This is a genomic window from Bacillus sp. BS1807G30 (assembly GCF_040047675.1).
Lineage (GTDB): Bacteria > Bacillota > Bacilli > Bacillales > Bacillaceae > Bacillus > Bacillus altitudinis.
In genome coordinates, this window is the sequence record NZ_CP157353.1 from 576,715 (window position 1) to 807,400 (window position 230,686).

Genomic DNA, 230,686 nt, shown 5'->3' on the forward strand with positions numbered 1-230,686 from the left:
GGGGGACCTCACATTGATCGATTGGCACATGAAGGGGAGCCAACGATTAAGCTTCCTCGAGCATGGCTTGAAGAAGGATCCTATCATTTTAGCTTTAGCGGTTTAAAATCAGCGGTCATCAACACATTACACAATGCGTCTCAAAAGGGTGAAACCATTGCGCCAGAGGATTTGGCTGCAAGTTTCCAAGAAAGCGTGATTGAGGTGCTGGTTGGAAAGACATTAAAAGCGGCTGAATCGTATGGTGTGAAACAAGTCGTTCTAGCTGGCGGGGTTGCTGCCAATAAAGGTCTTAGAGAAGCCCTTACTTCAGCATTTGCGAAGCTACCTGAAGTGAATGTCATGATTCCGCCATTGTCTCTTTGTACAGACAATGCAGCCATGATTGCTGCTGCGGGAACCATTGCATTTGAAAAGGGAATAAGAGGCGACATGGCAATGAACGGTCAACCTGGACTGCCGCTTGTCTCCTATAAATAAGAACTCCTGTGGATATACAGGAGTTTCAGCGTGTAGACAAACCCTCGCATTCGGTGTCAGTCCTGCGTGCTGGTGCTCACGACTATCAAATTCGCTCCGCGCCAGTACTCGTCCTTCCTAGACTGCAAAGGTTTTCTATCACGCTGAAAAGAAGACAAAGGACTAAAATAAAGTTCATTTTAATCCTTTGTCAACAATTTGGAACTCCTGTGGATATACAGGAGTTTTTTCTCTTGAAATGAAAGCGATTTATTCACATGTAAACGTTATATATCCACAATTGTTAGAAAATTCGTTTTAAAATGAAGAGAATGTGTATAAATGTGATCTTTTATGTGGATATGTGATTAAAATACTGTGGATAAAGTGGATAACTTCAAAATATTTAAGAATAATCAAGATGTTATTGTGGGTATCATTGTGGATAAAGATTCTCACCTTAAAAAAGAGCACCCGTTAGGGCACTCTTTATGCATCTGATAGATCTTCCCATTCCGCAAAAAGTGATTCCATCTCTTGATTGAGCGCATCATTTTCTGTTTGAATGGCTTGTACCTTCTCGTGATCTTGGAAAATAGCAGGATCACATAGAAGCTCTTCGTTTTCACCGAGCTTGTCTTCGATGACAGCGATACGCTCTTCAATTTCTTCAATTCGGCGCTGCTTTTGTCTTTCTTTCTTTTTGAGTTCTTTCTCTTCTGCATAGGAAAGTTTTGCTGTTTCTAATGGTTTTTCTGCTTGTTTTTTATGCGTCTCCTGAGTTTGGAGTGCTTCAAGCTCTAATTGTTCGTTTTTCTTTTCAAGATAGTAGTCGTAGTCACCGAGGTATTCTTTTGTTTCATCTGGCGAAAGCTCAAGTACTTTTGTTGCCAAGCGATTGATAAAGTAACGGTCATGTGAAACAAACAAGATGGTGCCTGGATAATCTATTAGTGCATTCTCTAATATTTCCTTACTGTCCAAATCAAGATGGTTCGTCGGCTCATCGAGAATGAGGAAATTGGCTTTTTGGAGCATCAGCTTTGCCAGTGCAAGTCGTGCTTTTTCTCCACCACTTAAAGCATGTACAGGCTTTAAGACGTCATCACCTGAAAAAAGGAAGTTTCCTAAACAAGTCCGAATGTCTTTTTCAGTCATATGGGGATAATCATCCCAAAGTTCATTTAACACTTTCTTGGAGGATGTCAGCTTGGCTTGTTCCTGATCATAGTAGCCAATCGTCACATGAGAACCAAAGCTGATATCGCCTTTTACTGGTTTTAACGTATCCGTTAAGGTTTTTAAAAGAGTTGATTTCCCGATACCGTTAGGACCGATGAGTGCCACGCTATCCTCCCGTTTAATATGAAAAGAGAGGGAGGAGAGGAGCGGCGTTTTTTCATCGTAACTAATATCGAGATCATGCACCTTCAGCACGTCATTTCCGCTTTGCCTCATAATATCGAAATGGAAGTTTGCGGATTTTTCATCTCCTAACGGCTTATCTAAACGATCCATCCGTTCCAGCTGTTTCCGCCTGCTTTGAGCACGCTTTGTGGTGGAGGCTCTTGCTAAGTTGCGATCCACGAAATCTTGAAGCTTCGAAATTTCTTCTTGCTGTTTTTCATACAGCTTCATATCACGCTCTAGCTGCTCAGCTTTTTGATCAAGATACTTACTATAGTTCCCAGCGAACTTTTTCATCGCTGTTCTTGACACTTCATATACATGGTTTACGACTTTGTCTAAGAAGTATCGGTCATGGGAAACGATGAGAATGGCTCCTGTATAATTTTGCAAATACTGCTCAAGCCATGATAAGGTATCAATATCTAGATGGTTGGTTGGCTCATCCAAAATCAAGAGTTCTGGTTTCATCAATAATAGCTTTCCAAGCGCTAGACGAGTTTTCTGACCGCCGCTTAAGGATTGGACGGTTGTATGATCTTCAAAATGACTAAAGCCGAGTCCGTGTAAAATGGAGCGGACATCTGCTTCATATTGGTAGCCGCCTTGATCTTTAAATGCTTGCTGCAGCCTGTCATAGGTTTTCATTAGAGAATCTAATTCTGTTCCTGTGGAAGAAGCCATTTTCTCTTCTATGGTTCTCATCTCTTGTTCCATTTCTTTTAAATGATCGAAAACGGATAGTAGTTCGTCTTTTAGCGTACGTGTAGACGTCACATCTGTATGCTGTGCGAGATATCCAATGGATAGGTCTTTCGGTTTGATGATCTCACCTTGTTCGTAAGACATTTGACCGGCAATGATTTTTAAAAGCGTGGATTTTCCTGCACCGTTACGACCAACAATGGCAATACGATCCCTCGCTTTGACTTCCAATTTTATATTCGTTAAAACGGTATCAGCGCCAAACGATTTGGACAGCTGATTCACTTGTAGAATCATCATGTAACTTCACCTCTGCTATAATATGTTAAGTGTAGCTTATCAGCAGTAAACCGGCAAATCTTACATACGGCTGCGATGGTCAAATGAAAGACAGATAGGAAAAAATAGTGTATGATTTGTGTGAGGGAGCGTTGAAAGATGAGTCAATTTAGCCACTTTAACGAACAAGGAAGAGCAAAGATGGTCGACATTAGTGACAAATCGTCTACAGTGAGAACTGCAGTTGCTGTTTCAAGCGTTCGTATGATAAAAGAAGTATTTCATCAAATACAAAAGCATGATATTGGAAAAGGGGATGTGCTGTCTGTCGCACAAGTAGCTGGCATCATGGCAGCAAAGCAAACGTCCAGCATCATTCCAATGTGTCATCCGCTTGCATTAAAAGGTGTCGATATCTCCTTTGATTGGGAGGAAGACGGAAATGCGTACATTCTGAACATACAAGTACAAGTGAAAACAAAAGGAAGTACGGGTGTGGAGATGGAAGCGCTCACTTCTGCCTCAGTATGTGCACTGACCGTTTATGACATGTGCAAAGCAATAGACAAAGGGATGATCATCGGCCCGACCTATCTAGTAGAAAAAACAGGCGGGAAAAACGGTGATTTTCACAGAGCATCTGATATTTAAGTTGGAGGATCTTATATGAATATAGACCAGTCAAAAATTCCACAAGCGACAGCCAAACGTTTGCCGCTTTACTACCGTTTTTTAAAAAATCTGCATGCATCAGGAAAACAAAGGGTGTCATCAGCAGAGCTTAGTGATGCAGTCAAAGTGGATTCTGCCACCATTCGCCGAGATTTTTCTTACTTTGGTGCACTTGGGAAGAAAGGGTATGGCTATAACGTCGATTACCTCTTGACCTTCTTTAGAAAGACGCTTGACCAAGATGAAATGACGAATGTCATGCTCATCGGTGTCGGGAACTTAGGGACTGCTTTTTTACATTATAATTTCATTAAAAATAATAATACAAAAATTTCAATGGCTTTTGACGTCAATGAGAGTAAAATAGGAAGTGAGATAGGCGGCGTGCCTGTCTATGATTTGGATAAGCTTGAAGAGCATGTGAAAGAGGTAGGAGATATTCCTGTTGCGATTTTGACAGTGCCTGCCGTAGCAGCTCAATCCATTACAGATCGTTTGATTGCCCTTGGCATCAAAGGAATCCTTAACTTTACGCCGGCTCGATTGAATGTGCCGGAACACATTCGAATTCATCATATAGATTTGGCGGTTGAACTTCAGTCTCTTGTGTATTTCTTAAAGCATTACTCTGTTACACAGGAGGACTGACGAAAAGGGGTAAAGGGGGTGGAGCAAATGGGTCCGATCGGTCCTGGAAGTTTGGTTCTGATTGCGGTTGTTGCGCTCATTATTTTTGGGCCGAAAAAGCTTCCTGAATTAGGAAGAGCAGCAGGAGATACATTACGTGAATTCAAAAATGCCACAAAAGGTTTAGCTGATGATCAGGAAGAAAAAAAGAAAAAAGAAGATCAGTAGAATAGGATGAGCTTCATGAATGTCAAAGATATGCCGCTTATGGAGCATATTGTGGAACTGCGAAAACGTTTAGTGATCATTGCGATGTTTTTTGTCACCTTTATGGTGGCAGGTTTTTTTCTCGCTAAGCCGGTCATTGTGTATTTACAAAATACCGATGAAGCGGCTACACTGACATTGAACGCATTTAAGCTCACAGATCCACTGTACGTGTTTATGCAGTTCGCTTTTGTCATTGCTCTTGTTTTGACGTGTCCCGTAATTTTATATCAGCTTTGGGCGTTTGTGAGTCCTGGCTTATATGAAAAAGAAAGAAAGGTGACACTTGCTTATATTCCGATTGCACTGCTTTTATTTTTGAGCGGTGTGGCTTTCTCTTATTTTATTTTGTTTCCGTTTGTCGTCGACTTTATGATGCGGATGTCAAATGATTTACATGTGGAGCAAGTGATTGGGATTCATGAGTATTTTACATTTCTGATGCAGTTAACACTTCCATTTGGCTTTTTGTTTCAGATGCCTGTCGTGTTGATGTTTCTCACTAGACTTGGCGTCATTACACCGATGTTTTTATCGAAAATACGGAAGTATGCCTATTTTGTCCTCCTTGTCATTGCCGCACTTATTACACCGCCAGAGCTCGTTTCTCACCTCATGGTTACCTTGCCAATGCTCGTTTTGTATGAAGTGAGTATTGTCATTTCAAGAGTGACCTATCGCAAAATGCAGCAAACAGAGACAGAGGAGAAAGAAAATGATGTTGTCTCATAAAAAAGCATCGTGATCCAAATAGGGGTCACGATGCTTTTTCTATTGTGAAAGAAATTGATTGATTGCTTGAAAGAGATGCTCATAATAGGCAGGTTCATGCGGGACAAAATCATGTATACGGACCTCTCTCTTTTCCTCACGTCGCTTGCCGTCTGCATCCACTTCAAAGCCCTCGATATTCATTTTTTCGCATTCTCTATTTAAAAGCTGCTGTGCATCCATCAGCCTTGCTCTATAAAGTCCAGCAACTTCTTCTTTCTGTAGATGGACATCCATGTGCTCTTTTTGATGCATATAAAGATACACATGGCAAAACTCACGATCGGTAAACGAAGGCATATGGATTTCATCTTTAATGACACCAGCAAAGGTAAGGTTCTCAAACGAGATGGAGAGACCAAGCTCTTCTTCGACTTCTCTGATGCCATCAGGAGGCTGTTCATCTGCGAGAAGGTGGCCTGCTGCTGTGATATCAAATAGAGAAGGGAAATCCTTTTTGGAGGGACTCCTCAGCTGAAAATAGAGAAACACTGTGTCATCTTCCTTTTTTAAAAGCCAGAAATGAAAGGTTTCATGCCAAAGGCCCTCAGCATGGATATCAGATCGAGCGGCTGTACCAATCGTTTCATGCTGATTGTTCATGATGTTCAGTTTTTCGTGTTCCATCAAAACATGACCTCCATAAAAAAACCATTTTCCAAACGGCGGAAAATGGTTTTTGCTTTATTTTTGCTGCTGTTTTTTCATTTTGACAGAAAAAGCAAACATTTTTAACGCGATATTAATATTATAGGCCGCAAACACCATCAGCAAAATGCTGTAAAATGACCACATGTCACCTGGATTTTGAATGGCCATATAGGTGAACGCCACACCTACGGCAAAATAAATAATGCCCCATACGACAGGGTTTCTCATGAGAAAAAGCCTCCAATAATCATTTGCATTGTTTGAGATTGTTCTTCAATCATTTTTCTTACTGGCTCAATCTGCACAAGGATCACGAGCGAATTCATCAGCATATGAGCACCGATTGGCACAATGATTCGTTTTGTTTTCGCATACAAAAAGGCAAATGTAAAGCCCATTGCGGTATAGAGCAAGATATGTGGGAAATCATTGTGTACAGCAGCAAAAACCACTGAACTGACAAGAGCGCCAATGAAAAAATTCGTTTTTTCATAAACGACACCAAAAATGATTTTTCGAAAAATGATTTCTTCTAATATCGGTCCAATCAGAGCGATGACGATGACAAGCCATGGAACTGCATCCATAATGGCTAAAATGTTTTGAGTATTTTCGGATTCTCGGCTAATGCCAAATGCATATTGTTCAATCGCCCCCGCAATGGATTGTGCAAAGAGGGAAAGAAAGAAACCGCCAATGATCCAAGCGATTGCCACGCCGACTGATGCCGGTGCTTCATTTCGAAGTGAAGCTTTTGGTACAGTCCGAAGGATGAGCAGAATAATGATTAGTCCAATACAGAAGCTGATGATTGTCCATGTTCCTGACAATTTGGAGAGCTCTGCTTGTGTCATCGGTGTCTGAATGTAACCTAACCACTTCATGATGAACACATACGGAAACGCAGAAACCTGCACCAATATATACGTTAAGATGATGTACCAATATTGTTTTTTCAAGTAACGAAAACCCCTTTACTAAAAGAACTAGATTTATTGTAACACAAGTCTTCTTTTTCGTTGAAAAGGAAAGAATTTGAGTTGAAAAAAGATCATGAAAGCGTAAAAATTTTTAAAGGTTTTTACTTGAAATTGCAGAAGACATTCTTTATTATAATAAATGTGTTAGCACTCGTTGATGATGAGTGCTAAAAAAGACTACATATAAAAATTGAGGAGGTTGTTTCTTATGTTAAAGCCATTAGGCGATCGCGTAATCATTGAACTCGTTGAATCTGAGGAAAAAACCGCTAGCGGTATTGTCTTACCGGATTCTGCAAAAGAAAAACCGCAAGAAGGTAAAATTGTTGCAGCAGGTTCAGGTCGTGTACTTGAAAGTGGTGAGCGCGTTGCGTTAGAAGTAAACACAGGCGACCGCATTATCTTCTCAAAATATGCAGGCACTGAAGTGAAATATGAAGGAAAAGAATATTTAATCCTTCGTGAAAGCGACATTTTAGCTGTTATTGGTTAATCACATAAACAAAGATTGAGATATATTTCTAAAAAGACTGAGGAGGTTTCGTTATTATGGCAAAAGATATTAAGTTCAGTGAAGAAGCACGTCGTGCGATGTTACGTGGTGTAGATGCACTTGCAGATGCTGTAAAAGTAACTTTAGGACCTAAAGGACGTAACGTGGTTCTTGAGAAAAAATTCGGTTCTCCACTTATCACAAATGATGGTGTAACGATTGCAAAAGAAATCGAATTAGAAGATGCATTTGAAAACATGGGTGCAAAACTTGTGGCTGAAGTTGCAAGCAAAACAAACGATGTAGCTGGTGACGGTACTACTACTGCAACAGTTCTAGCTCAAGCGATGATCCGTGAAGGTCTTAAAAACGTAACAGCTGGTGCAAACCCTGTTGGCGTGCGTAAAGGCATCGAAGAAGCAGTGAAAGTAGCACTTGAAGGCTTGCACGAGATTTCTAAACCAATCGAAGGTAAAGAATCAATTGCTCAAGTTGCGTCTATTTCTGCAGCAGATGAAGAAGTCGGCAGCCTCATTGCTGAAGCGATGGAGCGTGTAGGAAACGACGGCGTCATCACAATTGAAGAATCTAAAGGTTTCACAACTGAGCTTGAAGTGGTTGAAGGAATGCAGTTTGACCGTGGATACGCTTCACCATACATGGTCACTGATTCTGATAAGATGGAAGCGGTTCTTGAAAATCCTTACATCTTAATCACTGATAAAAAGATCACAAACATTCAAGAAATCCTTCCTGTACTTGAGCAAGTCGTACAACAAGGAAAACCATTATTGATCATTGCTGAAGATGTAGAAGGCGAAGCACTTGCAACACTTGTTGTGAACAAACTTCGTGGAACATTCAACGCAGTGGCAGTAAAAGCACCTGGATTCGGTGACCGTCGTAAAGCAATGCTTGAAGACATCTCTGTTCTAACTGGCGGAGAATTAATCACAGAAGACCTAGGACTTGACCTGAAATCAACTGAAATTGGTCAGCTTGGCCGTGCGTCTAAAGTGGTTGTCACAAAAGAGAACACAACGATCGTAGAAGGCTCAGGAGATTCTGCTCAAATCGCAGCACGCGTGAACCAAATCCGTGCTCAAGTAGAAGAAACCACTTCTGAATTCGATAAAGAAAAATTACAAGAACGCCTTGCAAAACTAGCTGGCGGCGTTGCTGTCATCAAAGTTGGTGCTGCAACTGAAACAGAACTAAAAGAACGTAAACTACGCATCGAGGATGCACTGAACTCAACTCGTGCAGCAGTTGAAGAAGGTATCGTATCCGGTGGTGGTACAGCACTTGTGAATGTATACAACAAAGTCGCTTCCATCGAAGCTGATGGTGACGTTCAAACAGGTGTCAACATCGTGCTACGTTCTCTTGAAGAGCCAATTCGTCAAATCGCTCACAACGCAGGTCTTGAAGGATCAGTCATCGTTGAGCGCTTGAAAAACGAAGAAATTGGCGTAGGCTTCAACGCAGCAACAAACGAATGGGTAAACATGATCGAAAAAGGAATCGTTGACCCAACAAAAGTAACTCGCTCTGCACTTCAAAACGCAGCTTCTGTAGCAGCTATGCTTCTTACAACTGAAGCAGTCGTAGCTGACAAACCAGAAGAAGGCGGCTCAGGCGGCGGAATGCCGGATATGGGCGGCATGGGCGGTATGGGTGGCATGATGTAATCATCGCCCAGAACCCTTGATAGTAGAGGGTTTATGAGGTTGTGAAACATGAATTGCTAACTTCGGTTAGTTTTTATAACTGAATATAACTCATTAGAGAAGACTTTTTGTAAGTTCAGTGAACTTACAAAAGGTCTTCTTTTCTATATTATTGGTCATCTGAGTGTAGATATTCATGGTTGAATTAATGTCAGAATGACCAAGTCGTTCTTGAATCTCTTTCAAGCCAGCTCTTGCCTCGATAAGGAGAAAGGTATGCGTGTGTCGGAAGCTATGAGGTGTAATATGTTTATTAATCTCATGTTTTCTAAGTAAGCTCTGGAGTGGGATCGGTACCAGTTTCATGACTCTGGGATAACCAATGTTGTCTGCAAAGATAAAACCTGATATAACAATCGTTGTTTCATCTTTATGGGTTTTAATTCGTATCCAGTCTTTACATTGTTCGGATTGTAGTAGGTTTTTGTAATCCGTATTGCTTTTTTTGTAAAATCAATATCTGTCCACTTTAATGCAAGTAACTCACTTACACGCATGCCTGTGTAAGCCAATGTTACAAAACATAAATAATCCAGATAAAGACTTTCTGCTTTCTGTTAGGTCTTTTCCAAAAAGTTGTTATATATATCATTTGTGTAAATTCATTGGTTTTAATTATCTTATTTAAGGCTTGTCTTTCACTAGTTATTCTTCACTTTTTTAACAAATTGTAGTGAGTATTTTTGTATTTTATTAAGGAAAAATAACTCAGAACAACTAAAAAAGGAGGATTTCGATGATAGAAATAAACGATCAAAAACAGTATGTAAACCCGGGTGTCTTACCAAGTTTCTTTAAAGATGTTGAAATTATCGGACCTGCTCACCTTGAAATACCAAAGTATCGAGAATCGCATGCTAACATTACAGAGGGTAAAGTGAATTTTGATTACACTGCAAAAGACAGTCCAGGTTTATTAGCGACTAAGGAAGTGAGAAAAACTTACCAAACAAGCGATTACAAGAAAATAAAAGAAATGCAAAAAATTGCTGCAGCAGACATATTACCTTTACGTGAAAATTTAAAACAACATGGGGATCAAGCTTGGATAAAAGTTGAAAAAGATGGTAAACAATTCTATATGTGTTGGACTCAAAAAGCATCCATGTGGGCATTTCCGGAAAATGTTAAAAAAATCTCAACTCCGAATGGAGAGACCAAATACCTGCATGTAGTACAGTTTGGCACCTATTCGGCTTCAACAGGAATTGCAGGTATTCAAGCGTACAATTTAGAAGCGGATGTACTACTTGAGGCTTCTGCAATCTCGTTACTAGTAGCTATAGCAATGGCTGGATTGGTAAATTCAGCAGTTGGTTATACTATATCTGTCTTATCTTTATTGTTAGTCGAGGCAGCAGCAAAATTAGGTATAGAGGAAGCCGCATTCATGGTCCCTGTAGGGGTAGCCTCTGCTGTAACATTAGTAATATTATCTATAATTGTTGTCGTTGTGTTTATTGGTATAATTCAATTATACAATTTTATTCACAAAGAATATTATGTTAATTTGCAAATTTACAACTGGGATGCTAAGAATGATTGGGATATTATAAGGCAGTCTGAAGGAAATGCGACGATTCCATCAGATAAACCAGATGAGGATACTAAGAATCTTAGTATTAAATTGAAGAAATTGAATGAAGTGATACCACCTCCCGGATTCACTCCGATAGAACCTTTAGACTGTACATGTTCGTATGCAACGGTAATATGGACAAATGTTAATAAATGGCTAGAAGGGCTGTCAGTCGCTCTTCAATTTCAAAAAAATAAAGGTGAGTTTATATGGGCGTTTAATTGTCCATTTGTTGCAAACAACCAACAAAAAGCAGAAGATGCAATGCTTACTTCAGAAGGACTAGATAATTATCGAGTCTATCCAAACTGGAATCCCCACCCATTGGATTTCCAAATTATAACTTACGATGGGACTCCTATAAGTTGTAGCATGGATGCATTATCAGGGGACTCCAACAATTTATATAATGCTGTTATTAATATAGGTAAATAAGGGTTCTTCATAAAAATTCCTCCTTGAATTTGCTAACTTATTTTTCATTTCTTATGGAACTCTATGAGAAATAAGAAATCATAAAGCTTGATTTAAAAGGTTTTGAACTTCTATGGCGATATTACGATAACCCCTTGAAATATAGGGGTTTTTGTTTTGTCTATTTTTTGGTTAAGAGCGTTAAATGAATTGAAACTTTCACCGCTTTACATCCGTTAACTAAAGAGACAGTGATTTTTTGGTTTTATCTAACATAAAGAGATGAGATGATTTTAAAAAGAAAAGCGGTGATCATATGGGCTTTACGACTTGGGTGGCGATTATTGTTGCACTGGCTGTCGTGTTTGGATTGTTTGGATCGAAGAGGCGTGATAAATAGAGAAAGAGTTGAAAACCCACTTTCAATTAAGAAGTGGTTTTTTTATTGCAAATACAACATTAATCAATTATACTAACTTTAGTTATTTGTTGTAAATGCAATAAAAGGAGTCGAGGTACATGAAAGAAATTTTGCGGGAGATCGGCGTGATTGCTCGCGCGCTTGATTCGATTAGTAACATTGAATTTAAAGAGTACGATTTAACGAAGGGGCAGTATTTGTATCTTGTGCGTATTTGTGAGGAGCCGGGCATCATTCAGGAAAAGTTGGCGGAAATGATTAAGGTGGATCGAACAACGGCTGCCCGGGCTATTCAAAAATTAGAGCTGCATGAATTTATTGAGAAGAAAGATGACTCAGCGAATAAAAAAATCAAAAAGCTGTTTCCAACTGAGAAAGGGAAAGCCGTCTATCCAATGATCAAACGAGAACATGATCATTCAAATCGGGTAGCGCTGGATGGGTTTTCTGAAGAGGAAGCGGAACAGATTTATGAGTATCTTCTAAGGGTGCGAAAGAATATCGAAAAAGATTGGGAAGATGTGAAAAAAGGCAAAAAGAGAAGCTACTAATGACTAAGGAGGGGTTACTTCATGACCGTCACGCTCATTCGGTGTAATGAACAACATATAAAAGAGCTGCAAAAAATCGGAATCGATACTTTTATAGAAACGTTTCATGACCAAAACAAGGCGGAGCATATCGACGCATATGTGAAGACAGCTTTTCATTCGAACCAGCTGTTAAAAGAATTACAACATCCCTTTTCACAATTTTATTTTGTTCAAGTGAATGGACGCCTTGCTGGTTATTTGAAGGTCAATATGGACGATGCACAGTCAGAAGAGATGGGTGATGACACATTAGAAATTGAACGCATTTATATCAAACAGTCCTTTCAAAAACTAGGATTAGGTCGATATTTAATGAATCAAGCCTTTGAAATTGCAGAGAAACACCATAAACGTGATGTTTGGCTTGGGGTATGGGAGCATAACAAAGCCGCCATGGCATTTTATCAAAAGCTTGGGTTTGTTCAAACAGGAGTGCATGCTTTCCAAATGGGGGACGAGGAGCAAATGGACTTCATTATGACCAAAACATTGAGCTGATCAAAAAGGGTAAAGGGTACTTGCATATGCCATCATTTTTTCAAGTGAAAGATATGGAGAAAATATTTATTCAATCACATTCATTTGCTACAGTTGTGACGACAACGAATGAAAAGCCCATTGCGACCCATATTCCAGTGAGTTTTCATCAAATTGGCGATTTGTATGTGATCTCAGGGCATATGGCGATTGGAAATCCTCAGTGGAAAACATTTGAAGAAAATGAGAAGGTGCTCGTCATTTTTCAAGGGCCGCATGCCTACATATCCTCTTCATGGTATGAGAAAGAAGCCGTACCGACGTGGAATTATCAAGCTGTACATGTATATGGAAAGGCTGCACTGCTCGAAAAATCAGAACTGGTCAAGGAATTAACAGCGATGCTGGAGACATATGAAAGTCATAGAGATCAGCCAGTGTTATGGGATACGTTGTCTGAGGAACTGCTAGAGAAACAAATGAAAGGGATTGTTGGCTTCAAAATCATCATTGATGAAGTTCAAGCTGCTTTTAAGTTAAGTCAAAATCGCCATGAAAGAGATTATGCTCGCATTATTGAACAGCTGGAAGCAGAGGGTGAAGTGGAAATGGCGGCTGCGATGAAAAAAAGAGAAGAGAATATATGAAAAAGCACTCTGAATAAAAAGAGTGCTTTTGTTGTTATCCTTTTATGTTCAAATATTCTTCGAGGGTTTTGCCGCTCTTTTTCACTTTTTTCGCATTGGTTGATCCGAGGTATCTGAGGTGCCATGGTTCATATTGATAGCCTGTCACTTTTTCTTTACCTTTCGGATAGCGGATGATAAAACCAAATTCATGGGCATGTTTGGTCAGCCATTTCGCTTCTTTTGTATTGGCAAAAGAATCTTCAGCCCAATGTTTTGAATTGGCACCGCCTATATCAAAAGCAAGGCCGGTTTGATGTTCGGAATAGCCTGGTCTTGCGCTAAATCGATCTGCTTGTTTTTTGCCATGAGAGGCGACGTAATTGTTGTACAAGACACGCTGACGGTCGTATGAACGGAAGGTGCTAAAAGCGGTGAGTCGGATGTTTGCTTTTTTTGCTTTCGCGATCATAGCGTTTACTGCTTTTCTCGCTTGTTTGTTTTCTCCGGGATTGTATGAAGACGGGAGTCTATGTTTCTTATTCACAACCAATATCCCTTTTACATACGTACCTGGCGTTTTAGTGGAAGGAGCAGCATATGAAGCTGGTGAGCTTTTGCCTGCTTTTTTGATATATTGAGAGCTGACGTAACCCGTCTTTCCTTTATACTTTGTTTGAATCCATGAACCATTCTTTTTAAGATAAGGAATCCTTTTCCCTTTTGGAATGGTCAATATCACTGAATATTTTGTTCCAGGTCCCTTGCGAAGATGAACATTCGCTGTTGTCACGTATTTCGGTGCGGCTGCTTTTGCGACTGGTGTCGCATGAGTCATGTGTAAAAAGGGCAGCTGGACAGGAAAGAGTCCAAGCCCAAGTACGAGAACCACACTGACAATAATTCCTTTGATCCACGGGTATTTCATCTTCATTTCTCTCATCCCTTTCAATCTACTAACATACATATATTGAGATAGATTGAAATAAAGTGCAATGGTTTTTTTATGCCAATTGAGATTGAATCATATCATAGGTTCTTTTTTTGTTTAAAATTACATAAAAAAATCCACTATCTCCATAAAAAATCAGATGAATTCCTTATAATAAAAGTATCTGAGAACGGGGAGTGAGTCGAGATGGACCAAAACGTGCTGCAAATGGATCAAGACAGATCAGAGAATGAATTCACGGTTCTTAATATATCTTCTAAAGAGATTGGTGCTCTATCAAAGGGAGTAGCGGAGCAGATTTTACAAACGGGAGATACGGACCGTATTCATCAGCTGATGTACGTTCCGATTGAAAAGAAAGAAGATTTGAATTGGCTGATCCAATGTGTTGGGGAGGCGCTAAAGAATGAAGTTGGTGATGACGTTGCACTAGAAGTAGCTGATTTGCTCTATTTCTTTGTCATTCCGTATTATGGGAAGTATATGTTGAAAGATCGTCATTTGTATGAGGATATCGATCATTTGCTGGTACGATTAGCATCTAGAGCTCACTCGGATATTGACACGCTGATTGATATCATAAGAGAAGATTTAAATGAAAATATACAATAAAAGAAGCTTGTAGAGCGATCCTCTACAAGCTTCTTTTATGTGAACGTTATTCAGCAGGAACTGTTTTGACAGGCTCTTTTCTAAACACACCCATGCATCCTGCGATGAGGATTAATACAGCTGGAAGGATAAAGAACATAGAAATAGAAATAATACCACCAACAGCAGATACTAATAATAAAATCCCGCCAAGCTTTGCTTTTTTCTTCACGATAACAGATGCCACAATCGCAAGAATAGAGAAAAGCATCGCTGCCCAGCCTAATCCTGTGATTTGACTCGTACCTGATTCACTAAATGCGGCATCGAGTCCTCCAAAGGCAATGGCAAACATTGCACCGAAAAATCCAAAAATACCTCCAATTAAGCCTAAAACAAATTCCGTTGTTCTTTTCATGGTACTTTCCCCCGATATGTAAATAAGAATTATTGGTACTTAAGAACCAACACAATCTTACTCATCGGCATTCTTTTCACAATGTTAATAGTTTTGTTAAAAAAAACAAGAAAATCCATAAAGAATTTTCTTGTCCAATTACTGGGCTCTCTCCCAGGTAATCTTTGTTTCATTTGTTGTTTTCTTCCCTTTTGACAGTATTTTTCCATTTTCCTGTTTCACGGTAATGTTTAGGTCATAAAAGGAGTAGAGGGCGCCGAGGCTGTCATTTTCCGGTTTATGCAGGTTGTTTTCCTTTTCAGTGGATGCACCAATAGCTAGTGTTTTGGCATAGTTCAAACCAATGACTTCAGCGTAATCACTATTGGTCTCAGATGAAGCCGTCACGTTTAAGGAAATGACTTTTTTCTTTTGATCAACGGTGATCGCTGTGTCTTTTACGAGCTTAGACTGCTCCATGACCTCTTTCGTTTCATTTTGAATGCGTTCATTAATCGTTGGAAGTGCCGTAGATTCTGTTTTTTCTTCTTTTGCCGTATTTGAGCAAGCTGCTAGGATAGAGAAGGTTGCAACAAGACTCATGAAAACAAGTAGACTTTTTCTCACGTTCTTTCTCCTTTGTTCTTCAAAGTATGTATGCTTATGTTACCATGAATTGATGTTTTGATTAAAAGAGAAGTGTTGATAAGCTGTGAACAATCAAAAGCACCCAAAGTTGGGTGCTCCGCGTGTAGACAAACCCTCGCATTCGGTGTCAGGCCTGCGCGCCGGTGCTCGCCCTTCCTAGACTGCAAAGGTTTTCTTGCACGCTGAAAAGAAGACAAAGATCTAAAATAAAATCATTTTAGCTCTTTGTCAGCAATTTTGAAGCACCCAAAGCTGGGTGCTCGTGTTTTATTGTGCTGAAAGGGTTGTACTAAGTGGGATAGACGAAATGACCGTGAATTTTGGAGCCGGAGCACCAGATTCTAGATTTTTGCGTAAAAGAGATGATTTGACGGTGCCGTCCCATTTTTTATAGACACTTCCAGATGTATTTGCACGGAGCTGTACATTAGAGAAGCTTGCTTGCGAGTAGCTGTTTGTTCCATTATCTTGTACGCCGTGAACCATTTTGACGACATCGAGGTCTTTCAGACGACTAGGATTGAAAACAGGCTGTTTATAACGCAGTTTCCCGTTGACGTATAGTGACACTGTGCCATCACCATTGTTGATGAGCTTTAAGTTGACACGTGCACCATCTTTAATACTTGAATCGTATTCGCTGTTCCAATATTGACTGCCGCCTTGGGAGCCGGTGCCCAGGAAGACCTTATAGCCAGAAGATGTTTTTGAAATCCCGCTTTCAACAACGGCAGAACCGAGACCAAGATACCAGTCGGCATAGCCATTTTTAATAGTGGCTGTTTTTGGCAGCACAATATCAGCCGAGATACCTGACCATTTGGCTTCATCCGTTTGTGTCACGATGGCGCCGTGACGAGGACCAGCCGCAGAGGCAGGAATACTTGAAAGCATCAAAACAAAGATCAAACTTACACTCAAAACGATGAACCACTTTTTCATGAAAATTCCTCCTTATCTTTGATTCATTTCTATTATATAAAACGAAAGGGGAGGTCTACTTACGATGTTCTGGCTGTTTTTGGTGAAATTTATGAACAAAATCGGTCATTAAGTGGTCAACTTGTATTCGAATTGTAATGTGACTGTAAAATAACTGGGTGCATCTTCATGTATAATAGGGTCAGAAACCAAATACGGAGGATTTTTTAATGAATAAAAAGCTTATCGCGACAATCGTAACAGTAGCTAGTTTATTTTTAGCGTTTAGTTTCTCACATGGAGCAAGTGCAAAAAAAGTAAGCGGCAATATTACTTGGTATAATGGTGTCGGTAAAAAAGGCGCAGATGGAAAAAAACTCGGTCATTGGGATGCAGCAACAAAAATGGGATTTGACGTACCGAAAAAAGGTACAAAACTAAGAGTGACAACAAAAGCGAAACCACATAAAGTGATTACAGTATATAAATATGATGTAGGTAGAATGCCAAACGCAGTATTAGACGTAAGTCCGAAAGCATTCAAAGCACTTGGGTATTCAACAAGTAAAGGTGTCGTCAAAGGGCATTACACTTATTAATACATAGGCATGCAAAGAAGCGGGAAAAGTTCATTTTCTGGCTTCTTTTCTTGTGGAGAGGGTCTGAAAGTCAATGAAAAAATCAACATGGTGGATCATCACAGTGATTGGAGTCGCAGTGATTGCGGCCGTTATTTTCTTCATGATGAAGCCTGGGCAAGAGGCGAAACAGGAAGGAAATGTGAAAACAAATCAAGATGCAAAAGACGAATTGCTTGTTTCTTTTACGGATCAAAAGTTAAACAATACTTATTACTTGCATGACAAGGCGCTTCATACAGAGAAACTGACAGCATATCCTTCAATTGCTTATGATCAGGCGAAACAGCTTTTATACTACACGTATACAAATGAAGACACACAAAAAGTAAGTATACGGGAATTGAATGTGAAAACGGATAAAGAAAAAACGCTCTTTACGAGTGACGATTCAATCGACAGTATGAGACTTTCTGGTGACGGAAAACAGTTATATCTAAGGTATAACAAGGATTCAGGTGAGCAATTTTATGTAGCGTCTTTTGATTTGAAAACACAGAAAGTGAAAGTGTTATATCCAGAAAAAAGTGATGATGATACGGTGAGTTCTTTTGCTTATGATCCAGCATCAAATCTGTTGGCCATTCAGCATTATTCGTTAAAAGAGGATTATAAAAAGACGGATGAGGCAAATGAAAAAGGAATGGATCCTGAACCAACGACCATGAAAATTACCCTTCAAACAGGTGAGAAGGGTAAGCGAATTGCACGTATTTCTCAAACCATCAATGATATTTCTTTTTCGCCAGATCATAAAAAACTCATTTATACAGAAGTGAAGGTTCGAAATGAAAAAGAAGTATCATCTATTAAGGTGATGGATGTAGATACAGGAAAAACGAAGACACTCGTTAAAAACAGCCAAGATGTGCGTATTTTAAGTGCTGCCCAGCCGCAATTTTCTGCGGATGGTACATCTGTTTATTTCTTAGGTGTTGCAAAGAACGCAAAGGAATTAAAGGATGACACAGGACGAAAGGCGAAGGTCAGAACCATTTTTGAATACGATATTAAGAAGAAAACAGTAGAAACCGCTTGGGAGAAAGAAGGCGGGATTGTTAACAATTTCACTGTCAATCGGTAAAAGATGCGCGTTCAGTTATTTCATATAACTGGACGTTTTTTTATTTTGTTATGGGATGTGTCGGTGAAAAATGCGGATTTGTGAAATGAACAGCACTTTTTAAATAAGGAAATGAGTGGTATTTTGATATTTTGCTGCTGTGACAGAATCAGCGTAAGAGAGTAAAGTAAGTGGAAATAAAAAAACGAGAGGACAGAAGACTTCTCGTTTTCTCTTATTTATTTATTGTTTTCATCTAGTAAGTTTTGAAAAATAAACAAGGCATTAATGGAATGAGGGAATCCTGCAACCTTTGTACAGTGCTTAATGATCTCCATAATCTCTATAACAGAGAGCCCGATATGTAATGCTTGTACAAAATGAGCTTTTAACTCTTCATCACAATCACCTTTTGCAATGAGAGCCGATAATGTGCTGATGGCCTTCTGTTTTTCATCTAATATGAAGTGATTGAATTCTTTTTGTTCACCGAGTTCAATTGTTAGTTGTTCAATGTTTGATCGAATGCTCTCATTTTCATGAATTGAAAGCTTCTCCCTGTTACCTGCCACTGTTTCTTGCTTGACCTGGCAAGTCTCTTTTTCTTCATTCAAATTGAACTCCTCCGTTTTTTATGACGATTTTCTATTTGTTTGTGCATGGTTTCTTAAGTGCCTTTTGATAGAGGTAATGGGTATATAGTAGTATTATCGGTTTACTTCGTCAACTTTTTAAGTGTGGAATGTTCAAATAAATGCCATTCATGCGATACATTGTTCGTTTTTTCTCATGGAGATTGAAAAGAAAATAGAGGGCTAATATATAGAAGCTGTTAGCCCTTTTTCATATTACGCAATTAACAGAGAGGAGGTTTCATATTTACTAAATGATATCCATCGGCCGCATCATGTCATAATCCTCATGTTCTAAAATGTGACAATGCCACACATATCGTCCGCTATATGGGACAAACCGAGCGATGATTCGAATGACTTCACCGGCATGCGCCTGAATCGTATCCTTGTAACCTTGTTCATGCAAAGGAGGCGCTTCATTTGGTCCCGTGTACACGATTTCACCTGTCGATTGATAGATGTCTGTATCGAATGGTCTTCTATCAATCACTCGAAATTGAACAAGATGTAAATGAATAGGGTGTGTACCTCTTGTTGGATTAACGATGTTCCATACCTCTACACTGCCAAGTCGAGGATTTTCTGTGACAGGATCATTCCAAAACTGGTTATCTAGTAATAAAATCGGGCGCCCATATTTATCTTGTGTGCCAGTAAGGGTCAGCGTTCGCTCGTTATCAGCTCGGCTCGGCCGGAGCGGTGGCAGTGGTTTGAATATCGGACGTAACGTTTTAGCTGCTCTTCCTTTGAGCGGACGAGTGACTTTAAATTGCATAATGTTCGCATCTGTTTCTGGATTGACATCCTGACCGCAGCCTGCCGTATTTTTTAAAACAATCGTTTTGTTTTCGTAAGCTGAGAAGTCGATGATGACATCAAAACGTTCAGCAGGTGCAATGCTAAAAGATTGGTGATGAACAGGTCTTGGCAAAAAGCCGCCATCAGATCCAATTTGTAAGATTGTGGCGTCGTTATCTAGATGAAGCTCGTAAGTTCTTGTATTGGACGCGTTTAAGATACGAAAACGATATTTTCGCGGCTCTACTTCTAAATATGGCCATACTTTTCCATTGACTAAAATCGTTTCCCCGCAAAAAAATGGCACGATGGAGGGATCTGGAAGGTCACTATCTTCTGGTGTGTTATTTGGTCTACTTGGGTAAAACAGTGCGCCATCCTCCTGAAACGTCCGGTCCATGATCATTAAAGGGATATCATATTCATCTTTTGGTAATTCGAGCGATTTTTCAAATGCATCTGAGATCAAATAAAAGCCAGCTAATCCGGCGTATACATTTAATCGTGTCAATGCCATGGCATGATCGTGATACCACAATGTGCATGCTTGCTGGTGATTAGGGTATTCGTAAACCTCTCGTTCAAAGAAGGGGCCGGTCGCTTCAAAGTCTCGCGAAAACCAAGCCTCTGGATAACCGTCACTGCTTGCAGGTGTCACGCCCCCATGCAGGTGAACGACTGTTTTGACTTCGGGTTCATCATGATGTCCAGCGTGAATGGTATGATCGACAGGCAGGAAGTGTTTCAGCGGCAATTTGTTCATCCATTTCACTTTGACCTTTTCATTTCGATTCGCTTTAATGGTTGGACCAGGCAAACTGCCATTATAGGTCCATAGCTTGGTTGGGGGCAGATCTCTATGAACTTTTAGGAACACCTCCTCCATAGCGATTTCATAATACGTTTGTTTTGGGTTTTTTTTGACGGGCTCTGCGACTTCTGGAATTGGCAGCTCGTCAACAAACTTTTCTAGGTTCATGTTGACTAATCCTCACTTAAAATCAATTTGATACATTATAAGTGCGGACATCCAAATAGGTGAATAAAATAAAAAAACCCGCTTTTCAGCGGGAGAATTAAGGGTGTTTATTTTCAAGCGCTGCACTTGCAGGCACTTTTTTGTTTGGTTTAAAGATGAAGTAGGCGACTAGTACACTGATGGTAATGATGCTTGTCAGTATGAGCTGAGGTCTCATTGATTCGATAAACAGCATAGAGGCCAAGATGGCGCAGATGACCAAAATGGTAAAGTACGTAAGGTATGGGAACAGCCACATTTTGATTTTGAGTTGTTCTGGATTTTCTTTTTCAATTTTACGACGCATTCTTAATTGTGAAACGGCAATGACCAAGTAGACAAGAAGTGCAATGGCACCAGAGGCATTGACTAGAAATAGAAAGATGGTTTCAGGGTAAAAGTAGTTCATCATGACGGCAATATAGGAAAAGAAGGTACCAGCGACTGTAGCTGCTACAGGGACACCGCGTTTGCTGATTTTCATAAAACGTTTTGGTGCTTCGCCTCTTTCAGCTAATGAATAAAGCATTCTGGACGTTGTGTATAGGCCGGAGTTTAAACAAGAAAGAACGGCTGTTAAAACAATGACGTTCATGACTTGAGCGGCTGATGGGACACCGATGTATTCTAATACTGCAACGAACGGACTTGTTAAAATACTCGCTGAATTCCATGGGAGTAACGTGACAACGACAGCGATCGACCCGACGTAGAAAACAATAATACGCCATACAACTGAACGAGTAGCTGTTGTCACAGATTTGACAGGGTCTGCTGACTCACCTGCGGCAATTGCTACAATCTCGGTTCCCATGAATGAAAAGATGACAACGACAATCCCGAGGAGCACAGAGCCGAACCCGTTTGGAAGGAAACCGCCATTCCCCGTTAAATTGGCAAGACCTGCAGTATGATGACCGCCAAAACCAAAGATAAATGCAAAACCAATGAGTAGGAATAGAATAATGCTGACGACTTTAATCAATGAAAACCAATATTCAAATTCGCCAAAAGATTTAACAGAAAAGATATTTGTCAAAGTTAAGAGGATTGTGAGGATAAGACTTGTGAGCCAAACAGGTGCATCTCCATACCAATATTGAATAATGGCAGCACCGGCAATGGCTTCAATGGCGATGACGATGACCCAGAAGAACCAGTAAAGCCAGCCGATTGTAAACCCAGCCCACGGGCCGATGGCGTCGCTCGCATATTGTGAGAAAGAGCCGCTTGTCGGATAGGCACATGCCATTTCTCCAAGCATTCTCATAATAAAGATGACCAGAAGTCCGGCAAATGAATAGGAAAGAATCGATCCAGGCCCTGCAGAATGAATGACAGCACCACTACCAACAAATAGCCCTGCCCCAATGACCCCGGCAATGGAGATCATTGAAATATGTCTTGTCTTAAGGTTTTTTTGAAGACCGTTTGTCATGTTGGACATTTCTTTACCTCCAAACATTTCTCTTTTATTCGAGAGTTTGTTTTTAGAATATTTTAAATTTTATCATACTGAATTGTCATTCAGCATTGGACAGGTTATCAAACTGACATTTCAAACCTCTTAACATGATGTTAAAAAGTATAAAGGATTTGAGAGATTATGTTCCCTCATTTTCCTCTGCCCATTCTTAAAAATAGCATAAGAAGGAAGAAAGAAAAGTTGTGTTTTAAAATAAAACTATTCTGACAATTGTACAGTAGAGTGATTTTGTTCTTTTTCATTTTTCGGGGTGGTTTTGAAAAACGTTGATGGGAGTAGGTCTTGAGGTCAATTGACCTTATAAAAATAAGTTTGCTTAGGTCAACACATTTCTATGTATCCTATTTTGCTGATTCAAGCGAATCATGTTGCTGTAGACCCACACGGGCTTGGCTTTGTAAGATAAATATAGAAAAGTAATGTGTGAGGAGGCGCTGTTCGGTATGGAGCGCTACAACGAATTAAGACAAGGTGAAACAGGTGCTTGGGTCAGCATTATAGCCTATGTGATCTTATCTGCTGTCAAACTGATCATTGGGTATGTGTTTCATTCAGAAGCCCTTTCCGCAGATGGCTTGAATAATACGACAGATATCATTGCTTCGCTTGCCGTATTAATTGGGCTGCGTATTTCTCAGAAGCCACCTGATGAGGATCATCCATACGGTCATTTTAGAGCTGAAAATATTGCCTCACTTGTAGCTTCCTTTATTATGATGCTTGTCGGGCTTCAGGTTTTGCTGAGTGCAGGCCAATCGCTTTTCTCATCAGAGCATCAAACGCCTGATATGATTGCAGCTTGGACGGCAGCAGGAAGTGCTGTTGTGATGTATGGCGTGTATATGTATAACCGTAAACTGTCTAAACGAATTAATAGCCAGGCGCTATATGCGGCAGCGGCTGATAATAAATCAGATGCTTATGTGAGTATCGGGACGTTTGTCGGAATTATCGCCTCTCAATTTCAGCTGGCGTGGGTTGATACGCTTGCTGCGTTTGTGATTGGCTTAATTATCTGTAAAACGGCGTGGGAGATTTTCAGAGATGCGTCTCATTCGTTAACGGACGGTTTTCATATAAAAGATATGTCTAAATATAAAGAGACGATTGAAGCGACACCAGGAGTGGGCGATTTGAAAGACATTAAAGCTCGTTATCTTGGAAGCACCGTCCATGTGGATGTGGTCGTTGAAGTAGAACCGCATTTAAACATCGCAGAAAGCCATGATATTGCAGATGAAATTGAACGCAGAATGAAGCAGGAACATGATATTCTACACTCTCATGTTCATATGGAACCAGCAAGTGAACCTAAAGAGGAGCAGAAGTCTTTTCCGTCGTGAGAAGGCTTCTTTTTTCTACGTGTTGATGTTTCATGCAAATGCGTGTTGTATGGTAAAGTTAGACTATATGAAAATTGACGGAAACGTGATAGGAGGATCAGGATGGCATTTGATGAACCAATGCATTCAGATTTACAAAAAATCGTAGATAACATCAATAAAGTGATGGTGGGGAAAAAAGATATTGCGATATTAAGCCTTGTTGCGATTTTGGCGAAGGGGCATGTGCTATTAGAGGATGTGCCTGGCGTTGGGAAGACCATGATGGTTCGTGCTCTGGCAAAATCCATTGGGTGTGAGTTTAAGCGAATTCAATTTACGCCTGACCTTTTGCCTTCAGATGTAACAGGTGTGTCGATTTATAATAAAAAGACAAACGAGTTTGAATTTAGACAAGGACCGATTATGGGGCAGATTATTTTGGCTGATGAAATCAACCGAACCTCTCCTAAAACACAATCAGCCCTTCTTGAAGCGATGGAAGAAGGCAGTGTCACAGTAGACGGAGAAACGATGCCGCTGGCAGATCCTTTCTTTGTGATGGCTACGCAAAATCCAGTGGAGTATGAGGGAACCTATCCACTTCCAGAAGCGCAAATGGACCGCTTCTTATTTAAGCTACAGATGGGGTATCCAACCATGCTGGAGGAGCTTGAGGTGCTGAATTTGCAGGAGAAGCAATCGCCAATTGACACGCTTCAGGCAGTCATGACAAAAGATCATATCCATGCTTTGCAGCAAGCGGTTCAGACCGTACATGTGGATGCGTCGATTAAAGAATATATTGTCGAAATCGCCCAAGCGACGAGAAATCATCCGTCTGTCTATTTAGGCGTGAGCCCAAGGGGTTCAATTGCATTGATGAAAGCGGCTCAGGCGTATGCGCTGTTGAACAGGCGGGATTATGTGATTCCTGATGATGTACAGTATTTGGCGCCTTACACATTGCCGCATCGCATGATTTTGACATCAGAAGCAACGTATGAAGGGAAGAAGGCGGAGACACTGCTACGACAGATGATTGAGCATATTGGCGTACCAGTTCAAAAGTCGATGACTCAATGAAGTCACGTGACCGTTTCGCTTTTTCACTATGGTTACGGGTGTTTATGCTCTTTCTCCTCACGGCAGCAGCCTTTTGCTATGCCATGTTTCAGGGCGGCTTTGTGAGCTGGTTCCTTTTTTATGCATTTTCACCATATGCTTTGTATGCTTTGCTGTTTGCCCTTGTTCCACTTCGTGCAACAGCCAAAAGGACATTACAGCATACCCGGTTAAAGGCAGGGGAAGTGCTGTCTGTTGACCTTGAAATCAAGCGGACGAATTTATTTCCGTACGTGTACGCCATACTTGAGGATGAACCGCCGGATACCTTCCATTTACAGGAACAGATTGAAATGAAGCGAATGATCTTTCCATGGTTTCGGAAAACGTGGCGATTTTCGTATCAATTCAATGACATTGTGCGGGGAGAGCATCAGTTGACGGCGATTAGAATCAAAACGGGTGATATGTTTGGGTTTGTTGAAAAAGAAGTGATTCTTCCACTAGAGAAAAAATTGCTTGTGTATCCGAAAATGTTGGATATTCCGGTTGAATCTGCTGCATCGGTGAATGAAAATGGAGGCAAAGCGGTGCACTCTTGGTTAAATGAACCGACAAATGTGACGACAGGTGTGCGTGAATACCAGCAAGGAGACCGTTTCGCTTGGGTGGACTGGAAGACAACAGCTAGAAGAGGTCAGCTTATGACGAAGGAGTTTGAACAGAATCAGACAAAGGATTTGGTGGTGTTTGCTGATTTTACAGATGAAGCCGCTTTTGAAATGATTGTGTCTATGGCCGCATCGGTTCTGCAAACGGCTATGAAAAAAGGGGTGCCGGTAGGCCTTGTCCCGCTTGGGGATCAGCACTTATTTCGAGTGGATCAAGGAGAGTGGCACTTACAGGACATGCTCTACTATTTAACAAAGGTGCAGTATCAGCCTTCTCGTTCACCTGATTATCAATCATTAACAGCGAGTGAGCACCAGCAGACAGGAAAGTATGTGGTGACAGGTCATCTGCAAGAAGAGCTTGCTGCCATTTTACTTGGGAATCGAAACAGAAAGAACATCACCGTTCTTTTAGTGAAGAGAGCCGTTGATCGATTGACGGCAAAAGAAAAACAGCTTGTGGACCGGCTTAAAGCTTCTGGGATACACACGACCCTTTTATTTGAGGACCGGCTGCATGAAAGAACTGTGAGGTGACAAACATTTATGCTGCATATGCATCAGCGGCAAAGCCGTTTTGAGTTGTTCATCTATTATGCTGTCGCATTTCTGCTACTTTGGGAGTGGCTTCGTCCGCTTCAAGATTTTACAGAGACGAGTCATACGTCTTATTTCATCATTTTTATAGGGCTTACGTGTTTGTTTACGTTCTTTCGATTGAAGTGGTATGTGACGTTTCCTATTTGTGCTGGATTGATCTTGCTCGCATTATACTTGATTTTTTATCAATCAGAGCCAAGTTATCTGCCTGCGCTGTTTGCTGATATACAAGATAATATTTCTTTGATGAGCATGGGCATGTGGAGTGACATGTATCCGTCTTTCCGCACATTGTTGTTCTATATTTTGCTTTGGCTGCTTGTTTATTTGCTTCATTATTGGGTTGTGTATCAGCAGCGTATCTTTTTCTTTTTACTGATGACGATTGTATATGTCACGATTCTTGATACGTTTACGCCTTATGATGCGACTTTTGCGATCGTTCGAATTATGGTATTTGGCTTTTGTTTGCTTGGCCTGCTCTATTTCGACCGGCTTCGTTCGGCTGAAGGTGTGCGGGTGTCACAGAAAGCGCGTCTCAATTGGTTCTTACCCATGCTGGCGCTTGTTCTTGTATCAGCATCACTCGGTGCGTCTTTGCCAAAATCTGATCCGAAATGGCCTGACCCAGTCCCGTTTTTTAAAGCGGTCACGAATCAAGATGGTTCCGCTGGACAGAATAAGGTGGGATATAGTGCGGATGATTCGTCGCTTGGGGGACCGTTTAGTGAGGACCGTACACCGGTATTTAAATGGAGCGGAAAAGAGCCGTCTTATTTTCGTGTAGAAACAAAAAGTATTTACACGGGGAAAGGCTGGGAGGATGCTTCAAATGATACGAAACCTACTCGGTTAAAAGGGAGTGATGTGCCGAACCGGTGGTTTACCAATCGCGTGAAAACAGAGGAGCATGAAATGAGAGTCGATATGGAATCAGATTATCGATTTAATCATGCTGTTTATCCGATTGGTACGGTTATGCTGACGCCAATGGAAAACATTCCACTGCAAATGATGGGCAAAACGGAGAAAATTGTACCGTCTACTCAAAACCCGCCTAAAAATTTAGGGAACTATCGAGTCAGCTTCTTATCACCTACATTTATCCTAGAGGATTTACAGCGGATCAAAGTACCGACCAAGCAGCAAGTGAACCAGCAGGTCGGACGTGAATACTTGCAGCTCCCATCCTCGCTGCCAGAGCGTGTGAAAACATTGGCGAACAGCTTAACGGAAACGAAGGATAATATGTATGATAAAGCAAAAGCGATTGAGGATTATTTAGGATCTGCGAAGTTTTCATATGAAACCCAAAATGTCGCTGTACCTGGGCGTAACGAAGACTATGTGGATCAGTTCTTATTTGATACGATGATTGGCTATTGTGATAACTTTTCAACCTCGATGATTGTCATGCTTCGCTCGATTGGAATTCCGGCGAGATGGGTGAAAGGATATACGTCTGGTCAGTTATATGAAACACAGATGGATGGAAGCAATGTGTATGAAGTGACCAATAACAATGCCCATTCATGGGTAGAGGTGTATTTTCCAAACCGTGGTTGGGTGACTTTTGAACCGACAAAAGGGTTCACGAACCCAGAGACATTTACGAATGAAACCACGGCTAACAACGACCAAACAGATGATCAAGAGGATGAAAAAGATCAGCCCGCATCTGATCAACAAGAAAACGAGCAGACACAGCAGCCGCAGCAACAAGAACCAGAACAGGCGGCAAAACAAGAGGAACAAGCAGCTAAAGCAAAGCCAAGTATGGTTCATGTTGGTTCAATCTTGGGCTACGCAGCAGGTGTAATTGTCTTTCTTGGTTTCATAGGCTGGATGCTTTACCGGTTCAGAGCAAGATGGCTGCCAATCTTTATTGTGAGAAAGGTAAAACGTTTGCCAGATGAGGAAGCTTTTTTTTACGCATATGCTGCTCTATTAAAACAGCTAAGGCGCAGAGGGATCGAGAAAAAGCCAGGCATGACGCTAAGAGAATTCGCTTCTTTGATCGATGACAAGGAAGGAGATCATCACATGTCTGAGCTAACGCAGTTCTATGAGCGGGCGCTCTACAGGCGAGAAGATGCGTCGGCGCTTTGGCAGCAGTCGGCGAAGTTATGGGAAAATTTAATAAACAGGAGATAGTCTTGACCCCGTACCTTCCTGTTGTTAGAATAGGTGAATATTAAAACCTTCTAAAATACATGAAATTGAAGCGTTCGGATGTGAGTCTGGGCGCTTCAAAAGCGTGATTTACACTGAGAGCAGGTTTTCTCCTCTCATTTTTTCTGTGCGTTTATAAAAACTATATTGGACATAGAGGTGACACCATGACAAATTTAGTAAATGAAATGATTTTGGTTCTCGATTTCGGTAGTCAGTACAATCAGCTGATCACTCGCCGTATTCGTGAATTTGGTGTGTACAGTGAGCTTCATCCGCACACTTTAACTGCTGAAGAAATTAAAGAAATGGCGCCGAAAGGAATCATCCTTTCTGGTGGACCGAACAGTGTATATGATGAAGGATCTTTCCGCTGTGACGAAAAGATTTTTGATCTAGGCATTCCAGTTCTAGGCATTTGCTACGGCATGCAGCTGATGACTCACTATTTAGGCGGGAAAGTAGAAGCGGCTAGCCAGCGTGAATATGGGAAAGCAGACATCCATATTAACGGAACACCTGCTTTATTCAAAGACCTTCCAACGGATCAAGTCGTTTGGATGAGCCATGGTGACCTTGTCGTTGAAGTACCAGAAGGCTTTACAGTTGATGCAACAAGTGCACATTGTCCAAACTCAGCGATGAGCTTAGCTGAGAAGAATTTCTATGGCGTTCAGTTCCACCCAGAGGTACGTCACTCTGAGTACGGAAATGATCTATTGAAGAACTTTGTCTTCGGCGTATGTGACTGCGATGGCAAATGGTCAATGGAGAACTTCATTGAAATCGAAATGCAGAAAATCCGTCAAACAGTAGGCGACAAACAAGTATTGTGCGCACTAAGCGGCGGTGTAGATTCATCTGTTGTGGCGGTATTGATCCACAAAGCCATCGGCGATCAGCTGACATGTATTTTCGTTGACCACGGTCTTCTTCGCAAAGGCGAAGCAGAAGGGGTAATGAAAACATTTAGCGAAGGTTTCAACATGAACGTGATTAAAGTAGATGCGAAAGATCGCTTCTTAAACAAGCTAAAAGGTGTGTCTGATCCTGAGCAAAAACGTAAAATCATCGGTAACGAATTCATCTATGTATTCGATGACGAGGCGGACAAGCTAAAAGGAATCGACTACTTAGCACAAGGAACTCTTTACACAGACATCATTGAGAGTGGAACTGCAACGGCACAAACAATCAAATCTCACCACAACGTAGGCGGTCTTCCAGAAGACATGCAGTTTGAATTGATTGAGCCACTTAATACGCTATTCAAGGATGAAGTCCGTGCTCTAGGGTCAGAGCTAGGTATTCCAGACGACATCGTATGGAGACAGCCATTCCCAGGCCCAGGACTAGGAATCCGTGTACTAGGTGAAATTTCTGAAGAAAAACTAGAAATCGTCCGTGAATCGGATGCGATTCTACGCGAAGAAATTGCCAACTTCGGCCTTGAGCGCGACATCTGGCAATACTTCACTGTCCTCCCAGACATCCGCAGCGTAGGTGTCATGGGTGACGCAAGAACATACGATTACACAATCGGTATCCGTGCTGTTACGTCTATTGACGGTATGACGAGTGACTGGGCAAGAATCCCTTGGGATGTACTTGAGAAGATCTCGACTCGTATCGTGAATGAAGTGAAGCATATTAACCGCGTGGTGTATGATATTACGAGTAAGCCGCCTGCTACGATCGAGTGGGAATAGATATAATAGAGCTAGAAACCTTTGTGTATCAAGGGTTTCTAGCTCTTTTTTATGTTTAATTGCACTTTTTCCTTCCGTCTTCATGTGTTCATTCATCATTCCATCCCTTACACACATCAATCCATTGTGAATAACCGGAGTGTTTTTCTAATTGTTTTATTGTGAGTTCAATAGCACTGTTACTGCTCCCGCAGGCTGGATAGACTGTCTCAAAACGTTTGAGTGACCTATCTAAATAAACAGTAACGCCATTCTTTATAGCAAAAGGACATACTCCGCCAATTTCATGACCGACCAAGTCAACGACCTCATGAGGAGGCAGCATTTTCGCTTTTGTTTTAAAATATTCCTTGAATTTTTTGTTATCAACCTTTGCATCGCCAGAGGTCACAACTAAAATAGCTTGTCCATTTACTAGAAAGGAGAGTGTTTTTGCGATTCTTTCAGGTTCGCAGCCCAATGCAGAAGCAGCCAAGTCTACGGTTGCGCTAGATACTGAAAATTCCTGAATTCGAGTATCCATCTCATATTGTTTAAAATAATCTTTTACTTTCTTGATTGACATGATGATTTCTCCTTTTTATTCGTATTGATTTGACATTTAAAATTGTACTTTTAAGTAAAGCGTCATTCTGCTTGTAATGATCTATTTTTTAAACGATATTGATGTGGTGTTAGATGATACTTTTTCTTAAATAAACGAATGAAATGCTCTACATTTTGATAACCAACGACTCCCGCAATATCATCTATTTGTAATTCACTACTGGTTATCATTTCGCAGGCTTTTTCCAATCTTATTTCTTGTCGAATCTCACTAAATGATTTGCCGAGTGTACGATCTATATATTTTGACAGATAAGATTGTGAAAGGTTAAATTTCTCTGCCATCTTCTGGAGTGTTATATGCTCACAACATTGCTGAATATATTGAAGCATTTGAATCATACGTATATCACTATATGGTTTGACCTGAATGACGTTCATATGATTTGGTTTGAATCTTAATAAGAGACATAATAATATCTCAAACAAATTATTCATAATCAACTGGTATCCAGGAAACCGATTGTGATTTTCTGTAAATAGATGCAGAGAGCAGTCTAGCAAATTTTTATCCAAGTGACTATGGAAAATAAGAATATTTTTATTTTCTTTTATATACAATGCATTCAAAAAGAACTCTGAAATGACATGATTTCCTTTTAACATTTTAAAAAACACTTTTTGAAAAGTACTTTTACGGATCATGATTTGAATTGCGATTGTATTCTCCATTACAAGTGGCTTGTGTATTGTGTCAGGTGGAATAAAGGCAATATCTCCTGATTTTAAAACGATTTTTTTATCTTCCACTTCTACATACATCTCATTTTCCAGAACATAGATCATCTCAAAGAAATCATGGATAGCCGCCAATTGAGGCATAAACCGGCTATACTTTCTCACTTCAATATCTTTCTCCTGACCTAACCACATGGTATCCTCTTTTTCAAATTCGTTCTGCCCTCTTAGCAAAAATTCTTCTATATATATTTGCTTTTGCATGAAATTGTTTTGATCATAATCCTTCAAAAATAATTGCAATGATCGATTGTCGTGCTTTTTCTGTTGGTATTGTTGATAAAAGATTTCTTGTTCGTTATATTCTCTTAAAAATTGCATTGCTTCATGTTTTTCAAGTGTATCTGTTTCCATCTACATCCAAACCTCTAGTTTATTTACTGCAACCACCAGGGCTTTCACTGTTGCTTCAATAATATCTTTATCAATTCCAGCACCCCAATGCATTTTTCCTTGATATGAAATACCAATCTGTGCACAGGCTTTTGCTTGAGAATCCTTGCCCAAAGAATTCTGTTCATAGACTTCCAAATCATACTCGAGATGAAAATGTGCTTTTAACGCATTACTGATTGCATCTAAACTTCCAGTGCCAGTTCCTTGTATGTCTATTTGTTGATGATCTCTCAGCAAAGTTAAGGTGACTTCTTGCTTCTCTCCTTTATGAAATTGATAATCAAGCAGCTGGAAATGAGGGTGAAAATCAACATACTGCTTTTCAAAAACATGATATATTTCTTCGACAGACAATTCCCTATTTGTCTGATCAGATACTTTCTTCGCTGCATATCCCATGGCTTCATTCATTTGATAAGGAAGTTGAATGCCATAATTTGTTTCTAATATATAGCCTATGCCGCCTTTTCCAGACTGGCTATTGATTCGAATCACATCCGTTTGATAATTCCTCCCCAAGTCAACTGGATCTACTGGGATATACGGAACGTCCCATTTATCAACATGATGTTCCTTTCTATATTTCATACCTTTAGATATCGCATCTTGATGTGACCCAGAGAATGCGGTGAAAACCATCTCACCAGAATATGGCTGTCTCTCATGAACAGTAATGTTGGTTAGTTTTTCATATTTTTTACGAATCGCTTCTAGGTTATTGAAATTCAATTTTGGATCATAACCTTGTGAATACATATTCATCGCCAAGGTAATCAAGTCTACGTTCCCTGTACGTTCACCGATACCAAATAATGTACCTTCGACTCTTTCGGCGCCAGCTAGCACACCAAATTCTGCATCACTCACCCCAGACCCGCGGTCATTATGAGGATGAACAGATAATGTCACACTGTCTCGGTAAGATAGATTTTTGTGTATATACTCAATTTGACTTGCAAAGATATGAGGCATTGAATATTCAACTGTTGTCGGAATATTGATGATCGCTTTATGATTTGGGGTCGGTTTCCAAATATCTAAAACACTATTACAAATATCTAACGCATAATCAACTTCTGTTCCTGGAAAGCTTTCAGGACTATATTGAAAATAAATATCACTTTCTGTTTTTTCGGCCAGTTCTTTTACTAAAATAGCGCCATCAATTGCAATTTGTTTAATTTCATCTTTTGATTTCTTAAATACTTGTCTGCGCTGCGTTTCTGACGTCGAATTATATAAATGAACAATCGCTTTCGGTACCCCCTTAATGGCTTCGAAGGTTCGGCGGATAATATGCTCTCTCGCTTGCGTGATCACCATAATCGTGACATCTTCTGGAATCATATGATGATCAATCAGTGTCCGTAATAGCTTAAACTCCGTATCATTAGCAGCTGGAAATGCGATTTCAATTTCTTTAAAACCGATCTCTACTAGTAACTGAAACATGTCCAATTTTTCTTCTAAGTTCATAGGAATAGGTAATGCTTGATTTCCATCCCGTAAGTCCACACTGCACCATATCGGAGCACGTTCTAATGTTTCTTTTTTCACCCAATCATAAGTAAGGTTCGGTGGCAAAAAGTATTTCTTTTCGTATTTTTTGTGGTTAAACATCATCGATTCCTCCTGTAATTGGAAATAAAAAAAGCCTATCATCTCCAAGATTGAACTTGGAGACGAAAGACTTCTTCTTACGCGGTACCACCCCTGTTTCATGATAAACAAACATTATCATGCCCTTATTCGGATATAGATTGTTTGATCTTATATCCTTCCCATATAACGGTGGGGTGCCGACCTTAACTACATCAATCCTTTTCATTTCACTAAGGCTACTCTAAGGTGAGTTCCCTACCTTTATGTTATTGCTTCTCATCAACCAGCAACTTTCTGAAAACATTTCGGCAAGTACTATTCCTTATCATCGCATTCTCATTTTTCTGATTTTTTCTATTATACCAAGATTACAAAAAAGAGATAGGGATAGGGATATCTTTTTTAATTGATTTTTTTTGTCATGTGGGTGTCTTGTCTTCATTTTTAATTTTATTTTACTTCTGTTTTAATGGTAGAATAACTAGCGTTTTTTGCTAGAGTTTGAAGCGGTAATTTATCTTTCAGATGTTAATGGTCCTTGAATCGTTTTCTCATGTTCTTGATAGGACAACCGAGCACATCTTTACCTTACGAGTTTAGTATAACGGAAATCATTTTTAAGAAACTTGACTTTTTGTGCTATGGAAATTGAATGAATATTTTGTGGAAGGTTATTTAAAAATAGCACAAATGATCAAAAAATAAGAGGAGGGAAGTAATAAAATAAAAGGTAGAGGAGGGAGAAACAATGGATTACTATAAGAGAATACAGCTTTCGATTGAATTTATTGAGGAGAATCTTCAAAACAATATAAGTATAAAAGATATTTCCTCGAAATCCTGCTTTTCAGCGTTTCATTTTCAACGACTGTTTCAAGCCATTACAGGTTTTTCTGTGCAAGAGTATATCAGAAATAGAAGGCTCTCTGAAGCTGCTAGGTTACTGAAAGAAACAAATCAAAATATTTTACACATAGCGATTGCTTTCCAGTATGGTTCTCAAGAAGCGTTTACTCGTGCTTTTTTACAATTCTTTGGGGTGACACCAGCTAGGTTTAGAAAAGAGGAAATGGTGTTAAAGCAACAAAACAAAATGGATTTTTTAGCATACCAATCTATGTTAGACAGTGAATTCAATATGAATAAACCTGTCATGACTCAATTAAGCAATTTTTATATCATTGGTTACGAGTATCAAACGAACCTTCAAAGTGAGGAATATTTCACGGACATTCCTTTGTTTTATATGGATTTTGGAAAAAAGGAGTATTATCAACAGATTCCAAAGAAAAAAGCACCTCATATGGCTTATGGTGTATCTACTTCTTTTCATGATGATGGCCGTTTTTCGTTTGTGGTAGGGGAGGAAGTGGAGGAATCCGATATAGATTTAAATGAAGGGTTTGTAAAAATAGTGATTCCTGAGGGGAGATATGCAGAATTTAAAGTGAGTGGCTCTCATGAAATGGTGCAAAACACTAGAAGATATATCTATGGTAGCTGGCTCCCAAATTCTAATTATGAAAGAACGAGTGGACCAGATTTTGAAATAACAGATGTCTTACATTCGAATGGCCCGAACGATATCAAAATGAAAATCTATATTCCTATCGAGGAATAAGGGGGATTAAGAGATGAAAATAGAAAGTCTTTTTGGTACTTTTCCTGTAGTTGCGTCAAAGAATCTATTGTTAAAAAGGGTGGAAGAGCGTCATTTGCCAGAGTTATTTTCAATTTACGACAATGACACAGTCTTTCAGTATTGTGGGATCATTCCCAAACATAATCTCCAAACGGTAAAAAAAATGATTGGACATTTTGAACGAGATTATACGAAGAAAAGCAGAGTGAAATGGGGAATCTTTCAAAAGGATAATCCTCATACGCTAGTTGGTATCATCGAAACAATGGACATCAATCAAAAAGTGAATGCGGTGACGATTGGTTATTTCTTTGCAGAGGAACATTGGGGAAAAGGCATTGCAACAGAAGCTGTCTCTACACTATTGAAATTTCTGTTTGAAGAGATTGATATTAATAGAATTCAAGCGGAGGTCATGCCGGCAAATGAAGTATCAAAAAAAGTCCTATTGAAAAATGGTTTTATCAAAGAAGGACTGCTTAGACAAGCTGTTTTATGGTCAGGCAAAGGAGTTGTTGATGTAGAAATATACAGCATGCTGAAAGAGGATTATATGCATGATGAATAAGCTTGATAACATGATGCTGATATGGCGTTTAAGATATCAGCTTTTTATGATCTGATTTTTCTTTTATCGGAACCCTTTTAGAAAATAAAAAAGCGAGCACTGAGCTCGCTCATTATGGTTTATTTCAATTCGTTGGAAAATCGAATCTGCCTATCTTTTAGTTCATCATAAAATGTGAAGTGTTGTAACTTCAATTCTTCACAGACTTTTTTGATCATCCATTTGCCCCGTTCTTCAATCCTAATATTGACTTTATGTAGGTACTCACTTAATTCTTGTTCATTTTGAGGTTTTAATTGATTGTAATTTCCTATACCTGCAAAATGACCTTCCCAAAATTCACTCACTGTCCATTCCTCATCATCGTTCACATAAGGTTGAAGGAAATATCGTTCGACGAACTGTTTCCAACAGCCTAATGGTTGAAAGAATTCAAATAGTGAATACATCGTAACATCCCAATAATCTTGAGAAAATAAATAGCGGCCTGAATTCATCCAATGTGGTAATACAGTGAAATTCCCAATGCTGTGAGTGGAAGTAGCGAATTTTTTAAACTCCTCCATTCTGTCAGCAATCCAATCGAATTTATTGAAATCATTAGAAATTAATTTTGCATATTGCTTTGAAAGGGATTTATCTATTAATATTCCGATCTTTTCAAATTCCTCAACGGAATACGATGATTTCAAAATACTATGGTTAAAAGTTGTGATAAATGAATTCATTGTTTCTCCACGGATCACTTTACCTGTACCCCATAGAGCATTATAAATGCGAAAAGGTTCTTTATCGCAATCAGCTTTACTACCAGTTTTCCCTGTATTGTTAGAGATTCCAACTTCTTTTAGTTTGCCAATCTTATACTCTAACATAAGTCTGATAGGGGACGTGTTTTCTGGTATCGGCTCTTTGATATAACTTTGTTTAAAATCCCATTCCCAAGGCTTGATTTCAAGTTCTTCACACTTTTCAAACCAGCCTTCTATCCATGTGTTCTCCTTCATTTCTTTCCTCCTTTTTTCATTATCTATCGAACACTTTTTTCGTTCTTAATCTTCTCCACAACATCACCGCAAAAACAAGCAAAATGACACATTGAATCGAAAGCAAAAGCATTTGCATTGCGACAGGCGTATTTCCATTTGTCGTCTGATCCACGATATTATGAACGGCATGCCATAAGATCACCCATTGCAGGCTGTTCGTGAGTGCGACGATTTCGGCTGCGACGAATCCAAATAAGAAGGCGAATAGGATTTGTGCGACGGTTAAGGTGAGGCTTTTTCCGCTTAGTAGATTCGCAGCATGCCCAAGACCGAATAGTACGGCGGAGCCCCATATGGCAGTGCTCAAGTTGATTTGTTTTAAATATTGGAACAGAATGCCGCGAAAAATTCCTTCTTCAAAAAGACCGACACACACCATGAAGAAACAAAGTGCCAGAAAGGAAGAAACAGTTAAATCCTTGTTGAATCCAGTAATAAACGGAATGGCCTCGATGATCAGGATCGGAAATATCCATATACCAAGAGATCCTTTTCGAAAACCTACTTCTTTCATGTGAAAACGACTTTTTTGAATAATGAATAGAAGTAAAAGACACCCAGTCAGCATGGCACAGCCATTGATGAGATAGATGGTCATCGGGTCGGTTACTTCTTTGATGGATAAATAGACACCTGCACTTGTTGGAATGATTAAAGAAAACAGCAGTAGAAGTACTGATTTTCGAATGATTGTAATTGGTTTCATATGTTGATTCCTCCTCTAACGTCAGAGTAGTGGAATCATGCAGAAGTCACAATGAAATCTTCCTAACATGTCAATTTATCGCCCCAAGATGCATATTAAGTGGTTCGTTTTTTACGCTGCTGTAAAAGATCGTTGATTTCCTCAGCGGTTGCTTGATCTTTTTTATACAATAGGTACTTGATCACAAAGAATAAAGCCATAACCACAAGGAAATTCACGATAAACGAAAGGGGGCTGATTTCACCGTTGACGATGATGATGGTGGTCATAATCATACACATCACAAGGACGATATATAGAATTTGTTGAAAAAGAATCTGTTTATGGCTGTACGTTTGTTTTGGGTAGAGCAAGAAGGTCAGGGCGCTTGAAAAAAAGGAATTGAATATGATGGCTTGTAAAATATAGATAGGCATCGTTCCAAACGTGAAACAGTAAATCAATACGAGTGCAGTAAAGACCATACAAAATGTGATCAAAAGATTTGTGATATAACGTTTCATCCTGTTCACTTCCTTCGTAATCCAAGCTTCTCTTTTAATGCTTGGATATAAAAACGTGAAATCATTACTTTTTCTTTATTTGTGAGGCTTGCTTCAAAACGGCCACTCGTTTTAGGAGAAATAGCGGCAATAGAATCTATATTTAGTATCATCGATTTTGAAATCCTGACATAATCGTGCGCTTCAAGCTGTTTTTCAAGTTCAAATAACTTTTCCTTTAAGAGAAACACTCCATCTGACGTATACAAGAACGATCTTTTATCAACGCTTTCTATATATAAAATGTCGTGATAATAGACCTTTTTCACTCTTTCTTTCGTGGGTTCTTGTGCTAAGAAATAGGGGGCTGACTGCTCCACTTGCTGGACAAGTTTTTCAACCGCCGGATTGAGTTCATAAATATGAAAAGAAACATACTCTGGTTGCGGCTTTTGGATGAAATGAATATCCGTTTTCATTTGTTTCTCCTCTGTCTATTTAAGATTTTTCATAATCTCTCTTCAAAATTGAATACATATACACATCATCGAATCCCTTTTGACCCAATTCATACTCTCTTAATAAACCCTCTCTCACAAAATCAACCTTCTCTAATAATTGAACAGAAGACGTATTTGCTGGATCAATAATCGCTTCAATCCGATTCAGATTCATCTCCTGAAATCCATATCGCAATACCGCAGTAATCGCTTCCTTCATGATGCCTTTTCTCCAATGATCGTGGTGTAATTCATAGCCAATTTCCGTACGGAGGTGCTGTTTTTCTAGATTGAGAAAGCCGCAGCTGCCGATGATGGCTGGATTTTCTTTTAGAGAAATGCCCCAGCGGATGCCTGTTTGTTCTTTGAAGATATTGTCATACCATTTGATTTCTCCTTTTGTGTCTTCGATGGTTTCATGTGCATCAATGCCCATATAGCGGCACACGGTTTCATTAGATAAATAGACGTGCATATCCTCAGCATCTGCGATCGTTGCTTGTTTTAAGATCAGTCTTTCGGTCTGTATCGTTGGAAATGATTGTGGAAAAGTAATTTTGTTCATGCATTTATCCCCCATGTGATGTCTTTTGTTCTGTACATGCCTTACAATAAAATACCCCTTCATTTCTTAGCCAAGCCTTTACTTCTGTCATTCCTCGTCTCTTTGGATAGACCAGCTTAACGTACACTTCTTCGTTACCTTCTATCTTCTTTTGGCAGCTAGCACAAGCAGGTTCTTCAAATAGAAACAATCAATATCCTCCTTTTTGTAGATATTTCTTCCATTATATCAAAAGTTCAATACGATCTATGCGGCCTATTCTTCACTTTCTCTGTTTTTGTCCGACATATGCTAAGTAAAAGAAATTTCCGATTGTTGAAACCGTTTGAGAGAAACCTTGCTCTAACAGGTGTAGGAGGTGTGGATGAGATGAAGCAAGTGCGTCTAATTAAAAAAGCACAAAAAGGGAATGTCCCGGCATTTGAGACATTAATGCTGATGTATCAAGAGCGTTTATATAAAACGGCTTTTCTCTACACAAGAAATAAAGAGGATTCCTTAGATGCTGTTCAGGAGACGGTCATTAAAGCATTTAAACATTTATCTGGATTAAAAGAACCGGCTTATTTTTCTACATGGCTGACTAGGATTTTGATTCATACGGTTTTTGCGATGAAGAAAAAGCAGCAAGATGTTGTTCCGTTTGAACAGCATCATGAGAGCGTTGAGCGTCATGATTTTTTGGAAGACAAGCTCGATTTAAAAAATGCACTAGATGTATTAGATGAGCAATATCAGCTCGTGATTCAGCTATTTTATTTTCAAGATTATTCGATTTCAATGATTTCTGAACAGATGGGTGTGCCCGAAGGAACAGTCAAAACGCATTTGTATCGAGCAAGAAAGTTATTAAAGCAAACATTGGAGAAGGAGGAGAGTGTCGATGGAACGAAAAGAAATGAAAAAGCTTTATGAAGAGATTGATGTACCAAAAGTTGAATTGACCTCTGCAATTCGTCAAGCAATGGGAGATGTGAAAGCGGAAAAGAAAAGACGTTGGTTCACATGGAATTGGAGAACGCCAATCTATTCAGTTATCGCCCTTGTTGTCCTTTACTTTTCATCAGGCTTCATTTTTCCTTCTCTTAATACAGCGATGGCTCGAGTGCCGTTTGTTGGACAGTTATATATGATGTTTCACGATAAAGTAGGAATGTCTCTTTTTCAGAGTGAGTTGGTGAAGCATGTCAATGAGGGGGCTGAATCAAGAGGGGTTACTGTGAAAGTAAACAGTGTGTATTATGATGCAGGGCGGCTTGTTTATACGTTTACTGTGGAGAATTTGAATACAAAGGAAGATTCTGTACCATTCATAGTCAACAACTTCGATCGTATAAATGACACTTTCCAACCGAGTTACGACAATCAGGGATTGAAAAAAATGAAAGATGGCCGCTATGTTGGGCAGACGGAAGTCTATACAAATGGACAAACGATCAAACAAGGTCAGCAAGTACCGCTTGTTATTTCGAAGATTGGGGATATTGTAGGGAATTGGCGCTTCAAGTTACCTGTGGTCAAGCAAAAAACCACTTTATTAGCGGGACAAAAAGACGTGTCTATTTTAAATGGACGTTATCAAATAAGAAATGTAAAGGTAGAAAACGGAGTGAATGGCTCTGCAATTCAATATGCCATTGATTACAATGGTTTTGCCAAAGATGATAAAGTCAGTATAGATGGAATGAAGGATAATTTAGGGAATGAGTATCAGCTTGAGATTGGAACCGTTTTAAGAAAAAAACAAATGTCTTCTGACAAAACTAGAAAAGATCATTTAACGATTTTGAATCAGCCGATCAATCCAAAGGCGACTGAATTGACATTTGACACATATGTGAATATCGAACGGGAAGAAAGCAAAATCATTCCTCTTCAGACAAAGCTGCCTGTTCAGTTCAAAACAAAACACCATGGCATCGGAATCAAAATCAATAAGATAGAGCAAAAAGACCGTTCTGTGATTGTTGATTATCAATTTACTGGAGTAGATCAAAAAGAATTAGATCAGGATGTGATGGAGAATATAGGTGAATTCATTGGATTAGGCGATGTTGAAAAGATGAAATCATGGCCCGATCCACAAGCAGACTATGAAAGCGGATATTACTTGAAAGGGAACCATGCGAAGATGACGAATTTAAAGACAGCTTCCATGCAATCCACCTTTGAATTTGATAATAAGGAGTTAGATACTTTATCATTAAACCATTTTTCATTTAAAGAATATGGGCTTTATATTGATTTGTCAGAGCTGAATATGTTGGCACCACAGAAGGCGATAACGGTAACCATTCCAGTCAAAAAAGAAACATCAAAAGCTAGTCAATAAGTAAGAAAGCGAACATGATTACACATGTTCGCTTTTTATCTGTTGATGCAGCAGTCGATGACGATTGAACGAGTACCGAATCAACATCAATGCAACAAAACTGGCTAGCCCGCCTATCCAACTTAAATTCGTTACATTTGTATATTGAATAATCAGACCACCCATTGACGATCCGAGCATCATGCCGATATTCATAATCGCTGTATTAAAGCTCAGCACGGTTTCAGATGTTTCGGGTTTTAGGGAGATGAGATAAAATTGCTTCGCTGGTGTTGTTGTCCATGTGGCGGTGCCCCAAATGGCGAGCGTGATGAAGACGCCAACTACCGAAAATTGTGTAAAGGATAATGCAAAGAGCATGAGCATCTGAACCGTGATGCTGATTGAAATGGTTCGGTTTGGTCCCCATTGATCGACAGCGTATCCACCAAAGCGCGAGCCAATAAAAGCGGAGATGCCTAAGACAAGCAAGGCAATGCTTGTCAGTTCAAGCGTAAATCCGGATGTTTGCCGCAATAATGGCGAAATGTAAGCAAATACCATCGTGTAACCTAAGATCCAAAAGGCTGTCGTGGCTAATCCGCTTAACACCCTGCGGTCTTGAAGAATTTGCATTTGCTGCTTAAATGGCACATAGGAATGTCCCTCCATAGGCGGTAATAATCGATACAGAAGAAACAAGAGACATGTGGTCCCTATTGCAATGATGAGAAAAATGGCATGCCAATCTACATATCCTGCTAAAAATGTTCCAATCGGTACACCGAGTACTAGTGAAACAGTAAATCCAGTGATTACTGTTGCCATCGCACTCCCCTTTTTTTCTGGCGGGGCGAGCTGCGCTGCGTAATTTGTTGCGAGCACAATATATAAGCCGCCACTCATGGCCATGATGACTCGCGAGAGCATGAGCAGCATAAAGTGATGGCTAAAAAAGGCAAGCACATTACCTGCTATAAACATGGAAATCGCCGATAAAAGAACCTTTTTTCGATTCAATTTCGATGTGGCCATGACTAAAAAGAGGGCACCCACGGCATAAAAAAGAGAATAGATGGTGATGAGCTGTCCCGCAACCGGGATGGAGATGCGCAGATCGTCAGAAATGATGTCCAGTATGCCTGATACGACGAATTCTGAAGTACCTGTGACGAAAGAACCGACGGCTAAAAGAAATATGAGCAATGGATATGATGTACTTTTCATTTTGAACCCTTCCTTTATGTTGAAACGTTGTATTCATTTTAAATTCCGTGCTAACATAAGTAAAATTGATGTTTTTCATGAAAGGGATGAGTGAATACTCATGAGCTTTGTTCGATTCGAGACGATGGCTAAGGTGGTCGAGCTAGGCAGTTTTACAGCTGCAGCTGAAGCATTAAATATGACACAGTCTGCCGTGAGTCATGCGGTGGCAAGTTTAGAGACGGAATGGGGCGTGTCTTTATTCGTGCGTGACCGAAAAAAGGGCATTACGCTGACAGATACCGGTGAAACCCTTCTTCCGCATATAAGAGAAGTGCTAAATCGAGTAGAGAAAATTCAACAGGAAATTGCGCTCACCAAAAATATTGAATCTGGCTTGATTCGAATTGGAACTTTTGCCAGTGCATCCGCTTGTTTATTGCCAAAACTGCTTGTGAGCTATCAGAAAAAGCATCCAAAGATTGAATTTAAGTTCTATGAGGGGACATATGAAGAAATATTGGAGTGGCTCGATTCTGGCATTATTGATGTTGGGTTTGTTGTAAAAGGTAAAGCGGATGAATCGTTTGATCTATTGCCACTTATGAAAGATAAAATGGTGGTCGCCTATCACGAAAATCATCGTTTTAAGCAGCAGCCAATTGTAGACATGGAAGAATTAGCAGATGAACCATTTATTATGCCAACTGGCATGTATCAATCCCATGTAGAGGATATTTTTTCAGAGGCGCAAATCAAGCCGTCTATTTTATTTGAAGTGCATGATTGTACGACCATTGGCCGCATGGTTGGGGAAGGACTTGGTGTGACGATAGGTCCTGAGTTATTCCTAAAAACGCAGCAACTTGTGCAGATCAGTCATCTGAATGTATCGCATCATCGTGAGGTGGCGCTTGCCTGTCCATCGCTCACGCAAGCTTCTCCTGCTGTGAAGGCATTTTTCGATGTAGCAGAAACGGTTTTTGCCAGAATTCAGTGATGGGTGTATAAAGAACTAGAGGTGATTTTCCAAATTCGTGTAATAAGACGAATGAAGCGGACATTTCTTTGAAAAATGTTCGCTTTTTGTATTGTGTTTTAAAAATGAAGTTGGTACAATAGACACAGAAATCAAATAGATAGAAGTCGTATAATGGCGGGGATATGGCCCGCAAGTTTCTACCAAGCTACCGTAAATGGCTTGACTACGTCAATTCACACTCGTTTGATATAAATCATGCATTGTTCTTGTTTGATGTCACGGTCTGAATTCACATTGTAGTCAAGCGTCCCAAAAACTGTTGGGGCGTTTTTTATTTGACTTGTGAATGGGACAGACTAAAGCAAAAGGACATGAAGGGAGTCAGTTGGCTTTGAAACAGTTTTTTCAGTTTGATGAGTTAGGGACGAATTATCGCAGAGAGATCATCGGCGGTTTAACGACATTTTTGTCGATGGCTTACATCTTGTTTGTTAATCCGATCACACTTGCTTTAGTAGCAGTACCGGATTTTCCAGATAAATTACGAATTGATCAGGGGGCTGTCTTTACAGCTACAGCGTTAGCTTCTGCGGCAGGTTGTTTCCTGATGGGATTGATCGCCAGGTACCCGATTGCAATTGCACCAGGTATGGGTCTGAATGCGTTCTTTGCTTTCTCGGTGGTTCTTGGTATGGGGATCTCATGGCAGGCAGCACTTTCCGGTGTGTTTGTGTCAGGATTGATTTTCGTTGCTCTTTCTTTAACAGGTTTCCGTGAAAAAATCATCAATGCCATTCCGGCTGAGCTGAAGCTGGCAGTTGGTGCAGGGATTGGTTTGTTCATTACATTCGTAGGTCTTCAAGGCTCTGGCATTATTGCCAATAACGATAATACGCTTGTATCGATTGGGAATATTCATAGTGGTCCTGTCCTGTTAACGGTATTTGGGATCATTGTGACTGTCATTTTAATGGTTCTTCGTGTGAATGCAGGTGTCTTCATTGGGATGCTTGTGACAGCTATTGCTGGGATGATCCTTGGTCTTGTGCCAGTTCCATCTCAAATTGTAGATAGCATTCCAAGCTTGTCTCCAACTTTTGGTCAAGCCTTGATTCACTTGCCAGACATCTTCTCCATTCAAATGCTTGTGGTTATTTTAACGTTCCTATTCGTTGGATTCTTTGATACAGCTGGTACACTTGTGGCTGTGGCAACGCAGGCTGGTTTAATGAAAAATAATGAGCTGCCGCGTGCAGGAAAAGCGCTTCTGGCGGATTCTTCTTCTATCGTAGTCGGTTCTGTTCTTGGTACATCAACGACGACGTCTTATGTTGAATCTAGTTCAGGTGTTGCTGCGGGTGCCCGTTCTGGTTTTGCAGCTGTCGTGACAGGTATTTTCTTCTTACTTGCGATGTTCTTCTCGCCGCTTTTATCTGTCGTGACACCGAATGTAACAGCACCTGCTTTAATCATTGTCGGTGCACTGATGGTAGCACCTCTTGCAAAGATCGCATGGGATCGTTTTGAAATTGCGGTACCGGCCTTCTTAACCATGATTATGATGCCACTGACATATAGTATTGCGACAGGGATTGCGATTGGTTTCATTTTCTACCCGATCACCATGATCTTTAAAGGAAAAGCAAAAGAAGTGCATCCAATTATGTACGGACTGTTTGTCATCTTTATTCTATATTTTGCTTTCTTAAATCATTAATGGTTTGTCTGAAACAGCAGCTCATGGAGGCTGCTGTTTTTTGTAGGGAAATTTCAAAAACATAGTTGACTTATAGGAATTATGTGTTTATGATAAAAAGACATAATTCGCTGATTGGATCACCAAAGGCGCTTTGATTTCCTTTTTTCTATAGAAGGGTTCAGAGTGCCTTTTTTCTTGCATTCATCATAACGGGAGGGGATGACTTGTCACGCTGGCTTAGGCAGGTGATTGAGCGGAAAAAGCAGGTATTGATTGAGCAGCTCCTTTTATGGGGGCATGAAGAAAAACATGAAGCGCTCATGCACTATACGATTCATGAGCTGGAAAATGAGGTTCTCTATTTAAAAGAGCGCAAGCAAAATTAGTGGGATGGGGGATGAGCGATGGATGAACAAAAGCTGAATTTTATTTTATCTGCCTTAAAAGGGATTGAATACGGGTCGGTGGTGATCACCATTCATAATGGACAAATTACACAAGTCGATACGACAGAAAAGACTCGTTTCGCGGCACACCAGGAGAATCTTCGGATTCAGAAAGCAAAGCAGGGGCGCTATCGTTCATGAAAAGTTATGAAAGATGATGAAAAGCTGATCCAGTCATCAGCTTTTTTGTTTTGTCTTATTTTCTCTCCATTTAAAACCTCTTCATTCTTTTATCCGTCTATTCGTATGAACGTCAAGGAATCTTGACTGAATAGAGAGACTCCGCTACTTTAATAGGAGTCATTCGGACAGGTCACTTGAGCCTGTGCGGATTGTCTGAGATAGGAGTTGATATGGGATGTTAGAGAAAGATCAAGAGCAGGTCACATCTGAAACGAAAAACGAAGAGCCATCAATAGATCAAGAAACAAGGCAGTCCCGCCTCAGCCGCAGTGCTGCAAAACGAGGAAGAACGGCTAAGCCAGCTGATGAAGAGGGTTCAGCCATTCAGCGCATCGCAAGAGGTGTTGGAGGTGCGTTTAAGCGCTACGGCTCATATGGGTTTGCGATGTTAAAATCACCGAGTCGTGCGATCCATCAAGCGGACACTTTACGCATGAAGTACGCCTGGATTTCAATTGTGTTATTCAGTGTGTTTTTTGCTTTAGGCAACTACGTTCAATTAAAGGCGTCAAAGACCCGTTTATTAGGTTTTGGTATTCATTATTCTTTTGGTGACGCCTTTTTGAAGGTAGCGGTCTTTACACTCATTTTGTTGACACTGATGATGCTGACGGTTTGGGTGCTCGGTAAGTACATGCTGAAAGGAAACATATCGCTGAAAGAAGTGATCATGAAGTTCGGTGCCGTGCTTGTGCCGGTTTTGGTTTTATCTATCCTTTGGCTTGTATTTGCCATGCTGAATATTCCATATGTAACGGTGATTTTATCCGTCATGATGTTTTTCGGTCTTCAGCTGATTGCCATTGTGCTCTTCCGCTCCATTCAATCAGAGCAAGAAGCTGTGCGGGGAGACTTGATGTATGCCGGCTGGGTCTTTTTGTTGATTGAGCTCGTCATCATTGCCCTTTTATGGGGCATTGTCGGAGAGTATTTGATCCCATCACTTGTTCCAGTTCGGTTTGGATAAAACACGTTTCAGCGTGTACTCGGTCTTTTTAAAATTCAAAGGCCTTCTATCACGCTGAAAAAAGACAAAGGGTTAAAATAAAGTATATTTTAGCCCTTTATCAACCATCTAAAGCCTCCTTTTGAAAAAGGAGGTTTTTCATGTTGAGAAGAGGAAAAAACGGGTAAACTCTTGGTAACAAAGACCACCCCTTGTTGTCGAAAGATATATGTGTTTTTCTCGCGCAAATTTGATTGTATCAAGGTTTGTTCTCTAGTAGAATATGGGGTGCTTTATTTGATTTTTAGTGCAGGGGGTTCGAATCGTGCTTCAACAACTTTTATCCAATGCGTTCACCATGGTTTTGATTATTTTAGTGATTAACATTGTTTATGTCTCTTTTTCCACTATGCGTTTAATTTTAACAATGAAAGGCAGAAGGTATGCAGCCGCTTTTGCTGGTACTGTCGAGATGCTGATTTATGTCATTGGTTTGAGTATCGTATTAGATAACTTAGATCAAGTACAAAATGTCATTGCGTATGCGCTAGGTTATGGAATTGGAATCATTGTCGGGATGAAAATTGAAGAGAAGCTGGCACTTGGCTACATTACTGTGAACGTGATTACAAAAGAAATCGATCTAGATCTCCCAAAACAATTGAGAGAAAAAGGATATGGCGTCACCAACTGGGTAGTAGGAGGTCTTGAAGGAGACCGGTCAGCGATGCAAATTTTAACACCGAGAAAATATGAACTGCAATTATATGAAACGATTAAAACGCTTGATTCAAAGGCGTTTATCATTTCGTATGAGCCCAAAACGATTCATGGCGGCTTCTGGGTGAAGGCTGTGAAGAAAAGGAGAATTAAAGAATGACCGCAAAACCAAAGAAAAAGAAATTCTACGTGGAAGACAACATGACGATTGATCAAGTGTTGTCCCAGATGGCGGAGGAAGGCTACTCACCTGTCCGACGAATGGAGGAGCCCATCTTTCAGGAAAAGAAGGAAAATGGGTCGATTCAGATCATTCCGATTGGGAAAAAAATCGTATTTGAGGGAAAAATACTCTAAATCCGAACATTAAAACGACGACTTCATAGATTGTTCGATAAATCCGTTGACATCATGAACATCCGTTGTTAAGATAAACATGAAATCAAAACACGAGCCTCATATAATCTTGGGAATATGGCCCATAAGTTTCTACCCAGTTACCGTAAATGACTGGACTATGCAGGATAGTGAACAAAACTGACATGGCGTTTTAAAAGCGAACAGCGCTTACCATGGCCCGGTTTGTGTTGCTTCCTAACAATGCAATACAAACCGGGCCTTTTTGTTCGGCGTTTGACAAGCTACTTAGGTTTGGGAAGCGTGTCAAACGATACAAAATCGAATAATAGCTTAAAGGTGGGGACAAAATGAAGCCGCTTGTAGGTGTCATCATGGGAAGTACATCTGATTGGGAAACAATGAAACATGCGTGCGATATCTTAGAGGAATTGAACATTCCGTATGAAAAACAGGTTGTATCCGCACATCGGACACCTGATTTGATGTTTGAATATGCGACTGAAGCAAGAGGTAAAGGACTCAAGGTCATTATTGCCGGTGCTGGAGGCGCAGCACATTTACCGGGGATGGTCGCAGCAAAAACGACACTGCCGGTCATTGGTGTGCCCGTACAATCAAAAGCATTAAACGGGCTGGATTCCTTATTATCCATCGTTCAAATGCCAGGCGGTGTACCTGTTGCCACAGTGGCAATCGGCAAAGCCGGTGCAACAAATGCAGGCCTTTTAGCTGCACAAATGATTTCAGCATTCGATGAAGCCGTTGCAGCACGCCTTGAAGAAAGAAGAGAGCAAATAAAACAAACTGTATTAGAAAGCAGTGATCAGCTTGGCTAAGCAGACCATTTTTCCAAACGCAACCATTGGTATCATAGGCGGCGGACAGCTTGGCAGATACATGGCCGTCAGTGCAAAGCAAATGGGTTACCGTGCAGCAGTTCTTGACCCCGTCACACATTCACCTTGTGGACAGGTTGCTGATAAAGAAATTACAGCCGCATACAGTGACCTTAATGCGATCAGGCAGCTGGCGGACATCAGTGATGTGGTCACATATGAATTTGAAAACATTGATTATGATGCACTCAATCAACTGAAGGAAGAGGCGTATTTACCGCAAGGAAGCGAACTCCTTCTTTTAACCCAAAACCGTGAAACCGAGAAAAAAGGGATTGTAGATGCAGGCTGTGAAGTCGCCCCTTATCGCATCGTTCATGATGAGAAGGAGCTGGAAGACGCAGTAAATGCGCTTGGTTTGCCAGCTGTGCTGAAAACATGCAGAGGTGGTTACGACGGTAAAGGACAGTACGTCATCAAAGAGAAGGATCAGCTTCATGAAGCTGCTGCACTTCTCACTCATGGAACATGTATTTTAGAAAGCTGGGTTCCTTTCCAAATGGAACTGTCCGTGATTGTGACGCGTTCTGTTCATGGGGAAATTGCGACATTCCCAGTCGCTGAGAACATTCATAAGCACAATATTTTATTCCAAAGCATCGTGCCTGCACGGGTAGATGGCAGCATTCAGGAGAAAGCAAAAGAACTGGCAACAACGCTTGCTGAAAAGCTAGGGCTAGTCGGTACGCTTGCTGTTGAACTGTTCTTGACAAATGAAGGGAAGCTGCTCGTCAATGAACTGGCACCGCGCCCGCATAACTCTGGACATTACACATTGGATTTATGTGAGACGAGTCAGTTTGAACAGCACATTCGCGCCATATGCGGTTTGCCTCTTGGCGGAACAGCTCTTTTATCAGAGGGAATGATGGTGAATTTGCTGGGCGATGAAGTGGACATCCCAAAAGAACATCCTGAGCTTTTAAAGGAAGCGAAGCTTTATCTATATGGCAAACATGAAGTAAAAGCCGGCCGCAAAATGGGGCATATGACATTTATGAAACAGCTTGATGATGAATGGATGGCAAACATCACAAAGATATGGACTGAAAGAGATGGAGGAAACGGGAAATGATCGAACGTTACGCACGACCAGAAATGTCAGCAATCTGGACAGAGGAAAACAAATTTAATGCATGGCTTGAAGTAGAAATTCTCGCTTGTGAAGCTTGGGCAGAACTTGGCATCATTCCGAAAGAAGACGTTGTGACAATGCGCAAGAATGCAAGCTTTGATATTGGACGTATTTTGGAGATTGAACAAGACACGCGCCACGACGTGGTTGCCTTTACGCGTGCTGTATCTGAATCTCTAGGAGAAGAAAGAAAGTGGGTTCATTACGGGTTAACATCTACAGACGTAGTGGATACGGCGCTTTCATATCTATTAAAACAGGCGAACGATATTTTGCTCAAGGACATTGAGAGATTTGTTGACATACTAAAAGAAAAAGCAAAAGAGCACAAATATACAGTCATGATGGGTCGTACGCACGGTGTACACGCTGAACCGACAACATTTGGCCTAAAGCTTGGTCTTTGGTACGAGGAAATGAAGCGTAACTTAGAACGTTTTAAACAAGCAAAAGCCGGCATCGAATACGGCAAAATCTCTGGTGCTGTTGGCACATATGCGAACATCGACCCGTTTGTTGAGCAATATGTATGTGAGAAACTTGGCATCAAAGCTGCACCAATTTCAACCCAAACCTTGCAGCGTGACCGTCATGCAGATTACATGGCAACCCTTGCTTTAGTTGCAACAAGCATTGAGAAATTTGCTGTTGAAATTCGTGGTCTTCAAAAGAGTGAAACGCGTGAAGTAGAAGAGTTCTTTGCAAAAGGACAAAAGGGATCATCAGCGATGCCGCATAAACGAAACCCGATCGGTTCTGAAAATATGACGGGGATTGCCCGCGTCATCCGTGGTTATATGCTGACTGCTTATGAAAATGTACCACTTTGGCATGAGCGTGATATTTCTCATTCATCTGCTGAACGCATCATTTTACCAGATGCAACGATTGCACTGAACTATATGTTGAACCGTTTCTCTAACATTGTGAAGAACTTGACGGTGTTCCCTGAGAATATGAAACGCAACATGGACCGCACACTTGGCTTGATCTACTCTCAGCGTGTTCTTCTTGCACTTATTGATACAGGTATGGCACGTGAAGAAGCATATGACACGGTTCAGCCAAAAGCGATGGAAGCTTGGGAAAAACAAGTACCATTCCGTTCATTAGTAGAAGCAGAAGAGAAAATCACTTCACGCTTAACACCTGAACAAATCGCTGACTGCTTCGATTACAACTATCACTTGAAAAATGTCGATATGATTTTCGAACGTCTAGGTCTTGCGTAAGAAATGGGCCGCCTGCTAGTCAGGCGCCTAATCCTGAAAATTGCCAACATTCAAATTAGGAGGCCAATCTGAATGACTGTGAAACAAGAACTTCTCTACGAAGGCAAAGCGAAAAGAATCTATCAGACCGATGACGAGCATATTTTATATGTTGAATATAAAGACTCAGCTACAGCATTTAACGGTGAAAAGAAAGCGGAAATTGAAGGCAAAGGCAGACTGAATAATGAAATTTCTAGCTTGATTTTTCAAATGCTACATGAGAAAGGGATCAACAATCACTTTGTGAAACGCCTATCTGAAACAGAACAGCTCATTCAAAAGGTAGACATCGTACCGCTTGAAGTCGTTGTGCGAAACGTGGTGGCAGGCAGTATGTCAAAACGTCTTGGGATTCCAGAGGGAACGAAACTGGACACACCTTTGATCGAGTTTTACTACAAAGATGATGCACTCGGCGATCCACTCATTACAGAAGATCATATTCGCATTTTACATGCAGCGACACCTGAGCAGGTCGAGGAAATGAAACAGATCACAAGACAAGTGAATGAAGAATTGAAGCAAATCTTCTCAGATTGCCATGTGAATTTAATTGATTTCAAGCTTGAATTCGGAATAGATCACGAGAATCGTATTTTGCTAGCTGATGAGATTTCACCTGATACGTGCAGGCTTTGGGACAAAGACACAAACGAAAAGCTTGATAAAGACGTGTTCAGACGAAACCTGGGCGGCTTAACAAATGCATACGAAGAAATTTTCAAAAGACTTGGAGGCCATAAACATGTATAAAGTGAAAATTTTTGTCAGCTTAAAAGAGAGCGTTCTTGATCCACAAGGAAGTGCCGTGCAGCACGCTTTGCACAGCATGTCTTATCAGGAAGTAAAGGATGTCCGTATCGGGAAATATATGGAGCTAGTCATTGAGAAATCAGATCGTGACTTAGACACAGTGGTCAAAGAAATGTGTGAAAAATTGCTTGCCAACACGGTGATTGAAGATTACCGCTATGAGGTGGAGGAGGTTGTCGCACAGTGAAGTTTGCAGTGATCGTCTTGCCTGGCTCTAACTGTGATATCGATATGTACCATGCGATTCAAGATGAGTTAGGTGAACAAGTTGAATATGTATGGCACGACGAAACGAGTCTTGATGGTTTTGACGGTGTACTCGTACCAGGCGGTTTTTCTTATGGGGATTACTTAAGATGCGGTGCGATTGCTCGTTTTTCTAACATCATGCCGGCTGTGAAAAAAGCAGCTGCGGAAGGAAAACCTGTTCTTGGTGTTTGTAACGGGTTCCAAATTCTTCAAGAGCTTGGCATTCTGCCAGGCGCAATGAGACGGAATAAAGATCTAAAATTTATCTGTCGTCCAGTTGAACTCATTGTAGAGAACAACGAAACGCAATTTACAAGCGGTTATCAAAAAGGTGAATCGATTACGATTCCTGTAGCACACGGAGAAGGCAACTTCTACTGTGACGAAGACACGTTAGCGAAGCTGATTGAACGAGGCCAAATCGCTTTCACTTACGGTGACGATATTAACGGCAGTGTCAATCGAATTGCAGGTGTAACGAATGAACAGGGCAATGTACTCGGCATGATGCCGCACCCTGAGCGCGCGGTTGACTCATTACTAGGCAGCGCAGACGGACTTAAATTGTTTCAATCTATCGTGAAAAATTGGAGGGACACTCATGTCACTACTGCTTGAACCAAGTCACAAGCAAATTAAAGAAGAGAAATTGTATCAGCAAATGGGATTGAGTGATGAAGAATTCGCTTTAATCGAATCCATTATTGGCAGGCTGCCAAACTACACAGAAACGGGTATCTTTTCTGTCATGTGGTCAGAGCATTGTAGTTATAAAAACTCAAAGCCTGTTTTAAGCAAATTCCCGACAAAAGGAGAGCATGTTCTGCAAGGTCCTGGGGAAGGCGCTGGAATCGTTGATATTGGAGACAACCAAGCGGTTGTATTTAAAATCGAATCACATAACCATCCATCTGCAATTGAACCGTATCAAGGAGCGGCAACAGGTGTTGGCGGAATCATCCGTGATGTATTCTCCATGGGTGCTCGTCCAATTGCGGTATTAAACTCTCTTCGTTTTGGTGAACTGACTTCACCGCGCGTGAAGTACTTGTTTGAAGAAGTAGTGGCAGGGATTGCAGGCTATGGAAACTGTATCGGTATTCCAACAGTCGGCGGAGAAGTTCATTTTGATCAAAGCTATGAAGGCAACCCGCTCGTTAATGCGATGTGTGTAGGGTTAATCAACCATGAAGACATCAAGAAAGGGCAGGCAAAAGGTGTTGGCAATACGGTCATGTACGTTGGTGCTAAAACGGGACGTGACGGAATTCACGGTGCAACATTTGCGTCTGAAGAATTTTCTGATGAATCAGAAGAAAAACGTTCAGCGGTTCAAGTCGGCGATCCGTTCATGGAAAAGCTTTTGCTTGAAGCATGTCTTGAAGTCATCAAAAATGATGCGCTTGTGGGCATTCAAGATATGGGAGCGGCTGGCTTAACTAGCTCAAGTGCAGAGATGGCAAGTAAAGCCGGTTCAGGTATCGAAATGAACCTAGACCTGATCCCTCAGCGTGAAACAGGCATGTCAGCGTATGAAATGATGCTGTCTGAATCCCAAGAGAGAATGCTGTTGGTCATTGAAAAAGGCCGTGAGCAAGAAATCATTGATATTTTTGAAAAATATGACCTTGAAGCAGTCTCAGTCGGTCATGTGACAGACGATAAAATGCTTCGTTTACTCCATCAAGGAGAAGTAGTGTGTGAGCTTCCAGTTGATGCACTTGCAGAAGAAGCACCGGTTTATCACAAGCCGTCAAGTGAGCCTGCATACTATCGTGAGTTTTTAGAAACAAAAGTGGAAGCTCCAGCGATCACAGATGCAGCAGATACATTGAAACAGCTGTTAAAGCAGCCAACGATTGCGAGTAAAGAATGGGTTTACGATCAATACGACTATATGGTTCGAACAAACACAGTCGTTGCACCTGGCTCTGATGCGGGTGTGCTCAGAATCCGTGGGACGAAAAAAGCTCTTGCGATGACAACTGATTGTAACGCACGTTATCTCTACCTTGATCCAGAGGTCGGCGGGAAGATCGCCGTTGCAGAAGCCGCACGTAACATTGTCTGCTCAGGCGCTCGTCCGCTTGCAGTAACAGATAACTTGAACTTCGGTAACCCGGAGAAACCAGAAATCTTCTGGCAGATTGAAAAATCTGCTGACGGCATTAGCGAAGCTTGCCGTACATTAAGTACACCGGTCATCGGCGGTAACGTCTCTTTATATAACGAATCAAATGGAACAGCCATTTACCCAACGCCAGTCATTGGCATGGTTGGTTTGATTGAAGATACAGCTCATATTACGACTCAATCGTTCCAGCAGGCAGGCGATGTGATTTTCGTCATTGGTGAAACGAAGGAAGAATTTGCAGGCAGTGAGCTTCAAAAAATGACAGAAGGTCGTATCTACGGAAAAGCACCAGAAATTGATTTGGATGTAGAGCTGGCGCGTCAAGAAGCCCTATTAGCAGCGATTCAAAACGGACTTGTTCAGTCAGCACATGATGTGTCTGAAGGCGGTCTTGGTGTAGCACTAGCTGAAAGTACATTTGGAACAGATGGTCTTGGCGCTGATATCCAGATCGATCTAAACAGCGCAGCATCACTATTCAGTGAATCACAGTCACGTTTTGTCGTCACAGTGAAACCAGAAAATCGCGAAGCGTTTGCTGCGGCTGTGCAAGATGCAAAAGAAGTCGGAACGGTCACAAATGATGGTGTATTCACTGTCAAAAATCAAGAAGGACAACAATGGATTCATGCGGCAGTCAACGAGCTTGAACGCGCATGGAAAGGAGCGATCCCATGCTTGCTGAAATCAGAGGCTTAAACGAAGAATGTGGCGTCTTTGGGGTTTGGGGACACGAAGAAGCCCCGCAAATCACATATTACGGATTGCATAGCCTTCAGCACCGAGGACAAGAAGGTGCGGGAATTATTGCAACAGACGGTGAAAACCTGACGTCACACAAAGGCCTTGGACTGATTACGGAAGTGTTCCAAAACGGTGAGCTTAAGGATTTAAAGGGAAAAGGTGCGATCGGACACGTTCGGTATGCGACAGCAGGCGGAGGCGGCTTTGAGAATGTGCAGCCCCTCTTCTTCCGCTCGCAAAACAATGGCAGTCTTGCCCTTGCTCATAATGGAAACTTGGTCAATGCAACGCAATTAAAACAGCAGCTAGAGAACCAAGGAAGTATTTTTCAAACGTCTTCTGATACCGAAGTGCTTGCTCACTTAATTAAGCGCAGCGGATATATGGATTTGAAGGATCAAATCAAAAATGCTCTGTCTATGTTAAAAGGAGCTTATGCTTTCTTAATCATGACGGAAACAGAAATGATCGTAGCGCTTGATCCGAACGGATTACGCCCACTTTCACTTGGTATGCTTGGGGATGCTTATGTTGTCGCTTCTGAAACATGTGCTTTTGATGTCGTCGGTGCTACCTATTTACGAGATGTAGAGCCTGGCGAAATGCTGATCATTAATGATGAAGGCTTAAAATCTGAGCGCTTTTCGATGAACATTAACCGTAGCATGTGCAGCATGGAATACATTTATTTCTCAAGACCGGACAGCAATATCAATGGCATCAACGTGCATAGTGCGAGAAAGAATCTTGGCAAGAAGCTTGCAGAAGAAGCACATGTCGAAGCAGATGTCGTGACAGGTGTGCCAGACTCCAGTATTTCTGCAGCGATTGGTTATGCCGAAGCAACAGGTATTCCATATGAGCTAGGTTTAATTAAAAACCGTTATGTCGGCCGGACATTTATTCAGCCGTCTCAAGCATTGCGTGAGCAGGGCGTGCGAATGAAGCTGTCTGCTGTGCGCGGGGTGGTCGAAGGCAAACGTGTCGTCATGGTGGATGATTCCATCGTACGAGGAACAACAAGCCGCCGAATTGTAACGATGCTAAGAGAAGCGGGTGCGACGGAAGTGCATGTGCGCATTAGTTCACCGCCAATCGCTCATCCATGTTTTTATGGAATTGATACGTCTACACACGAAGAGCTGATTGCGTCATCTCATTCAGTGGAAGAAATTAGACAGGAAATCGGTGCAGACTCCATTGCATTTTTATCTGTAGACGGTTTAATGGACGGGATTGGCAGAAAGTATGATGATCCGCAGCGCGGTCAGTGTTTAGCATGCTTTACTGGAAAATACCCGACCGAAATTTATGAAGATACTGTCCTTCCTCATGTGAAGGAAACAGTCCTGACGAAATAATCGAATAATGGAGCAGCAGTCAACGTGATTTGATATGCTGCTCTTTCATTCTGCCGAAAATACATGAAAGACAAGCAGATAAAAGGAGTGAATGGGATGTCAGAAGCATATAAAAACGCCGGTGTCGACATCGAAGCAGGATACGAAGCCGTTAAACGAATGAAAACACACGTAGAACGTACAAAAAGAGCAGGTGTCATGGGGGCTCTAGGCGGATTTGGCGGTATGTTTGATTTATCTGAACTGCCATACAAAAAGCCCGTTCTTGTCTCAGGAACAGATGGTGTTGGTACGAAATTAAAACTCGCTTTTTTAATGGATCAACACGATACGATCGGTGTAGATGCTGTTGCTATGTGTGTGAACGATGTACTTGCACAAGGGGCAGAGCCGCTCTTTTTCTTAGATTACTTAGCAGTTGGAAAAGCAGATCCTTTGAAAATTGAATCCATCGTCAAAGGTGTAGCTGACGGATGCGAGCAGTCTGGTTCAGCGCTTGTCGGCGGAGAGACAGCAGAAATGCCGGGTCTTTACACAGAAGAAGAATATGATATTGCCGGATTTTCTGTAGGTGTCGTTGAAAAGGATGAAATCGTCACAGGAGAGAACATCCAGGAAGGGCATTTGCTGATTGGACTCAGCTCTAGCGGAATTCATAGCAATGGCTATTCTCTTGTACGAAAAGTATTGCTGGAAGACGCAGGTCTAGACCTTCACCAAACGTATGAACCTTTTACAAGACCGCTTGGAGAAGAGCTGCTGGAACCGACGAAGATTTATGTCAAGCCTGTTCTTAAACAAGTGAAAGCTGGCAAGGTTGACGGTATGGCACATGTGACAGGCGGTGGCTTTATTGAGAACTTACCACGTATGCTACCTGAAGGACTTGGTGTTGAGATTGATAATGGCTCATGGCCGGTCCCGCCTATTTTCTCCTTTATTCAAGAAAAAGGGCAATTGAAAGCAGAAGACATGTTCAATGTATTTAATATGGGCATCGGCTTTGTCCTAGCCGTCAAAGAGGATGATCTTGTGGATGTGATCAGTGGACTTGAACAAGACGGAGAGAAAGCCTTTCTTATCGGACGAGTTCAAAAAGGAGAAGGCGTCACTTTCGGTGGTGGAAGCCTCTCATGAAAAAGTTTGCGATCTTCGCCTCTGGAAGCGGGACAAATTTTCAAGCCATTATTGATACGTTAAAAGAAGAACAGTGGCCGGCAAAAGCCGCCATTGTGATCTGTGATAAACCGGGTGCGAAGGTGCTGGAGCGGGCAGAGAAAGAGGGCATTCCGTCCTTTTCTTTTACGCCGAAGGCTTTCCCGAGTAAAGCCGCTTTTGAGCAAACCATCATTGAACAGCTGAAGCTGCATGAAGTGGAATGGATTTTCCTCGCTGGGTATATGCGACTGATCGGTCCGACATTGCTTGATGCATTTAGAGGGAAAATCGTGAATATCCACCCTTCTTTACTGCCAGCATTTCCTGGACTCGATGCGATTGGACAAGCCTATCAAGCAGGAGTCAAAGTGGCTGGTATCACGGTTCATTATGTCGACGAAGGCATGGATACCGGCCCGATTATTGATCAAGCAGCCATTCATATTGAACAAGGGGAAGACCTTGAATCCATTGAAAAAAGAATGCATGAATTAGAACACACACTATATCCAAAAGTGATCAAATCACTTTTAGAATTATCTTAATGAGGTGACAAAGGCATGACGATCAAACGCGCATTAATCAGTGTTTCCGATAAAACAAATCTTGTACCTTTTGTGAAAGAACTAACAGAACTTGGCGTTGAAGTGATTTCAACTGGTGGTACACACAAACTTCTTCAAGAGAACGGAATTGATGTCATTGGTATTTCTGAAGTGACTGGCTTCCCAGAAATCATGGACGGACGACTCAAAACGCTTCATCCGAACATTCACGGTGGACTGTTAGCAGTGAGAGAAAACGAGGAGCATATGGCACAGATTGAAAAGCACGGCATTCAGCCGATTGATCTTGTTGTCGTGAATCTCTATCCATTCAAAGAAACGATTTCAAAAGACGATGTGACGTATGAAGAAGCAATTGAAAACATTGATATTGGCGGACCAGGAATGCTTCGTGCGGCATCAAAAAACCACCAAGACGTCACAGTGATTGTCGATCCTCGTGATTATGATTCAGTCGTTCAGCAAATCAAAGAAGGCGGCGTGTCACTTGAGAAAAAACGTGAGCTTGCAGCAAAAGTATTCCGTCATACAGCTGCTTACGATGCCCTGATTGCGGATTATTTAACGAACTTTGTTGGCGAAACAGAGCCAGAACAGTTCACAGTCACATTTGAGAAAAAACAATCTCTTCGTTATGGAGAAAACCCGCACCAAGCGGCGACGTTCTATGAAAATGCACTTCCAAGCAAAGGCTCTTTAGCTACTGCAACGCAATTACATGGAAAAGAACTTTCCTACAACAACATCAAAGATGCAGATGCAGCTCTTCAAATTGTACGTGAATTTACGGAGCCAGCGGCTGTGGCTGTAAAGCATATGAACCCATGTGGTGTTGGGACAGGAGAAACGATTGCAGAAGCATTTGATCGTGCATTTAAAGCAGATGAAACGTCTATTTTCGGCGGCATTGTGGCGCTTAATCGTGAAGTAGATAAGCAAACGGCTGAGGTGCTCCATACGATTTTCTTAGAAATCGTCATCGCACCATCGTTCAGCCAAGAAGCACTTGATGTGCTAACAGCGAAAAAGAACCTTCGTCTACTAACATTAGATGTAGAAGCAGATCTTGGGAAAAAAGAAAAGCAGCTCACAAGTGTTCATGGTGGATTGCTCGTTCAGGATATCGACACATACGGCTTAGAGGAAGCAACGATCTCTATCCCAACGAAAAGAGAGCCGACTGAAGACGAATGGAAAGACTTAAAGCTCGCTTGGAAAGTCGTCAAGCATGTGAAATCAAATGCCATCGTTCTAGCGAAGGATCAAATGACAGCAGGTATTGGTGCTGGTCAAATGAACCGTGTTGGCTCGGCTAACATTGCGATTGAGCAAGCAGGTGAAAAGGCAAAAGGGAGTGCACTAGGTTCTGATGCGTTCTTCCCAATGGGCGATACAGTAGAAGCTGCTGCAAAGGCAGGCGTCACAGCGATCATCCAGCCAGGTGGTTCCATTCGTGATGAAGAATCGATCCAAAAAGCAGATGAATACGGCATCGCCATGGTCTTCACTGGCGTTAGACATTTCAAACATTAAGGGGATGACAGTGTGAACGTATTAATTATCGGCAGAGGTGGAAGAGAGCATACCATCGCATGGAAAGTGAATCAAAGCGAACTTGTCAGCCAAGTATTTGTCGCACCCGGCAATGATGGAATGACAGATGTTGCGAAGCTTGTCCCAATCGACGAAGGTGATCATGAGGCGTTAATTCGTTTTGCAAAAGACAATAACATCGGCTTAACAATTGTCGGTCCAGAGGTTCCTTTAATTGCAGGTGTCGTCGATGCATTTGAAGAAGCAGGTCTAAAGGTATTTGGACCGAATGCAAAAGCCGCAGTCATTGAAGGCTCAAAAGAATTTGCAAAAGACTTAATGAAAAATTATGATATCCCGACAGCCGCTTACGCCACTTTTACATCGTTTGAAGAAGCGAAGGCATATGTGGAAGAAAAGGGTGCCCCAATTGTCATTAAAGCAGATGGGCTTGCTGCCGGAAAAGGCGTGACAGTGGCAATGACGCTTGAAGAGGCAATCAACTGCCTGCATGACTTTTTAGAGGATGAAAAGTTTGGCGATGCGAGTGCATCGGTTGTCATTGAAGAATTTTTAACAGGTGAAGAGTTTTCTCTGATGGCCTTTGTCAATGGAGAAAAGGTGTATCCGATGGTGATCGCACAGGATCATAAACGGGCATTTGAAGATGACAAAGGACCAAACACCGGCGGGATGGGCGCTTATTCACCGGTTCCACAAATTTCAGATGAAGTCGTACAAAAAGCGGTGGAAGACGTCGTTAAACCAGCAGCTCGCGCGATGGTGCAGGAAGAGCGTTCGTTTACAGGCATTTTATATGCAGGTTTAATGCTAACACCAGAAGGCTCTAAGGTCATTGAGTTCAATGCACGCTTTGGCGACCCTGAAACGCAAGTAGTACTCCCTCGTCTTGAATCAGATCTAGTCCAAGTATTCCTAGACATTCTAGATGGAAAAGATGTGGACTTGCAGTGGAAAGACACAGCCGCTGTCAGTGTCGTTCTTGCATCAGAAGGATACCCGGAAGACTACGCAAAAGGCATGCCAATCGGTGCTTTGCAAACAACGGTCTCTAATGTCGTCACCTTCCACGCAGGAACAAAAAAGGAAAACGATCAATTCGTCACAAATGGCGGCCGAGTAGCAAATGTGACCGCATTTGACGACACATTTGAAGCGGCAAGATCAAGAGTGTATGAAGCGGTTGAAGAAATCATTCAGCCAGGTTTATTTTATCGCCGTGACATTGGCGCCCGTGCGCTGAAGGCTGCGGGGAAAACTAAGCACTGAATTTCAGCTAGTACAGATGATAGGTAGTTAACGGATCTTTTGATTCATAGAATGATATGATAATAACAAAAATGTTGAAATATGTATATAATGTGTTAATATGGTTTTGAGTCCAATAAATAGGGAGGTGAATACTATGAAATTATTAATTATGCTAACTGGAACTTTCGGTATTTCATCAGCTACTGCTGGTGCCATTTATGTAGCTTTAAATACTGCTTTAAAAAGCGGAGCGCTATCAGTGGGAAGAGTTGTGCTTTTAATGGCTGGCACAGGAGTTGGTGCACTCTTAATCATTAGTATCTTTGCTGTTGGTGGTACTTTTATTATGAAAAAATTAAAGGCCGGCAGAGCAGCAACTGTAGCTTGGTAACGGTGATAAATCCGATATTACGATATCGGATTTATTTTAATAGGAGGTAAAATGTTTAAAATAATCATATTAGAAATTAAAGCGATTACAAGACAATATAAAGATATATATAAGATCAGTTCTAAAGAGGCCTTTATGTATCTTCTTTTTTTTATGTTGACCATACTTTTATTCTACATACTCAGTTTATTTGATATTAAGTTATTAAATGTACAAAAAATTATTTATGTTTTTTCTATTTTTTTATCAATAAGTATTCATAAAAATTTCCTTTACGAATACGTAAAAAATAAAAGAATTGAATATCCTGAGGTTTTCCCATTAAACAGAGAAAAGTTCTTTTACATCAAAGCAATAAAGTATGATTTTATTGTGCTGATGGAAAGTTTAATTATATTCATACCAATAGGAATAGCTTTTTGGTTAGCTGGTTACTCATCATTATATAACGCTATTTTTTTCATCATTACGGCACTTCTTATTTATTTGATAACAAATAATGTAGTTTCAGTAGTGAAATTTTTAAAAATGAAGTTAGTAAAACCAGTGATTACAATCTTTTTTAAATCATTGATGTTAGTCTTCTTCTTTTATATTGTTTCAATAGCTATTAGTGAATTAGAAAAAATAATAGGGTATTTGTATAATGACAAGAAAATAGATCTAGTTACCCATTTTGATAGTCTTAGATACTTTTTCTCGTTAGATATATTTAATTTTGTTTTTATAATGCTCAGTTTTATGATATTTTTGATAGTTGTTTTATTAAAAGTGTTACTATATTCTCGATTAAATTTAGTGAATAATATAGAAAATAAAAGAGGGTTGTTATTTAATAGAAGATTTTTCAAGTCGCCGATTTTAAATAAAGAAATTAAATATCTTGCATCACAAGGTATATTAGAGAAGGTTCTAACTAACTCTTTTGTTTATTTCGTAGCAAGTATACTGTTATTAATACTTAATTTTATAATGAAAGTTGAAATAATAATCCCTAATAATTTAGTATTGTTGCTATTGATTGGTGAAAGTTTGAGAGCAGTTGAGGAGTTATCAAAAAATTATTTAGGAAATGAAAAAAGATACGTAGAAAATTATATTTTTTCCGGGTTTGATTTAACTAATTTGTTAATAAATAAAATTGTATTGAACAACATTATTATTTTGGTTAGTATGCTTCCAATTTTAATTTTATTTACTATTGTATTTAAATTCACATTAGCGTTTTTTCTTTTAGCCCTAGTATGTCTAATACTAAATACAATTAGTTTTTCAATAATAAGTGTTTATTTTAATAGTGCTAAAACTTCATTTGTGAATAAACTGGCAATCCCGCACAGATATGCTCCATATAAAAAAATGGCATTCAATACTATGATTTTATACTCAAATTTAATCATTATTATTTTTTTCGAACTGCTGTTTAGTGGATGGTTTAGAATTTTGCTTAGTACGGTTATTTTAATTGTACAAACATTAATAGTCATAATCAGTTTTTCTTTAATCTTAAGAAAGAAACGTGAGGTTTTGTATGGGGAATATTCTTATTCAGTATATAAAGAAAATAGATAAGGTAATGCTATTTAGCATCATGCTCTCTATTATTACACTAGGGATTTCTTTTTTTACAGGACTTAATATGAAAGATAGTTTTGTTGAGAATCATCTAGAACTAAGTTTTTGGGATATTTTTATAAATAACTCTGTAGTGTCTGTTCTATTTTTTTTAGGAGCTATCACCTTTGGTTTGTTAAGTTTTATATATCTTTTTATAAATGGTTACTATATTGGGACAACATTTGCATATAAAATTTCTAGTGAAGGCCTTCAACAAACAATGGAACTTGTTTTCTGGCATGGATTATTAGAAGTACCTTCATTAATTTTAAGTTCTTCATTAGGTTTTGTACCTCTGGTATTGGTGATATTTAGTGCGCATTCAAGAAAAAAAATAAGAATAAGTAAATATCTGAAGTATTCAGTAGTAGTTATGATATTGGTGATTATTTTAAATGCATTGGCAGCCCTAATAGAGAGTAAGACATTTTAAAGGGAGGATTATATGTACTCAACAAACGTACTTAATCAAAAAAAATATATACTTTTGTTTCTATTTAGTAGTATTTTGACGTATTCTCTAATTTATCAACATGTTGATACAGGTATAAATTCCGTAGTTAATGATATTCTCAAAGCTTCAGGGGCGGATATGAATTCATTAGAATCTGAAGGGTTAAGAAAAATTGAGTTAATACTCACTAGTGTTTATTTTCAATTACCTATGCAATTTATTACAAGCTTAATAAACTTATATGCGATTGGTATCTTATATTATATTTTTAATAAAATTGTAAATATTTTTAAAGTTGAGAAGGTTGAAGTTACTTATTCGGGGATTGTCGATATACTTTATTTAGGTCTGTATATTCAAGTAATCGATCTCTTAGTACAATCTATCATTATGTTAAGTTCTAATACTTCTTTAGATTTCTATCAAAATTCATGGTCCTCTTTATATTGGCTATACTTTACTTTAATCCAAACTTCGTTGATTCTAACATTTTTTAAAAAGAAATATAATATTCTATATTCTCCTGCTATTTTCTTTGTCGTTTTAATTTCAATTCAATGCATAATAAGGTTCGGTGATTTATTTTGAGTTTATTAAGTGTTAGAAATTTAACTAAAATATTTGATGGAAATAAAGTTGTTTTAGATCATATATCTATGGATTTAAAAGAGAATGACATCACATTTATATTGGGGTCAAATGGAGCGGGTAAGACCACATTATTACAGATCCTTTTAGGGTTAATTCAAAAGCAGGAAGGTGATATTTTATATCAAGGTAACAATTTAAGCTATCCTTTATCTAATGAATTTAAAAAGAAAATTGGTTATATTTCAGATCAACCTTTATTAATTGAGTATTTAACAGCCTTAGAAAATTTGGAATATATTAGTTGTATATATAATATTAAATTTTCCCGAAATGATTTCAATGGAATTTTACAAAAATATGGATTAACTGAGATGGATGATAAATTAGTAAAGAATTTTTCTCGAGGAATGCGTACAAAATTAAATCTATGCTTCTTAGATATTATTAACCCAGAGATTATCTATATGGATGAGCCTACAATTGGACTAGATGTCATGAGCATTCAATATTTAACATCTAAAATTTTAGAATTCAAAAAAGAGGGTAAAACGCTCCTGATCACATCTCATGATATGGCATTTGTTATGCAACTTGCGGAACATATTTATATAATCCATGGTGGGAAAATCAAAAAAATGGACGATTTTAAAAATCATCCATCGTATTCTTTAAAAACATTTAATGAACATATCGAATCAAACATAAATTCAATGAAAGGTGGTTAAAACATGGTTATTAAAACATATATCATTGGTGTATTAGTCATGCTTATTTTATTTCTCATAGCCATAAATAACGTCTTTTTGATTGCCATTAAGCAGAATAAATTGAAAAAAGGCGTAGCCATTAGTTATATGATCCTATCCATTTTTTCTGGCATTGCTATTTCTTCATTTTTAATTTGGAAGTTTTTTATTAGCTAAGAGGGGAATGAGTGTATGGTGCAATTGAAGAAGCTTGCAAACGATCGTTTTTCTGCCTTGATCTGTATGGATCCATTCAATGAGCGAATTCGTTTGGATGATTATAGCGGCAGTGTGCGTGATGTGATTCAGTCCGTGCTTCAGGAAGCGGCGGACTGCAAGGCGTCTAAGGTCATTGTAAAAGTAAGGCGTGAGCATATGCCTCTTTTTTTAGAAAAAGGCTTTCGGCTTGAAGGGGTGTTTTCTCATTATTTTCTCGGAAGTGATGCATGCGGCATGTCGCTCTTTCTGACCGAAGATCGAATGAACAGCCCATTTTGGCTGAAGGAAGATGAAATCGTTGCGTCTATTCAAGAAAAGCCAATTAAAAAAGACCAAGGCGTGTGGCAAGATGAGTATGTGATGAGGAAAGCCGGTCCAGAGGATGTGCACAAGCTGGCAGCGCTCTATGATACGGTCTTTGAAACATACCCCACGCCAATGAATGAGCCAGATTACATCCGAAAGGTAATGGAGGAAGGGACGGTTTTTTATGCCGTTGAACATGACGGTCAACTTGTAAGTGCCGCTTCTGCTGAAATCAATGTACCGTATGGTCATGCAGAACTAACAGATTGTGCAACCCTTCCCACATACAGAAAACTAGGATTCATGCATCATTTGATTCTAGCCCTCGAACAAGAGCTTCAATCCATGCACATTTATGTCTTTTATTCTCTTGCCCGTGCACTGTCCTATGGAATGAATCAAGTATTTTATCAGCTCGGGTATACATACACCGGACGCTTTCAAAACAACTGCTATATTTTTGACAAAATTGAAGATATGAATCTATGGGTCAAAACGCCAAATGAATCATGAAATGGTTCTCATCTGATCAAGCAGACCAGATAGGCGGTACGCCATAATACTGAGCTGCAGCTTCATCCGATCATCAGTGGATTTGAGGCTGCAGCCTGTTCTCGTTTCAATTTGTTTCAACCGGTAGCTTAACGTATGCCGGTGAATAAACAATTCCCCCGCTGACTTTTGAATATTTTCATTGTGTGCCAAATACACTTCGAGTGTATGAATGAGGTCAGCTCCTTGTTTTTTTGTATAAAGCAGCGGGCTTAACAGCTCCACGTAAAAGTCATGCAAATTCATTCCGGCTTCGTTCATTTCAAGCAGCATACCATATAGACCGAGCTTCTGATAATGAATGATGCTGTCATCTGTTTTCAAAAGAGGAAGAAGCCTTGCTGCATACTGGGCTTCTTTTGCACTTTTGGCAAAGAGACTGATCTGGTCGTAGGCTCTTCCAATGCCAATCACAATGGGATGGACGGGGAAAAAATAAGACCAAGTACTGCGGCATTCTTCTGATGCGCGATACCAATTTGTTTCTTGGAAAGTGCTTTTCCCCGCTGGTGTCAGGACGAAAATGGAATCAAGCCTTGCCTTTAATAAAAAAGGAATTTGTCTGCGTTCAAAAATGGATGTGAGTAATTGGGATAGGCGCTGCACCATTTGATGATCGAGCTGTGTGTGCTGATGCTGAAATTGAAAGTAGATGACGACTTGTTCTTCGCTCATATCATATTGCAGCTTTCTTGCTTGTTCGATGACATAGCTTTCTTCTGTGTATTGCTGCTGCAACATATCATCCAATAAATGCCCCTGCATTTGGTTTTCTGTATCTTGAATGGCTTTTTGTTTCAACCATTCAATCGCATACACCGCACCAGCATGCTCAATGGCGATGGCATCGAGATGGTGCCACGTCTCTTTTTTCTTTAACGCCACAATGAACCCGAAAATATCCCCCATTGCAATCACAGGGCATGCGGCTAGAACAAACGCACCATATGTGTCATAGACGAGCCGGCCTTTTTCCTCTGCCTGCTTGAGCAGAGAAGAGGTTTCAATCGGTTCGTCATCTGTTAGAAAGCCAAAAGCATGAGAATAGGTCACTTCGTCTGTTTCGAGATGAGCTGCTGTTTGGTGCAAAAACACATCCAGTACGACGATATTTGCCGCTGTGAGATGTGCCAGTTCATCTGTAATTTGCGTGACATTTTTATTGCTCACATTTAAATGGGTCAGTCTTTGATGAATCGCGGAAGAATATTTGAGCTGATGGAGCTGACTGCTGACGATTTGTTCTAGAACGGCTTTTGTGATGTCTGAAAAATTGACATGGGGCGGAATCTCGATGAGCGGAATACCGCTATTTTCGGCGGCTTCAATGAGTGATGCGGGAATTTCCGTTAAGTACACGCCTTTATAAATGGCAATGGCTGAAAGACGATGAGATTGAATCAATTGTTCAAGCCGGATGCGTCTTTCTTTATTTTCTGTCAGCCCAAATCCAGTTGTAACAAGTAATTCTCCTTCGGAAAGTCTAGACGTGTCCTCAATAATTTCCACAATGGTCACCCACTGGATAAGACGATCCAGTCCATTTTCTCCAGCAAGCAGTTTGGTTTCTTTCATCATATCGAGCGAGAGTGCATCTTTGACGAGAATCGCCATAGACTCATGACCTCCTTTTGAACACTCTTATACACCATGTATAAAAAACACGTGTGAAATTCGGGCATATGGCGAATGGAGGATGACTGCCCTCTTGATTAAGCTAATCTTATACCAAGTATACAAAATTTTCTTGCGATTCATGTAAAAAGAAAAGTGCAGCTGCTGACAAGAGAGGGAGGAATGACAAAGTGGAGACCCGGGATTACTTAATCAAACCGATGTTAAATCAGCAATATCCTGTGGCTGTGAGAGGAGAGGGGATTTATTTATATGATCGGGACGGAAAAAAATATATAGATGGCTCATCAGGGGCAGTCACGGCAAGTATTGGACATGGCATACAAGAGATTATTGATGCGATGACGGAGCAAGCGAAAAAGGTGAGCTTTACGTACAGGTCACAATTTACGAATGAACCAGCGGAAGAACTAGCGTATGAATTGAGTACACTTTGCCCAGGTGATCTGAACTGGTCTTTTTTTGTAGGGAGCGGTTCAGAGGCAACGGAGACCGCTATGAAAATGGCGATTCAGCATTGGCAAGAGCAGGGGAAGACGGAAAAAAATCATATCATCTCAAGATGGATGAGTTACCACGGTATTACATTAGGGGCGTTGTCAATGTCAGGTCATATTGCAAGGAGAGAGCGTTTTGAACCACTGCTTGAAAAGCATCCAGTGCTGTCACCGCCCTATAGCTACAGGTCATGGCTGCCAAAGGAAGACAGCAAGCAGGTCGAGTGGTATGTCCAGGAATTTAAAACCGTCATCCAGCGTATAGGAAAAGAGAGGATCGCCGCATTGATTGCTGAACCGATTGTTGGCGCAGCGGGAGCGGCGCTCCTGCCGCCAGACGGATATTACGAAGCGATGAAGCGTGTCTGTGAAGAAAACGACATTTTAATGATCGCAGATGAAGTCATGACGGGCTTTGGACGAACTGGGAAAATGTTTGCGATGGAACACTGGGGCACGGTACCAGATATCATGGTTCTTGGAAAGGGCATGAGCGCAGGTTATTCTCCAATCGCAGCAGTTGTCTCAACGGATCGTGTGATGGCACCGATTATCAGTGGGTCCGGCTCTGTCATGGCAGGGCACACATATAGTGCCAATCCGCTTTCAGCAGCTGTTTCATTAGCGGTCATTCGATATATGAAAAAGCATCAGCTTCCCGATCGGGCTGACCTTTCTGGGCGATATCTAATGAATGCTTTAAAAGATCTGCAAGTCAATCATTCCATCATAGGAGATGTGAGAGGGAAGGGATTGCTGATTGGCATTGAGTTTGTCGCAGATCGTTTATCCAAAACGCCATTTCCTGCACATGCTCAGATAACCAACCTCGTCGTTGAAACGGCAAAACAAAAGGGACTGCTGGTGTATCCAGCAAGCGCTGGAGAGGATGGAGTCGGAGGCGCAGCGGTTATGATCGCACCGCCGCTTTCCATCACACAGCAGGAAATGGATGAACTCATTGATTTATTCGGGCAGACCATCACACAAGTCGAACAAGAAGTAATCAATCGAGGGTTTTTCCCATCTGCTATGTAAGGAGGAACGAACATGAACAAAACTGTGGGTTTGGATGAAGTGATGACGCGATTAAAAGATGGCATGACCATCATGTTTGGCGGATTTGGCGGCGTGGGTTCACCACCATCGTTGATTGATGCCATTTTGGAAGCAAATATTCAAGATCTGACATTGATCGGAAATGATGCAGGTTTCCCGCAAATTGGTGTGGGCAGGCTCATCACAGAAGGAAGAGTGAAAAAAATCATCGCCTCTCATATCGGCTCAAATCCCATTGCCGGACAGAAAATGCAGGCTGGTACATTAGACGTTCATTTTTATCCGCAGGGCATTCTTGCAGAAAAAATCAGAGCAGGCGGAATGGGGCTGGCGGGCATTGTGACAGATGTTGGGATGGATAGCCTGAATCTCGATGAGAAACAATTGGTTGAGCTGAATGGGAAGAATTATATGTTAGAGCCTGCGCTCACAGCGGATATTGCCATCGTCAATGCCTACAAAGCAGATGAAGTGGGAAACCTCATTTTTGATAAAAGCGCACGGAATACAAACCCGATTGTGGCGATGGCAGGAGACTGGACCATTGCGGAGGCAGAAGAAATTGTGGCAGCGGGGCAGCTCGATCCAGAAGAAATCGTGACGCCAGGCGTATTTGTGAATCAAATCGTGCAATCAAAAGGAGTGAACTGGACATGGGCATGGGAGACATCGATTTAAGACACCGCATTGCCAAAAGAGCAGCACAAGAAATTGAAGACGGCATGATTGTGAATCTTGGGATCGGCATTCCGACCCTTGCGGCAGATTACATTCCATCACATTACGAGGTGTGGCTGCATGCAGAAAACGGCATTATGGGGGCAGGAGCCTCGCCGCTGCAAGGGGAAGAAGATCCGAATTTGTGCAATGCCGGTGGTTTTCCCATTACGTTGACAAAGGGCGGCTCGTACATGGACAGTACGACTGCTTTTGGCATCATCCGAAAAGGCATGCTGGATATGACGATTTTGGGTGCACTTGAAGTAAGCAGTAAAGGGGATCTTGCCAATTGGATTGTACCGGGGAAAAGAGTACCGGGTATGGGCGGAGCGATTGAGCTGGCGCAAAAAGCGAAAAAAGTGGTGGTGGTGATGAGCCATCTTGATAAACACGGTCGATCTAAAGTGAAAACGGCTTGTACATTGCCATTAACCGCTAAAGCGTGTGTCGATTTGATTATTACGGATATGGCGGTCATTGAGGTCAAGTCTCAGCTGCTCATTTTACGTGAAGTCATGCCGCCATTTCAGCCGGAAGATGTCATCAGGGCGACTGAAGCGCCATTAATTTTAGCGCCTGATATCAAATCTGTTGTGTAGAAAGGATGAACGACTTGCAGCCAATGACACGTATCAGAAACTGGATGAAAGAGCATCAGAATGAAGCCATTACGCTTCTTCAACAAATGGTGCAATGTGACAGCACCCAAGGAAATGAAGAAGACGTGCAGCAGATCGTGGCCAATAAACTGTCCGCCATTGGCTTTGATGTAGACGTTTGGGAAATTGGCGGCGATGAATTACTAGAGCATCCTTATTTTTATTCCCCGCGCCGATCTTTTCAAGGGAGTCCAAACGTTGCTGGGCGATTGAAAGGAAAAGGTGGCGGCAAATCGATTTTATTAAACGGGCACGTAGATGTGGTTCCGGCAGGAGATAAGAATCAATGGACATATCCGCCTTACAGCGGGCATATCATAAACGGGAGACTTTATGGACGCGGGGCAACAGATATGAAAGGTGGAAACGTTTCTTTACTCTTTGCGCTTGAGGCACTGCATGCGCTTCAGATTCCCCTGAAAGGAGATGTGGTGTTTCATAGTGTCGTCGAAGAGGAAAGCGGTGGAGCAGGCACACTTGCAGCGATATTGAAAGGGTACACAGCGGATGCTGCCATCATTCCAGAGCCAAGTCATATGAACATTTTTCCGATTCAGCAAGGATCAAAGTGGTTCAGGCTGCATATTAAAGGAAGGGCAGCTCATGGCGGAACAAGGTATCACGGTGTTTCTGCTATTGAAAAGAGCACGGTGGTCCTTTCTCATATAGCGGCACTAGAAAAAGAAAGAAATCAGCGAGTGACGGAGCCTCTGTTTCAGCATATCCCGATTCCAATTCCTATCAACATTGGGAAAATTCAAGGCGGTGATTGGCCGTCCTCTGTCGCAGATCTTGTCACAATGGAAGGCAGGCTTGGTGTGATGCCAGGTGAGACAGTTGAGCAGGCAGAGAAGGAATTAGAAAATTGGATGACTGGACTCGCTGAAAATGATGATTGGTTTCAAGAACATCCTGTTGAGGTGGAGTGGTTTGGTGCTAGATGGCTTCCTGGGTCAATCGACTCTGATCACCCGCTTTTAGGTCTATTGAAGGAACAATATGAAGAGGTCATGCAGCACCCGCCAAAGGTGGAAGCCGCCCCTTGGGGGACAGACGGCGGATTACTGTCACAAGCAGCGGATATCCCAATCATTGTGTTTGGACCTGGAACGACAGAGCTTGCCCATTTCCCGAATGAATCCATTGAGATCAAACATGTGATTGAAGCAGCAGAAATCATTGCTGGTACGTTGGTCAAATGGTGCGAAGCAGCGGAGTGATTCACACACAAAAAAAGAAGGCTGTCTACTCAGCCTTCTCCAGCGTGCAGATAAACCCTCGCATTCGCCCGCTGGTCTGTGCGCCGGTGCTCGCCCTTCCTAGACTTCAAAGGTTTTCATGTCACGCTGAAAGGAAGACAAAGAGTTAAAATAAAATTCATTTAAGCCCTTTGTCAACAATCTGAAGAAGGCTGTCTACTCAGCCTTCTCTTTATGTGTATTCTGCTGTTCACACATATAGGTCACTGGACAAAAACGAAGAATACCAGAACCCAATTTTAATCCGCCGAGCATGATGCCAAAAAGCAGCATTTTACTCCATGGTTTTCGAGCATATAAGGATCCAGCTACAGTACATATCGTCATTCCGCAGGCAATTCTCATGAGCGCTTCCATTAAGCCAAGATTAGGTTTCATTGCAAGTGATTCTCCTTTTTTAAATTATTTTAAGTGTGATTTCAAGAAATTGTAACGTTTCATTAATGCGTAACGTGGTTCGTTATGTTACGATAGGGCTAATACAAATGAAGGAGAGTATGTGAATGTCCGAACGTACTTTTAATTGGAGAAACAATGACATCCGCACACAAATCGATGTAGTCGACTCAAAAATAGTTCCAACACTCCTTTTAACGAATGGACTCGTGCTAAACCCGTTTTTGAAGCAATGGGTGAAGGCAAATATTTGGATACATGATGATCGAATTGTTTATGTCGGAGCAGAGCTTCCTCAAAATAAATCAGCTAAACGTGTGATTGATTGTGAAGGTAAATACATTGTGCCGGGGTATATTGAACCTCACGCGCATCCGTTCCATATTTATAATCCCCAATCACTTGCAGAATATGTGTCTCAATTTGGCACAACAACAATGGTCAGCGATAACTTATTTCTTCTTTTGCAAAGCAACGAAAAGAAAGCGCTTTCCACTCTATGCGAATTAAAAAAGCAGCCATTTCAGTACTTCTGGTGGTCTAGATACGATCTTCAAACAGAGGTCAGGTATGAAGATGAGATGCTTCCTATTAACTATCGGAAAGAATGGATTGATCATCCTGACGTCCTTCAAGGCGGCGAATTAACGAGCTGGCCAAGATTAATGGACGGTGATGATCTCATTTTATATTGCATGCAAGAAACGAAGAAGCAGAGAAAACGAATTGAAGGACATTTCCCTGGGGCTTCTGAGAAAACGCTAACAAAAATGAAGCTGTTTGGAGCGGACAGTGATCATGAAGCAATGAATGCAGACGATGTGCTCAAACGCTTGTCTCTTGGCTATCATGTGTCCTTGCGTCATTCTTCCATCCGCCCAGATTTAGTGAACATTTTAAGAGAGTTGCATGAGCGTGACTTTAGGCACTACGATCACTTTTTCTATACAACAGATGGATCAGCACCTCATTTTTATGAAGAAGGCATGATCAATCGTCTCATTTCCATTGCCCTTGAAGAAGGCGTGCCTACTATTGATGCGTACAATATGGCGACCTTTAACATTGCGAAATACTATCAAATTGATGACTTATTAGGCGTGGTCGGTCCTGGCCGATTGGCTTCTTTGAATATTTTAGATGATCCGATGAATCCAAATCCAGAAACGGTGATTTCTAAAGGGGTGATCCTTAAATTAGAGGGGGAGAACCAGCATCAATTCCAAGAGACAAAATGGGAAAATGGCGGGCTTGAACCATTAGATTTAAGCTATGACCTGACGATGAGTGACTTGCAATTCTCAATGCCGCTCGGTGTCAAAATGCGAAATGCTGTCATTATGGAGCCTTATACAGTGGAGATTGATAACTCTGTCAATCAGCTGTCCTGTGACCATGATCAAAGCTTCTTCAGTCTGATTGATCGAAAAGGCGAGTGGCGCGTGAACACAATGTTAAAAGGATTTGCAAACAAGGTGCAAGGGTTCGTCAGCTCATTTTCAACCACTGGTGACATTTTAGTGATTGGGAAAAATAAAGATGATATGATGCTTGCTCATAAGCGAATGAAGGAAATTGGCGGGGGAATTGTGCTCACAGAAAACGGAAAGATTTTGCATGAAATCCCGCTGCAATTATCAGGCTGTGCATCAGCTGAACCGTTTGAAACGGTTCTTCAGCAGGAGCAAACGTTACGCGAGCTACTCATTGAGCGAGGGTATCCATTTGACTGCCCAATTGATACACTTGTCTTTTTCCAAAGCACACACTTGCCGTATATTCGAGTGACACCAAGAGGAATATTTGATGTCATGAAAAAAACTGTACTCTTTCCGTCTATAATGCGTTAAAATATAACAGAGTGGAGCTGTATCATATTTGCTAGGTTTCTGACCGCTGTTATAGGGCAGGAGTGAGCAAGAGATCTCTTCGCTGCTAGATATGGTGACAAAGCATAGGGCTTTGACATGACGAATGAAGTGCCCAATTGTAAAATGAATCTGTCGGTTACGCTGGCCGACCAACATATTTTGAATAATCAAGCAAGGCGGGGCGCAGGTTTGTCGTCTCGCCAAGCTTTCTACACATACTGTTTTTTTTAGGGAAAGACCTAACAGAGCAGAAGTGTTCTAGATATCGGAGGCAAACAAGTTTGTCAGATTGTCGCACAAGGAATATGACAAAACTTGTCGAATTTGTTTACGATAAAGAAGCTTCGGCTTACGAAAGAACCTGATGGCATTTTCAGCGTAGAACCAAACCTGTCATGATTCGTTCAAAGCTCATTGCTGAGGTTGAAAAAAATGAGTCAGGAAAGATACCGCTTTCTCGGAAAAGTCAGTGCGGAGCGGTGTGCCAATAGTAAAGGAGAAGATGTATAAAGATGCAAATTGATAAATTAAGGGGAAAAAGCTTAGATCAGCTATTCAACTCCATCTTGTCCCTTAAAGACCTGGAAGAATGTTATCGATTTTTTGATGATTTGTGCACCATCAATGAAATCCAATCTTTATCACAGCGTCTTGAAGTAGCGCGTATGCTTCGCGAGGGAAATACGTATCACAAAATTGAAACGGAAACTGGTGCAAGTACAGCCACTATCTCACGTGTCAAACGCTGCTTGAACTACGGAAATGATGCCTATACGATGGCACTTGACCGCGTAGCAGAGCAACAAGCAACGGACGAAACAAAATAAAGCAGCTTTCACTGCAAATATTCTTTATGATTTGTCGTTTTGAAGTTGAACAAAAAGAGCCGTTTCATTTGAAATGGCTCTTTTTGATATCATTAAGTTCTCCCATAAACCATCGTTCACCTTCATAGGACACTTCATCGTCATCAGTGATCACTACCTTAAAACCGATGGTTCGCATATTTTGCGGAACAGATAAATCCCATTCTTTTTGAATATTTCTCTGATCGGAAAGGGGAAGCCATGTCTGATACTCATCTTGTCTGTTGAAGAAATTTTTCACATAAGAATTCCCTTTAAACACAATGATTTGTGAATGCCATAATTCAGGTAGATCGACTGCGACCACGACACGATATATTTCCCTGTCGTTTTGTTTCAAATCAATGAGATGCTCAGCTCTATTCAATAGAGTTTGAATGCATAGACGTTTGATCTTTTTCGGTGTTCTGTTGGACGTCATAAAATCATCAGCCGCTGGTAGAGGCAGATGCCAGTAGTCAGAAACATTCGCCGGAAACGACTGCGTATTTGCGTTCATTTCTTTTATGATCTGTTGAGTCTTTCGTTTCATACCGCGGACCTTTTTTCACGCATACTCTTTCTCCTTATCATAGATCTATTAAGTTCTTTATACGTGATTGAGCAAAAATGTCAACAAAAAAAGGTGCGGAAACGCACCTTTTTAAGCTAGACAGACTGCTCTGTGCCTGAGAACATAGGGACTTCACTTGTCTGGCCGTTTTCTTGTCTAAAAATAATATGTTTTTCGTTAAAATGAATAGGTGATTCAATTCCAGCTGCTGCGCATAAATTAAACAAACCTTCTCTAAGGGACAGGATATAATTGCAGACTCGGTATTTCTTTTCTTCAATGGATAAACCTTTTTGCAGCTTTGGATCTGTGGTGGCAACCCCAACAGGGCATTTATTCGTGTGGCATACTTGCGCCCGAATACAGCCAACCGAGAACATCAATCCTCGTGCGATATTCACAAAATCTGCTCCCATGGAAAGGGCAATTGCGATTTTATCAGGGGAGAGAAGTTTACCAGACGCAAACAGCTTGACCTGATCTCGAACCCCATATTTCTTCAAAATTTGATGGACCATCGGCAGTGCGGTGAAAATGGGCAGGCCTGCGGAATCAGCCAGTTCATGAAAGGAAGCACCTGTGCCACCTTCTCCGCCATCCACTGTAATGAAATCAGGATGTTTTCCGCTTTTTTTCATATAGAGAGCAAGCTCCTCGATATCTTCTTTATGCCCAACAACTAGCTTGATTCCAACTGGTTTTCCGCCGATGTTTCGCAGTTGTTCAATAAAATCAAACATGTCAGGAATGGAGTGAAACATCTCGAATCGGTTCGGACTGTCAATGGATTGGTGCGGCGGCAGTTTACGGATTTGGGCAATTTCTTCTGTGACTTTTTCACCGTCAATGTGTCCCCCGCGTGTTTTCGCTCCTTGTGCTAGCTTGAGTTCAAAGGCTTTTACTTCATCATGTTCACTTTTTTTCTTAAACTCTTCAAACGAAAATGCGCCATCCTCCGTACGAACCCCAAATAAACCAGGTCCAATCTGACAAATGATATCGGCGCCCCCTTTGAGATGGTAAGGCGAAAGCCCGCCTTCACCTGTGTTCATCCATGTGCCGCCCGCCATTTTTAAGCCGGAGGATAGAGCAGTAATCGCCCGGTCGCCTAAGGAGCCGTAGCTCATGGCTGATTGACCAATCAATCCCTTGACGCGGAAGGGTTTTTGGCACGTATGTTCACCAATGATTTGTACATCTTCTTCATGGAGATAATAAGGTTTTGCTTCGACTTCTTTCGTATGTTCACTTCTTCTAAGTAAATTATCTTGATCAATTTGATACACTTTTGTTTGAATGTTTTCTGATTGGTCGATGCGCAATTCCTCTCGCTGCTTTGGAAAGAGGACGTTTCGAATGTAATAACCTGGCTTGTCAAAATCACGTTTTGAACCAAATCCCATTGTCCGGCTGTTGTATTTTCCAGACATGACGGCCTGCTCGTATTCTCTTCTTGAAAAAGGAAGTTCCTCTCGATCATTGAGAAAGAGATATTGGCGAAGCTCAGGTCCTATTTTTTCAAAAATGAACCGCAATTTTCCAATGACCGGATAATTCCGCAGGACAGAGTGTTCTTCTTGTTTTTCATCTCTCATCCAAATCCATAGTAATAGCACGACAGGTACGATCAAACAAATCACAATAAGTGCGCCTATGACAATGAAAGTCGTTGTCATCCATATCCCCTCTTTTCTCTTTAATTGTTGTTGTTATTCCACTTTTCGGTCAAAGAGAAACCACATGGCAAGAACAACATACTGTGACGTTTAGAAATGAAAAGGCAGGGTAACTTAAAAATAAGATCAAAAGGGGAGGGAACAAACATGAATAAGCGTCCAAATACGTATGTACTTGCTGGATTAGGAGTTGGAGGTGCTGTGTTATTAGCGGTTAAAAATAAACAGCATCTGAAGAAATGGATCAGCATGTTCCGATCAGATGAAAAGGTTCCTGAAAAAGCTGGTCACCCTGATCCGTTAGATATTCAAGACAACAAGATGGTCGATGAAGGGGCCATGACATCTGTTCATTATTTTAATGAAGTGAGACAATAGCTTTAAAAAACCGTTTTGAATCAATCAAAACGGTTTTTTCTTGTCTTTCTTTTGACATGATATTTAAGAGGATCGACAATGGTAAAACCAATCAGTCCATTGTGATCAGGCGTTGAGAATTGAAATTCAATGCCCGATAAATGATAGGTTGAGAGAACTTCCTGATCCGTAAAACGTAACGAAAGCTCGTCCTCATAAACGGGTGTGTGCTTCAACACCTTGGCTTCTTCTGCAAATAACTCCAGCCCAGCCACTCGGTCCTCTTTGTCGATGTCTACGTTCACACATTCATTCACGTCTAATTCAATGGTTTCTTTAATTGTCCCGATTCGAGGCGGGATGAGATAGATGTATCCGATGTCGATCGTTTGATCATATGTGATGGTTCTTTTCAAATCATTCACCTGCTTGGTCGATAGTAAAATGTTCCTTTCATGTATAATATCATGTGATGAGATGAAGTAGCTCTCATTTCAGTTCAGTATCCATCTATTGATCTCCCTTAGCTCCTCTTGAAGTGGAATTTTCCATATAGTCTCCATTCACCTCGCCTAAAGTGAAAATCGACTATTTTCAAAAGAATGAAACTTTTAGCTGAAGGAGGTTACCCATTTTTTGCGGTGTCTGATTTTGTTATAATATTTAAATGGAATGAAACGAATGGAGGAACGTTTTTCATGTATGATGTTACCGAGTGGAAGCATGTCTTTAAACTCGATCCAAATAAAGAGATTTCCGATGAACAACTTGAAGCGATTTGTGAATCCGGTACGGATGCCATTTTAATTGGCGGCAGTGACAACGTGACAGAAGACAACGTGCTGCAACTGATGTCAAAGGTGCGCCGCTTTCTTGTGCCATGTGTCCTTGAAATCTCGACACATGAGATGATTGTGCCTGGCTTTGACCTGTATTTTATCCCCACTGTGTTAAACAGCGCTCATCCTGATTGGATTGTTGGTCTGCATAAGGATGCGATGAAGGAATACGGTGATTTGATGTCAATGGAAGAGATTGTGCCGGAAGGATATGTCATCTTAAACGAAGAGTGTAAAGCGGCTAAGCTGACAGAGGCAAATACGGCACTGGATATAGATGACGTAAGGGCTTATGCGAGAGTGGCAGAGCACTTGATGAAACTGCCCATCTTTTACTTAGAATACAGCGGAACGCTTGGAGACATAGAGCTTGTGAAAGAAACCAAAGCAGTGCTACATGAAACGGTTCTATTTTATGGCGGCGGTATTGAAAGCGAAGAGCAGGCGAAAGACTTTGCACAGCATGCAGACGTTGTCGTCGTGGGAAACGTCATTTATGACAATTTTAAGGAAGCGTTAAAGACAGTCGACGCAGTGAAAAAGTCATCATAGTCAAACAAGACGAAACGGGTTAAAATAGAACATAAGTTCGAATTGGCGGTGAATGAAATGAATGAAATATCGAATCATCTATTAGAAGGGCTGAATGACGCGCAGAAAGAAGCGGTCAAAGCAACAGACGGGCCGCTGCTACTGATGGCAGGAGCAGGTAGTGGAAAAACACGAGTGCTCACGCATCGAATTGCGTATTTAATGGCAGAAAAACATGTGGCGCCGTGGAACATTTTAGCGATTACTTTTACAAATAAAGCAGCAAGAGAAATGCGTGAGCGTGTACAAGCCATTTTAGGGCCTGGTGCGGATGACATTTGGATTTCTACGTTCCACAGCATGTGTGTACGCATTTTACGACGCGATATTGACCGTATTGGTGTGAATCGCAACTTTTCTATATTAGACACATCTGACCAGCTTTCAGTCATTAAAAACATTTTAAAAGAACGAAATATCGATCCTAAAAAGTTTGATCCACGTAGCATTTTAGGTTCAATCAGTAGTGCAAAAAACGAACTCATTGACGCAGAGGAATACGCTAAAACTGCTGGTGATTTCTATGATCAAGTGGTCAGCGACGTCTACACAGATTATCAAAAACGATTACTCAAAAACCAATCACTCGATTTTGATGATCTTATTATGATGACGATTCGTCTGTTTGAGCGGATTCCTGAAGTATTAGAGCATTACCAGCGGAAATTCCAATACATTCATGTGGATGAGTATCAGGATACAAACAGAGCGCAGTACATGCTTGTGAAACTGCTCGCGCAGCGTTTTCAAAATATATGTGTGGTCGGTGACTCGGATCAGTCTATCTATCGCTGGCGTGGAGCGGATATTACAAACATTCTTTCCTTTGAAAAAGATTATCCGTCCAGTGTAGTGATTTTGCTTGAGCAAAATTACAGATCGACCAAACGTATTCTGAATGCCGCAAACACGGTCATTCAAAACAATTCAAACCGTAAGCCAAAAAACCTTTGGACAGAAAATGACGAAGGAGCGAAGATTGCCTATTACCGTGCGGATAATGAATTCGGTGAAGGTCAATTTGTCGCTGGAAAGATTCGTCAGCTTCATCAGAGCGGCAAGCGTAAATTATCTGATTTTGCGATCCTCTATCGAACGAACGCTCAGTCACGTGTCATAGAGGAAACGTTAATGAAGGCGAACATTCAATACAATATCGTCGGCGGCACGAAGTTCTATGACAGAAAAGAGATCAAGGACATTTTGGCATACTTACGCCTTGTGGCAAATCCAGATGACGATATTAGTTTTGCGCGCATTGTCAACGTACCAAAGCGTGGAATTGGGGCGACTTCTGTTGATAAAATTGCTGCATATGCAGAAATGAATGATCTTTCTATGTTTGAAGCACTTGGTCAGGTGGATTTCATTGGACTCAGTGCAAGAGCTGCCAATGCACTTGATGAGTTCAAACAGCTCATTGATCAAATGACAAATATGCAGGATTATTTATCTGTCACAGAATTAACGGAAGAGATCCTAGAGAAAACAGGCTATCGTGAAGCACTAAAGATCGAAAAAACGATTGAAGCACAAAGCCGTTTAGAAAATATTGACGAGTTTCTATCGGTCACTAAAAACTTTGAAGAACAAAATGAAGATAAATCACTTGTCACCTTCCTGACAGACCTCGCCCTCGTCGCAGACATTGATAAGCTGGATGAGGCTGAGGAAGAAGATCAGGATGCGGTCATTTTAATGACGCTTCACGCAGCAAAAGGGCTTGAATTCCCCGTTGTGTTCTTAATGGGAATGGAGGAAGGTGTCTTCCCGCACAGTCGTTCATTAATGGAAGATGCCGAGATGGAAGAAGAGCGCCGTCTCGCTTATGTAGGGATCACACGGGCCGAAGAAGAGCTTTATTTATCAAGTGCGAAGATGAGAACGTTATTCGGCCGGACGAATATGAATCTGGAATCAAGATTTATCAGAGAAATACCAGCTGATTTATTGGACAACCTAAATGAGAAAAAAGAAACGAAAACACCATTTGGCCAAACGAAAGAAAGACCGCAAAGACGAGGGCCTGTCTCACGTCCACAAACGCAAACCATTCAAAACACAGGCGGCGGCAGCATTGGCTGGGCTGTCGGTGATAAAGCCGCTCATAAAAAATGGGGCGTTGGCACGGTTGTGAGTGTAAAAGGTAGTGGAGATAGTACAGAGCTTGATATTGCCTTCCCAAGCCCTACAGGCATTAAGCGTCTCCTTGCCGCCTTTGCGCCAATCGAAAAGCAATAAACTGATAGGACTGACAAAACGGATGAAGTGAAAGGAAGAAGCAGATGGATAAAGAAGCAGCGAAACGCCGGATCGAGGAACTACACCAGATTTTGAATCAATACAACTACGAATATCACACACTGGATCGTCCAAGTGTTCCTGACGCTGAATATGATGCGCGGATGCGTGAGCTGATCTCTCTGGAGGAAGAACACCCTGATTTAAAAGCAGCGGATTCACCCTCGCAAAGAGTAGGAGGTGCTGTTTTAGACGCCTTCCAAAAAGTTCGTCATGGTACACCGATGCTCAGTCTCGGCAATGCGTTTCATGAACAGGACCTTCTTGATTTTGACCGCCGGGTTCGTCAAGCAGTCGGTGACGACGTCGCTTACAATGTCGAGCTGAAAATTGACGGACTCGCTGTTTCTCTCCGTTATGAAAATGGCGTGTTTGTCCGGGGTGCCACGCGGGGTGATGGGACAACAGGTGAGGATATTACCGAGAACCTCAAAACCATTCGTTCCATCCCGCTCAAAATCAATCGGCCTCTGTCGATTGAAGTGAGAGGCGAGGCATTTATGCCAAAACCTTCTTTTGAAGCCCTTAACGAAAAAAGATTACAAAACGAAGAAGAGCCGTTTGCGAACCCGCGTAATGCGGCTGCTGGCTCACTTCGTCAGCTCGATACGAAAATTGCAGCGAAACGAAACCTTGATATCTTCGTCTACAGTATAGCGGAGCTTGATGAAATTGGTGTTGAAACGCAAAGCGCAGGACTTGATCTTCTCGATGAGCTTGGCTTTAAAACGAACAAAGAAAGACGGATGTGCCAAACCATTGAAGAGGTGATCGACCTCATTGAAACACTGAAAACAAAGCGTGCTGATTTCTCATACGAAATTGATGGCATTGTCATTAAAGTCAATTCATTGGCACAGCAAGAAGAACTAGGCTTCACAGCAAAAAGTCCACGCTGGGCTGTTGCGTACAAATTTCCGGCCGAAGAAGTCGTGACGAAGCTGATTGATATTGAACTAAGTGTTGGACGTACTGGCGTCATCACACCAACAGCGATTCTTGAGCCTGTAAAAGTGGCAGGAACGACAGTGCAGCGTGCTTCTCTTCATAATGAAGATTTGATCAAAGAGAAGGATATCCGCCTTTTTGATCAAGTGATTGTCAAAAAAGCGGGCGATATTATCCCAGAGGTTGCAGGGGTCCTTGTTGATCAGCGAACAGGAGAAGAAAAGCCGTTTCACATGCCGACTGAATGTCCAGAGTGTCAAAGTGAGCTGGTCAGAATTGAAGGAGAAGTTGCGCTTCGGTGCATCAATCCACAATGCCCCGCTCAAATACGTGAAGGACTCATTCACTTTGTGTCTCGTAATGCGATGAATATTGATGGGCTAGGCGAGCGAGTCATTACACAACTTTTCAAAGAACAGCTTGTCTCTCGTGTATCAGACCTGTACCGTTTAACAAAAGAAGAGTTGATTCAGCTAGAACGAATGGGCGAGAAATCAGTTGATAATTTACTGCGTTCGATCGAGCAATCGAAAGAAAACTCTCTTGAACGGTTATTATTTGGACTCGGTATTCGATTTATTGGTTCTAAAGCAGCGAAGACGTTGGCCATGCACTTTGAGGATATCGATCAGTTAAAACAAGCAACGAAAGAACAATTACTTGAAGTAGATGAAATTGGTGAAAAAATGGCCGATGCAGTCGTCACGTACTTTGAGAAAGAAGAAATACTAGATCTGCTAAATGAACTAAAAGAACTTGGTGTCAATATGACCTACACAGGGCCAAAACCGGTGAAAGTAGAAGAAAGTGATTCCTACTTTGCAGGAAAAACCATTGTGCTGACAGGGAAATTAGAAGAAATGTCTCGTAATGATGCAAAGGCAGCGATCGAAGCATTAGGCGGCAAGTTAGCAGGTAGCGTAAGTAAAAAAACAGACTTAGTCATTGCCGGCGAAGCAGCTGGAAGTAAGCTGACAAAGGCAGAAGAACTCAATATTGAAATTTGGGACGAAGCCAAAATGCTCGAGGAGCTAAAGAAATAAGAGGAGTGTTTTCTATTGAAAAAGTTGCTATTGCTGCTGACAATGCTCACACTGGTATTGTCAGCGTGTGCACCTTTTGGGGGAAAGGATGAGGAAGAGGTCACACAAAAAACGGATGAAACGAAAGAAACAGCGATCATCCCAATGTACAACATCTCTGATTCCTATTACAAAATGGTGCTGCCGTTTAAACAAGGAGCGGCAAGAGGACTAACAGCAGAGCGTCTCAATACACGCTTAGACATTGATGAATTTGAAACAGGACTCATGCGCCTGGCAACAGAATCATTTAATACAAACGACTATCTGTTCCAAGAAGGCCAGCATTTAGATGAAGATACTGTTCTCAGCTGGCTTGCCCGCAAAAAAACAGGCAGTGATCTGAAAAAAGCTGAAAAAGAAGACAAAGACTTTAAGAACTTAGGTTTAAACCCTGCTCTTCCAAACTCAGGTTCAACAAAGTCAAAAAATGAAAATAGTCCAATCTACTTAGCTTCCATGCTAGAGCATAATTACTTAATTAGAAAAGATAAAAATAGCTTACAGCTTGGCGGGGTTGTCATTGGTCTTGCGCTTAACTCTGTCTATTATTATCGCGAAAATATCGGGGATCCTCAGCAAGAGGTGACCATCGATTCATCGAAAAATTCAAAGAAACTTTTAGCAGAGGGCGAAAAAATTGCGGAACAAGTCATTAAACGACTTCGTCAAATGGACGGACTGCAAAAAGTCCCAGTCATGATTGCCCTTTATAAACAAGCGCCAAAATCATCTATTGTTCCAGGAAACTTCATCGCTAAAACCGATGTAAAAGCAGGATCAGCTGATATTGGCAGTTGGGATACGATTAAAGAAGAGAATGTCTTCTTCCCTTCAGATAATGCCAAGAGCAGCTATAAAGATGATTCAGAGCGATTTGACCGCTTCAAGACAAAGGTAGAAGACTACTTCCCGAATTACACAGGTGTGGTAGGCAAAGGTTTCTATAAAAACGGGAACTTGCAAAAAATGAAAGTAGAAATTCCAATGCAATTCTACGGAAAAACAGAAGTCGTGGCATTCACGCAATACTTAACAGGTGAAGTCATGGATTACTATAAGAGCACCAATATAGAAATCAACATCACCTCTTCTGATCAGCAAGAAGCCCTCATCACAAAAAATGCTGAAGACAAAGAACCAACTGTCCATATATATGACTAAATAAAAACCGCCTTTTGGCGGTTTTTTATTTCTAATTAGAGGAATCTTTCAACTTTTGTCAAAGTATGTGAAGAAACCAAAAGGAAAGGCAGGTATGTTGATGCTCGTATAAATGCTGATTACCGTCATATATAAGTAAAAAGACGATAAAAGGAGAATCAGCATGCATAAAGAAGTAAAAGCACGATACGATGAACAAATGGTCTTAAAGAAAGCGGCTCTACTCTATCATTTTCAGCCAGAACAGGTCACATTTCTAGCCGATGCAGAAAATTATGTGTATGAATATACGGATGAAAAAGGGTCGAGTTATATATTGAAAATCACCCATACCATTCGCCGCTCCCGCACATATATTTTGGGAGAAATGGACTGGATTCGGTATTTATCTCAACATGGAATCTCAGTAGCTAAACCGGTTTTATCCACAAGAGGAAAAGATGTTGAAGCGATTCCCGATCAAGCAGGAGGCGCTTTTTTGCTGAGAGTGTACGAAAAGGCGCCCGGCAGAAAAGTGACCGAAGCAGATTGGAATGGACAGTTGTTTCAAGCGTTAGGAGCCTATACAGGGCGTATGCATCAAACGACTAAACAATATCAAGTGAAAGATCCTCGCTATAAGCGTCAAGAGTGGTATGAGGAGGAGCAATTAAAGCTTGAAACGTATATTCCTTCTGATCAAACGGTTGTGTTGCAGCGAAAAGATGAACTGATGCAAAAGCTTCACCAGCTCCGAATATCCAAGGATGTCTATGGACTGGTGCATGCGGATTTACATCACGGGAACTTCCACTATCATCAGGGAGAAATCATTGCATTTGATTTTGATGATTGTGGGTATCACTGGTTTATCAACGATATGAGCATTTTGCTATACAACGTTCTTTGGTATCCGGTGATTCCGTATGAGGATAAAGCTGAATTTACGGGTGAATTTATGAGCCATTTTCTCAAAGGCTATCGACAGGAGAATGAGCTTGATGACGCATGGCTGGCGACAATACCAGATTTCCTTATGCTGCGTCATATGCTTATTTATGGGCTTTTACATCAAGCATTTGATCTCCGAACACTAAGCGCTGACGAAAGTGCCATGCTGGCGCGTTTTCGAAAGGAGATTGAGGACAAAACCCCAATTACGCCTTTTGACTTTCATCAGCTAACAACATAAATCGAAAGCCCCTTGCTGTTTCACATAGCAAGGGGCTTTTTATCCTACACCGTATCACACTTCACACCAACAACGCCTTCTAAATCTTTAATATCAAAGTACACATCGGTTGTATAGCGGTCTTTATGTACGCGAACACGTACTTCCATGATCGGATAGTCTTTTTCCTTTAAATCATCAATACGTACAGAATGAATCCGAATATTGAGTGCTTTCATTTCTTTTAAAATCTCTGTCATGCGGTTTCGATCAGAAAGTGACATTCTAATGCGGATTTCTTTTTCTTGTAAGCGAATGGGTCCAATCCGCTGGAAGAGCCAAGGTAAAAATTCCACACTGACAAGAATAAAGAAAAGACTGAGGAAGGCTTCTTTATAAAAACCTGCACCTGTTGCAACCCCAAGTCCTGCTGCTCCCCAAATCATCGCAGATGTCGTAAGACCTGAGATGACGTCATTGCTTTTGCGAAGAATCACACCTGCTCCAATAAAACCAACACCAGATATAATTTGCGCCGGTAACCTGAGTGGGTCCATTTGAAGCTTAGAGACTCGAGGGAAATTGTAGGCTGCATCAATGCTGATGATGGTTAATACGCAGGAGCTGACAGCAATGACAATACACGTTTTCAGCCCAAGCGGCTTTTTCTTAAGTTCGCGTTCAAGACCGATGATCAAACCGATTAAGGTGGCAACGGCTAATTTTAAGACCGTATCCCATTCAATTGTCCAAAACATGCGTATCGCTCCTTTCACTTCATGTACGTTTCACATCATGTATATGATCTTCTCACAGCCCATATGGCTGCACAACTTCTATTTTATTCAGAAACGGGAGAAAGAAAAGCATTTTATTTAAAAATAAAGAGAGTCATCCGCATAATGCAGATGACTCCTCATGTCTGGTTATTTTGTTTCTTCTTCGAGATGGTCTTCCATTTTGCTAAACAGCTTTTTAGAAGCTTTAGACGGTTTATTTGTTAAGAGGCTGACAATAATAGCAGTCAAACCACTTAAAATAAATCCAGGAACCATTTCGTACAATCCAGTCGTGTTGTTTAAGCCTGTTGAAATCCAAACGAGAACGACAACAGCCCCAACAATCATTCCGGCTAAAGCGCCATGATGATTCATTCGTTTCCAGTATAGACATAACAAGATGACTGGACCGAATGAAGATCCAAATCCAGCCCAAGCATAACCGACAAGGTCAAGAATGGTATCACTTGGGTTTAGAGAGAGACCAATGGCAACAATCGCTACGACTAGTACAGAGATACGTCCAATCATCACAAGTTCTTTGTCAGAGGCTTTTCTTCTAAAGAATGTACGGTATAAATCCTCTGTCATCGCACTTGCAGTGACAAGCAGCTGAGAAGAAATTGAACTCATAATTGCAGCTAAAATGGCAGAAAGTAAAAATCCAGTAATATATGGATGGAATAACACTTTAGAAAACACAATAAAGATGGTTTCTGGGTCTGCCAAAGTGGTGCTTGTTTCATGAACATACGCCACGCCGACTAAACCGACAGATAGTGAACCAATGACAGACACAATCATCCAGCTCATACCGATACGACGTGCTGGCTTTAAATCTTTTACAGTCGTAATCGCCATAAAGCGAACAATAATGTGCGGCTGTCCAAAGTAACCGAGTCCCCAAGCGAGGAAGGAAATAATGCCAATGACGCTCGTTCCTCTAAAAATATCAAGCAATTTAGGGTCAATCTGTTGAATATCATTGAATGTGGCAACAGGTCCACCTAATTGAGTAAAGGCAACGATCGGCACGAGCACTAATGCTAAAAACATAATAGCTCCTTGAACAAAATCAGTTAAACTAACTGCCAAAAAGCCGCCGAATAGTGTGTACAAAATCACGATACTAGAAGTTAAGATTAAACCAAACATATAATCAGCACCAAACGCTGATTCAAATAAGCGTCCGCCTGATACCATACCTGATGAGGTGTAAAGCGTAAAGAAAATCATAATGATGACAGCTGAGACAGCTTTCAATAAAGTAGATGAGTCTTTAAACCGTTTGTCAAAAAAGTCTGGAATGGTAATCGCATCATCAGCAACTTCTGTATACGATCTCAATCGTGGCGCTAGGAATAGATAGTTTAAGTAAGCCCCACTAATTAAACCAACAGCAAGCCATCCAGATGAAAGACCAGTTGTATACATAGCGCCTGGAAGCCCCATCAGCATCCACCCACTCATATCAGCTGCACCAGCAGATAGAGCCGTTACATAAGGACCTAACCCGCGTCCGCCTAACATATAGTCATTCAAGTCATTTGTTTTTCTGAATGCATACCAGCCAATAGCAAGCATTCCAATAAAATAAATAGATAGAGAAATTACAATCTCAATACTCATGTTTCCATATCACCTTTTTCGTATTAATTTGACATCACCTCAATCAAAATATACACAAAGCAGCCTATTGAACTGTCTGCTCACTGCTATGGTTACTTAACCTATCAGAGTATTCCCAAGTGATCAACCTTCTTAAACATCCTCATCATACAAAAAAAATACGTGTATGCGTGATGAGCGTCTATATGTAAGCGTTTACTAAATTAAATCAAAGTAAAAATTTTCTGAAAAATAAAAAGTCAGCTTGATGAATATTTTAGACACTGGCTACACCACAATGACATATTAGTGGACAAAGCCTTTCTAGGCGTCCTCGTAAAGTTGCTTTAGAACAGTAAAATTTGATATGATAAAGTGTATATGACTTATGATCATGACCACGAACACGTATCATTTTTGGAGGTGAACCTGCATGTCAAGAATTTCAATAGAAGAAGTAAAGCATGTTGCGCATTTGGCACGGCTTGCGATTACAGAAGAAGAAGCTGAGATGTTTACAGAACAGCTTGATAGCATCATTTCATTTGCAGAGCAGTTAAACGAGGTAGATACGGAAAACGTTGAACCAACAACACACGTATTAAAAATGAAAAACGTCATGAGAGAAGATGTTCCGAATAAAGGTCTTTCCATTGAGGCAGTCATCAAAAACGCGCCTGATCATAAAGACGGCTATATTCGTGTGCCATCAATTTTGGACTAAAGGAGGCCTGAGGCATGTCACTGTTTGACCACAAAATTTCTGAATTAAAAGAGCTTTTACATAAAAAGGAACTGTCTGTTTCTGATTTAGTGGACGAGTCTTATAAACGAATCCATGAAGTAGACGGGAAAGTACAAGCATTCCTAGCGCTGGACGAAGAGAAAGCACGTGCGTATGCAAAGGAATTGGACGAGGCAGTTGGTGAAAAGGACGAGCTTGGTCTATTGTTCGGTATGCCGATCGGTGTCAAAGATAACATCGTGACGAAAGATTTACGTACAACGGCATCAAGTAAAATCTTGCAAAACTTTGATCCTATTTACGATGCAACCGTTGTGAACCGCTTAAGAGAAGCGGAAGCTGTCACAATCGGTAAATTAAACATGGACGAATTTGCGATGGGATCTTCTACGGAGAACTCTGGCTTCAAAGCAACGAAAAACCCGTGGAATTTAAACACAGTTCCAGGTGGGTCAAGTGGTGGCTCAGCAGCATCTGTTGCAGCTGGAGAAGTACCATTCTCTCTAGGATCAGATACAGGCGGTTCCATTCGCCAGCCGGCATCATTCTGTGGTGTTGTTGGTCTTAAACCAACGTATGGCCGTGTATCTAGATACGGTTTAATCGCATTTGCTTCATCATTAGATCAAATTGGGCCGATTACGCGTAATGTTGAGGACAATGCATATGTTCTTCAAGCGATTTCTGGTGTTGATCAAATGGACGCAACGAGTGCAAATGTCGATGTCCCAGATTTTCTTTCTTCATTAACTGGCGACATCAAAGGCTTGAAAATCGCTGTGCCAAAAGAATATCTTGGCGAAGGTGTTGGCGAAGAAGCAAAAGAGTCTGTTCTTAAAGCGTTGAAAGTATTAGAAGGACTTGGTGCCACATGGGAAGAAGTATCTCTTCCGCATTCTAAATATGCGCTTGCGACTTACTACTTGCTTTCATCTTCAGAAGCATCTGCAAACCTTGCTCGTTTTGACGGTATTCGCTATGGCTACCGTACAGACAATGCAGACAACCTGATTGATTTATATAAAAATACCCGTTCTGAAGGCTTTGGAGACGAAGTGAAACGTCGCATCATGCTTGGCACATTCGCTCTAAGCTCAGGATATTACGATGCATACTATAAAAAGGCGCAAAAAGTCCGTACGCTGATCAAAAAAGACTTTGAAGATGTTTTCGAAAAGTATGATGTCATTGTAGGACCAACAACACCAACTCCGGCATTTAACATTGGTGAAAAGACAAGCGATCCACTCACAATGTATGCAAACGACATTTTAACGATCCCTGTTAACCTTGCAGGCGTTCCAGGAATCAGTGTGCCTTGTGGATTTGCAAATGGTCTTCCGTTAGGACTGCAAATCATTGGTAAACACTTTGATGAAGGAACCGTTTACCGCGTGGCTCACGCTTTCGAACAAGCAACAGATCATCATAAAGCAAAACCTGAACTGTAAGGGGTGAATCAGAATGAACTTTGAAACGGTAATTGGACTTGAAGTCCACGTAGAGCTCAAAACACAATCAAAAATTTTCTCAAGCTCACCGACGCCTTTTGGTGCGGCTGCCAATACGCAAACAAGTGTCATCGATCTTGGTTATCCTGGCGTACTGCCTGTGCTGAACAAAGAAGCGGTGAACTTTGCGATGAAAGCAGCAATGGCACTGAACTGTGAGATTGCAACTGATACAAAATTTGACCGTAAAAACTATTTCTATCCTGATAACCCAAAGGCGTATCAAATTTCTCAATTTGATAAACCGATCGGTGAAAACGGCTGGATTGAAATTGAAGTAGACGGCAAAACAAAACGAATTGGTATTACACGTCTTCATTTGGAAGAGGATGCAGGAAAACTGACGCACACAGGCGACGGTTATTCACTCGTCGATTTCAACCGTCAAGGTACACCACTTGTTGAAATCGTATCTGAGCCTGACATTCGTACGCCAGAAGAAGCGTATGCTTACTTAGAAAAATTAAAATCCATTATTCAATATACAGGCGTCTCTGACTGTAAGATGGAAGAAGGCTCACTTCGTTGTGATGCCAACATTTCTCTTCGTCCAATCGGCCGTGAAGAGTTTGGAACGAAAACAGAGCTCAAGAACTTGAACTCATTCGCATTCGTCCAAAAAGGTCTTGAATTCGAAGAAAAACGTCAAGAGCAAGTATTGCTTTCTGGCGGTCTCATCGAACAGGAAACACGCCGCTATGATGAAGCGTCTAAAAAGACGATCCTGATGCGTGTCAAAGAAGGCTCTGATGATTATCGCTACTTCCCAGAACCAGATTTGGTGGAGCTTTACATTGATGACGAGTGGAAAGAACGTGTAAGAGCATCGATTCCAGAGCTTCCAGACGAGCGCCGCAAACGCTACATTGATGAACTTGGACTTCCTGCATATGACGCAATGGTACTGACGCTGACAAAAGAAATGTCTGATTTCTTTGAAGCAACCATTTCAGAAGGTGCTGAAGCGAAGCAAGCATCAAACTGGCTCATGGGTGAAGTATCTGCCTACTTAAACTCGGCTCAAAAAGAGCTGGAAGATACGAAGCTAACGCCGCAAGGACTGGCTGGCATGATCAAGCTTATCGAAAAAGGAACGATTTCTTCTAAGATTGCCAAAAAGGTATTCAAAGAGCTCATTGAAAATGGGGGAGATGCAGAAACAATCGTCAAAGAAAAAGGACTTGTCCAAATTTCTGACGAAGGTGCACTGCTCAAACTTGTCACAGAAGCACTTGATAACAACCCGCAATCCATTGAAGACTTCAAAAATGGAAAAGACCGCGCGATTGGTTTCTTAGTCGGACAAATCATGAAAGCATCGAAGGGACAAGCAAACCCACCGATGGTCAACAAGATTCTTCTCGAAGAAATCAAAAAACGATAAATCGCAAAAACCGCCTCATGGAAGAGGCGGTTTTTTTGTTGATTGACATGACAGGGTCTTATCACAGATTCAGACCACCGCCGTATATCAATTCATTGGTTCTTTTTTTATAATGAAGCATAAGCTTTAGCACATATTCGAAGGGGATAAAGGTGAATTAAAGTGAACATCGCCACGTATTGTCATTGGAGGAATAGCTTCAATTGTTCCACAGCTCTTTGGACAGCGGAGTCCTCACACGTTTCTAAATTTGTCAGCATCCCTTGAATGACCGGCTTGCGAGGCTCATCTTTGGCCAATTCTTCTTCAATGACTTCAATGGATACAAGGGTATCATCCGAAAGCAGATGCTCAGATTTTAACAATCGAAGCTCTTCTTGAAGAGTAGCGGCATTTGGCGCTTCATCATCCCAAATGTTTTGCTTCAGAATCGGCTTCGCATGAGAACGAAGAAGCCCATGAACCAAATCATCAAATCGGTCGAGAATAAAGGATGAGAGCTCTTCACATGATAATTGCATCTGATCTTGCAAAAGCAGTACCTGCACATAAGATTGGATGATTCCTTGAATCATGACTGACAGGTCAGTTATATATGGTTCGATCTCCTGTCCATACGTGGTCAAAATAGAAATTTGGATTTCATCATTCATCTGCTTTTTAACCGTTTTGGAATACTTTTTAATTTGCTGGTTTTCCGGAATAATGTTCTCGCTGAGGATCAAAATGATAAAATCCTTGTTCGCAGCAAAGTGCTGGAACTGTTCAGCGATTTGTTTTTGAAAGATATCTCTAGGCGCAAGATGTTGATTTTCTTTTCGAATCTTTTCAATACTTTGCATAGACGTGTCGATATAATATTCAAACGCTCTGTTGAAAAGCTGTTCTTTTGATTTGAAATGCAAATAAAATGCACCTTTAGATATTCCGCATTCATCTGCAATTTCCTGAATGGTCGTAGAAGAAAAACCTTTTTTCGCAAACAACTGAATGCTTGCTTTAATGATCTTTTCTTTTTTTTCGTTCATGAAATAAGGCCCCTTCAGCTTTAGAATGTTACGTCAAACGCAAGTGAAATGGTTGACGGCATTGTATATCACCGTTTATTATGATATAGAATGACCAGTCAGTCAATACATAAAGGAAAATGGAGGACATAATGAATTCGATCATCAATTTTGTATTAAAGAACAAGTTCGCTGTATGGCTCATGACGATTATCGTAACAGTTGCTGGTCTATATGCCGGATTGAATATGAAACAAGAATCAATCCCGAATATCAACACTCCAGTCATTACGGTTTCTACAACGTATCCTGGCGCAACGCCGGACGAAGTATCAGATAAGGTGACAGACCCAATTGAGAAGTCGATACAAAATCTCAATGGGGTGAATGTGGTCACTTCTAATTCTTTTGAAAATGCCTCATCGATTCAAATCGAGTACGATTACAATAAAGACATGGATGAAGCAAAGAAGGAAATTGAAGATGCCATTAGCAATATCAATTTTCCAGAAAATGCAGAAAAACCAAAAATCGCACGTTTTAGCATCAATGCGATTCCAATTTTAGCTCTTAGTGTCTCCGGTGATAAAGAGTCATTACAAGACCTGACACAAAAAGTGGAAAATGACCTTATTCCTTCTCTTCAAGGTTTAGATGGTGTCTCTTCTGTCGAAGCTTCTGGACAACAAATCAAAGAAGTAGAATTTTCTTTTAAACAAAAGAAATTGAAGGAATATGGTTTAGATGAAGAAACTGTCCAAAACATGATCAAAGGCTCTGATGTCAATGTACCTTTAGGGTTATACACATTTGGCAACAAGCAAAAATCAGTCGTAGTGGATGGCAATATTTTAAGTGTTAAAGATTTGAAAAACATGCGAATTCCTGTCACACCAAGTGCAAGCGGCGGTGCGGGAAGCGCAGGAGCTGGAGCGTCTTCTAGCGGCTCAGGAAATGCAGGAGCTCAAGGTGCTGATCAACAGGCTGGAAGTGCAAGTCAGCAGCAAGCAGCAGCAGCTCAGCAACAAACTGGTGCAGCAAGCGGTCAATCTGTAGAGCTGCCGACGATCAAACTTTCTGAGATTGCAGATATTAAAGTCGTGAAAGATGCAGAATCGATTTCTAGAACGAACGGAAAAGACAGTATCGGTTTGCAAATTGTCAAAGGCTCTGATGCTAACACAGTGAGTGTAGCAGAAGCAGTCACAAAAGAACTTGAAACATTCAAAAAAGACAATAAAGGAATCAAAGTCAGCACGACATATGATCAAGCAGAGCCGATTAAAGAATCTGTCAGCACAATGCTGAACAAGGCGATCATCGGAGCAATCTTTGCGATCATTATCATTATGTTGTTCCTTCGAGATATCAAATCAACATTAATTTCGGTCATCTCCATTCCGTTATCCCTGTTGATTGCTGTTTTATTATTAAATCAGCTGGATATCACATTAAATATCATGACACTTGGTGCCATGACAGTCGCCATTGGACGTGTTGTCGATGACTCGATTGTCGTCATAGAAAACATCTATCGACGAATGGCGTTAAAAGATGAACCGTTAAAAGGAAAAGCACTCGTTAGAGAAGCCACAAAAGAAATGTTTATTCCGATTATGTCTTCGACGATTGTCACAATTGCGGTATTCTTGCCATTAGCTCTAGTGGGTGGAATGATTGGTGAACTATTCATCCCATTTGCATTAACCATTGTGTTTGCTCTAATGGCTTCACTACTTGTTGCCATTACAATCGTTCCAATGATGGCTCACAGCCTATTTAAAAAGAACCTGTACGGCAAAGCGAAAAAGGTAAAAGAACACAAACCAAGCAAACTTGCTGGTGGTTATAGACGTGTACTCAATTGGACATTGAACCATAAATGGATCACGTCAGGAATTGCGATTTTGATGCTGATCGGCAGCTTATTCCTCGCACCACTTGTCGGTGTCAGCTTCTTACCGCAGGAAGCAGAAAAAACGGCAATGGTGACATACACGCCAGAGCCTGGACAAACGAGAGAACAAGCCATTGCTGAAACGAAAAAGGCAGAAGATTACTTAATGAAACGTGATCATGTCAATACGGTTCAATATTCATTAGGCTCTTCAAATGCGCTGACAGCAAGTGTTGGTGGAAACTCTAACGGTGCATTATTCTTCGTACAATACGACGAGGACACACCGAACTTTGATAAAGAAAAAGATCGTGTGGTTAAAGCCCTTCAAGACAAAACGTCTAAAGGGGAATGGAAATCACAAGACTTCTCATCTGCTGGCGCAAGCAATACAGTGACGTACTATGTGTACGGTGACAAAGCAAGTGATATTGAAGGCACAGTCAAAGATGTCGAGAACATTTTAAAAGATGAGAAGAACTTGAAAAACGTCAGCACAAGCTTATCTGAGAAGTATGACGAATATACGTTTAATGCAGATCAAGAAAAACTGGCGAAACTAGGCTTGACCGCTTCACAAATCGCACAGGCGATCGCTCCTCAAAGTAATGAAACAACGTTGACGAAAGTAACAGAGGACGGCAAAGAACTAGATGTGAAGCTTCAAACGGAAAAAGATGAATACAAGAGTAAAAAAGATCTAGAGAATAAAAAGATCACAACACCAACAGGACAACAAGTCCGAATTGGCGATGTGGTGAAAGTGAAAGATGGCACAACAGCAAACACTGTAACAAAGCGTGATGGGAAGATTTACGCTGAAGTATCTGGTGACATGACAACAGACGACGTATCAAGTGTGACACAAGATGTCCAGAAGAAAGTTGACAAGCTTGATTTGAAATCTGGCGTTACGATTGATACAGGCGGTGTAAGTGCGGATATTGAGGAATCCTTTACACAGCTAGGACTCGCAATGCTTGCAGCGATTGCTATTGTATACCTCGTTCTCGTCATTACATTTGGCGGAGGTCTTGCACCATTTGCGATTCTGTTCTCACTTCCATTTACGATTATTGGGGCACTCGTTGGATTGTTTGTAGCGAAAGAAACCATCAGCTTAAATGCCATGATTGGATTGCTGATGCTGATCGGAATCGTTGTAACAAATGCCATTGTCTTGATTGACCGAGTGATTCATAAAGAAAAAGAAGGACTTTCAACAAGAGAAGCCTTACTTGAAGCAGGTACAACAAGATTACGCCCAATCTTAATGACGGCACTTGCGACAATTGGTGCATTGCTGCCACTCGCATTAGGTTTTGAAGGCGGAAGTCAGATCGTATCAAAAGGACTTGGCGTCACCGTTATTGGCGGTTTAACAAGTTCTACACTTCTCACATTGGTCATCGTGCCAATCGTGTATGAAATCTTAAGCAAGTTTAGACGTAAGAAAAAGTACGCTGAAGAAGAGTAAGAGGAAGCCCCGCTAATAAGCGGGGTTTTTTTAAGATGAAAACTGACAAACCGCTTTTCTCATCAGCTCTTCAAATGCATCGAAAAAGGCATCCCGATCAACGTGGTCAATGACATGAATCGTCTTTCCATCTGGATGCTCTTCGGTACGTCCTTGTCTTGGTGTTTCGGTATAAACAATTGCATTCATTTCCTTTGAACGAGTAAATGAAGTGGAAGCAAGAGTGATCGTTGTCAGCACATCCCATAAGTAGTAAGTCGAGTTCGTTTCGTGATGAATGAGAGGCGGACAAAAGGCATAACATTGTCCAATAAAGTCAATCCCGATGTGAGAGCGAAGGGAAGCCCAGCGTTGACGGACATCGAGTGTGAGCGGGACTTGATTCGTGCTTTCCAGTGCGACCATTTCAATTGGAAAACGCTCTTGAAATACGGTGCTCACAGCATAAGGGTCCCAAAAAGCATTCCATTCTGCTGTTCCATCATGCTCGGGTTCTTCAACATTGCCTTTTTCAAGGAATGTGCCGCCCATCCACACCAGTTTCTCAATTTTATTTGAGATGGAAGGATCTTCTTCTAAGGCGCGTGCAAGGTCTGTGAGCGGTCCTGTAAAGAGCAGCGTAACAGGTTCGGTTGACTTTTTCATCGTTTCAATCAGGTGAAGATGTGCAGGAAGCTTAGATACTTTTGTATCAATAGCGCCTTTTTCATTTAAAATCGGCAGGGCATCTACATAAAAAGCATGCATGCGCCATTCCTTTGGAAATGGATTCACACCTCTAGAATTGGAAGCGGCTACTTCAATCTCATATGGGCTAAAACGATCAATAATTTTCTGAGAAGCGCTCAGCGCAGGCTCTAAATAACAATCAGCAGGAATCACAGACGTCCCGATCACTTTCAGGTGTTCCATTTGAAGAAGTAGAAATAAGGACACGAGATCATCAACACCGCCGTCATGATTGAAATAGACAGGCTTTTTCATGGCATATCATCCTTTTCATCGTTTTCTTTTATCTTATCAGAATGCTGATCTGCTGAGGGAAACGTGCCATGAGATTTCAAATATTAGGGGGTTGTTCTGTTGCCATTTTCAAATCTCATAGTATAATTAAAGGTTGTTAGTGGTGAAAATAGATTGCATAATGATAATAGGATGATGATGAATGAAACGTGCTCGAATTATATACAATCCGACATCTGGACGTGAACTCTTTAAGAAGAATTTACCGCAGGTTTTGCAAAAATTTGAACAGGCTGGCTATGAAACATCTTGTCATGCGACGACATGTGCAGGAGATGCAACACAAGCAGCCGAAAAAGCCGCACAGAGAGATTTTGATTTAATTGTAGCAGCTGGTGGAGACGGCACGATTAATGAGGTCGTCAATGGATTAGCACCGCTTGAAAAAAGACCAAAATTAGGAATCATTCCAGTTGGAACGACCAATGACTTCGCAAGAGCACTTGGCATTCCAAGAGAAGATATTTTAAAAGCGACAGATGCCATCATTGATGGTGTAGCAAAGCCGCTTGATATTGGTAAAGTGAATGGACAGTATTTCATTAATATTGCGGGAGGCGGCCGATTAACAGAGCTGACCTATGAAGTGCCTAGTAAGCTGAAAACCATGCTAGGACAACTTGCGTATTATTTGAAAGGCATGGAGATGCTTCCTTCCATTCGCCCGACAGAAGTCGAAATTGAATATGACGGCAAATTGTTTCATGGCGAAATCATGCTGTTTCTTGTTTCACTAACAAACTCAGTAGGCGGCTTTGAAAAGCTCGCACCAGATTCCATTCTAGATGACGGTATGTTTGACCTGATTATTTTAAAGAAGGTCAACCTAGCAGAAGCCATTCGAGTGGTCAGCCTTGCACTTCGAGGCGAGCATATTCATGATAACAATGTCATCTACGCAAAAGCGAATCGCGTGAAGGTAGATGTAAAAGATAAAATGCAATTGAATTTAGATGGTGAATACGGCGGCATGCTGCCAGGTGAATTTGAAAACCTGTATCGCCATATTGAATTTATTGTGCCAAAAGCAACAGCTGAAAAAATAGGGTGAAGACTAAACTTGGTTCCTTATGGCGACCAAGTTTTTCTTTGCAAATGAGGTGATAAAATTGGTGAAAATGAAACCGCCTGTTCAAAAAAATGAATACTACAATGTAACCTTCGAAGATTTAACGCACGAAGGTGCAGGAGTAGCGAAAATTGAGGGTTTCCCTGTGTTTGTACCGAATGCCCTTCCTGACGAGCAAGGGAAAATCAAAGTCACACGTGTCAAAAAAGGATTTGCTTTTGGACGACTCATGGAGCTGACAAAGGAAAGTCAGCACAGGCAAGATGCGCCATGTCCTATCTATAAGCAGTGCGGAGGCTGTCAAATTCAGCACATGAGCTATGAAGGCCAGCTGCTTTTTAAACAGAAACAAGTAAAGGACGTATTGGAGCGGATCGGCAAGCTTGATATGAGCCGTGTAAAAGTTCATCCTGTACTCGGCATGGAAGACCCTTGGAATTACCGAAACAAAGCACAAGTACCAGTTGGCGAACGGGAAGGCGGACTTGTTGCAGGATTTTATCAGCAGCGTACCCATGAAATCATTGATATGGAAAAATGCTTGATCCAGCAATCAGAAAATGACGAAGTGGTACAGGCAGTAAAAGACATCTGCAATGCGTTTGGCATCAAAGCATATAACGAAGAGCGGCACAAAGGCTGGCTGCGTCATGTCATGGTTCGCTATGGCATTGCAACAGGTGAAATGATGGTTGTGTTTGTCACAAGAACGGCTGATTTTCCGCAAAAGCAACAGGTGATTGAGCAGATTATAGCACGCTTCCCATACGTTCGGTCAATTGTGCAAAACGTGAATTCAAAGAAGACAAATGTCATTTTCGGAGACGAAACGACCGTTTTGTGGGGAGAAGAATACATTTATGACACGATTGGCGACATCAAATTTGCTATTTCAGCCCGTTCGTTTTATCAAGTGAATCCAACTCAAACAAAAGTTCTTTACGATAAAGCACTTGAATATGCAGAACTGCAAGGCGAAGAAACCGTCATTGATGCCTACTGCGGAATTGGTACAATTTCCTTATTTCTCGCACAAAAAGCAGGCAGAGTCTATGGCGTTGAAATTGTCCCAGAAGCAATTGAAGATGCAAAACGCAACGCTGCCTTAAACGGAATCAATAATGTTGAATTTGCAGTCGGTGAAGCAGAAACGGTCATCCCAAACTGGTACAAAGAAGGCATCAAAGCAGACACCCTCGTCGTCGATCCGCCAAGAAAAGGCTGTGACGAAGCACTGCTTGACACCATTTTAAAGATGAAACCAAAACGAGTTGTTTATGTTTCCTGTAATCCTGGTACGCTTGCTCGTGATTTGCGTATTCTTGAAGATGGCGGGTATGTGACAGAGGAAGTACAGCCTGTGGATATGTTTCCGCATACGAGTCATGTTGAGTGTGTGGCAAGTCTTGTGATTAATTAGTAATGTATTGAGAGACATACCGATTTCGAGAAAAACATCGATATCGGGATATTTTTGTATCACTACTTGCCTAAAATTAATAGGTTGGATTTGCTGATAGGTGGTGATTTGTATTGGTGAGAAGAAAGCAAATGACGAACACATTAAAAGGGAAATTTCAAACGAAGAACGAGAGTAGCGTCAGAATCAAGCTGATGGTATTTATGGTCCAAAGGCTAAAGTAGCGTTAGAAAAGCTATGAATTAAATAAACCCCCTTCTCCATTATAGGATAGGGGGTTCTTCTTCTATGTTCTGATTTTTTTGATCAAGCGCAGAGGATATGATATCAAGTCCGATGTATAAAAAGCTAACAAAGAAAGATAAAATTAATACACCGTTCCCCCATATAGAAACTTCAATTATCTTTAAATTGAGTACATATTTAATCGTGAAGTAAATAAGAGCCCACGAAGCAAAAAATTCTAAAATATAGGTTATCCATTTTGGGACCTTCAACAAAAAAGTGATTCCTTTCCCTATAAATAAAACTATAAACGACCAAAAAACTACGATGATGCTGACTAACAATGAAAAGGTGATCAAAGAGAAGAAAGAATCATAAGTGATGTATTCACCGAAAAGAAAATTCACTCCCAATGTGACTAAATAAAGCATGGCAGTTGGAAGGGCAATAACGATACTAAGGGAAAAAAATATTAGTAAAATAAGAAGAACGGCCGCAAAAGCGCCAGGTGCTTCATCTACAATGTTTTTCTTTCTGAAAAAGGTATAGAGCATGATAGACACTAAAAGGAGCACTAAAAAAGTCATTAAAATAACGTAAGAAAAAGACATGAAGACCCTCCATAAAAAAGTGCTATTAGAAAACTAATAGCACTTATTTTTATATTTAGATAAGATTAATGATGAACTTTGCCAAAGTTTTAGCAACATCTCTAGGAGCACCTATTTTAGTAAAAGCTTTTGTGAATTGTTTTTCCGTCCACTTTTCTCCTTTATCCATTATTTTTGCAATTTTGGCAGAATTCTTTCTGATCCAAGCAGCAGCCTTTGGATTAAAAGGTTTCAACGCTTTTGACAGTAACCATCCTCCAGAACGTAGAGCACCTCGGAAAGCTTTATATGACCACGAAACAACCCCTTGAGTAGATACTTCCCCGTTTGCGGCTGTTTGAGTTGCTAAAGTATTTGACTGAATAGGGCTGCTAGTAGTGTTATTTGTTGCGGCTTGTTGTAAAGAAGTTTTATACACCTTCGTATGTACTGGAGCTGTTAATTTAGCTGGCTCTGCTGCAAATGCAGTAGTCGCACCAAGGCCAGAAGTCAATAAAGTTGCGCTTAGTAGTATTGGAACAAATTTTTTTCTGAAAGTCATGTTAATTTCGCCTCCGAAAATTTAATGAAGAGGCTGTTTATAAGTTAGAAAATTCTTGTTGTTCAAGCCTCAATTATAAAATACTTCTTAAGAAAATCCAGTGAAATATGACTTAAACATGTATAGGTCTTTTATATAAGAAATCACTCCTTTTCACAACATGCATAAAATTGTAACAATAACCATATTAAGTTTAAATAGTAATTTTATTCTATATTTTTGTGTGGCTATTTCATTATAATTTATTTTTATGGGAAAATTGCGGTTTGTTTTTGGTGTGGAGAAACTTCTTTTCAAGTTGGTATCCTGATAAATGATTACTTGCTGTCCATCGCGTGACACGTTTCCTAGTAGGAACGGCATTTACGTCTCCTCAAATTTTTGATATTTTATTAAAGTGGGATAGCATTTATTAATGTTCATTTTATGGTCCTTTTGCTTATAATGATTAATAATGTATATAATGATATTTTACAGAAGGACATGCCCTATAAGGCGCTATGTCATGAGAGGAATTGGATGAAAGATGAGTGAAAATTTTTGGCGTGATTTACCACGACCATTTTTTATATTAGCACCAATGGAAGAAGTGACAGATGTTGTGTTTCGTCATGTTGTGAGTGAGGCGGCGAGACCGGATGTGTTTTTTACAGAGTTTACAAACAGTGAGAGCTACTGCCACCCTGATGGCATTCAAAGTGTGAAAGGCCGTTTAACGTTTACAGAGGATGAGCAGCCGATTGTTGCTCATATTTGGGGAGATAAGCCTGAGAACTTCAGACAAATGAGTATTGGAATGGCGGAGTTAGGATTTCAGGGGCTTGATATTAATATGGGTTGTCCTGTCCCAAATGTCACGCAAAACGGGAAGGGGAGTGGATTGATTCTTCGCCCAGACGTTGCGGCAGAGCTGATTCAAGCGGCAAAAGCAGGGGGATTACCTGTTAGTGTGAAAACAAGACTAGGGTTTACAGAGGTCGATGAATGGCGTGGTTGGCTCAGACACATTTTGGAGCAAGACATTGTGAATTTATCGATTCATCTTCGTACTAGAAAGGAAATGAGCCAGGTAGATGCGCATTGGGAGCTCATTCCTGAGATTAAGAAATTGCGTGATGAAGTAGCCCCTGATACGCTTTTGACAATCAATGGTGATATTCCTGATCGTCAAACAGGCTTAAAGCTCGCTGAGAAGTATGGAGTGGACGGAGTGATGATTGGACGTGGGATTTTTCATAACCCATTTGCCTTTGAAAAAGAGCCGAAAGAGCATACGAGTGACGAACTGTTAGGTCTTTTAAGATTACATCTTGATCTTCATGATCAATATTCCTCATTAGGCTTGCGTCCATTCAAGGCACTGCATCGTTTCTTTAAGATTTATGTAAAAGGAGTCAGAGGAGCGAGCTTCCTAAGAAACCAATTAATGAACACATCATCAACAGATGAAGTGCGAGCAATGCTAGATGAATTTGAAGCGAGAAATCAAGAACAATCATAATCAACAAGAGGAGGGGTAACCCTTCTCTTTTTTTATGAACAGGACTATTAAACTAGTTCTCTCAAATGGTAAAATGAGATAGAAATAACAATTGGAGGTATTTTATTTGAAGCCATTTTGGGATACAGACAGAGAAAGTGAAGAGACATTTAAGAAAATCAATGAAAAAGGCATTGCAAAAGCAGAAAAGAAACTAGGCGTCATCTTGCCTGATACATATAAGAAACTGATTCTTGAACAAAATGGCGGTTATACCTTGCATAATGCTTTTCCAACAGACCAGCCGAATGGATGGGCAGAGGATCATGTGTCATTTGATCATTTAAGAGGAATTGCCAAAGGCGAAGGTATTATGGATAGTGATTATTTAATAGAAGAATGGGAATTGCCTGAGGGACTTGTACTGATTTGTGGGGATGGTCATACGTGGATCGCTTTGGATTATAGAGATACAAAGGAACATCCACCGGTTCATTACTTTGATCTAGAATATGAGACGGATTTTAAATTAGCGGATTCGTTTGATGAATTGATTGCGGGGCATTATACCGCAGAGGATAGTGAAGAAGATGAAATGTCAGGTGAAGAATTGCTGGCTGAATATGAAAAACAGAATAAACCATTATCAAAAGAAGAAGTAAAAGATATCTTTTTAACCAAAGACCCTGAGCAGCTTTCAAAAATCGCGAATTTCCAAGTGGAACAAATTGATGATATCAAGTGGATTTTTTCTGAGGTGGAAACGTATATGGACAGCCTTCAGAACGAAGAAATGTTAACGACTGCTGGCTGGGCAATCAATACGATCTTTATAATGAATGACGAATTGATTAAGCAGCATACTGATGTTGTCGAGCATGCACGTCGTTTTGCGAAGCATTTGAATCAATCAGAAATAGATGAAATGCCCCACATTGCCTTTAATATATCAATCGCATTGGAATTTGATTTAGAGGAATAAGATCTATCATTTTAAAAATAGACCCCCTAACCAAAAGGGGGTCACCAATTCCTTTACTCCGCACTCTCCTCAACCTCACGGCTATCTTCTGTTTCACCAATATAAATAGGACCGTTTGCATGGTCGATTCGGATTGGCCATTCGTATGGAATTTGAAGACGTCTAGCAATGGCTCTCCAGAATTTTGTGGAATCCAATTCGAATTCTTGGAAGTCTTTTAATAAGTCTTTGTAAGACGAGCCATCAAATTGAATGTACATATCTTGAAGGCGCATGAACGCGACATGTCTCACTTCTAATGCTGCCGCAGCTTCCATTTCTTCTTCTGTTGCTTCGCCAATGATTGTTCCTGCGGGTGGAAGCATGTCGTATACGTTAAATTCCTCTTCTTCTTCGTGTGCTGCATTGTGCTGTTGATCTGACATTTTTTTCACTCCTTCTAGTCTTCATCAAGCTTTTATTCGTGCTTACTTCTATTATCGGAAGGAAATGCGAAATGTGGAATGAAAAAAGAAGCAGATCCACAATACTTGCTTTTTCTTCTCGAATCTTTTATGATCAATTACAGATATAAAAGGTCTACAATAGATAGAAAGGAATGTTTCTATGAAATATTCTAAAGCGACCAACTATGCGCTTCATACGATGGTATTTTTAACACTTGCACCAAAGGGGAAAGCAATAGGCGTTGAGCCTCTCGCCAAGATGCAAGATCTTTCACCCACTTATTTATCCAAAATTTTAACAAAGCTTGTGAAGGCGGGATTGATTGAATCAACACCTGGCGCAAAAGGTGGTTACGCCATTCTGAAAAAGAAGGAAGACATTTCGTTTCTAGACGTCATTCAGGCGGTAGAAGGACAAACCAATTTATTTCGTTGTTCCTTAGCACATGATTCTTTCATGCCTCACGATGACTGTTTGATTGAACAAGTCATGCAGGATGTTGAAATGAAAATGCAGAAGACGTTAAGTCAAAAGCGGTTAGTTGATATTGCAAGCCAAATAGAGCAGACAGAAAAAAATCCATTTTTCAAGATGTGATTTTTTTTGAATAAATTATAGATATTAAGAGTCTTTAAAGTCTTGGATAAAAAGGAGAGATTTATATGTTATTAGATTGTGCCATTATTGGAGGCGGGCCAGCCGGATTAAATGCAGCTCTTGTTGTGGGGCGGGGCAGAAAACAGGTCATGGTATTCGATGATGAGATGCCAAGAAATCGAGTGACTCAGGAATCACATGGATTTATTACAAACGATGGAATGACACCGTTTGAGATCAGACAAGCGGGAGAAGCGGATCTTCAAAACTACCCTGATATTCAAATCAAACGAAGCAGAATTGTGGAGATACAAAATCATGAGGACAACTTCGCGTTACTGACACAAGAGGGAGAAAGATTCGAAGCGAAGAAAATCATATTGGCAACAGGACTTCAGGATATACTGCCAGAAATGAAGGGGATTCATGAAGTGTATGGAAAGACGTTGTTTAGCTGTCCTTTCTGCGATGGCTGGGAGCTGAAGGACAAGCCACTTGCCCTGATTGCAGAGAACCAGCGCGCTTTGCATATGGCGAAACTTCTTTCCAATTGGACAAAGGATTTGATTGTGTTTACAAATGGACAGCAAGTGTTAGCTGAAGAGGAGAAAGCACTGCTATCAGCGCATTCTATTCAAGTCATTGATGTACCAATTGTAGCGATCCATCATGACAATGGGCAGCTTCACTCTCTTCACCTTGCGAATGGGGAAACGGTGAAAAGAGAAGGCGGATTTGTCGCAAGTGATTTCAAGCAGTCAACCCCTTTTGCTGAAAAACTAGGCTGTCAAATGACGAAAAATGGGGGCATTGAAACAGATATTCTTGGGCGTACAACCGTCAGTGGTATTTTTGCATGTGGTGATAATTTAGGCGGACCTGCTCAGCTTGTTCTTGCAGCAGCAGCTGGAAGTCAGGCAGGAATGGGCGTCATTCATGAACTTGTGCAGGAAGAGTTTCAACAAAGAACACCTCTATAAAAAGAGATGTTCAGCGATGAGCGATTTTCCGTTTTGCTAAGACGTGAGCTGTCCATTCAAAAAGTGCGTAGATGACAAAGAAGATCAGGATCCAGCTGCTGACATCGACCCATACATTGGTGATATGAATGATGTTCGCCTGATCAAGTCCAGTCTGTATCCACATCGTGATCAATGCGGTGAGGAACACCTGTAAAAACCATTTTTTCAATTGGTCACACCTCCATCTCTTTCTATCATATAAGAAATGACAGTTTATTTCCAATTGAATTTCCATCAGTTTCAACGGTAAAATAAGAAATAAAACCACTGGAAGGACATGACATGAGCGATCAAACCAATCGTTTTTTAAAAAGTTATTTTCCTGATCTTGTCCTCACGCCGCCTCTTTTTTATGGGTGGCCTTTTGGTCTTCGCTTTGAAGTGGCAGATTGGTCATTAGGAGAAGAATCGGTTGTATTAGAAAAAGCAGCCGATCGGGCTTTAAAAATTGTCAGATATGCTTTTGATCCAGAAGACGATATTCTACTTGTCACGGATGTCTATACGCAGCATGAACATGAATTAACGAAGCAAAAGCTCCTAGTTTATCAAAAATATGCCGACCGGCAAGTGCGTCACCGATTGCGTTACGAGCGTTTGACTTATGTACAATCAAAACTAGAAGAAGCAATGAAAATAGAGAGATTTACACTCAAGTGTCAGCTGCAAGATATTCGATTGTGCCCGCTTCTACAAGCCATATGCCAAGAGGATTTCTACAAACCGAATCAACTCATGAAAGGAAAGCTTGGTTATGACATTTATCTCATCAATCTCTCAAAACAGATGATTTTCCACTTATATGATGATCGAGGCTGTGATCTTATTGCGGCAGATCCAGAACATCTGCATCCAGTTTATGAAGGTTTACAGCACTGGCTCTTAGACTATGACCGTGCTCAGATGGATCAGTTGTTTGCCGGGAAATAAGAAAACCGCACTTTTAACAAGTGCGGCTTCTTTTTATGCTTCTACTTTATTGAAAAACTGTGGCAGATATTCTTTGTGTGCTTCTAGCATTTCATCTAGGATGCTTTTTGCAATGGCATCTGATGGGACGAGCGGGTTGATGGTCATGGCAACAAGAGCTGTGTTGTAGTCGCCTGTCACGGCTGCTTCAGCGGCTACACGTTCAAAGGATTTAATTTGAGAAATAAGTCCTTTGACAGCAACCGGCATTTCACCAACAGCGATTGGTTTTGGGCCGTCTTTTGTGATGACACAGTTCAGTTCAACGGCAGAATCATTTGGAATGTCACTGATGGCGCCATTGTTGATGGTGTTTACAGGCTGAATGTCATGCTTGTCGTTATAAATGGATGCGATCAAGTTACATGCTGCATCACTGTAGTAAGCACCGCCTCGTTTTTCAAGCTGTGGCGGCTTAATATCAAGATCAGGATCTTTGTAAAGCTCGAACAGGTCATTTTCTAGTGCACGGACGACTTCTGCACGAGTTCCCTCATTCGCTGCTGCTTTTTTCTCTTCAGCCAACATATCACTTGTTTTGTAATAGTAGCGGTGGTACGGACAAGGAATCACACCAAGCCCTTTTAAGAAATCTGCATCCCACGGAATCGCTTGAATGTTGTTCATGGACATGGTGGAGTTTGGATCTGCCATGTCTTCGATCACTTGATCCATGATGCTTTTGCCATCTAAGAACACGTTCAGTCCAAATACCATATGGTTTAATCCAGCAAAGCTGACTTCGACTCTGCTTGCGTCGACATCAAGTCCTTTGGCGATGCCCATGCGAATGCCGATTGGTACGTTACATAAGCCAACGACTTTGCGATGGTTTGAATAGCGAAGTACGGCTTCTGTGACCATACCAGCAGGATTGGTGAAATTCACAAGCCAAGCATCTGGGCATAATTCTTCAATATCTTTCACAATATCAAGAATGACAGGGATGGTGCGCAGACCCTTGAATAGACCGCCTGGACCGTTTGTTTCTTGACCAATGACATCATATTTTAAAGGAATGCGTTCATCCTTCATACGTGCTTCCAGTAATCCGACGCGGAATTGTGTTGTGACGAAATCAGCGTCTACCAGTGCTTTCCGGCGATCTAAAGTTAAATGAACCTCGATTGGAAGTCCCGCTTTTTTCACCATACGTTTTGCAAGATTTCCGACGATCTCAAGCTTTTCTTTACCTGCTTCGATATCGACGAGCCAAAGTTCGCTAATTGGAAATTCATCGTACCGTTTAATGAATCCTTCGACTAGCTCTGGTGTATAGCTTGATCCTCCGCCGATTGTGACAACCTTTAATCCTTTTGCCATGTTCTGCACCTCCGAATAATGTAACGCACAATGTTATAATAGAGTGAATCAATCTTTTATCATTTGTTTGTACATCTATAGCTTATCGTGAGAGTACCTTGTGCGTAAACGGTTTCAGCGTCTTTAGGCAAGGGTGCCCTATTTAGAGATTTGTTACATAAAAGAAACGTGTTGTGTCATGTTATTGGAGAAAGGGGAAGTCAGATGTTTTCAAGTGAGGTCATTTCCAGCTTTAATGAACTAGAAAGCGCTTTATACCGATACATTATGGAAAACAGTGAAAAAGTCGTCTATATGAGAATTCGTGATTTGGCAGATGCCGCACATATATCGACCTCATCTGTCCTTCGCTTTTGTCGAAAAGTGAATTGTGAAGGCTTTTCAGAATTTAAGGTGAAGCTCAAAATGTATTTAGAAGCAGAACAAACACCTTCTTTGAAAAGCACGCAGCATTTCTTGTATGAATTTATCGAACGGACACTTAAAGGAGATTTTGAGGGAAAGATCAAAGAGGCAGCAAAGCTGATTGCGGATGCAAAGAATGTGCTGTTTATTGGGACGGGCAGTTCTGGTATTTTGGCGCAGTATGGGGCAAGGTACTTTTCAAGTCTGGAGAAATTTTCGTTTTACATCAACGATCCGTTTTTCCCGATGAATATGCAGTATTTAGACAATAGTGTCACCATTGTGCTGTCGGTATCAGGAGAGAACCGCATAACGATTGATCATATTTCGAAACTAAAAAGAGAAGGCAGCACGATCATTAGTATTACAAACAATCAGCACTGTACGATTTCTCGTATTTCTGACTTAAATATTGCTTATTACGTCACAGATGAACGAGTCCATAGAGCCAACATCACCACACAGACACCCGTTGTGTATATCCTAGAGGCAATGGCGCGTGACATGTTTGCGATGTTAAAAGAAAAGTAAAAGAGCCGCTGCTTCAAACAGCTGCTCTTTTTTTCTGCATCATGAAAGCGGTGATGGCAATGCTTGAGCAGATGAGTACAAACAGTCCGCCTAACAAATACACAAATCTCGCTCCGAATGTATCCGCAATTAATCCAACAAAGAAAATAGATAAACTGACAGACATAGAAGAGAGAACATATTGAGCCGAATACACCTTTGATAACTCATGGACTGGCGTTTCCGTTTGGAGAATGGTTTGTTGCGAAACATCCCGAATTTGATAGGCAGGCCCCATCAAAATACAAAGTAGCAATGCAAGCCATGGCAGGCTGTTTAGCGAAAATAGGATCGTCAGCACTGCATAAATAAAAGAGCCCGCTGCCATAAAGAGGAGAAGTTGTTTTTGAATAAACTGACTTAGCCATGCGGCCATGAGTCCGCCTATAATGGCACCTATATAATATGCGGCATTGATATATCCCCACCATTCCGCACCTTCCTTTAAAACAAGTGTGACAAAGGCAAGCGTAACCGGTCCGACCCACAAAGCACCTGCAATATTTTCACAAACATCCATGAAAGTCAGGATGCGAACCGTTTTGTTTGTCCAAATGATCTTCCAGCCATCCTTGAACCCGTTCATTTTATTTTCTTTTTGAACCGTGTCTTCTTGCTTGAGTAGAGAAAAAACAGGGATGATCAATAGATAGGACAACACAATCATGAAACAAGAGGCCCACATTAAATAAAATGGACCAATCAACAGCACGAGCATTCCAGTAAACGAATAGCCGGCGATTTGAACAGATTGATAAAAAACGGAGGCTGTACTGTTCGCTTTCACAAGCTGATTTTCTGGCACAAGCATCGGCATGATGGCCTGTAATAATGGGCTGATGAACCCGCCTGTGATGGAAATCAAAACGAATGCACTAAACAGCCAGATCAGGTGTTGCTGAAAGAAATCAAATTGGGTCGTGAATACGACGAGCATTCCAATACGTAAAAGAGGGACCCATTTCAATAGACGCTTGGCTTGAAAGAGTTCTGTCAAAACAGGAGAGAGGAGCCCAGCCAATAGCTGACATAGTGTTCTTATGAGCGGAAATACAGCCGCATAGGCGACAGATTGTGTATCTTGATAAATAACCAATGTGACTGTCATCAAAAATAGAATATCACTTAGCATGAGAAGGCTTTTACTGCCTGTATAACACCAAAACTTATTTCCCATATCCAACCGACTCCTTTTCAAAAACAAGTTCAGTATAGCATGTTGGCGAAGTGTGCAGAGGTTTTCCATTGAAAAATACATCTTAAGGTTGAGAGGATTGTGATAAGCTAAATGAAAGAACATCGTAAGGAAAGGGGTTCAATCCATTGAAAAAATTACCAGCACATGACTTTTTGGACAAGCATGGCATCCCGTATGACATCAAAACATTTTCTGCCGACACAGAGAAGGGCGCAGCGAATGTAGCGGCAGCTCTTGGTTTTAGAGAAAGACAAATGATCAAAACATTGATCTTTGAAACAGGGGAAGGGGAGCAGCTGCTTGTGATGGTTGGTGCTGACCAGCACATCAAATCAGGGAAACTAAAGAAAGCCGCCGGCTCTCGTAATATCAAAATGGCTTCACCTGACACGGTGCTTGAAGTGACGGGCTATCGAATTGGCTCGATTCCGCCATTTTGCTGGCAGCCTGAAGGGTTCCGCACGATTATCGAAGCATCGCTATTAGAAGAAGAGATATTAGGCGTTGGAGCAGGAGAATGGGGAAATGAAATCCTCATCACACCAGAACAATTAGTGATAGCCTCAAAGGCGGTCCCATTTGATCTTGTTCAGCCATCCGAATAGAAAAAGTGCCTGTTGCTGAAGCAGGCACTTTTTTAATTGGAAGCAGGTGGTGTAAAGGGACCAATGTCTTTCATTTGCAAAAAAGCATGTACCGTCCTATTTTCCTCAAGGTCATTCGCCCGTTTGCAGACCACAACAGGTCTGATAATGTCAATTCCTTCGATATACACGCGCCCAATCTCTCCACGTTCTAAGCTTCGCTGAACAGCGTCACGAGGAACAAGGGTAATGCCATAGCCAGCTTTGATCATTTGAATGGCTTCGTGGACACCACTGAATTGTAAATCAACGGTCGGTTTTTTAATTCCTTTAGCGGTAAAAAGGGAAAAAAGCTTGTCTCTCGTCGAACTGCCTTCTTCTCGCATTAAAAAGGGTTCATGGCTTAGGCGTTCTAGGGGGACGGTTTGTCCATTTAACGGGTGATCCACAGGCACGATAAAGTCATAACTTAAATCAGTTAAGTGAGAGGTGTGAAGATCTTCGTGGTGCAGATCTTCAATTACAGCAATCGCCACATCTGATTGATATTGAAGCAGGCTTTCGATCACTTGAGCGGAGTTTCCGCTTTTTAATTCAATGTCTGTCTGTGGCGATGATGTTTTAAAAGAGGCAAGCCAATCAGGCAGCAAAAAGTTAAGTGGTACGTAGGTAGAAGCAATTCTGAGTCTTCCTTTTTTTCCGTTTTTCAGAAGGGTGATCTGATATTCCACTTCTTTTTCCGCCTCGAATACTTGCCGGGCATATGGATACAGAATTTTCCCCATCTCCGTCAGTGTAATCCCCCGGCCGTTTCGTTTGAAAAGACGAAAGCCGATCTCTCGTTCAATGCTTCGTAATTGTGCCGTCACAGCTGGCTGCGTCAAAGACAGAACGTCTGCCGTTTGAGTGACACTTTTTGTTTCGGCTACCTTTGCAAAAATACGGAGGGCATGTAAATTCATCTTTGTACCGCCTATCAATTATTTTGATGATTCAATCAAAAACATTCATTAGATTTATTATAAGTCTTCCCTTATCGTAAAGATAGCGAAGGGGGAAAAGAAAAATGGATCATCGTCAAAAGCAGGTCGTGTTTATATCACTCATCACTGCGTTTGCACTCATTGGGGATTCCATGCTGTATATTGTTCTTCCAATCTACTGGCGAGAGATTGGTTTATCGTCTATTTGGGAGGTCGGTTTACTGCTCTCGATCAACCGATTCATTCGCATCCCTTTAGCGCCAGTTGTTTGGTGGCTATATCGGTATGTGCCGATGAAGACTGGTGTATTGATTGCTATTTTGCTAGCGTCAGTGACCACGATGCTCTATGGTGTCAGTGGCTTTTGGCTGCTGCTCATATGCCGATGTGCTTGGGGATTGGCGTGGACTTTACTTCGGATGAGTGGAATGAGACTGATTGCTGAAATGGATGAAGGTGCACAAGGTCATTTGACGGGTCTTTATAATGGTCTTTACCGCCTAGGCAGCTTATTCGGAATGTTATTTGGCGGGATATTCGCCAGCTTGATCGGTTTTCAGTCCATGACGCTCGTCTTTGGGTTGCTCACATTGTTGGGTTGTATTTTTTATGTGTCTTTAGATGAGATTGAAAACGGCAAAAAGACGCAAGTGTATCAAGGCATGAAAGAGAAGTGGTTTTCACGAGGTGTTGTGAAAGTTCTTCTGACAGGAATGATGGTTGCACTGATCATACAAGGTTTATTTGCTTCAACACTGAGTCACGTGATTGAAGCAAAAACGGGGCAGCATGGCTTTGTTCTATTCGGTTATGTCATAGGCGCAGCTGCTTTAAGTGGTGGGCTTCAAGCAATCAGATGGGGATGGGAACCGTTTGTTGCTCCAAGAACAGGCCGGTGGTTTGATGGAATTGTGTTGAAGGAACGAATGTTATGCTGGATGTTTCTTTCTTTTGGAGGGCTCAGTTTTCTTGGGATCATGCTGAAGGTAAGCGGCTGGTTCCTATTGATGCTGCTTTTGATTCAACTAATGGCAACAATTGTCACAACGTTCACCGATACACTTGCCTTTCAAAAAGCTTCTGCTCAAACAGATAAGAACCGCTTTCTCGCCAGCTATTCTTTTGTTCAAGATATGGGGGCTGCTTTAGGACCTTTGTGTGGGTATACGTTGATCCAGTTTTTCGGAACAAACAGCGTCTTTTGGCTGATGCTTATCATAAGCTTAATGCTCGTCAGCATGTGGATAAGAAGCGGGCAGCATGTTTCTTCTAGTGCAGTGTAAAAAATAAAGCGTTATATAAAAAACTGCCTCATGCAGCTGATCGCAGGAGGCAGTCATATTCTCTTATTCTAAGTCTGAATCATAGGCTTTTTGCGTCAGCTGGCTGACGACCTCTTTCAAGCCATTGGGTTTATGGAATTCGACAGGTGTGCTTCCTTTTTCAAATACAATTTGATCTGCTTCAACGAGCACGACATATCGATTGTTGACCTTTGCGATATGAATCGAGTGGCCGAAGTCGGCTAAAAGTCCTTTAATTTCTGTTTCGCCTAGACGCATCTTCATCGTGATATCAGGGGTTTGTTCAACAATGTGTGAAGCCGCTAGTGTGACCTGTTCTGTATCAAGTGTTTCCCGAATCTCCCGTTTTTCACTTGCTTCCCATATTTCAAGGTCCTCTTCAAATTGTTTTAATTCTTCACTTTCATCCTGAAATGTTTCAAATACATGTTCCTGCACCATATTCATGACCTGTGATTTCATGATTTCAGGCATCGATTCCCCGTATTCGACGAATTTTAGAAAGTCTTCAAAATAACGAGCGTGTGAGGATTGATGAATTTTCACTTCGGCTTCCTCTGTCATGCCCTCTTCTGGCATAAACGGGTATTGAATCGATTTCATGTTTTTTGTTGTAATCGCCATTTCTACTTTTTTGATCAAGGTAGATGTATCAGCGATAGAAGCGACTTTCTGTTCAAAATCGCATTTCATGATAAAGACAAAAGAGTCATCGAAATACTTTTTAGGAACCGCAGATGCAACCAAAAACACGCCGCCTCTTACAGCACTTGTATCTAAATAGGTGCGAACAAACTGTTCACTGCATTCGTTAAATACTTCTTTTGTATCTGCAAATCTCGTCTGATGAAATAAATTGTAGTTTGGATTTGAATCGAGTTCATGGCCGGGTTCGACAATAAATCGGCCGATTTTAGTCGGTACTTGCTCAGACTTAGGGTGTCTGTCCACTTTTCGTTTGACGATTTTTTTAAGCTCACCGTCTAGAAAGTCTTTCAGCTCACTTTGTTCAAATTCCTCTTGGTCTAATGTTTGGTAATGTTTAAACCGTTTATTTGCTTGTTCCTCTTTGCCTTCTACTTCAACCACATAGAATGATAGGAAACGTATCGTAAAATCCACTGATTGGTCACCACTTTTTCTTCTTCGGATATGTTGAGTATAGAAAAAGGAGTGAAAATCGTCAACGAATGGAGAAATTTCGTGTCATTATTTCCCGAGAAATGTTTAGTGAAAAACGCTTGATAATAATTATCATTCTTGATAGAATGATAAAAGAAAAGAAGGAACCTGCCAGTTCCTTCATCTCAGAAAATCATGTATTATTTTGTTTCAAATGTTTCGCAATCCGTTTCAGCATTGCGAGTCACGTCAGTCATTGTGCTTTTACCAATTTTAATTGTAGAGGCTGTACAGCTGTTGTCAGCCCAAAAACGGCAAGAGTTCACTTCACAAAGTACATTTTGTGCCATGGGAATTCACCTCCGTGATTCATATTAAGAATGAAGCAAGCTGCCACTTGAGTTCATCCAATCTAGTAGTCTCTTTATCGAAAGAGGCTGTTTGTGCTGTTTATGCACATGTTTATCATACCATCTACCCTGAAAATATACAATTTAAACTTTGAAAGAGCGAGAATGCAAATCTCGCTCTTTTTTGTTTGTAAAAATAGTTAAATGCTAGGTGGCACCCTCTCTTATTCCGACATATGAATAGAGTAGATTCAAAACCTGATGTCGGACAAAGTATAAGGGTACATGTACTGATTTTCCGCATGAAGATAGGGTTTTCAATCAAAAATTTTCATAGAGAGATGAGGGGAGAAGATGAAAGCAGTCATTCTCTGCGGAGGAAAGGGAACGAGAATGAGTGAGGTCACACAAGCGCTTCCTAAACCACTTGCTATGATCGGAGACCGGCCTATTCTATGGCATATTATGAAAATCTATCAGTATTACGGTGTAGACGAGTTTATCTTATTACTTGGATATAAAGGAGAGAAAATCAAAGAGTATTTTCTCAACTACGACTGGCGACATCACAGCATGCAGCTGGATATGTCGACAGGGGAAATGAAGCTTTTAGGGAAGTCGGAGAATTGGAAAATCACCTTTTTAGATACGGGTGAGGATACGATGACAGGCGGGCGGTTAAAGCAGGTACAGGATTATATTGGTGATGAGACATTTATGATGACGTACGGTGACGGACTTGCCAATATCAATATGTTTCATTTGCTCAAGCGCCATCAAGAGCTTGGAGCAGCTGCCACTGTCACAGGAATTGAAAAGAAATCACAGTACGGCACGCTGAAGGTGTATAACGGGATGGCACAATCCTTCTCTGAGAAGACAGACAGTATCGGGATGATCAACGGAGGATTTTTTGTGTTGTCTCCAAAGGTTTTTGATTATTTAACTGATGATGATCAATGCGTCTTTGAAGCAGAGCCTCTTCAAAATCTGGCGAATGATGGAGAGCTTGCAGTCTATGAGCACCACGGATTTTGGACAGCAATTGATACGTATAAAAACTTGAAAGAAATCAACGGCATGTGGACTGAAGGAAAACAACCATGGAAGGTTTGGTGACAGCATGAGCGGGTTTTGGAAGGGAAAAAACGTATTTGTGACTGGGTGTACGGGATTGTTAGGGAGTTACCTCGTCAAGGAATTGATAGATCAAGGAGCAAACGTAACAGGGCTTGTACGTGATCAAGTGCCAAGATCGAACTTATATCAAGGCAGTCAATTTGAAAAGATGAATGTCGTCCAAGGCGCACTGGAGGACATGCAGACGATAGAACGTGCGTTAGGAGAATATGAGATTGATACGGTCTTTCATTTGGCTGCCCAAGCGATTGTTGGGGTCGCAAATCGGCACCCGGTCTCTACATTTGAAGCCAATATTTTAGGGACATGGAATGTGCTGGAGGCGTGCAGAAGGCAGCCGCTCATCAAACGAGTGATTGTGGCATCGAGTGATAAAGCATACGGGGATCAAGAGCAGCTTCCTTATGATGAAGACATGCCGCTTAACGGCAAGCATCCATATGATGTGTCAAAAAGCTGTGCAGATTTAATTTCTCACACGTACTACAACACATATGGTCTTCCGGTTTGTATTACGCGCTGCGGTAATTTATACGGAGGCGGAGATTTGAATTTTAACCGAATCATTCCGCAAACCATCCAGCTGGTATTAGAGGGAAAGGCGCCAGAAATTAGAAGTGACGGTACCTTTATCCGTGATTATTTCTATATTGAAGATGCGGTCAAGGCTTATTTACTGCTAGCTGAAAAAATGGAGGAAAAAGGGCTTGCAGGAGAAGCCTTTAACTTTAGTAATGAAATTCAGCTGACTGTGCTTGAGCTCGTTGATAAAATCTTAAAGGCGATGGGCAGTGAACTGAAGCCGTGTATTTTGAATCAAGGAACGCATGAGATTAAGCATCAATATTTATCAGCAGAAAAGGCGAGAAAGCTGCTTGATTGGAAGCCTGATTACTCCATTGATGAAGGGTTAGAAAAGACAATTGAATGGTACCGCGAATTCTTTCAAAAATAGAGGTGTAAACAGATGAACAGCATATATTGTACGGTTCTATCAAGTGGAAGACTTTATCAAGCCATTGCGTTTTTCTTATCGTTGAAGCAAGTAGAAGATGATGCTGTCATCAAGACGTTATGTATGGATGATGCTGCATTTGATTTGCTTCATCAAATGAATTTCCCGCATGTCGATCTTGTTCATGTACGTGATCTTGAAACGCCAGAGCTGTTAGAGATCAAAAAGGAACGAAATGATTCGGAATATTGCTGGACATTAAAACCGATTTGGATTGAGTGGCTATTTAAGCAGGACCAGGCGGAGGAAGTGACGTATCTTGATGCGGATTTGTTCTTTTATGAGCGTCCACAAGTGATTTTTCAAAATCAGCCTGATGCGTCTGTGCTGCTATCAAGAGGGGATATTGTCATTCCAAGCTTTGATCCAGAGGAAGTGAAGATGCTTCAGAAGCTTTTAGGGCGCTATAATTCAGGATTCCTCCATTTTAAAGGAGATGAAGCCGGCCGGAAGTGCCTTAGCTGGTGGAAAGAAGAATGTCTAAAGGAATGCAAAAATGCGCCTGGAGAAGGAAAATTTGGCGATCAAGGGTATTTGGATCATATGCCGATGCTGTTTGAAAAAGTAGAAGATATTCAAACAAAGGGTGTGAATATTGGTCACTGGAATTATGGCCAGCATTCTTATCAGGAAGAGAATGGACGTATTTTGCTTGAGGATGGGAGCCCGCTTATTTGTTATCATTTCAGCGGATTTCGGATCTTAAGCAAAGATGATATGCAGCAAATCCATGAAAAAGGAAGAGATGACTTGCCATTTTTCCAAGAAGCCTATCGGGAAGTGCTGCGTCATGTGATTGAATCGGTAGAACAAGTCAATCCGATGTTTAACGGCTATGCCAAACTGGAGGAGGATGGCGCATGAATGAAAAGCCGAAGGTCAGCGTCATTATTCCGAGTTATAATGCGAAAGAGCGTTTAGAAGGGAGCCTCTTTTCCTTAACGCTTCAGGAAACCGATATTCCATTTGAGGTCATTGTTGCTGATAATGGGTCAACGGACGGCACGATGGAAATGCTCGAAAACATTGAGGTGAACTTTCCATTCAAAAAGGTGCGTATTCCTGTCAATCAAGGAATTGCCAAGGGGCGCAATCATGCCATTCGTGAGGCAGAGGGAGACCTCTTAATATTTCATGACAGCGATATGTTGGCAGAGCCCCAATTTATTCAAAAGCATGCGGAGGCACATGATGATCATGAGGACCGTGTCATTTGCGGTGTTTGCTGGAAGCGAATCTATCGTTATTTTTACACTGGTTTTGATAAAGATCATGTGAATCGATTAAAAAAACAAGGGCTGTATCAGCGGAAAATGAAAGATAAAACGCCTCTTGTGTCGATGGAGGAAATAAAAAACGGCGCATTTCTAGAGAGAAGCTTCGACTTGCAGTCCGAATTTATTGATATCCTGAAAGACATTTTAAACACGTACGACTATGATTTAAGTTCTTATCAATTGCCGTGGCGATTTTTTATCACAAATAACTCTTCCGTCAAGCGAAAGCATGTCATGGAACTAGGGATGTTTGATGAAAAAATCGTTCGATACGGGTTTGAGGATTATGATTTAGGCATTCGTCTGCATCAGCTTGGTCTCTCGTTTGAGCTGCGTGAGGATATTTTGAGTGTGCATCAGGAACATCCAAGTAATTTAACGTCATTCGATGACATCAAATATAACATTTTGTATATGTGCGAGAAGTACAACAATATTGATTCGATTGATGTTCATTTGGCTTTCTCTGGACCATTTTCTCATACCGTGACAAACGATATCGTGAAAGACATTCGCCAGCTGCGTAAGAATGCAGCATATGATGATCTGCTCGCTTATTTTTTGGAGCTGCTTCATATGATCACAGAGCGGAATGTGGGCATTAAACGTGATCAAAAGGACGTGCTGACGGCAAAGCATTTCCCTTTGAAAAAGCTGTCAGAGGCGGTCCAGCGTGCCAAGCAGGAACATGGATGCACGGTGCTGGCAGAAGCCATCCAAGGGCTCACAAAAGAGCTGCTGCATGTTGACTTGTTTCAAGTGGATGTGTTGTAGATGGCATCCTATCATTTCACAACCATTGTGTCGAATACCCATGTATTTAAGCTGCTGGCGCTGATTCATTCACTTGAGCAAACGGCTCAATCATACAAACTTTCTGTCTTATGTGCTGATCCTTTGGCTTACAAGGTGTTAAGTCAGTTTCCTCATCCACATGTCCAATATGAACAGCTTGAAGATGTGGAAGATGATTCGCTGCGAAAAGCAAAGGCGGATCGTACGTTCCACGAGTATTGCTGGACGCTTAAGCCTGCGTTTCTACTCAAAATTCTTGAGTCCTCTGATGCAGATTATCTCGCTCATTTGGATACGGATTTGTATTTTTATCATGATCCAGAGGCGATATTTGCAGAAAATCCACTCGCTCATGTATTTTTGACAGATCATATGAATTCCAAGCGATTCTATCACTTTTATGAATTATCCGGACGTTTTAATACTGGCTTTGTAGGCTGTCGAAACACAGATGTGGCCAAACGGGCTGTGACGCAGTGGAAAGAGAACTGCATTGCGCACTGTACAGTAGAAATGGATACGGAAAAAAAGACATATGGTGATCAGCGGTATGTTGAAAGATGGGTCGATGATTTTGAGGGTGTCCATGTGGTGGCATCTAAAGGTGCCAATGCAGCGATTTGGAATATTGAAAACTATAAGCTCTCCGTTGTGAAAGGAGATATGTATCTCGATGAATGTCCACTGCTGTTCTATCATTTTTCTGCCTTTACGATCATTGATGAAAAGAACTTTAATCTGAATTGGTATTACTATATGACAGATCAAAAGCTGGTGAATCACTTGTATATTCCGTATGCGGATTTGGTTCACAAAAAAATCAAACAGGTGCAGGAAATCTTTCCTGATTTTCAGCAAGGATTTATTGCGAAGAAACATGTTCCCGACACGCATTTTTATGAGATATGAAAAAAACCGCTCAGTAAATGAGCGGTTTTTTTCCTTTTATGATTCATTCCATTTCGCTATGGTCTGATCGCTTGGCAGTAAGAAGGCTAGGATGCCTAATATCGGTAAAAAGGCGACACCGATCATGGTAGGCGTTAAACCGACTGCATCAATTAATGAGCCGAGGGCAACGGATCCAATCGCTCCCATACCAAACGCAAGTCCAACAGTTAAACCAGACATTGTGCCAATTTTCCCGGGAAATAGTTCTTGGGCATAGACCACGGTGACAGAGAAGCTTGAAGTCAGAATGATCCCAATAAGTCCAAGTAAAACATAAGCAACAACTGGTCCGGCAAATGGGAGAAGCAGGGCAAGCGGAAAGGATGCTAATAAAGAAATTAAAATGACGGTTTTCTTGCCGAAGCGGTCTGCAAGCGGCCCGCCTAAAAATGTCCCAATCGCACCCAATATAAGAAATAAGAAAATATAAGTTTGTGATTCTTTAATCGTCAAACCATATTGTTCAATCGCATAAAACGCATAGAAATTCGAGATCGCATTTCCATACCAAGAACGTGCGAAAATAAGAAAGACGATAATGCCAAGTGCTGTGAGCGCTGATTTGCGGTGAAGTTCAGATCTTGCTGCTTTTGCAGGCGCTTTTTTCGCTTGTGCTCGAATGGTTTGAAGTCTTCCTGCGTACCATCTTGAAATATAAAGAAGGAAACCGACAGCAATCATTCCAACAATCGTAAACCAAGCCACACCTGGCTGACCGAGAGGGACGAGCATGAATGCAGCGATTAGTGGAGCAAAGGCTTGACCTGTATTTCCACCGACTTGATAGATGGATTGAGCAAGACCCCGTCTAGGACCAGCTGCCATGTTGGCAACCCGTGAGCCTTCTGGATGGAAAATCGCAGAGCCAAGTCCAATAAAGACGACGCACAGCAGGATGGTCGCAAATGATGGCGCAAACGCAAGGCCGAAAATGCCGACAGCACTTGAAAATAATGCGATAGGCAGTGCATAGGGCATCGGCCGTTTATCTGTGTACCACCCGATCGCAGGCTGCATGACAGAGGAGACCATATTTAATGTAAAGGCGATCAGCCCTAATTGAGTAAAGGTCAGCCCCATTGAGCGTTCTAAAATAGGGAACATGGCAGGAATCACGGCTTGCAATGTGTCGTTAAGCATATGGCAAATACCAATAATCAATAAAATAGGATAAACCGTTGAGCCGGTGACCGCTTTTTGAGGTTTATTCTTTGTTTGAGCAGCAAGAGCCAATGAGACTTCCTCCTTTCATTCAACTTGTTTCTTTTTTCATTCTCCTCATTTTATTCATAAGGTGAACTATAAAACAATAGCAAATTGTCATGATTTAGAAAAAAAGAGACACATGCGCTTGATGGAGCGTGTGTCTCTAAAGGGTTATTTATAGAAAGAAGCGATGACAGGTTTCATTTTTTGAATGACAAGTCCACTGCCTCCACGGTTTTTTACACCTTCAATCATGCCGACGAGGACGTAATCTTCTTTTTTAGGATTAAACGCAAGTAAAAATCCATTTTCAGTACCGTCTGTCGCACCTTGTTTGCTCTTTAGTTCCGCTGTTCCCGTTTTAGCGGCTATATCAGCCCCTTTTATTTGCAACGAGTGAGCGGTTCCGTTTGAATTGGTGACGACTTGAGTGAGTGCGTCCTTCACCGTATTTGCTGTATCTTCTTTGATGATCTGTTTTGGTGATGCTGTTTTTTCATCCTGAATGACTCGAGGGTACACAAGCTTTCCTCCTGTTGCAAATGGAGAATAGGCATGTACTTGTTCAATTGGTGACATGAGTAATTCTCCTTGGCCGTATGCTGAGTCGGCAAGTAAGATGTCTGATTTGATTCCGTCGTTAGACACTTGTGCGGGTTTCATTGTAAACGGCATGTTTAAATCATCACCAAATCCAAATGTTTTCACTTTTTTCTCGTAAGTATCTTTGCCGATTTCAAGGGCTTCCTGTCCAAAATAAATATTATCTGAGTACACGAGGGCATCGACCATATTGACTTGTTCTTTGTCATGAACCCGTGTAATGCGATAATTTCCCCATGATTGATCCTTTTGCCATTTCAGTCCATGAATGGTGCGCACTTTATTAGGCTTTGTGACACCTGTTTCCAGTCCAATCGCTGCTGTAATGGTTTTGAATGTAGATCCTGGTGCATATCTGCTCGCATATCGAGCTTGGAATGGGAGATCAGGATTTTCACTGTATGCTTGATATTGTTTAGGCGTGATCCCGTTGGTCATTAAATTGACATCGTAAGAAGGGGTGCTGACAAGCGCTAATAAATCACCTGATGATGGATTCATAATGGTGACAGCCCCTTTTTCACCTTTCAGCTGTTGATAGGCTTTTTTCTGTAAAGATGCATCAATGGTCAGTTTGACGGTTTTTCCGTCTTTTCGGTCTGTTTTTTGTAATGTTTCTTCAATACCTGTTTCATCATGGATAATGAGGATGCTTCCGCCATCTTGTCCTCTTAAGTTCTTGTCAAATGTGAATTCAAGGCCGGTTTTGCCGATGATTTGATCCGCCTTTAAAGATGGATTTCTTTTGATATCATCCGCATTTGCTTTTCCGACATAGCCTGTCAGATGAGCAGCGGCTTCGTTATATGGATAGTAGCGCATTTCCTTCGTTTGATAGGTGACGCCATTTATGTCTTTTGGAATCGGCTTTTGCTCTAACATAGACTTTAGCGGGACAAATGTGTCATCTGTGACCCATGCTTGTTTCAGCTGATTTTGAATCAGCTCTTCATCTATATCAAAAGCGCTGCTGATTTTTTTGATGTTGCTTTCTTTTTCCTTGCCTGTCCCGAGCTTTCCAGGGATGATGCCAAGTGCGTGTCCACCAGTTGTTTCGGCTAACGTGCGCCCTTTTCGATCTACAATATTTCCGCGTACCGCAGGATCCGTTGTCACTTTGATGGTGTCACCCTTTTCCATTTGCGGGAAGATGAGATTTGGTTTCCAATCTACTTTCCACTTGTTATCCTCTTCGGAGAGAACGCCCTTGTAAGAGAGTTTGTTCAGTTTTCCAAGTGACGTTTTCATCGTGACTTCATAGGTGAATTGATACCCATTTCCTTTATCCTGTTTTTCTACGTTGACGTTTGAGACGTTTAGATCATTCGCACCGATGCCGCTAAAGATATGATCGTATTTTTCGGCAAGTTGTTTTTTAGAAAAGTCATTGGCTTTCAGAGAGCCGCTTGTGACCTCATCTGCCAGTTTCGTGAATTCTTTTTTCTCCAGATGTTTCGTAAAGGATTCAGCGGCTTTCAGCGCCTCCTTTTCTTTTGAGAAAAGCGTATCTTTTAAGAAAAAGAGAGCAGCAGCAATCGCGATGATGCTAAGAAGGGGAATGATGACTTTTTTCTGTTTCCAAAATGATTTTCGTTGATCTGTATACAATGAAAACACCTCAATTTTTGATTAGATCCTCTATAGTTTACAGTTACTGTGTAGGATTTGTATAGTTTCTCCTATGAAAATAGACCAAGACATGAAGTGGAAATATGAATCAAGACACAGCTGCTGCTTAAGGATCTCTTCATTTTTTCTTATGATTTAAAGGATTTTTTATGTGATCATCGAATGTGAAAAATTAGAAAAAATTAAAAGCGTTCTCATGGAGGAGGAATTGTGATCGTTTATAAAAAAGTGAATCTGACTGGACTTGTTCTTGGACCGATCTTCTTTTTGCTTATTTTTTTGCTCATTCCAGAAAGTGAATTGACCTATGCACCAAGAGTCGTACTGGGCGTTACGGCTTGGACTGCGACATGGTGGGTCACAGAAGCTTTGCCTATACCGGCTACCTCTTTATTGCCCATCATCCTTTTGCCAACACTTGGCGGGCTATCGATGGAGCAAACATCAAGAGCTTATGGAGACCCGATTGTTTTTATGTACATGGGCGGATTTATGATTGCCATCGCCATTGAAAAATGGAATTTACATAGAAGAATGGCCTTACATATTTTAAACATCATTGGTACAAGAAGTGACCGCATTGTATTAGGGGTTATGATGGCAACGGCTTTTCTATCTATGTGGATTTCAAACGCAGCCACAGCACTGATGATGCTGCCGGTGGCACTGGCTGTGATTAAAGAGGTGAAGGCGAACGATATTTTGTCTGGTGCATCTCTTGACCGATTCAGTAAAAGCATCCTATTATCGGTCGCTTATTCAGCCTCTATTGGCGGACTGGCGACACTCGTTGGGTCTGTGCCAAATGCTGTTTTTGCGGCGATGTCAAAAAAGCTGTTAGATCGAGAAATTATGTTTTTTGAATGGTTTTTGTTTGGTTTTCCGGTGGCGGCTGTTCTGCTTATTCTCTTATTTCTGTATTTGACCAAGATACAGTTCAAGGTAGAGCACACAGGGGAAATGGGAGCAGCGTTTATACGGAAGGGTTTAGAGGATTTAGGCAAAATGAAACAAGAAGAAAAATGGGTTTTTGCTATTTTTCTTATGACGGCTTTTTTATGGATCTTTAAAATCTTTTTGTTTGGCGGGCTTCCTGTCTCGGATACGTCGATCGCAATCTTTGGGGCGATGCTGTTATTTCTCATTCCAGCGACAAATGGAGAGAGAATACTAGAATGGCAGGATATGAAGCAGTTGCCGTGGGGGCTTTTGCTTTTGTTTGGAGGCGGGCTTTCGCTCGCTACAGGATTTGCGGAAACGAATCTAACAGGATGGATCGGGGAAAATTTACAGCATTTAAATGGGCTGTCTTACCTCATGCTGCTAATTATTTTAACGGCTTCTATTTTATTTATGACCGAAATTATGTCTAATACAGCAGTTGCGAACATGATCATTCCGATTACAGTAGGGCTTGGACTTGCAATTGGCATGGAGCCGTACGGCTTAATGGCTGCGGCTGCGTTAGCATCTTCATGTGCGTTTATGTTGCCAATCTCCACACCACCAAATGCTGCTGTCTTTAGTGCGGACGTGCTGAAAATATCTGATATGGTCAAGGCTGGCTTTTGGCTAAATGTGATCAGTATTGTAGCGATTGTGCTTGCGGTTTATTTCTGGCTTCCGGTCGTGCTGAGATGAAGACTTTGATCGAATGGAGACTTTTGGTGTTTTTGTTTCTTTTGGCTTCGGTACTGAAGCTGCCTTTTTGAGGTGCGGGTCCTTTGGCGTGTAATAGGTGGCCCCAATGTTGAGTCTGCCTTTAAGCTGATCAATGGAAAGCTCACCAAACTCTAAATGGTAGTCAATTTTGTCCACATGCAGTGATTCAATGTGAATGTGCGTATCCTCAGAGACAGGCGGAGCAGGTGCAGACATTTTTTGCTCAAGAGCGGTGAGTCTTTTTTCCAGCTCGACGACAGATGGGGATGGACTGGCTTCGGTTTTTTTAAAGAGTGATTGAATGAAATGTTTCAAGTGGACCACAACCTTTTCTTTCGCCTTGCTCTAGTCTATGGAAAAGCTGCCCGGTATATACTTATAGAGATACATGAAAGGGGAGAAGTGCATGCTGCCTACACGCATTCAGATTACCCATATGAAAACGAATACGATTGGTACAGGGTCCTCGATGACATTCGGTTCAACGATCGTACGAAATCACTGCTCGACGATCAAAAGAAACAATGGTTTTGGTGAACAAAATGCCGATAGCGTGATCACGATCTTGCCGATTGAAACGATTGATGATCGTGATCTAATAGACGCAGTCAGTATCAATATTCGTCATCTATGATAATCGCAGTTGCTTTTCCTTCATCTTTTTGCAGACGAATGTATAGCACGCCGTCTTTAAAGGCCGCATTCATTTGACCAAGAATCATATCTGGGAGCCGAATTTTTCTTTCAAACGGACCATACTTTCCTTGTTTTTGGCGAAAATCCTGTTCGTTAAAAAAGGAAAAACGCTGTCCTTTTACAACCAAATATTCACCATATGACAGCACCTGAACATCTTCCTTCCGGTAGCCAGGCAGATAAATTAAGTACTGAAATTCAGTAGGGGTTTCCACAATGTCGACTGGTGGAAACGATGCATCTGTTCCTCGCTGATCTTGCTGCGAGAATGTAAATGGAGACGGACCATTTGCCATAAAGGGAGATCTTTGCTCATCATCGAATATCATTTTCCAAAAATCATCTCCATGCATTTGCTGGGCAATGTCCATCCACTGCTTCATTTTTTCGAAGTCCATGTGAAGACCTCCTGTTAACATACTTGATGGGTGCTCGCATATACCTATAAAAAGGAGGTTTATCTGTGGTTCAACCAACTCCGTATATCAATATTAATATTTTCATGTTAAAAATTAATTCCTTTGAAAATGCGTCGGCGGTGAATGTCGGACAAAATTTGTTAGCAGAGTGGCAAAACTCAGATAAAAAAAATCAGGGGTACGGACAGAATTTTGGAGATGCTAGCGGTTTTGTCGGAACAAAGAGCCATGTAGATGATCGAGATCAAGTGGACTCACCTGCCTCTTTTTCGCCAGCAGCTAAACCTATTCCAAGGAAGTGATGTGTGATGTTATTCTCACCCTCAGTCGTCAATGTCGGTGCTTTTAAAATCAATGCAATGGATCGGGGGGCATCACTGACGCTAGGACCTTATCAGCAGATCGATTATTTTCTCTCGATGAAATTGAACCAGGGTTTTGGTGAGGACAATGGAGATTGTTCACCGCTTGTCATTCCAATTTCAAGCGTATTAGATCCAGATATGGTGGACTCGAATTCAGTGAAAAACAGTGTGATTTAAACAAAAAAGAGACCGGGATTCCCCGTGTCTCTTTTCTATTGTGTTTGATTCAGATGGCTTTTGCGTCTTGCATAGGTAAAATACACAACGACACCAATGGCTACCCAGATGAGGAAGGCTCGCCATGTCTCCCATTTCAGTGTGGCAGCCAATATCATACAAATGACCGCACTAATGATGGGAAGGACAGGGACAAAGGGTACTTTAAACGCTGTCTTCATATTCGGATGTTTTTTCCGGAGTATGATCACAGCGATCGAGATCACCGTAAAGGCCGCAAGTGTACCGATGCTGACTAAATTAGCAAGTGTTGATAAGTTGACGAATCCAACGATACATGCCGCAACAGCGCCTGTCAGCCAAGTGTTGGCAACCGGTGTCTTCGATTTTGGATGAACGTTTGAAAAGATTTTCGGCATGAGTCCATCTCGGCTCATAGCAAAGGTTAAACGCACCTGAGCGTAGACAAGTGCAATTAACACGGTCGTAATCCCGATAATAGCACCTGCCGATATAATACCAGCGACACTATTCAGGCCAACCACTTGAAGCGCAAAAGCGACAGGGTCACTGACATTCAGTTTCGTGTAGTGAACCATGCCTGTTAAGACAAATGAAACCCCGATGTATAAAATCGTACAAACGCCGAGCGCACCGATGATTCCAATTGGCATCGCTTTTTGCGGATTTTTGACTTCTTCTGATGCATTAGCGATTGCATCAAATCCAAGGTAAGCAAAAAAGACAGTTGCCGCTCCAGCAATCACGCCATGGAAGCCCATTGGCATAAAAGGTGTCCAATTTTCAGGTTTAACGTAAGCAAAGCCTGAAATGATAAAGAGGAGGACAATGGCAATTTTGATGAGCACAATGATGTTATTCAGCTTTGTGCTCTCTTTTACGCCTCTTGAGACAATAAAGGTAATGAGTAAAATAATGAGTGCGCCTGGCAGGTTAAAGATGGCCCCATCAGCGGCTCCGGGTGCAGCCGATAAAGCCTTCGGTATGTGCAGACCAAATCCACTGAGCAGTGATTGAAAATAGGATGACCATCCGCTTGCCACAGCAGAGAGCGCAACAACATATTCAAGCATTAAATCCCAGCCCATTAAAAAGGCGAGGAATTCTCCAAGTGTTGCGTAAGAATACGTATAGACACTTCCTGACACTGGAATGGACGAGGAAAATTCAGCGTAGCAAAAAGCAGCAAGGGCGCATGCGATCGCAGCCAAAATAAAAGATATAATAATCGCAGGTCCCGCATCTTTCGCAGCCGCAACCCCCGTTATCACAAAAATTCCAGTCCCGACCACACAGCCAATGCCAAGCAAGATTAAATCAAATGTATTCAAAGAACGGCTCAGCCGCTTCGTTTGACTTTCAAGCATGAGCTGATCGAGAGACTTTTTTCTAAATAAAGAACTCATGTTGACCTCCTAATGGATAAATCTTTTCGTAAGACGAATGTTAGTATATGCGTAAATGACAATTTAGTCAATTGGTTGAAAAACGCTTTAAATCACTAAAGTATTAAATGTCACAATAGTCTAATGTGTATCAAAAGACATCCGCCGTCATTGACAGGCGGATGTGATAACAGGAGATTTACGTTTCTTCAGCAAATATTTTTTCATTGTACAGCACACTAGGATGGGTTGGGTAATGGGCTGAGGATGCAAGATGATGGGTTTTGGCTTGAGCCAAATCACCGAGCTGATAATAACAATAGCAAAGCTGAAGGTGAGGATACCATGTTTTATATTGTGTCAGTGTAAAGGCTGTTTCGATTTCAGGTGCCTTCAGTGCCTGCTCATACCAATAGATGGCCGCTTTGTATTTATTTTGTGCTTTGAAATGATCCCCAATCCGGCAGCAAAATTCTGGACGGGGCTGATCATATAAGAAGGATCGCAATAAGGACGATAAGGCGGCTTCCTCAAAACCGACTGCATAATAGCAGTCAGCTAAATTTTGGCATGTGCGAATTTCATCCTCAATCCAGCATTGTTTTGTGGCTAAAAATTTGTGATAAAAGCGAATCGCCTTCACATGCTGCTTGTTATCTCGTAATTCATTGGCGAAGTAAAAGAGATCACGAGGTGTCATCTCTTCGCCTTTTGCAAGCATGTTTTCATAAATGCGCAGATTGCGTCCAGGCTCTCCAGCGGTTGTTTTCTTACGCTTTTGATGGGTGACGGCGATATCAGCGGGAAAAATGTTGCCATACACTTGAAGGAATTCATGAACGGCCCCATACCACTGAAAGTTCAAGGCACGCTTGACGAGCCGATTTCTTCTATATTTAAAATTCACCTGACCGTCCTCACTAAATCCAACGTGGTAAAACATCGAGACGGCATCTACTGCGGGATCAAGCGTCTGTTTGAGCTGAAGCAGTTTTTGCCGGTCCTCTTCAAGCAGGACATCGTCGGCATCCAGCCATAAGATATACTCTTTTGTTGCATGGGAAAAAGCGAAATTGCGTGCTTTTGCAAAATGCTGGACCCATTCAAAGTCGAGTACCTTTGCTGAAAAGGAGTGAGCAATGTCCTTTGTTTGATCCGTTGATCCTGTATCAACAATGATCATCTCATCTACAATGTCTTGAACAGAAGACAGGCAGTCAGCCAAAACCTCTTCTTCATTTTTCACAATCATACATAAACTAATGGTTATCATCTTTAGATCACCTCTTCATAGTGTATCGAGCATCAAAAGGAAACATTCTTTTCAGCAGCGGGTTTTTTTAAAACTAGTTTTCTGCTACTGGCTGATTTAAAATAAAGGAAGAATCTATGTAAGGGCTGATAAAATGAGTTTATTGAATGTAGAAGGATTATATAAAACCTATGGCGAAAAAACGCTGTTTGATCATATCTCTTTTCATATAGAACCAAAGGAACGCATCGGGTTAATTGGACCTAATGGAACAGGGAAGTCAACGCTTTTAAAAGTCATTGCAGGACTTGAATCATTTGAGGAAGGCGACATTACAAAGGCAGGGACACTTGATATCGAATTTCTTGAGCAAGATCCTGAAATGAGCGGAGATGAAACGATTCTCGACTATATTTTTTCAGGAACAGCACCAATGATTCAAACGATGAAAGCCTATGAACAGGCGCTGGCTGATTTAGAGCATGATCCACAAAACGAGGCAAAACAAGAAGCGCTTATGCGTATGCAAAATAAAATGGATCAGGACGACGCATGGGATGCGAACCTTTCGGCGAAAACGATTTTGACAAAGCTTGGTGTCAAAGATGTGAGCCGTTCTGTTCATGCGTTATCAGGCGGACAGAAAAAGCGTGTGGCGATTGCCAAAAACTTAATCCAGCCTGCGGGTTTGCTGATTTTAGATGAGCCGACAAACCATCTAGACAACGCAACCATTGAATGGCTTGAGGGATATTTGAGTCAATACAGCGGGGCTGTCATTCTTGTCACCCATGATCGTTATTTCTTAAACCGTGTCGCCAATCGGATTTATGAATTAAATCAGGGGCAGCTTTACACATATAAAGGAAATTATGAAGTCTTTTTAGAAAAAAGAGCGGAACGAGAAGCAGAAGCTCAAGTAAAAGAAACGAAACGTCAAAACCTGCTTAGACGTGAGCTTGCATGGTTGAGAAGAGGGGCAAAGGCTCGAACGACAAAGCAAAAAGCACGTATCGGCAGAGTGGAAGAGCTGAAGGATCAAAAGGGACCTGATGCAAAGGGAGAGCTTGATTTTGCGATCGGTTCTCACCGGCTTGGAAAACAAGTGATTGAGGCAGAAGAGATCAGCATCACATTTGGTGGTCAAACCCTTGTGGATCAGTTCAGCGATTTAGTCGTGCCAGGTGATCGCATCGGATTTATCGGACCGAATGGAGTGGGCAAAACGACTCTACTCAATTGCCTGGCGGGTAAAATAGAACCGACGAACGGACAATTGACCATTGGACAAACAGTCCGCATTGGCTATTACACGCAGGACCATAACGAAATGAATGAAGAGCTGAATATCATTGATTACATCAAAGAAACAGCTGAAATTGTCAAAACGGCAGATGGCGTCATTGTGACAGCAGAGCAGATGTTGGAGAGATTTTTATTCCCTAGATCCATACAGCGCACGTTTATCCGCAAGCTGTCAGGGGGAGAGCGCCGCAGATTGTATTTATTGAAGGTATTGATGGAAGAGCCGAATGTTCTCTTTTTAGATGAGCCGACGAATGATCTTGATACAGAGACGCTCAGCATTTTAGAGGATTATTTGGAGCAGTTCCCAGGCGTAGTCATCACCGTGTCGCATGATCGTTATTTCTTAGACCGAGTCGTCCATCGTCTGCTTGTGTTTGAAGGAAATGGACGCATTTCACACTTCCAGGGTGCTTACAGCGATTACATGGAGCAAGAAAAAGAACAGAAGCGGACAGAGACAAAACCAGCTGAAAAACAAGTAGAAGCTGCACCGAAAAAGAGGAAAAAACTATCCTATAAGGACCAGCTTGAATGGGATGGGATTGAAGATCGGATACAAGCACTAGAGGACAAACACCAGCAGCTCGAAGCCAGCATTGCAGAGGCTGGCAGTGATTTTGGAAAAATTCAAGAGCTGATGGACAAGCAAAAAGCCGTCGCTGAAGAACTAGAACAAGCGATGGACCGCTGGACAGAACTGTCGCTGATGATTGAGGAATTAGAAAGTAATGAAAAATAAAGGTTGGCAAAAAAACTGTAGAGACAATCTACAGTTTTTTTTGATAAGAACATTTGGCATAAGCATCGTGCTGATGAATGGATTCTTCATTTCGACACTCAATTTGAAAGCCTTTAATCCAGTTTTGTTCATATAGCTCTGCTGCAATTAACCTCGCAACATCCTCTACAAAACGTGGATTTTCATAGGCCTCTTCTGTCACTTGTTTTTCATCTGGTCTTTTGAGTACAGGGTAAAGGGGCGCACTCGCATTAGACTCGATGATCTGCAGTAGATCTGCTTTCATGTCGTCAGGGAGTTGACCTTGTTCAAACAGCTCTACCTGAATAGATACAGTGCCACGCTGATTATGTGCGCCGTATTCACTGATTTCTTTTGAACAAGGACATAACGTTGTCACTTGAGCAGTGCAGCCAATATGACAAATCCATCCGTTTTCTTCATGAAAGTGGATGACATATTGCACGTCTGCATGCATCAAACCGGACTTTCTGCTGATGGGACTCTTTTTTTCCATGTACCACGGAAAGGAAACTTGAATCGAGGCAGATGGCTGATTCATTTGCTTGGCAAGCTGTGCCGTCAATTCTTTTAAGGAATCCACATCAACCGGCTTTCCGCTCTCATAAAATGAGTGAAGCTGCTCAGTGAGACGGCTCATATGAATGCCTTTTTGATGAGCTGGCAAATATGTACTCAACGTAAAATCAGCGGAAGAGGTTTGCTGCTGTGGAGCCGTTTTAGACAAAATATGTACAGGGTACGACACACAGCAAATTCCGACCTGTTCCAGATCAAAATAAAAGTCCTGTTCGGTTTGTTGGATGTCTATCATGTCCTCTTTTTGACAAGGTTTTGTTCTAGCGCTTGGCGGGACAGAACCGAATTGGGCGTGTCGTTCTTTTTTGGATGGAAATGAACGCATATGGTACCTCCTTTAAAACGTAATGATTCTTATTTATTCTGCATCAAACCACAATAGAAATCAAGTGATTAAAAATTAACGTTTACGTTAAGGTCATAAAGATGTATAATAAAACATGAAATGATGAGCAGGAGGCACTGGCGATGGAATGGATGAAAATTGATCAAGTGGCGAAAAGAAGCGGTCTGACGAAACGAACCATTCGTTTCTATGAAGAGATTGGTTTATTACCAGCACCAAAGCGGACAGAGGGCGGTGTCAGACTTTACTCAGAGGACGACATGGAAGAACTGGAGAAAGTGATGCAGGCCAAAGAAGTACTTGGCTTTTCTTTACAAGAGCTTCAGTCGTTTATGGAAATCGGAAAACAGCTTGAGCTGAATAAAGAAGGCTACCTGTTATCTCTTGACCCGAAGGAACGATTAGAGAAGCTGTTAGATATTGATGCGCAGCTGACTGTGCAGCATCAATTGATTACAAAAAAGCTAGAAACGATTCAATCCTTTAAAAAGGATCTTGAAATGATGAAAGAAAGAGCGGCTCATGCCATTGAGCAATTACAAAAATAAACACCTTAGCGTGTTTATTTCAGCGTGTAGACAAACCCTCGCATTCTTTGTCAGTCCTGCGTGCCGGTGCTCACGAATGACAAATTCGCTCCGCGCCAGTACTCGTCCTTCCTAGACTGCAAAGGTTTTCTATCACGCTGAAAAAGAAGACAAAGGGCTAAAATAAAGTTCATTTTAGCCCTTTGTCAACAAAATAAAATAAACACCTCAGCGTGTTTATTTTATTTTGTTAAACAACTGTAGGAAAGGTTCTGATGGAATGAAGGAAGAAGAAGTATTAAAACAGCGTACGAGTCTGCTTAGACAGCCAAAGGCCGTCTGGGCGGTGGCCTTTGCTTGTGTGATTTCATTTATGGGAATAGGGCTTGTAGACCCGATTTTGCCAGCCATTGCATCGCAATTACATGCATCTCCAAGTCAGGTGTCTCTTTTATTTACGAGCTATTTGCTTGTCACCGGCTTTGTGATGTTTTTTACCGGTTTTATTTCTAGTCGTATTGGTGCCAAATGGACGTTATTATTAGGACTCATCTTTATTATTGTCTTTTCTGCTTTAGGCGGTACTTCTTCAACCATTAATGAATTAATTGGTTTTAGAGGCGGATGGGGCATTGGGAATGCCTTATTTATTTCAACGGCATTATCAGTCATTGTCGGTGTGTCTGTTGGAGGAAGTGCGAAAGCCATCATTTTATATGAGGCGGCACTAGGTCTTGGGATTTCTGTTGGGCCGCTCCTTGGCGGTGAGCTTGGAACGATCTCTTGGCGCGGGCCATTCTTTGGCGTGGCAGTGTTAATGCTCGTTGCTCTTTTAGCTATTATTTTTATGCTTCCACCTATACAAAAGCCGCAGAAAAAGGTGAAATTATTTGAAGCTGTTGGAGCCTTGAAATACAAAGGGCTTTTAACGATGGCATCTGCTGCTTTCTTATATAATTTTGGATTCTTTGTTCTTCTAGCTTATTCGCCATTTGTGCTCCATCTTGATGAGCATGGTCTTGGTTATGTCTTTTTTGGATGGGGATTATTTTTGGCTGTGACATCTGTCTTCTCAGCGCCGGTCATTCATCGCAAATTGGGTACATTAACAGCTCTTGTTGTTCTCTTTGCTTCGTTTGCTGTGATTTTATTCGGCATTGGAATATGGACATCACATGTGGTCGTGGTCATTTGCGGTATTGTCATTGCTGGGGGAATCCTCGGCATGATCAATACGGTGCTGACGACGGCTGTGATGGGATCAGCTCCTGTTGAGCGTTCAATTGCATCATCTTCATACAGTGCTGTACGATTTATTGGTGGTGCGATTGCGCCTTGGATTGCGGGAGTTCTCGCTGAAACTTACACAGCAAGCACCCCTTATTATGTAGGGGCGGCAGTTGTTCTCTTAGGAATGGTCATCCTGCTTCTTGGCCGTAAGCATCTGGTGAATATCCCAGCAGGTCATTAATAGAAAAAAGCCTCATATCTTTTGAAAAGATATGAGGCTTTTTTTTGTCGTTATAATACTTTGGTTGTCCAGGATTCGCAATTCCAAGTTTCAGTAGCCACATCTTGATAAAATTCAGGTTCGTGGGAAATCAATAGGACGCTGCCTTTATATTCTTTTAACGCGCGCTTTAATTCTTCTTTTGCATCGACATCCAAGTGGTTTGTCGGCTCATCGAGAACAAGCAAATTGGTTTCTTCGTTAATGAGCTTGCAAAGGCGGACCTTCGCTTTTTCACCACCACTTAAAACAGACACACGGCTTTCAATATGTTTTGTCGTTAAACCGCATTTGGCAAGGGCAGCTCTGACTTCATATTGTGTGTACGATGGGAAGGTGCTCCACACCTCTTCGATACAAGTGTTGCTGTTTTGCTCTTTTACTTCTTGTTCAAAGTAGCCTATATGCAGGAATTCTCCGCGTTCCACCTCACCAGAAATGGGGGATATTTCTCCAAGAAGACTTCGGAGCAGTGTCGTTTTTCCGATACCGTTGGCACCGTATAACGCAATTTTCTGCCCGCGTTCCATTTTTAAATTCAATGGACGAGAGAGCGGTTCGTCATACCCAATGACTAAATCCTTCGTTTCAAAAATCAATTTCCCTGATGTACGTGCAGGTTTAAAGTGGAATTCTGGTTTTGGTTTTTCTGCCGCTAATTCAATCATGTCCATCTTATCGAGTTTCTTTTGACGAGACATCGCCATATTTCGAGTGCTGACACGTGCTTTGTTTCTCGCGACAAAATCCTTTAATTCAGCCACTTCTTGCTGCTGCCTTTTATACGCTGCCTCTAGTTGCTGCTTTTTCACTTCGTACACTTGTTTAAATTGATCATAATCACCAACGTATCGCGTGAGTTCTTGATTTTCGACATGATAAATCAAGTTAATGACACTGTTTAGGAACGGGATATCATGTGAAATGAGGATAAATGCATTTTCATATTCCTGCAAATAGCGCTTCAGCCACTCAATATGCTGTTCATCTAAATAGTTGGTCGGCTCGTCAAGAAGAAGAATTTCAGGCTTCTCTAACAGCAATTTCGCAAGCAGTACTTTTGTACGCTGTCCGCCGCTCAGCTCTGTCACATCACGATCCAGCCCGAGATCTGTTAACCCAAGACCTCTTGCAATTTCCTCTACCTTGGAATCAATAATATAAAAATCATTGTTCGTCAGGGCATCCTGAATGACGCCTACTTCTTCTAAAAGCTTTTCTAGCTCATCAGGATCTGCTTCACCCATTTTTTCGTAAATGTCATTCATTGCGGCTTCCATTGAGAATAAATAATGGAATGCATCTTGAAGGACTTCACGAATGGTTCTTCCTTTTTCAAGCACGGTATGCTGATCGAGGTAGCCGACACGGACATTTTTTGCCCATTCGACTTTTCCTGCATCTGGCTCAAGCTTGCCAGTAATAATATTCATAAACGTTGACTTTCCTTCACCGTTGGCGCCGATCAAGCCGACATGCTCGCCTTTTAATAACCGGAAGGAGACTTCGTGGAAAATGGCTCTGTCGCCAAAGCCATGACTTAAATCTTTAACAGATAATATCATTTTTTACACCTCAAATAGATTCAAAACGGCTAGTGCCTCTCATGATTATATCGAACTGTCCGGCTCGATAAAAGCATCAAAAGAAAAATTGCGTTTCAAAGCTGATTTTGAGATACTTAAGGATAGATTGAATGAGGATAAAGGAGATCAACATGACGGAAAATTGGGCATTTTTGAAAGAAGCAAAGCCATTTATTCAAAAGAACTTTGAAGCGGCTGGCTTTGAGAAGCCAACAGCGATACAAGAACAAACAGCAGAGTGGATTACGGAAAAACGCGATGTGATCGCAGAATCACCGACTGGAACAGGGAAGACCCTTGCGTATGTTCTGCCGCTTTTAAATAAAATTGATGTGAGTATCAAACACCCGCAAGTCTTAATCTTGGCACCTTCAAGAGAGCTTGTGATGCAAATTTTTGATGTCGTGCAAGAATTCAAACAAGGTTCAGACATCAAAGCTATTTCCTTAATAGGCGGGGCAAATATCAAGAAGCAGCAGGAAAAGCTAAAAAAACACCCGAATATCGTGGTGGCGACACCGGGCCGAGTACAAGAGTTAATCAAAATCAAGAAACTGAAAATGCATGAAGTGAAAACGATCGTGTTAGACGAGGCAGACCAGCTTCTTGTCCCAGAGCATATGAAAACGATCCAAGGGATCATTAAGTCCACATTAAAAGAAAGACAAATCCTTTGTTTTTCTGCAACATTGAAAGAAGAAACCGTTCAGCTGATCAAAGACATTGCATCTGAACCAGAGGTATTGAAAATTAGCAGAAGCCAAGAAGAAGCGCAGAAGGTAGGGCATTATTACCTGTTATGTGATCAGCGCGACAAGGTGAAATTACTGCAAAAGCTATCACGGCTTGAGGACATGCAGGCACTTGTCTTTGTGCGAGATATTACGAATTTGAGCATTTATGCAGAAAAATTAGCGTATCACCATGTCGACCTTGGTGTGCTTCACAGTGAAGCGAAGAAAGCAGAGCGTGCTGTCATCTTAAAGGCTTTTGAACAGCGTGAATTTCCGCTCCTCCTTGCAACAGATATAGCGGCTAGAGGCATTGATATCGACGACTTACCGTACGTCATTCATGCGGATCTGCCAAATGAAGAAGGCTATATTCACCGTTCAGGCAGAACCGGCCGTGCAGGCAAAGAAGGCGCAGTCATCAGTCTTGTCACACCTCAAGAGCAATCAATGCTGAAAAAAATGGCGAAAAAGCTGAATCTTTCGCTTGAAGAAATCGTGTATAAGCAAGGCCAGCTGCACCTTGCACCCAAGCAGGCATAAGAAAAGGACCCTCCATAATTGGCAGGGTCCTTTTTTGTTATGAAATTTTGACAAGTTGTTTTCCGACATTTTCCCCTTTGAATAGTCCAAGGAATGCATCAGGAATGTTGTCAAAGCCTTCAATGATTGTTTCTTTATATGTGAGTTTTTCTTCTTTTACCCATTGTGCGAGATCTTTTGCCGCCTCTTCAAAACGATCAGAGTAGTTGGCAACAATGAAGCCCTGCATCAATGCACTTGTTTTAATGAGTTTTGTTTGCACACGAGGGCCAATGTCTTCGCTTGCACTAATGTTATAAGAAGAAATGGCGCCGCAGACTGGAATACGTGCAAAACGGTTCAAATGATTCATTACAGCATCAGAGATGTCGCCGCCCACATTGTCAAAATACACATCGACACCGTTTGGACAGGCTTTTGCAATGGCGTCATCTAAATCATTGGTTGTTTTATAATTAATGGTTTCATCAAAGCCCAGTTCTTTTAAATAAGCCAGTTTATCATCAGATCCGGCAATTCCAACGACGTGGGCACCTTTGATTTTAGCAATCTGTCCGACAACAGAACCAACGGCACCTGCGGCTCCAGAAATGACAACCGTTTCGCCTTCTTTTGGCTGACCAATCGCAAGAAGTCCAAAATAGGCGGTTTGTCCTGGCATGCCCAAAATCCCTAAGTAATAAGATAACGGCGCAATGGATGGATCAATTTTTGTCAGAGACTCTGCTTTGGCAGTAGAATATTCCTGCCAGCCAAGGAATCCAAGTACAAAATCACCTTTCTCAAATTGAGGAGATTTGGACTCGATGACTTCTCCGACCACACCACCCTGGATCACTTCATTGAGTTTAAACGGAGGTGTATAGGATTTTGTATCTTGCATTCGTCCTCTCATGTAAGGATCTACAGACACATATTTCGTTTGAATCAAGACTTCGCCATCTTGCGGCGTTGGTATATCAACTGTTTCAAAATGAAAAACATCTTTAGTAGGTAACCCTTTTGGACGTTTTGCTAATTGAATTTGTTTTTGTTGACTCATGTCAAATCCTCCCTTTCACTTGCAACCTAGATTTACATTAACATGATGCTTCTTTTCGTTCAAAACATACGGTCTTTTCCAAGCACATACAAAAAAGTAGCCACCATCTAAAAGAAGGGGGCTACTTTTTTTGAAGAGAGACAGAAAGGAACGGCGGGAGACAACCAAACAGTTGATACTCATCCGCATCACGTTCTTTTAACAAATATTCATTTGCATTTTGCATGGAGGCTTTCATCATATCGTGCGTCACAAAAGGAAAAAGGATATTTAAATATGAGGACAACAGGTCTTGTGGATCTTGTTCGATTGACTCGATATCTCCAATGTTAATAATAATAGAAAAGAGATAATCGATGCAGATGTGAAAGTGCTGTTCAGCAAACAAAGTAAGCGGCTTTGCTTTTGATTCTTCAGGATTCCATTTTTGAAAAAGCTGTTTCACCAAATCACTGACAACCCATGCATTAAACTGCTGCTCAGCTGAAAAATAATACATCAGCTCCACCCCATTTCTAGCCTCCAGTATAAGAATTGTACAACAAATGACAAGGAATGAATACAATTTTTCAGAAAATTTAGTCATTTTTACAGTCTTTTTGTCAAAAATAAGTCCATAGACGCATGAAGTTCACAGAGTAAAAATGGATGTGCTGGAGGAAGGTTTAATGACAAAAGTGACGGGTAAAAGATTCGTAAGACGTTAAAGGAGGAATAATAAATGAAACCTGTTGTAAGAGAGTATTCAAATGATGAAACACTTCAAAGAGATGTGGAGCAATTAAAACAACTCGGTGTTGCAAGAGAGGACATTTATGTTCTGTCCCATGACGATGATCGAACTGAGCGTATTGCAAGCAACGCAGATGCCAATACGATAGGTCCAAAAGAAGTTGGACTCAAGCATGCGGTTGGAAACATCTTTAGCAAAAAGGGAGATGAACTCCGCAATAAGATTCACGAAATTGGTTTCTCAAAAGAAGAAGCTGAGACATTTGAAGAACATTTAGACGAAGGAAAAGTTCTTCTCTTTGTGACTGACCATGAAAAAGTGAAAAATTGGGCATAAACGCCATCGTAAAAAAGCCTCTTACTTTTGTAAGGGGCTTTTTTTCATGCTGCGATAATTAAAAACTACCATCTGTCTTTTTCACTATAATAAGGAAGGTTAAAAAATTGGGATAAACAGTAAAATGTCTAATTGAAAATATAGAAATATCAAAGGATACCATCAAAAAAATGAAAAAAGTAGTGAAAATATCACAAAAAACCATTCGGGAAATAATTATGATATCTTTATTTTTATCTCAAAATGAAATAAAAATCTTGTGTAATTTAGTAGATAAATTTCTTAGTTCTATTGGTTTAAGTTATATTTTTGTGTAGAAATAAGTGTTTTAAGGTCAAAAAACCACGAAATATACCTGTATTTTCAATTAGAAAATCATTCTAATGTTTAGGAAATAATTTGTTGACAAAATAATCTAAAAACAATATATTTGGCTTAATCAAGTCATTATGGAAGTAGTTGTTAAATTTTTGATAGGTGGATTTCAGGATCTATTCTGTAAATGATGATGCATTAAGACCTAAGGGAGAGCGCTTCTGAGGCAGAGCGATACTGAAGAAATATCTATTAGACAAAAAGAAATGAATGATAGATAGCTTAGAATGGTAGATTCGTTTTTCTACTATGCCTATTTCTCAATGATATGATTCAGGGTATTCAGAGGATCATCATAAAGAAAACGCTTTCTAAATGCTGTTAAGGAGGTGAACCCATATGAAGAAAATGTATAACAAACTAAGGCGCTGTAACAGTTGAATGGCTGGGGTTGTATGTGAAGATGAGTGCTGAAAAAGAAGAGTGACATGTGGGATGCTTCTCTCCTTTTTCAGAAAACAGATTTCCTAAAAAATCCATCTTTCATTTTATCATAAGGCTTTTTGCTTGAAAACCACCTTTGTTAGGAAAGGTGATTGTGAATTGAAGGAGGTCACGTGATGAAAAAGGCTTTGTATCATGAAGACAGCGGGTTGTATTTAGAGAAAATGCGCATGGCTTTTCAAGAACACTATGAGCAAAGAACAGATATGTGGTCCACTGATCCATCATTAACAGACGCTGCTGTGATGTCTCTCAAGGCATGGCGTTCCAGGGAAAAGGATGCACTTGCTTCTGTGCTGGATATCGGATGCGGGAATGGACGGGCTCTTGAACATTTACAAGGACTGTCGGCATATACCGGCATTGACCTTTATGAGCATGAGGAATGGCAAGGATTGAAGAAGAGAAAAGAGGTTCCTGTCCATTTTTATCATCAAGATTTTATGTCCTGGTCAATTGATCAAGGGCGCGAGCTGACGTTTGATTTGATTTTAGATCATGGCTGCTTTCACCATCAGCACCCTGATGACCATGAACGATACTTAAAGCAGATTTCCTCGCTGCTTCATGAAGGTGGTGTCTTTTCCCTTGTTGTATGGGGAGAAGAGTGGAAAACAGGCTTAATCGGAGAAGATGGACGCTTCCATTTTTCATTCTCAGATACTCAGCTTGGAGAAAAGATTTGTACATCAGGACTTGAGCTCGTTTCGATTACACCATTACAAGCGAAGGCTGGGATCAGCCAGCATCATGTCATTGCTGTCAAAATCTAGTGCAAAGGAGGATAAACGCGATGTTTGATGTGATGGTTCTTGGTGCATACCTAGGCGGGTGTCATGCTTCAATCAATGTAGCTGAATTGAAGTACGGACTATTCATCCAATCAAAGGGCACTACCGGATGACGTGCATTTGAAGGACCAGAGCTTCTAGTAAAGGAGAAAGCAGCTCGAAGCTAGCAGAGATATTCTCTTAGAGAAAGAGCATGTCAGTTTCCATTCAAGAATCATCAAATGGAGTTGCTCTCTTACAGAGAATACAGCGTATGAAGCTCGATTTCTGCTCCTTTGTACTGGACAAGTGACAGTCTAAAAAGTGACCAGCTCTGCTGAAGAGTCTTTTATGAAAGGTACTGATGGATGATTGGCATCGCACATCTATTCAGCCAGTATGACAGGAAATTTCTCCTGAGCCATGATTCTAGCTGGAACCGGTGCTCAGGATGCAAAGGGAGTGCATACACATATTCATCACGCCATCACTGCGCTGAGAGAGTTCAATGGGGTGCAGTGATGAATAGGGGGAGACAAATGAACAAGTTTGTAGCTGAACTACAATCAATGATTCATCATTTTACATTTCAAGAAAAACACTATTTGCTCGTGGGGCCAGTGAACCTGCCGATCTCTATTGAACATGAAGAAGTGCAGTTTACATGGTATGCCTTTGCGTCTGTAGAAGCTGATACAACGCCAACGGTTGAGTCTATTGTACAAATGAGTACCGAGCAGCAAACATTTTCCTCTTGTCTCCTTTTTGGCGACTTTGAAAATGAAGTGCCGCCGCTTGTGCGAATTCATAGTGTCTGCCAAACAGGGGATGTGTTTGGGTCACTGAAATGTGATTGCGGTCCACAGCTTGCATCATCGCTAAAAAAAATCACCGATTACGGAAAAGGCATGCTTGTGTATATGGCCAATCAAGAAGGGCGCTCTATTGGGCTAATGGCCAAAGCCTTCACGTATAAATTACAGGAAATGAAACTGGATACATTTGAGGCGAACAGGTTGATCGGCTGCGGAGATGATGATCGGCATTACGAGGAAGCAGCGGCTGTCTTGCACTATTTAAACAAAGGGAAACCATTGCATCTCTTAACCAATAATCCAGATAAAGTCGATTCCATTGCTGCTTACGGTCTTCCGGTTTTACGGTTTGATCATACGGTAGAAGCCTCTCTCTATAATGAGGCGTATTTAAAGGCAAAAGCAGCATCAGGGCATATGGTCGATGAGAAGAAATTAATTAATCAGTAGATGAGTTTATTTAAAGAAGGCGGGAGAAAAGCGTGAAACCTGATATCAATTGGATTCAAATCCCAAGCGGCTATGCGACGATTGGAAGTAATGAAGAAGATATGAAAAAGGCATCAGAATTTTGGAAGGACAAACTTCTGAATCCAGCCTATGGCCGTGAGAAAAAATTTCAAAAATGGCTGTACAAAGAATTTCCATCTTATCAGCCGTATATGAGTGAATTTTTCATCTCAGATACGGTCGTCACCAATGAATGGTATCAAAGCTATTGTGACGAGACAGGAAAGCCTTATCCAGAGAGCTTGACGAACCTAGAGCTTGGCGGGGGAAAAGACCATCCAGCTTGGGGCATGGACATCGAGGAAGCTTTCTCATTTTGTCAGTGGCTGAGCGGGAAGCTTGGATATGAGGTATCGATCCCTACTGAGGAAGAATGGGAATATGCTGCCCGGGGCAATACGAGACATCAATATCCTTGGGGAGATGAGTTTCACCCCTCTTACTGTAATACACACGAATCAAATATTGAAAAAACGACACCTGTCCGTCATTACGAAAAAGGAAGATCTCTATTTGGACTATATGATATGGGTGGCAATGTCGAAGAATGGGTCAACACCAAGTATCACATATATGAAGGCGGAATTGAGGTTGTAGATGATTTAACCGAGACACTCGGCAGTGATTACTACATTTTAAAAGGTGGCTCCTTCGCAAGAGGCGGAGATTTATGCAGAGTCGCAAGAAGACACGGTAAACACCCAGACCCTGTTTTTCGATTTACTGGTTTTCGTGTAGTTACTCGTCAAAAACAACATATAAAGGTGGGAGTGTAAAACCATGCATAGAGGACCGATTACATCCGTTTTATCAACTCAGCATGACCAAATTGTCTACACAGGTGGCTATGATCGCTGTATTTATAAATGGGACCGTGCCACGGGAGAAGGAACATTCATTGGCAGTCACGAGCATATCATCAACTCTTTATCCCTTTCGGAAAATGGAACGTATTTAGCGAGTGCATCGTCAGACTATACCATTCAATTATATGATACTAGCACACATACAAGAATTCGTACGCTATATGGTCATGCGGATGATGTGGAAGCTGTCGCATTTGCAAAGCAGGATACGCTTCTTGTATCAGTGTCCAGAGACAGAAGATGCTTAGTTTGGGATATTGAAACGGGAGCCATTTTAAGAGAATTTCATGGACATAGCAAGGATGTATTAGCTGTATGGATTCATGAGGATAAAGCTTATACAACTGGTGACGATGGCTATGTCCTTGTATGGCTCTATGAAACAGGAGAAATTGTAGGTGAAATTGGCCCGTTTGATTATGAGCTGGATACCATCAGCGGCAGCAATCAAAAAGAAGTATTCGCCCTTGGTAGAGACGATGGCACGGTCATCATTTATGATGCCGCTACATTACAGGAGAAAAAAATCATTAAAGCTCATTTACAAGGTGTGAAACGTGTAAACTTTTCGCCGAGCGGTAACTACTTGCTCACAGCGGGATATGACCATTTAATTAAGCTCTGGAATTATGAAACAGGTGATTTAATTGATACGCTGCTGCCTCATAAATATCAATGGGAGCGCTCGCTTGTTTGGACAGAAGATGAGCAGGCTATTTTAGGAGCCAGCTTTGGGAAAACGTATTGTGAATGGTCCATTCAAGAAGGAAAAGTGATTTCTGATGAGCAGGAATTGGCGACACCTTCTATTAATGATATTGCGTTGACTGAAGCGGGTGATATTATCACTGCATCAGATGACGGAAAATTCAGAAAAAATGGAATCGAAATAGCAAAATCAACAGGTGTTCTCACAAATGGAGTGGCTGTTGCACGGGATGGAAGCTATTATGCATGGGGCGATCATGCGAGTCAGGTGCATATTGTACACGAGTCATTGCAGCAAATGGTCTCTTTTGATCTCAACACAGGTCCTGTCAATAGTGTGTATTTCCATGAGGAGGATCGTCAATTTTATATCGGCACTTATGGCGGTTATGTGCATGTCATTTCGACAGAACACTTAAAGGAAATCGGCCGTTCTAAAGCACATGATTGCGCGGTCAAAGCATTAAAGGTAGAAGGAGATCATATCATCACAGCGGCAGTTGAAGGAACCATCTGTCTTCTCGATAAAAAGAGTTTGTCCTTAACAGCAGAATATATCGGGGCGACAGAGCTGTTAAATGATGTATTTATTGATAGCAAAAGAGATCGTATTGCCATTGTCAGCCGGGATAAAAACGTCCGATTGTTTGATTTGCATACAGGCAGAATTTTAAATCAGCACAACGAGCATCAATATTCCATTAAATCCATCACTGTGACAGACTCTGGCTATATTGTGAGCGGAGACTATTGGGGATATATTGTGGTCTGGAATCCAGAGCTAGATGTCAATACAGGTCCGATTCGAATTGCTAAGAATGGTATTAGTGCCATTAGACAACTAGGAAATGATGTGTATGCAAGCTCATATGACGGTGGTATTTATCATATTCGAGAAGATGGTACACATACAGAAGTACTGCGCTTATTTGAACAATTTCCGAAAGAAGTAATCTCTCATTAAGAAAAAGAATGTAAGCGGGGGATTCTCATGATAAGTGTTTGCAAGGAACATATGAAAAAAGGTCTGACTGTACTCAATTGTCCGCATGTGCTCCTCATTAATAAATATGAATGTCGCAAATGCTGTTTTTGTAAACAACGAGCATCATATAAACTGTTTTATTCCTTGCCTTACTATGATCGATCTGAAAAGAAACGGATGGAGAAAATATAGCCCATGAGAATAAAACTCCTTCATTTTCTGAAGGAGTTCTTTCCCTTGAGAGAAGAAAGGAGTCCGAGATGAAAGACGATGTTTTTTATATGAAACTAGCGATTGCCAACGCGAAGGCGATGAAAGGACAAACCTCACCCAATCCGCTTGTTGGTGCAGTGATTGTTCAGAGCGGTGAGATCGTTGGAATAGGTGCTCATCTAAAGGCTGGAGAGCCGCATGCTGAAATTCATGCACTGCGAATGGCAGGAGAAAAGGCGAAGGGAGCTGACATGTATGTGACACTCGAACCTTGTACACATCACGGAAAAACAGGCCCTTGCACCGAAGCGATCATCAAAAGTGGAGTGAAGAAAGTGCTGATTGCCACCCAAGATCCGAATCCGGTTGTTGCAGGTAAAGGAATTGCCTTTTTGAAAAAGGCTGGAATTGAAGTGGAGCAAGGGATATGTAAACAGGAAGCAGATCGTTTAAATGCTCCTTTTTTTCATTTGATGCAAACAAACCTTCCTTATGTCATCTTAAAATCAGCTATTTCAATAGATGGGAAAATTGCCACGGCTGATCAAGAAAGCAAATGGATCACTGGAATAGAAGCGAGAACAGAAGTGCAGCGCTTACGTCAAGAAGCAGATGCGGTGCTGACAGGAGTGGAAACGATTATTCAAGATGATGCCGGCTTAATTGTAAAGGATTCATTCAACCATCAGCCCATTCGTGTCATTTTAGATTCAACATTAAGGATACCGCTTCATGCCAAATGCTTAACAGATCATAGGGCAGAAACCATGATTTGTACATCACAAAATTATGATCATCAAAAGTATCAACAGTTGATACAAAAAGGTCATCAAGTATTTGTCACAAGCGGAGAACACCGGACAGATCTTCAGGATGTGTTACACATGTTGAAGAAGCGTTCTGTGATGTCAGTGCTTGTAGAGGCAGGGGGCAGTGTGAGTGCATCATTTTTAGAAGCATCCCTTGTGAACGAAGCTGTTATCTATATGGCACCTTTGTTGATTGGAGGGAAAGATGCACCTACTTTTTTTGAAGGAGAAGGTGTGAAAAAACTAAAAAAGGCGATCCGTCCAGCGGATATTGAATATAGTATGGTAGGAAAAGATTTAAAAATGACGATGACATTTTAACGATGGAGAGAGGTCCTTGCACGTAGAGTGCAAGGCCTTTCAAATTTTTTAATAAAAATAAAATTGTACATACACCTTTATCGATCATGATGAATACGATGGATTGGGGTGATTCTATGAGAAAATGTAGACAATGCGGAAAGATATACCCAACTCATTCGACAGACCACTACCAAAAAGGAAGCTGGTATGATGCGTATAAGGATGATGGCTGGGAATGTGATAGTTGTAAGAAAGGTAAATCAGACAAACCAAGGAAACCAGTAAAAAATCCATGCTGCGGAAAAGATCCTTGTGTGTGTGTCATTCAAGGACCGCCAGGGGGAAGAGGAAGGAGAGGCCCAGCAGGTCCAGTGGGTCCAGTAGGCCCAGCGGGCCCAGCGGGTCCAGCAGGAGCAACGGGCGCAACAGGCGCCACCGGTGTAGGCTTAACCGGTATCGTGGCATTTGATCCAGCGGATGCCCCAACCTATCCAGAAGGTCAAGTGGTGACATTTGATGGAAGTACGTATGTGGCGAATACAGCTTCACCAACAGGTACGCCAGGTACGTCTCCAGATTATACATTGTTAGCAGCTGCGGGAGATACGGGTGCCACAGGAGCAACAGGAACCGGAGCCACCGGTGCTACTGGAGATACAGGTGCTACCGGAGCGACAGGAGCCACCGGAGATACGGGTGCCACAGGAGCAACAGGAACCGGAGCGACCGGCGCTACTGGAGATACAGGCGCCACCGGAGCGACAGGAGATACGGGTGCCACGGGAGCAACAGGAACCGGAGCGACAGGAGCCACCGGAGATACAGGCGCCACCGGAGCGACAGGAGCCACCGGAGATACGGGTGCCACGGGAGCAACAGGAACCGGAGCGACCGGCGCTACTGGAGATACAGGTGCTACCGGAGCGACAGGAGCCACCGGAGATACGGGTGCCACAGGAGCAACAGGAACCGGAGCGACAGGAGCCACAGGAGATACCGGCGCAACTGGAGCGACAGGAGCCACCGGAGATACGGGTGCCACGGGAGCAACAGGAACCGGAGCCACAGGAGCGACAGGAGATACAGGTGCTACCGGAGCGACAGGAGCCACCGGAGATACGGGTGCCACGGGAGCAACAGGAACCGGAGCGACCGGCGCTACTGGAGATACAGGCGCCACCGGAGCGACAGGAGCCACCGGAGATACAGGCGCCACCGGAGCGACAGGTGCAACGGGAGATACGGGAGCGACCGGAGTAACAGGAGCAACAGGAGATACAGGAGCGACCGGAGTAACCGGAGCCACGGGTGCAACAGGAGATACGGGAGCGACCGGAGTAACAGGAGCCACGGGTGCAACAGGAGATACAGGAGCGACCGGAGCCACGGGTGCAACAGGAGATACGGGAGCGACCGGAGTAACAGGAGCCACGGGTGCAACAGGAGATACAGGAGCGACAGGAGCAATCGGAGTGACAGGAGATACGGGAGCGACCGGAGTAACCGGAGCCACAGGTGTAACCGGAGCGACAGGTGCAACAGGAGATACGGGAGCGACTGGAGTAACCGGAGCCACAGGTGTAACGGGAGATACGGGAGCGACTGGAGTAACCGGAGCCACGGGTGCAACGGGAGATACGGGAGCGACTGGAGTAACCGGAGCTACAGGTGCAACAGGAGATACGGGAGCGACTGGAGTAACCGGAGCCACTGGCGCTACTGGAGATACGGGAGCGACCGGAGTAACCGGAGCCACTGGCGCTACTGGAGATACGGGAGCGACTGGAGTAACTGGAGTAACCGGAGCCACTGGCGCTACCGGAGACACGGGAGCGACCGGAGTAACCGGAGCCACAGGTGTAACGGGAGATACAGGAGCGACCGGAGTAACCGGAGCCACAGGTGTAACGGGAGACACGGGAGCGACCGGAGTAACCGGAGCTACAGGTGCAACAGGAGATACGGGAGCGACTGGAGTAACCGGAGCCACAGGTGCAACAGGAGATACGGGAGCGACTGGAGTAACCGGAGCCACAGGTGCAACGGGAGATACCGGAGCAACCGGAGTAGGGTTAGCTGGTATTTTGGCATTTGACCCAGCAACAGCTCCAACCTATCCAGTAGGTCAAGTGGTGACATATGAAGGTGGAACTTATGTCGTAAATACAGCACCACCAACCGGCACACCAGATACGTCTCCAGATTATACGTTATTGGCAGCCGCAGGTGTGACAGGCGCCACAGGAGTCACAGGAGATACGGGTGCAACAGGGGCTACAGGAACAGGAGCCACGGGCGCAACCGGTGCAACGGGAGCCACAGGAGCAACAGGATCGAGTGCGATTATCCCATTTGCATCAGGTTTACCTGTCGCTTTAACAACCATCGCTGGCGGTTTGGTCGGGACATCTAGCTTGGTAGGATTCGGTAACTCAGCCACTGGTGTCAGTATCGTAGGTGGAATCATTGATTTAACCGGAGCCGCAGGAACATTGTTAAACATGGCGTTCTCAGTTCCGAGAGCAGGAACCATTACGTCATTTGCGGGCTATTTTAGTACGACAGCAGCCCTTTCTCTAGTTGGCACAAATATTACTGTGACGGCTAGTCTGTTTGCTTCACCAACACCAGATAACAGCTTCACTCAAGTAGCGAGCGTTACATTGGCACCGGCATTAACCGGTATTTTAACGATAGGGGCTATTACAAACGGTATCGCTACTGGTTTAAATGTACCAGTCACACCAGAAACAAGATTGCTTGTCGTATTCTCGGCAACAGCTACTGGTCTTTCCTTAGTGAATACTGTAGCAGGCTATGCAAGTGCTGGTTTATCCATCACGTAATAGGCACACAGGGATGACTCAATACTGAGTCATCCTTTTTTTATCTATGTGAATTTTCTCTTAACTTCATGAGAAAAAATGATATGATTTTCTTAGAGTCTATTCGGGTGAATCTACTGAATTAGGGGTTGTGGCGGTGAGGATGGGCAAAAGGAAAGTCACTTTACAAACAAAAATTTTGGGGTTAATTATTGGTCTTTTACTTGTTGTTATTGCCTTATTGACCATTTGTTTTGGTTTTTTGCAGACATCAGAAAGGCAGAGCCAAGCTGAACAGCTGGCGGTGCAAACTGCTAGAACGATATCTTATATGCCGCCCATTAAAACATCGGTGGCCACGGGAGATTCGCAAAATGAAGAACAGGCTGTGCTTGAACAAATGAAGGAGCAAGTAAGAGCGCATGCTATTTTTATCACCAATCAAAAAGGGAAGGTTCTTTTTCATACGAATCATGAGGATGTAGGGAAAACCATCAGTGTGTCGGAAGGAAGAAGTACACTGCTATTTGGAGGAACTTCCATATCAACGGATGATTCTGATGGTGAAACCGTTGTCAGAGGAAGTGCTCCGATTATGAAAGAAACTGGCAGTCATGAAGAAATTATTGGGACCGTCAGCGTCGAATTTTTAAAAAGAGATATCGACCAAGCGACAGCCCATCAACTATTCAAATTAAGTTATATTGCCCTTCTTGTGCTCTTGCCTGGGGTATTTGGAGCGATTTTTTTAACAAGGAGTATTCGAAAAGATATATTAGGGCTTGAACCGCATGAAATTGCTTCATTATATCGAGAAAGAGAAGCGATGCTGCATGCGATTAAAGAGGGAATCATTGCATTTGACCGTAAAGGTGCCATTACGATGATGAATACGTCAGCTGAACAGATGCTACGCGTCTCTTCAACGCTGCCTCTTCATATTGATCAAGTGTTGCCAAATGCCAATCTTCTTTCCTATCTAAAGGTAGAGACGATTGAACCTAACATAGAATCAGTCGTCAATGATAAAACCTTCGTGCTAAATGTCAAAAAAGTGGTGCAGGACAATCTAGTATTTGGAGGAATTGTGAGCTTTAGGGAGAAAACCGAGCTGACAAAGCTGCTGGATACATTGACAGAGGTCAGTCAATATTCAGAAGACTTGAGAGCACAAACACACGAATTTTCGAATAAGCTGTACGCTATTTTAGGCTTGCTTGAGTTGAAACAAGTGGATGAAGCCATTGAGTTAATTAAAGAAGAGTATACACTTCAAAATCGCCAGCATGATTTACTCATGAAGCAAATTCGCTCTCCGAAGATACAAGCCATTTTACTTGGGAAGTTAGGAAAGGCATCTGAGAAAAAGGTTCATTTTCACATTGATGAAAATAGTTCATTGGAGCCGCTCCCAGCCCATTTGAGTTTATCTCACTTTATCACCATCATTGGCAATCTCGTAGACAATGCGTTTGAGGCTGTATTGAATAAGGAGAAAAGAGAAGTCAGCTTGTTCATCACAGATATTGGATTTGATATTATCATAGAGGTATCTGATTCAGGGGACGGTGTAGATGAAGGAGCCATTTCACAACTTTTCACAAGAGGACATTCATCAAAGGGAGAAGGGCGAGGTTATGGACTTGCCAATGTCAAAGAAGTGCTAGATGAACTTGGGGGCTGGATTGAAGTTGCGAACCAAATAGAAGGCGGTGCCATCTTCACTGTTTACATACCGAAAGGCACAAAGGGGGAATAGGTTGTGATCAAGGTACTCATTGCTGAGGACGATTTTCGAATCGCTGCGATTCATGAATCTTATATACAAAAGGTACAAGGCTTTCAAGTGGCCGGCAAGGCAAAGAGTGCAAAGGATCTGTGGGGGGCACTTCAAAAAGAACAAGTGGATCTCATTTTACTTGATGTCTACATGCCTGATGAGCTCGGCACGAACCTTTTACCGCTGTTAAGAGAGCGCCATCCTGAAGTGGATGTGATCATTATCACGGCTGCAACGGAAACGATGCTGTTAAGAGACGCACTGCATTATGGAGTGGTTCATTATTTAATCAAACCAGTGACCGCCCAAAAATTCACGCAGGTTTTAACCGAATATAAAGAGAAGAGAGAGTTAATCAATTCAAAAGAGGAAGTCAATCAAACGATGATTGATCTGTTTTTTGGTCAAATACAGGAAGAATCGCAGCAAAAGGATGAGCGAGACTTGCCAACAGGCATTAATTCACTGACTTTGGACAAAGTGAAAACATTCATGGCAGCAGAGATGAACGGAATTACAGCGGAAGAACTCGGAGAAAAAATGGGCGCATCACGCACAACAGCAAGACGATACGTAGAGTATCTTGTGACAACGGGAGAATGCCGGGCAGAGCTGGCGTATGGAATCATTGGTAGACCAGAACGAAAATATTATCCCGCCAAAAAACAAACGGAGTCATAAAAATGAAAAAAGGAATACTCTTACTCATTTTGGTCTGTCTTTGTACAACGCTCACCTTTAATGAAAAAACAGCAAAAGATTCTTTCCTGGAGCACAGCCCATTATATATTGTGGTATCAGGTGTACCTGATGGCGGATTTGACCAAACGGCTCAAGTGATGAAAACCGTGCTAGAACAAGAAAAGCTAGTGGAAGAGCCTGTGCATATTCTTTATCAAAGAGGCGGAACGGTTGATAAAGGCTGGACCTATATGATGGAGCGAGATGCCAATTATATTAGTTTAAATTCAAGCTTATTATTAAGCCGTAATTTGCTGGGTAGCAGTAACGTGACCATGAATGATGTTACCCCGCTCGCTATTCTTGCGGAAGAGTGGCAGGTAGTCGCAGTGCCAGTTGATTCTCCTTTCTCAAATGGAAAGGAGCTATTACACGCATTAAAAAAGAAACCGGATTCCTTAAAAATTGGGTTTGCCCCGGACTTTGGAAATGATGATCAAATCTCATTCGCACGGGCTGCCGAAATGGCAGGGATAGATCCATACCGCATTCAGTTTTTAAAATTTGATAGTGCAGATGATTTATTTCAAGCACTCATTGACCATGAGGTAGATGCGGCGACTACAACCATTACAGAGGTTCGCCATGATTATGAAAAGAAAAGGTTGAAGCTCGTCGCAACCACAACGAATCAGCGCTTAGAAGGATTCAAAGACGTGCCCACTTGGAAAGAACAAGGGATTCCGCTTATCTTCTCTCATTGGCGTGGTGTGATGGGACCAAAGCAAATGAATCAGCACGACATTCGAGCATGGGATCAGCTTCTTCAAAAAATGACGCAAACGAAGTCATGGAAAAAGCAGTTAAAACAAAAAGGCTGGACAGGCCGTTATATGAATAGTAAAGAAGCAAAGGTCTTTATGGAAGATCAATTAAGGCGATATGAGCAATTTATACAAGGAGAACAAGCGGTCAAATGAGACCGCTTTTTTTCATGGAACCAACAAACAACAACGATTGCACAAAATGAACAAAAAGCATTTATCGACCAAAAAAGAATTAAAATTCATAATATTTACTTCAATTCAGGCGTCAGATATCATGACAGAAAGGGTTGGAAATGGGATACCAACATTTAATGAAAGCGTATACAACATAAGGGGTGAACGAAATGTTAGCGATCTTAGGATTTCTTATGATGATTGTATTTATGGTTTTAATTATGACGAAACGTATGTCTGTTTTAACGGCATTGGTATTAACACCGATTGCATTTGCTCTTATTGCAGGTTTTCATTTTACAGAAATTTCAGACATGATTGTCAAAGGTGTACAGCAAGTTGCACCAACGGCGGTCATGATCATGTTTGCCATTTTGTACTTCGGAATTATGATTGATGCAGGTTTATTCGATCCAATGGTGGCGAAAATTTTAAAGATCGTCAAAGGCGATCCATTAAAAATTGTTGTCGGAACAGCCGTCCTGACGATGCTTGTCGCACTTGACGGTGATGGAACCACAACGTACATGATTACAACAACAGCCATGCTTCCACTATTTACACTGCTTGGCATTCGTCCGATTATTTTAGCGGGTATTGCCGGAGTCGGCATGGGGATTATGAATACGATACCATGGGGAGGGGCAACACCTAGAGCGGCAAGTGCACTTGGCGTTGATCCATCACTTTTATTTGGCCCGATGATTCCAGTCATTGGCGCAGGGGTTCTCAGTATGATTGTAGTCTCCTATTTTCTTGGAAAAGCCGAAAGAAAACGTCTTGGTGTCATTGAGCTAGAACAGCCGATTCATGCAAATGAAATGGCAGCAGCACTGCAAGATGATATTAAGCGACCGAAACTTTGGTGGTTTAATCTGACACTGACTTTGCTATTGGTTCTCTTGCTTGTGTCTGGAAAAGTAAGCTTAACGGTTCTGTTTGTTCTTGCCTTCTGTGTCGCCATTATCGTGAACTATCCGAATTTAGAACAGCAGCGTGAGCGGATTGCGGCTCATTCCACAAATGTTTTGGCGATTGCTTCGATGATTTTTGCGGCAGGTGTTTTTACAGGCATCTTAACTGGGACGAAAATGGTTGATGAAATGGCGATTTCAATTGTTTCGGCTATTCCAGAGCAGCTTGGCGGGTTTATTCCAGTCATTGTCGCGCTAACAAGCGGGATCTTCACTTTCTTTATGCCGAATGATGCATACTTTTATGGGGTACTGCCGATCCTATCAGAAACAGCGGCAGCATACGGTGTCGATAAAATTGAGATTGCGAGAGCATCTATCATTGGTCAGCCGATTCATATGTTAAGCCCACTTGTTCCATCGACTCATTTACTTGTTGGACTCGTTGGGGTATCACTAGATCAGCATCAGAAATTTGGCATGAAATGGGCGGTTCTTGCAGTCGTCGCCATGACAGTTATGGCGGTTCTAATTGGGGCCATTTCGATCTGGTAATGAGAAGAGTGTCTGCTGCTCATGCAGGCGCTCTTTTTTAGGTCCTATTGCAGGGCAACATCCATTCATTTGCCCTATATAAAGACATGCATGATTCCTCCAAAAGATATATTTTTGAAAAATGCTGACACTTTTGCTGTTTTTTTCTTTATAATGCAAATCAACGAAGGGAGAGGATAGCATGTCCAAACAGAAAAGTACCATTCTTTTTGCTGCTGTATGCCTCATGGCAGGAAGTTTGTCGATGGTGACACCAGCTTCAGCGAATGCAGAGACCCCTTATTATGGAAAAAGCTATGAGCAGCCAGCCTCGGTTCAAAAACTGTATCCTGAGCCTGACGAAACGTTTGATACCCCTGCCTTTCAGAAAAAAGGAGAAGCATTTACCACACAAGAAGAGCTTCAAGATTTTTTACGTGACATTGTCAGTAAAAGTCCTTACGCCACGCAGAAACAGATTGGAACATCCATTGAAGGAAGGTCCATTCCAGCCCTCTATTTTACAAAGGATCGTCACATCTCTCCACTGTCAAAAAAGCCAACGATCTGGCTTCAAGCACAAATACACGGAAATGAACCAGCCTCCGGTGAATCTGCCCTTGTCATCGCCAAACGACTAGCAGGTGATGAAGGAGAGCGTATACTGAGCCATGTCAACGTCATCATTGTTCCAAGAATCAATCCAGATGGTTCTTATGCATTTGACCGCAGGCTTGCAAACGGAATGGATGGCAACCGTGACCACATGACACTAGAATCTCCAGAGCTGACAGCCCTTCATCAAGAATTTAATCGCTTTGCGCCCGAGGTCGTCATCGATGCCCATGAATATGATGTTGGTCAAAAGCAGTTTGAAGACATCGGTGCATCAGGTGCACTCAAGTATCACGATTTGCTGATATTATCCGGTAAGAATTTGAACATTCCTGAAAGTATTCGTTTCACGTCAAATGAATTGTACGTCAACGGAGTGCGTGAAACATTGACGAATAAGGGATTTTCCAACGATTTATATTATACAAACACAAGAGGGAAGGACGGAAAAATCGATCTTTATGAAGGCGGAACCGATGCACGAATTGGCCGAAATGCCCTAGCGCTTTCACCAGCTTTATCCTTTCTTGTAGAAAGTAGGGGGATTGGAATTGGCAGAGAGGACTTTACCCGGCGCGTGGCAGCACAAGTCACCACTCATGAAAAAATCATTGAGACAACAGCGAAGCATGCCAAGCAGGTGAAGCAGCAAATGGTGACGGAGCGGCTGAAACTTGTGAAAAAAGGTCTTCAACCAAATGATGATGATCAAGTAGTCATTCAAGATGCTTTCAAGGCGCCTGTGAACGATTCACTTGAAATGGTGGATATTGAGAAAGGACAAACCACTAATGTCCCGGTACGTTTTCATAGTGCAAGTGATGCGGTTCCTGTCTTAACAAGAGAACGGCCGACAGCTTATCTCATTCTCCCAGGGCATGAAGGGGTAGATAGAAAGCTCAGAACTTTAGGATTAAAAAGTGTGACACTGCCTGTTGGCATGAAAGTGCCAGTTCAAGCCTATGAGGTGACAAAACGAGTGGAAACAAGCAAAACAGATATTCAGCTTGAAACGAGACTGGTTGAAAAGAAACGTCAGCTGCCAAAAGGAACAAAGGTATATGTGACTGCGCAGCCAGAGACCAATTTGCTATCGCTTGCCCTTGAACCAGAATCAAAAGACAGCTATATGTCGTCAGGTTTTATTGCATCGAAAGTAGGCGATGAACTACCAGTTTACCGATTCTTGTTATCTCAAAAGACGTTAGGTATGAAATAAAAAGGGCTAAAATGAAGTAACTTTTTAGCCCTTTGTCAACCATCTAGAAGCGGCACAGTGCGTGCCGCTTTTTCTATTTTCGTCCAGCTCTGATCTCATCGGTCATGCCTTCATACGGTGCTTCTGCGATAATCGTTTCATCGTTTACCCCAGCATGGTGGATGTACGTAATGTCTGCGAATTCTGGTACGACATACTTCGGATAGGTTTCATATTTTTCACGGGATTCTTTCATGAGGTCGATATAGTCATTTTGATAGCAAACGGTGATATCTGGACGTTCATGCACCCATTTTGGGAAGAAAATGACGCCATGCATGCGTTTCTCCTCAGGCATAAAGTTCAAAGACACGTCTGTCCCAGTCGGTTCCGTCCAGGAAACTTTGTATACCCCTTTTGTCAGTTTCACAATATTCACTTCTTGATCACGAACCCAGCGGCCTCCAACCATTCCGCTATGAATGCGGTAATCGATGGTGTGATCGTTTTTAATGTAAATCTCATATTCCCAGCCATTTTCATACGTATAAATCATATGAAGTCCAACGAATTGATCCATGTTTATTCCTTCTTTCAATTAAAATGATGTTGTTTCAAACATGTCATGATTTACATGTTTATTTTAGGGTGTATGGTATACTATTGTCAAAGAATATGCGTTGGAGGCATGTCATGAGAGTACTGAAATATGCCATTCTTGGCTTACTAGATCAGCGTGAGCTGACAGGATACGATATGAAGAAACACTTTGAAGATTCCCTTGGACAGTTTTGGAGTGCGAAGCATAGTCAAATATACCCTGAATTAAAGCGGCTAACAGAAGAGGGTTTTATTGAATTTGATATTCACATACAAGGAAAGAAGCTAGAGAAGAAGGTTTATCAAATCACTGATGCAGGAAAAAGAGAACTGCATGAATGGTTAAGGGAAAAAGGCCCGATTCCAGACACAACAAAAGATGAATTTATGTTAAAAACGTTCTTTATCTCATCTATGGATCAAAAAGAAGCGGCCGGTCTGTTCGCACATCAGCTGCTGGAGCGAACAAAGAAAGTAGAGATGCTTAAACAGAAACTGAACATTTTAACAGAAGAAGATCCATCTGCCCAATCACTGCATTCAACACAATTCGGGCATTATTTAGTGCTGACAAGGGCAATTGAAAGGGAAAAAGGGTATGTTCGCTGGCTCCAAAAGACCCTTGAAGTCATTGATTCATCCATTGTCTAAGGACGATCGTCGCACGATATGATAAAAAATGGTTTGAAACAAGTGAATTTATTAATAGAAACCGCTACAATGGATATATTCGTATTAAAGTGAGGCGAGTATGTTTGAGTAACCAAGAAGCGTTGTGGAATGAAGCAGAAGCTTTTATTTCTGTATGCTATGAAGAATTAGGCAAGTCAAATGAAGAAAAAGCAGCACGTCTGCATGAAATAAAACAAGAAATTGAGTCTGACGGCATGTATACTCATACGCAGGAAGAATTAGCTCACGGGGCAAAAATGGCATGGCGCAACAGCAACCGGTGCATTGGGCGCTTGTTTTGGTCAACACTGCATGTGCATGACTGCCGGCACGTGACAACAGAAGATGAGGTGAAAGAGGCACTCTTTCATCATATTGAGTATGCGACAAATGGCGGTAAAATCAAACCGTCCATTACCATCTTCCCACCAGAGAATAAGGGACGGAAGGAAGTCGTTATTTATAATCATCAGCTCGTTCGTTATGCGGGATATGAGTCGGAATATGGCATCATTGGGGACGAGGCATCACTTGAATTAACCAAGTTGTGTGAAGCGCATGGCTGGAAAGGCGAAGGCACGCATTTTGACCTTCTGCCACTTATGTTTCAGCTAAAAGATCAGCCGCCGGTTCTGTATGATCTTCCGAAAGAGATTGTTCAAGAGGTAGAGATCACTCATCCTGAATATGATGGATTCGGTGATTTAGGACTGAAATGGTATGCTGTTCCGATTATTGCTGATATGAAATTAGAAATTGGTGGCATTCATTACAATGCGGCACCGTTTAATGGATGGTATATGGGAACAGAAATTGGCGCACGTAATCTAGCTGACGAAAACCGCTACAATATGTTGAAAAAAGTCGCTTCTATTTTAGGGCTCGATACAACAAAAAATTCGTCACTTTGGAAAGACAAAGCCATTGTCGAATTGAATGTCGCGGTTCTGCACTCTTATCGCGAGGCAGGGGTAACCATTGTGGATCACCATACAGCAGCCCATCAATTCAAGCAGTTTGAAAAACAGGAAGAAAAGGCTGATCGTAAGCTGACTGGTGATTGGACATGGCTGATTCCGCCAGTATCACCAGCTGCTACGCATATCTTCCATCGTCACTATGACAATACGATCGTGAAACCGAATTATTTTTATCAGGAAAAACCCTACCACGGGACGGAAAGAGCCTAGCGAAAAGCTAGGTTTTTTTGTATGAAATGAGTCTTTTGAATGTTGTTTGATTTGGAAAATGATGGTTTAATGGCGGTGAAATCAAAAAGGGGGAATATAGATGAAAAAAATGACGTTGCTCATATTTTTGGCTGTATTCAGTTTCAACGGATTTCTACCACTAGGTGATGAAAGAGCTAAAGCAACTACTGGAGCAATGGTTCAGAATGACATCGATTTAAAGGTGACAACCGATCGTTCAACTTATACTTCGCTTCATCCTCAGGTCAACGTCAACATGACAGCAACAACAAATGAAACACTTTATTATACAGCTGCTATTCGAAAACTTACTTTCCCAGTGACACCAGTCTTTACACACGAAGGGTCTATCTCTGGACAAAACGCTTTCGCAGCACCTACTCGTTTATTACTTCCTAACAGTGGATCAGCCAACTATGATGTTCATGTGAGTCTCTACAAAGATGCTTCACGTACAACCTTGATTGGTTATTATGTTGCAAACCCATTTACTGTTGTGAAATAAAGGACACACATCAACTATCCTCTAATCCGAAAGTCTTGATAATGGGCGAACGTGGTGAGCGGCTCCATGTCCAAATGTGTGACTTTTGAAAAAGGACTGCCTTTACGGACGGTCTCTAAAAAGTCAAAAACCTCCTGCTGCTCTCCTTCTACTTTTAACTCCACGTGACCCTCATCTGTGTTGCGTACCCAGCCTTTCATCCCTCGATTGACGGCTTCTCCTTGAACAAAATATCGAAAACCGACTCCTTGCACTCGTCCTTTTACAATAGCGTGATAATGAACCAATGTCATCTCTCCTTTTTTCTCATCGTACCATAACCTGCCTCGTTCCTTCATGTACCGACTATGATTTGACTGTCAAACCATGTAAAATAAAAGCAATCAGACAATCAAAGGAGATGGCGAGAGTGGGGCAGACAAGGTACGACATCGAAGGAATTCAAGTAGGGCAACCTATCACCACCTATGTGAATGGTAAAGAAATCAAAACAGCCATCAACAAAAAGCGTATTCATGAGCCTGTTTATTTGAGTAAGCTCAATTTTGATGGAGATGGCCAGGGTGATTTGGTCCATCACGGAGGTGATGATAAAGCCATTTGCGTCTTTCCATATGATCACTATACTTACTTTGAGCAATTTTTAGGAGTGTCGTTACAGGAGGCAGCTTTCGGTGAGAACGTGACCGTGCATCAGCTTGTAGAGACAGAAGTCCGTATTGGTGATGTATTTCAGTTTGGGGAAGCGATTGTTGAGGTCAGCCAGCCAAGACAGCCATGTGTGAAGCTCTCTCTTAAGCATGGAAACATGAAGCTTGTGAAGGAAGTGCAGCAAACGGGATATACCGGTTTTTATTTGCGTGTGCTGAAAGAAGGAATGGTCTCTCCTGATGAAGCTCTTGTGTTAGTCGAAAAAGCGCCCCATTCCATCACAGTCCACGAAGTCAATGAAGTTAAATACCGTCAAGTAGATCAAAACAGGCTGAAAGCAGTTCTTGAAGTAGATGCCTTAGCAGATGTGGTCAGGAAGTCTTTAGAAAAACGTGTTCAGCCCATATAAAAAAGCCGTACATCTGATATGGATGTACGGCTTTTCAACATTTAAGAGCTCGTTTTCTTTTGCTTAAGAAGATTTGCAAGGAAATAGGTTTTAAAGCTTTGAAGCTTTCTTCCTTCATGCTTGGTCACACCAAGCTTCTTTAATTCTTCGACATACCAGCCTTTGCTACCATAATGCATGATAGAAAACTCCTTTCAATGGAAACTGCCTGCATTGTAACATCTCAAAAAAGGACGTGAAAAGTGTGCAGGTGTTTAGAAATGAAAACTGATTCTATCTGCCTATGATCCATGTATATGCTGGAAATAATCATTTATGAATTTGGCGGGTTGAGGGTAACGATGATCATGCCGACTGTCATAATCATGATGACAATACCGAGGTAGGTCATCATGGATTGTTTTTTCTTAATACCTACAACCGTTAAAATAATACTTTCAATAAAGAAGATAACACCGATGATGATGAACCACATAACAAATAAGACCCCTTTCGCATATCTTTGCCTATTTTACCACAGGCATTTTTGTTTAGTCGTGACAGATTCGTGAAAGGGTTTGTCTACACGCTGAAATCCCCTCCAGTGAAGGAGGGGACCCGCTTACTTACAGCTTTGTTAAAATAATCGGTTCGTCTTTTGTGATCACAATCGTATGTTCAATCTGTGCGACCAGGCTCTTATCAGGTGTTTTAAATGTCCAGCCGTCATCTGCTTGATAAATCGATTCAGCATTTGTTGAAATGAAAGGTTCAAAGGCGATCACTGTCCCATTCTTAAACAAAGCATTATCGAATGGATCATAATAGTTCAAAATATGGTTAGGTGCTTCATGCAGGCTTTTCCCAATGCCGTGTCCTGTCAGGTTTTTAATGACGGTAAATCCTTGTTCTTTGGCTGTATTGTAGACTGCACGGCCAATTTGATTTTGTCTTTTTCCGGCTTTCGCGTGCTTTAATCCTTCAAGGAATGCATCCTCTGCACACTGGCATAATGCTTCAAGACGAGCATCTCCTGTACCTAAAACGAATGAAATCCCAGTATCGGAATAATATCCATCAAGCTCTGCTGAGATATCAATATTAATAAGGTCGCCCTCTTGTAAAATGGTTTTTTCACTTGGAATGCCATGTGCGACTTCATCATTGACACTGATGCAAGTCGTACCGGGGAAATCATATTCTTTTTCAGGAGCTGAATTGGCTCCATGCTCTTCTAATATTTTTTTCCCAATCAAATCTAATTCTTTTGTAGACATGCCTGGTTTCGCTTGGCTTTTCATTTCTTCTCTTGCCAAAGCGACAATTCGGCCGACTTTTTTTAAGGCTTCTAACTCATGATCATGTTTGACAATCACTGTTCATTCCCGCTTTCTATAACTTCATTCTATTCAATAGCTTACCACATTTTACGCCAAAAGAGTAAAGGCTGAGATTTGGGTGAGATGTGGACAAATTGGTATAGATAACTAGATGTGCATATGATATATTTTTTATGAACATCATGAGAGATTTGTTCATGATGATGACGAAGGGGGGAGAAATAAGATGGTGTTTCAGTTTTTTCAAAAGTTAGGAAAATCATTTATGCTTCCAATCGCTGTGCTTCCTGCAGCGGGTATCATTTTGGCTATTGGGCGGGAAGATGTATTCAACATCCCGTTTATTCATGCGGCAGGAAATGCAATTTTTGCGAATTTGGCTTTAATTTTTGCTATGGGTGTAGCGATTGGTATTTCAAAGGATGGTAACGGAGCAGCGGCGTTATCTGGAGCGATCTCTTATTTTATTTTGTCAGCTGGTACCACATCGATCAATTCGACCAACAATATGGGGGTATTGGGTGGTATTTTGTGCGGACTTTTGGCAGGTTACGTTTACAATAAATTTAAGGACACGAAACTGCCTGAATACTTAGGTTTCTTTAGTGGAAGACGGCTTGTGCCTATTATGACAGCACTTTTTACCATTCTATTAGCAGCCGTTTTTGGATATGTATGGCCTCCAATTCAAAGTGTGATCAATGATTTAGGGGAGTGGATTTTAAGTCTTGGAGCAACGGGTGCCGGGCTGTTTGGCTTCTTTAACCGCTTGCTCATTCCATTAGGACTTCACCATGTGCTGAATAATTTATTTTGGTTTCAATTTGGTGAATTCAGCGGAGCGACAGGTGATTTAGCGCGGTTCTTCAAAGGCGATCCAAGTGCAGGTGTCTTTATGACTGGTTTCTTCCCAGTGATGATGTTCGGGCTGCCGGCGGCATGTCTCGCGATGATTGTGACCGCAAAGCCTGAAAAACGAAAAGCAACAGCCGGTCTTATGATTGGAATGGCACTGACGTCATTTATTACAGGGATCACAGAACCAATTGAATTCTCATTTATGTTTTTATCTCCACTTTTATATGGTGTTCATGCGATATTAACTGGTCTTTCGCTCTTTATTGTCAACACCTTAGGCATTCATAGCGGTTTCGCTTTTTCAGCCGGTGCGATTGATTACGTTTTAAGTTTTGGAATTGCGCAAAAACCAATTCTGTTACTTGTGGTTGGGGTCATCTATGGCGTGATTTACTTTGTTGTTTTCTATTTCCTGATTAAATTGTTAAAGCTAAAAACACCGGGCAGGGAAGATGATGACATCGAAGATATCCCAGGGGATGATACACATACTGCCGGAGCAAGTATGCTCGTAGAGGGACTAGGCGGCAAAGACAATATCACCACAATTGACCATTGTGCGACCCGTCTTCGTTTAACAGTAGAAGATACAGATTTATTAAATGAAGGTACATTGAAAAAAGCAGGTGCCAAAGGGGTACTGACGTCAGGAAAAACTTCCGTACAAATCATCATTGGAACAAATGTCGAATTTGTAGCCGATGATCTTCGCAAGGAAGTCGCTCGGGACTAAAAAAAGCGTTCAGCCAGATCAAATGGGCTGAACGTTTTTTTGTTTTCGCTGTTCGATCACCAGTACAATGCTGATGACAACAAGTAAAAACCATGAACTGATTTTACCAAGGTGGACGAGAGACCAAGCATGCTGCTGATTTGGATATTGCCATGCTCCTAAAAAGGTCGTGACATTTTCTGCAACCCAAATAAAAAAGCCAATCAGCAGAAACGAGATGACAAGCGGCATGCGAAAGGTCGATGAACCGACCTGAAAGGAAACGGCTGTTTTTCGAAACACAACCACTAGGAGTAATGTCAGCCACCAGCGTAAATCATAGATCCAGTGATGAGTAAAGAAATTGAGGTAAATACATAAACTGATCCCAATCGAAAGATACGGCTGAGGCCATGCTTTCACCTTCACGAGAAGCCGAGTCAGTGCCTGATAAATATAGCTTGCCACGCTCGCATACATAAAACCGCTATAGAGCGGAACCCCCAAAATTTTCGTATAAGCTTCTTCAGGATAGGACCATGAACCCATATGTACTTTGTAGATTTCTAAGCCTATTCCAATCACATGAAAGAGACAAATAACCTTCAACTCTGTCAGCGTCTCAAGCCGTAGCATCAGCATGAGAAGCTGTGCCATAAGGCAAAGCAGAAGAATAAAATCATATCGATGAAGAAAAGGAATAGACACGACCTTTGATAGGGCAAGCGCCGTAAAGATCATGACAGGAAATAGACAAGAGATGGCCTGTAAATAAGCAAAATGAAATAATGTTTTCATACAAAATGTAACCCCTTTTCACTGTCTGAAATAACTTAGACGGTGATAACAAGAGAAAAGTTTACCTCTACTTGATATTCATGAACAATTTGTGAATATATATGTGAAAAGGATCACAAATGATATTTTACATAGTATAATAAGATCATAAAGAGAATGTGAAATATTTCACATAATTTAAAAGGAGGCATCATCATGTTTACAAAATTCTTACAAACGAATGTATGGGCAGCCGTTATTCTCTTGGCAGCAAGACTTTATATCGGATGGACTTGGCTGACATCTGGTATTGGAAAACTAACAGGCGGATTCGATGCATCAGGATATTTGCAATTTGCCATAGCTGAACCTGTTGTGAAAGATGGACATCTTGTTTATCCGTTCTATGTCTGGTTTTTAGAAAATGTCGCGTTGCCAAATGCCGGACTCTTCAGTGCCATGGTCATGTGGGGAGAAATCTTAGTTGGTCTAGGACTAATTGTTGGATTGTTTACAACAACGGCAGCCTTTTTTGGAAGCGTGATGAATGTCTCTTTCTTACTAGCTGGAACCGTCTCTGTTAACCCGCTTCTTCTTCTGATCGCCGTCTTCATTATGGCAGCGAAAGGAAATGCCGGAAAACTTGGCCTTGATTATGTAGCAGGTCCAGTCCTTAAGAGAAAACTGAAAAGAAAGCCGCATTTAGAAGTGGCATCTTAATAAAAGAAAGCATCCTGAGCGAAAACTCAGGATGCTTTTTATTTAGGAACCGGCTTTGATGAGGTTAATATGCACCACAGTCAGCTCGTGCTGACTGATATCTGGATCATGTCCGACGACAAATTCGAGCTCATAATCACCGGTCTGATAAACGTATTTCTTCTCTTTTGTTTGCGGGATGGTGCTGACTGAATCTGCAGGTCCAAGCTGTTTCTTTAATAGGGAAGGAGTCATTCCTCCGATATTCGTTTCTTTTTCTACATTTGTTCCAAAATAACGGATTTCGTTTATTTTGCCTTTTTTGTCATAGTGAAAAGCGAATCCAGGGTTGCCCATCTCAGCATGATACAAATCAAAGCCGTTTTGCCCGGTTGCTGGATAAGGCTGTCCTAATTTATGCCGTACGTCTTTTTTTGTTTGAACCCCTATTTTGAGTCCTTCTGCATAGTATGGCATTTGTCCTTTATGTGCCAGCTGATAAATGCTGTTTAGTGCTGCTTTCGGACCTTGAGGAATGGATTGTTCTGCCTGCGTTTGGGTCAGGGCGTGCGCTGAAATCGCCGGGCTGAAAGCAAATAAGGTGGAAGAAGCGAGTGAAGCGGTCACGAGAAATGCTGCTGTTTTTTTCATGATCAATAATCCCTCCTTCTTCACCTATACCCGGTGTCATGCGGATCAAACGTAAAAAGCCCCAGCTGATCTTGGATCGGCTGGGGCTTTAAATGAGAAAGTTATTTGGAAGACGAGCTGGATTCATCTTTGGCGGAAGAAGAATCTTTTTCATCCTGTACTTTCTTTGTGTAGTCATAATCATTTCGTTCAATTGGTGTAAAGCCTTTAGGTTTGTAGAAACGGAGTAAATCTTCCGTGACAATCTTATCAGATGTCTCTAGCATCTTTTTCACCGTTTCGTTTTCTTGTGATGCCTTTTCAGTCGGCTCGATTTTTTCACCTGTTTTGTTGCTGTAATAATTGTTACCTACTTTCGTGTAGTCCTTAGACACGAAGTCTCCATTTCTAAATGGCACAAGCTCTTTAAAGTTCTTCGATAAGATATCAGAACCAGACATTAAATAGTTCTTCGTATCATCTCCGAGCAGGTGGAGAAGGGTAGGCGCAACATCCACTTCACCAGAGTATTTATGAATCTGTCCGCCTTTTACGCCTGGCACATGGATAAAGAGCGGCACACGCATAAGCTGGGCATTTTCATAGTCTCCAATTTTTTCGCCAGTCACTTTTTCCATCGCTTCATTATGGTTTTCTGAAATGCCGTAATGGTCACCGTACATAATGACGACGGTATTGTCATAGAGACCGGATTTCTTCAAGTCATTAAAGAACTGTTCAATGGCTTCATCTAAATAATGAGCAGATTGGAAGTAGTTATCAACGACGGAGTCTCCGAAGTCGCCAGGTTCAAAATCAGTATCACCTTCATCCATACCAAATGGGAAGTGGTTTGACAGCGTAATGAATTTTGAATAAAACGGCTGTTTTAGATTTTCAAGCATTGGCATGGATTCTTTGAAGAACGGTTTGTCTTTCAATCCATAGTTCTTCGTATCTTGTTCATTCATATCGTAGTACTCAGAATCGTAAAATCTGTCATATCCAAAGGACTTAAACATTTCATTTCGGTTCCAGAACGTTTTCGTATTCCCGTGGAATTCAGCGGACGTGTATTGGTCCTTTTTCAAAATGCCAGGAAGCGCCTGATATGTGTTTTGAGCTTTGTTAATAAACACAGAGCCTTGTGATAATGGGAAAAGCCCCGTATCCATCATAAATTCCGCATCAGATGTCTTTCCTTGTCCTGTTTGATGGAAGAAGTTATCAAAATAAAACGTTTTGTTGTCATGGGCTAATGAATTTAGGAAAGGAGTGACCTCTTTTCCATTCACCTTGTAATCAATGACAAAGTTTTGCAGTGATTCAAGAGAAATCGTAATGACGTTCATGCCTTTCGCTTTCCCGTAATAAGCCGGGTTTGGATCAGCGCTGTTCGCCTTTAGATAATTCTCTACATCTGTTACGTCACTTGAATTTGCCAGGGCACGCTGGCTGTTTGATTTCACATTTTGAATGGCATCAAACACCGTAAAATTATAAGCACCCAAGTATTTGACTAAATAATTGCGGTCGAACGATCTTGATAAAAGCTCTGGGCGATCAATTTCTGCTGCGATTAAATTGACAACAAAGATCAGAACAGAGGACACAAGAACGAGTCTAAACGATTTTGTTTTTTGAACAGGTACAGTCGCTGTACTTGTTTGCTGCTGTTTTTTCATGCGGACTGCGAGTACGATCAAGATGATGGTATCGAGAAAGTAAAACATATCAGTCCAACGCATGAGTGAAAATGCACTATCACCTAATTGTCCGCCATTCGTTCCTGCCTGCATCACTGTAGGCAGCGTGATAAAGTCATTGAAGAATCGATAGTACACAATGTTTGCGTAAAGTAAAAAAGACATGAAAAAGTGAATCACAATGATAGCGGCAGGCTGCCATTTTTTCTTGAACAATAAAGCAAAGCCAAGAAAGAACAAGCTGGAGCTAATAGGATTCACAAAAAGCAAAATATGCTGAAGCACATTTGATATACCAAGTTTAAATTCGATTAAATAAGCTGTATACGTCTTGAGCCATAACAAGATGGCTGCAATCACAAAGAAGCCGAGGCCCCTTTTTTGAATAAATGTTTTCATTTAAACACTCCTTTTCTCCGATAAACGGAAGAGGCGGAACGAAAGAAAACGAACCATTAGAATATACCATGAAATGCACAAATAGAAAAGTCATAACTGGTGAGCACCTAAGGCAGCCTGTCCGAGCTAGAAATGGGAAGACATCGAAAATACTCGATCTCCGAAAAACTTTTTGTGAAATTCATCCTAATAATTACAGAAAATTCTGTATTTTTCCTGTTGCTATATCAATAAAACAGGTAAAAAGACACAAGTCTAAAGAATTAATTTGATTTCTACAATGGTGCATTTAGGCGAATTTCCAGTGTTTATTAATGTTTATGCAGGTTAAGTAAAAAAAATGAATGAATAAACCGCTGAATTGCCTGGATAATAATTCCTTCAAGAAAGTATATTGATATATATTGTTGTTTCACAAACATAATGATTTTGATGTGTATTGTAAGGGTTTTATTCTTTTTTATGGGTGAACAAATTATCTAAATATACTTAAGTGAACAGTTCGACACTATAAACTTTTGAAACGGGGTCGATATAGACAGTGACAGGAAATCTTCCATTGAAAGGATTGATAGTATATGACTGTACGAGCACAGAACCTCGTTCAGAACTGGTTTCCGAGTGAGGACGGAAATGCAGAAGAGCGGAAAGAACTCGTTAAATTAATGGAACAGATCATTTCAGGGGTCGATGACCTGAAGGATCCGAACCGTGCTCACCTAAAAGGTGAAAAGAATCGTGAGGAGGACTTTTACAAAAAGCTCACTGAAACAAGTCAAATTCCGATGAACGGACAACAAGCGGAACTTGTGAATGAAGAATTACTGAAGCTTTTACATAATCATCCATACCACACGAAGTATTTCTTCACGAACATTTTGCCAATGGCAAGTACACCAGGAATTCTAGGCATGCTGACGGCTATGCTGGTTAACGGAAACAACCTTTGGGATGTGTATGGACCAGCAGGCGCGGAAGCTGAGGTCAGAGTGGTCTCAATGATGTCTAAGCTCATCGGATATGATCCAAATGTGAGCGGGGGTTACACAACATGGGGAGGTCAAGGGGCTATTTTCTCGGGGCTTCGTTTAGCGATTGCGAAAGTTGCACCGGAGTCATTACGAAAAGGTGTCCCGCAAAATCTTTATGCGTTTTGTTCTGATGCTGCACATTACAGCTTATTTAAGTCAATGGAAGCAACAGGGCTTGGCACAGACAACTTAATCAGAATTAAGACGAATAAAGATCATTCGATGGATATGGAAGATTTGCGTTGTCAAATGGAACGTGTTGCACAAAATGGCGGAATTCCCGTTTATATTGTGGCAACAACCGGAACAACAGATGCCATTGCAATTGATGATGTAAAAGGGGTGCGTGAAACGGCAGAAGCCATTGCTGAGAAGTATGGTCTCAAGGTGCCGCATATTCATGCAGATTCGGCGCTTGGTGGATTCTTTGCTTTCTTTAATGAGTATGATGTATCTGAAAACCCGCTGCAATTCTCAGACGGTGTTCTTCGTATGTTAAAAGAAATCAAAGCAAAGTTTCAGCATCTTTCTCTTGCTGACACGATGTGTTTTGATTTTCAAAAGCTCGGACAAACACCGTACACATCTAGTTTATTCTTAGTGAAAAACGCTGCTGACTTAAAGCGCTTGGACCTAGAAGAACAAGAAACACCATACGTTGGACATAGAGGATACGGGGAATACCATACGGGTTATACGCTTGAATGCTCAAGAATGGGAAGCTCCATCAGCATGCTAAGTGTGCTGCTAACGTTTGGAATTGAAGGATACCAGCGCTTGCTCGGTCAATTTTTAGAGGTGAACCTTGCATTTAGAGAAGCGCTCCGTCAGGAAATTCCACAAGCAGAAGTCGTCAATGATGACAATGTCGGAATGGCTACATTGTTTAGAATTTACCTAGACGGTTCTCCTCGTTTTAAGGAAGAAATATCTGGAGAAGCAACTGCTATGGAAATTGAGCGCAACAATGATTTGAACAAAATCCTCTTTGAAAAGCTTGGAGAGAAAAGAGACGAAATGTTCTTTGGCGATACAACGAAGTTTTTACAAGTCAATGCCAAAGAAGGTCAAGAATTCTATCTAAGTGTGAGTAAATTTTTTGTGATTTCACCTTATACGTTACCGGAGCATATCCCTCATATCGTATCTTATTTAAAAGATGTCATTGCATCTGTTTGTGGACAATTTGAAAGTGTAGAGGCTTAAATTAAAATTGAGAGTGGAGATGTAGAAAAAAATGGCGAAACAAAGGAAGTTTGGAGGACTTACGATATCCTCCAAAATCATGTCAGTCGTTGTCGTAACATTACTCGCAACCGTTGCATTATTCGTTCTAACATTTTATTTAGTTAGCCAGGATTTATCATCCCAATTGTTAAAACAGTTTGATTATCGATTAACAACAGATATTGATACGGCTAAAAAAGAAATCGATCAAATTGATGGAAATGTCCTTAACATAAGCGGGAAGGATGATCCCGTTTATGTGGAGATCAAAAAGAAATTCACAGAGCTACAAAAAGATCATACGCTTGAGAACTTATACGTGTTATCAAATAAGGGCGGTAAAGAAAGAATCATCGTACTAACAGGGGAAGACAATGATTTTGATCAAGATTATGTCTTTTCAGATGAAATGAAACAAGCTCTTTCTGAAGATAAAATGGTCAAAAGTGACATTTATGTTGATTCGTATGGGACTCATAAATCCGTCTTTTTACCAATTAAAGATTCAGGCGGTGAACTCACGGGGATTTTAGGAATTGACTTAGATGCGTCTGTTGTTCCAGCAACAACGAAAAAGCTGACAATTTATATTACAGTAGCATCTGCGATTGTGCTCATCGGCGGATTACTCTTCTCATTCTTCATGGGAAGAAGAATTGCAAAACCAGCACGTTCATTAATGGAATCAGCGGATCGAATTGCAGATGGTGATTTAACTGGCATGGTAGAAGTTCAAAGTAAAGATGAGATCGGTCAATTAGCGGCTTCCTTCCAGAAAATGCAGGGACGGATCAAAGAGCTTATTGGAAAGATCTCAAACTCATCAAGTGAAGTGTCGAAAATGTCTTCACAGCTTCGCACAGTGACAACGGAATCTAGTCAAAGTGCACAACAAGTGTCAGAAGCGATGACGAATATGAGTGAAGGAATCAATGATTCAGTCGCAAACATTACAGACTGCACAACATCTGTTGCGGAAATCGATACTCAAATCGAAGGCGTGACAAAAGAAGTGGATGAAATGAAATCTGTTTCATCAGAAGTACAAGAGCAGTCAGAATCTGGTCAAAAATTGGTGCAGCATGTGCTTGAACATCTCAACATGTTACACGACATGATGACAAGCTCCAAGCAAGCGGCAGAAGAATTGCAATCACATTCAACAGAAATTGAAAGTGTCATCTCCATTATTACGGACATTTCAGCGCAAACGAATCTGCTTGCACTGAATGCTTCTATTGAAGCAGCACGTGTAGGAGAAGAAGGAAAAGGATTTGCTGTTGTGGCTGATGAAGTCCGTAAGTTAGCTGAACAGTCAGCTGATGCAGCTAAAACGGTCTCAGACTTAGTCATTGGCACACAGGAAAATAGTCAGCGTGTCCTTGAAAGCGTGGAGGAAAGCAGTAAAGCAGTGGAAGAAGGCCGGGAGCAAATGAAAGGCACCTCGCAGAACTTCGCTGGTATTTATGATGGAGTGTCTCAATTTGCAAGCAGAACGAACAATTTGCTTCAATCTATTCAGCAGGTAGAACGAGCATATCAAACAATTTCTACATCGATTGAACAAATTTCGGTCGTGTCAGAAGAACATGCGGCAAGCTCTCAAGAAGTAGCGGCAGCAACAGAACAACAAAGTGCTGGCATGCAGCAAATTTCAAGTGCGATTGAACAGCTCTCTGACATGTCAGAGGACTTGGCACAAATGGTATCTACTTTTAAAATCGACAAAAAATAACGAGAAAGCTGGCTCTTGTGAGAGAGTCAGCTTTTTTGCTATGCTTAACCAAAATATCAGACGATCTGAAAGGAGACGTGTCATGGATTTTGCGCAGAGATTGTCAGAAGAACGGATCAAAAAGGCGATGGACAATGGAGCTTTTGAAGGACTATCAGGCTTTGGGAAACCTCTGCCAAAGGATGATGCTGCTCATGTACCAGAAGAGCTGAGGATGGGCTATCGAATCATGAAAAATGCTGGCTTTGCCGGGGAAGAAACCGCTTTGAAAAAAGAACTAATGACGGTCAAAGAGTTACTGAAAACGAGTATAGATGGAGAAGAAAGAAAAAAACTCTCTCTCGTATGTGAGGAAAAACAAAAACGCCTCGATGAACTCACATCCAAGCGCCAAACGTTTGCTCGACCAGCCTCCTCCTTTTATAAGAATAGGGTCTACGAAAAACTAACGGAGCATAAAAAAAGATGATGACACGCTGCCTCTCTGAGCACATTGAGGGAGCTTTTTTTATGAAAGCGCTACAACTTATTGTTGACTACATGTATATACAAATATAAAATATGAGGTGAACATGTATATACAAGTTTTGATTCTTTTTTCTTATAAAAAAACGGTCTCGGAGGGGATAGCATGGCTGATTATCAGACAGCGGCAGATCAGATTGTAAAAGCCATTGGCGGCAAAGAAAACATTGATCAAGCCACACATTGTGTGACAAGACTTCGTTTTGTGCTAAAAGATGAAGGTAAGGTGGATGAGAAAGCACTAGAACAAATTGATGAAGTGAAAGGATCTTTCTCAGCGAATGGCCAATATCAAGTGGTCATTGGTCAAGGAGTGGTGAATCGAGTTTATGCTGAAATGGTCAAACAGACGGGAATCGGCGAAGCGACAAAAGAGGACGTCAAGCGTGCCTCTGATCAGAAATTAAATCCACTGCAGCGTGCAGTGAAAACGCTTGCAGATATCTTCATTCCAATCCTTCCAGCTATCGTGACAGCCGGTTTATTAATGGGGATTAATAATATTTTAACAGCTCCTGATATTTTCTTTGATCAAAAATCCATTGTGGATGTGTATCCGGTATGGGCGGATTTAGCGAATATGATCAACTTGATTGCAGGTACTGCCTTTACCTTCTTGCCTGCATTAATCGGCTGGTCGGCTGTCAAGCGGTTTGGAGGTAATCCGCTTTTAGGGATGGTCCTTGGACTGATGCTTGTACATCCAGATCTGTTGAATGCGTGGGGGTATGGAGCGGCAGAAAAGACAGGTGACATTCCTGTTTGGAATTTGTTTGGACTTGAAGTACAAAAGGTAGGTTACCAAGGGCAAGTTCTGCCGATACTCGTTGCCTCCTATTTACTCGCAAAGCTCGAATTATTTATTACAAAGCGGACACCTGAAAGTATTCAGCTGTTAGTTGTTGCACCAATTACATTACTACTCATTGGATTTTTATCATTTATCGTCATTGGTCCCGTTACATTTGCGATCGGAAACGTTTTAACATCTGGACTCGTCACCGTATTTCAGCAATTCGCAGCACTTGGCGGTCTTTTATATGGCGGATTGTATGCAGCATTAGTCATTACAGGCATGCATCATACGTTCCTAGCGGTTGATATTCAGCTGATTAACTCAAAACTGCACGGCACGTTCCTGTGGCCAATGCTCGCACTGTCTAATATTGCTCAAGGATCCGCGGCACTTGCGATGATGTTTGTCTTAAAAGATGAAAAGCAAAAAGGGCTCTCGCTGACATCAAGTATTTCTGCTTACTTGGGCATTACTGAACCGGCGATGTTTGGGGTGAACTTGCGCTATAGATTCCCGTTTATTTTTGCCCTGATCAGTTCAGGGATAGCTGGTATGTTTATTGCCTCACAAGGGGTACTGGCAAGTTCAGTCGGCGTTGGAGGCATTCCAGGAATCTTCTCGATCATTCCGAAATATTGGGGGGCATTTGCCATCGGAATGGTGATTGTGCTGATCGTCCCATTCATTGGTACCCTTTTATATGCAAAACTTAAGAAGAAGGATGTATCACAAGAACTTAACTAGTGGTGGTGAAGGAAATTGAATCAACAAACAAACGAACCGTGGTGGAAAAAAGCCGTGGTCTATCAAATCTATCCGAAGAGCTTTTTAGACACAACAGGCTCTGGTACAGGTGATATCAATGGCGTGACGAAAAAGCTCGACTATATCAAAGAGCTAGGGGCGGATTGTATTTGGCTGACCCCTATGTATGAGTCACCACAGTATGACAATGGCTATGATATTAGTGATTATCAAAAAATACATGACATGTACGGCACAATGGCTGATTTTGAACACATGCTGAAGGAAGCTCATGAACGAGGAATTCGTGTCATCATGGATCTCGCCGTGAACCATACGTCGATTTTCCATGAGTGGTTTCAAGCCTCCCGAGAGTCGAAGGAAAACCCGTATCGAGACTATTATATTTGGAAGGAGCCGAAAGCGGACGGCTCTCCTCCGAATGATTGGCAGTCAAAGTTTGGCGGGCCAGCGTGGGAATTAGATGAAGCGACAGGTGACTATTATCTTCATTTATATGATGTTACCCAGGCAGACCTCAATTGGGAACATGATGAAGTGCGCAGGAAAGTATATGACATCATGCACTTTTGGTTTGAAAAAGGGATCGATGGATTCAGACTGGATGTCATCAATAACATTTCAAAGGATCAACGTTTTTTAGATGATGCCGGGCAATCAGTGCAAGGTGATGGACGTATGTACTATACAGATGGGCCGAGAATTCATGAATTCTTGCATGAAATGAACCAGGAAGTGTTTTCGAAATACGATAGCATGACCGTGGGGGAAATGTCTTCAACGAATATTGCAGACTGCATTCGGTATACAAGACCTGATCGGCAGGAGCTGGATATGACGTTTAATTTTCATCATTTAAAAGTTGACTATCCTAACGGTGAAAAGTGGGCCATTGCGCCATTTGATTTTCTAAAGTTGAAATCAATTCTGTCAGAATGGCAGACGAAAATGCATGAGGGCGGCGGCTGGAACGCACTCTTTTGGTGCAACCATGATCAGCCACGCATCGTGTCTAGATACGGTGATGATGGTACGTACCATCATCAATCAGCGAAGATGCTGGCGACCACCATTCATTTGATGCAAGGCACTCCTTATATTTATCAAGGTGAAGAAATTGGGATGAAGAATCCTCGCTTTGAGGACATTTCGTCATACCGCGATATCGAATCACTCAATATGTACGAAGTCATGCTTGAAAAAGGGAAAACAAAGGAAGAAGCTTTGGCAATTTTACAGGTCAAATCAAGAGATAACGCAAGGACACCTATGCAATGGACGTCGGAAAAAAATGTGGGGTTCTCAAAAGGTACACCTTGGATTGAACCAGCTCAAAACGATATTTCAGTAGAAGCTGCCTTAAAAGATGAGACGTCGATTTTTTATCATTATCAAGCCCTTTGCAGGCTTCGAAAAGAACTTGATGTGATCACCTATGGGAGCTTTACTTTACTGCTTTCAGATGATCCAAAGGTGTTTGCGTATGTGCGAGAAGGCAAAGATGAGAAGATTCTCGTGATCAACCATTTTTATGCAGGCGAGACGGACTTTACACTTCCAGATGAGCTTGCAAAGGATGTCAATGAAATGGAAGGGCAAGTCCTGCTGTCCAATTATGAGGATGTGCCGACAGATATCAAGGGATTTACGTTGCGCCCATATGAGTCAATCGTTTATCATTTAACCAAACGCTAGTAAATGGGGCGGAAGGAAAATGAAAGAGAATAAGTTTCGAGTGATCTATGATCAGCTCGCAAGACGAATTGAACAAGGTGAATGGCAGGATAAAGGCATCCTCCCATCAGAACATGAGCTGTCTGTCATGTATGACACATCCCGTGAGACGGTGAGAAAGGCATTAAACATCCTTGTGCAAAATGGCTATATCCAAAAAATTCGTGGGAAAGGCTCAGTATTGCTGAATCGAGAGAAAATGCAGTTCCCAGTTTCGGGTCTTGTCAGCTTTAAAGAGCTTTCCCAAACGCTTGGGCGAAAGACGGTAACAACGGTTCATGAGTTCGGTTTAATCAAGCCAGATCAGTATATTCAGTCTCAGCTGAAAATCAGTGGACAGGAGGACGTTTGGGAAGTCATTCGCTCTCGCAATATTAGCGGAGAAGAAGTCATTTTAGACAAAGATTACTTTTTGCAAAAACATGTGCAGGTCTTAACTAAGGACATTTGTGAAGGATCGATCTACGAGTATATTGAAGGAGAACTTGGGGTCTCGATTAGTTACGCTCAAAAGGAATTTGTGGTCGAGCCATGTACTGAAGAAGATGAGAGGTATCTCGATTTGAACGGGTTTGATCATGTGGTGGTGGTGAAGAATTATGTGTTCTTGGAGGATACGAGTCTATTCCAATACACAGAAAGCCGCCACCGCCTAGATCGTTTCAGGTTCGTGGATTTTGCTAGAAGAGAGAAGTAGACAGGGCCGAGGCTCTGTCTATTTCAGGTTGTAGAGAAACAAGGGATTAAACAATAGCGAGAGCAACATCTCAGGAGGAAAAATGATCAGACTGAATAGACCACTCAAATTACGAGATTTAGAAATTTTTAGCGTAATGAAAGATCACAGGATTTTATGTTATGTCATCATTGAAGACACACGAAAACCGTTTACAGAAGAAGATAGAAAATTAGAGCCTTTATGTTATATGGATAAAGAGGATATTCAAGCGATTTTGAATGTGTTTCATATTTCAATTATCAGTGATGAAACATTAAATGAAGAAGATTTAACCCTTGTGAAATCGTACTTTGCTGAATTTGTGAATAACACGAACTTAACGAATTTCATTACGAGAGAATATGTTCAAGAGGATTTATATGCCGTTGATGATGAAGATGATATCACGTTCTTTAATAGAATGCTGCGTCATATAGGGTCAGATGATGTGAAAGAATTTGATAACCGTCATTGGATTTATTTATCCCAAGATTGATAGTGAGATGGAAAAAGGACAGAGCCAATGCTCTGTCCTTTTCTATTAAGATGATACTTTGTCTCGTGTGCGCTTGCGCTGGTAGTAATAAAGGATACCGCCTGAGGCGAGCATGAGCAAGCCAATTAATACCGCTGTATACATCATTGTTGCAGTATTCGGCAGTGTGCCGCCTGGTAAGCCGTTTCCATCCTGATTTGGATCCGAACCGCCTGGAGCAGAAGTTCCACCGTCTCCGCCAGTTTGGTCTGGAGCTGTTCCAGCAGCTTCACTTTGATTGAGTACGGTGTATTCACTAAAGTGCTCCGTTTTACCTGAGACAATCCCGTTTTCGAATGAACCGTTACTTGTTTTGGCATAGCGGTTTTTCTCACGATCGACATAATAGACACCTGGTTTTTTCGCTTTTTCAGGCGCATCTAATGTAAAGAACAGTGTGACGGGATCTTTAAAGGTAGACACATTTTTCTGATCTTGTTTGATTTGGAAATCGTATGTGTCGGTTAATGCGTTTTTCACCTTATTTGTTTTTGCCATCGATATATCTGCATGTTGCTCTGACAAATTGGAGAGCGGTAATGCTAGACCGACTTTGTCATGATAGATGGTGACGTTTGGATCTTGCTCTCGTTTCTTCAGTTCAGCTACTTGCCCTTTTGATAGAGACAATTGAACCTTTTTCGCTTCGGTTGCTTTGTCTAAATAGAGCAATGCTTTGTTCGTATGCTGCACATACGTTTGGAATTTCTCATCATCTTGAATGTCATAGGCGCCTTTTCCTTTCAAGCGAGGAAGGAATACTTCTTTCACTCGATGGTCGATAACTGGAGAAATATGACCGTCTGCCTGTTCAATTTGCTCTTTGAAAATTTCATAGTCAACATAGCCTAAGTCTTCACCATGAGACGCTTCTGTAAAGACGCTGTAGCCATCACCGCCTGTGCCGACAAATGCGTTAGTCGCCACGCGGTATGTTTTCTGATCATCAATGTCAGTCAGATTGCCATTTTGATCTTTCAATTTGACATCAATCAGTCTACTGCCAGCCGGTTTACTCAGTGTAAACGTATATTCAATACCGGCTACATGAGGGAATGCGCCTCCGCCTTCTTCAATGCCTGAAAGACCTTGTTCAAGCGCTTTTTTAATTTGACTGCCTTTTAAATCTGCGACATATAGTGTGTTTCCAAAAGGCATCACCGTTAAAATATCCCCTAATGTGATATCTCCTTTTTCAATGCTGCCTCGAATACCACCGCCGTTTGTAATGGCAAGGTCAGCCCCAGCAGATTCTTGTGCTTTCTTTAACATGCCATCTGCAATAAAGTTTCCAAGGTTCGTTTCCTTTGCACGGACGTGTTCACGCTGTCCATCTAAGAAGACATCTGACGTCCCGACTTTTTCGGTTTTTAAATCTTGGATATCTGCTTTGTACTGATCAAGAATCGCTTTTGCGTCCGCATCTTCTTTCACAGAGTCGTCGATCGTGATGAGGTCAAAAGTAGATTCTTTTGGCTGTACGACGCCTTTTTTGTCAAAGGCCACGTCTACTTTTCCTAAAAATTGTCCGTAGTCTTTTACTTGCGCAACAATCGTTGGTTCTTTTTTATTGATGACCTTTAATTTTTCAACAAGGGTGTGGGTATGACCACCAATGATGAGATCAATGCCATCTACTTTTTGAGCCAGTTCTAGATCACGGTTATAGCCGATATGTGTGAGCGCAATAATTTTATTGATTTTTTCTTCAGTTTGAATGGTATTGACTGTTTCTTTTGCTTTTTTGTATGCATCTTGAAATTGAATGTTTGGACCACTGCTGGATGTAATGGCTGTGTCTTCAGTGGTTAAACCGAATACAGCGACCTTTTCACCATTTACATCAAGCAGAATGTAAGGGTAAATGCCAGCTTCTTTTTTCTCACCAGCTTTAAATGTTGCTGGTTTTTTCACTAAGTCGCTTAACTGTTTTTCCTTAGAGACATTCACGTTTGATGACACGATCGGGAAGTTCGGTTTTTCAAACTGATGACGGTTTTTAGCATCAACACTGGATGCGTCACCTGTCAGGAATTGACGAAGGACAGATGGACCTTTGTCAAATTCATGATTCCCAAACGTCATGGCATCGTATTTCATTAGGTTCATCAGTTTCAGATCGGCAAGTCCTTGCCATTTTGTGAAATAGAGATCACCAGAGAAGACATCTCCAGCGTCTAATAAAATATTGTTTTCGCTTTGGGCGCGAACTTCTTTGATCTTGGTTGCGCGTCTTGCTGCATCATCCAGATGGGCATGTGTATCGTTTGTATGCATCACCGTTAAATGCCAATTGTCTGTTGCAGGTGGTTCTGTTGTACCATCATCTTTAAACGCTAGCTTGTACACGCCAAGTCCGTCTGTGCTGGCATTCCGAATAAAGTCGACGCTGCTTGATTTCTCTGCGAACGGTTTTGCAAGTAGAGAAGATTCAAAGGTGACTGTTGCGCCTTTTACTGGTGCAATGGACCAATTTTGATCTGCGCTTGGGTTAATGGTTTTTTGTTCAATAATATAATCCATCAGCACTTGGCGGTTCTCATCTGCTGAGGCGAGCACGACTTTATCTTGTGTGAGGTGCGGGAACCCTCCACCGCCAGATGCACGGTAGTTGTTTGTCACGACTAAAAATTCTTGATTGTCAGAAACGGGTTTTCCGTTGTAAGACAAGTTTTTGATGCGGTTCGCACTAGCGTTAACAAGTGTGCCTGTTGTGCTGTATTTAGCAGGCTGTGTGACATCTACTTGGTACGTCACACCATCGATCACATCAAAATTATATGAGCGGTATTCTTCGTTTAAAATAGGCTGTTCATTTGAAGTATTTGGTTTGATTTGGTTAAACTGACCAGCAGACATTTCAAGCCAGTCTTTTACTTCACTACCTTTTAGTTTTACAATCTGTACGGTGTTATCGTAAAGATAGAGATCGCCGATGTTTTTAATCGCTAAATCACCTTTTGCGATATTTGTATAATAGTTCACACCATTGCGTCCGCCGGCTTTAAATGGTGCACCTGCAGAGAGAATCGGCAAGTTTTTGTACGAAGTATCTTTCATTTTTTCTTGTGCATACCATTTCTGGGCATCTGTCACGATTTGAATAGAAGGGTCATCCATCACTTGAGCGAAAAAGCTGTTAATGTCTGCTTCTGTTTTTCCAACTGGCTTTCTGACGTAATCTAGGGTGTTTTGGTGAGTTGTTTGAATGGCATTTTTCACTGTACTGTTTTGAGATGTCACCCCGGCAACGGATTCAATTTTGCCTGTTCCGTCTGTGACTTTCCAGTTGCTGCCGTCTGGCTCTAGTGTTAAATCAATGACTCCGAGGTAGCTTCCCCAGTTTTTTGACATGACGACAGGAATGCCATTAATGGTTCCCTTTGCGACATCAAATTTGTCTACGCCGCTATATTCAGCGCTTGGGAATGTGCCATGCTGGTGGCCAGACACAATCGCATCAATGCCTTTTGTTTTCGTGGCAAGGTCAAAGATCATATTTTCTGATCCTTTAGGTGAAGCTGTTTTTTCAATTCCTGTATGAGCAAGAGCGACGATGACATCTGCGCCTTTTGCTTTCATTTCTGGAATGGTTTCATTGGCAGACTCCACAATATCCTGCACTTGAACTTGTCCATCTAAATGCTTCTTATCCCACGTCATAATTTGTGGTGGTACGAATCCTATGTAACCGACTTTCACAGTTTGGGAGGCTCCGTTTGCATCTTTAAAGGTTTTATCCTGAATGACATAAGGAGTAAATCGGTGTTCTCCGTTTAACTTTTTGACGTTCGCATTGACAATCGGGAAGTTGGCGCCCGCAATGGTACCGTCAAGAAAAGATAAACCGTAGTTAAATTCATGATTGCCGAGTGTACCTGCATCATATTTTAATTTGTTGAGTGTATGAATAATGGGGTGAACCTTTGTTTGATTGATGATGCTGTCTTTTTCATTTTTATAAACGTATTCTCCAAGAGGGGTTCCTTGAATCAGGTCTCCGTTATCAACAAGGAGTGTATTGGGATTTTGTGAACGGTGCTTGTCAATCAGCTCGGCTGTTTTTGCCAAACCGAATTCATTTGTGTCTTTGTCGCTGTAGTAATCATAATTCATCATGTTCGCATGAACATCCGTTGTGGCTAAGATACTGACCTTTACGGCGCTGCCGCTTTCTGTTTCTGCATGAGTAGGTACTGCTGGGAGAATGAGACTAATCAACATCATGGAAGTGAGCAGAATAGACAGGTTTTTCCTTCGTTTAGACCTATGTGCTTGCTTCTTCACCTGATCTCCGCCTTTCTAATTTTTTTGACCACAATACCTATTGTAGAAATGTTTCGTTAACTTTTGTAGTTATTTTTTGCAGATTATTGTAAAGATAACATAAATCATACGAATTACCTTGTTAAGGGAATGTGAATGAGTCTAAATGCTTATTTTTCTGAAAGGGGGTTTTCTCATAGGGATAGGATGTTTGATTTCAATTGGCGGGGGTATAGTGTGTAGTGTAAACGATAATCAAGCAGGAGGGTTTCTACATGGGTAAGAAAATTGCAGTTGTCTTAACAGATTACTTTGAGGATGTTGAATTCACCGAGCCTGCAAAAGCCTTTAAAGACGCAGGCCATGAGATCACAGTGATTGAAAACGAAAAAGGAAAAACAGTGAAAGGAAAGCAAGGAGAGGCAGAAGTAAGAGTCGATGCGTCTATCGATAACGTGAAACCAGAAGACTTCGATGCACTTCTGATTCCTGGCGGCTTCTCACCAGACATTCTGCGTGCGGATGATCGCTACGTGCAATTCACTAAAGCCTTTATGGACGAGAAAAAACCAGTATTTGCGATCTGTCATGGGCCGCAATTGCTTATTACAGCGAAGACGCTGGAAGGAAGAGGCGCGACCGGCTATACATCCATTCAAGTAGATATGGAAAACGCAGGCGCCAAATTCAAAAATGAAGAAGTCGTCGTTTGTCAGGATCAGCTTGTCACAAGCCGTACACCTGATGACATTCCAGCATTTAACCGTGAATCATTAAAACTGCTCGCAAAATAAGTAGTTTGACAGGATAAACAAAGCCAGCACCTTGCGAGGTGCTGGCTTTTTCTGTGCATGGATGTAAGAAAGCGGCGTAAACCGCAATTCAGTATCAGGTGCACGATTATTTTCTTAAGCTTTTCAGCTCGCTTGCAATGGCTTGCATTTCACTTGGGCTGAATGAAGATTTTTTCATCACCATTTGGTGAAGAAATTCAATATCTTCATACTTATCTGGACTGAAGTCTTCGGCTTTGATGACTCCAATATTCAGCATATTGAGCTTTTGTGAAATGTCTTCAATCAGCTGATTGACTTCAGCCGCTTTTTGCTGTGACAAGGGCGGCACGTCCTTTCCTGCATGTGTCGAATAATATGTCTATTTTAACAGAAAAGCAAAAGAATAAAAGGGCTATTATGACGACACTGAAATGTTTTTTTCCTTTTTCTCCTCTTTGATCTTATCAATGATTCGTTTGGATTCAAACACCACAACACCTGATAAACCGATGAGTCCAATTAAGTTTGGAATGGCCATCAGCCCATTGAGCATATCTGCCAAGCCCCAGACAAAGTCATTTTTAAACACGGCACCGAAAAAGACAGCTATCACAAACACGATGCGGTAATACATGACGTACGAATCCTTCGCCAAATATGTAAAGCATTTTTCCCCGTAATAGGACCACCCAATGATGGTGGAATAAGCAAACAAAAGCAGCCCGATGGCGACAATGGTTGAGCCGATTGGTCCAAGGAAATACGCAAAAGATAAAGAGGTGAGCGCATCACTTTTTTCTGTTAAATACATATCTGCCATGACAATGGTAATGCCAGTAATGGAACAAACAATGATTGTATCAATAAATACTTGTGTCATAGACACAAGAGCTTGCCGGGCAGGCAAATCCGTTTTGGCAGCAGCTGCGGCGATTGGTGCGGAACCAAGACCTGCTTCGTTCGAGAAGACGCCTCGTGCCACACCCCAGCGAATGACGGTTCCAATCGCACCACCTGCTACGGCTTGACCTGTAAAGGCATCTGAAAAAATCAGCCCAACTGCGCCTGGAACAAGATCAGCATTCATGACAAGAATGATCAGACCACAAATGACGTAAAATAAAGCCATGACTGGTACAAAAATAGATGTCACTCGGCCGATACTTTTAATTCCTCCTAAAATCACGAGCGCCGTAAAGGCGGTAATGATGATACCTGTTACCCATGTTGGAATTTGAAAAGTAGAATTCATGACGCCTGAGATGGAATTAGACTGTACCAGGTTGCCGATCCCAAAGGCAGCACTGGCACCGAAAACAGCAAATAGCACCCCTAGCCATTTCTGTTTTAAGCCATGCTCTAAATAATACATAGGTCCACCAGACATTTCGCCTTTTTCGTTTTTGACCCTGTATTTCACAGCAAGAACTGCTTCTGCAAACTTGGTGGCCATCCCGAAAAATGCAGCAAACCACATCCAAAATACTGCACCAGGACCACCTGCAATGACAGCTGAGGCAACACCGACGATATTCCCTGTACCGACAGTTGCAGCAAGAGCCGTCATTAATGCTTGGAAATGGGAGATATCTCCCTCTGATGTTTTGTCTTGTTTTGAAAAAGCGAGCTTTAAAGAATAAGGAAGTAATCTAATTTGAATGAAGAGGATGCGAAAGGTGAGGTAGATTCCAGTACCAACAATTAAAATCAACAGGGGAGGCCCCCACAAAAAATTGTTCATCGTCGTGACAAACTGCTCAATGATTCCCATCTAATGTCCCCCTTTGTTTGTGTAATTCTCCTAAAGTTTCTCCTTTTTTTGTGTATTTTGTCAATGCCGATGGGAGTTTTTCTTGCAAAGTTTCCAAAAGAAAAAGGGCTTGATATGATAGAGAAAAGGTTTTCCAAAGGGATTCTTAGGGAAAAGATAGGAGGAGAATGAAGGATGATTCATGTATTATTTGTGTGCCTCGGCAATATTTGCAGGTCACCGATGGCAGAGGCGATGTTTAGAAAACGAGTCGAAGACGAAGGGCTGAGTGAACACTTTGTGATTGATTCAGCAGGCATTGGCGGCTGGCATCAAGGCAGTCCTCCGCATGAAGGAACACGAAAGCTGCTTGATGAAAAGGGTATCAGCTATGAAGGAATGACTGCAAGACAAATCATGGATAAGGATATCACCACATACGACTATATCATTGCGATGGATGCTGAAAATGTAGGCGCCCTCCGCAGTTTAGCTGGCTATGGAAAACATCACTTTATTGGCCGTCTTCTTGACTTTGTAGAAGACGACGATCGAGACGATGTGCCAGATCCTTATTACACTGGGAACTTTGAGGAAGTACATGATTTAATTGAAACAGGAATTGATCGTTTTTTGACGTATGTAAAAAAAGAGAAACACCTTTAACTGAAAGGAGATCAGATGAGATGGAAGAGAACAATCAAATCGTGCTTCGGGGAGCTGTTATAGGCGCAGCCTGCGGCATATTGCTGACATTATTTCATCGCCCAACAAGGATTGCATTAAAAGAAAAATGGAATCACTGCCAGCAAAAGCTGGATGAATACCGCCTCGAGCCTGGCAGGATGTCTGCTTGCGTGAAGGAAAAAATGGAAGAAACGAAGCAATTGATGAGAACGGTCTCAGATGATTTGTCTTTTCTGAATGAACAGGTGAATCAGTTAAAGGAAACAACACCAAAGGTATTAGAGATTATTGAAGAAACAAAGGATCACTTTCAAAAGAAACAGAAAGATTGATCATTGGAGATGAGGCGTATGGGTTTTGTTAAAGCGTTAATTGGACGCTTTTTGCTGCATGAAGGACCGGCAAAATCAGCTGAACTTGCGTATTTCTTTTTGCTTTCATTATTTCCGTTTCTCATCTTCGTGCTGACACTTGTTGGTTATTTGCCGCTGACATCAAAGGATGTTCTAAGCGTCATTTCTGGTTATGCGCCAGAGGGAGCGCTTTCGATGATTGAATCCATTGCCGAAGAGACGCTGAATAACCGTAACGGCGGATTGTTGTCATTCGGGATTATTGCGGCCCTCTGGTCTGCATCCAACGGCATTAATGCGGTTGTCAGAGCATTTAACCACGCTTACGAAGTTGAGGAAAATCGTTCCTTCATTCTCGTACGTTTAACATCGATCATCTTAACCATTGCGATGGTGCTTACGATTATTTTTGCCTTGATGCTGCCTGTCTTTGGAAAAGAGCTTGGCTTATTCGTTGCCAAATTGGTAGGGCAGTCAGATGCGTTTCTCACCATCTGGACAGCCATGAGATGGATTATTAGTCCACTGATTTTACTGATTGTTTTTACATCCCTATATTATTTTGCCCCTAATATCAGGCTGAAATTGAAATTTGTGCTGCCTGGCGCCATATTTGCCTCTGTTGGCTGGATTCTCGTCAGCATGCTGTTCTCATTTTATGTAGGCGAATTTGCCAACTATAGTGCGATGTACGGAAGCATTGGGGGAATCATTATATTAATGATCTGGTTTTATTTAACCGGCATTATGATCATCCTCGGTGGCGAGCTCAATGCGCTTTTACATAAGCGTAAAATCGTACCAGGCAAGGTGTGAAGAAAACCGGGCATCCTAAAGAAGAACGAACTTGTTCAATCTTATGGATGGGGGAATACCGAATGTCTAAACAATCGAAAAAAGGCGGAAGCAACACAAAACAAAACAAAGGCCATCAGCCAAAGCACAAAACAAGCGGAAGTGCGAATGGGCAAAATGGGTATCACTAGATGAAAAAACTCCTCTGCATAGGTGCAGGGGAGTTTTTAATGAGAAATGGATTCGTTTGGAGTGTCGACCACTGACTGTGTACGCCCAAATCGAACACAACAAAATACAAATAAAATCACAATGCTGACAAGGTAAAGTAAATTCATTCCCTCGAACGTCTGCACAAAGAATCCGCCAAGAACCGGACCGAGAATACTTCCTGCACTAAACGCCATCCCGCACATCAAATTCCCAGCAGGCAGCAGATGCTTTGGCAATAAGTCCGTCATATAACTGATGCCAAGTGAGAAGGTCGAACCTACAGCCATACCTGCGATAAAGAAACAGATCGCAACAGCCAAAACGGACTGAATGAAAATCCCTGCTAAAAGGAAAAAGAATGAACCGACGAGTGTCACAACTAAAATCATGCGTCGTCTGCCGAAACGATCACTCAGCATCCCGAGAGGAAGCTGAAAAACAATACTCCCAATCGCAAACGCAGGTAAAATAAACGCAACAGCATCTATCGTCACCCCGCTTCTCAGCGCATACACAGGGAAGTTACTATTGAGTGTCGTTTCTAAAAAGCCGTAGCAAAACGGCATCATAAACGCTACCCAGCCAAATTGAAACGCCTTCTTGAAGCGCTTCAAACTATTTGTCTGCTCTGACGTCTGCATTTCACCAGTATCAGGATATGTATTTTTTAAAACAAACACAAGTAGCCAAATACACAAACTAACTGCACCAGACACAATAAACGGCAAGGATGGATTGATTTCAATGAGTGGTGTTAAAAAAGGGCCAGCGGCAAAACCGAGTCCAAAGGATAACCCATACAATGAAATATTTCGCCCGCGATTTCTAGATGATGAGGCATAGGTTACCCACGTCTGTGTGGAGAAATGAAGCATATGATCACCGATGCCAATCATCAGCCGCAAGAAGAACCAGACGACATAAGATTCAATAAAGACAAAGCTAAACAAACTTAAAAAGACAGCAGCGCCCCCAATGACGATCAGTGGTTTAAACCCGAAGCGGCGAAGCGGCGCTTCCATAAAAGGAGACGCAAGCAGCACGCCGAGATATAAGCCGGTGGCATGCAGTCCGTTTAACGTCGGGGAAGTGCCGGCATGTTCGAAAATAATCGAAATAACTGGCAGTAACGCTCCCTGCGAAAAACCAGATACCGATACAAGTAAAATTAAAATCATAAAATGAATTCTCGACATAAGAAGCTCCTTACAAGTTCATGCTTTCATCGTACAATGGAACCATAGGGGTTTCAATAGAAAGGTGGAAAAGGAATGAAGCTGATATATGAAAATGATCGGTGGGTCGCAAATGCTGATCAAAGGCAGCTGCATATTTCAGGAAATGAAGAAGCGGGATACAGGCCGTATCAATTGTTCACCTCGGCTATTGCGGGCTGTTTTGGAGAAATGGTCATTCATGTATGCGAGAAAAAACGAATATCCTATCAAGGGCTGACCATTACGCCTGAAACGACAAGAGAAGGAACTGTAAACAAAATCACTCATATTCATTTACATATGATCTTTGAAAGCATCAGCACCTCTGATGAACAGCTGGAAAAAGTAATGAAACTTGCGCTGAAGCATTGCTCCATGGTGCAATCCGTGAATGGAACGATCGATATCACCCTTTCACACGAACGAATCTAAATGTATATGATGCCGGCACTCACGAAAGAATAACAGTCAGATATGATGTAAAGGAGATTGGCTGTATGAATCGTTTGTTTCTAGTGATTGTCGCAATCGGTGTACCATTATCTGTAATTGGCAGTTTTCTTCATTTTCCGCAGGCTGTCATGTTCGCCGTCTATTGTATCGCCATCATCGGTCTTGCAAGTTATATGGGAAGAGCAACAGAGAGTCTTGCCATTATAGCGGGACCAAGAATTGGCGGTTTGTTAAACGCTACTTTTGGAAATGCAGTGGAATTAATCATTTCATTTTTTGCATTAAAACAAGGACTCACCGCCATTGTCCTTGCTTCACTCACTGGCTCAGTGATCGGCAATTTACTGCTCGTGGCTGGACTGTCTTTTTTCGTTGGCGGATTGAAATTTAAACGACAAGAGTTCAATGTCCACGATGCAAGGCATAACTCTGGGCTGCTTATGTTTGCGATTATTGTGGCATTTGTCATTCCAGAAGTCTTTTCCATGGGGATGGCAGAAGATCGTCAATTTGTTTTAAGTATCGGCATTAGCATCGTGATGATTTTGCTTTATGTCGCAGCGCTCTATTTCAAACTGGTCAGCCACAGAGGTGTTTATGTTGCCAAGCAGGAAATTGCGAAAGGGGGAGCCGCGACGGAAGAAGAGACACCAGAATGGTCTGGGAAGTTTGCCACGGCGATTTTACTCCTTGCGACAATTGCTGTGGCGTATATTTCAGAGCGGCTCGTCCATACATTTGACACGGTCGGAGAACAGTTTGGCTGGAGCGAACTGTTTATCGGGGTCATCATTGTTGCGATTGTCGGTAATGCAGCAGAACACGCCTCTGCTGTGATTATGGCGTATAAAAACAAAATGGATGTCGCAGTGGAAATTGCTTTCGGTTCCACGCTTCAAGTCGCCATGATGGTCGCACCGATCCTTGTGATCAGCTCTCTGTTTTTTGAAAAGCAAATGCCACTGATCTTCTCATTACCAGAGCTCATTGCCATGGCATCCTCTGTTTTACTGACGGTCATCCTTTCAAATGATGGGGATACGAACTGGTTTGAAGGTGCTACATTGCTCGCTGCCTATTTCATTATGGCGATTGGATTTTTCCTTTTATAATCTTTTGTGGATAAGGGACGTCTTTCGGGAAAATACTATGGAAAAATGAATGAGAAAGAGTGATGATATGAAAAAGATGCCCCGCATCATGTTTGTTGTTCTCTTATCCTTAAGTTTTCTATACAGCTTTCCAGCCGAGGCAGCAAAGCCGTTTAAGGTGCCATCGTCTGTCGCCAGTATCTCAAAGGAAAATACGTATCCAAATGCGTCACAGGATCAACCGCTGCTCCAGCCGAGCGAGCTGACGGCCGAATTATTTAAAACAACAAGTGTACCAATTGAAAATACACATTTGATTAAAATGCTGAATGAATCCAGCATCTCAGGTACACCGCTAGCAGTTGGCTACAGGGCAACGATTTTTCTTGGAAGATGGGCACTCAGCTATGATTCAAACGAAACCGTCGCCAATTGGGAATACAAAAAAGTGAACACGAATCACATTGATAATAGAGGCGGAAACAAAACAGCCATCGGCAAATATGTGCAAAAGCAACAAGTAAAAGTAAGTGGAGGGCTCACAGCAAAAGTACCAAACCCAGAAGATGTGAAAACATTGATGATGCAAAAAGCCATCCAAAAAACAAAACTTCCGCTCGCCTTCGACACAGTGATTGGTGCAGGAACAAAACGAGATCAGTCCTACCACGTATCTCCGAAAAAAGCAGCAACCCTGCATGCATACGCTCCAGCCATTAACGAAAAAGGAAAGGTTACTTACGGAGAAGTGTACCTTGTGCTCAAGGGAAATAAACGCAAACTTGTCGTGAAAAATGTGACCTCACAAGGAATCGGCGCTTGGATTCCTGTTCAAGATCACCTGACGTTTGGGTTTCAAGGGATGAATTAAAAACAGTCATCTCCTCTTACCAAGGGGAGATGACTGTTTTTTGATTAAGATGTCCTATCGTTTTTCTTTTTCATTTCATGAATGTAAAAATCAAAGGCGTTATATAAAAACCATACAAAGAAAAGAAAGAGAAAGACTTTAGTGAATATCGTCAAATTGTTGAAAATAAAGCATAGGCCAATAAAAGGGAGGATCATAAAGCCATAATACGAAAACCACCATGTTTTAAAAATGAAACTCAGCCCCTTGGTTATTTGTGGAAACGACTCTACCTTCATATTACATGGTCTTGAGTAGAACGTAAACCTTACCTAGACAATAAAAAAGCCAACGCAGAAGTTGAATGAATCCAACAACTACGATGGCTTAGCTGATTATTCCCCTAAATCCACATTATGATAAACCTGCTGCACGTCTTCAAGCTCTTCTAATACATCGATGAGTTTTTCAAATTGTGCTTTCGATTCATCATCTAATGTCACTTCGTTTTGAGGCAGCATTGTGATTTCGGCTACAGTAAATTCTTCTACGCCTGCCTGTTTGAACGCTTCTTGAACTTGATGGAATTGATCTGGTTCAGCGTAGACGATCACCGTATCATCTTCTTCCATAATGTCACGTACATCAATGTCTGCTTCCATTAAAAGTTCAAGCGTTTCTTCTTCACTTTTCCCCTCGACACCGATCACCGCTGTTTGGTCAAACATGTAAGCAACAGATCCACTGACGCCCATATTTCCGCCGTTTTTCCCAAATGCTGCACGAACATCAGACGCTGTGCGGTTGACGTTATTGGTCAGGGCATCAACGATCACCATAGATCCGTTTGGACCAAATCCTTCGTAACGCAGCTCATCGAAGTTCTCTTCTGCGCCGCCTTTGGCTTTTTCAATCGCACGGTCCACAATGTGTTTTGGGACACTATATGTTTTTGCACGTTCTAGGACAAAACGAAGTGCTTGGTTTGATTCTGGATTTGGCTCACCTTGCTTGGCAGCCACATAGATTTCACGCCCGAATTTTGCATAAATACGACTTGTATTGGCATCCTTTGATGCTTTCTTTTCTTTAATGTTGTTCCATTTACGACCCATCTTATTCACTCTCTTTCACTTAGTAAATACACAGTATGAGGGTCCCCATGCTGCATGAAATCAATCTGCTTTCTATTATACATGAATCAGTCAAGAGGATAGAAGTAAGAGGGCTGAAATGAAAGGAATTTCTTAGCTGAAGTGTCCAAGTTGTTCAAGCGTCTTATTTTTCTCATGCGGTCTAGTCAGCTCATCACACCAAATGATTCTACCATCTAATAAAGTAAATAACGCCATCACATCTATTAGACCGTGGTCTCCTGTGGACAGCTCAACATGTACAGTGTAACGAAAACACCCTTGCTGAGTCTCTTCATCAAACAACATATCATGAAAGGCGGGGATGTCGAGCTGTTTTGTCATGACTTTTAATGTGGAGAGATGCTTTTTAAATTCTTCAAGGGAAGAGACCTTTCCATCAGTGACTTGCTGATAATCTGAAGAAAAATAAGTCTCCACCTTTTCTATATCTAATTGGATTAACACCTCTTGATACATTTGCTTAATAAAAAAAATCGCTTCAGTTTTTCTCAATGTAAACATCCTTTCTTTTAGTTAACTGGTTAACTATATAATATTATAATTAACTGGTTAATTAAAAACAATCAAAAAAATAACCCCATCACAAATGAGGTTATTTTGCAGGCTGTGAATAGACGAGATCCTCAAGCAATTTCACATCATGCTGATGAAGTTGTGTGATCATTTCTTTTCGCACAGCAAGGGCGGCTTCGAAGTATTTTTCATCCTCGACCATTCCTTTTACGGTGATCTCAATCCCGCGATTCAATTTATTGAGCCCCATAATGCCATGAACCTGAAAAGGTTCAATGGCGTTTTGGAATTCATCTTTTTTCAATAAATCATGATGCATTTGATTTAACTGATCACATGCTGTTTCTAGCGCCTTGAAAGCAATATCAGGATTTTGGTTTGCGCTGATCAAGACTGACTCTGTGATACGCATGTAGTGCATATTGTAGTTTTGGATTTGACGAATGTCTCCGTTTGAAATGGTTAACAGCTTGCCGCTCCATTCTCTAATTTGCAAAGACCGGAGACCAATTTCTTCAATGGTTCCGTTAAAAAGATTATTGACCGTCACATAATCACCTTTATGAATTTGCCTTTCATAAATGAGGAAGATGCCGGCTAAAATATCACGAATCAAGGTCTGAGCGCCAAAACCAATGACAATTCCAGCAACACCAGCCCCCGCAAGGATTTTCCCAAAGTCATGAAAAAATAGAGAAATCACATATAAGACAAAACATATGGAAGCTGTATACTTTGAAACCGATTTGACCAAGCTCTCAATCGTTTTTTTCTTTTTATCTTCAATGAATTCAGTGCGTTTAAAGAAAATCTGAAGCGCTTTGTTGATCATAAAGACGGCAAGCCAAAGAATGAGTCCAACAAGGAGAATTTCAATGTATTTGTTCTTGACCACTGTCAGAAATGTTTCGTCCATCTATCGGTTACCCCCTGGCTGTACGAGAAGTAAAATCAACATCTTGATAATAACTGTTTTTCACAAGAACATTCGGACCAAGGCATTGCACACTTGGGCAATGACAATTCAGTTCTTTTGCCAATTTTGTGTTCATCCAGCGTGTATAAGCTGATTGCAACGTATCGGTTTCAATATTTCCTAATGGCGGTGTATCGCCAAAGTCTGTCACAATAATATTCCCATCAAAAATATTCACATTCAACCGTGAACGGCCATCAGGGTCATTTCGTACTGTCACATTTTTCGCTTGACGCAATCGAGACAAGAGGCGCTGGTCTTCTTCATCTGTGCTGCATGAATAAAATGGCAATGTGCCAAACAGCATCCATGTGTTCTCATCACGAACATCGAGCAGCTGATGAATCGCATCCCGCATTTGCGGAAGCGACAATGATTCAAGGGCGCTGGCAAAATCACTTGGATACATCGGATGAACTTCGTGACGCTGGCATTTCATCTCGTCCACGATTTGACGATGGATGTGTTCGATATAAGGAAGCGTACGCTTATTCAGCATCGTTTCAGCAGATACGGTTACACCCGCTTTCACAAGTGCCTGACTATTCTCGATCATGCGGTTAAACAATTTTTCGCGCTGCTCAAAGGTTGGCTTTCGGTCCATCATTGCAAAACCAACCGTAGCAAACTCTTCGACCGTCCCCCAGTTATGTGAAATGTGTAGGACATCCAAGTATGGAATAATTTCTTCATATCGAGCCAAATCAAGCGTTAAATTCGAATTAATTTGGGTACGGACGCCGCGTTCATGGGCATACTTTAATAAAGGAACGACATATTCCCGTACAGATTTCAGAGACAGCATCGGCTCTCCGCCTGTAATGCTAAGGGAACGCAAGAGCGGTACTTCATCTAAACGGCGAAGCAGTAAATCGAGTGGAAGTGCATTCGGATCTTTTGGCTGCAAAGTATAGCCAACCGCACAGTGCTCACATCTCATGTTACACAACGTCGTTGTCGTCAATTCAATATTTGTCAGCTTCATTTCTCCGTAATCCTGCACATCGAGATAGGCTTCCCAAGGGTCGAATGCAGGTGTAATCGGACGAAGTGCTGTTTTTTGGTTCATGGTATCTATCTCCTTTTCATTCGGGCAAACATAGACCCGCCAACAGTTAATTTTAAGCCCCATCACCGTTATACGCAAGAGGGGACCCAATTGATTTACAAAGGAAAAAAAGATAAGCTATAAACAAATGCTAAAGGGAGTGTATCTATGGGCAAGGCAGCAGACAGCAAAGAGCAGCAGGTTGATTATTTAAAGAACCGATTAGATATGTTTATGAATGTGATTGATTCATTAGATCCTGAATCCACAGACGTTGAGGATATAGACAGACTGATCCAGATGATTGACGACCTAGAAGCGAAATATGAACGGTTTAAAACCGATTGGAAGGAAGAATAGCTCGCACAGTGCGAGCTTTTTTCTTTAAATTGGCAGGTCAAAAAGTGTATGAGTACCCGGTATAATCTGCACAATAGAAGAAAAACCGGGAAGTGACGTAAATGAAAAAATGCATACTGATCTGTTTATGTGCGCTTTTTGTATCGATGCCTTTTTCAAAACTAGAAGCCGTGTCTAATCAGCCAATTCATTGGGGATTTGCTAAAAGCAAAGAGCACAAGCCAGCAGATGCCGGCAAGGAACTGACGACACTCTTAAAGAAATATGATGCTTTCTATTTAGGAAATACAAAAAAGAAAGAAATTTATTTTACATTCGACAATGGCTATGAAAATGGGTACACACCCAAAATCTTGGACGTGCTGAAAAAACATCAAGTACCAGGCACCTTTTTTGTGACTGGGCACTTTGTAAAGGACCAGCCCAAGCTCGTCAAACGTATGGCAGAGGAAGGTCATATTATTGGCAACCATTCCTATCACCATCCAGATTTAACAACAAAGAGTACGAAAGAAATCAAAGAAGAACTGGATCGTGTCAATGAAGCGGTATACAAAATCACAGGAAAACAAGATAACCTCTACCTTCGTCCACCGCGCGGGGTGTTCAGTGAAAGGGTACTAAAGGAAACGAAACAGCTTGGCTACCAAACCGTTTTCTGGTCAGTAGCGTTTGTAGATTGGCATATCCACCATCAAAAAGGAAAACAGTATGCGTACAATCAAATGATGAAACAGGCGCATCCAGGTGCCATTTACTTACTTCATACCGTCTCAAGGGACAATGCCGAGGCACTTGATGATGCCATTACTGCTTTAAAAAAACAAGGATATACCTTTAAAAGCTTAGACGATCTCATGCTTGAAAAAGTATGGCATCTCCCTCAGCTATAAAAAAAGCTTGCAGACATCTGCAAGCTTCAGCGTGTAGCCAAACCCTCGCATTCGGTGTCAGTCCTGCGTGCTGGTGCTCACGAATGTGAAATTCGCTCCGCGCCAGTACTCGTCCTTCCTAGGGCTGCAAAGGTTTTCTATCACGCTGAAAAGAAGACAAAGGGCTAAAATAAACAACATTTTAGCCCTTTGTCAACAATCCGAAGCTTGCAGACATCTGCAAGCTTTTTGACTTATCCTTCTCTTATTTTACGCTGGAACAAAAGGGGACGATGACGAGTAAAGGAGTCAATCAAGCCCTCACCGAAAATCGTGATGCTTTGCTCCCAAGGATGTCCTAGTAAAACCCAGGTCATCTCTTTTGATAAAAAGAAATAGTAATCTCCATTTGGGAGCACAGGAACTCTCCATTCTCCAAATTCATCTTTTTCAAATGAGCCGTATGGTGTGATCCAATAGCATTCGTGCTGCCAATCAAGTACCTGCATATATTCGCCGGTTCCGGTGATATTCTCCTGAAAAGACAGCAGTGCCTTCTTTTCAAGGTCTTCATCCGCACTTAGGAGAGAAGGGTCCTCGAAATAAGCAGAGATATCATATGTGATGTAAGGAGATGGTGCTTGAAAACCTGGAAAGCGAGAGATGCTTGGGTTAAATTTAAACCTTTGATCAAATGTCTTCCATGCGTGCTTTAGTTCTTTGTCTGTCAGTGGAATCCAGTTTTCCATAGTATATCTCCCTTTCAAGCACTTCTCTCAAAAAACTATTTGAAAATCCTAAACCATCCTTTATGTTTAAACCACAAAAGCATCCCTGAGACAAGCAAACCCATGAAAATCAGTACGCCAAAATAGCCATATTTCCAGTGTAATTCAGGCATGTTATCAAAGTTCATCCCATATACCCCAACAATAAAGGTTAGTGGAATAAAAATCGTCGAGACAATGGTCAGTGTCATCATGATGGCATTCATTCGATTGGAATTTAGTGTTTGATAGCTGTCTCGTAAATCGGCTGTCATATCACGGTTTGACTCAACGATCTCTGTTAGTTTCAATAGATGATCATAAATATCATTAAAATATGCTTGCCGGTTTGCATCGCTTTTCATCATATTCGTGTTCACAATTCGATATAAGAGGTCCCTCATCGGGATAATGGTTCTGCGCAGTTTGAGCAAATCGGATCGAATCCCGAATACTTCGTTCATTAATGTACCATACGTTTTATGCCCTTCTTCATCCTCGATTTCATTGAGCCTGTCCTCAATTTGATAAATAATAGGAAAATAATCATCGACGAGCTGGTCAATCAGCATATAAGCCATATGCTCTGGACCGCTCTCTCGTGCTTTATCAGACCCTTTGAGCTTTCGAATGACGCGATCAATGTAGGGCGCTTCCTTCAAATGAAAAGTAACGATATAGTTTTCTCCAACAAACAGGTCGACTTCCTCAGATCGAAGTGTTTTTTGATTGAGGGCATGAAGAACGAAAAATAAATATCCTTCATAAAAATCAAGCTTCGGCCGCTGTAAATAATGGAAGCAATCTTCAATCGCAAGCGGATGGAACTGAAAAAATTCCTTTAACAGTGCTGCTTCCTTTTCCGTTGGCGCATAAAAATCAATCCAATACCAGGCAATATCGGGGCTTGAAAGCTGCTGCAATGTTGCATGTTCAATCAAGTCGCCGTTTTTTGTCACTGCAAGTTTTTTCAGCATGTGCACCCCTCCAGACTTGCATTATATCATGAAGCAGCAGCGGTGAACTTATACGTTTTCACCATAAAAAAGCCGATCTCATCGCTGAGATCGGTCCAATGTGCGTGTATGATTGATGGATAAAGCGAGAATTAAGGACGATGGAACGTAACGAATTTATTTTGACGGTCAAACCAGCCTCTAAATGCCCAGTTATCCCAGCCACCATCGCCGTTGTTTTTAAATGTACCGCTTTCAAAAACCCAAATACCGTAAACAACATTACCAAGGTTAGCAGTAGCGAAAGTTTTCACGCCATTAAAGCGGTCTTCATAGTTCTGGCTTAGGTTAAAGACCATGACGTTATATCTGCCGCCAGCAGCATAGAATGTGCTTTCCATTACACCTTTAACGAATCCAGAACGGTTGGCATTTGCATTTACTGCGTTAATGATTGCATTGGCAATTCCAAGGACATCGAAATTGACGTTAACATTAGGACTAGCTGTCGTTCCAGCTTTACCTTCAGCAGCTTTGTTTAAAACAGTTTGCTGAAGTGTAGTAGAGACGGGTGCTGATGATGTTTTCTCAGCAGCGTCAGCGAATACTGGTAGTGTCGAAGAAACAGCAGTGGCAAGGGCAACAGAAAGAATTGTTTTTTTCATTGGTCGGATCTCCTTTGTTTTTAAATTTTGGGTCTTCTTTTAGTAAAACGTGAAACTAGGTGAAGCCGGTTATCAATGAGGTAAATATGTTCCTGCAAGATGAAACAAATGATTGCCTAATCCGCTAATTCTTTTGTTCACCTCCTTGATATGTCATAATTATACAAATATTTTTGAAATAGAAGATATCACCCATAGGTTCTATTTCTAATTTAAGGAAAATGATCCTAAAATGTTGAAGATTGCTGTCGAATTTTAGCTAAATTCGACTAAAAATTTTCATCTATCCAAAAGGAGAATGACCATAAATAAGGAAGATATAACTGATAAATTCTTGTACTCTTTATATTTAAAAGTATTCAATATAGAGAATCATTCATGCAAAGTGAAACAATCACATCTGCGTGTTGGCAGAAAGGAAGAGGAAAAACATGTGGGAAAAACACCTATTGGTTGAACCGCCCTATCATTTCGATCAAGTGCTGAGACGTTTGTCGAGCGATCCATTAAAGGCGGTCGATCTGGATAAAAGAGAAATCAAAGTACCGATGAGGCTGAATCATAAACCGTACGTTGCAGTCGTTCAAGCGACAGGAACAAAAGAAGCGCCTTCGTTCCGGGTACAGGCTAACGGACCGGAGGAAGCGATCCTTTCTGAGGTGAAGCGGATATTTGGCATGGAGCATCAATTACATGCCGTGCATGACCATTTTGCTCAAACAAATCTTGCGCCCATTTTTGAACGTCATATCGGAACGCCGCTTATGCTGGATTTCCATCTATATCATTGCTTGATGAAATGCATCATTCATCAACAGCTCAATCTTGCATTTGCTTATGAGCTGACAAAACGGTTTGTTCATACGTATGGTGAGCAAATCGACGGCGTCTGGTTTGACCCTTTACCGGAAACCATTGCATCACTTGAAACCGATGATTTGAGAAAACTGCAATTCAGTCAGCGAAAAGCGGAATATGTGATTGATGTCTCAAAGCGAATAGTGAGCGGCTCTCTGGATTTAGAAGAATTACACGACTTAACGGATATTGAAATTGAAGAACGTCTGCTTCCGATTAGAGGGATTGGACCTTGGACGGTTCAAAATGTCCTCATGAATGGACTTGGAAGACCAAATCTCTTTCCAATGGCAGATATCGGGATTCAAAATGCGATCAAACGTCACTTTGACCTGCCTGAAAAGCCGACAAAAGAAGAGATGGCAATTTTAAGCAAGGAGTGGGCACCGTATTTAAGCTACGCCTCCCTTTATTTATGGAGAAGTATTGAGACAGACAAATAATTGAAAGGCATTTTCTCTCTTCGTCCAAGTCGTGATATACTAATCAGATGGAATAAAATGAGGACAACCGATAAAGGTTTAAATAGAACGGAGAGAATAAACGTGAAAGAAAAACAGCAAGGAGCCCTTCTGCAAAAGGGACAGCAGTTCCCGCTTACCATTAAACGCCTTGGCATTAATGGGGAAGGGGTCGGTTATTTTAAAAAGCAAGTGGTCTTTGTCCCAGGTGCACTTCCAGGTGAGGAAGTAGTAGTTGAAGCAACGAATGTACAAGCAAAATATGCAGAAGGTACGGTGAGGAAAGTCCGCAAGCGCTCAGAACATCGAGTGAAACCGCCGTGCCCAGTATACGAAGAGTGCGGGGGCTGTCAGCTTCAGCATTTGGCATACGAGCAGCAGCTAAAGGAAAAACGCGATATTGTCATTCAATCAATGGAGCGTCATACAAAGCTGTCGGTTGAAAAGATCGACATTAGACCAACAATCGGTATGGAAGATCCATGGCACTACCGGAATAAAAGTCAGTTCCAAGTCGGAAGATCACATAGCGGCGACATCATCGCGGGGCTTTATGGGCTGAATTCCCATAAACTTGTTCCGATCAAGGAATGTATCGTCCAGCATCCGAAAACGAATAAAACAACAGGCGTCGTCCGCAAAATTTTAGAGAAATTCGGCGTATCTGTCTACAACGAGCGGACAAGAAAAGGCGACGTGCGCTCGATTGTTGTGCGTGTCGGCTTTGAAACAGGTGAAGTCCAAGTCGTCCTTGTCACATCAAAGCCTGAGTTTCCAAAGAAAAAAGAAATCGCCGAAGCCATTCAAAAACGTCTGCCAGAAGTGACGTCTATTATGCACAATATCAATGGCGAAAAAACGTCAGTCATCTTTGGGCATAAAACATCGCACCTAGCTGGCAACATGGTCATCCAAGAATTTTTAGGTGACGTTTCCTTTGAACTAAGTGCACGTGCTTTCTTCCAATTGAATCCGAAGCAGACATTAAAACTTTACGATGAAGCGAAAAAAGCGGCAAAATTGACTGGCAAAGAAAAGGTTGTCGATGCGTATTGCGGTGTTGGAACCATTGGGATGTGGCTCTCAGATGGCGCAAAAGAAGTAAGAGGAATGGATGTCATCAAAGAATCAATTGATGATGCGAAGAAAAATGCCAAAAAACACGGCATGAAAAACGCGACCTATGTCACAGGAACAGCGGAACATTGGCTGCCAAAATGGGTCAAAGAAGGCTTCCGTCCTGACGTCATCGTCGTCGACCCGCCAAGAACAGGCTGCGAGCGCACCTTCTTAGACACCGTCAAACAAGTCAAACCAAAACGCTTTGTCTACGTCTCTTGCAATCCATCTACACTGGCAAAAGACCTCGAATATATGTCAAAAGACTACAAGATCGAATACATGCAGCCAGTTGATATGTTCCCGCATACGGCTCATGTGGAGTGTGTAGTGTCTTTATCTCTTAAATAAAAAGGGAATGACAGCTATGATAGACCAAAATGCATTCAAACGATTCCAACTATATATGGACCCACAGCAGACGAAATTGGTGGACCGAAAACAGCAATAGAAAAGGCAGTAACTAAATGAAAAAACCCTTCCAACAGGAGGGGTTTTACTTTAACTAACAATCTATTTTTTCCTAAGCTCTTTTTTCGTATTCTCTTCTATCATTGTACTTAGACCTCTATAATGAGACATCCATCATGAACTCTCGATTCTCAAACAAAATCATGTCTTACTCAAATATCAGTTGAATGAATTTTGGAATGAATGTCAAAAATCAAGATTATTACAGGGAGTTATTGAATATGAGACTAAAAGAACATGAAATATAACAACTTTATATATTCGTAAGAGGCCCACCTATTATTTAATCATTAAAACTGCAAAATGATAATTGGAGGGATTATGATGAATGACAAACAGTTTTCTTCATTTATAAAACAAGCAGATGAACCTTTTGTTGGGTGGGATTTCTCATTCATATCTGAAACTGGAAGAATGAAAAGTGAGTTGCTTTCATGGTCATATGGTAGTATAGCTACTTCTCTTGTTCAAAGTGCAAAATCAATGCTGGACATGGGAACAGGTGGTGGAGAGTTTTTATCAAAATTAAGACCTTTTCCAACATCAGTTTATGCTACAGAAGGTTACTTACCTAATGTACCTGTCGCAAAAGAACGATTAACCCCTTTAGGAGTTAAGGTAGTTCAAATTTCTAATGATGAAAATTTGCCGTTTGAGACTGGAAAATTTAATCTTATCATCAATCAACATGAGTCATTTTCATCTCAAGAGGTGAGAAGAATTATCTCGAAAGAAGGTATTTTTCTAACTCAACAAGTCGGTGGACTCGATTGCATAGAGATTAATGAGAATCTAAGGGTACCAATAAATGAAGAATTTATTGATTGGAACTTAAAGCTAGCTTTAAAAGAGATACAGGAGAATCATTTTGAGGTGTTGAAAAGTGCTGAAGAGTTCCCCATTCTAAGATTTTATGATATCGGAGCATTGGTGTATTATCTAAAAGCAATTCCTTGGCAAGTGCCAGGTTTTGAAATAAGTAATTTCAAGGATGAATTATACACCATTCATAAAACCATTGAACAAAAGGGTTATTTTGACGCAAAACAACACCGATTTATGATTTTAGCTAAAGCAATTTAGTTGGAAATGGAGCCTTCGATCTATTTGAAGGCTCCAGCTTAATTCTGAACTAATGTCATTCCTGTATGCACGATACATGGCCTGAAAATGTTTCCTTTTATTATTGTCGGACTTGAAAGCATTCTAAAAAAATAGAGGAGGATAACGATGAGTCAATTTGAGATTCTGACAAAATACATACCGAAGCTTCAGGAGGATCATATCGGAGAATGGGTGATCGATCAAGAAAATGATGGAACAGCTAAACGCCCAATCCAGATGCCTTTTGTGAATTATTCAGAAACGGTCCAACGCTTTATTGAAGATGTCTATACCTTTGCAGAACAGCATCAAGAAATGGAACTTACCCACTATAGAGAAATCCTCAAAGAAAATGGCATTGAATGGGGAACGAACGATATGGAGCATGTGGACATTTCAAATTTAAATGCGCAGTGTGTACTTGCTCTCATCATGGGGGTTTTGAGAGCTGAGCGGTTTAGTGAGGGAGCCATATTCAATTTCTTTAAAAGTGGAAACATGTTGAAGTGTCTCGAAAGATTGGATTGTTTGGAGTAAGAGCGGTTTATTTCAATTATTGGAGTGATCATATGAAAAATAAAACAGATGCAGTCGATACTTTTCCTACTATGAAAATAGAAGAAATTGATCAAATTTTATTATATGATCTTGATGCAATAAAAATTGAAAAAGAAGATGAACGTATAAAATTCATTTTACAAGATCCCTATTGTCCTGATAAAAGTCATATTCACAGTGTGTATGTCATTTATAAGAAATCTATACTCAATTTACTTGAAGGTAGGATTCGTTCTATTCATAGTCATGAATTCAAGAATGCTAATAAAAAGGATCGAACGATTTCTAAAGAAGACATTGAGTATGTATTAGAGATGGCTACAGTTGTGGTTCTTGCAAGTGAAAATAATGGAGTAGTGACGAATTATTTTTATAGTGGAGACGGAAAAAGGTTAGATCGTATTTTTAATATATGCTTAGGTTATTCAACAGACTTACAAAAAGAGAATAAAGTAAGTTTGGAACGATTTATGAATGATATGAAGATTGTTGAGCAGATGGGATTGTTAGAAAAAATGTTAGGATAATGGGCAAAGCCTAGATTTTAGAGAAATCTAGGCTTTTTGCGCTTTTGAAAAATTTATTCAACTTCATCAAATGATTATGCAAATGAAAATCTTCTATTGACTTTCCCCTTTACTGAAAGGTTTATACTTTGATCAGATCAACAAATCGGAGGAGATGCAGGATGTTCAAGATCGGCGATTTTTCTATGTTAAGTAAAGTGCCTGTCAAAACCTTAAGGTATTATGACCAAATTGATTTATTAAAGCCTAAGCAGATCGATCAAGATTCGGGATACCGTTATTACTCAGCTGAGCAGCTGCTTGAGGTCAATCGAATTTTTCTCTATAAGGAATTAGGCTTTACGTTAAAGCAAATGGGGCAGCTTCTTCGTGAAGATATTTCGGTAGAGCAAATTCAGGGCATGTTTCTCTTGAAAGAGAGTGAGATTCAGCAATTGATCGAAAAAGAACAACAGAAATTAGCCCGTATTAAGGAGCGGATGCACCTCATCAAACGAGAGGGGTGTGTTGAAAAAGAACAGGAGGTCATCATCAAATCGGTTGAAAGCAAACGCATCATGTCTTTTCAATCCAACGGAACTGTTGATGAAATTCCATCATTCTTTCAAATGTTTCATCATTTATTACATAAACATCAACAAGAATCGATCTCGGGACCACAAGTGGTGCTATGGAGAGAATCACTGGATAAAGAAAGTGAGTTCGAATTTGAGGTGGGGTATTCCGTCAAATCTTTAAGGTGCTCGCTTCCTCAGGGAATGACAATTCGCACGTTACCTGCTGAAGACACCATGGCAACACTCTTATTTCATTCACATTCTCCATCCGCACAAACTGCTTGTGTTGACCTGGCGACATGGATCGAACATAACGGATACCGCGTGAAAGATGATCAGCCGGGTCGAGAAATCTATTACCCATTGTCAGAAAATGAAGAAGGCAGACTCATTGAAATTCAAATTCCTATTAAAAATGAAATCAAATCGTAAACATGGCTCAAAGGAGAAACGTCACGATGCAAAATAAAACCGTTGTCTATTTACTTGCTTTAGCAGCTTTTTTAATCGGAACGATCGAATACATCATTACTGGCATTATTCAAATGGTCGCACATGATTTACATATCACAACGTCTACTGCTGGCTTATTGGTCACATCTTTAGCACTTTCGGCCGCAATCGGTGCACCGATTGTCATCGCACTAACCATCAATATGGACCGCAGAAAAATATTAACATGGACGCTGATCATTTTTATTTTAAGTAACTTTATCACAAGTATCAGCCATTCGTTTGAAATGGTCATGATCACAAGAATTTTACAAGGAATCAGTGGGGGAACGGCGATTGTAGTGGCGATGGCGGTTGCAACTCGTCTTGTAGAACGGGAAAAAAGAGGAACAGCGATTGGCATCATTTTAATGGGATTAAGCAGCTCCTTGGTTTTAGGCGTTCCAATCGGGACATTTCTAAGCAGTATGATCGGATGGAAAGCATTATTCGCAGCCATTGGAGTGATCACGCTTATTCCGCTGATTGTTGTGTACAGGCGAATCCCTTCTATGAAAGAACAAGAACCGGTGACGCTTCGTATGCAATTATCGATTTTAAAAGACAAGCGAATATTGCTTGCAGTGGCAGTCACGTTATTCTATGTAGGGGGATATTCCACGTTATTTACCTATTTAACGCCCTTCCTCCAAAAATCAGCCAACCTAAGCATCACAGAAATCAGTGGCATTTTATTACTAGCGGGAATATGCAGCTTTTTAGGATCAAGCCTTGGAGGGATGGCAGCAGATAAAAAAGGGCCAATCTTCACGATTTTTTCTGGCATCATCTTGCAAATCATGATGCTCATGCTACTAGCATTTGTCACAGGGAATCTCGTGGTCATGGTGGCTGTTATCATGATATGGATGATCGCTACATGGAGCACATCGCCAGCTCAGCAGCTATATCTTGTCACACTTGTACCGAAATCTCCTGATATCGCATTAAGTGTCAATACATCATTTATTCAATTTGGATTTGCTTTAGGCTCGGGGGTAGGAGGGCTTGTATTGAGCAGGACATCTATATTGAACCTCAGCTGGATCAGCGCTGGAACGGTTCTTCTCGCTTTGCTCATGACCATTCTGATGGTGGCATTTGACCGAATTTCTCAGCATAAGAGTTTGAAGGTGATGGAGCAAGGAAGGTAACATAGATTTACTAGTATTGAGGGAACTACTTATTTCGGTAGTTCCTTTTTTGATTTGAAGAATGCACCAGTTGAGAAGTTTATTTGCTACAATAGGAGTAAATATCCAAAGAATGAAGGGATCAATTTCACACTAGCTTTTTAAGGGTGAATAATAAATTATTTTAAAAATGTATGTCAAACAAAAGTACTACTAGACAGGAGAGAATACATAATGCCAATAAGTGAGAAGATCATCAATCGTAAAGGCGCTCGAAAGGGGAGTGACATTCCTCATGACGTCTTGATTCTTTTGAATCAGGGAGAGTTAGAGAGTGTCAATTTAACTGAATGGCTGGCTGTCAATCATGTGACTCTATTACAGCATGTTTTGCCGTCCATTGGTTTAGACAAACATTTAATCGATCTTTCAGCAGAAATCGCCAAACAAAAAGCGGAGTCAGGCATGAAAGCGATTCGTCTTATCGGTCATTTGTTAGATGAAATGCTGCAGGAAGAAAATGAGGAAAAAAGAGTGGAAGTCATACAGGCATGCAGTTGTCACATATCTGATAGCGTCCGCTGCTGGGCTGCTTATATGAACAAACAGCATTCATCCTCTTTAGAAGAGAAACTAGCGTACATTCAGCCATTTGCAGCTGATCATCATTTTGGTGTACGCGAAATTGCTTGGATGTCAGTGAGAGAAAGTCTAAGTCAGCAGCTCGATCAAAGTATAGAATATTTAACAGAATGGGCAAAAAGTGAGGATGAAAATATTCGTCGATTCTCTGTAGAGGCAATCCGTCCAAGAGGTGTATGGACAAAGCATATTGAGTTATTAAAACAGGAGCCAGAAAGAGCACTGCCAATTCTAAATCACCTCAAATCTGATCCATCAACATATGTTCAAGATTCTGTAGGAAACTGGCTGAATGACGCTAGTAAAACACAGCCTGATTGGGTACGAAACCTGTGCGAACAGTGGTCAATGGATTCTGATACAAAAGCGACTAGCAGAATTGTTAAGAAAGCCAAAAGAACGATTGTGAAGGGGAATTTGTGAATTAGAGCATGATCTACATTCCTTTTATGAGGAGATTTCTATCGATAAATCAATCGGAAAGAAAGTCTCAGAGAGTTGTACGCAAATGGCCCCATTTCGTGGGGCTTTTTGTTTTTCGTAAAAGTCTAGCTTCCACTGTTCTGCCATGATTACTTCTGTAAAGATCTAATCATCTCCTTGTCATACTTTTGAATGAAATTGACTCAATAGAATTGACGAAAGAACCATGAATAGGTGAAGATGAAATAAAATGTAAGATAAAGGGAGACGAATGATGATACATATCATATTTGGGGCGGCAGCTGCCGGTAGTTTAAAACAAGCAATACGTGAAATGAAGCAAAAACAAATAGATGATGTCATCGCTTTTGATGATATCTATTCAATTGGACCACTTCTACATTTACACGAACATGAAGGACAAGCGAACCGTATAGAATGGCTGCGTAACGTGATGTCAAATGAATTTGGCTATTTTGACGACATGGTCAACGATCAGCATAGAATGCTTCAGCAAATAAAAGAAATAAAAGCTGGCAGTCGTATACTCATCTGGACAGGCAGTAATGCACATGAGCAAATTGCCTTGCGATATGCCATCTATTTATTAAAAGAGAAAAGCATTGAATTGTCTGTAATCAATATAACGACAGCATTTGATCAGCTGTTCAATACGAATACAAGAAGAATGATCCTTCGACATTCCGGAGAAATCGCATCTGAAAAATTTAAAATTTTGTATGAGAGTAAAGAGCATATTCACCCAGTGACAAAAGAAGAAAGAGAAAGATTACAAAACGAATGGCTTTCACTTGCTAAAGAAAATCATATGCTGCGGATATGGCAAAAAGGACAAGTGATCAGCGTACCAGAAGATGAATTTGATGCTTATTTAGTGAAAATGGCTAAGCGGCTTCATCAGTCCGCGCCAGAAGAGGAGTATATCGTCACTCCACGCTTAATAGGAGAAGTCATTGGTCATTTAGATCAGTATATCGGCGATGATTTTATTGAATATCGATTGAAGACATTAATTGATCAAGGGATGTTTGACATGAAAGGAAAAAGAACTTCCATGCGTTATTACTCGATTAAACTGACAGAGTTCGGTCAGAACTTCAAAAAATGGGTGTGCTGTCGAGAGTTTGAGGATCATCCTTTTGTGAAAATTGAAGGAGATTACGGTGGTGAACCTTTTCATTGCGGGCATTGTCAATGTCATTTAGAAAGAGATGATGTACCAATGAGTGATACCCTTTTCTCAAAGTTATGGAATTGGAATATACAGTATGGCCGCTGGTTTGACGAAGAAACCGATGATTTGCTGCCAAATGGTGTAGACATGGAAAGAAAGTTCAATCAAGAAGGAGAGCGAATCACTGAAGAAGTGAAACGAGCCTTATCTCCTGCGTTTCAAATTGAATACAGCCCAAGTGAATACACACAATATTACATTTAAAGAATGAATTTCGTTATCACTGCACAAAATAATCCTTTACATGATCCATCATCATCATGTAAGATATGGAGAAATTAAAAGCGAAGAAAAGGACATGAGCCATTTTTACTGGTTACCAGAGAGGGAAGTGACGCTGAAATCTTCCTAACACAGAAAAATGGTCTTACCACCTTTGAGCTGTATTGGGGAAATTACAGTATCCAATACCGTTTACGCCACGTTACGGCACCAGAGCCATAAAGCGAATACGCATTATGGGAATTTGGGTGGAACCACGGATCACACATTCGTCCCTTTACGAGGGATGGGTGTGTTTTTTTTGTTTACTTTTATAGCATGATTGCTTTGAAAAGGACATGAGCAGCTTTTATCGGTTAACAGAGAGGGAAGTCACGGTGAAATCTTCCTAACGCAGAAAAGCTATCTTACCACCTTTGAGCTGTATTGGGGAACATTACAGTATCCAATACCGTCTACGCCACGTTACGGCACCAGAGCCATAAAGCGAATACGCGTTATGGGAATTTGGGTGGAACCACGGATTACACATTCGTCCCTCTATGAGGGATGGGTGTGTTTTTTTATTTCAAAAAAGAGAAAGGTGTGTCAGTGATGAGAGAAAAAATGGTGAAAATTCAATTTCCAGATGGAAAGATCAAGGAGTTCTCCGCAGGTACGACTGTCGCAGAGGTTGCCTCCCATATTAGCCCAAGTTTAAGAAAAAAAGCAGTAGCGGGAAAGATCAATGATCAGACAGTGGACTTAAGTTATCCGTTAAACAACGATGCGGGGCTCTCGATTCTAACACTTGATTCAAAAGAAGGGCTGGAAGTATTACGTCATACAGCTGCACATGTATTAGCCCAAGCTGTGAAAAGGTTATATGACAATGTGACACTGGGGATCGGACCTGTCATTGAGAATGGATTTTACTACGATATGAAGCTGAATCAAACGTTAAGCGTAGAGGATTTGGCAATGATTGAAAAAGAGATGAAAAACATCATAAACGAGAATCACCTAATTCAAAGAATGGAGGTCTCTTACAAAGAAGCTGAAGTGATGTTTGCACATGATCCATATAAACTGGATATTTTAAAAAGTCTTCCTCGACAAGAAGCCATCACGATTTATCAGCAAGGAGAATTTATAGATTTGTGCCGTGGACCTCATTTACCTTCTACAGGGTATTTAAAGGCATTTAAATTAACACGTGTGGCAGGGGCTTATTGGCGGGGAGATAGCAATCAGGATGTCTTGCAGCGAGTGTATGGTGTAGCGTTTCAGCATCCAAATCATCTAGCTGATTATCTTCATTTCATGGAAGAAGCAAATAAACGTGATCACCGGAAATTAGGGAAACAGTTATCCCTCTTTATGTTTTCAGAAGAAGCGCCAGGCATGCCGTTTTATTTACCAAAAGGTCAGATTGTCAGAAATGAATTAATGACCTTTTCTAGAGAAGTGAGAGGTCAAGCGCAATATGAAGAAGTAAGTACGCCATTTATGATGAACCAAGAACTTTGGGAAAAGTCAGGCCATTGGGATCATTATCATGAGAATATGTATTTCTCAGAAGTAGACGATACAAGTTTTGCTTTAAAGCCGATGAACTGTCCAGGGCATATGCTCATGTTCAAAAATAACTTATATTCCTATAGAGACCTTCCGATTAGAATGTCTGAATTTGGTCAGGTGCATCGTCATGAATTCAGCGGAGCATTAAATGGATTGTTCAGGGTCAGAACATTTTGCCAAGATGATGCCCATATTTTTTTAAGAGAAGATCAAATCGAAGCTGAAATCAAACGGATTTTTCAATTAGTTGATTATGTGTATCGGACATTTGGTTTTGAGTATACAGTCGAACTATCCACTCGTCCAGAAAAAGCATTAGGGGATGACGCTATTTGGGATATATCCGAAAAAGCGCTAAAAAATGTGCTTGATCAGTTAAAGATTGACTACCATTTAAATGAAGGAGATGGGGCATTTTATGGTCCGAAGATCGACTTTCATATTCAAGATGCACTAAAGCGGAGCCACCAGTGCGCCACAATTCAGCTGGATTTTCAAATGCCAGAGAAATTTGATTTAACATATATCAACGAGAAAAATGAAAAGGTGCGGCCAGTTGTCATTCATAGTGCCATTTTTGGTTCACTTGACCGGTTCCTTGGTATTCTCATTGAACATTTTGCCGGCGTCTTCCCATTATGGCTCTCACCAATCCAAGTACAAATCATACCTGTCTCAAGCGTTCACCTTGATTACTGCATAGAGGTGCAGCAGCAATTAAGAAATATCGGAATTAGAGTCACAATCGATGAACGGGATGAAAAACTCGGCTATAAAATGAGAGAAGCGCAAATGCAAAAAATTCCTTATATCGCTGTCATTGGAGATACAGAAATGCAAGAAAAAACACTGAACATCAGACAACATGGAGAAAAAATGTCAAAGCTGCTCTCTATTGATGACTTTAAACACCTGGCAGCCCAGCAAATAAAAGACAGAACAGCTCAAATATGATGTGCTGATTTCATCAAGAAGGATAAGACGTTCATTGAATGGTGGGCGTCTTTTCATTTGTGAAAAAGCCGAATTGACAATTGAAAGGGAAAATATTGAAACATTTTTTCGTTAAAATCGTAATAAGGATAGAGCGTTTATCAGAAAAATTTGAAACGAGGAGGAGTTTATCACATGGAACAAGCTGCACTAAAAAAGATGAGGACAAAACAAATCGCTATCTCTAATTTATTTGTCGGACTTATGATCATCATTTTTTTTATGTTGATTCAAATTGTTAAAATCCAACTGACACATTTCCTTTTTTGTTTAGGAATTTTAATCCTTATCCAAGGCATTTTAGGCTTTATCAGAAAAGGAACAACAAAGTCTTTCATCCCTATTTTAGAGCAGGTAGCTATTTATGAAAAAGAGAAATTAGGGAAAGAGTGGGAAAAAGAAAAACGGTTAGATCATGTGTGGAAAATCATATTGAGTGTCATTATGTTTATTCAATCATTCACTTTACAAAATGTGGATAATGCATTCAGTGACGTCGATCCTGCATTGATCATTTTCTTGTTTTTGATGGTTCTAGCCATTTTAAATATAAGCATGCTTTTTCGTTTTAGAAAAATCGACCGATCGACTGTAGGTGAATTAACAGGCTACACAAAAGAGTCAAATATAATGGCAATCGCTTTAGGATTTTTTATGGCAATCGTCATTTTCATCTTTATCGTTATTTTTATTCTTCCATAAAACATCATCATTTTGAGGTGAATTTATTGAATGCAAACCTTCGACAACTGATCGATCAGACAAAGGTGACATTTGGCTTAGATCTTTACTATCTAAAAAGACACAGTTTTCATCGCTACGTCAATATGTTCAATGAAACGGTGTATACATTGAATATGGAATGGTTTCCCTCTCATGAAACGGAACCCGAGGACGATGATCTAAACCCAGACGGCACAGCTGTCATTGAAGTGAACTTGAATACAGGACAGACCGAATCAGTTATTTTTGTTATGGACAAAACCTATGCGCAGCATGGTGTCACGTTTAAGAGACCTTATCCAGCTCATGTCATTCAATGGATCGAACAAGAAACAGGATTGATCTATGGAGAGCATTTTCATATGCATCAGAAGGAAAAAGGGGAACTTTCTTTCGAAGAAGCAATAGATGGTGTGAAAGTAACACCTTCAGGCAGAATCGAAGTGAAATGGAATGAACATGGACAGCTCATGTACTTTACACACCACGGTCCATTTTTAGCTAAAACATTACTGAAAGCTGAGGAATATGTGCTTTCCCTTGATCAGGTGAGGAACTTAGCTGAGCAGCAAGTGCAGCTATTTCAATTGCCTTCCTTCGAGCACAATCAAATCCGTTCTATTTATGCTTTAGAAGAAATCTATGTGAAGAACGATGGAACAGGAACTCTTCCGTTTGAAATTGGGCGTGAAGAAACACATTGTATACACATGAATAAAGTCATTGAGTGGAATGAACCGATAAACAATGCCTTTGAAAAAAAGGAAATGGACATTCATGAGAACATTTCAGCTGAACAAGCTTTCTCATTGGAACCGTCACCAGATTCCTTCCCGATATCAAAAGAAGACCAGGATGAGTGTATCAAAGCAGTTCGAACCTTTTTGGCGCAAAAATATTCAAACGATACAGGGAAGTGGGTTCTAAAAACACTCCAACGTGATCATGGATACATCCATGCGATATTAAAAACGAATGAGCAAGAAGGCAGTGGATTTATGGATAAAATCAAGGTCTTCATTGATGCCAACACTTTTGAAGCCATTAATTACATAGATAAAAAAGAGATGTTTCAAGTATGTGGGATACTCAATCCATCTCAAACAGCTAGTGAAATCACCATAACTCAGAAAGAAGCCTTTGAAACATTGAGAGAACGCCTCGAACTTACACCCATCTATGTCTATGACGATGTGCAAAAACAATATGTTTTATGCGGCAAGCTCGATTGTCATGATGGCGTTGATGCAGTGAGCGGCGAAGTGTTCTCTTTGACAGACCTTTCATAACTTCCAAAAGAACAGTGAGGAGCTGTTCTTTTTTGTCCCATCTCCCTCTTTTTTGCAGAAAAATGGAATATTGTAGCAGGAAGTTGTCGTTTCATCACGAAAGAAAACAGGTAAGAATATGATCATAGGTCCATTGTTTGGATTCGTGGTGGAGTCAATGAGATGACATAGGAAACGTTATACATATTAAACATTCGTTACAGTACAGTTGATCTACAGTTCGTGTCTAAAAAGTGAGTGATCGTGTCTCAAGCCGTATGCGAAAATACGTGTACCGAGATCATATGATGAGTTGGTTCCGTTTGTTTTTAGGTGAGTTTGAAGCCAAGTTAGAAGAAAGTGAGGATATCTACCTTGAGTACATTGGAAGTGTTTCGTCAGTTTTTGGTTGACCATTATCCTGCGTTACAAGATGAGCTTTGGCTGAAAGATGTTGATACCCTTCGAATCTCTCCTATTCTTCATCCTTTTCTGAAAAGCAAGCTGCCAGATGGGATTGAAAAATTCACTTGTGTCCTATTCACGCAGCAAACAGATCAAACCACTGCCCCGCTCAAAGTATACCTTCTATTAGATGAATATGGGCAATCGCTTTACGCCATTGATTTGATGAATGAACAAATCGTGCTTCATTAATACAGAACCAAAAAGCTGCTTGAGAATGTCTCAGCAGCTTTTTTTTATGATGAACATTAGTTTGTCATATCAACCAATCTGCGGTGCAAGTTGTCCAATTCTTTTTTTGTTGGAAAAGAGCTGATCAGCAGCGTAGATCGCCCGAACTGAAGAGGAAGCTCAGTATCGGTCACAATCATATCAATCCCAAGTTGATCCATCGTGACATCATTTAACGTATTTTCTGGACTTGTGAAAATGTGAATGAGAGGAGGCACACTTAATTTAATTAAATCAGCAATAAACAAACTATGATAATAGCCTAATGTTGAAGTAACAAAAATGTTCAGCGCGTTTCTCCGTTCCATCTCCAAATGAACAAGTCCTCTCCATGAAGATGTAATGATACGAATCAATTCCCGTTCATTTTTCACAAAAGAAGCGAGGATATCGTCTGTTTTTAACTCTTGGATGATATGACTAATCCTCGAATAGAAGTAAGGAAACTGTTTTTTCACCTCTGATAAATAGCTCGATTTCTTTTTGAAAAGGAATCCATCTCTCACGGTAATTTCATTGGAATACACATAATATTGGAGAAGAACGAGTGTCATCACCTTACGATTCGCTATTTCTTGATGAAAAATCGACTCCAACTGGGTGATAAATGAATGAATGGCATCATAGAGGCGTGGTGTATGTGACTGAAAGAACGTCAATTTTTCTTCGACAGTTTCAATTGATTTAAAGTGCCCAATAGCTGGTTCGATCAATAGCAAAAAGACAAATTCATGGTGATCCAGCGTCACATCAAATACGTCTTTGGTCATTCGACAGATGTGCTCTTCCCATCTTTTGATTTGATCATAGATCCCTTTAGCTGTAGAGGTTTGTTTTTCTTCATTCATTGAGTACGTATATTTACGGCTGATTGTAAAACCTTTTCGCATTCGGTGAATGGAAACGCCGAACCACAGGCAGTATTTATCTATCGCGACATCTGGTACATTGACTTCGAGCACCTGAAATAGTTCTTGTAATAAATGAACTGCGTCTTGTTTTTGAATATCATCAAATGGCCAAAGGCGGCTTCCATACACTTCAAATAAAAATTCAACAAAGAATTGACGAATCTCCTTCTCATTCCCATGGAACTGCATACTATCTGGGCGTAACTCGATGTCATAGGATGTAAGGATCGAGTTGATTTTATGAATCGTGTTATACAATGTGGATCTACTGATATTAAGCGTTTCCATCCATTCATAGAAAGATCTGTTTTCTTCAAAAAAAATGCCGTCAATCAATCGAATTTCAATCGTATCCTTTAGAATTTCTTTGATATAGTAATCCACTCGTATCGTCTGCGTATTACAAATGGATATACCTTGTCTTGGCTTTATGTGGATTAACGGTTCTCCGTTCTCGGTTTGGAACGATTTCATTTGTTCTAAATCGCTTTGAATGGCACGAACCGAACCGATATGTTCATTCGATATCTCTTGAAGGCTCCACCACTTATTTTTGGATACAAGCAATTTTAAAATGTTTATCCATCTCTTTGATTTATTATCAATGAGCTCCATCAAACAACTAACTCCTTCCTTTAGCTTGCCTCTATATTATGAAGTTCACTTAAAGAACATTTGATTCTCAAAATAGGCATGAAATGATTGTAATGTTTAGGCTAAATCGTTTTGTCTTCACTTTTCATGATAAAAGAGAAAAAAATTAGACGAAAACAAATGTTATGCCCTGATTCTCCATATTTTTCTATTGAAAGGTGATAAATATGCCAAGAATCCTATAAAAATGGATCATTTTAGATATTTTGTTTATTTTTTTGCTGTTGAAACGGTAAATGTAAGAATAAAAAGCATCGGCTTTTTGATTACCATATGGAAGGGAGTAGAAGGAATGCGATCTATATGATGCTGAACTATCTCACCATACATACCATATGATACATGCTTGTTTTATATGAACGTTCTATATGTGAATACATGCTTATATATGCATGTACTATTCATTTGTTGTTCATTCCAGTATAAATAGAAAAATTCACATTTATTCTTTTCATGTTCCCTCTCACTATTCCCCATTGCTATAGACCCCTATCCAGCTACTATATCTACTACTCATGATGACCTTTCAAACTCATGGTTGATCAACTCATTTTATTCATAGGGTCTTAAGATGCAATTTTAGAAAAATTTGATCAGAAGCGGAGTGATTGATCAGACAGTATACAAATGATTTTTTAATTGTTGTTGAAAAATAATTGTAGAAAAGGGTGGATGTATTGAAAAGAATATTGTCGCTGGCACTGATGACCGTGTTAGTCATACAGTCTAGTATATTAGGAGTCTTGCCTTTATCAGGGGCACAAGCTAAAGACATTCAAGAGAATATTTATGGAAATATTGAGTTTGCTGATAGCGAAGGCAACAAGTTACCAAGCATAGAAGCTCAGCAAGTAAGAAAGGCCATTGTGCATTGGTCTATCAAAGGAATTGATCTCAAAAAGCAATATCCGTATGTTCTCTCTCTTCCTTCAGCCGTTCAGGTAGAGAAGGAGCAGAAAGAACGATTGACTGTCGATGATATACCTATTGGTGAGTATACCGTTTCTAAACAAAACGAAGTGACAGTTACATTTTATGAAGATATTGAGCTTGATCCGAATTTAGAAGGATCTATAGATATTGACGTCACCAGTATAGCTGAGAAAAAAGAGAAAACAAAGCAAAATGAGCATAAAGAAAATCTTTCAAAAGATGATTCAACCTCATCGGAGAAAGACAAAGCTGCTAACAATCAAGAAACTGTTCAAAAGACACAAAGCGATGAAGATGAGTTACTAAAAAACAAAGTGAACGTGTCTAAGCGTGTAGGGCTGCAAAGTGTTTCAAAACAAATGCAGATACAAGAAAATCTCCTTACTGATGCCAAATTAATTTTTGAAGATCAGGAAGGTAATTCAGTTGATAAGCCTGACGTCAACTCACTGATTTCCATTAACTATAAGTGGGCCATCCCGAATGGTCATAACTATAATGGCGGGGATGAATTCCATTTCAAGGTTCCAGAGGAATTAGTCATTTACGAAAAAATCGATCGACTCGAGATGAAATTTAATCAATCGATCATTGGTTATTTTTCTGTAGATGAAAGCGGAAATGCCTCCATCGAGTTCACAGATTTTATTAAACAATATTCAAATATCCAAGGAACACTTCAAGTGTGGACGCAATTAGATAAAAAAACAGTGATCACTGAAGAAAAAGAAGTGGTGATTACCCCGATTGAAGGCAAAGATACGATATCGATCCCGATTCAATACATTCCAAATGGTCCAAATGTCTCTAAAAAGGGAGAACCCAATCAATCTTACAATGCTGAAACCATTCAATGGACAGTCGATTTTAATATGGACTTAGATGATGTGAAACAAGCGAAACTGTTAGATCCGATTCAAGAAGGTCAAGCGTTAAAAAAAGATTCAATCAAGCTTTATCGTGTTGATACAAAGCTAAATGGTGAAACATCGATTGGTCAGCTGCTTGACGAAAACCACTACACAATCGGCCAAACAGCAGATGGTCAAGATTTCACGATCGAATTTAAAGATGACGTGCATCTCGCTTACCGTCTAATGTATGAAACGGACATTACGAATCAAGATCAGTCTGCGTTTCGTAATAAAGCGTCCCTTGTCTCTGCTGATAAAGTGATTAGTTCAGCAGAAGGAACCGTGAATGTGACAAGAGGCAGCCCTTTAAATAAAAAAGCCGCCCACTACGATCCAGTCACACAAACGATTACTTGGGAAATTCGGTATAACTATAACGAAAAAAAGCTGGCTCAAAAGGATGCTTTGATAGAAGACTTCTTTAACGGCACACAGGCGCTAATATCTGACTCAATTCAAGTCAAAGAAGTCACAATTGATCAGAACGGCAACGAAGCAGGAACAAAAGCATTTGAAAATTACGTGGTTCAACCTCAAACAAAGGATGAACAAAACGGGTTTACCTTGCAATTCAATCAAGAAATTCAATCGGCTTACCTGATCACATATCAAACAAAAGCAACCGAGCGAATTTTCGAAGCTGAAGACATTATCAATACTGTAACAGCTGGCAAAGAGAGCGAACAAGGGAAGCAAAGAATTGATCAGCAAATCCTAACGAAAAATCATGGAACACCGAATTACAAGAACAAGACCATTCCATGGCATATCACCTTCAACAAAGATCAACAAACCATGAACAACGTAATATTAAAAGATACGTTCACAAACGAAGGATTGACGCTGCAAAAAGATAGTTTAAAAGTGACGACAGGTAATACAGTGCTTGAAGAAGGCACAGATTATCAAATCGTTGAACATGCAAATGGATTTGATATTCAATTTACGAAAGAAATCAAGACCGAACATACCGTCACATATACAACGTCTTTTGATTATGAAAAAAGAGCAGATAAAGATCAAAAGAACCTGCGTAACCATGTAAAACTTGAATGGGTAAATGAAGATGGCGAGGATTTGACGAAGGAAAACCAATCTGTCTTTACGCCTGACACATACACGCAGTCAAATGGGTTCAAGAACGGAACATATGATGCAAAGAAAAAAGAGATCACATGGAATATCGGTGTGAACTATAATTTGAAACATCTAGAAGAGGCGAAAATCGAGGATTTCATTCAAGGAAATCAGCGTTTGCTTAAAGATTCAATTATCGTCTACTCGCTTGATTTACAAGGCGGGGAAAATGGTGCGGAAGAAAAAGAGGTATTAGCGAAAGAACATTATGACATCAAATTCCTTGAAAATGAAAAGGGAGAATCAGGCTTCGAAGTCATTTTCAAACATGCCATTGATTCCCCATACAAAATCACGTATCAAACAAGTGTTGAAGGAATGGATTTAGTACAGAAAACATACGAAAATAAAGCGACCCTTTATGATGGAAAGACGAAAGAATCAGACGTGAATGCTGTGGTGTCCATTCCAAATGGAGGAAAATACACGAGCAAATCAGGAAATCAACAAGGGAAAGTCATTGATTGGAAACTGAATATCAACTTTGGTCAATCAACAGTCCAAGATGCGACGATTATAGACCATCCGAGCAGTAACCAAGCCATAATAGAAAACTCATTTCATCTCTATTCGACAACAATAGATGAAAAGGGGCAAGTGACTAAAAAGGATGAGCTGGAAAAAGGGAAGGATTATGAACTAGACCTTGAATTCGATCCAGATTCTTTTCAAATCAAATTTAAAGAAGAAATCACGAGACCCTATATTTTAGAATACCAATCTCTCATTTTAGATAAGGTGGGAAGTACACTTCAAAACGAAGTAACGTTTAGAGGTGAAAATGTAAAAGAAATCAAAAAGGAATCCGAAGCCTCAATTGTGGTCAAACGTACCGCTGGCATGGGAGATGGCACAGGAGCGATTGGCGCTTTAACCATTCATAAGGTAGATGCGAGTAGTGGAAAAGCGCTAAAAGGAGCAAGCTTTTCTCTGACAGATGCTGCGAGCGGTATCGTCATTGGAACAAAGACAACAGATGAAGAAGGAGCTCTTCGATTTGATCGTCTTCTGTATGGTGACTATATCGTGACAGAAGAGAAAGCACCTGATGGTTATTTGAAAACGAAGGAACAGATCAATGTCACGATTGATCAGCCTTACGAATCAGGAGATCAAACGAAAACAGGAAATAGCATGACGGTGCAAAACCAAGAAATCCGCCAGCATGTGAAGCTCACGAAAAAAGACAAAGAGACGGGTACGGCATTAGAAAATGCAGAATTTGAACTGAGAAATGAATCTGGAGATACCGTCCAAACCCATTTGAAAACGGATGAAAAAGGAGAAATCCTTTTCAAACATCTTGAGCCAGGTTCTTATTACTTTGTTGAGACAAACGCACCGAAAGGCTATCAATTAAATCAGCAAAAATGGCCGTTCACTATTAAAGAAAATCAAACAGAAACAACGGTTGTCACCGCAGTAAATGACATCATCAAAGGCTCTGCAGAATTGAGCAAAATAGGTGAAGGCGGAGAGAGACTAGAAGGTGCACAGTTCAAGCTCTTAGATCAAGATGGGCATGAGCTAAATGATGCGCTTGTCACAGGAAAAGATGGCAAGATCACGATCAACGAACTAAGACCGGGTACGTATCAGCTCATTGAAACAAACGCACCAGACGGTTATGTATTAGATGAAACACCCATCACATTTGAAGTACCACTCGATCCAAAAGAACCAGTCATCATTTCACAAAAGAACCTCTATGAAACAAGTGCATTAGAAGTGATGAAAGAAGGGGAAGATGGCAAGAAGCTTCAAGGTGTTCAATTTGAAGTCTTGGATCAAAATGACAAAGTCGTGCGTAAAGATTTGACAACAGATGAAGATGGGAAGCTGTTGGTCGATGACCTCAAACCGGGCAAATATCAGCTTGTGGAGACAGAGAGTATTGATGGTTACCAAAAGAAAAATAAACCTTATCCGTTTACCATCGAAATCGCACAAAAAAAACCGGCAGAGATCAAAGTGATCAATGATCTCAAAACTGGAGCTGTCCAGCTCACGAAGCTCGGTGAAAAGAATGATGTCCTTGAAGGAGCAGAATTCAAGCTAGTAGATGCAAATGGAAAAGAGATAAAAACAGGTCTTGTCACAGATGAGAACGGGAAGATCATCGTCAACGATCTGAAACCTGGAACCTATCAGTTTGTTGAAACGAAGGCGCCATTCGGTCATGAGCTTGACGAAACACCTGTCACTTTCGCTATGCCATTTAACCCTCAGAAGCTGGTCAGTGTGACAAAAGAAAATAGCCGTACAACTGGCGGAGTGTTGTTACACAAAAAAGGTGAAGATGGGAAATCATTAGAAGGGGTTGTCTTTGATCTATCTGATGCCAAAGGAAAGATAGTGGCAGGAGGAGAAGGGATTACAACCAATCAGGATGGAAAGATCACCTTCACAGGTTTAAAACCTGGAACCTATCAATTTGTTGAAAGAAAGAGTCTTGAAGGCTATGAATTGAGTGCGAAACCACTTGTCTTTGAAGTTGAATTAGGTCAAAAAGACTTGATTCAAGTGGAGGCGATCAATCAGCTCAAGAAAGGTTCTGTAGAACTAACAAAAATAGGGGAAGAAAAAGAAAGATTGAAAGGCGCAGAATTTACACTTTTCAATGACAATGGTAAAGAATTGCTGTCAGGTTTAACAACCAACGAAAAAGGCATCATCACTGTCAACGATTTGAAACCAGGATCTTACCAATTGGTTGAAACGAAGGCTCCTTTTGGACATCAACTTGATGCAGAACCAGTAGACTTCAAGATTGATTTCAATCCAAATCAACTGGTGAAAGTGACTAAAGAAAATATTCGGACGACAAGTGCTGTGAAGCTTGAAAAAAAAGGGGAGGATGGTCAGTTGCTCGCTGGCGTGACCTTTGACCTGATTGATGCGCATGATCAGCGTGTGAAGAAAGACTTGAAGACAGACAAAAACGGTCAACTGACAGTCGATCAACTGAAGCCAGGAACCTACCAATTTGTCGAAACAGCAAGCATTGCCGGCTATGAATTGGATCAGACACCTGTCTCATTTACGATTCGTTTAGGTCAAGACAAACCAGCAAAAGTAGAAATGATCAACAAACTGACGCCGGGAGCAGTGGAACTGACCAAAGTGGATGCTGAAGGACACACGCTGGAAAACGCAGAGTTTGCTCTTCAGAGTAAAGACGGGAAAACGTTGAAGAAATCACTTGTAACGGATCAAAAAGGAAAGCTTCACATCAACGATCTAAAACCGGGAGAATATCAATTCGTTGAAACGAAAGCGCCTCACGGCTATGAATTAGATGATCAGCCGATCCGGTTTACGATTGAGAAAAATCAGCAGAAGCCTCTTCAATTAACAGCGAAGAATCACTTGATTTTAGGAAGTCTGCGTATCATAAAGGTAGACCAGCAGACTGATAGAACCTTAAAAGGTGCAGCCTTCGACATTCGTACAAAAGCTGGGAAAACGATAAAATCTGTGACAACAGGAAAAGACGGAGAAGCCATTGTCAAAGGGCTTAAACCTGGTGAATATACACTCACAGAGACGAAAGCTCCAAATGGTTATGTAGCGTTAAAAAAACCACTCGCTTTTACAATTCAAATGGGCGAAGTGGAGATCAAGACATTGATTGTGAAAAATGCTCCAATGAAGAATGAAGAGGACCACACGAATCCTCCAGCCTCAGATCAAGGGGATCAACATCCGCCTCATGACTCAAACGGTGAATTGCCAAAGACTGGGGAAGAATGGCTTCGTTATTTGATGTATGCAGGGATTTTACTAGTAGTGTCTGGAACTGTTCTTCTTGTAGTCAGAAGAAGAACCATTCAGTAAAAGAAAGGAACGAGTGTATTGATGAAAAAAAGAACCTTATTAGGCAGCTTTTTGGTGGTCGCAGGACTAATGCTCATCTCCGTTCCTTTTCTATATGAGTGGCGAACGTCTCAAGAGGCAGCAGCCATGGAAGAGGCATTGAAAATGATTGAAGAAAATGACAGTGATGCCCTTTCTTCTATTCCACATTTAACTGTGTCAGAAGAAGACCTGCGAGATACGATGGAGCTTGAAATCCCGTCAATTGATTTAAATGAAAAAGTGCTACCTGTTACAACAAAAGAAAATTTAAGTATTGCACTGACTCAAATCAAATCTCATCAAATGCCAGGTGAAGGAAATTTCACGATTGCAGGCCATAGAGGGTATAGAGGCGACCGGCTTTTCCGGCAGCTGCCAGAGGTGCCTAAAGGAGAAAAAGTCGTCTTACATCATCAAGCAGAAACATACGAATACAAAATTGTCAGCTCAGCTACGATAGAACCGACGGATGTTGATGTACTAAAGGATCGCGGGAAAAATGAACTGACATTGATCACTTGTACTCTTGATGGCCAGAAACGATTTGTCTTAAAAGGAATACGAATCAATGCTTCAAAGGATAAGCAACCGTCGGATGTATAACACCAACATAATAGATGATGAGTTTGATGGAAAAGCAACGCTCACGACCGACATGTTACACCAATTGTTAGTAGAGCATTATCCCACTTTAAAAAACGAACGTTGGGATGTGGATATAGATACAATTCGGACTTCGCCTATTCTTCATCCTTTATTAAGAAGAAAGATTCCGATAGGTATTGAAAAATTCACATGTGTTTTGTTTACGCAGCAGACAGGGTCCTTTGGAGAGCCTTTGATTGTATACTTTTTATTGGATGAAAAAGGCGAATCGATTTACGCAATGGATTTCTTGCTTGAGCAGCATGATCCACATTAAACGAGAAATAAAAAAGGAAGACTTTAATGAACGGGTTCGATTTTAAGGTGGGAAAATTGTATTAGTTATATAATGAGGACTCTAATTCGTATATGAATTGGAGTTCTTTTATTTGTTTATATGAAAGAGTACGAGCTATCGTCAAGACCTGTGCAGAATATATGGAGTATAGTGAAAGCGAAGTCGTTGATATGTTGTTGCTCCATATTTTAGATGAAAAAGATTTTATAAAATGGATTGAAAACAGACGTAATCATCGGTGGATTGTGGTTAAACGGACCAAAGAAGACCATCTCGATTTTATCCCTTTCCCTGTTTCTTCGGAAAAACTCTGATAAAATTCATTTAGATATCCATCATTAGTAGGTGTGGAGGTAAAAGAATGTTAAAAGAAGACCCTGAATATATTTTTCGTCATGATGCACGACCAGAAGCTGTTCATGATTTAGCCGACGTAGATGAAAATTCCACAGAGTTGTTAATCACAGGAAAAACAAAAAATATTGAAAGGTTGAACTCTTTTTCTAACCTGACGAAATTGTGGATTTACAAAGTGGGCCAAAAGGAATTCAATACGATCTTGAGCTTAGTTAACCCTAAAATGCTCTATATGCGTGAACTGAGAGTAGAAGATTTATCAATCATCAGTTCTCTTCAAGATGTTGAGGTATTGTCACTTGAATGGAATACAAAGGCACAAAGTTTATGGGATTTATCAAAAAATACTTTTTTGAAATCTTTATCCATAACAGATTTTTCAAAGTTGAATGACATAGCCCCTTTGCAAAAAAACACTGGTTTAGAATGGTTGCAATTGTCAGGTGGGATTTGGAATTCATTAAACTTAAATACTCTACAACCTTTAAGATACCTCAAGAATTTAAAATATCTGTGCTTATCAAATATAAAAGTGAAGGACGAGTCTTTAGAGCCAATATCGGCATTAGAGGGACTCAAGGAACTTGACATTTCAAACCAATTCCCGACAGAAGAATATGCTAGATTATCCGTCACCCTTCCAAATACGAAGTGTGATCGTTTTGCACCATACATCTTTTTATCAAGTCCTATTGTAGATAAAGATGTAATGGTAATTGGAAAGCGGAAACCGAAAATAAATTCAAAAGTCGATGGGGAAAAGTTGAAAAAATACGAAAAACAATTTAAAGCGTACCAAGAAAAGTATAAAAATTAACTTAAAAAGCAATGGATAATCTATTCCATTGCTTTTTCTATTACGCAAACAACTTCAGCCCAACGACGCCTATCACAATCAGCAACAAGCTGAGGATACGAATCATGTTTTTCGGTTCTTTAAATAGAATCATATTAAACAAGACAGAACCCGCTGTTCCAAGTCCAATCCAGACCGTATAGGCAATGGAGACTTGGACGGAAGAGAACGAGGCGTATAAAAACAAAAAGGATAAGGCAAATCCGCCGACAAATAACATGCCTGTCGTGAGTTGCTTTTTCTTACTAAACATATTGAGGCCAATGGTTCCGCCAATTTCGCAGGCAGAGGCCAACAGTACAAAAAACCAGCCCATTTATACCGCTTCTCCTTTCTGCTCATGTGCATCTCCATCAGACACTTTCAGTCCAATAATTCCGAGAATTAAAATGCCCATAAATAAGAGCTTTTCTAATGAAAACGAACCGCCGAACAGCGCATAATCCATTAAAGACGTACCAATCGTTCCAACTCCGGCAAACACGGCGTACACGGTCCCTGTCGGCAGCTTCTCGCAAGCTTTCATTAAAAAATAAAAATCAACCGGGATCAGGCAGATAATGATCGCCCACTCCCACACAGCATCAGCTCTATTTAAACCAAACACCCAAAGTAATTCAAATAAACATGTGAGTGCGACATACATCCAGCTTTTTTTCATCGTATTTCCTCCTAAACCTTAAAACTGACGATTCGTCATTTTGAAGCCAAAAAAGAGCGTACAGCAAGTGCTGTACTAAGTTAAGGTGTCTCTATGCCGAGTGCGTAAAGAAGGAATTGCTTGACCTCTCGTTTTTGAATCAGAACCTCTTCTGTATCTGTTTCTGTAAATAAGTACATTTGCTCAGCTGATGATTCAAGTAAACCGATAATGAATTTCGCAGCATATTGACAGTTCAAGTTCGCACGTACTCTTTTGTCCTGTTTTGCCTTTTCTAAAAAAGAAGCGACCCATTTGTAAATCGGTTCATAAATATCTTCCCATTCCTTTAAATGCTCGGTGGCAGCTAAACCTGAATACGTCAGGGCAAGAACATCACGGTATTGTCTTGTAAAAGAGAAAATAAATTCAACTAGCGCATCTGCTTGATCAAGTACATCCGCATGCTGAGTGAGTTCCTTTTCAATGGCAGGTACCATCTGTGCGATCAGATGTTCAGCGATGGCAGGCATGACAGACAGCTTTGAAGGAAAATATAAATAAAAAGTCCCTTGCGCAACACCTGCTGTTTTCACAATATCCGATATGGTCGTCTTTTCAATTCCCTTTTCTTTAAAGGCATCAATCGCAGCAAGCATAATTTTTTCTCGTTTTGACACAGGATCACCGACCTTAAAATGACTGAATGTCAGTCAGTATACCGAGAAAATGACGATTTGTCAATATCGCATGGATTGTGAGAATAAGTGATGAATAGATACAAGAAAGCTTGAATAACCTGTAATATGGTCAAGCATGACGTGAGAAAGGGGCAGCTATTTGTATGACATCCAGTGCTATGTTTTCAATGGCTTATTTTCTTCTGCTCGTCCCGTTCTATCTAAATATGAGATATAGACTGGCAAAAAAACAGCAACGTTTTATCTATTTACGAACAGAAATGGTCCTTGCTTTTCTATTTGTATATACGAATGTTCTCTTTTATTTAACGGTCTTTCCGAATCGCTTTTCGGCACCAAAAGATCAAGTGAGCGTCAATCTGATTCCCTTCCACTCCATTCAACAAAACCTACACGCCTTTCAGCATGGCTATCCAAACCTTGTCTTTTTAAATTTGGCAGGGAACATTCTCTTATTTGTGCCGCTTGGTTTTTTTCTATATCAAGCCTTTCGGACATGTCGCTTTCAAAAGGCGGTGCTGGCTGGGTTGATCTTGTCAGCGATCATCGAAATCCTTCAATGGATATTCTCACAATCTGGTATGATTACAAGAAGCAGTGATATAGATGATATGATCTTAAATACACTTGGAACGGCACTAGGCTGTATCGTCTATGTAACGTACCGGCGAAGAAAGGAGAATAAGAGATGAAGCGAATATGTATCATCCCGTGCGGCGCCAAGAAAATATGGGACGTGAATTCAGAGGCAGGAAGCCAGCCAGCGGGTCTCGTCTACTTGAGTCCGCTGCATCAGCGAACAAAAATCTATGCTCAAACATTCTTTTCAGACTGGATGATTTTATCCGCAAAGCACGGATTCCTAAAGGCGGGGGACATGATTCATGAAAATTATGATGTGGCATTTGGCAAACCGCATAAAGAACAGGTGACACGAGAAGAACTGAGTCATCAATTTGATGAAAAAAATCTCGCCGCATATGATGAGTTAGTCATACTAGGCGGAAAGAAATATCGGAAAGTGATCGATCCTTTATTACAGCCTCACCAAAAGGCGAATTATCCGCTCGCTCCCTATCAAGGCATTGGCTATATGCTTCAGGCATTAAAGAGAGCGACTGAGACAAAAATAGAACTTCCGCCGCATATTTCATACACTCATATCTCCTCGTAAGCAGGGTTTTCAGCACAAAAAAGAGAATCATTGAATAAGCGATGTGAATGGTTTCATATCTTTTCAGTAGCCACTAGCGTCTGCATCGCTCTTGAAGAGGTGGCTCAATGAAAAAGGAGGCGTATGAACATGACAACCATCTATTTAGCTGGTGATTCAACCGTTTCATCTTATCCGGATCGTCCTGTTCAAGGAGGATGGGGAGAGTTTTTACACCGTTATACAGCGCATGATGTCAAAGTCGAGAATCGGGCGATCGGTGGAAGAAGTTCAAAGACATTCATTGAAGAAGGACGCCTTGATCAGATATTGTCCGTCATTCAGCCGGGAGACTGGCTTTTCACACAAATGGGACACAATGATGCTTCTAAGGAGAAGCCAGAGCGTCATACAGAGCCTTTTACAACGTATAAAAGTTACTTGTCACAATATATTCATGGAGCAAGGGCAAAAGGGGCAACACCGCTTTTGTTAACCCCTGTCGGACGTTTTCATGAGAAAGACGGAGAATATATCAACGATTTTCCTGATTACTGTGCCGCGATGAAAGAACTAGCCGATGAAGAAGAAGTTCTTCTCGTTGATTTAAATACAGTTAGTCTCCAGTTTTATCAAATTTCCGGCATAGAGAAAACGACGTCTTTCTTCATGTTGTCGACAGGCATTGAGGATCGCACACATTTTACGAAAGAAGGGGCAGATGCGATTGCAAGGCTTGTCTCTCTTGAACTAAAGGACCTCGGTTTAACGATTGTGTAACGAAGACAAAGGGCTAAAATGAACTTTATTTTAGCCCTTTGTCTTCGTTTCAGCGTGATAGAAAACCTTTGCAATCTAGGAAGGACGAGTACTGGAGCGGAGCGAATTTGACATTCGTGAGCACCGGAACGCAGGACTGACAAAGGATGCGAGGGTTTGTCTACACGCTGACAGGACGAGTAAATGCTCGTCCTGTTCTTTTTTTATAGAAAGCTATTGATTCCCTTCGCTACAGTAGACTACAATAGATACATATGATAATGAGAATCAATATCAACGATAAATAGATCATTCAATGAAAAACGGAGGGACTCAAATGACAGATCAGCTTGAATTGTTTGACGTCACCATTATTGGTGGCGGTCCAGCAGGAATGTACACCGCCTTTTATAGTGGGATGCGGGATTTAAAGACGAAGGTACTGGAGTATAACGAAAGTCTTGGCGGAAAAATCCTTCTATATCCTGAAAAAGTCATTTGGGATGTGGGCGGTTTGCCGCCAACAAGAGGTGAACAGCTGATTCAGCAGCTAGAAACACAGGCGAAAACATTTGAACCAGAGATTGCGTTGAATCAAAAAATCACGCAATTCGAGCGGGATGAGCATGGTCATATCCTGCTGACGGCTGAAAATGGCGATCGTCATTTGACAAAGACCCTCATCTTAGCCATGGGTCACGGAATTCCAGTTCAGCGAAAACTTGAAATCGAGCATGCAGACCGTTATGAGGTAACAAACCTTTATTACACCGTGCAGGAGCTAAAGACGTTTGCAGGAAAGCGGGTAGTCATCTCTGGAGGCGGAGATTCAGCTGTTGATTGGGCAAATGCCCTCGTTCCAATTGCTGAAAGTGTGACCGTTGTGCATCGTCGTGATATGTTTGGCGGACATGAAAAAAACGTCGCCAACATGAAAGCATCTAGTGCTCGCATTCTCACACCGCATGAACTCACAGAGCTTCATGGTCAAGGTGACAAAATTGAAGCCGTCACCATTCAGCACTTAGAAACAGGCGACATCGAACGAATCGAAACCGATGCTGTCATCGTCAACCATGGCATGAAAGGTGATTTAAGTGTTCTATCAGAATGGGGACTCAAGCAAGGTGAGTGGGGACTCATCGAGGTCAATGAAAAGATGGAAACCAATTTACCTGGCGTCTATGCAGTTGGCGACTTATGCACACATAAAAGTAAAGTGCGTTTAATTGCCGGTACGTTTGTTGATGGAGTTAATGCACTCAATAGCGCAAAGCTATACATCGAACCAGAAGCAGAAAAAGTAGCGTACGTGTCTTCACATAATGAACGCTTTAAAGAGAAAAACAAAGAATTACAAACGGCTGGAGCGCGATAATCACCATTCAGTCAGACATTGAAGTGCTAAAATGGTTTATTTTAGCACTTTTTTATATGGAAGGAGAAAGAGAAAATGACCGCCTATACTCATACAATTCTTCGCATGAAAGAAAGCAGTAAACGATCTCTTTCTGTGAAACAAACGGACTCATGGCAAACATCTTCACTGATGTTCTTGACAACGGACGGTGCGGTGAGACTTGATATGGAAGGAATTCGATATGAGCTAAACGCCAAAGACAGTGTATTGATCCGCTCAGGTATAGATGTCATGATTCAATCTTTGTCCAGCGAGCAAGTGGTGATCTATACTGTTACATTTGACCAATTCACTCTGGCACATGATGCACAAAATGAATTGGTCTATAAGGTGAATCACGATGACCTCCCTGATAACGGTGAAGTGGTGAAAGGCTCTGCCGTCCTTTTTTCTTACATCAAACAAATACAGACGAGCCAAATCGTACAAGAACAGGCGAAATGGCTGGAAGAAATCATGTTCATTTTCCGCAAACAATCCAAGCCATACAACGAAAAAGTGCATTATTCGATTAACATGATCTTGCAGTATATGACTGCACATTATAATCAAAAACTAACAAGAAAAGACTTAGCTCATAAGATGGGGTTTCATGAAAGTTACTTTTCTACCTTTTTCAAACAAAGTATGGGGATGAGTGTGACAGAATACATTGCACAAATTCGAATAGACGAAGCCAAAAAACGTCTTTTACAAACAGACGATCAAATTCAAATCATAGCACGGCAAGTCGGGTATGCAGACAGTTTATATTTCAGCAGGAAGTTCCGTCAAAAAACAGGAAGAACGCCCAGTCAGTTTCGAATGAACCGAAGACCAGAGCGGATTGCTGCTTTTCAATTTGTCGGGTCATTGGTCGCAATAGGCATTGAGCCTGTTTGTATTGACGAAGAAACCTATCTCCATTCAGATATACTCAAAGAACATCTGGCCAGTTCGCTCGTCATAAATGAACACACGCCTGATGACGTCTTCAAATCACTTCAATTAGATGTCATCATCGTCCCTAACTATTACTATTCAAAACCTGCATTGATCAAGCGGTTGGAGCAAATCGCACCAGTTCTTGTTCTGCCATACGCCGGTCATCATGCTGTACAAGAGGTACTGTCTATAGGACGCCTTTTAGGAAGAGAACACGAGGCAAACGATTGGGTGAAACGATTTGAACAGCTTAGTCAAAAGGCAAGACACACCCTGTCTTCCTTTAGAGAAAAAGGCGAGACCGTTGCGATCTATGAAATGAGAGGACATGACAAAGTGTATATGTGGTCCTATGAGGCAAGAGGGGCCTTCTATCTTTACGAAACGCTTGGCTTAAAACCTCCAAAAGCCATTTTAGAAGAAGTTCTTCTTCCTAATCAACATACAGTCATTCCTTTAGAGAGACTTGGAGAATACGAGGCGGATCATATGTTTTTTATTGTCTCTGACCAATATGGGTGGTATAAGCAAATGGACAAGCGAATGGAAGAAAGTGATGTTCTTCGTCAATTATCGGCTGTGAAAAATGGTACCTTTTATCCAGTAAAACTGGAGGAGTTTCGATTTGATGAAGGAGAGCGTGCACTTCTTTTGATGGACCGGTTTGTCTCTCAATTGACACAGCCAGCCTATCCAACAATTGTCCATATGTAAGTTGCGAGAATCCTCCATAGACCACTACGGGTGAGGTTGATAGAATACATGAGACTAGTAATTGATAACTATTCTCATTTGTAGTGGCGAAAATGAAGGAGGAATATGGAGATGAAAAAGACGTATTGGATATGTGCTGTCATTCTTCTAATGATATTGACGGCCTGTGGCAATAAAGAACAAGCCAAAACAGCAGAATCAAAGCAAGAAACGAAAACGGTTGAAACAGTGAAAGGAAAGATAGAGATTCCAGCTGAACCTAAACGAATTCTCGTAGATGGATATTTAGGGAGTGTGATTGCACTTGACGTTCAGCCTGTTGGATCGACCACGCAGGATTTAAAGAACGTACACTTGAAAGACAAGATAAAAGGAATAGAGGACATCAGTGACGAGCGTTCAGCTGAAAAAGCACTTAGCTTAAAGCCTGATCTGATTATCACAGCAGTACAGGATGAAAAAGTCTATGATGTGTACAAAAAAATAGCCCCTACCATCGTGTATCCTTACGGCTCTTTCAAAGATGCGCATGAAGAATTGACGACACTGGCAAAAGTTTTAAATAAAGAAGAGGAAGGAAAAGCATTCCTCACCGCCTTCGATCAACGAATCGAGGCTGCTAGAAAAAAAGTGAAGTCTGCTTTAAAAGAGAATGAAACGGTCTCGATCATGGGCGCTTTTAAAAATGATGTCTATGTATATGGTAACGGAATTTACCGAGGCGGGCAGGCATTATATCAGCAATTACAGGTAAACCCGCCAAAACAGGTCAGAGATACGATTTTAAAAAGTAAGACAGGGTATGAGGTCATTTCTTATGAAACCCTTCCTGAATATGCAGGAGACTACATTTTCATTGATGAAAGCAACGGCGGAACATTTGATAAAAACAATTCTATTTGGAAGAGTCTAGAATCTGTCAAAAAAGAGCAGACCTATCAAATGGATACAGAGTTCTTCTGGCCTTACGATCCAATTGCAGTAGCAAATCAGGCGGAAGAGTTTGCTGACATATTGACAGAAATGTCTGATCGGTAGGAGGTCTGTCAATTGTTAAAGCGTTTCTTCTCATACTACAAACCATATATGGGGCTGTTTATATTAGATTTTTCCTGTGCAGTACTGGCAGCCTTACTCGAATTATCCTTTCCCCTTGCCATCAGTAAAGTGATGGACGATTTGCTGCCAAATGGTGATTGGGATGCCATTTGGTTTTGGGGCATTCTGCTCCTCAGTTTATACGTGATCAGCTCTACGATGCATTATGTCGTCACCTATTTTGGGCACAAATTAGGCATTAATATAGAAACGGATATGAGGAATCAGCTATTTTCTCATGTACAAAGAATGTCCTTTCGCTTCTTTGACAAAAAGAAAACGGGAAAACTCGTGTCCCGTATGACAAATGATTTAATGGATATTGGAGAAATCGCGCATCATGGCCCGGAGGATTTATTTATCGCTGTGATGACACTCACAGGTGCCTTTGGCTTGATGCTGTCGATTAATTGGCAGCTGGCGGTTCTCACATTTATTGTCGTTCCATTCTTGATCGGATTATCCGTCTACTTTACGAAAAAAATGTCTGCTGCTTTTGATAAAATGTTCTCGAGTATTGGTCAATTCCATTCACGTGTGGAAAACAATATTAGTGGCATACGGGTTGTGAAAGCATTCGGAAATGAATCACATGAAATGGACCGATTTATTGAACATAACGAGCAATTTAGAAAGACAAAGCTAACCACATACCAAATGATGGCTGTGCATACCGCTGTTAGTCATTTTCTTATTAAGAGTGTGACAGTGTTTGGCCTTGTATGCGGCGCATGGTTTGTGCTGCAAAAAAATATGACGTATGGGGAATTTGTGTCATTTGTGCTATTAACAGGCATCTTCTTAGGACCCATTCAACAAATCAATGCAGTCATTGAAATGTATCCAAAAGGTGCAGCGGGCTTTAAACGATTTGCATCACTCATCGATCAATCGCCAGATGAAAAGGACGCGGATGATGCCATTGAAGTTGGTCAGTTGAAAGGGGATATCGTTTTTGAGCACGTGTCTTTTCAATATGAATTAGACAAACCGGTTCTTCATGACATCAATCTTGAGGTGAAACAAGGAGAGACCATTGCGGTCGTAGGCCCCTCTGGTGCTGGAAAATCGACGCTTTGCAGTTTACTGCCACGCTTTTACGAATGGCAGGAGGGAACCATTACAATTGATGGCATAGAGACAAGAAAGATGACACTGCCTTCGCTGCGTAGACAAATTGGTGTCGTGCAGCAAGATATTTATTTATTCCATGGGACCATCCGAGAAAACATTTTATACGGAAAACTCGATGCATCTGATGAAGAAGTGTGGCAGGCAGTGGAGAAAGCCCAACTGAAGGATCTTGTAAATAGCTTGCCAAATGGGCTTGATACGATCATCGGTGAACGCGGAATGATGTTATCTGGTGGACAAAAACAGCGTATCTCCATTGCACGTATTTTCCTTAAAAATCCACCAATTTTTATTTTAGATGAAGCCACATCTTCACTGGATACGGAGACAGAATCCTTTATTCAGGGCTCACTTGAAGAACTATCTGAAGGACGAACCACGTTTATTATTGCGCATCGCCTAGCGACCATCCAGCATGCTGACCGGATTGTGGTTTTAACAAAAGAGGGCATCAAGGAGCAAGGCAGGCATGAAGACCTGCTGGAAATGGACGGGATGTACCGGCGTTTGTATGAAACACAGTTTAGAATGTAAAAGAGGAAAAGCCGGCATATTGCCGGCTTTTTAGCGTGTGATCATCATCCGACCATTAACTGCGGGGGGCAAATAACATCACACTGACACCAGCTAAACAGATCAAAGCACCCATCCAGTCGTACATATCAGGGGTTTTGCGATCGACCCACCAGCCCCAAAACACAGCGAGAACGACAAAAACACCGCCATAGGCTGCATAAACCCGCCCAAAGGTCGGGAACTGCTGGAATGTAGGGATGACGCCGTAAGCGACCAAGATGAGGCTACCTGCGATTCCGTAGCTGACGGGTTTTGCTTCACGCAGCCACAGCCAGACAAGATAACCGCCGCCTATTTCAGCCAGACCAGCTAATAAAAAAAGAACAATCGTTACAATCATTTTCGGACACTCCAGTTCTCCTGTTTCGTTCTATTATGACATGATGAAAGGATGCGTTCTACCTGATGTAAATTGAGAGCCTGACGAGAGTTTGCTAAAATCAACTGAACAGTGAATGAAACACATGCATTCTTGACTTTCCTTGAGGTGGGTGATCCAAATGGTCAATCCATCCGTTTAGTAAGTACATTCTCATGAGGAACACATTTCCTTTTTCAGCGCTCTTTTTTTCTCCTTGAAAAAAGAGTAAAGTACAAAGGAGGCTTATCTCAGCAATTTGAGTGATGAGCCATACGTGAAGATTTCATGATGAATGCATAATGCTCTTTCTCATGAAAAAGGAAGGAGATGACCATGGACACACTGAAGGATTTTGAGCTCTATCACAAGATCAAACATGATCGACATAAGCCCTCGCTTGAATTATTGTACGATCGCTATGAACGTGTGTTATATTCGTTTATTTATAAAATGACTGGAAACCGTGAGCTAGCGGAGGAAGTGCTTCAAGAAGTCTTTATCAAGCTCTGGCGCGGCATAGGAGAATACAATACAGATAAAGGGAAATTTTCCTCATGGTTATTTATGATGTCACGAAACACGGCAATCGATCTATTAAGGAAACACCGAAATGAAACAGCTCTTGAAGATGAGCATATTGAATACTTGGCAGATCATCAAGAAGATGTGTCAAAAGAAGTAGAATGGAACGAAGAAAAACAAATCATACGTGAAGCAGTATCAACATTGTCGAAAGAACAGCAAACCATCATCGAAGATGTCTATTTTAAAGGAATGACACAAAAGAGCATTGCGGAAAAACTAGGCATCCCTATTGGAACGGTGAAGGGAAGAGTTCGATTGTCATTGAA

Annotated in this window: 219 protein-coding genes, 2 riboswitches and 3 other annotated features (2 of these 224 running past the window's edge); of the genes, 146 read left to right on the forward strand and 73 right to left on the reverse strand. The window is 41.2% G+C overall.

What is annotated here, in order from left to right; all coding sequences use genetic code 11:
* Window positions 1-480: the end of a tRNA (adenosine(37)-N6)-threonylcarbamoyltransferase complex transferase subunit TsaD gene (gene tsaD, locus ABG082_RS02930; RefSeq protein WP_019743791.1), read on the forward strand. The gene continues 549 nt to the left of window position 1, outside the view; the window shows 480 of its 1,029 coding nt (coding positions 550-1,029); the start codon falls outside the window, past its left edge; it ends in the stop codon at window positions 478-480.
* Between the two features lie 468 nt (window positions 481-948).
* Here tsaD and ABG082_RS02935 read toward each other — a convergent pair whose 3' ends face one another.
* Complete coding sequence (locus ABG082_RS02935; RefSeq protein ID WP_035703485.1) at window positions 949-2,871, reverse strand: ABC-F family ATP-binding cassette domain-containing protein; 1,923 nt, start codon at window positions 2,869-2,871, stop codon at window positions 949-951.
* A 138-nt stretch (window positions 2,872-3,009) separates the two neighbouring features.
* On the opposite strand from ABG082_RS02935, the gene moaC reads away from it, so the two are divergent.
* The 4 genes from moaC to tatC are packed head-to-tail and all read left to right on the forward strand — an operon-like array spanning window position 3,010 to window position 5,148.
* Entirely contained in the window at window positions 3,010-3,501 is a 492-nt protein-coding gene (moaC, locus tag ABG082_RS02940; RefSeq protein WP_026050052.1) for a cyclic pyranopterin monophosphate synthase MoaC, read from the forward strand.
* 15 nt (window positions 3,502-3,516) lie between these two features.
* The gene (locus ABG082_RS02945; RefSeq protein WP_007496025.1) at window positions 3,517-4,170 is read left to right on the forward strand and encodes a redox-sensing transcriptional repressor Rex; all 654 of its coding nucleotides are present in this window, start codon (window positions 3,517-3,519) and stop codon (window positions 4,168-4,170) included.
* Between the two features lie 27 nt (window positions 4,171-4,197).
* Window positions 4,198-4,377 (forward strand): twin-arginine translocase TatA/TatE family subunit, encoded by a 180-nt coding sequence (locus tag ABG082_RS02950; RefSeq protein ID WP_008344374.1) that lies wholly within the window; start codon window positions 4,198-4,200, stop codon window positions 4,375-4,377.
* A gap of 6 nt (window positions 4,378-4,383) precedes the next feature.
* A complete protein-coding gene (gene tatC / locus ABG082_RS02955; protein WP_348936508.1) occupies window positions 4,384-5,148 on the forward strand; it encodes a twin-arginine translocase subunit TatC in 765 nt (254 codons plus the stop codon).
* A 39-nt stretch (window positions 5,149-5,187) separates the two neighbouring features.
* Here the strand turns inward: tatC and ABG082_RS02960 are convergent, their stop codons facing one another.
* The 3 genes from ABG082_RS02960 to ABG082_RS02970 are packed head-to-tail and all read right to left on the reverse strand — an operon-like array spanning window position 5,188 to window position 6,797.
* Window positions 5,188-5,814, reverse strand: coding sequence for an NUDIX domain-containing protein (locus ABG082_RS02960; RefSeq protein ID WP_348936509.1), 627 nt, complete (start codon window positions 5,812-5,814; stop codon window positions 5,188-5,190).
* A 57-nt stretch (window positions 5,815-5,871) separates the two neighbouring features.
* Window positions 5,872-6,066 carry a YdiK family protein gene (locus ABG082_RS02965; protein WP_017366710.1) on the reverse strand — a complete coding sequence of 65 codons (195 nt, stop codon included), beginning with the start codon at window positions 6,064-6,066 and terminating at the stop codon, window positions 5,872-5,874.
* Window positions 6,063-6,797: a CPBP family intramembrane glutamic endopeptidase gene (locus tag ABG082_RS02970; RefSeq protein ID WP_046342812.1), complete on the reverse strand. Its 735-nt coding sequence runs from the start codon at window positions 6,795-6,797 to the stop codon at window positions 6,063-6,065. The genes ABG082_RS02965 and ABG082_RS02970 overlap by 4 nt, the downstream gene beginning before the upstream one ends.
* 229 nt (window positions 6,798-7,026) lie before the next feature.
* Between ABG082_RS02970 and groES the strand changes: the two genes are divergently transcribed.
* The 6 genes from groES to ABG082_RS03000 all read left to right on the forward strand — a co-directional run bounded on the left by groES (window position 7,027) and on the right by ABG082_RS03000 (window position 13,172).
* Window positions 7,027-7,311, forward strand: coding sequence for a co-chaperone GroES (gene groES / locus ABG082_RS02975; RefSeq protein ID WP_003214120.1), 285 nt, complete (start codon window positions 7,027-7,029; stop codon window positions 7,309-7,311).
* 56 nt (window positions 7,312-7,367) lie between these two features.
* Window positions 7,368-9,002 (forward strand): chaperonin GroEL, encoded by a 1,635-nt coding sequence (gene groL, locus ABG082_RS02980; RefSeq protein WP_007496015.1) that lies wholly within the window; start codon window positions 7,368-7,370, stop codon window positions 9,000-9,002.
* Window positions 9,003-9,777: 775 nt separating this feature from the next.
* Window positions 9,778-11,055 (forward strand): hypothetical protein, encoded by a 1,278-nt coding sequence (locus ABG082_RS02985; protein WP_348936510.1) that lies wholly within the window; start codon window positions 9,778-9,780, stop codon window positions 11,053-11,055.
* Between the two features lie 498 nt (window positions 11,056-11,553).
* Window positions 11,554-12,006: a MarR family transcriptional regulator gene (locus ABG082_RS02990; RefSeq protein WP_348936511.1), complete on the forward strand. Its 453-nt coding sequence runs from the start codon at window positions 11,554-11,556 to the stop codon at window positions 12,004-12,006.
* 21 nt (window positions 12,007-12,027) lie between these two features.
* Window positions 12,028-12,546, forward strand: a complete 519-nt coding sequence (locus ABG082_RS02995; protein WP_348936512.1) for a GNAT family N-acetyltransferase — start codon at window positions 12,028-12,030, stop codon at window positions 12,544-12,546.
* A gap of 20 nt (window positions 12,547-12,566) precedes the next feature.
* Entirely contained in the window at window positions 12,567-13,172 is a 606-nt protein-coding gene (locus ABG082_RS03000; RefSeq protein ID WP_348936513.1) for an FMN-binding negative transcriptional regulator, read from the forward strand.
* Between the two features lie 34 nt (window positions 13,173-13,206).
* Here ABG082_RS03000 and ABG082_RS03005 read toward each other — a convergent pair whose 3' ends face one another.
* Window positions 13,207-14,085 carry a D-alanyl-D-alanine carboxypeptidase family protein gene (locus ABG082_RS03005; RefSeq protein WP_348936514.1) on the reverse strand — a complete coding sequence of 293 codons (879 nt, stop codon included), beginning with the start codon at window positions 14,083-14,085 and terminating at the stop codon, window positions 13,207-13,209.
* 204 nt (window positions 14,086-14,289) lie between these two features.
* Here ABG082_RS03005 and ABG082_RS03010 point away from each other — a divergent pair, with 204 nt between their 5' ends.
* The gene (locus tag ABG082_RS03010; protein WP_348936515.1) at window positions 14,290-14,715 is read left to right on the forward strand and encodes a hypothetical protein; all 426 of its coding nucleotides are present in this window, start codon (window positions 14,290-14,292) and stop codon (window positions 14,713-14,715) included.
* Window positions 14,716-14,761: 46 nt separating this feature from the next.
* Here the strand turns inward: ABG082_RS03010 and ABG082_RS03015 are convergent, their stop codons facing one another.
* The 3 genes from ABG082_RS03015 to ABG082_RS03025 all read right to left on the reverse strand — a co-directional run bounded on the left by ABG082_RS03015 (window position 14,762) and on the right by ABG082_RS03025 (window position 16,681).
* Window positions 14,762-15,112, reverse strand: a complete 351-nt coding sequence (locus ABG082_RS03015) for a DUF4064 domain-containing protein (protein WP_008344359.1) — start codon at window positions 15,110-15,112, stop codon at window positions 14,762-14,764.
* A 138-nt stretch (window positions 15,113-15,250) separates the two neighbouring features.
* Entirely contained in the window at window positions 15,251-15,718 is a 468-nt protein-coding gene (locus ABG082_RS03020) for a hypothetical protein (RefSeq protein WP_348936516.1), read from the reverse strand.
* Between the two features lie 288 nt (window positions 15,719-16,006).
* A complete protein-coding gene (locus ABG082_RS03025; RefSeq protein WP_039170029.1) occupies window positions 16,007-16,681 on the reverse strand; it encodes a hypothetical protein in 675 nt (224 codons plus the stop codon).
* Window positions 16,682-16,890: 209 nt separating this feature from the next.
* Here ABG082_RS03025 and ABG082_RS03030 point away from each other — a divergent pair, with 209 nt between their 5' ends.
* Window positions 16,891-17,259: an RlpA-like double-psi beta-barrel domain-containing protein gene (locus ABG082_RS03030; RefSeq protein ID WP_008344356.1), complete on the forward strand. Its 369-nt coding sequence runs from the start codon at window positions 16,891-16,893 to the stop codon at window positions 17,257-17,259.
* Window positions 17,260-17,332: 73 nt separating this feature from the next.
* Entirely contained in the window at window positions 17,333-18,382 is a 1,050-nt protein-coding gene (locus tag ABG082_RS03035; protein WP_052320937.1) for a hypothetical protein, read from the forward strand.
* Window positions 18,383-18,600: 218 nt separating this feature from the next.
* On the opposite strand, the gene ABG082_RS03040 is transcribed toward ABG082_RS03035, so the two are convergent.
* From ABG082_RS03040 to gabP, 3 genes are all read right to left on the reverse strand, one after another.
* Complete coding sequence (locus ABG082_RS03040; protein ID WP_007496965.1) at window positions 18,601-18,975, reverse strand: carboxymuconolactone decarboxylase family protein; 375 nt, start codon at window positions 18,973-18,975, stop codon at window positions 18,601-18,603.
* A 268-nt stretch (window positions 18,976-19,243) separates the two neighbouring features.
* Entirely contained in the window at window positions 19,244-20,773 is a 1,530-nt protein-coding gene (locus ABG082_RS03045; protein ID WP_008344352.1) for a multicopper oxidase domain-containing protein, read from the reverse strand.
* 97 nt (window positions 20,774-20,870) lie between these two features.
* Window positions 20,871-22,259, reverse strand: coding sequence for a GABA permease (gene gabP / locus ABG082_RS03050; RefSeq protein ID WP_348936517.1), 1,389 nt, complete (start codon window positions 22,257-22,259; stop codon window positions 20,871-20,873).
* Between the two features lie 482 nt (window positions 22,260-22,741).
* On the opposite strand from gabP, the gene ABG082_RS03055 reads away from it, so the two are divergent.
* The 5 genes from ABG082_RS03055 to guaA all read left to right on the forward strand — a co-directional run bounded on the left by ABG082_RS03055 (window position 22,742) and on the right by guaA (window position 29,837).
* The gene (locus tag ABG082_RS03055; protein ID WP_008344349.1) at window positions 22,742-23,641 is read left to right on the forward strand and encodes a cation diffusion facilitator family transporter; all 900 of its coding nucleotides are present in this window, start codon (window positions 22,742-22,744) and stop codon (window positions 23,639-23,641) included.
* 102 nt (window positions 23,642-23,743) lie between these two features.
* On the forward strand, window positions 23,744-24,706 hold the full coding sequence (locus ABG082_RS03060; protein WP_017366721.1) for a MoxR family ATPase: 963 nt from the start codon (window positions 23,744-23,746) through the stop codon (window positions 24,704-24,706).
* Entirely contained in the window at window positions 24,703-25,893 is a 1,191-nt protein-coding gene (locus tag ABG082_RS03065) for a DUF58 domain-containing protein (RefSeq protein ID WP_348936518.1), read from the forward strand. The genes ABG082_RS03060 and ABG082_RS03065 overlap by 4 nt, the downstream gene beginning before the upstream one ends.
* 9 nt (window positions 25,894-25,902) lie before the next feature.
* Window positions 25,903-28,110, forward strand: coding sequence for a transglutaminaseTgpA domain-containing protein (locus ABG082_RS03070; RefSeq protein ID WP_348936519.1), 2,208 nt, complete (start codon window positions 25,903-25,905; stop codon window positions 28,108-28,110).
* A 185-nt stretch (window positions 28,111-28,295) separates the two neighbouring features.
* Window positions 28,296-29,837: a glutamine-hydrolyzing GMP synthase gene (gene guaA, locus ABG082_RS03075; protein ID WP_008344342.1), complete on the forward strand. Its 1,542-nt coding sequence runs from the start codon at window positions 28,296-28,298 to the stop codon at window positions 29,835-29,837.
* An 88-nt stretch (window positions 29,838-29,925) separates the two neighbouring features.
* Here the strand turns inward: guaA and ABG082_RS03080 are convergent, their stop codons facing one another.
* From ABG082_RS03080 to ABG082_RS03090, 3 genes are all read right to left on the reverse strand, one after another.
* Window positions 29,926-30,402, reverse strand: coding sequence for a YbaK/EbsC family protein (locus tag ABG082_RS03080; RefSeq protein WP_272511925.1), 477 nt, complete (start codon window positions 30,400-30,402; stop codon window positions 29,926-29,928).
* 62 nt (window positions 30,403-30,464) lie between these two features.
* On the reverse strand, window positions 30,465-31,535 hold the full coding sequence (locus ABG082_RS03085) for a helix-turn-helix domain-containing protein (RefSeq protein WP_348936520.1): 1,071 nt from the start codon (window positions 31,533-31,535) through the stop codon (window positions 30,465-30,467).
* Complete coding sequence (locus ABG082_RS03090) at window positions 31,536-33,197, reverse strand: 2-isopropylmalate synthase (protein WP_272511923.1); 1,662 nt, start codon at window positions 33,195-33,197, stop codon at window positions 31,536-31,538.
* A gap of 55 nt (window positions 33,198-33,252) precedes the next feature.
* Window positions 33,253-33,517 (reverse strand) — a binding site (T-box leader).
* Between the two features lie 410 nt (window positions 33,518-33,927).
* Here ABG082_RS03090 and ABG082_RS03095 point away from each other — a divergent pair.
* Window positions 33,928-34,800, forward strand: coding sequence for an AraC family transcriptional regulator (locus ABG082_RS03095; protein ID WP_019743771.1), 873 nt, complete (start codon window positions 33,928-33,930; stop codon window positions 34,798-34,800).
* A 13-nt stretch (window positions 34,801-34,813) separates the two neighbouring features.
* Window positions 34,814-35,389 carry a GNAT family protein gene (locus ABG082_RS03100; protein ID WP_348936521.1) on the forward strand — a complete coding sequence of 192 codons (576 nt, stop codon included), beginning with the start codon at window positions 34,814-34,816 and terminating at the stop codon, window positions 35,387-35,389.
* 119 nt (window positions 35,390-35,508) lie between these two features.
* Here the strand turns inward: ABG082_RS03100 and ABG082_RS03105 are convergent, their stop codons facing one another.
* The 6 genes from ABG082_RS03105 to ABG082_RS03130 form a co-directional block, all read right to left on the reverse strand.
* A complete protein-coding gene (locus ABG082_RS03105; protein WP_348936522.1) occupies window positions 35,509-36,396 on the reverse strand; it encodes a hypothetical protein in 888 nt (295 codons plus the stop codon).
* Window positions 36,397-36,415: 19 nt separating this feature from the next.
* The gene (locus tag ABG082_RS03110) at window positions 36,416-37,144 is read right to left on the reverse strand and encodes a CPBP family intramembrane glutamic endopeptidase (protein WP_348936523.1); all 729 of its coding nucleotides are present in this window, start codon (window positions 37,142-37,144) and stop codon (window positions 36,416-36,418) included.
* A 95-nt stretch (window positions 37,145-37,239) separates the two neighbouring features.
* Window positions 37,240-37,647 (reverse strand): hypothetical protein, encoded by a 408-nt coding sequence (locus tag ABG082_RS03115; protein WP_348936524.1) that lies wholly within the window; start codon window positions 37,645-37,647, stop codon window positions 37,240-37,242.
* A gap of 5 nt (window positions 37,648-37,652) precedes the next feature.
* Window positions 37,653-38,105 carry a LytTR family DNA-binding domain-containing protein gene (locus ABG082_RS03120; RefSeq protein ID WP_206114231.1) on the reverse strand — a complete coding sequence of 151 codons (453 nt, stop codon included), beginning with the start codon at window positions 38,103-38,105 and terminating at the stop codon, window positions 37,653-37,655.
* A gap of 19 nt (window positions 38,106-38,124) precedes the next feature.
* Entirely contained in the window at window positions 38,125-38,691 is a 567-nt protein-coding gene (locus ABG082_RS03125; protein WP_249855802.1) for a GNAT family protein, read from the reverse strand.
* Between the two features lie 4 nt (window positions 38,692-38,695).
* Window positions 38,696-38,881 (reverse strand): hypothetical protein, encoded by a 186-nt coding sequence (locus tag ABG082_RS03130; RefSeq protein ID WP_047946428.1) that lies wholly within the window; start codon window positions 38,879-38,881, stop codon window positions 38,696-38,698.
* A gap of 179 nt (window positions 38,882-39,060) precedes the next feature.
* Here ABG082_RS03130 and ABG082_RS03135 point away from each other — a divergent pair, with 179 nt between their 5' ends.
* On the forward strand, window positions 39,061-39,606 hold the full coding sequence (locus tag ABG082_RS03135) for a sigma-70 family RNA polymerase sigma factor (RefSeq protein ID WP_348936525.1): 546 nt from the start codon (window positions 39,061-39,063) through the stop codon (window positions 39,604-39,606).
* Window positions 39,575-41,023, forward strand: a complete 1,449-nt coding sequence (locus ABG082_RS03140) for a DUF4179 domain-containing protein (protein WP_213406470.1) — start codon at window positions 39,575-39,577, stop codon at window positions 41,021-41,023. The genes ABG082_RS03135 and ABG082_RS03140 overlap by 32 nt, the downstream gene beginning before the upstream one ends.
* Before the next feature lie 18 nt (window positions 41,024-41,041).
* On the opposite strand, the gene ABG082_RS03145 is transcribed toward ABG082_RS03140, so the two are convergent.
* Complete coding sequence (locus tag ABG082_RS03145) at window positions 41,042-42,229, reverse strand: MFS transporter (RefSeq protein WP_348936526.1); 1,188 nt, start codon at window positions 42,227-42,229, stop codon at window positions 41,042-41,044.
* 100 nt (window positions 42,230-42,329) lie between these two features.
* Between ABG082_RS03145 and ABG082_RS03150 the strand changes: the two genes are divergently transcribed.
* The 25 genes from ABG082_RS03150 to ablB all read left to right on the forward strand — a co-directional run bounded on the left by ABG082_RS03150 (window position 42,330) and on the right by ablB (window position 65,516).
* The gene (locus ABG082_RS03150) at window positions 42,330-43,208 is read left to right on the forward strand and encodes a LysR family transcriptional regulator (RefSeq protein WP_348936527.1); all 879 of its coding nucleotides are present in this window, start codon (window positions 42,330-42,332) and stop codon (window positions 43,206-43,208) included.
* A 126-nt stretch (window positions 43,209-43,334) separates the two neighbouring features.
* Window positions 43,335-43,436, forward strand: a riboswitch (purine riboswitch).
* A 145-nt stretch (window positions 43,437-43,581) separates the two neighbouring features.
* The gene (locus tag ABG082_RS03155; RefSeq protein ID WP_056408255.1) at window positions 43,582-44,907 is read left to right on the forward strand and encodes an NCS2 family permease; all 1,326 of its coding nucleotides are present in this window, start codon (window positions 43,582-43,584) and stop codon (window positions 44,905-44,907) included.
* Between the two features lie 206 nt (window positions 44,908-45,113).
* Window positions 45,114-45,275, forward strand: a complete 162-nt coding sequence (locus ABG082_RS03160; protein ID WP_008344307.1) for a hypothetical protein — start codon at window positions 45,114-45,116, stop codon at window positions 45,273-45,275.
* 18 nt (window positions 45,276-45,293) lie between these two features.
* Window positions 45,294-45,476 (forward strand): YezD family protein, encoded by a 183-nt coding sequence (locus tag ABG082_RS03165; protein WP_057078372.1) that lies wholly within the window; start codon window positions 45,294-45,296, stop codon window positions 45,474-45,476.
* A 217-nt stretch (window positions 45,477-45,693) separates the two neighbouring features.
* Window positions 45,694-46,485, forward strand: a complete 792-nt coding sequence (locus tag ABG082_RS03170; protein WP_057078371.1) for a hypothetical protein — start codon at window positions 45,694-45,696, stop codon at window positions 46,483-46,485.
* Window positions 46,486-46,789: 304 nt separating this feature from the next.
* A complete protein-coding gene (locus ABG082_RS03175) occupies window positions 46,790-47,344 on the forward strand; it encodes a DUF5698 domain-containing protein (RefSeq protein ID WP_008344300.1) in 555 nt (184 codons plus the stop codon).
* Window positions 47,341-47,541, forward strand: coding sequence for an NETI motif-containing protein (locus ABG082_RS03180; protein WP_008344299.1), 201 nt, complete (start codon window positions 47,341-47,343; stop codon window positions 47,539-47,541). The genes ABG082_RS03175 and ABG082_RS03180 overlap by 4 nt, the downstream gene beginning before the upstream one ends.
* A 79-nt stretch (window positions 47,542-47,620) precedes the next feature.
* Window positions 47,621-47,722, forward strand: a riboswitch (purine riboswitch).
* A 169-nt stretch (window positions 47,723-47,891) separates the two neighbouring features.
* Complete coding sequence (gene purE / locus ABG082_RS03185; RefSeq protein WP_348936528.1) at window positions 47,892-48,380, forward strand: 5-(carboxyamino)imidazole ribonucleotide mutase; 489 nt, start codon at window positions 47,892-47,894, stop codon at window positions 48,378-48,380.
* A complete protein-coding gene (purK, locus tag ABG082_RS03190) occupies window positions 48,373-49,515 on the forward strand; it encodes a 5-(carboxyamino)imidazole ribonucleotide synthase (protein WP_348936529.1) in 1,143 nt (380 codons plus the stop codon). Before purE ends, purK begins: the two co-directional genes overlap by 8 nt.
* Entirely contained in the window at window positions 49,512-50,807 is a 1,296-nt protein-coding gene (gene purB, locus ABG082_RS03195; RefSeq protein WP_035703533.1) for an adenylosuccinate lyase, read from the forward strand. Before purK ends, purB begins: the two co-directional genes overlap by 4 nt.
* A gap of 72 nt (window positions 50,808-50,879) precedes the next feature.
* Entirely contained in the window at window positions 50,880-51,602 is a 723-nt protein-coding gene (gene purC, locus ABG082_RS03200; RefSeq protein WP_007496901.1) for a phosphoribosylaminoimidazolesuccinocarboxamide synthase, read from the forward strand.
* Entirely contained in the window at window positions 51,595-51,849 is a 255-nt protein-coding gene (purS, locus tag ABG082_RS03205) for a phosphoribosylformylglycinamidine synthase subunit PurS (protein WP_003214349.1), read from the forward strand. Before purC ends, purS begins: the two co-directional genes overlap by 8 nt.
* Window positions 51,846-52,529 (forward strand): phosphoribosylformylglycinamidine synthase subunit PurQ, encoded by a 684-nt coding sequence (gene purQ, locus ABG082_RS03210; RefSeq protein ID WP_008344292.1) that lies wholly within the window; start codon window positions 51,846-51,848, stop codon window positions 52,527-52,529. The genes purS and purQ overlap by 4 nt, the downstream gene beginning before the upstream one ends.
* A complete protein-coding gene (purL, locus tag ABG082_RS03215; protein ID WP_008344291.1) occupies window positions 52,513-54,744 on the forward strand; it encodes a phosphoribosylformylglycinamidine synthase subunit PurL in 2,232 nt (743 codons plus the stop codon). The genes purQ and purL overlap by 17 nt, the downstream gene beginning before the upstream one ends.
* A complete protein-coding gene (gene purF, locus ABG082_RS03220) occupies window positions 54,720-56,150 on the forward strand; it encodes an amidophosphoribosyltransferase (RefSeq protein ID WP_008344290.1) in 1,431 nt (476 codons plus the stop codon). Before purL ends, purF begins: the two co-directional genes overlap by 25 nt.
* Before the next feature lie 96 nt (window positions 56,151-56,246).
* Complete coding sequence (purM, locus tag ABG082_RS03225; protein ID WP_035703535.1) at window positions 56,247-57,287, forward strand: phosphoribosylformylglycinamidine cyclo-ligase; 1,041 nt, start codon at window positions 56,247-56,249, stop codon at window positions 57,285-57,287.
* Window positions 57,284-57,853: a phosphoribosylglycinamide formyltransferase gene (gene purN / locus ABG082_RS03230; RefSeq protein WP_008344288.1), complete on the forward strand. Its 570-nt coding sequence runs from the start codon at window positions 57,284-57,286 to the stop codon at window positions 57,851-57,853. Before purM ends, purN begins: the two co-directional genes overlap by 4 nt.
* Window positions 57,854-57,868: 15 nt before the next feature.
* Window positions 57,869-59,407: a bifunctional phosphoribosylaminoimidazolecarboxamide formyltransferase/IMP cyclohydrolase gene (purH, locus tag ABG082_RS03235; RefSeq protein WP_035703537.1), complete on the forward strand. Its 1,539-nt coding sequence runs from the start codon at window positions 57,869-57,871 to the stop codon at window positions 59,405-59,407.
* Window positions 59,408-59,419: 12 nt separating this feature from the next.
* Window positions 59,420-60,697 carry a phosphoribosylamine--glycine ligase gene (purD, locus tag ABG082_RS03240; RefSeq protein ID WP_348936530.1) on the forward strand — a complete coding sequence of 426 codons (1,278 nt, stop codon included), beginning with the start codon at window positions 59,420-59,422 and terminating at the stop codon, window positions 60,695-60,697.
* A gap of 136 nt (window positions 60,698-60,833) precedes the next feature.
* The gene (locus ABG082_RS03245) at window positions 60,834-61,070 is read left to right on the forward strand and encodes a hypothetical protein (RefSeq protein ID WP_047946440.1); all 237 of its coding nucleotides are present in this window, start codon (window positions 60,834-60,836) and stop codon (window positions 61,068-61,070) included.
* Between the two features lie 51 nt (window positions 61,071-61,121).
* The gene (locus tag ABG082_RS03250; RefSeq protein WP_047946441.1) at window positions 61,122-62,642 is read left to right on the forward strand and encodes a hypothetical protein; all 1,521 of its coding nucleotides are present in this window, start codon (window positions 61,122-61,124) and stop codon (window positions 62,640-62,642) included.
* Entirely contained in the window at window positions 62,602-63,120 is a 519-nt protein-coding gene (locus ABG082_RS03255) for a stage II sporulation protein M (protein ID WP_047946442.1), read from the forward strand. The genes ABG082_RS03250 and ABG082_RS03255 overlap by 41 nt, the downstream gene beginning before the upstream one ends.
* 605 nt (window positions 63,121-63,725) lie before the next feature.
* Entirely contained in the window at window positions 63,726-64,457 is a 732-nt protein-coding gene (locus ABG082_RS03260; protein ID WP_053215855.1) for an ABC transporter ATP-binding protein, read from the forward strand.
* Window positions 64,458-64,460: 3 nt separating this feature from the next.
* On the forward strand, window positions 64,461-64,655 hold the full coding sequence (locus ABG082_RS03265) for a hypothetical protein (protein ID WP_212339337.1): 195 nt from the start codon (window positions 64,461-64,463) through the stop codon (window positions 64,653-64,655).
* A gap of 15 nt (window positions 64,656-64,670) precedes the next feature.
* Window positions 64,671-65,516, forward strand: coding sequence for a putative beta-lysine N-acetyltransferase (ablB, locus tag ABG082_RS03270; protein ID WP_348936531.1), 846 nt, complete (start codon window positions 64,671-64,673; stop codon window positions 65,514-65,516).
* On the opposite strand, the gene ABG082_RS03275 is transcribed toward ablB, so the two are convergent.
* On the reverse strand, window positions 65,511-67,169 hold the full coding sequence (locus ABG082_RS03275; protein ID WP_008344282.1) for a PucR family transcriptional regulator: 1,659 nt from the start codon (window positions 67,167-67,169) through the stop codon (window positions 65,511-65,513). The genes ablB and ABG082_RS03275 overlap by 6 nt on opposite strands.
* A gap of 191 nt (window positions 67,170-67,360) precedes the next feature.
* On the opposite strand from ABG082_RS03275, the gene ABG082_RS03280 reads away from it, so the two are divergent.
* From ABG082_RS03280 to ABG082_RS03295, 4 genes are read left to right on the forward strand one after another with little or no spacing between them, the layout of a single operon-like run.
* Window positions 67,361-68,725, forward strand: coding sequence for an aspartate aminotransferase family protein (locus ABG082_RS03280; RefSeq protein WP_050827026.1), 1,365 nt, complete (start codon window positions 67,361-67,363; stop codon window positions 68,723-68,725).
* Between the two features lie 12 nt (window positions 68,726-68,737).
* Entirely contained in the window at window positions 68,738-69,424 is a 687-nt protein-coding gene (locus ABG082_RS03285) for a CoA transferase subunit A (protein WP_008344277.1), read from the forward strand.
* Window positions 69,400-70,065, forward strand: coding sequence for a 3-oxoacid CoA-transferase subunit B (locus tag ABG082_RS03290; protein ID WP_348936532.1), 666 nt, complete (start codon window positions 69,400-69,402; stop codon window positions 70,063-70,065). The genes ABG082_RS03285 and ABG082_RS03290 overlap by 25 nt, the downstream gene beginning before the upstream one ends.
* A 14-nt stretch (window positions 70,066-70,079) precedes the next feature.
* Window positions 70,080-71,345: a peptidase gene (locus ABG082_RS03295; protein ID WP_348936533.1), complete on the forward strand. Its 1,266-nt coding sequence runs from the start codon at window positions 70,080-70,082 to the stop codon at window positions 71,343-71,345.
* Window positions 71,346-71,540: 195 nt separating this feature from the next.
* Here the strand turns inward: ABG082_RS03295 and ABG082_RS03300 are convergent, their stop codons facing one another.
* On the reverse strand, window positions 71,541-71,762 hold the full coding sequence (locus tag ABG082_RS03300; RefSeq protein WP_008344274.1) for a DUF2892 domain-containing protein: 222 nt from the start codon (window positions 71,760-71,762) through the stop codon (window positions 71,541-71,543).
* 125 nt (window positions 71,763-71,887) lie between these two features.
* On the opposite strand from ABG082_RS03300, the gene ABG082_RS03305 reads away from it, so the two are divergent.
* Window positions 71,888-73,630, forward strand: a complete 1,743-nt coding sequence (locus ABG082_RS03305) for an adenine deaminase C-terminal domain-containing protein (protein WP_041093185.1) — start codon at window positions 71,888-71,890, stop codon at window positions 73,628-73,630.
* 533 nt (window positions 73,631-74,163) lie between these two features.
* Window positions 74,164-74,478: a YerC/YecD family TrpR-related protein gene (locus tag ABG082_RS03310; RefSeq protein ID WP_007496879.1), complete on the forward strand. Its 315-nt coding sequence runs from the start codon at window positions 74,164-74,166 to the stop codon at window positions 74,476-74,478.
* Between the two features lie 64 nt (window positions 74,479-74,542).
* Here the strand turns inward: ABG082_RS03310 and ABG082_RS03315 are convergent, their stop codons facing one another.
* Window positions 74,543-75,049, reverse strand: a complete 507-nt coding sequence (locus ABG082_RS03315; RefSeq protein ID WP_342494546.1) for a DUF3916 domain-containing protein — start codon at window positions 75,047-75,049, stop codon at window positions 74,543-74,545.
* 116 nt (window positions 75,050-75,165) lie between these two features.
* Window positions 75,166-76,746 carry an FMN-binding glutamate synthase family protein gene (locus tag ABG082_RS03320; RefSeq protein ID WP_144684816.1) on the reverse strand — a complete coding sequence of 527 codons (1,581 nt, stop codon included), beginning with the start codon at window positions 76,744-76,746 and terminating at the stop codon, window positions 75,166-75,168.
* A gap of 147 nt (window positions 76,747-76,893) precedes the next feature.
* Here ABG082_RS03320 and ABG082_RS03325 point away from each other — a divergent pair, with 147 nt between their 5' ends.
* A complete protein-coding gene (locus ABG082_RS03325) occupies window positions 76,894-77,124 on the forward strand; it encodes a hypothetical protein (RefSeq protein ID WP_019743748.1) in 231 nt (76 codons plus the stop codon).
* 20 nt (window positions 77,125-77,144) lie between these two features.
* On the opposite strand, the gene ABG082_RS03330 is transcribed toward ABG082_RS03325, so the two are convergent.
* Window positions 77,145-77,519 (reverse strand): DUF2283 domain-containing protein, encoded by a 375-nt coding sequence (locus ABG082_RS03330; RefSeq protein WP_019743747.1) that lies wholly within the window; start codon window positions 77,517-77,519, stop codon window positions 77,145-77,147.
* Window positions 77,520-77,801: 282 nt separating this feature from the next.
* On the opposite strand from ABG082_RS03330, the gene ABG082_RS03335 reads away from it, so the two are divergent.
* The 5 genes from ABG082_RS03335 (at window position 77,802) to ABG082_RS03355 (ending at window position 85,199) form a co-directional block, all read left to right on the forward strand.
* On the forward strand, window positions 77,802-78,494 hold the full coding sequence (locus ABG082_RS03335; RefSeq protein WP_008344257.1) for a heptaprenylglyceryl phosphate synthase: 693 nt from the start codon (window positions 77,802-77,804) through the stop codon (window positions 78,492-78,494).
* Between the two features lie 57 nt (window positions 78,495-78,551).
* Window positions 78,552-80,774: a DNA helicase PcrA gene (gene pcrA / locus ABG082_RS03340; protein ID WP_342494547.1), complete on the forward strand. Its 2,223-nt coding sequence runs from the start codon at window positions 78,552-78,554 to the stop codon at window positions 80,772-80,774.
* Window positions 80,775-80,818: 44 nt separating this feature from the next.
* Entirely contained in the window at window positions 80,819-82,825 is a 2,007-nt protein-coding gene (gene ligA / locus ABG082_RS03345) for an NAD-dependent DNA ligase LigA (protein WP_019743745.1), read from the forward strand.
* A 42-nt stretch (window positions 82,826-82,867) separates the two neighbouring features.
* Entirely contained in the window at window positions 82,868-84,028 is a 1,161-nt protein-coding gene (locus ABG082_RS03350) for a CamS family sex pheromone protein (RefSeq protein WP_223255677.1), read from the forward strand.
* Window positions 84,029-84,191: 163 nt separating this feature from the next.
* On the forward strand, window positions 84,192-85,199 hold the full coding sequence (locus ABG082_RS03355) for a phosphotransferase (RefSeq protein ID WP_019743298.1): 1,008 nt from the start codon (window positions 84,192-84,194) through the stop codon (window positions 85,197-85,199).
* A 44-nt stretch (window positions 85,200-85,243) separates the two neighbouring features.
* On the opposite strand, the gene ABG082_RS03360 is transcribed toward ABG082_RS03355, so the two are convergent.
* Window positions 85,244-85,942 (reverse strand): MgtC/SapB family protein, encoded by a 699-nt coding sequence (locus ABG082_RS03360; RefSeq protein ID WP_169476135.1) that lies wholly within the window; start codon window positions 85,940-85,942, stop codon window positions 85,244-85,246.
* 162 nt (window positions 85,943-86,104) lie between these two features.
* Window positions 86,105-87,586 carry a sodium/proline symporter PutP gene (putP, locus tag ABG082_RS03365; protein WP_019743299.1) on the reverse strand — a complete coding sequence of 494 codons (1,482 nt, stop codon included), beginning with the start codon at window positions 87,584-87,586 and terminating at the stop codon, window positions 86,105-86,107.
* Between the two features lie 412 nt (window positions 87,587-87,998).
* Between putP and gatC the strand changes: the two genes are divergently transcribed.
* From gatC to gatB, 3 genes are read left to right on the forward strand one after another with little or no spacing between them, the layout of a single operon-like run.
* Window positions 87,999-88,289 (forward strand): Asp-tRNA(Asn)/Glu-tRNA(Gln) amidotransferase subunit GatC, encoded by a 291-nt coding sequence (gene gatC / locus ABG082_RS03370; protein ID WP_003213898.1) that lies wholly within the window; start codon window positions 87,999-88,001, stop codon window positions 88,287-88,289.
* Window positions 88,290-88,303: 14 nt separating this feature from the next.
* Window positions 88,304-89,761 carry an Asp-tRNA(Asn)/Glu-tRNA(Gln) amidotransferase subunit GatA gene (gene gatA / locus ABG082_RS03375; RefSeq protein WP_017359799.1) on the forward strand — a complete coding sequence of 486 codons (1,458 nt, stop codon included), beginning with the start codon at window positions 88,304-88,306 and terminating at the stop codon, window positions 89,759-89,761.
* Window positions 89,762-89,774: 13 nt separating this feature from the next.
* On the forward strand, window positions 89,775-91,205 hold the full coding sequence (gatB, locus tag ABG082_RS03380) for an Asp-tRNA(Asn)/Glu-tRNA(Gln) amidotransferase subunit GatB (protein WP_007496855.1): 1,431 nt from the start codon (window positions 89,775-89,777) through the stop codon (window positions 91,203-91,205).
* 182 nt (window positions 91,206-91,387) lie between these two features.
* Here gatB and ABG082_RS03385 read toward each other — a convergent pair whose 3' ends face one another.
* Entirely contained in the window at window positions 91,388-92,233 is an 846-nt protein-coding gene (locus tag ABG082_RS03385; protein ID WP_348936534.1) for a TetR/AcrR family transcriptional regulator, read from the reverse strand.
* 131 nt (window positions 92,234-92,364) lie between these two features.
* Between ABG082_RS03385 and ABG082_RS03390 the strand changes: the two genes are divergently transcribed.
* Complete coding sequence (locus tag ABG082_RS03390) at window positions 92,365-95,586, forward strand: efflux RND transporter permease subunit (RefSeq protein WP_348936535.1); 3,222 nt, start codon at window positions 92,365-92,367, stop codon at window positions 95,584-95,586.
* A 30-nt stretch (window positions 95,587-95,616) separates the two neighbouring features.
* On the opposite strand, the gene ABG082_RS03395 is transcribed toward ABG082_RS03390, so the two are convergent.
* Window positions 95,617-96,570 (reverse strand): nucleoside hydrolase, encoded by a 954-nt coding sequence (locus ABG082_RS03395; RefSeq protein ID WP_348936536.1) that lies wholly within the window; start codon window positions 96,568-96,570, stop codon window positions 95,617-95,619.
* A 181-nt stretch (window positions 96,571-96,751) separates the two neighbouring features.
* Between ABG082_RS03395 and ABG082_RS03400 the strand changes: the two genes are divergently transcribed.
* Window positions 96,752-97,660, forward strand: a complete 909-nt coding sequence (locus tag ABG082_RS03400; RefSeq protein ID WP_007496845.1) for a diacylglycerol kinase — start codon at window positions 96,752-96,754, stop codon at window positions 97,658-97,660.
* Window positions 97,661-97,721: 61 nt separating this feature from the next.
* Window positions 97,722-99,098: a 23S rRNA (uracil(1939)-C(5))-methyltransferase RlmD gene (gene rlmD / locus ABG082_RS03405; RefSeq protein ID WP_348936537.1), complete on the forward strand. Its 1,377-nt coding sequence runs from the start codon at window positions 97,722-97,724 to the stop codon at window positions 99,096-99,098.
* 263 nt (window positions 99,099-99,361) lie between these two features.
* Here rlmD (ABG082_RS03405) and ABG082_RS03410 read toward each other — a convergent pair whose 3' ends face one another.
* Both ABG082_RS03410 and ABG082_RS03415 read right to left on the reverse strand, forming a co-directional pair.
* Window positions 99,362-99,934, reverse strand: coding sequence for a hypothetical protein (locus ABG082_RS03410; protein ID WP_272511897.1), 573 nt, complete (start codon window positions 99,932-99,934; stop codon window positions 99,362-99,364).
* Between the two features lie 55 nt (window positions 99,935-99,989).
* Complete coding sequence (locus ABG082_RS03415) at window positions 99,990-100,475, reverse strand: hypothetical protein (protein WP_136944976.1); 486 nt, start codon at window positions 100,473-100,475, stop codon at window positions 99,990-99,992.
* Window positions 100,476-101,001: 526 nt separating this feature from the next.
* Between ABG082_RS03415 and ABG082_RS03420 the strand changes: the two genes are divergently transcribed.
* Both ABG082_RS03420 and ABG082_RS03425 read left to right on the forward strand, forming a co-directional pair.
* A complete protein-coding gene (locus ABG082_RS03420) occupies window positions 101,002-101,976 on the forward strand; it encodes a tRNA-dihydrouridine synthase (RefSeq protein WP_348936538.1) in 975 nt (324 codons plus the stop codon).
* A gap of 106 nt (window positions 101,977-102,082) precedes the next feature.
* Window positions 102,083-102,937: an SMI1/KNR4 family protein gene (locus ABG082_RS03425; protein WP_348936539.1), complete on the forward strand. Its 855-nt coding sequence runs from the start codon at window positions 102,083-102,085 to the stop codon at window positions 102,935-102,937.
* 53 nt (window positions 102,938-102,990) lie between these two features.
* On the opposite strand, the gene ABG082_RS03430 is transcribed toward ABG082_RS03425, so the two are convergent.
* Complete coding sequence (locus ABG082_RS03430; protein ID WP_039177014.1) at window positions 102,991-103,362, reverse strand: hypothetical protein; 372 nt, start codon at window positions 103,360-103,362, stop codon at window positions 102,991-102,993.
* Window positions 103,363-103,543: 181 nt separating this feature from the next.
* Here ABG082_RS03430 and ABG082_RS03435 point away from each other — a divergent pair, with 181 nt between their 5' ends.
* Together ABG082_RS03435 and ABG082_RS03440 are read left to right on the forward strand one after the other, a co-directional pair.
* Window positions 103,544-103,981 (forward strand): Rrf2 family transcriptional regulator, encoded by a 438-nt coding sequence (locus tag ABG082_RS03435; RefSeq protein WP_008344219.1) that lies wholly within the window; start codon window positions 103,544-103,546, stop codon window positions 103,979-103,981.
* Between the two features lie 65 nt (window positions 103,982-104,046).
* A complete protein-coding gene (locus ABG082_RS03440; protein ID WP_008344217.1) occupies window positions 104,047-104,961 on the forward strand; it encodes an NAD(P)/FAD-dependent oxidoreductase in 915 nt (304 codons plus the stop codon).
* A gap of 10 nt (window positions 104,962-104,971) precedes the next feature.
* On the opposite strand, the gene ABG082_RS03445 is transcribed toward ABG082_RS03440, so the two are convergent.
* Window positions 104,972-105,172, reverse strand: coding sequence for a hypothetical protein (locus tag ABG082_RS03445; protein ID WP_025206887.1), 201 nt, complete (start codon window positions 105,170-105,172; stop codon window positions 104,972-104,974).
* A gap of 113 nt (window positions 105,173-105,285) precedes the next feature.
* On the opposite strand from ABG082_RS03445, the gene ABG082_RS03450 reads away from it, so the two are divergent.
* Window positions 105,286-105,933, forward strand: a complete 648-nt coding sequence (locus ABG082_RS03450) for a DUF3885 domain-containing protein (protein ID WP_251185445.1) — start codon at window positions 105,286-105,288, stop codon at window positions 105,931-105,933.
* Between the two features lie 33 nt (window positions 105,934-105,966).
* On the opposite strand, the gene ABG082_RS03455 is transcribed toward ABG082_RS03450, so the two are convergent.
* The gene (locus ABG082_RS03455) at window positions 105,967-107,295 is read right to left on the reverse strand and encodes a 6-phospho-beta-glucosidase (protein ID WP_181891127.1); all 1,329 of its coding nucleotides are present in this window, start codon (window positions 107,293-107,295) and stop codon (window positions 105,967-105,969) included.
* A 204-nt stretch (window positions 107,296-107,499) separates the two neighbouring features.
* On the opposite strand from ABG082_RS03455, the gene ABG082_RS03460 reads away from it, so the two are divergent.
* Entirely contained in the window at window positions 107,500-108,231 is a 732-nt protein-coding gene (locus ABG082_RS03460) for a MurR/RpiR family transcriptional regulator (RefSeq protein WP_348936540.1), read from the forward strand.
* A gap of 13 nt (window positions 108,232-108,244) precedes the next feature.
* On the opposite strand, the gene ABG082_RS03465 is transcribed toward ABG082_RS03460, so the two are convergent.
* Window positions 108,245-109,447, reverse strand: a complete 1,203-nt coding sequence (locus tag ABG082_RS03465; protein WP_348936541.1) for an MFS transporter — start codon at window positions 109,445-109,447, stop codon at window positions 108,245-108,247.
* 146 nt (window positions 109,448-109,593) lie between these two features.
* Here ABG082_RS03465 and ABG082_RS03470 point away from each other — a divergent pair, with 146 nt between their 5' ends.
* Window positions 109,594-110,073 (forward strand): YbaK/EbsC family protein, encoded by a 480-nt coding sequence (locus ABG082_RS03470; protein ID WP_017360428.1) that lies wholly within the window; start codon window positions 109,594-109,596, stop codon window positions 110,071-110,073.
* A gap of 32 nt (window positions 110,074-110,105) precedes the next feature.
* Here ABG082_RS03470 and ABG082_RS03475 read toward each other — a convergent pair whose 3' ends face one another.
* Window positions 110,106-111,014 (reverse strand): LysR family transcriptional regulator, encoded by a 909-nt coding sequence (locus tag ABG082_RS03475; RefSeq protein ID WP_342494557.1) that lies wholly within the window; start codon window positions 111,012-111,014, stop codon window positions 110,106-110,108.
* Window positions 111,015-111,118: 104 nt separating this feature from the next.
* On the opposite strand from ABG082_RS03475, the gene ABG082_RS03480 reads away from it, so the two are divergent.
* Window positions 111,119-112,318 (forward strand): MFS transporter, encoded by a 1,200-nt coding sequence (locus tag ABG082_RS03480; protein WP_348936542.1) that lies wholly within the window; start codon window positions 111,119-111,121, stop codon window positions 112,316-112,318.
* Between the two features lie 63 nt (window positions 112,319-112,381).
* On the opposite strand, the gene ABG082_RS03485 is transcribed toward ABG082_RS03480, so the two are convergent.
* Window positions 112,382-113,461, reverse strand: coding sequence for a DUF3900 domain-containing protein (locus ABG082_RS03485; protein WP_048002036.1), 1,080 nt, complete (start codon window positions 113,459-113,461; stop codon window positions 112,382-112,384).
* Between the two features lie 200 nt (window positions 113,462-113,661).
* The gene (locus ABG082_RS03490; protein ID WP_008344201.1) at window positions 113,662-113,811 is read right to left on the reverse strand and encodes a DUF1540 domain-containing protein; all 150 of its coding nucleotides are present in this window, start codon (window positions 113,809-113,811) and stop codon (window positions 113,662-113,664) included.
* 354 nt (window positions 113,812-114,165) lie between these two features.
* Between ABG082_RS03490 and rfbF the strand changes: the two genes are divergently transcribed.
* From rfbF to ABG082_RS03515, 5 genes are read left to right on the forward strand one after another with little or no spacing between them, the layout of a single operon-like run.
* On the forward strand, window positions 114,166-114,930 hold the full coding sequence (rfbF, locus tag ABG082_RS03495; RefSeq protein WP_058336480.1) for a glucose-1-phosphate cytidylyltransferase: 765 nt from the start codon (window positions 114,166-114,168) through the stop codon (window positions 114,928-114,930).
* 4 nt (window positions 114,931-114,934) lie between these two features.
* Entirely contained in the window at window positions 114,935-115,906 is a 972-nt protein-coding gene (locus ABG082_RS03500; protein ID WP_348936543.1) for a GDP-mannose 4,6-dehydratase, read from the forward strand.
* A gap of 12 nt (window positions 115,907-115,918) precedes the next feature.
* Entirely contained in the window at window positions 115,919-116,830 is a 912-nt protein-coding gene (locus ABG082_RS03505; RefSeq protein WP_348936544.1) for a putative nucleotide-diphospho-sugar transferase, read from the forward strand.
* Complete coding sequence (locus ABG082_RS03510; protein ID WP_348936545.1) at window positions 116,827-118,017, forward strand: glycosyltransferase family 2 protein; 1,191 nt, start codon at window positions 116,827-116,829, stop codon at window positions 118,015-118,017. The genes ABG082_RS03505 and ABG082_RS03510 overlap by 4 nt, the downstream gene beginning before the upstream one ends.
* On the forward strand, window positions 118,018-118,947 hold the full coding sequence (locus tag ABG082_RS03515; protein ID WP_348936546.1) for a putative nucleotide-diphospho-sugar transferase: 930 nt from the start codon (window positions 118,018-118,020) through the stop codon (window positions 118,945-118,947).
* A gap of 36 nt (window positions 118,948-118,983) precedes the next feature.
* Here the strand turns inward: ABG082_RS03515 and ABG082_RS03520 are convergent, their stop codons facing one another.
* Together ABG082_RS03520 and ABG082_RS03525 are read right to left on the reverse strand one after the other, a co-directional pair.
* Window positions 118,984-120,222: an MFS transporter gene (locus ABG082_RS03520; protein ID WP_348936547.1), complete on the reverse strand. Its 1,239-nt coding sequence runs from the start codon at window positions 120,220-120,222 to the stop codon at window positions 118,984-118,986.
* Window positions 120,223-120,366: 144 nt separating this feature from the next.
* Window positions 120,367-122,406, reverse strand: coding sequence for a penicillin-binding transpeptidase domain-containing protein (locus ABG082_RS03525; RefSeq protein WP_348936548.1), 2,040 nt, complete (start codon window positions 122,404-122,406; stop codon window positions 120,367-120,369).
* Between the two features lie 231 nt (window positions 122,407-122,637).
* Here ABG082_RS03525 and ABG082_RS03530 point away from each other — a divergent pair, with 231 nt between their 5' ends.
* The gene (locus ABG082_RS03530) at window positions 122,638-124,068 is read left to right on the forward strand and encodes a DASS family sodium-coupled anion symporter (RefSeq protein ID WP_024718600.1); all 1,431 of its coding nucleotides are present in this window, start codon (window positions 122,638-122,640) and stop codon (window positions 124,066-124,068) included.
* On the opposite strand, the gene ABG082_RS03535 is transcribed toward ABG082_RS03530, so the two are convergent.
* On the reverse strand, window positions 124,000-124,404 hold the full coding sequence (locus tag ABG082_RS03535; protein ID WP_056705609.1) for a hypothetical protein: 405 nt from the start codon (window positions 124,402-124,404) through the stop codon (window positions 124,000-124,002). The genes ABG082_RS03530 and ABG082_RS03535 overlap by 69 nt on opposite strands.
* A gap of 91 nt (window positions 124,405-124,495) precedes the next feature.
* Here ABG082_RS03535 and ABG082_RS03540 point away from each other — a divergent pair, with 91 nt between their 5' ends.
* A complete protein-coding gene (locus tag ABG082_RS03540) occupies window positions 124,496-124,723 on the forward strand; it encodes a hypothetical protein (RefSeq protein ID WP_142154338.1) in 228 nt (75 codons plus the stop codon).
* On the opposite strand, the gene ABG082_RS03545 is transcribed toward ABG082_RS03540, so the two are convergent.
* Window positions 124,704-125,183, reverse strand: coding sequence for an Hsp20/alpha crystallin family protein (locus ABG082_RS03545; RefSeq protein ID WP_008344182.1), 480 nt, complete (start codon window positions 125,181-125,183; stop codon window positions 124,704-124,706). The genes ABG082_RS03540 and ABG082_RS03545 overlap by 20 nt on opposite strands.
* A 65-nt stretch (window positions 125,184-125,248) precedes the next feature.
* Between ABG082_RS03545 and ABG082_RS03550 the strand changes: the two genes are divergently transcribed.
* Window positions 125,249-125,506, forward strand: a complete 258-nt coding sequence (locus ABG082_RS03550; protein WP_008344180.1) for a hypothetical protein — start codon at window positions 125,249-125,251, stop codon at window positions 125,504-125,506.
* A 6-nt stretch (window positions 125,507-125,512) separates the two neighbouring features.
* Window positions 125,513-125,746, forward strand: coding sequence for a hypothetical protein (locus ABG082_RS03555; RefSeq protein ID WP_008344178.1), 234 nt, complete (start codon window positions 125,513-125,515; stop codon window positions 125,744-125,746).
* Window positions 125,747-125,781: 35 nt separating this feature from the next.
* Here the strand turns inward: ABG082_RS03555 and ABG082_RS03560 are convergent, their stop codons facing one another.
* Both ABG082_RS03560 and ABG082_RS03565 read right to left on the reverse strand, forming a co-directional pair.
* A complete protein-coding gene (locus ABG082_RS03560) occupies window positions 125,782-127,173 on the reverse strand; it encodes an amino acid permease (protein ID WP_008344176.1) in 1,392 nt (463 codons plus the stop codon).
* Between the two features lie 178 nt (window positions 127,174-127,351).
* Window positions 127,352-128,425 carry a glycosyltransferase family 2 protein gene (locus ABG082_RS03565; RefSeq protein ID WP_017360413.1) on the reverse strand — a complete coding sequence of 358 codons (1,074 nt, stop codon included), beginning with the start codon at window positions 128,423-128,425 and terminating at the stop codon, window positions 127,352-127,354.
* A 133-nt stretch (window positions 128,426-128,558) separates the two neighbouring features.
* Here ABG082_RS03565 and ABG082_RS03570 point away from each other — a divergent pair, with 133 nt between their 5' ends.
* Window positions 128,559-130,451: an ABC-F family ATP-binding cassette domain-containing protein gene (locus ABG082_RS03570; RefSeq protein ID WP_272511882.1), complete on the forward strand. Its 1,893-nt coding sequence runs from the start codon at window positions 128,559-128,561 to the stop codon at window positions 130,449-130,451.
* A 28-nt stretch (window positions 130,452-130,479) separates the two neighbouring features.
* On the opposite strand, the gene folE2 is transcribed toward ABG082_RS03570, so the two are convergent.
* Complete coding sequence (folE2, locus tag ABG082_RS03575) at window positions 130,480-131,376, reverse strand: GTP cyclohydrolase FolE2 (RefSeq protein ID WP_272511881.1); 897 nt, start codon at window positions 131,374-131,376, stop codon at window positions 130,480-130,482.
* A 143-nt stretch (window positions 131,377-131,519) separates the two neighbouring features.
* Here folE2 and ABG082_RS03580 point away from each other — a divergent pair, with 143 nt between their 5' ends.
* Both ABG082_RS03580 and ABG082_RS03585 read left to right on the forward strand, forming a co-directional pair.
* Window positions 131,520-131,945, forward strand: coding sequence for a MerR family transcriptional regulator (locus ABG082_RS03580; protein ID WP_008344167.1), 426 nt, complete (start codon window positions 131,520-131,522; stop codon window positions 131,943-131,945).
* 259 nt (window positions 131,946-132,204) lie between these two features.
* On the forward strand, window positions 132,205-133,395 hold the full coding sequence (locus ABG082_RS03585; RefSeq protein WP_348936549.1) for an MFS transporter: 1,191 nt from the start codon (window positions 132,205-132,207) through the stop codon (window positions 133,393-133,395).
* Between the two features lie 50 nt (window positions 133,396-133,445).
* On the opposite strand, the gene ABG082_RS03590 is transcribed toward ABG082_RS03585, so the two are convergent.
* Window positions 133,446-134,999: an ABC-F family ATP-binding cassette domain-containing protein gene (locus ABG082_RS03590; protein ID WP_008343192.1), complete on the reverse strand. Its 1,554-nt coding sequence runs from the start codon at window positions 134,997-134,999 to the stop codon at window positions 133,446-133,448.
* 152 nt (window positions 135,000-135,151) lie between these two features.
* Here ABG082_RS03590 and ABG082_RS03595 point away from each other — a divergent pair, with 152 nt between their 5' ends.
* On the forward strand, window positions 135,152-136,294 hold the full coding sequence (locus ABG082_RS03595; RefSeq protein ID WP_348936550.1) for a DEAD/DEAH box helicase: 1,143 nt from the start codon (window positions 135,152-135,154) through the stop codon (window positions 136,292-136,294).
* Between the two features lie 37 nt (window positions 136,295-136,331).
* On the opposite strand, the gene ABG082_RS03600 is transcribed toward ABG082_RS03595, so the two are convergent.
* Together ABG082_RS03600 and ABG082_RS03605 are read right to left on the reverse strand one after the other, a co-directional pair.
* Window positions 136,332-137,336, reverse strand: coding sequence for an NADP-dependent oxidoreductase (locus ABG082_RS03600; protein WP_017360407.1), 1,005 nt, complete (start codon window positions 137,334-137,336; stop codon window positions 136,332-136,334).
* Between the two features lie 121 nt (window positions 137,337-137,457).
* Entirely contained in the window at window positions 137,458-137,835 is a 378-nt protein-coding gene (locus ABG082_RS03605; protein WP_073414540.1) for a YfmB family protein, read from the reverse strand.
* 222 nt (window positions 137,836-138,057) lie between these two features.
* On the opposite strand from ABG082_RS03605, the gene ABG082_RS03610 reads away from it, so the two are divergent.
* The 12 genes from ABG082_RS03610 to ABG082_RS03665 all read left to right on the forward strand — a co-directional run bounded on the left by ABG082_RS03610 (window position 138,058) and on the right by ABG082_RS03665 (window position 154,772).
* On the forward strand, window positions 138,058-138,405 hold the full coding sequence (locus ABG082_RS03610; protein ID WP_007496775.1) for a general stress protein: 348 nt from the start codon (window positions 138,058-138,060) through the stop codon (window positions 138,403-138,405).
* Window positions 138,406-139,340: 935 nt separating this feature from the next.
* Window positions 139,341-139,997 carry a methyltransferase domain-containing protein gene (locus tag ABG082_RS03615; RefSeq protein WP_019743853.1) on the forward strand — a complete coding sequence of 219 codons (657 nt, stop codon included), beginning with the start codon at window positions 139,341-139,343 and terminating at the stop codon, window positions 139,995-139,997.
* Window positions 139,998-140,533: 536 nt separating this feature from the next.
* Window positions 140,534-141,259: a GTP cyclohydrolase II gene (locus ABG082_RS03620; protein ID WP_017360404.1), complete on the forward strand. Its 726-nt coding sequence runs from the start codon at window positions 140,534-140,536 to the stop codon at window positions 141,257-141,259.
* A 32-nt stretch (window positions 141,260-141,291) separates the two neighbouring features.
* Window positions 141,292-142,095, forward strand: coding sequence for an SUMF1/EgtB/PvdO family nonheme iron enzyme (locus tag ABG082_RS03625; protein ID WP_243825002.1), 804 nt, complete (start codon window positions 141,292-141,294; stop codon window positions 142,093-142,095).
* Window positions 142,096-142,099: 4 nt separating this feature from the next.
* Window positions 142,100-143,857 carry a WD40 repeat domain-containing protein gene (locus ABG082_RS03630; protein ID WP_035391378.1) on the forward strand — a complete coding sequence of 586 codons (1,758 nt, stop codon included), beginning with the start codon at window positions 142,100-142,102 and terminating at the stop codon, window positions 143,855-143,857.
* A gap of 281 nt (window positions 143,858-144,138) precedes the next feature.
* On the forward strand, window positions 144,139-145,221 hold the full coding sequence (gene ribD / locus ABG082_RS03635) for a bifunctional diaminohydroxyphosphoribosylaminopyrimidine deaminase/5-amino-6-(5-phosphoribosylamino)uracil reductase RibD (protein ID WP_348936551.1): 1,083 nt from the start codon (window positions 144,139-144,141) through the stop codon (window positions 145,219-145,221).
* Window positions 145,222-145,337: 116 nt separating this feature from the next.
* Window positions 145,338-148,049, forward strand: coding sequence for an exosporium glycoprotein BclB-related protein (locus ABG082_RS03640; RefSeq protein WP_348936552.1), 2,712 nt, complete (start codon window positions 145,338-145,340; stop codon window positions 148,047-148,049).
* A gap of 142 nt (window positions 148,050-148,191) precedes the next feature.
* Window positions 148,192-149,787 carry a sensor histidine kinase gene (locus tag ABG082_RS03645; protein WP_348936553.1) on the forward strand — a complete coding sequence of 532 codons (1,596 nt, stop codon included), beginning with the start codon at window positions 148,192-148,194 and terminating at the stop codon, window positions 149,785-149,787.
* Between the two features lie 3 nt (window positions 149,788-149,790).
* Complete coding sequence (locus ABG082_RS03650; protein WP_144626173.1) at window positions 149,791-150,489, forward strand: response regulator; 699 nt, start codon at window positions 149,791-149,793, stop codon at window positions 150,487-150,489.
* Between the two features lie 2 nt (window positions 150,490-150,491).
* A complete protein-coding gene (locus ABG082_RS03655) occupies window positions 150,492-151,469 on the forward strand; it encodes a tripartite tricarboxylate transporter substrate-binding protein (protein ID WP_017358771.1) in 978 nt (325 codons plus the stop codon).
* Between the two features lie 191 nt (window positions 151,470-151,660).
* Window positions 151,661-152,959: a citrate:proton symporter gene (locus tag ABG082_RS03660; protein ID WP_007496556.1), complete on the forward strand. Its 1,299-nt coding sequence runs from the start codon at window positions 151,661-151,663 to the stop codon at window positions 152,957-152,959.
* 181 nt (window positions 152,960-153,140) lie between these two features.
* Window positions 153,141-154,772, forward strand: a complete 1,632-nt coding sequence (locus tag ABG082_RS03665) for a M14 family metallocarboxypeptidase (RefSeq protein ID WP_348936554.1) — start codon at window positions 153,141-153,143, stop codon at window positions 154,770-154,772.
* 73 nt (window positions 154,773-154,845) lie between these two features.
* Here the strand turns inward: ABG082_RS03665 and ABG082_RS03670 are convergent, their stop codons facing one another.
* Window positions 154,846-155,331 carry a phenolic acid decarboxylase gene (locus ABG082_RS03670; RefSeq protein WP_008341777.1) on the reverse strand — a complete coding sequence of 162 codons (486 nt, stop codon included), beginning with the start codon at window positions 155,329-155,331 and terminating at the stop codon, window positions 154,846-154,848.
* Between the two features lie 113 nt (window positions 155,332-155,444).
* On the opposite strand from ABG082_RS03670, the gene ABG082_RS03675 reads away from it, so the two are divergent.
* The 3 genes from ABG082_RS03675 to ABG082_RS03685 all read left to right on the forward strand — a co-directional run bounded on the left by ABG082_RS03675 (window position 155,445) and on the right by ABG082_RS03685 (window position 157,739).
* The gene (locus tag ABG082_RS03675; protein WP_017358773.1) at window positions 155,445-156,002 is read left to right on the forward strand and encodes a PadR family transcriptional regulator; all 558 of its coding nucleotides are present in this window, start codon (window positions 155,445-155,447) and stop codon (window positions 156,000-156,002) included.
* A 104-nt stretch (window positions 156,003-156,106) separates the two neighbouring features.
* Window positions 156,107-157,213 carry a nitric oxide synthase oxygenase gene (locus tag ABG082_RS03680; RefSeq protein WP_007496564.1) on the forward strand — a complete coding sequence of 369 codons (1,107 nt, stop codon included), beginning with the start codon at window positions 156,107-156,109 and terminating at the stop codon, window positions 157,211-157,213.
* 100 nt (window positions 157,214-157,313) lie between these two features.
* Entirely contained in the window at window positions 157,314-157,739 is a 426-nt protein-coding gene (locus tag ABG082_RS03685) for a hypothetical protein (RefSeq protein ID WP_048002728.1), read from the forward strand.
* A gap of 14 nt (window positions 157,740-157,753) precedes the next feature.
* On the opposite strand, the gene ABG082_RS03690 is transcribed toward ABG082_RS03685, so the two are convergent.
* Entirely contained in the window at window positions 157,754-158,026 is a 273-nt protein-coding gene (locus ABG082_RS03690) for an acylphosphatase (protein ID WP_025206918.1), read from the reverse strand.
* A gap of 122 nt (window positions 158,027-158,148) precedes the next feature.
* Here ABG082_RS03690 and ABG082_RS03695 point away from each other — a divergent pair, with 122 nt between their 5' ends.
* Complete coding sequence (locus ABG082_RS03695; RefSeq protein ID WP_058214350.1) at window positions 158,149-158,799, forward strand: MOSC domain-containing protein; 651 nt, start codon at window positions 158,149-158,151, stop codon at window positions 158,797-158,799.
* A gap of 41 nt (window positions 158,800-158,840) precedes the next feature.
* Here the strand turns inward: ABG082_RS03695 and ABG082_RS03700 are convergent, their stop codons facing one another.
* The 3 genes from ABG082_RS03700 to map form a co-directional block, all read right to left on the reverse strand.
* Window positions 158,841-158,978 carry a YflJ family protein gene (locus tag ABG082_RS03700; protein WP_317328864.1) on the reverse strand — a complete coding sequence of 46 codons (138 nt, stop codon included), beginning with the start codon at window positions 158,976-158,978 and terminating at the stop codon, window positions 158,841-158,843.
* A gap of 134 nt (window positions 158,979-159,112) precedes the next feature.
* A complete protein-coding gene (locus ABG082_RS03705) occupies window positions 159,113-159,274 on the reverse strand; it encodes a hypothetical protein (RefSeq protein WP_008341770.1) in 162 nt (53 codons plus the stop codon).
* A gap of 130 nt (window positions 159,275-159,404) precedes the next feature.
* On the reverse strand, window positions 159,405-160,154 hold the full coding sequence (gene map, locus ABG082_RS03710; protein WP_008341769.1) for a type I methionyl aminopeptidase: 750 nt from the start codon (window positions 160,152-160,154) through the stop codon (window positions 159,405-159,407).
* Between the two features lie 190 nt (window positions 160,155-160,344).
* Here map and nagE point away from each other — a divergent pair, with 190 nt between their 5' ends.
* Window positions 160,345-161,709: an N-acetylglucosamine-specific PTS transporter subunit IIBC gene (gene nagE, locus ABG082_RS03715; RefSeq protein WP_282833990.1), complete on the forward strand. Its 1,365-nt coding sequence runs from the start codon at window positions 160,345-160,347 to the stop codon at window positions 161,707-161,709.
* 18 nt (window positions 161,710-161,727) lie between these two features.
* On the opposite strand, the gene ABG082_RS03720 is transcribed toward nagE, so the two are convergent.
* Window positions 161,728-162,486 carry a DUF817 domain-containing protein gene (locus ABG082_RS03720; protein ID WP_348936555.1) on the reverse strand — a complete coding sequence of 253 codons (759 nt, stop codon included), beginning with the start codon at window positions 162,484-162,486 and terminating at the stop codon, window positions 161,728-161,730.
* A gap of 195 nt (window positions 162,487-162,681) precedes the next feature.
* On the opposite strand from ABG082_RS03720, the gene ABG082_RS03725 reads away from it, so the two are divergent.
* Window positions 162,682-163,185, forward strand: coding sequence for a DoxX family protein (locus tag ABG082_RS03725; protein WP_007496570.1), 504 nt, complete (start codon window positions 162,682-162,684; stop codon window positions 163,183-163,185).
* Between the two features lie 42 nt (window positions 163,186-163,227).
* Here the strand turns inward: ABG082_RS03725 and ABG082_RS03730 are convergent, their stop codons facing one another.
* Window positions 163,228-163,815: a YjgB family protein gene (locus ABG082_RS03730; RefSeq protein WP_135226998.1), complete on the reverse strand. Its 588-nt coding sequence runs from the start codon at window positions 163,813-163,815 to the stop codon at window positions 163,228-163,230.
* Between the two features lie 101 nt (window positions 163,816-163,916).
* Window positions 163,917-165,899 carry an LTA synthase family protein gene (locus ABG082_RS03735; RefSeq protein ID WP_241511800.1) on the reverse strand — a complete coding sequence of 661 codons (1,983 nt, stop codon included), beginning with the start codon at window positions 165,897-165,899 and terminating at the stop codon, window positions 163,917-163,919.
* A 578-nt stretch (window positions 165,900-166,477) separates the two neighbouring features.
* Here ABG082_RS03735 and ABG082_RS03740 point away from each other — a divergent pair.
* The 7 genes from ABG082_RS03740 to ABG082_RS03770 all read left to right on the forward strand — a co-directional run bounded on the left by ABG082_RS03740 (window position 166,478) and on the right by ABG082_RS03770 (window position 174,926).
* Complete coding sequence (locus tag ABG082_RS03740; protein ID WP_073415375.1) at window positions 166,478-168,136, forward strand: pyridoxal-dependent decarboxylase; 1,659 nt, start codon at window positions 166,478-166,480, stop codon at window positions 168,134-168,136.
* A gap of 31 nt (window positions 168,137-168,167) precedes the next feature.
* Window positions 168,168-169,892: a methyl-accepting chemotaxis protein gene (locus ABG082_RS03745; protein WP_019743528.1), complete on the forward strand. Its 1,725-nt coding sequence runs from the start codon at window positions 168,168-168,170 to the stop codon at window positions 169,890-169,892.
* An 82-nt stretch (window positions 169,893-169,974) separates the two neighbouring features.
* Entirely contained in the window at window positions 169,975-170,361 is a 387-nt protein-coding gene (locus ABG082_RS03750; protein ID WP_019743529.1) for a DUF1992 domain-containing protein, read from the forward strand.
* Between the two features lie 162 nt (window positions 170,362-170,523).
* The gene (treP, locus tag ABG082_RS03755) at window positions 170,524-171,957 is read left to right on the forward strand and encodes a PTS system trehalose-specific EIIBC component (RefSeq protein WP_272511871.1); all 1,434 of its coding nucleotides are present in this window, start codon (window positions 170,524-170,526) and stop codon (window positions 171,955-171,957) included.
* 15 nt (window positions 171,958-171,972) lie between these two features.
* Window positions 171,973-173,673 carry an alpha,alpha-phosphotrehalase gene (treC, locus tag ABG082_RS03760; protein ID WP_282833994.1) on the forward strand — a complete coding sequence of 567 codons (1,701 nt, stop codon included), beginning with the start codon at window positions 171,973-171,975 and terminating at the stop codon, window positions 173,671-173,673.
* A 19-nt stretch (window positions 173,674-173,692) separates the two neighbouring features.
* A complete protein-coding gene (treR, locus tag ABG082_RS03765) occupies window positions 173,693-174,409 on the forward strand; it encodes a trehalose operon repressor (RefSeq protein WP_282833995.1) in 717 nt (238 codons plus the stop codon).
* 82 nt (window positions 174,410-174,491) lie between these two features.
* On the forward strand, window positions 174,492-174,926 hold the full coding sequence (locus tag ABG082_RS03770) for a terpene synthase (protein WP_317328873.1): 435 nt from the start codon (window positions 174,492-174,494) through the stop codon (window positions 174,924-174,926).
* Window positions 174,927-174,971: 45 nt separating this feature from the next.
* Here ABG082_RS03770 and ABG082_RS03775 read toward each other — a convergent pair whose 3' ends face one another.
* A complete protein-coding gene (locus ABG082_RS03775) occupies window positions 174,972-179,252 on the reverse strand; it encodes a multifunctional 2',3'-cyclic-nucleotide 2'-phosphodiesterase/3'-nucleotidase/5'-nucleotidase (protein WP_348936556.1) in 4,281 nt (1,426 codons plus the stop codon).
* A gap of 254 nt (window positions 179,253-179,506) precedes the next feature.
* Between ABG082_RS03775 and ABG082_RS03780 the strand changes: the two genes are divergently transcribed.
* Entirely contained in the window at window positions 179,507-180,025 is a 519-nt protein-coding gene (locus ABG082_RS03780; RefSeq protein ID WP_348936557.1) for a type 1 glutamine amidotransferase domain-containing protein, read from the forward strand.
* A 106-nt stretch (window positions 180,026-180,131) separates the two neighbouring features.
* On the opposite strand, the gene ABG082_RS03785 is transcribed toward ABG082_RS03780, so the two are convergent.
* Together ABG082_RS03785 and ABG082_RS03790 are read right to left on the reverse strand one after the other, a co-directional pair.
* Window positions 180,132-180,347: a DUF1128 domain-containing protein gene (locus ABG082_RS03785; RefSeq protein ID WP_008341757.1), complete on the reverse strand. Its 216-nt coding sequence runs from the start codon at window positions 180,345-180,347 to the stop codon at window positions 180,132-180,134.
* Window positions 180,348-180,422: 75 nt separating this feature from the next.
* Window positions 180,423-181,778: a sodium:alanine symporter family protein gene (locus ABG082_RS03790; RefSeq protein ID WP_272511867.1), complete on the reverse strand. Its 1,356-nt coding sequence runs from the start codon at window positions 181,776-181,778 to the stop codon at window positions 180,423-180,425.
* A 174-nt stretch (window positions 181,779-181,952) separates the two neighbouring features.
* Between ABG082_RS03790 and ABG082_RS03795 the strand changes: the two genes are divergently transcribed.
* From ABG082_RS03795 to ABG082_RS03805, 3 genes are read left to right on the forward strand one after another with little or no spacing between them, the layout of a single operon-like run.
* Window positions 181,953-182,423 carry a low molecular weight protein-tyrosine-phosphatase gene (locus ABG082_RS03795; protein WP_008341755.1) on the forward strand — a complete coding sequence of 157 codons (471 nt, stop codon included), beginning with the start codon at window positions 181,953-181,955 and terminating at the stop codon, window positions 182,421-182,423.
* 20 nt (window positions 182,424-182,443) lie between these two features.
* On the forward strand, window positions 182,444-182,776 hold the full coding sequence (locus ABG082_RS03800) for a hypothetical protein (RefSeq protein ID WP_144626182.1): 333 nt from the start codon (window positions 182,444-182,446) through the stop codon (window positions 182,774-182,776).
* A gap of 18 nt (window positions 182,777-182,794) precedes the next feature.
* Window positions 182,795-183,613, forward strand: a complete 819-nt coding sequence (locus ABG082_RS03805; RefSeq protein WP_008341753.1) for a YhjD/YihY/BrkB family envelope integrity protein — start codon at window positions 182,795-182,797, stop codon at window positions 183,611-183,613.
* Between the two features lie 206 nt (window positions 183,614-183,819).
* On the opposite strand, the gene ABG082_RS03810 is transcribed toward ABG082_RS03805, so the two are convergent.
* Entirely contained in the window at window positions 183,820-185,001 is a 1,182-nt protein-coding gene (locus tag ABG082_RS03810) for an MFS transporter (protein ID WP_041506600.1), read from the reverse strand.
* A gap of 75 nt (window positions 185,002-185,076) precedes the next feature.
* Between ABG082_RS03810 and ABG082_RS03815 the strand changes: the two genes are divergently transcribed.
* The 3 genes from ABG082_RS03815 to ABG082_RS03825 all read left to right on the forward strand — a co-directional run bounded on the left by ABG082_RS03815 (window position 185,077) and on the right by ABG082_RS03825 (window position 187,437).
* The gene (locus tag ABG082_RS03815; protein WP_348936558.1) at window positions 185,077-185,454 is read left to right on the forward strand and encodes an OsmC family protein; all 378 of its coding nucleotides are present in this window, start codon (window positions 185,077-185,079) and stop codon (window positions 185,452-185,454) included.
* Between the two features lie 65 nt (window positions 185,455-185,519).
* Window positions 185,520-186,587 (forward strand): calcium/proton exchanger, encoded by a 1,068-nt coding sequence (gene cax / locus ABG082_RS03820; RefSeq protein WP_142154424.1) that lies wholly within the window; start codon window positions 185,520-185,522, stop codon window positions 186,585-186,587.
* A gap of 88 nt (window positions 186,588-186,675) precedes the next feature.
* A complete protein-coding gene (locus ABG082_RS03825; protein WP_224559743.1) occupies window positions 186,676-187,437 on the forward strand; it encodes a YfkD famly protein in 762 nt (253 codons plus the stop codon).
* Between the two features lie 374 nt (window positions 187,438-187,811).
* Here the strand turns inward: ABG082_RS03825 and ABG082_RS03830 are convergent, their stop codons facing one another.
* The 4 genes from ABG082_RS03830 to yfkAB form a co-directional block, all read right to left on the reverse strand.
* Window positions 187,812-188,531: a YebC/PmpR family DNA-binding transcriptional regulator gene (locus ABG082_RS03830; RefSeq protein WP_007496614.1), complete on the reverse strand. Its 720-nt coding sequence runs from the start codon at window positions 188,529-188,531 to the stop codon at window positions 187,812-187,814.
* Between the two features lie 132 nt (window positions 188,532-188,663).
* Complete coding sequence (locus tag ABG082_RS03835; protein WP_348936560.1) at window positions 188,664-189,065, reverse strand: nuclear transport factor 2 family protein; 402 nt, start codon at window positions 189,063-189,065, stop codon at window positions 188,664-188,666.
* Window positions 189,066-189,165: 100 nt separating this feature from the next.
* Entirely contained in the window at window positions 189,166-190,002 is an 837-nt protein-coding gene (locus ABG082_RS03840) for a mechanosensitive ion channel domain-containing protein (RefSeq protein WP_019743542.1), read from the reverse strand.
* A gap of 7 nt (window positions 190,003-190,009) precedes the next feature.
* Entirely contained in the window at window positions 190,010-191,131 is a 1,122-nt protein-coding gene (gene yfkAB, locus ABG082_RS03845; protein WP_017366833.1) for a radical SAM/CxCxxxxC motif protein YfkAB, read from the reverse strand.
* A 147-nt stretch (window positions 191,132-191,278) separates the two neighbouring features.
* Between yfkAB and ABG082_RS03850 the strand changes: the two genes are divergently transcribed.
* A complete protein-coding gene (locus ABG082_RS03850; protein ID WP_003218031.1) occupies window positions 191,279-191,470 on the forward strand; it encodes an SE1561 family protein in 192 nt (63 codons plus the stop codon).
* 101 nt (window positions 191,471-191,571) lie between these two features.
* On the forward strand, window positions 191,572-192,363 hold the full coding sequence (gene pdaA, locus ABG082_RS03855; protein WP_035703693.1) for a delta-lactam-biosynthetic de-N-acetylase: 792 nt from the start codon (window positions 191,572-191,574) through the stop codon (window positions 192,361-192,363).
* A 233-nt stretch (window positions 192,364-192,596) separates the two neighbouring features.
* On the opposite strand, the gene ABG082_RS03860 is transcribed toward pdaA, so the two are convergent.
* The 3 genes from ABG082_RS03860 to ABG082_RS03870 form a co-directional block, all read right to left on the reverse strand.
* On the reverse strand, window positions 192,597-193,091 hold the full coding sequence (locus tag ABG082_RS03860; RefSeq protein WP_348936561.1) for a DUF2716 domain-containing protein: 495 nt from the start codon (window positions 193,089-193,091) through the stop codon (window positions 192,597-192,599).
* A 35-nt stretch (window positions 193,092-193,126) separates the two neighbouring features.
* Window positions 193,127-194,086 carry a magnesium/cobalt transporter CorA gene (gene corA, locus ABG082_RS03865; RefSeq protein ID WP_007496624.1) on the reverse strand — a complete coding sequence of 320 codons (960 nt, stop codon included), beginning with the start codon at window positions 194,084-194,086 and terminating at the stop codon, window positions 193,127-193,129.
* Window positions 194,087-194,217: 131 nt separating this feature from the next.
* Window positions 194,218-194,730, reverse strand: a complete 513-nt coding sequence (locus ABG082_RS03870) for a hypothetical protein (RefSeq protein WP_017366836.1) — start codon at window positions 194,728-194,730, stop codon at window positions 194,218-194,220.
* 431 nt (window positions 194,731-195,161) lie between these two features.
* On the opposite strand from ABG082_RS03870, the gene ABG082_RS03875 reads away from it, so the two are divergent.
* From ABG082_RS03875 to ABG082_RS03935, 13 genes are all read left to right on the forward strand, one after another.
* A complete protein-coding gene (locus ABG082_RS03875; RefSeq protein WP_348936563.1) occupies window positions 195,162-196,031 on the forward strand; it encodes a DNA-3-methyladenine glycosylase in 870 nt (289 codons plus the stop codon).
* Between the two features lie 96 nt (window positions 196,032-196,127).
* Entirely contained in the window at window positions 196,128-197,519 is a 1,392-nt protein-coding gene (rlmD, locus tag ABG082_RS03880) for a 23S rRNA (uracil(1939)-C(5))-methyltransferase RlmD (protein ID WP_048002120.1), read from the forward strand.
* A gap of 444 nt (window positions 197,520-197,963) precedes the next feature.
* Window positions 197,964-198,722, forward strand: coding sequence for a methyltransferase domain-containing protein (locus tag ABG082_RS03885; RefSeq protein ID WP_048002093.1), 759 nt, complete (start codon window positions 197,964-197,966; stop codon window positions 198,720-198,722).
* A gap of 147 nt (window positions 198,723-198,869) precedes the next feature.
* Entirely contained in the window at window positions 198,870-199,280 is a 411-nt protein-coding gene (locus tag ABG082_RS03890; protein ID WP_348936564.1) for a DUF6508 domain-containing protein, read from the forward strand.
* 32 nt (window positions 199,281-199,312) lie between these two features.
* On the forward strand, window positions 199,313-199,828 hold the full coding sequence (locus ABG082_RS03895) for a hypothetical protein (RefSeq protein WP_272511859.1): 516 nt from the start codon (window positions 199,313-199,315) through the stop codon (window positions 199,826-199,828).
* Between the two features lie 161 nt (window positions 199,829-199,989).
* On the forward strand, window positions 199,990-200,817 hold the full coding sequence (locus ABG082_RS03900) for a MerR family transcriptional regulator (protein ID WP_348936565.1): 828 nt from the start codon (window positions 199,990-199,992) through the stop codon (window positions 200,815-200,817).
* Between the two features lie 26 nt (window positions 200,818-200,843).
* Entirely contained in the window at window positions 200,844-202,031 is a 1,188-nt protein-coding gene (locus tag ABG082_RS03905) for an MFS transporter (RefSeq protein WP_348936566.1), read from the forward strand.
* 213 nt (window positions 202,032-202,244) lie between these two features.
* Window positions 202,245-203,075: a DNA alkylation repair protein gene (locus tag ABG082_RS03910; protein WP_056703342.1), complete on the forward strand. Its 831-nt coding sequence runs from the start codon at window positions 202,245-202,247 to the stop codon at window positions 203,073-203,075.
* 274 nt (window positions 203,076-203,349) lie between these two features.
* Window positions 203,350-204,534, forward strand: coding sequence for a DUF1835 domain-containing protein (locus tag ABG082_RS03915; protein WP_056703346.1), 1,185 nt, complete (start codon window positions 203,350-203,352; stop codon window positions 204,532-204,534).
* A gap of 74 nt (window positions 204,535-204,608) precedes the next feature.
* Window positions 204,609-204,832, forward strand: a binding site (T-box leader).
* 38 nt (window positions 204,833-204,870) lie between these two features.
* Window positions 204,871-205,095: a binding site (T-box leader), on the forward strand.
* Window positions 205,096-205,146: 51 nt separating this feature from the next.
* Window positions 205,147-207,066 carry a threonine--tRNA ligase gene (thrS, locus tag ABG082_RS03920; RefSeq protein WP_272511855.1) on the forward strand — a complete coding sequence of 640 codons (1,920 nt, stop codon included), beginning with the start codon at window positions 205,147-205,149 and terminating at the stop codon, window positions 207,064-207,066.
* Window positions 207,067-207,240: 174 nt separating this feature from the next.
* A complete protein-coding gene (locus tag ABG082_RS03925; RefSeq protein WP_025206950.1) occupies window positions 207,241-207,807 on the forward strand; it encodes a hypothetical protein in 567 nt (188 codons plus the stop codon).
* 17 nt (window positions 207,808-207,824) lie between these two features.
* Window positions 207,825-209,117, forward strand: coding sequence for a hypothetical protein (locus tag ABG082_RS03930; protein WP_348936568.1), 1,293 nt, complete (start codon window positions 207,825-207,827; stop codon window positions 209,115-209,117).
* 354 nt (window positions 209,118-209,471) lie between these two features.
* Window positions 209,472-209,753, forward strand: a complete 282-nt coding sequence (locus tag ABG082_RS03935; RefSeq protein ID WP_017366847.1) for a hypothetical protein — start codon at window positions 209,472-209,474, stop codon at window positions 209,751-209,753.
* 56 nt (window positions 209,754-209,809) lie between these two features.
* Here ABG082_RS03935 and ABG082_RS03940 read toward each other — a convergent pair whose 3' ends face one another.
* A complete protein-coding gene (locus ABG082_RS03940; RefSeq protein ID WP_348936570.1) occupies window positions 209,810-211,318 on the reverse strand; it encodes a helix-turn-helix domain-containing protein in 1,509 nt (502 codons plus the stop codon).
* A gap of 707 nt (window positions 211,319-212,025) precedes the next feature.
* On the opposite strand from ABG082_RS03940, the gene ABG082_RS03945 reads away from it, so the two are divergent.
* The 4 genes from ABG082_RS03945 (at window position 212,026) to ABG082_RS03960 (ending at window position 220,316) form a co-directional block, all read left to right on the forward strand.
* Window positions 212,026-218,178, forward strand: coding sequence for a SpaA isopeptide-forming pilin-related protein (locus ABG082_RS03945; RefSeq protein ID WP_348936572.1), 6,153 nt, complete (start codon window positions 212,026-212,028; stop codon window positions 218,176-218,178).
* A 21-nt stretch (window positions 218,179-218,199) separates the two neighbouring features.
* The gene (locus ABG082_RS03950) at window positions 218,200-218,802 is read left to right on the forward strand and encodes a class D sortase (RefSeq protein WP_017358814.1); all 603 of its coding nucleotides are present in this window, start codon (window positions 218,200-218,202) and stop codon (window positions 218,800-218,802) included.
* Window positions 218,795-219,121 carry a hypothetical protein gene (locus ABG082_RS03955; RefSeq protein WP_035703717.1) on the forward strand — a complete coding sequence of 109 codons (327 nt, stop codon included), beginning with the start codon at window positions 218,795-218,797 and terminating at the stop codon, window positions 219,119-219,121. Before ABG082_RS03950 ends, ABG082_RS03955 begins: the two co-directional genes overlap by 8 nt.
* Window positions 219,122-219,503: 382 nt before the next feature.
* The gene (locus tag ABG082_RS03960) at window positions 219,504-220,316 is read left to right on the forward strand and encodes a leucine-rich repeat domain-containing protein (protein ID WP_272511852.1); all 813 of its coding nucleotides are present in this window, start codon (window positions 219,504-219,506) and stop codon (window positions 220,314-220,316) included.
* A 40-nt stretch (window positions 220,317-220,356) separates the two neighbouring features.
* On the opposite strand, the gene ABG082_RS03965 is transcribed toward ABG082_RS03960, so the two are convergent.
* From ABG082_RS03965 to ABG082_RS03975, 3 genes are all read right to left on the reverse strand, one after another.
* The gene (locus ABG082_RS03965) at window positions 220,357-220,671 is read right to left on the reverse strand and encodes a multidrug efflux SMR transporter (RefSeq protein WP_035391306.1); all 315 of its coding nucleotides are present in this window, start codon (window positions 220,669-220,671) and stop codon (window positions 220,357-220,359) included.
* Window positions 220,672-221,016: an SMR family transporter gene (locus ABG082_RS03970; protein WP_003217798.1), complete on the reverse strand. Its 345-nt coding sequence runs from the start codon at window positions 221,014-221,016 to the stop codon at window positions 220,672-220,674. It lies immediately after the preceding gene.
* 80 nt (window positions 221,017-221,096) lie between these two features.
* On the reverse strand, window positions 221,097-221,675 hold the full coding sequence (locus ABG082_RS03975; RefSeq protein ID WP_008341700.1) for a TetR family transcriptional regulator: 579 nt from the start codon (window positions 221,673-221,675) through the stop codon (window positions 221,097-221,099).
* A gap of 164 nt (window positions 221,676-221,839) precedes the next feature.
* On the opposite strand from ABG082_RS03975, the gene ABG082_RS03980 reads away from it, so the two are divergent.
* The 7 genes from ABG082_RS03980 (at window position 221,840) to ABG082_RS04010 (ending at window position 229,432) form a co-directional block, all read left to right on the forward strand.
* The gene (locus ABG082_RS03980) at window positions 221,840-222,388 is read left to right on the forward strand and encodes a VanZ family protein (protein WP_008341698.1); all 549 of its coding nucleotides are present in this window, start codon (window positions 221,840-221,842) and stop codon (window positions 222,386-222,388) included.
* A complete protein-coding gene (locus ABG082_RS03985; RefSeq protein WP_008341697.1) occupies window positions 222,385-222,870 on the forward strand; it encodes a DUF6884 domain-containing protein in 486 nt (161 codons plus the stop codon). Before ABG082_RS03980 ends, ABG082_RS03985 begins: the two co-directional genes overlap by 4 nt.
* 129 nt (window positions 222,871-222,999) lie before the next feature.
* Window positions 223,000-223,629: a rhamnogalacturonan acetylesterase gene (locus ABG082_RS03990; RefSeq protein WP_008341695.1), complete on the forward strand. Its 630-nt coding sequence runs from the start codon at window positions 223,000-223,002 to the stop codon at window positions 223,627-223,629.
* A 316-nt stretch (window positions 223,630-223,945) separates the two neighbouring features.
* Entirely contained in the window at window positions 223,946-224,986 is a 1,041-nt protein-coding gene (locus ABG082_RS03995; RefSeq protein WP_017366859.1) for an NAD(P)/FAD-dependent oxidoreductase, read from the forward strand.
* 75 nt (window positions 224,987-225,061) lie between these two features.
* Complete coding sequence (locus ABG082_RS04000) at window positions 225,062-226,666, forward strand: AraC family transcriptional regulator (RefSeq protein WP_348936575.1); 1,605 nt, start codon at window positions 225,062-225,064, stop codon at window positions 226,664-226,666.
* A gap of 111 nt (window positions 226,667-226,777) precedes the next feature.
* A complete protein-coding gene (locus ABG082_RS04005; protein ID WP_017366861.1) occupies window positions 226,778-227,704 on the forward strand; it encodes an ABC transporter substrate-binding protein in 927 nt (308 codons plus the stop codon).
* Window positions 227,705-227,716: 12 nt separating this feature from the next.
* Window positions 227,717-229,432 (forward strand): ABC transporter ATP-binding protein, encoded by a 1,716-nt coding sequence (locus tag ABG082_RS04010; RefSeq protein ID WP_282900554.1) that lies wholly within the window; start codon window positions 227,717-227,719, stop codon window positions 229,430-229,432.
* Window positions 229,433-229,487: 55 nt separating this feature from the next.
* Here the strand turns inward: ABG082_RS04010 and ABG082_RS04015 are convergent, their stop codons facing one another.
* Entirely contained in the window at window positions 229,488-229,814 is a 327-nt protein-coding gene (locus tag ABG082_RS04015; RefSeq protein ID WP_007496671.1) for a YnfA family protein, read from the reverse strand.
* A 354-nt stretch (window positions 229,815-230,168) separates the two neighbouring features.
* Here ABG082_RS04015 and ABG082_RS04020 point away from each other — a divergent pair, with 354 nt between their 5' ends.
* Window positions 230,169-230,686, forward strand: the 5' portion of a protein-coding gene (locus ABG082_RS04020) for a sigma-70 family RNA polymerase sigma factor (protein ID WP_017358828.1). Its footprint extends 49 nt past the window's final position; 518 of the gene's 567 nt are visible here — the first part of the coding sequence; it begins with the start codon at window positions 230,169-230,171; its stop codon lies beyond the right edge, outside the window.

Bases quoted from the DNA above. Each gene is read 5' to 3' on its own strand.
- ABG082_RS02935 (WP_035703485.1), bottom strand. From the start codon at position 2,871: ATGATGATTCTACAAGTGAATCAGCTGTCCAAATCGTTTGGCGCTGAT.
- moaC (WP_026050052.1), top strand. From the start codon at position 3,010: ATGAGTCAATTTAGCCACTTTAACGAACAAGGAAGAGCAAAGATGGTC.
- ABG082_RS02945 (WP_007496025.1), top strand. From the start codon at position 3,517: ATGAATATAGACCAGTCAAAAATTCCACAAGCGACAGCCAAACGTTTG.
- ABG082_RS02950 (WP_008344374.1), top strand. From the start codon at position 4,198: ATGGGTCCGATCGGTCCTGGAAGTTTGGTTCTGATTGCGGTTGTTGCG.
- tatC (WP_348936508.1), top strand. From the start codon at position 4,384: ATGAGCTTCATGAATGTCAAAGATATGCCGCTTATGGAGCATATTGTG.
- ABG082_RS02960 (WP_348936509.1), bottom strand. From the start codon at position 5,814: ATGGAACACGAAAAACTGAACATCATGAACAATCAGCATGAAACGATT.
- ABG082_RS02965 (WP_017366710.1), bottom strand. From the start codon at position 6,066: ATGAGAAACCCTGTCGTATGGGGCATTATTTATTTTGCCGTAGGTGTG.
- groES (WP_003214120.1), top strand. From the start codon at position 7,027: ATGTTAAAGCCATTAGGCGATCGCGTAATCATTGAACTCGTTGAATCT.
- groL (WP_007496015.1), top strand. From the start codon at position 7,368: ATGGCAAAAGATATTAAGTTCAGTGAAGAAGCACGTCGTGCGATGTTA.
- ABG082_RS02985 (WP_348936510.1), top strand. From the start codon at position 9,778: ATGATAGAAATAAACGATCAAAAACAGTATGTAAACCCGGGTGTCTTA.
- ABG082_RS02990 (WP_348936511.1), top strand. From the start codon at position 11,554: ATGAAAGAAATTTTGCGGGAGATCGGCGTGATTGCTCGCGCGCTTGAT.
- ABG082_RS02995 (WP_348936512.1), top strand. From the start codon at position 12,028: ATGACCGTCACGCTCATTCGGTGTAATGAACAACATATAAAAGAGCTG.
- ABG082_RS03005 (WP_348936514.1), bottom strand. From the start codon at position 14,085: ATGAAGATGAAATACCCGTGGATCAAAGGAATTATTGTCAGTGTGGTT.
- ABG082_RS03010 (WP_348936515.1), top strand. From the start codon at position 14,290: ATGGACCAAAACGTGCTGCAAATGGATCAAGACAGATCAGAGAATGAA.
- ABG082_RS03015 (WP_008344359.1), bottom strand. From the start codon at position 15,112: ATGAAAAGAACAACGGAATTTGTTTTAGGCTTAATTGGAGGTATTTTT.
- ABG082_RS03025 (WP_039170029.1), bottom strand. From the start codon at position 16,681: ATGAAAAAGTGGTTCATCGTTTTGAGTGTAAGTTTGATCTTTGTTTTG.
- ABG082_RS03030 (WP_008344356.1), top strand. From the start codon at position 16,891: ATGAATAAAAAGCTTATCGCGACAATCGTAACAGTAGCTAGTTTATTT.
- ABG082_RS03035 (WP_052320937.1), top strand. From the start codon at position 17,333: ATGAAAAAATCAACATGGTGGATCATCACAGTGATTGGAGTCGCAGTG.
- ABG082_RS03045 (WP_008344352.1), bottom strand. From the start codon at position 20,773: ATGAACCTAGAAAAGTTTGTTGACGAGCTGCCAATTCCAGAAGTCGCA.
- gabP (WP_348936517.1), bottom strand. From the start codon at position 22,259: ATGTCCAACATGACAAACGGTCTTCAAAAAAACCTTAAGACAAGACAT.
- ABG082_RS03055 (WP_008344349.1), top strand. From the start codon at position 22,742: ATGGAGCGCTACAACGAATTAAGACAAGGTGAAACAGGTGCTTGGGTC.
- ABG082_RS03060 (WP_017366721.1), top strand. From the start codon at position 23,744: ATGGCATTTGATGAACCAATGCATTCAGATTTACAAAAAATCGTAGAT.
- ABG082_RS03065 (WP_348936518.1), top strand. From the start codon at position 24,703: ATGAAGTCACGTGACCGTTTCGCTTTTTCACTATGGTTACGGGTGTTT.
- ABG082_RS03070 (WP_348936519.1), top strand. From the start codon at position 25,903: ATGCTGCATATGCATCAGCGGCAAAGCCGTTTTGAGTTGTTCATCTAT.
- guaA (WP_008344342.1), top strand. From the start codon at position 28,296: ATGACAAATTTAGTAAATGAAATGATTTTGGTTCTCGATTTCGGTAGT.
- ABG082_RS03080 (WP_272511925.1), bottom strand. From the start codon at position 30,402: ATGTCAATCAAGAAAGTAAAAGATTATTTTAAACAATATGAGATGGAT.
- ABG082_RS03085 (WP_348936520.1), bottom strand. From the start codon at position 31,535: ATGGAAACAGATACACTTGAAAAACATGAAGCAATGCAATTTTTAAGA.
- ABG082_RS03090 (WP_272511923.1), bottom strand. From the start codon at position 33,197: ATGTTTAACCACAAAAAATACGAAAAGAAATACTTTTTGCCACCGAAC.
- ABG082_RS03095 (WP_019743771.1), top strand. From the start codon at position 33,928: ATGGATTACTATAAGAGAATACAGCTTTCGATTGAATTTATTGAGGAG.
- ABG082_RS03100 (WP_348936521.1), top strand. From the start codon at position 34,814: ATGAAAATAGAAAGTCTTTTTGGTACTTTTCCTGTAGTTGCGTCAAAG.
- ABG082_RS03105 (WP_348936522.1), bottom strand. From the start codon at position 36,396: ATGAAGGAGAACACATGGATAGAAGGCTGGTTTGAAAAGTGTGAAGAA.
- ABG082_RS03110 (WP_348936523.1), bottom strand. From the start codon at position 37,144: ATGAAACCAATTACAATCATTCGAAAATCAGTACTTCTACTGCTGTTT.
- ABG082_RS03115 (WP_348936524.1), bottom strand. From the start codon at position 37,647: ATGAAACGTTATATCACAAATCTTTTGATCACATTTTGTATGGTCTTT.
- ABG082_RS03120 (WP_206114231.1), bottom strand. From the start codon at position 38,105: ATGAAAACGGATATTCATTTCATCCAAAAGCCGCAACCAGAGTATGTT.
- ABG082_RS03125 (WP_249855802.1), bottom strand. From the start codon at position 38,691: ATGAACAAAATTACTTTTCCACAATCATTTCCAACGATACAGACCGAA.
- ABG082_RS03135 (WP_348936525.1), top strand. From the start codon at position 39,061: ATGAAGCAAGTGCGTCTAATTAAAAAAGCACAAAAAGGGAATGTCCCG.
- ABG082_RS03140 (WP_213406470.1), top strand. From the start codon at position 39,575: ATGGAACGAAAAGAAATGAAAAAGCTTTATGAAGAGATTGATGTACCA.
- ABG082_RS03145 (WP_348936526.1), bottom strand. From the start codon at position 42,229: ATGAAAAGTACATCATATCCATTGCTCATATTTCTTTTAGCCGTCGGT.
- ABG082_RS03150 (WP_348936527.1), top strand. From the start codon at position 42,330: ATGAGCTTTGTTCGATTCGAGACGATGGCTAAGGTGGTCGAGCTAGGC.
- ABG082_RS03165 (WP_057078372.1), top strand. From the start codon at position 45,294: ATGGATGAACAAAAGCTGAATTTTATTTTATCTGCCTTAAAAGGGATT.
- ABG082_RS03170 (WP_057078371.1), top strand. From the start codon at position 45,694: ATGTTAGAGAAAGATCAAGAGCAGGTCACATCTGAAACGAAAAACGAA.
- ABG082_RS03180 (WP_008344299.1), top strand. From the start codon at position 47,341: ATGACCGCAAAACCAAAGAAAAAGAAATTCTACGTGGAAGACAACATG.
- purE (WP_348936528.1), top strand. From the start codon at position 47,892: ATGAAGCCGCTTGTAGGTGTCATCATGGGAAGTACATCTGATTGGGAA.
- purB (WP_035703533.1), top strand. From the start codon at position 49,512: ATGATCGAACGTTACGCACGACCAGAAATGTCAGCAATCTGGACAGAG.
- purC (WP_007496901.1), top strand. From the start codon at position 50,880: ATGACTGTGAAACAAGAACTTCTCTACGAAGGCAAAGCGAAAAGAATC.
- purS (WP_003214349.1), top strand. From the start codon at position 51,595: ATGTATAAAGTGAAAATTTTTGTCAGCTTAAAAGAGAGCGTTCTTGAT.
- purL (WP_008344291.1), top strand. From the start codon at position 52,513: ATGTCACTACTGCTTGAACCAAGTCACAAGCAAATTAAAGAAGAGAAA.
- purF (WP_008344290.1), top strand. From the start codon at position 54,720: ATGCTTGCTGAAATCAGAGGCTTAAACGAAGAATGTGGCGTCTTTGGG.
- purM (WP_035703535.1), top strand. From the start codon at position 56,247: ATGTCAGAAGCATATAAAAACGCCGGTGTCGACATCGAAGCAGGATAC.
- purN (WP_008344288.1), top strand. From the start codon at position 57,284: ATGAAAAAGTTTGCGATCTTCGCCTCTGGAAGCGGGACAAATTTTCAA.
- purH (WP_035703537.1), top strand. From the start codon at position 57,869: ATGACGATCAAACGCGCATTAATCAGTGTTTCCGATAAAACAAATCTT.
- ABG082_RS03245 (WP_047946440.1), top strand. From the start codon at position 60,834: ATGAAATTATTAATTATGCTAACTGGAACTTTCGGTATTTCATCAGCT.
- ABG082_RS03250 (WP_047946441.1), top strand. From the start codon at position 61,122: ATGTTTAAAATAATCATATTAGAAATTAAAGCGATTACAAGACAATAT.
- ABG082_RS03255 (WP_047946442.1), top strand. From the start codon at position 62,602: ATGGGGAATATTCTTATTCAGTATATAAAGAAAATAGATAAGGTAATG.
- ABG082_RS03265 (WP_212339337.1), top strand. From the start codon at position 64,461: ATGGTTATTAAAACATATATCATTGGTGTATTAGTCATGCTTATTTTA.
- ablB (WP_348936531.1), top strand. From the start codon at position 64,671: ATGGTGCAATTGAAGAAGCTTGCAAACGATCGTTTTTCTGCCTTGATC.
- ABG082_RS03275 (WP_008344282.1), bottom strand. From the start codon at position 67,169: ATGGCGATTCTCGTCAAAGATGCACTCTCGCTCGATATGATGAAAGAA.
- ABG082_RS03285 (WP_008344277.1), top strand. From the start codon at position 68,738: ATGAACAAAACTGTGGGTTTGGATGAAGTGATGACGCGATTAAAAGAT.
- ABG082_RS03290 (WP_348936532.1), top strand. From the start codon at position 69,400: ATGGGCATGGGAGACATCGATTTAAGACACCGCATTGCCAAAAGAGCA.
- ABG082_RS03300 (WP_008344274.1), bottom strand. From the start codon at position 71,762: ATGAAACCTAATCTTGGCTTAATGGAAGCGCTCATGAGAATTGCCTGC.
- ABG082_RS03305 (WP_041093185.1), top strand. From the start codon at position 71,888: ATGTCCGAACGTACTTTTAATTGGAGAAACAATGACATCCGCACACAA.
- ABG082_RS03310 (WP_007496879.1), top strand. From the start codon at position 74,164: ATGCAAATTGATAAATTAAGGGGAAAAAGCTTAGATCAGCTATTCAAC.
- ABG082_RS03315 (WP_342494546.1), bottom strand. From the start codon at position 75,049: ATGAAACGAAAGACTCAACAGATCATAAAAGAAATGAACGCAAATACG.
- ABG082_RS03320 (WP_144684816.1), bottom strand. From the start codon at position 76,746: ATGACAACGACTTTCATTGTCATAGGCGCACTTATTGTGATTTGTTTG.
- ABG082_RS03325 (WP_019743748.1), top strand. From the start codon at position 76,894: ATGAATAAGCGTCCAAATACGTATGTACTTGCTGGATTAGGAGTTGGA.
- ABG082_RS03335 (WP_008344257.1), top strand. From the start codon at position 77,802: ATGTATGATGTTACCGAGTGGAAGCATGTCTTTAAACTCGATCCAAAT.
- pcrA (WP_342494547.1), top strand. From the start codon at position 78,552: ATGAATGAAATATCGAATCATCTATTAGAAGGGCTGAATGACGCGCAG.
- ligA (WP_019743745.1), top strand. From the start codon at position 80,819: ATGGATAAAGAAGCAGCGAAACGCCGGATCGAGGAACTACACCAGATT.
- ABG082_RS03350 (WP_223255677.1), top strand. From the start codon at position 82,868: ATGCTCACACTGGTATTGTCAGCGTGTGCACCTTTTGGGGGAAAGGAT.
- ABG082_RS03355 (WP_019743298.1), top strand. From the start codon at position 84,192: ATGCATAAAGAAGTAAAAGCACGATACGATGAACAAATGGTCTTAAAG.
- putP (WP_019743299.1), bottom strand. From the start codon at position 87,586: ATGAGTATTGAGATTGTAATTTCTCTATCTATTTATTTTATTGGAATG.
- gatC (WP_003213898.1), top strand. From the start codon at position 87,999: ATGTCAAGAATTTCAATAGAAGAAGTAAAGCATGTTGCGCATTTGGCA.
- gatA (WP_017359799.1), top strand. From the start codon at position 88,304: ATGTCACTGTTTGACCACAAAATTTCTGAATTAAAAGAGCTTTTACAT.
- gatB (WP_007496855.1), top strand. From the start codon at position 89,775: ATGAACTTTGAAACGGTAATTGGACTTGAAGTCCACGTAGAGCTCAAA.
- ABG082_RS03385 (WP_348936534.1), bottom strand. From the start codon at position 92,233: ATGAACGAAAAAAAAGAAAAGATCATTAAAGCAAGCATTCAGTTGTTT.
- ABG082_RS03390 (WP_348936535.1), top strand. From the start codon at position 92,365: ATGAATTCGATCATCAATTTTGTATTAAAGAACAAGTTCGCTGTATGG.
- ABG082_RS03395 (WP_348936536.1), bottom strand. From the start codon at position 96,570: ATGAAAAAGCCTGTCTATTTCAATCATGACGGCGGTGTTGATGATCTC.
- ABG082_RS03400 (WP_007496845.1), top strand. From the start codon at position 96,752: ATGAAACGTGCTCGAATTATATACAATCCGACATCTGGACGTGAACTC.
- ABG082_RS03410 (WP_272511897.1), bottom strand. From the start codon at position 99,934: ATGTCTTTTTCTTACGTTATTTTAATGACTTTTTTAGTGCTCCTTTTA.
- ABG082_RS03415 (WP_136944976.1), bottom strand. From the start codon at position 100,475: ATGACTTTCAGAAAAAAATTTGTTCCAATACTACTAAGCGCAACTTTA.
- ABG082_RS03420 (WP_348936538.1), top strand. From the start codon at position 101,002: ATGAGTGAAAATTTTTGGCGTGATTTACCACGACCATTTTTTATATTA.
- ABG082_RS03430 (WP_039177014.1), bottom strand. From the start codon at position 103,362: ATGTCAGATCAACAGCACAATGCAGCACACGAAGAAGAAGAGGAATTT.
- ABG082_RS03435 (WP_008344219.1), top strand. From the start codon at position 103,544: ATGAAATATTCTAAAGCGACCAACTATGCGCTTCATACGATGGTATTT.
- ABG082_RS03440 (WP_008344217.1), top strand. From the start codon at position 104,047: ATGTTATTAGATTGTGCCATTATTGGAGGCGGGCCAGCCGGATTAAAT.
- ABG082_RS03450 (WP_251185445.1), top strand. From the start codon at position 105,286: ATGAGCGATCAAACCAATCGTTTTTTAAAAAGTTATTTTCCTGATCTT.
- ABG082_RS03455 (WP_181891127.1), bottom strand. From the start codon at position 107,295: ATGGCAAAAGGATTAAAGGTTGTCACAATCGGCGGAGGATCAAGCTAT.
- ABG082_RS03460 (WP_348936540.1), top strand. From the start codon at position 107,500: ATGTTTTCAAGTGAGGTCATTTCCAGCTTTAATGAACTAGAAAGCGCT.
- ABG082_RS03465 (WP_348936541.1), bottom strand. From the start codon at position 109,447: ATGGGAAATAAGTTTTGGTGTTATACAGGCAGTAAAAGCCTTCTCATG.
- ABG082_RS03475 (WP_342494557.1), bottom strand. From the start codon at position 111,014: ATGAATTTACATGCCCTCCGTATTTTTGCAAAGGTAGCCGAAACAAAA.
- ABG082_RS03480 (WP_348936542.1), top strand. From the start codon at position 111,119: ATGGATCATCGTCAAAAGCAGGTCGTGTTTATATCACTCATCACTGCG.
- ABG082_RS03490 (WP_008344201.1), bottom strand. From the start codon at position 113,811: ATGGCACAAAATGTACTTTGTGAAGTGAACTCTTGCCGTTTTTGGGCT.
- rfbF (WP_058336480.1), top strand. From the start codon at position 114,166: ATGAAAGCAGTCATTCTCTGCGGAGGAAAGGGAACGAGAATGAGTGAG.
- ABG082_RS03500 (WP_348936543.1), top strand. From the start codon at position 114,935: ATGAGCGGGTTTTGGAAGGGAAAAAACGTATTTGTGACTGGGTGTACG.
- ABG082_RS03505 (WP_348936544.1), top strand. From the start codon at position 115,919: ATGAACAGCATATATTGTACGGTTCTATCAAGTGGAAGACTTTATCAA.
- ABG082_RS03510 (WP_348936545.1), top strand. From the start codon at position 116,827: ATGAATGAAAAGCCGAAGGTCAGCGTCATTATTCCGAGTTATAATGCG.
- ABG082_RS03515 (WP_348936546.1), top strand. From the start codon at position 118,018: ATGGCATCCTATCATTTCACAACCATTGTGTCGAATACCCATGTATTT.
- ABG082_RS03540 (WP_142154338.1), top strand. From the start codon at position 124,496: ATGCTGCCTACACGCATTCAGATTACCCATATGAAAACGAATACGATT.
- ABG082_RS03545 (WP_008344182.1), bottom strand. From the start codon at position 125,183: ATGGACTTCGAAAAAATGAAGCAGTGGATGGACATTGCCCAGCAAATG.
- ABG082_RS03555 (WP_008344178.1), top strand. From the start codon at position 125,513: ATGTTATTCTCACCCTCAGTCGTCAATGTCGGTGCTTTTAAAATCAAT.
- ABG082_RS03560 (WP_008344176.1), bottom strand. From the start codon at position 127,173: ATGAGTTCTTTATTTAGAAAAAAGTCTCTCGATCAGCTCATGCTTGAA.
- ABG082_RS03565 (WP_017360413.1), bottom strand. From the start codon at position 128,425: ATGATAACCATTAGTTTATGTATGATTGTGAAAAATGAAGAAGAGGTT.
- ABG082_RS03570 (WP_272511882.1), top strand. From the start codon at position 128,559: ATGAGTTTATTGAATGTAGAAGGATTATATAAAACCTATGGCGAAAAA.
- folE2 (WP_272511881.1), bottom strand. From the start codon at position 131,376: ATGCGTTCATTTCCATCCAAAAAAGAACGACACGCCCAATTCGGTTCT.
- ABG082_RS03580 (WP_008344167.1), top strand. From the start codon at position 131,520: ATGGAATGGATGAAAATTGATCAAGTGGCGAAAAGAAGCGGTCTGACG.
- ABG082_RS03585 (WP_348936549.1), top strand. From the start codon at position 132,205: ATGAAGGAAGAAGAAGTATTAAAACAGCGTACGAGTCTGCTTAGACAG.
- ABG082_RS03590 (WP_008343192.1), bottom strand. From the start codon at position 134,999: ATGATATTATCTGTTAAAGATTTAAGTCATGGCTTTGGCGACAGAGCC.
- ABG082_RS03595 (WP_348936550.1), top strand. From the start codon at position 135,152: ATGACGGAAAATTGGGCATTTTTGAAAGAAGCAAAGCCATTTATTCAA.
- ABG082_RS03600 (WP_017360407.1), bottom strand. From the start codon at position 137,336: ATGAGTCAACAAAAACAAATTCAATTAGCAAAACGTCCAAAAGGGTTA.
- ABG082_RS03605 (WP_073414540.1), bottom strand. From the start codon at position 137,835: ATGTATTATTTTTCAGCTGAGCAGCAGTTTAATGCATGGGTTGTCAGT.
- ABG082_RS03610 (WP_007496775.1), top strand. From the start codon at position 138,058: ATGAAACCTGTTGTAAGAGAGTATTCAAATGATGAAACACTTCAAAGA.
- ABG082_RS03615 (WP_019743853.1), top strand. From the start codon at position 139,341: ATGAAAAAGGCTTTGTATCATGAAGACAGCGGGTTGTATTTAGAGAAA.
- ABG082_RS03620 (WP_017360404.1), top strand. From the start codon at position 140,534: ATGAACAAGTTTGTAGCTGAACTACAATCAATGATTCATCATTTTACA.
- ABG082_RS03630 (WP_035391378.1), top strand. From the start codon at position 142,100: ATGCATAGAGGACCGATTACATCCGTTTTATCAACTCAGCATGACCAA.
- ribD (WP_348936551.1), top strand. From the start codon at position 144,139: ATGAAAGACGATGTTTTTTATATGAAACTAGCGATTGCCAACGCGAAG.
- ABG082_RS03640 (WP_348936552.1), top strand. From the start codon at position 145,338: ATGAGAAAATGTAGACAATGCGGAAAGATATACCCAACTCATTCGACA.
- ABG082_RS03645 (WP_348936553.1), top strand. From the start codon at position 148,192: ATGGGCAAAAGGAAAGTCACTTTACAAACAAAAATTTTGGGGTTAATT.
- ABG082_RS03655 (WP_017358771.1), top strand. From the start codon at position 150,492: ATGAAAAAAGGAATACTCTTACTCATTTTGGTCTGTCTTTGTACAACG.
- ABG082_RS03660 (WP_007496556.1), top strand. From the start codon at position 151,661: ATGTTAGCGATCTTAGGATTTCTTATGATGATTGTATTTATGGTTTTA.
- ABG082_RS03665 (WP_348936554.1), top strand. From the start codon at position 153,141: ATGTCCAAACAGAAAAGTACCATTCTTTTTGCTGCTGTATGCCTCATG.
- ABG082_RS03670 (WP_008341777.1), bottom strand. From the start codon at position 155,331: ATGGATCAATTCGTTGGACTTCATATGATTTATACGTATGAAAATGGC.
- ABG082_RS03675 (WP_017358773.1), top strand. From the start codon at position 155,445: ATGAGAGTACTGAAATATGCCATTCTTGGCTTACTAGATCAGCGTGAG.
- ABG082_RS03685 (WP_048002728.1), top strand. From the start codon at position 157,314: ATGAAAAAAATGACGTTGCTCATATTTTTGGCTGTATTCAGTTTCAAC.
- ABG082_RS03700 (WP_317328864.1), bottom strand. From the start codon at position 158,978: ATGCATTATGGTAGCAAAGGCTGGTATGTCGAAGAATTAAAGAAGCTT.
- ABG082_RS03705 (WP_008341770.1), bottom strand. From the start codon at position 159,274: ATGTGGTTCATCATCATCGGTGTTATCTTCTTTATTGAAAGTATTATT.
- nagE (WP_282833990.1), top strand. From the start codon at position 160,345: ATGGTGTTTCAGTTTTTTCAAAAGTTAGGAAAATCATTTATGCTTCCA.
- ABG082_RS03720 (WP_348936555.1), bottom strand. From the start codon at position 162,486: ATGAAAACATTATTTCATTTTGCTTATTTACAGGCCATCTCTTGTCTA.
- ABG082_RS03725 (WP_007496570.1), top strand. From the start codon at position 162,682: ATGTTTACAAAATTCTTACAAACGAATGTATGGGCAGCCGTTATTCTC.
- ABG082_RS03730 (WP_135226998.1), bottom strand. From the start codon at position 163,815: ATGAAAAAAACAGCAGCATTTCTCGTGACCGCTTCACTCGCTTCTTCC.
- ABG082_RS03735 (WP_241511800.1), bottom strand. From the start codon at position 165,899: ATGAAAACATTTATTCAAAAAAGGGGCCTCGGCTTCTTTGTGATTGCA.
- ABG082_RS03740 (WP_073415375.1), top strand. From the start codon at position 166,478: ATGACTGTACGAGCACAGAACCTCGTTCAGAACTGGTTTCCGAGTGAG.
- ABG082_RS03745 (WP_019743528.1), top strand. From the start codon at position 168,168: ATGGCGAAACAAAGGAAGTTTGGAGGACTTACGATATCCTCCAAAATC.
- ABG082_RS03750 (WP_019743529.1), top strand. From the start codon at position 169,975: ATGGATTTTGCGCAGAGATTGTCAGAAGAACGGATCAAAAAGGCGATG.
- treP (WP_272511871.1), top strand. From the start codon at position 170,524: ATGGCTGATTATCAGACAGCGGCAGATCAGATTGTAAAAGCCATTGGC.
- treR (WP_282833995.1), top strand. From the start codon at position 173,693: ATGAAAGAGAATAAGTTTCGAGTGATCTATGATCAGCTCGCAAGACGA.
- ABG082_RS03770 (WP_317328873.1), top strand. From the start codon at position 174,492: ATGATCAGACTGAATAGACCACTCAAATTACGAGATTTAGAAATTTTT.
- ABG082_RS03780 (WP_348936557.1), top strand. From the start codon at position 179,507: ATGGGTAAGAAAATTGCAGTTGTCTTAACAGATTACTTTGAGGATGTT.
- ABG082_RS03790 (WP_272511867.1), bottom strand. From the start codon at position 181,778: ATGGGAATCATTGAGCAGTTTGTCACGACGATGAACAATTTTTTGTGG.
- ABG082_RS03795 (WP_008341755.1), top strand. From the start codon at position 181,953: ATGATTCATGTATTATTTGTGTGCCTCGGCAATATTTGCAGGTCACCG.
- ABG082_RS03800 (WP_144626182.1), top strand. From the start codon at position 182,444: ATGGAAGAGAACAATCAAATCGTGCTTCGGGGAGCTGTTATAGGCGCA.
- ABG082_RS03805 (WP_008341753.1), top strand. From the start codon at position 182,795: ATGGGTTTTGTTAAAGCGTTAATTGGACGCTTTTTGCTGCATGAAGGA.
- ABG082_RS03810 (WP_041506600.1), bottom strand. From the start codon at position 185,001: ATGTCGAGAATTCATTTTATGATTTTAATTTTACTTGTATCGGTATCT.
- ABG082_RS03815 (WP_348936558.1), top strand. From the start codon at position 185,077: ATGAAGCTGATATATGAAAATGATCGGTGGGTCGCAAATGCTGATCAA.
- cax (WP_142154424.1), top strand. From the start codon at position 185,520: ATGAATCGTTTGTTTCTAGTGATTGTCGCAATCGGTGTACCATTATCT.
- ABG082_RS03825 (WP_224559743.1), top strand. From the start codon at position 186,676: ATGTTTGTTGTTCTCTTATCCTTAAGTTTTCTATACAGCTTTCCAGCC.
- ABG082_RS03830 (WP_007496614.1), bottom strand. From the start codon at position 188,531: ATGGGTCGTAAATGGAACAACATTAAAGAAAAGAAAGCATCAAAGGAT.
- ABG082_RS03840 (WP_019743542.1), bottom strand. From the start codon at position 190,002: ATGGACGAAACATTTCTGACAGTGGTCAAGAACAAATACATTGAAATT.
- yfkAB (WP_017366833.1), bottom strand. From the start codon at position 191,131: ATGAACCAAAAAACAGCACTTCGTCCGATTACACCTGCATTCGACCCT.
- ABG082_RS03850 (WP_003218031.1), top strand. From the start codon at position 191,279: ATGGGCAAGGCAGCAGACAGCAAAGAGCAGCAGGTTGATTATTTAAAG.
- pdaA (WP_035703693.1), top strand. From the start codon at position 191,572: ATGAAAAAATGCATACTGATCTGTTTATGTGCGCTTTTTGTATCGATG.
- ABG082_RS03860 (WP_348936561.1), bottom strand. From the start codon at position 193,091: ATGGAAAACTGGATTCCACTGACAGACAAAGAACTAAAGCACGCATGG.
- corA (WP_007496624.1), bottom strand. From the start codon at position 194,086: ATGCTGAAAAAACTTGCAGTGACAAAAAACGGCGACTTGATTGAACAT.
- ABG082_RS03870 (WP_017366836.1), bottom strand. From the start codon at position 194,730: ATGAAAAAAACAATTCTTTCTGTTGCCCTTGCCACTGCTGTTTCTTCG.
- ABG082_RS03875 (WP_348936563.1), top strand. From the start codon at position 195,162: ATGTGGGAAAAACACCTATTGGTTGAACCGCCCTATCATTTCGATCAA.
- ABG082_RS03885 (WP_048002093.1), top strand. From the start codon at position 197,964: ATGAATGACAAACAGTTTTCTTCATTTATAAAACAAGCAGATGAACCT.
- ABG082_RS03890 (WP_348936564.1), top strand. From the start codon at position 198,870: ATGAGTCAATTTGAGATTCTGACAAAATACATACCGAAGCTTCAGGAG.
- ABG082_RS03895 (WP_272511859.1), top strand. From the start codon at position 199,313: ATGAAAAATAAAACAGATGCAGTCGATACTTTTCCTACTATGAAAATA.
- ABG082_RS03900 (WP_348936565.1), top strand. From the start codon at position 199,990: ATGTTCAAGATCGGCGATTTTTCTATGTTAAGTAAAGTGCCTGTCAAA.
- ABG082_RS03905 (WP_348936566.1), top strand. From the start codon at position 200,844: ATGCAAAATAAAACCGTTGTCTATTTACTTGCTTTAGCAGCTTTTTTA.
- ABG082_RS03910 (WP_056703342.1), top strand. From the start codon at position 202,245: ATGCCAATAAGTGAGAAGATCATCAATCGTAAAGGCGCTCGAAAGGGG.
- ABG082_RS03915 (WP_056703346.1), top strand. From the start codon at position 203,350: ATGATACATATCATATTTGGGGCGGCAGCTGCCGGTAGTTTAAAACAA.
- thrS (WP_272511855.1), top strand. From the start codon at position 205,147: ATGAGAGAAAAAATGGTGAAAATTCAATTTCCAGATGGAAAGATCAAG.
- ABG082_RS03925 (WP_025206950.1), top strand. From the start codon at position 207,241: ATGGAACAAGCTGCACTAAAAAAGATGAGGACAAAACAAATCGCTATC.
- ABG082_RS03940 (WP_348936570.1), bottom strand. From the start codon at position 211,318: ATGGAGCTCATTGATAATAAATCAAAGAGATGGATAAACATTTTAAAA.
- ABG082_RS03950 (WP_017358814.1), top strand. From the start codon at position 218,200: ATGAAAAAAAGAACCTTATTAGGCAGCTTTTTGGTGGTCGCAGGACTA.
- ABG082_RS03955 (WP_035703717.1), top strand. From the start codon at position 218,795: ATGTATAACACCAACATAATAGATGATGAGTTTGATGGAAAAGCAACG.
- ABG082_RS03960 (WP_272511852.1), top strand. From the start codon at position 219,504: ATGTTAAAAGAAGACCCTGAATATATTTTTCGTCATGATGCACGACCA.
- ABG082_RS03965 (WP_035391306.1), bottom strand. From the start codon at position 220,671: ATGGGCTGGTTTTTTGTACTGTTGGCCTCTGCCTGCGAAATTGGCGGA.
- ABG082_RS03970 (WP_003217798.1), bottom strand. From the start codon at position 221,016: ATGAAAAAAAGCTGGATGTATGTCGCACTCACATGTTTATTTGAATTA.
- ABG082_RS03980 (WP_008341698.1), top strand. From the start codon at position 221,840: ATGACATCCAGTGCTATGTTTTCAATGGCTTATTTTCTTCTGCTCGTC.
- ABG082_RS03985 (WP_008341697.1), top strand. From the start codon at position 222,385: ATGAAGCGAATATGTATCATCCCGTGCGGCGCCAAGAAAATATGGGAC.
- ABG082_RS03990 (WP_008341695.1), top strand. From the start codon at position 223,000: ATGACAACCATCTATTTAGCTGGTGATTCAACCGTTTCATCTTATCCG.
- ABG082_RS03995 (WP_017366859.1), top strand. From the start codon at position 223,946: ATGACAGATCAGCTTGAATTGTTTGACGTCACCATTATTGGTGGCGGT.
- ABG082_RS04000 (WP_348936575.1), top strand. From the start codon at position 225,062: ATGACCGCCTATACTCATACAATTCTTCGCATGAAAGAAAGCAGTAAA.
- ABG082_RS04005 (WP_017366861.1), top strand. From the start codon at position 226,778: ATGAAAAAGACGTATTGGATATGTGCTGTCATTCTTCTAATGATATTG.
- ABG082_RS04015 (WP_007496671.1), bottom strand. From the start codon at position 229,814: ATGATTGTAACGATTGTTCTTTTTTTATTAGCTGGTCTGGCTGAAATA.